The sequence below is a fragment of the Rodentibacter caecimuris genome, assembly GCF_010587025.1.
Lineage (GTDB): Bacteria > Pseudomonadota > Gammaproteobacteria > Enterobacterales > Pasteurellaceae > Rodentibacter > Rodentibacter caecimuris.
In genome coordinates this window covers 1,666,284-1,896,969 of sequence record NZ_CP040863.1, presented here as the reverse complement: position 1 = coordinate 1,896,969, position 230,686 = coordinate 1,666,284, and the positions used below count along the sequence as shown (strand labels likewise).

Below are 230,686 nucleotides of genomic sequence, written 5' to 3'. Positions count from 1 at the left end.
AGGTTTCCTGTGCTTTAGCCCGTGCTTTTAACGCACCTTGACGAAGTACATCATCAAGCAACGTTTCGTTATTACGATATTCTTGGAAACGCTTTTGTAAGCCGACAAGTAACCCGGACACTTCATCAGCCACCGCCGTTTTTAAATGACCGTACATTTTTCCTTCAAACTCCTGCTCTAATTCCGCAATAGATTTATCCGTTACGGCAGAAAGAATATCCAATAAATTCGATACGCCGGCTTTGTTTTTCACATCATAACGAACTACCGGCGGCTCATCAGAATCGGTCACTGCACGTTTAATTTTCTTCGCCACGGATTTTGGATCTTCTAAAAGTGTCACCACATTATTGCGGTTATCATCGGATTTTGACATTTTCTTTTCCGGATCCTGCAATGACATAATACGTGCGCCGGCTTTACCGATAAAAATTTCAGGAATAGTAAAAATATCCCCATAAAGGGCATTAAAGCGATTGGCAATATCGCGTGTGATTTCCAGATGTTGTTTTTGATCATCGCCAACCGGTACATTTTTTGCTTGATAAAGCAAAATATCCGCCGCCATCAATACCGGATAATCAAACAAACCCACATTAATATTTTCCGCATAACGTGCCGATTTATCTTTAAATTGGGTCATACGGCTCATTTCACCAAAATAAGTATAACAATTCAATACCCAGCCTAATTGGGTATGTTCCGGAACATGGGATTGAACAAAAATTGTCGCTTTGTTCGGATCAATACCGCAGGCTAAATATAGCGCCACAACATCAAGGGTTGCCTTACGAAGCGCGGCGGGATCTTGACGCACCGTGATCGCATGTAAATCAACCACACAGAAAATACATTCATAATCCTCTTGCATTTTTACCCAATTGCGCAACGCGCCTAAATAGTTCCCGATAGTCAACTCGCCGGAAGGCTGCACTCCGCTAAATACGATTGGTTTTGCCATAACTTATCCTTTTTCATCTTGAAAATAAATTGTCGGTATCATATCAAAAGATAGCTTCTTTTTTAATGAGATAGTTCAAAACAGACGGTAAAAATGCTATATTGCGCGCAATTTCAGCCTGTTTTATCACGCCTATTACATTTTTATATGACAAATTACCATGATATGGCGCTGGCTCTAGCCGGCATTTATCAATCCACAGCATTAGTCAATCAGCTTGCAATGAAAGGCACAGTAGAAAACCGGGATGCTTTTCACGCGACCATCAATTCCCTTTTTCAAACCCGACCGGAAAACACCCTGGCTGTTTTTGGCGGGCAAATTCAGCATTTGAAACTGGGTTTGGAAACCCTCATTGAACAGCTATCTACGCTTGATGATAGAAATATCGTGAATTATTGGAGCGGTTTACTTGGCTTAGAAAGTATCCTACATAAAAATCCCGAGGCAAAGGCCGAACTGGTAAAACGTATTCAACGCTTACAGGAACAACTGACGTACCATAAATTGCTTGACGAACAGATGCTGTCTATCATGGCTAATATTTATATTGACATCATCAGCCCTTTAGGACGAAAAATTCATATTGTTGGTGAGGAAAATTATCTACAACAACAATTTGTACAAGACAAAGTTCGAACCTGCTTGCTTGCCGGCATTCGCTCTACCGTACTATGGCGGCAAGTAGGCGGCAATAAATGGCGGTTATTATTCTTCCGCGGCAAAATAATTAATACCGCGAAGGAAATCTATTCAACAATTTATTAATTTATTCTTAATGATCAACATCCCTTAATACACCGGAGTATTTTATGCAACTTTCCGCACTGACTGCGATTTCCCCAATTGATGGGCGTTACCAAGACAAAGCAACCGCACTTCGCGACATTTTTAGTGAATTCGGTTTACTTAAATTCCGCGTGACCGTTGAAATTCGCTGGTTACAAAAATTAGCCGCGACCGCCGCAATTCCGGAAGTGTCTCATTTATCTAAAGAGGCAAACGATTACCTCAATAACATTGTCAGCGAATTTAGCCTAAAAGATGCAGAACGCATTAAAGAAATTGAGCGCACTACTAATCACGATGTAAAAGCGGTGGAATATTTCTTAAAAGAAAAAAGCGAAGCCTTACCGGAATTAGCAAACGTTTCAGAATTTATTCACTTTGCCTGCACTTCCGAAGACATCAACAATCTTTCTCATGCATTAATGCTAAAAACAGCACGTGATACTGTGATTTTACCGGAATGGCAAAAACTCATTGATGAAATCACCCGCCTTGCAAACGAATACAAAACTATTCCATTACTTTCACGCACACATGGTCAGCCGGCTTCCCCTACGACTGTCGGAAAAGAAATGGCAAATGTGGTCTATCGTTTACGCCGCCAATTCAAACAACTACAACAAAATGAGATTCTTGGCAAAATTAACGGTGCGGTGGGCAACTACAACGCCCACTTATCTGCTTATCCGGATCTTGATTGGCATAAATTTAGCGAAGAATTTGTTACCTCGCTCGGCTTGAATTGGAACCCCTACACGACACAAATTGAACCTCATGATTACATCGCCGAATATTTTGATACCATCGTGCGTTTCAACACCATCATCATTGATTTCGATCGAGATCTCTGGGGCTATATTGCATTAAATCATTTCAAACAACGCACTATTGCCGGTGAAATCGGTTCTTCCACGATGCCGCATAAAGTGAACCCGATTGACTTTGAGAACTCAGAAGGCAATCTTGGTCTTGCTAATGCCGTGATGACCCATCTGGGACAAAAACTACCAGTTTCCCGTTGGCAACGGGATTTAACGGACTCCACCGTCTTACGTAATCTTGGCGTGGGCGTGGGTTACTGTTTAATCGCCTATGCAGCGACCCGTAAAGGTATCAGCAAATTAGAAGTCAATGAGCAGCATTTGCGTGATGAACTCAACCAAAACTGGGAAGTGTTGGCAGAGCCAATCCAAACCGTAATGCGCCGTTATGGTATTGAAAAACCTTATGAAAAACTCAAAGAGCTCACACGCGGCAAACGCGTAGATGAACAAGCTATGCGGGAATTTGTGGAGAAACTTGAGATTCCGGCTGAAGAAAAAGCCCGTTTACAACAACTCACCCCTGCAAGCTATATCGGTGCGGCGGTTGAGCTTGTGGAAAAACTGTAATTTAGCATGATAAAGTGCGGTTAAAATTGAGTGAGAATTTTGACCGCACTTATGAATAACCATGTTTGATTCGATTACCAAATACTAAAGTATTAATGCATTAAAGAAGAAAAGTATTTAGGAGAATCAACCATCACACCATCAACCCCTAATTTACTGGCCAAATCCAGATCTTCTTTGGTTTTTATACCGAATAAAATAATATGTTGGGGTGTTTGTCTAAAACATTTTATATCTTCCGCTGACCAAGCCAGTAGCGCTTCACTTATCCCTTCTCCCAATGTAAAAGTTTCAACGACTTTAACTTTCCGATAAAGTTCAAAGCCGTGCCAGTATTCCGCTTTTAACGGTGTCGGGCAGTGATTACTATTTAATGCCGTTTCGACTAAATATTGTCGGGTAAGATCCCGTGAAGCAAAAACCGGTATTTCAGCTGATAACATCTCTGTAAATGCTTTGTTTGTAGAATACACTCTCACTCGGTTAAACGCCTTATGTTTAGTCAGCACTTGTAGCAGCGCATTTTTCATACTGATAGGATCAGCATCGGGCGATTTGAGATCCAAATAGAAAAAGGTTTCCGGATAAGACATTAAAATATCGTCTAAACTGGGAATACCAATATCTTTATTGCGATAAGGGTAACCGTCATTCGGTTTGAAATAATATGCCGCATCCAATTTTTTTAATTCAGCGGCAGAATATTCTGAGACAAAACCTTTAGCATTGGTATTTACCGATAAATATTTAGGACGATATAGAACGGGAATGTTATCTTTTGATAATTGAATAGTAATCCAAATTGCATCTGCTTTATTTTTCAGCGCTTCATTGATTGCAAATGAAGTATTTTCGGGAGCATCATCTTTTCCGGCGCGATGAGCAATCAATTGTAGCTGTTGAGCAGAACTTGAAAAGGATAATTCGGTTGCATGCAAGATTTTCGGCAGGAATATAATCATCAATGCGGAAAATAAAATTCGGTAAATAAACATAATAATCTCCTATATTAGGCGGTATATCACTGAATTTATTCTAAAATAGATTTATGACAATAAAATGATTCAAACTTGTATCGGGATTGTTTAGTTTTTGTTGTATTTATAATGTTTATTTATCAATATCATATTTTTTAAGAGACAAATTCTGAAATTCATTCTAATATATGCGCCAGTATCTTTTGTTAGTCTTAAATAGAGGAAAGCTAAAATGGCAAAAATCATTAAAGTGATTGGACGTGAAATCATTGACTCACGTGGTAACCCAACTGTTGAAGCCGAAGTTCATTTAGAAGGCGGTTTCGTTGGTTTAGCGGCAGCTCCATCAGGCGCATCAACCGGTTCACGTGAAGCATTGGAATTACGCGATGGCGATAAATCACGTTTCCTAGGTAAAGGTGTATTAAAAGCGGTTGCAGCAGTAAACGGCCCTATTGCCGAAGCATTAGTGGGTAAAAATGCCTCAAACCAAGCTGAAATCGACCAAATCATGATCGATTTAGACGGTACGGACAATAAATCCAACTTCGGCGCAAACGCAATCTTAGCGGTTTCTTTAGCAAATGCAAAAGCGGCAGCCGCAGCTAAAGGCTTACCGCTTTATGCTTACATTGCCGAACTCAACGGCACACCGGGCGTATATTCTATGCCATTACCGATGATGAACATCATCAATGGTGGTGAGCACGCGGATAACAATGTAGATATCCAAGAGTTTATGATCCAACCGGTTGGTGCGAAAACATTACGTGAAGCACTTCGTATCGGTGCGGAAGTATTCCACAATCTTGCTAAAGTATTAAAAGCAAAAGGTATGAGTACAGCGGTTGGTGATGAAGGCGGTTTTGCACCAAATCTTGCCTCGAACGCAGACGCTTTGGCTTGTATCAAAGAAGCGGTAGAAAAAGCCGGTTACGTATTAGGTAAAGATGTTACCTTAGCGATGGACTGCGCCTCTTCCGAGTTCTACAACAAAGAAACCGGCAAATATGAAATGAAAGGCGAAGGTCGTTCATTCACTTCTCAAGAATTCACACACTATCTTGAAGAACTTTGCAAAGAATACCCAATCGTGTCTATCGAAGACGGTCAAGACGAATCTGACTGGGATGGTTTTGCATACCAAACTAAAGTACTTGGCGACAAAGTACAATTAGTCGGTGATGACTTATTTGTAACCAATACCAAAATCTTAAAAGAAGGAATTGAGAAAGGTATTGCAAACTCTATCTTAATCAAATTCAACCAAATCGGTTCTTTAACTGAAACCTTAGCGGCAATTAAAATGGCAAAAGATGCAGGTTATACTGCGGTCATTTCTCACCGCTCAGGTGAAACCGAAGATGCCACTATCGCTGATTTAGCGGTAGGTACAGCAGCAGGTCAAATCAAAACCGGTTCGATGAGCCGTTCTGACCGTGTAGCGAAATATAACCAATTAATCCGTATTGAAGAAGCCTTAGAGCGTGCCGGCACACCGGCAACTTTCCCGGGTTTAAAAGCGGTGAAAGGTCAAGCCTAATCTTTGGTTGATTTAAACCGAAATCGCACCGCACTTTTAGGAAAAAGTGCGGTGTTTTTTTAAGGTGTTTTTATGACTATACCCACTCATTCACTGCTAACCGAGCCTTGGCTCACTTGGGCGATTGAAATCCAAAGCATTGCACAAAACGGTCTCACTTATTGTAAAAATATCTACGATATTGAACGTTATGAACGCTTACGTGATCTCTCTGCGGAAATGCTAAGCTATAAAACGGCACTCCCAACAGAAACCGTGAAAAATCTTTTTTGCAGTGAAGAAGGCTATCAAACGCCCAAAGTGGATACGCGTGCAGTAACTTTCCAAGATGATAAAATTTTGCTGGTGCAAGAAAATGATGGGCTTTGGTCATTACCCGGCGGTTGGTGTGATGTATTGGAAACTATTCATAGCAATACAATAAAAGAAGTAAAAGAAGAAGCGGGACTTGAGGTAGAGCCCACTTTCATTATTGCCATTCACGATCAACATAAACACAATTTTCCGCCTTTTGCCTATCGTGTATTAAAAACCTTTGTGATGTGTGAGCAATTAAGTGGTGAATTTCAATCAAACAGCGAAACCTTGCAATCCGATTATTTTGCGTTAGATGAACTGCCACCCTTAGACGAAGCCAAAAACACACCTGCACAGATTGCACTTTGTTTTCAAGCACGTCATAGTAAGTCGTGGACAACACTATTTGATTAGGAAAAATTATGTTACATCTCACCCTTGAGGATCAACTCTTCCTCGGACAACCCAAACAAGTCGGCACTCATTCAACCCAGTATGATCACCTTGCCGTGATGTTTGAAGATGACGGCGAAACCGGCTATTTTTATGCGTTGGATATGCGCCAAAATGCCCAACCGATCGTTGATGTCCTGCACGTTTATAATGTGGATTCCACCTCAAATCATCATGAAGCCCGCAAATTGGAAATTTGTTGGGATGAAAGCGGTTATTTAGCGTTACTTTTAATCAATGGTTATCCGCACGCAGTATTTGATTTTGCCCGTTTAGTCGGTTATAACAGTAGCAAACATCCACAACCGAATTTAATGAGTATGTGGACAAGGGAAGAAATCACCAATGAAAAAGCCGAGCAATGGCTTGGCGTGAAAACCATCAAATAAATGAAATTTTACCGCAATCCGCATCCTTTCAAAGTCATCAGCTTTGATTTGGACGACACCCTTTATGACAACCGTGATGTGATTCGCCGCGCGGTTTCACGGTTTGTACAATACACACAAACCCTAACCCAATGCCCTACCTTTGAAACGGAATGGTTGGCTTGGAAAGATCGTATCGCACAGGAAAATCCGCTATTAAGCGAAGATGTCACAGAGTGGCGAAAAGAAGCATTACGCCAATTTTTACATGCACAAAACAAAAGTGCGGTAGAAATTGACCGCACTTTATCCCTTGCGATGAATGAATTTCTGCATTGGCGTCATCAAATTGATTTACCGCAAGAGACATTTCGCATACTAAATGAATTAAAAAACCGCTATAAGCTCAGTGTTATTACAAATGGCAACGTTGATCCTTCACGCATCGGTTTATCACAATTTGATCTGATTCTGCGTGGCGGCGAGCATGGCAGAGCGAAACCCCATAAAGATTTATTCTTACAAACCGCCGATTATTTTAATGTTTCACCACAGGAAATTCTGCATGTGGGCGATCACCTAACCACGGATGTACAAGGAGCAATCCAAGCGGGTTGCCAAGCGGTGTGGATTAATTTATCTGATAATCAGATCGCTGACTTCACCACTGCTACCCTACTACCAACTTTAGAAATCAATCACTTAACTGAACTGTTATTATTATGAAAAAGAAAAATCAAATCCTCGTTACACTCTCTATTGTCGCCTTACTTGGCGGTTGTTCGGAGGAAGAAGTACAACGTGATGTGTATCATTCCCTTGACGACTGCCTTGCCGATTGGAAAAAAATTGAATTATGCGAAGCGGATAAAACAACCGAAAATACGCAAACGCAAAATGTAAACCAACAATCACAAAACGGTAATTCGCTTTCCGGTTTAGGATTGCGTAATAACGGTGAAAATACCAATAACAATGAGTGGCAAAGTGCCAATCAAACTCAAGCTGAGCAAAATAACGCGACCAGAGAAACCACCGCCAACGCAGAAAGCAACGATCCCTCTTTGGGTGCTGCTATTGCCGGCGGTGTGATGGGTTATGTGGCGGCTCGAGCCATTAGTAATTTCCTCGGGCCGAGCTATCATCCGGGCAATCGTGCGGTTTCAACCCCTAGCGGGCAAGTTATCCAACCTCAAACTAATCGTTCTGTGGGGAAACCTATGTTGGTAAAAGGCAAAGCGGGGAGTATGAACAGCAAACCAATTTCACGCGGCGGCTTTAGCAGCCCAAGCCATTCAAACCGTAGTAGCGGAGGGTAAGATGAAACGCATAAACGGTTTTCCTACCCGCCCTGATATGGTGCAACAACTGTTAGATGTGGGGTTTGATTATTACAATTTACCTTCCAGCGACGGTTCTCACTATTGGTCGGATAATGTCGCCTACGAATTTACCTTGGCTGAGATCGATCGTATTGAAGATACCACCAATGAACTTCACTCAATGTGTTTAAATTTTGTTGCCGATGAAATCAAGCAAGGCGATTATGCCTATTATCGTTTCACCGATTTACAAAAGCAGCTGATTGAAGACTCATGGCATAAACAAGCGCCCTATTTATACGGACGTTTTGATTTTGGTTATGACGGTGAAAATTTAAAAATGTTTGAATACAATGCCGATACGCCGACGTCTTTATTAGAGGCCGCTGTCGTGCAATGGCAATGGCTGGAGCAAATTGAAGGGTTACAACATCGTGACCAATTTAATTGGATCCACGAAGAATTACTCAAACATTTCAGCTTTCTCAAACAACAGAGCGGAAAAAGCGATTTCTATTTCAGTGCCATGCAAGAAGCCGGACGAGAAGACTGGGGCAATTTAGATTACCTTGCAGACGTTGCTTATAATGCCGGCTGGCATATCCACCAACTTGCAGTGGAAGACATTGGTTATAACAAAGACAGCAAAGAATTTGTTGATTTAAACGACACGCCGATTGAAATGCTTTTCAAACTCTATCCTTTGGAATGGTTAAGCGGGGCGGAGTTTGCTCAACATATCCCGACAGCCAATACGCATTTTATTGAGCCGGCTTGGAAAATGTTATTAAGTAACAAAGCATTACTCGCAAAATTATGGCAGCGTTATCCTAATCACCCGAATTTACTGCCTGCTTATTTCAACAAATTTGATATTACCGATCGCAATGCCATTTGGGTAAAAAAACCACTGCTTGGTCGGGAAGGGGCTAACCTATTCTATTATGAAAAAAATAATGGCGTAGAATTTGCCGCTAAAGGTAGCGAACACTCAGCGTTCTATGATACGTCCGGTTATATTTATCAACAGAAATTTGAGCTGCCAAATTTTGATGGTATGTATCCTGTTATCGGCTCTTGGGTCATTGGTGATGTGGCGTGCGGCATGGGATTACGTGAAGATTTCACCGCAGTGACGGGCAACGATAGTCATTTCGTCCCGCATTATTTTGTACCATAATTTAACCGAGAACAGACAAAATAAAGGAAAATTGAGAAACTAAAAACGGCAGAATAACCTGCCGCTTTTTTGTTTATCTAATATCGTCATCACTGATCAATGTACAACTCAATGAACAAATACAATTTAGCATTATTAAAAGTACATGGCACGGCAGTGCTTTTTGGTGCGTCCGGCATTTTTGGGGCATTAACCACAAGCGAGGCGGACACGCTCGTACTCGGACGGGTTTTAATTGCCTCCGCTATTTTAATTTTATATTTCCTTTACCAAAAACAACCGCTTGCCAAAATAACGAAAGGGCAATTTGGGCAACTAATGCTCTCCGGAGTGTTACTGGCTATCCACTGGGTTACGTTCTTTGTCGCCGTAAAAGTAGGCGGCGTAGCATTAGCCACGCTGGGTTTTGCCAGTTTTCCCGCTTTTGTCGCCCTATTTGAGTCTGTTTTTTTCAAAGAAAAATTATACGCCAAAGATATTATCTTACTGATAGCCATCACCATCGGTTTAATTTTGGTAACACCGGATTTCAATTTCAGCAGTGAAAATACCCAAGGGTTACTCTGGGGCATTTTATCTGCGGTTGCTTATGGCATACTTGCCGTGGTAAACCGTAAAAGCATGAGTAAACTTTCAGGTCTGCAAGCCAGTTTTTGGCAATATTTAGCGGCGGCAATTTTCTTACTGCCTTTCTCCGGCGACAAATTATTCGCTGTGTCGGCAATAGACTGGTTTTGGATCTTCTGTATCGGTTTTTTATGCACCAGTGTGGCTTATACTCTGTTTATTTCCAGCCTTGACACCATCAACGCCCGTACTGCCTCAATGATTATCTCGCTTGAACCTGTTTACAGCATTGCATTGGCATGGTGGTTGTTTGGCGAAACGCCTAGCGTAAAAATGCTGATCGGCGGTTCAATTATCCTGCTTGCGGTTGCGTGGTCAAATTTGAAAAAGTAAAAAAGAAACCACACGCGATACATAAACGAGAGATTTATCCCACATTATTTGCAATAACATAATACGATGGTTTCCACCCTACCCACTTAAATCGGAACAAGTATGAACGAACAACTTCTTCAAACGCTTTCAACCCTAATCACCGAACAACGTAATCCCCGTTCGATGAATATCGATCAGCTTTCTGCCCTAGAAATCGTCACCCTCATGAACCAAGAGGATCGTCAAATCCCCCTTGCTATTGAACGGGTATTACCCCAAATTGCCCAAGCGGTAGAAGTCATTGTAAAGGCATTTCAGCAAGGGGGGAGATTGATATATATAGGCGCCGGCACAAGCGGACGTTTAGGCGTTCTCGATGCCTCTGAATGTCCGCCTACTTTTGGTGTAAGCGGTGAAATGGTGAAAGGGATTATTGCAGGCGGAGAGCTTGCTATTCGCCATCCTGTAGAAGGCGCTGAAGATAGCCAAACTGCGGCAATCGACGATTTACGCACAATCAAATTTTCAGCTAACGATGTTTTGGTCGGCATTGCCGCCAGTGGGCGTACGCCTTATGTTTTAGGCGCATTACATTATGCCAAACAACAATGTGCCGTAACCATCTCTATCGCCAGCAACCCGCATTCGGCAATGGCTCAAATCGCCGATATTGCCATTGATACCGTTGTCGGTGCAGAAATCTTAACAGGCTCCAGCCGTTTAAAATCAGGTACGGCACAAAAATTAGTACTAAATATGCTGACGACGGCATCAATGATTTTGCTCGGTAAGTGCTATGAAAATTTAATGGTGGATGTACAAGTCAGCAATGAAAAACTTAAAGCACGCGCTATTCGCATTGTTATGCTGGCGACCGATTGTGATGAAACTACCGCAGAAAAAAATCTTATTCTTGCCGAACAAAACGCAAAATTGGCTATTATGATGATTTTAAGCGGCTTGGATAAAAATACTTCCCAAGCATTATTAGAGAAAGAAAAAGGGCATTTGCGGAAAGCATTGACAAAATAAAAGGAAAAGTGCGGTTAAATTTGACCGCATTTTTACTGATAGGATAAAATCTGTCCCGCTATTTATCATATTGATTTTTAAATAGCATAATCAATTCTATATAGGAACAAAATTGGAACATACTATGAAAAAACTTTTTACTTTTATTGCCGTTGCCATCACTGCCATTTCTACTTTTGCTTCATCAACAGACGCCATTAATCTTCGTGATGAAATGATTATTATGGCGCAACGTTTAAATTTTGCTAATCGTGCCGACTCCGTTGAAGAATTTCAAAACAGCATGACAAAATTTATTGATGCAGCAGAAAAATCCAAAGCGACCCTGCCGCCGAAATGGAACGGCGATACCTCACAATTTTCAGGCTACCAACAAGGTTTACAGAAAGTCATTGATATTGCCACGCAAGCATCGGAATTAGCGAAACAGAATAAATTAAATGAAGCGAAAGAAAAGCTCTACGAGCTACCGGAACTCAGAAAAATGTATCATAAATTATATAAATAGCTTTACGCTATTTTATGTGATTTTTTGTCTAAAAATCCCCGCTTATCTCTCTTGAAATCAACCCTATAATGGTGTTAAATCTACACCTCTTATAGGGTTATTCATTTAGTCATTTTTAGAAGGGTTTTATGTGTCAATTACTTGGCATGAACTGTAACACGCCAACAGATATCGTGTTTTCTTTTGAAGGTTTTCGTCGTCGTGCAGGCTTAACAGGATGTCATTCCGACGGTTTCGGTATCGCTTTTTTTGAAGGGCGAGGAGTACGGGTTTTTCGAGATAATCGTCCCGCCTCCCATTCCCCAATCGCCGATTGTGTAAAACAATATCAAATAAAATCACTCAATGTGATTGCACACATTCGTAAAGCCACACAGGGCGAGATAAATATTGAAAATACCCATCCTTTTATTCGCGAAATTTGGGGGGAAAATTGGGTGTTTGCCCATAATGGTAATTTAAAAGATCTACCGGATATGTCCGATAGTTTCTGCCAACCGATAGGTTCAACCGATTCTGAAGCCGCGTTTTGTTACATGGCTGAATATTTAAAAAATCGTTTTCGTAAAAAACCGACGGATATGCAAATTTTTGAGGCGATTCAAGATATTACCAAAAAACTGGCAACACACGGCACATTCAACTTTATCCTCTCTAACGGAGAATGGATGATCGCCCACTGCGCAACCAATTTACATTATCTCACGCGAAAAGCACCTTTCGGTAAAGCCTGCCGTATTGATGATGACGGTGTTATTGATTTTAACGACTATGCCAAAGCCGGCGATAAAGTTACCATTATTACAACCTTCCCACTCACAAAGGATGAATCTTGGACAAAAATGGAAAACGGCGGTTTCGTCTTGTTCAAAGAAGGGGATAAAGTGGCGGAAATTATCGGCGTAGCGAAAGAAGCAGTAGATGACGGCACACTATGATTCCGTTGGATTTACGTCAATCGGTTTCATTCATCAAAAAACAAAAGTGCGGTTAAAATTAACCGCACTTTTTTATTATTCTCGAAAAAATTAACGCATTGTAACAAATTCTTCCGAACCGGTCGGATGAATCGCCACCGTATTATCAAAATCTGCTTTTGTTGCACCCATTTTGATTGCGACTGCAAAACCTTGAATCATTTCATCCACACCATAGCCGATTCCGTGCAAGCCGACTATTTTTTCATCTTTGCCCACGCAGACTAATTTCATTCGACAAGGTTGGCGATGCTGAGTAACAGCGGTGTACATCGCCGTAAAGGAAGATTTATACACTTTTACATTTCCTTCGCCATATTGTTCAATGGCTTGCGGTTCGGTTAAGCCAATCGTGCCAATCGGCGGATGACTAAATACCACGGTCGGCACAAGATTATAATCTAAGTGCTCGTTAGGTTTGTTATTGAATAAACGCTCGGATAAACGGCGACCTGCCGCCACCGCCACCGGCGTTAATTCAATGCCGCCCTCAATGATATCGCCTACCGCATAAATGCCTTTCACATTGGTATTTTGATATTTATCGACTTTAACATAACCACGTTCGTTCGTTTCTACACCAGCATGCTCTAAACCGATTTTATCCGTTGCCGGTTCACGACCTGCCGCCCAAATAACACAATCTACCGTTAGGCTCCGTTCATGATCAAATTTTACCGTGAGAGAATCATCTGCATTTTTAATGATTTCCTGAACCGTTGTATGTTTATGCAACGCGATACCATCCTGTTCCAACACCTCAAGTAAGGTTTCTACAATTAACGGATCTTGATTACGCATTGGGGCATGACGACGTACCACCAAATGAGTTTCCGAGCCAAGACTATTCAATACTCCGGCAATCTCCACGGCAATATAGCCAGCCCCAATAATTGCCACGCGTTTCGGTAATGCCTTTAATGCAAAGAAACCGTCCGAATCAATACCATATTCTTGCCCTTTTACCGAATGAGGGCGGAACGGTCTGCCCCCTGTCGCAATTAAGATATGATCTGCCGTTACACGCTCGGTTGAACCATCTGCAAAAGTTATTTCAATGGTATGCGCATCAACAAACTTACCGAATCCGTTAATCACATCAACGTTATTTTTAGCTAACACGTTATTGTAAGAAGTGTGAATACGACTGATATAGGCTTGGCGGCTTTCAATAAGTTTCTCGAAATCAAATTTTTTCACATTCACATCAAAACCATAATCCGGTGCATAGTGGTTAATGGCTTCTGCGATCTGTGCGCCATAAAACATCACTTTCTTCGGCACGCAGCCTACATTTACACAGGTTCCGCCTAAATATTTTGCTTCAATAATCGCACATTTTTTACCATAGCTCGCCGCACGATTAATTGAAGCAATACCGCCACTGCCGCCACCAATAGCAATATAGTCATAATGTTTAGTCATCGTTTCATCCTTTTTCCGAATATAAAAATTTGCTACATTCTGCCGAAATTTCGTAAATAAAGCTATAAATTAGTATAATTGGGAATGTCTATATCAAAATAAGAGTGCGGTCATTTTTTATCGTATTTTGACACTTCCACGTTATTATGTAGTAGTTGCACAAAGGTCTAATAACTTGGAAACGCTACAATCTCCATTGAATTAACTATTTAGTAGAAAATTTTATTATGTATGTCGAAACCTACCTTATTTCGAAAATATTAGAGCTGTTTAAGGAAGTTCTATCGTTTTCGTAAACTATATAATCAAGGAATAATTGAATAAAAAGAAAAATCTGCATTACAAGATTAAGAAAAGGGGAATATCTGATACATCGAAGCGGCATTTAAAACGGTCCGAGTAGGAATGATAGGCAGAAGACAAACTAGAGATGACAAGTTATAACAACAGTGAGTGCTTTCCATTTAGAATATGAACATCAAATTCAATCTAAACAAAATAAAGAAAACACTCATATTTTATTCTAATAACACTCTTAAAGACTGTTTTAATCAATTTATCTGTAGAAGATCAAATTATGATTGTTTATCTTGTTTTAATAGAGAAACCATCTCTTTAAGAAGTTGGATCTCATTATCCTTCTGCTCTAATAGCTGTTGATTGTACGATAACGATAACTTTAGCCTCTCATTCTCAATCATTAAAGCTTCATTATCACCGTAATAATTCGTACTCAAATATGAATTTTCGTTTATCTGAAAACAAATATTTTTACCATCAGACTGCATCAGCTCTACTACATCAATATCAAACACATGGGCGATTTGTTCAAGCTTATACAAATAGATTTTACTCTCTCCACGCTCAATTTTCGCATAACCATTTAGCGACATATTCAGTTTTTCCGCCATTTGCTCTTGAGACCATCCCCTTGCTTCTCGGATTTTCCGAATCTTTTCGTTTACACTCATTTTCTTTATTTGCTGTTGAAGAAATACCCACTGACAGTGTAGGCAATAGCTATTGTAGTGGCTACATTATGTCAATCCTGTTTTGTATTATATTTGCTATTAGTGCCAAAATCAAAAGGAGTGCCTGATGAAAAACACATTTTATTGACACTTTTAGGAGTAATACCTTCAACGGGTGTATTTTCTTGCACCAATGATTTTTATTCTCACTGCATTTGTGAGTTTAGCTTAAGACTGACAAAGCAAGTAACGGCATGAAAAAATGTGTGGTAGCTTATCTAAGGAAGTCGTGAACAGATATGGTGTTCCCAAGTTTCTTGAGAGTCTTTAGTGAGAGCCTCTAAAAATCAACCGAATTACTATACAATGGAAAGTTGAGTGAAAAATATCATTAACTTTAAGTCAGTATCAGGTGCTACCTTTACGACAACACCCAAAGTCGGAATTCCTTACGATAATACGCCACAACGTGAGAAAGTCACATATAAATTACTTTCCAAAGTAAAGAAAAATTACAATATTAAATTAAAATAGGTGAACATTTATGAATAAAATTTTCCGAGTCATTTGGAATCACGCTACGCAATCTTGGGTAGCAGTGTCTGAATTAAGCAAGGCTAAGGGAAAATCAAAATCCTCTTCCGGAAAAAAAATTTCCCTTTTAGCTATTTCTTTGACAACAGCAGGTGCAACGTTATTAGGGAGTACGGCTCAGGCTGCAATATCTGGTGATGCTGTGATATGGGGGTCTAACTCAGCAGGCACAAAAGCACCGGAAATCGTGGTGCAAACCGATCCATTTGGTAACCCGATGGGGGAATATTCAATAGGGATTGCACCAGGGCAAGTAAAGTTCATTGGTGAGGGTAAGGATAAAGAGGTTAATGTAACTAATGCAACTAAGCCGCTCTATATTTACGATAGTAAAACCGGTGCATTATTAGACTATGTCCCTATAGGAGGATCGTTATCAAAAAGCTATAACACAGAGGTAACCAGACTTGAGTATAGTGGCGAGTGGGTTGCGAGACCAACTGGGCGTTATAGTATCTCGATAGGTCAAAGTTCAGAAGCTGGCTCAATGCAATCTGTTGCATTAGGGCGTTTCTCAAAAGTTGATAATGCAAGTTTAGAAGGTTATGTTATTGGTTCTCAATCTAATGTGACGAAATCAGAGCAAGGTGTTCAGGTCGGTTCGCGTAGTAATGTAAATGCGAGTGCTCGTGGTATTTTGGTGGGGAATCGCGGTAATGTAACTAACAGTGATTATGCAAGTGCCATTGGATCTTATGGTGTAAATGTAACAAATAGTGGTTATAGTTCAAGTGTTGGTACAAATACGATTACTAATCAGAGTTATGGTGCAATAAATATTGGTCCTCATGGGAAAGTTGATAATTCTCAACTTGCTACTAATGTAGGTCCTTGGTCTGAAATAAATCGCTCAGAACAGGCGATTGCAGTGGGACGTAATGCCAAAGCTTTAGATAGTGTTGCTTCTACGGTCGTTGGTACATATGCAAAAGCAAATGTTAGTAACAATTCTGTTGCAGTGGGACGTAATGCTAATGTAGATAATAGCGAATTCGGTGTCACAGTTGGTCCATATACGAATATTTTAGGTTCACAACAGGCAACAGCTTTAGGACGTAATGCTAAGGTAGATAGCAGTCGATCCGGTGTGGCTTTAGGTACATTTGCTGTAGTTAATGGCTCCGTTTCAGCGACAGCGGTTGGACCTGGTGCAAACGTTCTAAATAGTGAAGGTGGATTTTCTGGTGGTCGTAATTCGAAAGTAGAAAACAGTAAAGACGGAACCGCTCTTGGTGTGGGAGCTACTATATCAGGAGCAGCAAATGCTACAGCTCTAGGGGCTCGTGCAAATGCTACCTTGGCTGACTCTGTAGCACTTGGTGCTGATGCAATAACGTCCGCAGCGACACCAACAAATAGTGCCAGTGTAAATGGGATAAATTACAGTGGCTTTGCAGGTGTGAATAATGATACTAACTATGTCGTCTCTGTGGGTAAGAATGGGGGAGAACGACAAGTTCAAAATGTTGCTGCGGGTCGTATTACTGAAAATTCAACTGATGCTATTAACGGCAGCCAGTTATATCACGTTTTGGCAACAGGGAGCTGGACGATAGGTGATCAAACAGATCACTCGGGCAATGGTGTAAATAATGTTCGCTTTGGGGATCGTGTTGATTTTATAGGTAGTGGTGCAACCACAGTTAATGTGAGCAAGACAGCTGATAATAAAACGTTAGTAAATATTTCAAGCCCGGTTTATACAGCCGGTAATAATATTAACCTTACGACTAACAGCGATGGTTCAATTACAATTAGTTCATTGGATTCAAATACATTATCTAACTTAACCAGCCATTTACCGGATACAAGTAAAGTAGCTAACCCAAGTAGTGACAATAAAAATGAACAAACTGCACCAACTGATATTACTAACAAAGGTAACGAAGCAGCAACAGTAAAAGATGTTTTAAACGCAGGCTGGAACCTACAAGGTAATGGTGAAGCGAAAGACTTCGTTGCAGCGTATGATACAGTGAATTTTGCTAACGGTACGGCGACAGATGTTGTGATTGGTACAGATGGTAAAACGTCGAATATCACGTTTAACGTGAAATACGATAACGCAACCATCGTATTAGATGAGAACGGTAACTTAAAAGCGAATCTAAGCAATGTCATTAACGGCGATAACACAACGACAGAAGCCAACAACGGCACAGTAAGTGTGAAAACCGGTGATGTCACAGCAAACACCACCACAGGTAAAGCTGAGTCCAATACTGCTAACGGTACAATTGCGAAAGTAGAAGATGTTGCAGGCGCAATCAATGGCAGCGGTTGGAAAACTACCCCAACAAAAGTATTTGATAAAGACGGAAATGAAGTTAACAACCCTACAGACCAACTCATCAATCCGGGTGACCAAGTAAACTACGTAAACGGTAATGGTACGAAAGCGAATGTAACTGTGATGCAAGGTCAAGATGGCAAAGATACGGTAAACGTAAGCTACGACATCAAACCGGCGGATGAGACAATTGCGGTAACACCGGAAGGTGTGAAAGTGAACACCACAACTGGTTCGATAAATGACAATGGTACGGTGAAAGTTGAGAAACCTAACTTGTTATTAAACGCAAGTGAAGTAGCGAACTTGGTGAACAATGCGTCATTTAACGTGACAACAGTGAAAAATAATGATCAAGTCACAAGCGGCGGGCACAATACTAAACCAGTGAAAGCAGGTGATACAGTTACCTATAAAGCGGGTAAAAACCTAGAGATTAACCAAGATGGTCATAATATCACTTACGGTTTAAGTGAAAACATCACAGTGAACCAAGCAAATGCTACAACGTTGACGGTAGGTAATGTTTCTGACTCTAATGCACCGAAAGTAGATTTCAATTCGGAGAAAGCAACGCCGGCAAATGTGAATCCGAATGCGACTGCGCCTGAAAATGCGTTGAATATCACGACGGCGGGCAAACCGACTCAAATTACCGGTGTGGGGTCAGTATTGAATGTGGGTGATGTACCAACCAATACAGGTGATGAGAAAGATGTGTCAGGTAATGTTACGAAAGCTGGTACAACAGGTAACGACAAGTTAGTTAATCTTACTAACCTACCGGATAATACTCTCAATTCAGCGGCAACAGTACGTGACTTAGCTAATTTAGGTTGGGTGGTGAATGCGTCTGACAACAACTACACCAACACCGTGAAAAATGCGAACAAAGTTGACTTTGTGGGTGGCGATGCAATTACAGTAAGTGGCTCAAATGATGGAGATATTCGCAAAATTACCGTAACAGCGAAATACGATAACGCAACCATCGTGTTAGATGAGAAGGGTCGATTAAAAGCGAATGTAAGCAACATCATTAACGGCGATAACACAACAACAGAAGCTAACAACGGCACAGTAAGTGTGAAAACCGGTGATGTCACAGCAAACACCACCACAGGTAAAGCTGAGTCCAATACTGCTAACGGTACAATTGCGAAAGTAGAAGATGTTGCAGGCGCAATCAATGGCAGCGGTTGGAAAACTACCCCAACAAAAGTATTTGATAAAGACGGAAATGAAGTTAACAACCCTACAGACCAACTCATCAATCCGGGTGACCAAGTAAACTACGTAAACGGTAATGGTACGAAAGCGAATGTAACTGTGATGCAAGGTCAAGATGGCAAAGATACGGTAAACGTAAGCTACGACATCAAACCGGCGGATGAGACAATTGCGGTAACACCGGAAGGTGTGAAAGTGAACACCACAACTGGTTCGGTAAATGACAATGGTACGGTGAAAGTTGAGAAACCTAACTTGTTATTAAACGCAAGTGAAGTAGCGAACTTGGTGAACAATGCGTCATTTAACGTGACAACAGTGAAAAATAATGATCAAGTCACAAGCGGCGGGCACAATACTAAACCAGTGAAAGCAGGTGATACAGTTACCTATAAAGCGGGTAAAAACCTAGAGATTAACCAAGATGGTCATAATATCACTTACGGTTTAAGTGAAAACATCACAGTGAACCAAGCAAATGCTACAACGTTGACGGTAGGTAATGTTTCTGACTCTAATGCACCGAAAGTAGATTTCAATTCGGAGAAAGCAACGCCGGCAAATGTGAATCCGAATGCGACTGCGCCTGAAAATGCGTTGAATATCACGACGGCGGGCAAACCGACTCAAATTACCGGTGTGGGGTCAGTATTGAATGTGGGTGATGTACCAACCAATACAGGTGATAAGAAAGATGTAGTATTCAACATTACTCTAGCGGGAACGGAAGGTAACGACAAGTTAGTGGGTCTCACTAACTTACCGGATAATACTCTCAATTCAGCGGCAACAGTACGTGACTTAACCAATTTAGGTTGGGTGGTGAAAGCGTCTGACAACAACTACACCAACACCGTGAAAAATGCAAATGAAGTTGACTTTGTAGGTGGCGATGCGATTACTGTAATCGGTTGGAATGGCGGCGATGTTCGCAAGATTACCGTAACAGCAAAATACGATAACGCAACTATCGTATTAGATGAGAACGGTCGATTAAAAGCGAATGTAAGCAATATCATTAACGGCGATAACACAACTACAGAAGCTAACAACGGCACAGTGAGTGTGAAAACGGGTGATATCAGCGCAAACAGCATCACTGGTAAAGTTGCATCCAATACTACTAACGGTACTATTGCAAAAGTAGAAGATGTTGCAAGTGCAATCAACGATAGCGGTTGGAAAACAAACGCAAAAGATAAAGACGGTCAAGATGTCCCAGACGCATTAGTGAACCCGGGCGATACGCTTAACTATGTTGATGGTAATGGCACAAAAGCAAATGTCACAGTAACTAAAGGTGAAAGAGGTAATCCGGATGTCTTTAATGTGACTTACGATGTGAATACGACCAACGCAGTTGCAAATACCACAACAGGTAAAGCAGAATTACCGGATGCAACGAAAGGTGGTGATACGTTAAATGCAACCACAATCACTAACTTAGTGAATAACGTATTCTACACAGTGAATGCAACGAACAAAGATGAGCAAATTGAAGCGACTAACGGCACAACGACGGTAAAAGCGGGTGATACGCTTGATTTTGTTGCGGGTAAAAACTTAGTGGTTAACCAAACAGGCAAAACGATTGCGTTTGGCTTATCTAGAGATATTGACGTAGGTAATATCACTGTGGGTAACACTACTATTACTAACGGCACGATTAGTGGTTTAAACCCTAATTTACCGAACACGAATAACAATGATGAGTACAAAGTTGGTGATGAGATCACTAAATCACAAACGTTACCGTCAACCTTGAATATTACGAACGCCGCGACAGTAGGCGATATCCTGAATTCAGGTTGGAACTTACAAAATAATGGTCAAGCGCGTGATTTTGTGAAACCGTATGACTCAGTAAACTTTGTGAATGGTACAGCGACTACAGCGCTTGTTGAGACTAACGAAAACGGTACGGTAAGCAACGTGACGTACAATGTGAACGTAGACGACAACACCATTAAAGTGGTTGACGGTAAATTAGTTGCAAATGCCACTAACATTGTTAATCAAGTAACGGGTAACTCAACCGTAACTGACGGTAGAGCAAATGCAACCACTGTAGAAGCGGGTAACCCAGTTGATAACAGTAATAAAATTGCAACCGTAGGTGATATTGTTGATACTATCAATAACGTACACTGGAATGCGGCTGCAGGTAATATAACGGGTACAAATGGTGAGTTCAGCAGTACAGGTTCACAACCAATCAAAGCTGGCGATACAGTGACTTACAACGCAGGTAAAAATATTAAGATTGAACAAAATAACGCAACCTTTAATATTTCGACCACGGATAATGTAACGTTTACTCATACAAACACGACAACATTAACGGTAGGTAATGTCTCTGATTCAAATCACTCAACGAATATCACATCAGGTCCTGACGGCTTAGATGTGAATGGCGATAAGATTACAGGTGTCGCAAATGGTACTATTTCTAAAGATAGTTCTGATGCGGTAAATGGTAGCCAGTTGTATAGACTGGGTGATTCAATTACAAACATCTTCGGCGGTAATACAACATTTAATACAACAACAGGTAAAGTTGAAGGATTTGAGCGTACATTAAATACCACGGGTTTAGCACCTAGTGAGAACTATACAGTACCAGCAACACCGGCGACCAACATCACGGCAGCGTTTGAGCAATTAAACGATTATGTGAATGCGGGTTGGAAACTAGGTAATGCAAGTGGTGCTGTGGTTGAACGTATTTCACCTGATGAGCAAGTCAACTTTGTAGATTCTAATACGATCACATCAACGGTTGTTGCGAATGACAAAGGTGGCGCGAATATCTCATTTAATGTGAATGCGACCGCAGTAGCGAATAATGCGGCAGGTAATGTGTCTGCGAACAATACAACCGGTAAAGCGGAGTTTGATAACCATAACAATACTAAACCACTTGCAACAGTGGAAGATGTAGCCAATACGGTGAATAACACAGGTTGGTTCATGAATACGACTGCAGGTGAGAAAGCACTAGTAAATCCAGGTGATACGGTTAACTACGTTAATGGCAATGGTACGAAAGCTAATGTAACGGTTACAAAAGGTGAAAATGGTCAACCAGATACCTTCAATGTAACTTATGACATCAAATCGGCGGATAACACAATTGCGGTAACACCGGAAGGTGTGAAAGTGAACACCACAACTGGTTCGGTAAATGACAATGGTACGGTGAAAGTTGCACAACCTGACTTGTTATTAAACGCAAGTGAAGTGGCAAACTTAGTGAACAATGCGTCATTTAACGCAACGATTGGCAGAGATGATACAGACTTTGTCGATCAAGTCGGTAAAGATAACTATAAAGTGAAAGCTGGTGATACTATCACATTCAATGCGGGTAAAAACCTTCGTGTGAAACAAGAGAACGGCACATTCACTTATGCGTTAGATAACAACATTACGGTGAACCACGCAAATGCAACGACATTAACTGTAGGTAATGTATCGAACCCAACAGCACCGAAAGTAGATTTCAATGCAGATAAAGCGACACCTGCAACTAACAATGCAGAACAGCCTGAAAATGCGCTGAATATCACAACAGACGGTAAACCAACGCAAATCACAGGCGTAGGCTCTACACTGAATACGACAAATGTTGTAACTAACCCGGATGGTAATGCATCAACACCGGTTGAAAATAAAACATTAGTTGACTTAACTAATGCAACAACACCGGATTCAGCAGCAACAGTGCGTGACCTACAAAACATGGGGTGGGTTGTTGAAACAAGCGGTAACGGCTACATTGATACGGTGAAAAATGCAAATCATGTGAAATTCAGTGGTGATGGTGCTGTTACAGTAACGGGCTCAACAGATGCTAACGGTACACGCAATATCACGGTGAGAGTTGATGCAACTCAGATGGCAAATAACGCAGCCGGTAATGTGTACGCAAATACGACAACCGGTAAAGCTGAATTTAACAATGCAAACGGTTCGAAACCTCTTGCAACTGTTGAAGATGTTGCAAGTGCAATTAACGGTTCCGGTTGGGAGCTAAACTCCGCCAGTGTTGGTGGTGAAGTTATCGGTGATACAGCACCTACCCGTGTAAATCCTGGTAGCAAGGTAAATATCAATGCAGGTAAAAATGTTGTGATTACACGTTCCGGAAAAGATATTACTATTGCGACATCAGCAAAACCTGTATTTGAAAATGTTCAGGTTGGCGGGGACAAAGGTCCAATCATTGGTGGGGATGCAAACGGCGATGTGAAAGTGTCTAAAGCAGACGGTTCACCAACAAAAGTAACAAATGTTGCAGCCGGTACTGCAAGTACTGATGCAGTCAATGTCGGCCAGTTGAAAGGCACTGTAGGCAACATCAACAACCGTATGAATAAGATGAACAAAGATCTCCGTGGTGGTATCGCGGGAGCGAATGCAGCAGCAGGCTTACCACAAGTTTACATTCCGGGTAAATCAATGGTAGCGGCATCCGCAGGTACTTTCAAAGGTCAAAATGCAGTTGCAGTGGGCTACTCCCGTGCAAGTGATAATGGTAAACTTATCTTGAAATTACAAGGTAATGCCAATACCCGTGGCGATCTTGGCGGCTCTGTTGGCGTAGGTTATCAGTGGTAATCACTCCATAATTGACAATATGAAGGCTAACCCAAAAAGTTAGCCTTATTTTTTGAGGCTTTTACAAAGGGAGGAGAACAAGTTTCTTCACTTTTATGTAGCAAACGCACAAAAAACAATCAATTCGATTATTGCTATTACATTACCTCAACTATCAGCTAACACAGATCTATAAATTGAATACCCTCTTTTCCTATCTTTACTTGCAATTCCGGTAAATCTTAGTAAGATTCGAGTCCTTATTTTAACTCGGGTTCCCTCACCCCGATTTTCCATTAAATTAAAAAGGTATAACATGAAAATCCAACATTCTATTTTTAATGCGCAACAAAAGCGCACCGCTCTTATTTGGTTAAGTTTTTTCCATATTCTAATCATTGCGGCAAGCAATTATTTAGTACAAATTCCCTTTGAAATTACTCTAAAACTGACCGCACTTGGCGCCGCAGAAAACTTTTCTTTTCACAGCACTTGGGGAACGCTTACTTTTCCCTTTATTTTCCTCGCTACGGATTTAACCGTACGTGTATTCGGTGCAAAAGAAGCCCGTTGGATTATTTTTATCGTGATGATTCCGGCGCTAATCGTGAGTTATGTCATCTCCGTGCTGTTTTCCGATTCTCAATTTCAGGGCATTGAGGCGTTAGGCAACTTTGATCTGTTTGTCTTCCGCATCGCACTCGCCAGCTTTTTGGCTTATGTGGTGGGGCAATTATTGGATGTTTCGGTATTTAACCGATTACGACAACTTAAAACATGGTGGATCGCACCAAGCAGTTCGATGCTATTCGGCTCGCTTGCCGACACGTTCGTGTTTTTCGGCGTGGCATTTTATCAAAGCACGGACACTTTCATGGCGGAGCATTGGATACAGCTTGGGTTTGTGGATTACTTATTCAAACTATTTATTGGCATTTTGCTATTTGTGCCGGCTTATGGCGTAGTATTAAGCTTTATTTTACGTAAACTCCAAGCCCTAAGCGGTCAAAACAAGGCGTCTTATTCACATTAACATGCCCGTGTTGTACAACACGACATCATATCGAAAATCAATGGTATATGTCACAAATACACAATTTAAAGAAAATGTAGGGACGCCACGCTGGCGTCCGTAAAAATTAAATGATTTTAAAAGGTTGTATGGCGAACACCGGCATGGCATCACTACCAATGAGATAAAATTTAAGTTTGTGCAACTGCTAAATCATACCGAAAATCAAACAAAGTGCGGTCAAATTTAACCGCACTTTTCATTATAATCTGGCTTTCTCCCCGCCAAACTCGTCCAATAAATTTTCAGTTAATTTGGCGATAATCCCTGTCATTAACACAAAATCCGCATCAAATCGCTGGGCGAAATCTTCTTTTAAAATATCCTCATTTTTCTCGCGTACGTTGTCGGCAAATTTCAAGCGTTTGATCGTGCAATCTTCATTAAACACAAAAGTGAGGGTGTCTTCCCATTCCAAGGCTAATTTGCTGACCACTTTTTTCCCTTCTTGTAATAGCGCAAGGATTTCCTCGTTTTCAAGGGGTTGTTTTTTGCAACGAATCACGCTGTCCTCTTGGCTACCGCGCAGCTCGGCTTCTTCAAGGGCGATAAGCCAGTGCGGCAGGCTGTCTTGCGTGATCCAATGGGTCAGAATCGTACTGGGTTCCTGCGCAAACGCCAAGGGAACAACAGGCAAAGAACCAAGGGATTTTCGCAATAATGCCAATGCATCTTCCGCACGTTTGCTTGATGCGGCATCCACATGAATAAGTTGATTTTCCGTATCAATCCACAACGCCGTATGCTGATTTTTACTGAACGCCCGTGGCAACAGGTTCATCACCACATCATCTTTTAACGTTTGTTTTTCTACTTTTTTCAGTTTGCGGTTTTCTTTTTGTTCCACACTTTCAATACGCTCATCCAACTCACGTTTTACCACATTTGCCGGTAAGATTTTTTCTTCCTTTTTTGCCACCAATAAAATCTGTTTAGTAGAGAAAAAATATAATAAATCCGATCCGCGCAACGGCTGTCCCCAACCGAACTTACTTTGATCTTGTGCACCGCAAGGATGAAATCGGCAAGATTCAAGCTGTGTTTGTAATTGTTCGAGATCCCATTCTAAGGGCTTTGTGATTCTATATGTCATTAAATTTTTAAACCACATCGTACACTTCCTTCATAATCAGGTAAAATGGGCGTCATTGTAGCCCATAAACTGACAGGAAAAAATGATGCAGCAAAAATTAATCGCCTTTATCGGTGGTGGTAATATGGCACAGGCTATTGTGTTGGGGTTGTTAAAACAAGGGTATCCGGCAACACAAATTATTGTGAACGATCCTAATCGGGAAAAACGGGAAAGCTTTACCAAACTAGGCGTGCAAACGGCAGAAAATAATGAAGAAAGCGCCTCTCGCGCCGATATTGTCTTACTTGCCGTTAAACCGCAAATGATGGCGGAGGTTTGTCAGTCGCTAAGTGCGGTTGATTTTTCCGATAAATTATTCATTTCTATTGCCGCAGGTATTTCCACTGCCCGCTTGCAAGCCTTGATTCCTAGTGCAAAATCCATTGTGCGGGTAATGCCAAACACGCCGGCATTAGTGGGTGAGGGAATGGCAGGGCTGTTTGCCTCAAAAAATACCGCTGAAATCGACCGCACTTTGGCGGAACGATTATTGGCGGCAGTGGGAAAAACCGTTTGGATTGAAGACGAAAGCCAAATGCACGCCGTAACCGCCGCATCCGGCAGTAGCCCCGCCTATTTCTTTTTAATGTTAGAAGCAATGCAACAGGCTTTGATCGAAATGAATATAGATGCAAACACCGCCCGCCAACTGGTGCAGCAATCTATGCTTGGCGCGGCTAAAATGGTGATGGAAAACCCACAGATTACGCTTGCCACGTTAAGAGAAAATGTCACATCAAAAGGCGGCACTACTGCTGCTGCGTTGGAGGTGTTCAATACGCGGCAATTTAATCAAACCATAGCGGAAGCAATGCACGCCTGTGTTGCACGCTCACAAGAAATGGAAACCTTATTCTAATGCAAGTTCGTCCTTTTTACTGGCTCGCACTGAGCTTTCTCGGCTACTACTGTGCTTATGGCGTATTTTTGCCGTTCTTTCCTGCTTGGTTGAAATCACAACAATACGGCGAAGAAATGATCGGGCTTGTGATCGGTAGTGCCTATATTTTCCGTTTTATCGGCGGATTATTTTTCTCTTCGTTAATCAAAAAAGCCGATCACATTATCAATTCCCTGCGATTATTGGCTTTATGTTCCGCCCTGATTATGGCTACCATGAGTTTAGTTGCCGATAATTTTTGGTTACTGTTTTTTGCGATTGGACTTTTTGCTATGGTCAATTCCGCCGGTATGCCGATTGGCGATTCGTTAGCGTCCACTTGGCAACGCCAAATCGGTTTGGATTACGGCAAAGTACGCTTAATCGGCTCTGCCGCTTTCATTCTGGGCGTAGTTGTCTTTGGCGGCATGATAGACTGGGTCGGAGAACAAAATATCGTATGGATTTTGACCGCACTTTTGCTGTTTTATACCCTAATTCAGCTACTCAAACCAACCATTCCGCCAAAAGATGAAACGCTAATAGACAGTACGCCGACTCAAATCGGCTTTTTGACATTACTCAAAAATTCAACCACGTTACGGGTGATGATTGGAGTAGGGCTGATTCAAAGCTCCCACGCTGCCTATTATGTGTACAGTACCATTTATTGGACAAGCATCGGTATTTCCGTTTCTCAAACCAGTCTGCTTTGGGGGATAGGCGTATTAGCGGAAATTTTATTGTTCTTCTTTTCACGCCGGTTATTCCAAAATTGGGCGGTCAGTCTGATTTTCTTTCTTTCCGCAATCGTATCTATTTTACGTTGGGCAGGCTTGGCTTACGCCGATACTTTTTGGCAAATTTTACCGCTCCAACTGGCGCATAGCCTCACTTATGCCGCTTGCCATTATGCGATTGTGCGTTATATCACCACACAACCACAAAACCACATTGCAAAATTGCAAGGGCTGTATAACGGCTTATCAAATGGCGCACTTATTGCACTGTTTTCGGCTCTCTCCGGCTTAATCTATCCGATTTCGCCAACCATGACGTTCTTATTAATGAGCGTTATAGCGGCGCTCTCGCTCTTAGTGATACCACGAAAATTAGAGGCATTTTTGGTCAAACAAAATTAGGCGGCATTCCGTTCCAACAAAGGCGTGAAGATAAATACGAAGGAAATTATGAATAATTTGTCATTGGTGGAGCTCTTCCTCAACGAATACTGGATTGAAAAAGGGCTTTCTGAAAATACCCTGCAATCTTATCGGTTGGATCTGACCGCACTTTGTCATTGGTTGGATCAACATCATCTTTCCCTTGAAACCTTAGATGCAGTGGATTTACAGCATTTCCTCGGGGAACGGGTCGAGCAAGGCTATAAAGCGACCAGTACTGCACGGCTATTAAGTGCCATGCGAAAATTATTCCAGTATTTATACCGTGAAAAATATCGTGCGGATGATCCGAGCGCAATATTAAGCTCACCCAAATTACCAAGCCGTCTGCCAAAATATTTAAGCGAACAACAAGTTACCGACTTACTCAATACGCCGAATGTGGAAATCCCTTTAGAATTGCGCGATAAAGCGATGTTGGAATTGCTTTACGCCACAGGTTTGCGTGTAACGGAATTGGTGTCGCTCACCATTGAAAATATGAGCGTACAACAAGGGGTTGTGCGGGTCATCGGCAAAGGAAACAAAGAACGTATTGTCCCGATGGGGGAAGAAGCGGCATATTGGGTTCGCCAATTTGTTCTTTATGCCCGCCCCGTTTTATTAAACGGACAAAGTTCCGATATTGTGTTCCCTAGCCAACGGGCACAACAAATGACCCGCCAAACTTTCTGGCATCGTATTAAACATTATGCCGTGCTTGCCGAGATTGATGCGGACGCACTCTCACCCCACGTACTCCGCCACGCTTTCGCCACCCATTTAGTCAATCATGGTGCGGATTTACGCGTGGTGCAAATGCTACTGGGGCATAGCGATTTATCCACCACACAAATCTACACACATGTTGCAAAAGAGCGGTTAAAACGCTTGCATGAACGATTTCACCCAAGGGGATAAACGAAAAAGTGCGGTTAAAAATCACCGCACTTTTGTTTAACCGCTCTATTATGTAGCCGTTGCACAAACTTAAATTTTATCTCATAGGTAGGGACGCCACGCCGGCGTCCTCCATACAACCTTTTAAAATCATTTAATTTTTACGGACGCTAACGTGGCGTCCTTACATTTTTTTTAATTGTGCATTTGCTACATCATGTCGTTTAACCGCTTACTTCAACGCCAACAATCTCGCTACATTCTGCGCGGCAGAAATTAAGTTCTGTTCGCCTTGTTTGAGAACCTCGGACAACTCACCTAACTGGCGGATAATCGGGAAAACCGCGTCAATACCGTGGGCATAAACCACATCGTAGTCTTCACGCAAACAGCCGACAATGGCAATCACCGGTTTGTTGAATTGTTTCGCCGTCCGTGCCACGCCAATAGGGGTTTTGCCCATAATACTTTGCGCATCCATTCGCCCTTCGCCGGTAATAACATAATCGGCATCTTGCACGTAATCGGCAAGCCGTAAATTCTCTAATACAATTTGTACGCCGGCTTTAAGTTGCACATTTGGCAATAACAACAATCCGCCGCCCATGCCACCTGCCGCTCCTGCACCTGCCAGCTCTGCAATATCCTTACCACCATCCCGTTTGGCAATTTTCGCAAAATGGGCTAATGCGCAATCAAGTTGTTGTACCATCTCCGCTGTCGCCCCTTTTTGCGGACCGAAAATAGCAGAGGCGCCACGCTCGCCACAAAGAGGATTATTCACATCGCAAGCCACTTCAATCTGTATATTTTGTAAGCGTGCGTCCAATTTTTGAAAATCAATTTTTTCGATCTTCGCTAACTCTGCCCCACCAAAGCCAATTTGATTGCCTTGAATATCTAGAAATTGTATGCCTAGTGCCTGCAACATTCCCACGCCACCGTCATTAGTCGCACTACCGCCAATGCCAAGAATGAGTTTTTCCACACCAAGCTCAAGGGCTTGTTTGATTAATTCACCCGTGCCGTAACTGGTGGTAAGTAACGGATTACGTTTTTCCGCTGAAACCAAATGTAATCCCGAAGCCGCTGCCATTTCGATAATTGCGGTTTTACCATCACCGGATAACCCAAAGAAACTGTTGATTTTTTCCCCCAAGGGGGCGGTAACTTCACATTCCACGATGTTACCTTGGGTTGCATCCACTAAGGATTGCACTGTCCCTTCGCCGCCATCCGCCATAGGTAATTTCACATATTCCACAGCAGGAAAAACTCGTTTAAAGCCTGTTTCAATGGCGGTTGCCACTTCAAGTGCGGTTAAACTTTCTTTAAAAGAATCAGGGGCTATCACAATTTTCATTTTTGTACTCCTTGATTAGAATAGGTTAAAGACACCGAAAATTAAGGTAGAAATAAGGGTCATCACCAAACCGACCGCACTTTCGTAAGGAATCAATTTTAAACGTTCTTTTATCTCCATATTCACGCTACCACCGGTGGCGTGGAAGAAAGAACCATGAGGCATATGATCAAACACCGTCGCCCCTGCGTGAATCATCGCTGCACCGGCGAGGCTGCTCACACCAAGTTCCAATAAGGTGCTGCTGAATACATTAGAGGCAACTGCCGTACCCGCGGTAGTGGAAGCGGTAGCAAGAGACATTAACGCCCCTGAAATCGGTGCAAGAATATAGGACGGCAAACCGGAATGCTCCAAACCTTGAATTAATACATCTTTTAAACCGGAATTGGCGATAATGCCTGCTAATGCCCCAGTGCCAAGCAACATAATCGCCACCGGTGCCATTTTTCCCAAACCACTGATAGCATAGCAGTTTGCTTGGCGCAATTTGCCCATACAAAGCGCACCGATTAAGCCGCCTAGCGGTAAGGCGATAAGCGGATCTACTTTAATATCAAATAAGGGACGAAGGGCAAGTAATAAAATCGCTACTAACGGGGCAACAAGTGCGGTTAAAAATGAAGGTAAATTTTGACTTTCAACCATCACTACTTCTTTATCCGTCACTTTGGAGCCTTTATTGATTAGTCGTTTTGCCAAGAAATAAGTGAGCATTAAACCAAATATTGCCGGAATAACACCAGCCATCATCACGGAAGTCAGCGGCAAATGAAAAGTATCCGACGCCGCAATGGCATTCGGATTTGGCGACATAATATTGCCCGCTTTCCCTCCGCCAATCATCGCTAATAAAATTGCCGCCTTGGATAAATCGGTGCGACGCGCCAAAGCTAAGGCTATCGGCGAAACGGTAATTACTGCCACATCCACAAATACTCCTACTGCGGTTAAGATCATCGTGGCTAATGCCAACGCCAATAACGCACGGGTTTCACCAAGCTTATTCGTGATACTTTCCGCAATGGAATTTGCCGCACCGGATTCAATCAACACGCCGGCTAGCACACCGGCGGCTAAAATACGCATCACGGCAGTCGTAATCCCTTGTGCACCGCCGATCATTAAGCTCACGGTTTGTGATAAATCCACACCGCCAACCAAGCCCCCCACTAATGCCCCGACTAACATCCCATAAGCAGGCGATACTTTTTTCAAAATTAGGAAAATGGCAACGACCAACGCCACCAATGCCCCTAAAGCAGATACGGTTGTCATAATTTCTCTCCTCTCAAATAATCAGATATGAAAGATTATTTCCCGTTTAACAAAAAATTGCTTTATTCATATCAACAAAAAAGTGCGGTTAAACCTACCTCATTTTGTGATTTTGAACAAATCAATGTTCTACCAATGTACCTAAATAAAGTCCAATACATCATCTATCTTATTGAAAGATAAATCTATTATTTGTTCAATCTTAGCAAGTCGATAACATAGGGTATTGGGATGAATAAATAGTTTTTCAGTGATGTGAGAATGATCACAGTTTTAAAATAAAGTTTTTCCGCTCTTGAATGATTGTTTTTATTTTGTTGGTTTTTTGTAATTTTCTTAACTAGAATAAACTTTCTAATAAACTCTTCTATCATTCATCAAAATAAAGCTCAATCATATGAACTAGAATAATTGATAGTCAAAAATAAATTAGGGGTATATTTATGAAAAAATATATTACTTTAATAGCACTTTGTTTGGGTCAAGGTTTAAGCGGAACGGTAATTTCTTTACTGACATTAACCTCTGCTCTTGTGGGTAAATCTCTAGCGCCAACAGAAATACTGATAACCCTTCCTATGACAATGACGGTTCTAGGTTCATTTTGTATGATTTATTATGCAAGTTTATTAATGAAAAAATACGGTCGAAGAAGAGCATTTATCATAAGCGGTTTCATTGGTATTTTGGGTGCAATTTTGGCAATAGTTGCATTATATTATCAGCACTTTGTGCTTTTTCTATTTTCAACATTTATTCTTGGTAATGCGACGATATTTAACCAATTTTATAGATTTGCGGCAGCAGAGATTTTTAGTAATGAAATATGGAAGAAAAGATCAACCTCATTAGTTATTGGTTCCGGCATTCTTGGAGGAATATTAGGCCCTTTTCTGGCAGGGAAAGGCGTTAATTTCATTTCAAATCATGATCTAATGGGTAATTTTATTTTTATTATCATAATATTTTCCCTATTGATTGTTAGCCAATTTTTTGTTTTTATTGAAAAAGAGTCTTCACTACCTAAATCTATAAGTTTACTAAATAAAGAGCAGATATATCGTTCCAGAAATTTTATTATTGGAACACTAAGTTGTACTATTGGATTTTCATTAATGACTTTAATGATGAATTCTGCACCATTATCAATGCATAATAATCACTATCCTGTGTCACAAAATGTATTTGCATTACAATTACATTTTATTGGTATGTATGTACCTGCCCTATTCATTCCATTTTTAATTGAAAAAATTAAAACCGGTACCCTAATTTTATTTGGTAGTTTATGTTTTACTTTTGGTTCAATAAGTATTTTTCTATTATCCCCATATTATAGTTATGTTATTTCTCTATTTTTTTCCGGTATAGGTTGGGCATTAATGTTTAGTGACGGAACATTTTATCTTAATGAAATTAATCATGACATTAAGCATAAATTGCAAAGTATTAGTTCAATATTCACCTATTCCGGCAACTTAACATTTTCCTTTCTTGCGGGATTTACATTGGCTTTTCCAAATGGGTGGCAATGGGTGAATATTATTGTAATGAGTATTTCATCGCTCTTTTTTATTTATTATTTGACTAAAAGCTATCATCGCTTAGAAACTTAAAAAGTTTACGACTTTTAATCATTATTACCATTTATAACCAATATCGTACTCAAATAAAGACTCAACATATCATCTATCTTATTGAAAGATAAGCCAGTTAATTGTTCAATTTTAGCAAGCCGATAACGCAGGGTATTGGGGTGAATAAATAGTTTTTCGGCTGTGAGATGAAGATCGCAATTTGCCAAAAAATATTGTTGCAACGTTTTATAAAGCGTGGCGTTTTCCCCTGCAAATAAAGGGACAACCGGCTTTAACAATTCCTGACCTTGCCAAGAAGAGGATAAACTGGTCAACAATACCGGTAAACGATATTCCTCAAAGCGATAAATATTTTTTCTCGGATGATGTTTCATACCGTAAGCCAATGTACTTTGGGCGCTTTGAAAAGAAAGGGGAAGTTGTTCGGATAAGGGCACATTCAAACTTGCACCGACTGCAATTTTATAATTATGTTTTGTGTAATCTGTCGGAAGTAACGCTTTTATTTGCTGAGAAAGTGCGGTTGAAATCGACAGTGTTTTTAACACGACAATTTGATCGAGCGATAAAATCGCCACATCCTGCGTAAATTCAGGTTGATCTAAATAATTGATCAAATGCTGTAAGGAATCAGGATTCGGGGATAACAATTTAATCAAAATCACCACTCGAGATTTGGTTAAATCAAAAGCAAAAAATTCAGCTTGTTGTTCAATTTCTTGCCAATTCAAATTACCATGCAACAACTGCAAAATAAATTCTTCTTTATAGCGATGACGCCATCTTTCTTGCTCCAATAATGCGTGCTGTTCCACAATCAATTCCGCTGTCATTTTTACCAATTCCGCATATTGTTTCACCTGCGTAGGATCACCGGAAATCCCAACCACCCCTATCGCTTTTCCTAAATAATGAATGGGGAGATTAATCCCCGGCCGGGCTTCAAAATTCCATTTTTGGGCTAAGAGTTGATCCACTTCCACTACCCTATTTTCCCGTAACGCCAATACCGCTCCGGTATGTCGTTGCGATAAACGTTCAGGATTACCTGAAGCAATAATCACGCCATTATCATTCATTACATTCACGGAATAATGAATAATTTGCATCGCACGTTTCACAATTTTTTGGGCAATAGTCGTATCAAGTTGCATATTGGTTTTTTATAGAAAAAGATAAATATACGGTATAACCAACTAAGTTATTCGTCAATGAACTTTGGTGTTAATACTCATACAAACTAAATCAGGCAGAGGAAGTTATAATGTAACCCCGTCTCTTGATCAAGGTATTGGTTCTGTAAGCGGAACGGTTGGTGCCCTTGGTTTTCTTGTGCTAAGCGGCGGTCATAGTGTAAGCCGCCCCAAGCATCATAGCGTCCGCGCCAAATCAGTTTGCCTTGGCTGTCCGTCATCTCCCTTGGTATGCCGATTTGGTCGCAGTGGAAGTAGTTTATCTCGTGCTCAATTCGGTTGCCCTGTTCATCCCTGCGGTCAATACATTGCGCCAGCGGCTCGTAGCTGTTCGGATGACGATAGATATAGGTAAAAGTGCGGTCGGTTTCTTGCGAGTTTTTACCTTTTTGAATTTCCTGCACTAGGTGGCTACCGTCCCAGACGAATGTGGTGTGGATTTCAGGCTCGCCTTGTTTGTTTAATTTCGCTTTGGCTATCCGTCTGCCAACAGCGTCATAATAATAGACCCAACTTTCTTTTCGGTAGCGGGTGGTAATCTCCGCACCTATCAGACGGTCGTGTAAGTCGTAGCGGTAACTGACGCGATTATCCTTGTCGTAGGTGGTTGCTAGGGTGTTACCTAAGCTGTCGTAAGTAAAACCGACGCCGCCATAGTGGCTGAGGCGGTTGTTTTTTATCACTTGGTTGTCACGCTCAATCAGATTATGTGCCGGGTCAAAACGAAATCGTTCATGATATTGGGATTTGCCATTTCCTTGGCTGTGCGCATGTTCAATACGTCCTAACGGGTCATATTGATAGGTGGTTTGGCTGCGCTCAAATTGCCCGCCGGTAAACAAGCAGGTGTCGCTTTGTTGTAAGTTTCCGCTTGGGTCATAACTAAAGGTTCGCGCTAGGGTGCGAATGGCGGTACTCTCCGTTAGTCCGGCTTGTTGTTTGGTTAATTGTCCCAATGGATTATATTGATATTCGCCGGTTATTCTCCCTTGTGTGCGGGTGATTTCCCGGTGGCGCTTATCGCGGGTAATTTCGCTGATAAGTTGGTGATTGAGCTTAATGCCCGATAAGTGCCCTGTGCCGTAGTAAAAATAATGGATGTCATCCCCGCTCGGTAAGCCGGTTTTGATGCGGTTGCCGTTGGCGTCATATTGATAACTTACCTTGGTCGCGGCGTTATCAAGTATTTGGTGTGTGCCGGTTTCTTCCACTAAACGCCCTAGCGCATCATAACGATAAGTCAGCCGGCTTTCGCCGTTGTCTATGTCCGTCAAGCGACCGTTGGCATCATAGCGGTAGTGGGTGGTGTGCTGTTGCTGGCCCTGTTTGATTTGTTGTTTAGTGAGCCTTCCCTGACGGTCGTAATGAAAGGCGGTTTCACGGACAGCGGTCTGATTTGGCTTTTTCGGCATTGTCAGTATGCTGGTTTCGCTAGTACCGTACTCCCTTTGGGTGGTCAGTCGCCCTTGTTCGTCGTATTCATATTGCGTGAGCTTATCATCAAAGCCTTTTTCCCAAATCACCCTGTCCGATTCGTCATACACAAAACGGTAGGCGGCCTGGTTTTCGTTAGTCAGTCCCACTAATCTGCCTGCTAGGTCGTAATGATATTGGAAACGGTGACCTTGGGCATTGGTTTTTATACAGAGTAAGCCGTCTGCCCTGTATTGGTAGGCGGTTTTTTCATCTTGCATTGGTATTAGAGAGAGTATTCAATTTTATTTTCTCCATTGCTTCTTTATCACCTTGTTTAGCTGCTTCAGAATACCAATATTGACTTTTTTGTAAATCTTTAACTTGATTATTTGTTTCATAAATTTCTCCTAGTATAAATTGAGATTCAAGGAATCCTTTTTGAGCTGAGGATTCAAATAATTTAATTGCCTTATTGATACTCTTTATTTTATTATCATTTAAATATAACCAGCCTAAAGAATATTCTATTTCTTTTTTGTCTTTTAATGGTAATACATTGCTATTTTCTGATTTTAATAATAGCTCAATTACCTTATTAACATTTTCATTATCTATTTTATAGAGAATTAGCCCTAAATAATACATTCCACTGCCACTACCCAAATTAGCAGCGACTTCATACCATTTTCTTGCTTCCTCTAATTGTTCTTGTTTTTCATAAAGTAGTCCTAAATTTATTTGAGAATCAATGAAACCATTCTCTGCAGCCTTTTTATACCAAAAAATAGCAGAATTTATATCTCCTTTATCTTCATAGAGTACCGCTAATAAATTTTTTGATTGATGATTTACCAATAAATCTCCATCAGCTGATTTCTTGAGCCAATATTCGGCTTTCTCATAATTTACAGGAATATCTTTCCCCACATAATATATATAGCCTAATTCAGCTTGAGCGATAACATTACCTTGACTAGCCATATTTTCTAGACTATTGATGTGATCAGATAAACTAAAATATAATTTATCCTTATATGGGAGAGAGTTATTTTCTATTTTATAAATTAACTTATCTCCTTCAATTCTAACATTTTCGATTTTTGTTATCTTGGAGTCAGATAAAATTTTATTCTTTTTATCCATGGAATACATAAATAAAGAGAGCACAATAAAAGCTAAACCAATATAAAATAAAATCTTATACATTTATTTAAACTCCTTACATTCAACACTAGTTCCCATTGGTACAAAGTGATATTTACTTTCTGAATAAAAAGACTCTTCAGAATAGCATCCTTCCACCCCCAAGAATTCTTTCGCAGGACAATATCTATCGTCCATTCTCTTTTGTAATATACATTCATATTTTGCCTTTTCACATACTCCTATACCTTTATTCTGTGGAAATATAGCGACTCCTGTTGTTGGAGATAAATTTGCAAAATCAATAAGTTTATCCTTAATTTCTCCCCCAATATATTCGACTACCTCAATTTGAGGTGAATCCGTTCTCGTTAATGGCACAGTTCCTCCTTTTATTTGAGTTGGTATAGGAGGTAAACGTCCAATATTTTGGTGTTGTTTATATATAACTTTCGCTCTATTTACTGCTCCCCCTGAATATGTATTATTAATATTTCTATTGTGGTTAGTTCTAATAGAGTTTCCACGTAACCCCAACGGATCAACCCATGCCTGCACATTAGGCGCAAACCGATAAAAATTCTCTCCTCCCTGTAACCCAATCGGGTCTTGTGTCATAAACCGCCCCGTCATCGGTTCATAATAACGTAGGAAGTTATAATGTAACCCCGTTTCTTCATCAGAGTATTGGTTTTGTAAGCGGAACGGTTGGTGGCCTTGATTTTGTTGGGCTAAGTGGCGGTCATAGTGTAAGCCGCCCCACGCATCATATCTCCCACGCCAAATCAGTTTGCCTTGGCTGTCCGTCATTTCCCTTGGCATGCCGATTTGGTCGCAGTGGAAGTAGTTTATCTCGTGGTCAATCCGATTGTCGTTTTCGTCTTTCCGTCCGATACATTGCGCCAGCGGCTCGTAGCTGTCTGGCTCACAGCAAATGCAAGTGAACATGTGATTGGTTTCAGAATATTTTTATGAACTAACAAGCATGAACATTACCAAAATGTTAGCAGTACACATCGAGAAATATACTCCATTATGGAATACTTTTAACTGATGCAAGTTTATTTTTCATATATTCAAAAGTATTTTTATCCACATATACTTGCGTCGAATAAAATAGATCTCCTTCGTTATAATCAATAAGATTATTGTTTATTTCACACAACTGATCTGACTCATTTTTAGTTGAAATAAGCCCATACTCATTAACAGTAAGCTTTTCTCCATTGATAAAATGGTATTCAGCATTTTTATTTGATAACAAAATCGGATAATACCCATCTGTTATAGCAGAACCAATATAACATCTTGGATTCCAACCCAGAAAAATAAGATTATCTACTACTTCTTTATATATTTCATCTTGATAAAAGTCATTATATAAAGGTACCCTTGAGTTAGAAGGGATTCCTGAAAATATAGAGAAATAATTATATTTTTTTAATTCGTTAAATAAATCCATACTTGTAGGATATAAATATGAGGAATTGTAAGAATCAGTATGATAATTACTAGATACATACTTTCTAATATGATTTATAAATATTTCATCATCCCATTCTAGCCACTTACATAGCTCTGGGATAACAAAAAATCTATCCTTTATGAATAAAATATCACTAAAAATTTCAAAATAATCAATTTTATACATCTTTATACCCTTATTATATTATGGATAAGAAGGAGGTCTTTCTCGTCCATTTAAATTAACTGTTAAGAAAATATTAGGTTGATACATATAATGATGCCCTGCAATTTTTTTACTTTCTTGCCATCGACAAGTACAGTCCTTGTGAGGCGGGTTTTGCTGAACCTCAAATAAAATATAATGCATTTCCCCTGTTCCATTTCGAGTCCCATGCATTCCATGTACTGACTTCTTAGGTCCTTGATACCCGATCGTCCCAACAGGATAAGGTTTACAAGGCGGACACTGCTTCTTATCACATTTAGAGGTATTTTCCGATTTGGTTTGAGCAGAAGATTGAGCCTTATCATGCTCTTCCTTCGCATCCATGATACCTGCCGCAATAAGAATGCCCGCCACAGCAGTTCCTACATAGGCTAATCCTTCTAAAATCCAAGGGACTGCCGGTGTAAGTGCCGGCGCAAATAATCCCAACGGATCGATTTGATTCTGCACCGTCCCCTCAAATCGATACAGGTTATTCCCTCCCGCAAGCCCAATCGGGTCTTGGGTGATAAACCGCCCTGTCATCGGTTCATAGTAGCGTAGGAAGTTATAATGTAACCCCGTCTCTTGGTCAAGGTATTGGTTCTGTAAGCGGAACGGTTGGTGCCCTTGGTTTTCTTGTGCTAAGCGGCGGTCATAGTGTAAGCCGCCCCAAGCATCATAGCGTCCGCACCAAATCAGTTTGCCTTGGCTGTCCGTCATCTCCCTTGGTATACCGATTTGGTCGCAGTGGAAGTAGTTTATCTCGTGCTCAATTCGGTTGCCCTGTTCATCCCTGCGGTCAATACATTGCGCCAGCGGCTCGTAGCTGTTCGGGTGGCGGTAGATATAGGTAAAAGTGCGGTCGTTTTCTTGCGAGTTTTTACCTTTTTGAATTTCTTGCACTAAGTGGCTGCCGTCCCAGACGAATGTGATGTGGATTTCAGGCTCACTCTGTTTGTTTAATTTCGCTTTGGCTATCCGTCAGCCAAGTGCGTCATAATAATAAACCCAACGTTCTTTTCGAGTAGGATCGATCACTCCAAAATACTGATGCTCTCATATTTTTTGCTACCTATATTCCAAAAACACTGGCAATTATTAGTAAATTGAACGCCCCTAATACAAGACTGACGAAGTAAGCGATAGTGATTATTTTGACATCTTTTTGCATTGTTATTTAAACAGCTATTCAACGTCTTTAATATTTATCTAAATAATCAATAAAACTATTAATTTCATCTATATTTCCATATACAAATGGTTTTTCTTTTTCATATTTTAGTAAATAACAAAGCCAATCCAACAAAGATTTTTTATCTTCTTCATCAATCATAACAAGATACTTTTCAAAGGTATCTTGATACGCTAACTTCAAAAACAACTCATCAATTCTATCATCTATTAACTCACAATAAGAACTTTGCCATTTTCTTTGTAGTATTGGAAATAAATAAGAAACAAACCCCAAGCTAATATCACTTGATGTCAACCTAAAAGCAGAAAAATCAATAATATCATTCTTTTTTAAACCATTCAGGTAATCGTATTCAGAAATATCCTCTGGTCTAGTCATAAAGACATATTCTCTTGGATAAATAACTATTTCTTGTGGGAAATCTTTATACTTTAAAAATTTCATTATTTCATATACCCTCTACATCTTTTTATTCTATTTTGAATATCATTCATCTGTTCCTTATGCCCTGCATCACCACCATCCCAACACCTATTTTCTCTTTCCATTCTGGCATCAAGTTCCATATTTGCTGCATTAATTCTAAGTTGCAATTCATCGTTTGACATAGAATCTAAACATTTCTTTAAACTAGATGAGTAGACTTTTGCTTTTTCTACTTTTTCAGTTAATTGTTTATACACATCATCAGGGCATTTAGGCTTATTACATTTAGATGTATTTTCAGCCTTAGTTTCAGAGCTTGTCTGCTCTCTATTTTTCATTGCTTCCTCTGCTACAACTCCGACGCCAAAAATACCTAACGTCACAAGTGCCGCTTTTCCTAACGCTATAAGCTCTGGTGCAAAAACAATAGCTTGTACGAATAACCCCAACGGATCGATTTGATTCTGCACCGTCCCCTCAAATCGATACAGGTTATTCCCTCCCGCAAGCCCAATCGGGTCTTGTGTGATAAACCGTCCCATCATCGGTTCATAATAGCGTAGGAAGTTATAATGTAATCCCGTTTCTTGGTCAATGTATTGATTCTGTAAACGGAACTGTTGGTGGCCTTGGTTTTGTTGGGCGAGATGGCGGTCATAGTGTAAGCCGCCCCAAGCATCATAGCGTCCGCGCCAAATCAGTTTGCCTTGGCTGTCCGTCATCTCCCTTGGCATGCCGATTTGGTCGCAGTGGAAGTAGTTTATCTCGTGTTCAATCCGGTTGTCCTGTTCATCCCTGCGGTCAATACATTGCGCCAGCGGCTCGTAGCTGTCCGGGTGTGTGTAGATATAGGTAAAAGTGCGGTCGGTTTCTTGCGAGTTTTTACCTTTTTGAATTTCTTGCACTAAGTGGCTACCGTCCCAGACAAACATGGTTTGGATTTCAGGCTCGCCTTGTTTGTTTAGTCTCGCTTTGGCTAGCCGTCTGCCAAGAGCATCATAATAATAGACCCTGCGTTCTTTTCGGTAGCGAGTGGTAATCTCGGCCCCCACCAGACTCGTGTAAGTCGTTGCGGTAACTGATACGATTTTCCTCGTCGTCATGGGTTTCTATAGTGTTACCCAAGGTGTCGTAAGCAAAACCGCCCCGGCATAGTGGCTGAGGCGGTTATTTTTTATCATTTATTTTATTATTCAAGTTTTTAAATACTTTCAGACATTATCCTTATTTATATCTACAAAGTATCTCTGAGCATAAATAAATCTTTTTCATTAATTTTATTTTCTTTAGATATAAAGTGATCCAAATCATATATACCTTCTATGAAATCCTCTCCTAATATCTTTTTTCTTTGGTCTATTGTTAATGCATTCCAAACGGTCTCATAATAAAGATTATGTATTGTAGGGTAATAATTTTCCGCAAAACTAGAGATTATTTTGAGGTCTCTTGTTCTGCATTCATCGTGAAATATTTCATTTAATTTATCCAATAATAAATATATTTTCAAAATATCTTTTTCTGTTAATTTTTTCATTTTAATATCCTTAAAAATTTTTATAATACGCTGGATTACGCTCTTGAAGGCTGATTGGTCCATCATGGGTATATTCTATAACTTTACTATTTCTTGAGTTTTTTCTAGGAATGAATTCTCCTGGGCAAGTATCAAAATCTACATACCGGCTCGCCCGTCCAGGTTTTAGTCCAAAAGCCTCTTCAAAATCGACTGAGCTCATTGGTTTTCCTTTAGCTGGAACTGCAAAAACTTTATTCTGATCACTTGGAATAATCATATTAGTTTCTTGAATCCCCGCTATGCCTCTGGAATTCGTAAAATGCCTCATTCTGATTTCTTTCTGTCCATTGCATTTTTTCCGCTTTTCTTCCTCGCATTTGCTACAAGTATCCGAAGTTAAAAGTGAGCTGACTGCGCCTACGGCAAAAAAACTTAATAATACTGAAGCACCCGCCCCGCAGCACAACCCAAAGGTCCTCCCAATGCTCCGGCAGCACATCCTGCAGCTATTTGTGCAACTGCCCCTGAAACATCAATCCATGCCTGTACATTAGGCGCAAATTGATAAAGATTCATCCCACCCTGTAACCCTATCGGGTCTTGTGTGGTAAACCGCCCCATTATCGGGTCGTAGTAGCGCAGGAAGTTATAATGCAACCCCGTTTCTTCATCAGAGTATTGGTTTTGTAAGCGGAACGGTTGGTGGCCTTGATTTTGTTGGGCTAAGTGGCGGTCATAGTGTAAGCCGCCCCAAGCATCATAGCGTCCTCGCCAAATCAGTTTGCCTTGGCTGTCCGTCATCTCCCTTGGTATACCGATTTGGTCGCAATGGAAGTAGTTTATCTCGTGGTCAATCCGATTGTCGTTTTCGTCTTTCCGTCCGATACATTGCGCCAGCGGTTCGTAGCTGTCCGGGTGTGTGTAGATATAGGTAAAAGTGCGGTCGTTTTCTTGCGCGTTTTTACCTTTTTGAATTTCCTGCACTAAGTGGCTACCGTCCCAGACGAACACGGTATGGATTTCCGGTTCGCCCTGTTTGTTTAATTTCGCTTTGGCTATCCGTCTGCCAACGGCATCATAATAATAAACCCAACGTTCTTTTCGATAGCGGGTGCTAATCTCGGCACCTATCAAACGGTCGTGTAAGTCGTAGCGGTAACTGACCCGATTGTCTTTGTCATAGGTGGTTGCTAGGGTGTTGCCTAAGCTATCGTAAGTAAAACCCACGCCGGCATAGTGGCTAATTCGGTTGTTTTTGATTATTTGGTTGTCGTGCTCAATCAGATTATGTGCCGGGTCAAAACGAAACCGTTCATCATGGGGTACACTGCCGTTTCCTTCGGTGTGTGCGTGTTCAATACGTCCTAACGGGTCATATTGATAGGTGGTTTGGCTGTGCTCAAATTGCCCGCCGGTAAACAAGCGGGTGTCGCTTTGTTGTAAGTTTCCGCTTGGGTCATAAGTAAAGGTTCGCGCTAGGGTGCGAATGGCGGTACTCTCCGTTAGTCCGGCTTGTTGTTTGGTTAATTGCCCTAACGGGTTATATTGATATTCGCCGGTTATTCTCCCTTGTGTGCGGGTGATTTCCCGGTGGCGCTTATCGCGGGTAATTTCGCTGATAAGTTGGTGATTGAGCTTAATGCCCGATAAGTGCCCTGTGCCGTAGTAAAAATAATGGATGTCATCCCCGCTCGGTAAGCCGGTTTTGATGCGGTTGCCATTGGCGTCATAGTGATACCCTATCTTGCTCGGGCGGTTGTCGAGTATTGGGTGGGTGCCGGTTTCTTCCACTAAACGCCCTAGCGCATCATAACGATAAGTCAGCCGGCTTTCGCCGTTGTCTATGTCCGTCAAGCGACCGTTAGCATCATAGCGGTAGTGGGTGGTGTGCTGTTGCTGGCCCTGTTTGATTTGTTGTTTAGTGAGCCTTCCCTGACGGTCGTAATGAAAGGCGGTTTCACGGACAGCGGTCTGATTTGGCTTTTTCGGCATTGTCAGTATGCTGGTTTCGCTAGTACCGTACTCCCTTTGGGTGGTCAGTCGCCCTTGTTCGTCGTATTCATATTGCGTGAGCTTATCATCAAAGCCTTTTTCCCAAATCACCCTGTCCGATTCGTCATACACAAAACGGTAGGCGGCCTGGTTTTCGTTAGTCAGTCCCACTAATCTGCCTGCTAGGTCGTAATGATATTGGAAACGGTGACCTTGGGCATTGGTTTTTATACTGAGTAAGCCGTCTGCCCGGTATTGGTAGGCGGTTTTATTGCCTTGTGGGTCGATGACCGCAGCCATGCGCCCTGCATTATCGTAGCGATAGGTGGTGCGGCTTTGGTTCGGTAATATCATCGCAATCAGTTGTTGACGGTCGTTGTAATCATAGCTTGTGGTGTGACCGAGTGTATCGGCTTGTGCGCTGAGCTGCCCCCATTCGTTATAGCTAAATCGGGTTGGATTGCCCGAACAGTCGGTGAGCCGGGCTAATTGAGCGTTATCATCGTAGGTAAAGCACGTGTTGTTGCCCAGCGGGTCGGTTATTTGACTTAACTGTCCCTTGTCGGTGTAGACATAGGCGGTGGTCTGTTTTAACGCATCAAGGCGTTCAACCAGATTGCCGCGTTCGTCATAACGGTAACGCGTCATACTGCCAAGTGCGTCGGTTTGTCCGGTGAGCCGTCCGTTGTTGTCATACATAAAATACAACATCACATTATCCGGACGGGTAAGTTTGGTCATTTGTCCTTGCGGGTTGTATTCAAAATAGCGGGTTTGTCCGGAAGGGTCGGTTTGACTTAACACCCGGCCTAATTTGTCTCTCTCTTGCAGGGTTGCCTGTCCGTTTGCCGCGACGAATTTGATAAGTTCTCGATGTTCGTCAAAATGATATTCCTCCGTTCGCCCCAACACGTCGGTCACTTGCGTATAGCTTGGGAAATAGGCAAATTCCCAACGCTCGCCGAGGTTGGTGCTATTACGTATTACCTTACCGCTTGGGCGATAGTGGTCATATTCATAGGTGGAAACTAAGCCTGCGGCATCTTCATGGGCAATCATCAGGTGATTGCGATAGGCGAATTTGCGTACTGCATAGCCTAAGCCGTCTTTTACTTCAATTAAATCCCCTTCGGCGTTGTAGCGGTAAGCGACTAATTTTTTGCCAAGCTGGGTATCACTTGATACCTCTGATACCTCAGAAAGTGCGGTGTGTTTTTGTAAAGTTTCCTGTAATTGGGTGAGATTGACTGCTGAAAAGGGTTGGGGTAATAAGTAAATATCAGTCAGCCGCCACAGTGGTGAGCACTCGGCCGTTTCAGGGGTGATAGTCGCACTTGCCATTGCCGCTATCGGAGAGGCTGTCGCCGTTGTCGCGTCCATGTGCTTAAACTGTAACGCAAAGACCCGTCCGTTGCCGTCTGTTACCGCATAAGGCAGAGGCGGTTGTCCGTATAATCCTTGTCCGTACAAGAACTGCTGGCGGTTGCCGTGGTTGTCTTGAATTGTCTGTAAGGTGAAATAGCGGATGGACGTTTGTCCGTCTTGCCTCTGTCGGGCGGTTTGCGGGGGCGAGCAGCGAAATGTCATGCGCACCGATTTTGTCGTATTGGCAATTTCAATCGTCTCCGTCCCGATATAGTGCACCCAAATCTGTTCGGCTTGAATAAATATCGGTGTGCCGTCAATCTCGCGCGGTAACGGAATTTCCCGTCCCTGTTCGTCAAGGTAGTAAAAGGATTCAAGTGCGGTCGATTTCGGCGGCGTTTCTTGTCCGTCGTTCAATGGAGTGTCCAACGGGTTATCTAACGCGACCGACTGTAACCGCCCTTCTATCCATTGGCTGCCGTTCACCCGCCAACCTTGCCCTAACCAGTTACCCATCTCGCCTGCCGGAATATCCGAGTAATATGACCGACGCCATGTGAGCGGTAACAGCCCAGGTAAGGCAAAATCCACTTCATTGGTCAGCAGTTTAATCCCCAAAATCGGGTTGACCGGTCGCCCGACTGCCGCCGCTTGCTTACAGGCGATACATTCTCCCTCCACCGAGCGGCCGCCCGCCATCGCCTCGCCTTTCACCGTCAGCTGGCCTTCAATGGTGACAATGCCTTTTAAGGTAATGCCCTTTTCATTCAGATGAATCTGACCGCCTTTGCTGTCCAAGCGAATTTCATCTTTACCGGTGACGTGCATATTTTGGCTTATCATCGTTAGTAATTGGGCGGTGCTGAAATGGGTATTATTGCCCACATCAATGCGGTAATCCTTGCCCACCGTTAAATCGCAGTCCTGACCGACCATTTCTTTTTGGCTGAGCAACACATTCAGACTGCGCATCATCCCCACATTATGTAACTCGTTCATGGCGATGTTGGTCATTCGGTTAAAGCCTACCGTAAGCAGTTCATTTTGCTTGATGGTTTGCGAGCGGTTTTTTCCGACGGTGATTTTTTCATGGCGTCCGACTTTTTCGCTGCGATTGCGCCCGACTTTGGTGGTTTCGTCATGATTCACCACATTGTTTTGGTTTTTTTGCGCATGAATAAAGATTTCTTCTTGCTCTTTTTCATCATCGAAACGTAATTCGTTAAACCCCTCCCCTTTGTGGGTTTTGGATTTAATCGTCATGCGGGTTTTATGGGTCGGTAGCGGATAAGGCGGCTCGGTGGTGCCGTGATAGGTGCGCCCGGTAATAATCGGTTGGTCCGGGTCCCCTTCCAAGAAACCGACCAATACCTCATGCCCGATACGCGGAATCGCTATACTGCCAAACTGCGCCCCCGCCCAGCCTTGGCTCACCCGTATCCAACAAGAGCTGTGTTCGTCATTATTGCCCTGTCTGTCCCACGGGAACTGGACTTTCACCCGCCCCCATTCGTCACAGTAAATCTCTTCCTCTGCCGGCCCCACCACATGCGCCACCTGAAGTCCGTCCACGCGCGGTTTGGGTTGGGGAGTAGGACGCCATTGTCGTCCCTGCGGTATTAGTTTGATGTCGTTTTCATAACGATTACCTTGCTCGCCGCTCTCTTCTTCCAATACGCCACTCTGCCAACCGCGATGGGTGACTCCCACAACCAGCCAATCTCGATTGTAGTGGGCCCGACGATGGCCCGTCAAAGTGAAACAATAGCCCGGTATTACCCGTAAATCGTCACTTTTGGCGGTGGCAAGCTCAGCCTCACGTTGAAGGTATTCCAAGCGGTATCGGGTGAACGGCTTGCCCTGTGCATCCCGCTTATAACGCCCCGGATAATCGTAACTCTCATATTGTGCGTCACGGTGTTCGCCAAAAATGTTTGGGGTGTTGCGAACGGCTTGGTGCTCTTGGTGATAGCGCGGGTGGGTAAAGGTATAATCCCGTAGGGTTTGCTGTGTCCCCGCTAACTTTTCTTCATAAGCCCAATGCCACACTGCCGCCTCAGGCCGCTCGCCTGCCGGCATAGCGTTATACAATAGCTGCCCTTTGGATTCGGCAAGTCCGCTACTGTTGGAGAAATGTAAAATATGATGGTCGGCGGTATGTTCAAAATAATAGTACGTGCCTTCTTCTGCCGCTAAGCGTTCAATAAAGGCTAAATCGGTTTCCCGGTATTGCACACAATACTCCCGCGTCCAGTAGGCATCGGAAAAATGAAACTGATGTTGGGTTACCTGATTTTTACGCAACAGGGTTTCGATAATCTGTTGGCTGTCTTGCTGTTGGAAAATACGCAAATCCGCTTGTAGATTGGCACGGGATAAGGCGGGTTCAATCACCATCTGATAACGGGTGCGGGAAAAACCGCTTTCTTGTTGTTTGAAACCGGTGACGATACCGTTAAGATAACGAATCGGTGTGTCATCTTGCCAAAAGGTTAAGGTGGCGGGGTGGTTTAAAATCTCGGCGAAAGCAGGGGCGTTATCAAAACCAGCTAACGCCAGCTCGGCACGAAATAGTGAGGATAAATGTTCGGTCAGGACAAAACTGACTACATCAAATTGGCTGTTGCCGTTGACCGTAAGGCTATAACGATAATCGGATTGAACTGCCATAAGCATTCCTATCTGGATAGTGAGTTACAACATTGGGTGATACAAATATCTTTGATTTTTAACGACTTGCTAAAAATATAGCAATTTGGGGAAATTGACAACTGTTTTGAGGTTGAGGGGTGATAAATTTACATCATTCCCCTATTAATTTTCATTTTTGCCCATTACACGACGTTGTTGTAATAACCATCGCATTACTTCAGGGCTATTAAAAACAACCTCCCAAGTATTGTGCGGATTATGATTAATGATGCCATTATCACCTGCTTTTTCCGTGCTGAACTCGGTGTATCTCACATAGGGCGCATGAAGTTGATGATGTAAGATTTCATAATTAATACGAGATCCTTTGACCGGAGAGATTCGGTCTTCCTTACTGTGGAAAAACCACATAGGCACATTTTTAATTGAAGCTAAATTTTCTTTATTGGCATTTCCATCAATCCATTCCGTTGTATAGGCTTCTCTTCCACTTGCCAATAATGCGCCGGCAAAAAAGTGCGGTCGTTTTAGTAAAAGATTTAGCACGCCTTCCGCGCCACGCGATAATCCCACTAAATAAATCCGATCTTTATCAATCGCAGGATTGTGCTGTACCACATCATCGATCATCTTCAATACTAAATTTGCTCGATTCTGAGTTTGCCAGTGAATACCGCCTTGTTGCCCTTTAGCTTTATCGTCAAAAGGATCAAAAACCGTACTGTATTGAGGGGCGAGTACAAATCCTTCTTCATATTGTAGTGTCGAAATGGCGCCTTTATTTGAAACAAGATGAGCTAAATTATCCGTACCGACTTGACCGGAACCGTGTAAGAAAATGGTGAGAGGATATTTTTTATTTCCCCTTAAATCAGGACGATAAAAGCGATATTTCAAGGAATTATTTTCATTAAACATCACCACTTGTTCGGAAAAATCATCAATAAATAAAGTTTTAATATGATCTTTTTCAGTATTCAAAGAGACTGAATTTCGTTCAAGGGTTTTCCCATTGGAGAGTTTTATATAGCCGGTTTGGTCAATTTGATAAACTAACTTTTCGCCGTAATATTGGGGAACCTTTATTCCCTGCACTTTCTCAATTTCAACAATGTTGCCTGTCTGATCTTTTGCCTGAAATTTCATCGGTTGTTGATTATCCGGTTGCAACGAATATAAAGCCGCATTAGCCTCTCTATCATCTAATTCAAGAATCACAAATTTACCTGATTTGGCTTGCACCGTTTTTTTCGGCAAATCATTGACGTAGGCACGAATAATGGAACGAGGGTGCTTTTCTTTTTCTGCTAGTTGGGTAAAAACTTGGTACGAATATCTCAAATCACTACTTGCCAGAACATTATCTTCATATTCCAACACAATCCCCGTCACCCTTTGACCTAATGAGGTAATTTCAGCCTGTATCGGTTTTCCTGATTTGGGGCTATCTTCTTGAGCCCAAACAGGAGAGAGCATAAAAATAAAGCGATACCAATGCGTATTCTTTTGAACATATCAATCTCTCCTTCATACATAAAGCAAACTACTGTCCCCATCATAATGACGGCATAGTTTGTTTAGGCCAATTTTTACTTGTAACGATGAACTTTTTCATATTGAGTGAGAGGAACGACATCATCTCTCACTCAATACGTTATCCGTTATAGCTGCTTACTCTGAATCCGAACGTAGCCCATGATTAACGCTAAGATTCCTAATGGGAAAATTAAATCCGTTATCGAACCGTCATTCCCCCAAATCAAATTCGCAAGAATCACCAGGCTTCCCCCGATTGCCCACGCAATTGTAGTAGGGACAGACCAAACGATCATTTGTTTCTTCACATCGTTGATCCCCATCATTCGGTTAACCACCCAGAATAAACTATCGTTAAAGTAGCCGAAGAAAAGCGATCCCATGGTTGCAGCTTGAGCCGCAAGCAACATATTCACGCCCGGAATTTGCGCTAAAATCGGAGCGGAAATTGATGCTGCGGTGATCATCGCTACCGTACCCGACCCCTGAATAAAACGGACAAGCGTAGATACAATAAAAGGAATTAAAATAGGCGAGATTGGGAGACTCGCAATTTGTTCCGCTAATTGTTTGCCTGCGCCGCTATCGCGCAATACCGCACCTAATGCGCCACCGGCACCGGTCACCAATAAAATAATGCCAGCCGTTTTTACCCCTTCTTCAAGGTGAAGTGCGGTCGTATTTTTATCGACTTTAGGCAGTAAGGTGTAAACGGAAATTAAGACACTTAACGCTAAGGCAATCATCGGGTGTCCAATAAAAGCAAAGAAATGGTAGATTTGCAGCTCTGCAATTGCCGGACTACCCTTAATCACTAAATCAAGAATCGCTTTAATAAAAATGAGTAGAATGGGTAGCACGATTGGGAGTAACGATAGCCCTAAGCTTGGCAGATTTTTCTTCTCGTGTTTCTCAATATAATCATCATATTTTTGTTTTAATTCTTCCGTAGAAAAGGATTCTTGATTGAAAGTCGGATATTTTTTATCTAACCATTTCGCATATAAAACCATACCAATCACCGGCAATACGGCAAATGACATACCAACAAGCAACATTGCGCCGATATCCACCCCGAACAAACCTGCAACGCCTAACGGCCCCGGTGTTGGCGGCACAGTATGGTGAGTCACCACTAAACCACCGGCAAGGGCAACACCCAGTGTCAGTAACGAGCGTTTTCCGTTTTTCGCCAACGCTTTAGCAACGGGATATAAAATAACAAAAGCCGAATCCACAAAAATAGGAATACTCACAATATAACCGGTAATCGCCAGTGCCCATTCTTCTTTCTTTTTACCCAGAAATTTAATGAAGCTAAATGCCATTTTTTCAGCCGCACCCGACACTTCCAACACACTTCCCATCATGACACCGAGACCGATCACAATCCCAATTCCCCCTAACGTTCCGCCAAAACCTTTGGTGATCGCAGCGAGGGTATCATTAACGCTCATTCCACCGATTAAACCAGCAATAGACGAGGCAATCAACATCGCAATAAAAGCATGAACACGTGTTCTTAACACTAAAACAACAAGAACGAATACAGCAATAATTAAGCCAATAATTGGCGTAGGTAGTCCAAGCATAGCTACTCCTTATTATTAATAGGTCACATATCAAATCGGATAAATTGATGAATCACGTCTTTAAAATTCTGATCAACCGAAAATCCCAGTTCTAAAGCTTGTGAACAATTAATTTCAGCCGGCCAACTTGCCACGATATTGTTAATATTTTGATCAAACTCAAATTTGATATTTTCTAAAATCCCCTCGCCTTTTATGCCCGCTAAATCGGCAAGCATTTGTTTAACACTTACCGTGAAACCCGGAAGATTAATGACATGCCAACTACGTAATGGTAATGACGGTAACGTTAATGTATGAATCAAGTTCTCAACAATTGTATTCGGGCTGGATAACCAAAGTCGCAAATCTTCCGATACCGGACAAACCGCCTGCTCGCCGTGCAGTGGTTCTCGAATAATGCTACTCACAAAAGAAGACGCCGCTTTATTCGGTTTTCCCGGGCGAATACAAATGGTTGGTAAGCGAACACACAACCCATCAACAAAACCTTTTCTTGTATAGTCATTAATGAGTAATTCACTCATTGCTTTTTGTGTACCATAGGTAGATTGAGGGGTAACGGCAGTATGGTTTTCAATGACGGCGGGCAATTCACCGCCGAATACGGCAAGCGAACTGGAAAAAACAAAACGTACTTTAGGGTTATGTTGGCGACAAATTTCAAGCAAATTTTTGGTTGCCAAGAAATTAATTTCATAACCGAGATCAGGATCTTGTTCCGCATGACTACTTACAATCGCCGCAAGATGAAAAACGGCATCCGTTTCAGCCGTAATAATTTCCGCTAACCCGTTAGGACTGCGAAGATCCATTTCAACGCATTTTACGCGCGGATCATTATTCGGGGCGACAGGTTGCACCACATCGATTAGAGTAAGTTCATCAACATTAATCTTTGTTTGATTGAGTAATGTTTTTGCCAAGCGTTGCCCGAGGAATCCCTGTCCGCCGGTAATTACAATTTTCATAAAAATGCTCCTTGAACCTTTAAAAAGGTAAATTTAAGGTATAAAAAAGCGGCTATTTTCATATTGAAAAAACATGACAAAAAACAACCGCACTTTATGACTTATTTATACTTCTCAAACCATCCCAAACCGCTTGATGTTTCTCCCCGCGGTTTGTATTCGCAACCGACAAAACCTTGATAGCCGATTTCATCCAGTTTATTGAAAATATAGTCGTAGTTAATTTCACCTTCGTCCGGTTCATGACGATCCGGTACGGAAGCCATCTGCACATGGGCAAATTTGCCGTTTAATTTATCCGTTAAACGGGATAAGTTACCGTCCACATTTTGTGCGTGGTAATAATCCAATTGAACGAAAACATTGTCGCGTTCAACCCGTTCCACGATTGCCAAGGTATCGTATTGGCTTTTCAATAAATAATTGGGTTTAACTGCCGGACTTAGGGCTTCAAGCAAAATATTCACCCCATGCGGTTTAAATTTTTCCGACGCATAGCGAAGATTGCTAATAAAAGTTTGCTGATATTCCGCTTTATCCGCCCCTTCAGGCACCACTGCCGCCATAATATGCACGTTAGGGCAACCCAAACCGAGTGCATAATCAAGTGCCATATCAATATGGGCGTGGCTTTCCGCCTCACGCCCCGGAATTGCCGAAACACCCCACTCCCCTTTGGATACCTCACCGGCGGGCGTGTTAAATAGCACCACTTGTAAACCGTGTTTATCCAATTCTTGCTTAATGGTTTTAATCTCGTAATCATAAGGCCAGAGAAATTCAACATATTTGAAGCCGGCTTTGGCTGCGGCGGCAAAACGTTCCATAAAAGGAACTTCGTTGAACATCATGGTTAAATTCGCAGCAAATTTAGGCATCGCTATTTCCCCCTATTTTTTAATTCGTTCACTTCGTCATCTGTGAGATAACGAATCGGTTTTCCTTGTAAAAGGAAAAAGAGTTTTGCGGTTTCTTCCAGTTCTTCTGCGTTATCTGCGGCATCTAATAAATCGTTTCCCGTTACTACTACCCCATGATTCGCCAGTAAAAAGGCTTTGCCGGATAATGCCCGCGCCTCTAATTCTTCAGCAATACGAGGGGAGCCGGGACGATAATAAGGAACCACCTGTAAGCCGCCGACCCGCATGACGTAATAAGGCGTAAAGGCTTTCATTGCATTTTGCGGATCAAGATTTTCCAAACAGGAAAGGGCGGTCAAATAGGTAGAATGAAGATGCACAATTGCCCGACATTCAGGATTTTTACGATACATCGCTAAATGGAAGACGGATTCTTTTGAGGGTTTATCGCCTTCAAGCACATTGCCGTCCATATCCAACACGGAAAGTCGTTCCGCTTTCAAACGCCCTAAAGAAGAACCCGTTGGTGTCACTAAAATGCGATTTTCCGCTAGCCGCACGGAGAGATTTCCCGCCCCGCCAACGGTATACCCCCGCTCATAGAAAGAACGGCCAAGTTGCACCATGAGTGTTTTTAATTCCGAATCAGTCATAACATCATTTCCTGTGCATCAATAAAAAAAGTTTCTTTGCCGAAGTTGCCGGATTTCAAAGCAAGTGCGGTCGATTCTCCCAGTGCTTTTAACCAAGGCACGCCCGGTGCGATTTGTTTACCGATTTGAAACCCGCTAAATCCAAGTTTTTGTACCACAATGCTGGACGTTTCACCGCCTGCGGTAATAATGTTCTCTACATTGGCTTTTTCTTTTAATCGTTGCGCCAATTTCGCAAAAGTTTGTTCAATGGCTTGGCTTGCCTGCTCCGCACCAAATTGCGCCTGAATCTGTTTTAGTTCATCAGGCGGTACGGTGGCATAAACCATTGGCGCAAGCGGTTCATCAATATGCGGCAGAATTTGTTCAAATAAGCGGTCGGCATAATTGGCGTCCGCTATCGCTTTTTCCACATCTAAGTAAAGTGCGGTGGCTTTTTCCTTATAAAGCTTCACTTGCTTATTGCTCATTTCGGAACAAGAGCCGGAAAGAATCACGCTTCGTGCTTTTCTCGGTACAAATGCATCCTCTGCTTTTTTTCCGCCGCTTAATCTCGCCGCCATATAAGCCCCGAGTCCGGAACCGCCGGTCACTAATTTCAAATCACTCACGGCTTCCGCAAGAACAGCAAGCTGGCTATTATCTGCCGCATCCACCACGGCATAACGGAATCCCGCTTGTTTTAATTGGGTAAAACAAGATTTCACATGATCTGCGCCTTGAATCACCTCCGCATAGCTCACCAAGCCCGTTTTTCCTTTGGCTTGCGCATCCATTAAACGCATAAGATTGGCATCTTTCATCGGGGTAATCGGGTGATGACGCATTCCGGATTCATTCAGCAACAGGTTGCCGACAAATAAATAACCGTTAAAAATCGTTCTTCCATTAATCGGTAGAGCCGGCGTAATTACTGTAAAATCATCATTAAGCGCCTCTAATAGGGCATCCGTTACCGGCCCGATATTGCCTTTTTCGGTACTGTCAAAGGTCGAGCAATATTTAAAATAGAACTGAGAACAACCGCTCTTTTGTAACCAATCAAGCGCTTGTAAGGATTGTTCGATGGCTTCCTCCACCGGATTTGAACGAGACTTTAAGCTAATGACAATGGCATCCACTTTTTCCGTTAATGTCGTATTTGGCACACCATTCATTTGCACTGTATTCAAACCGTTTTCTACAAGAAAACTGGCAATATCGCTCGCACCGGTAAAATCATCCGCAATAACACCTAACATCGTTATGCTCCTTTTTTCGGCAACTCAATGCCGCTGAAAATTTTAATCACCGCACTGTCATCTTCTTTTCCATAGCCGGCGTTACTGGCTTCTGTGAACATTGAATAGGTGGTACTGGCAAGGTGAAGTGGGAAACGTAAAGATTTTGCCGTATCGTTTACTAACCCTAAATCTTTCACAAAAATATCCACCATAGAGAGCGGAGAATAATCCCCTTCTACGACGTGTTTCATTCGGTTTTCAAACATCCATGAATTACCTGCCGCATTGGTCACCACGTCATACATTAAATCAAGAGGAATGCCTGCCTTGGCGGCTAATGCCATCGCCTCTGCTCCTGCGGCAATGTGTACACCTGCGAGTAATTGATGAATAATTTTCACCGTGGCACCTAAGCCGATTTCTTCGCCAATGTTGTACACCTTACCTGCCACCGCATTGAGTACGGGCTGTAATTTATCAAACGCTTGTTTTGAACCGGATGCCATGACTGTCATTTCTCCTGCGGCAGCTTTTGCCGCCCCACCGGAAACTGGCGCATCTAACATGAGCAAGCCTAAACTTGTTAATTTTTGTGAAATTTCTTTCGCATCCTGTGCGGATATAGTTGAAGAAACCATCACCGCGCAACCTTTATTCAGTTTTTCCGCTAAACCATTTTCACCAAATAACACCGCCTTGACCTGTATGGCATTGACTACAAGCAATACAACGGCGTCTAATTTATCGGCAAAATCGACCGCACTTTGGCTGACCCCATAAGCACCGTCTTCCTTTAATTTTTCAAGTGCTGTTGTGTTAAGATCGACGCCATAGGTTGTCAATCCTGCTTTCATACAAGATTGTGCGGCGCCCATTCCCATTGCGCCTAGGCCAATTACGGCAACTGAATAAGGTTTGTTTGTCATTACGTTTCCTCCACGAATTATTCGTTGATTTAATGAAAGGCATTCTGACAGGTTTCAAAATAAAAAAACGTGAACAAGATCACAAATATTAACATTTGTGTTATTTTTTGTTAAAAAAAGAAAGAAAACAAATAAAGAGGAAAAAACGATATAATGAAGAAAATTTTGGAGAGGATGTTATGATTCCTGCAGAACGTCAAAAATTGTTGCTCAATTTAATCAATCAAAAAGATGTGGTCAGCATTACACAACTGGCTGAATCGCTGAATGTTTCTCATATGACTATTCGCCGCGATATTCAAAAATTAGAAGAAATGGGAAAAGTGGTATCCATATCGGGCGGTGTAAAAATGCAAGAGCATTTGTCTTTTGAACCGACTTACCAAGATAAATCACTTCTTTTTCATACTCAAAAAGAGCAAATCGGCAAATTTGCCGCACAACACATTCCAACGAATACCACGATCTATCTTGATGCCGGTACGACAACATTGGAAATCGCTTACCGCTTAATTGAACGTGATGATCTCTTAGTGGTTACAAATGATTTTTCCATTGCTCATTTTCTTATGACAAACGGGCAATGTGAGTTGATTCACATTGGCGGAACCGTGAATAAATTGAATCATTCTTCCGTTGGGGAACTCGCCGGTCAATTCCTTCGGCAACTTTCTATCGATATTGCATTTGTTTCCACTTCATCATGGACATTGAAAGGATTAACCACGCCCGATGAAAATAAATTGCCGGTAAAAAAAGCCTTGCTTGATGCTGCGAATCAAAGAATCTTAGTCTCGGACTCCTCAAAATATGGCAAAGTGGCAACATTCCATATTTGTCCTTTAACCCGCTTTGATCGCATTATTTGTGATAAAAATCTCGTTGAGCCCGTACAACATGCCATTAAAGAGCTCACTGTCGAATTAATCACCGTCTAGCACGAGCAACATAAAAACGGCTTATGCCAACACATAAGCCGAAAATCTTTCTTAAAACCGACCGCACTTTAGAAGAATAAAATACTCCCCCATATCACGCCAACAATGCAAAGGGCGATAAATACGGCGGCAGAGCCTTGATCTTTGGCTCGACCGGAAAGTTCGTGGCGTTCGCTGCCAATCCGATCGACGACCGCTTCCACCGCACTGTTTAACAATTCCACCGCCAGTACAAGTAAAACAGACGAAATCATTAAAGCGATTTCAATCTTGGTTTCTCCTAACAAAAAGGCAAGCGGAATTAAAATTACCGCAAGCACACATTCATGGCGGAATGCGGTTTCGTTCTTGAATGTGCTTTTTAAGCCTTGAAGGGAATATTTTGTCGAATTAATTAAATGGGTTACCCCTGTGGTTTTATGCATAACAATTCCTATTTTATAAACGCTTGGCTTCGATCACATCGTTTAGCTTTGAAACTCTAGCCAAGATTTTGCTTAAACTTTCTACATTGTGCAGTTCGATTTCCATATCAATGGTAGCTAATTGCTTTTTCGTATCGGCTCGACTGGATACGCCCAACACACTGATTTTTTCATTCGCCAACACTGTCGTAATATCACGCAACAAACCGTTACGATCGCTTGCCACAATACGGATATTAATATGGAAGCCGCTGGCATAATTTTCCCCCCAAATAGATTCCACCACACGTTCAGGATGTGCCGCTTGCAGGTCTAAAAACTGTTCGCAATCACTACGGTGAATCGAAATGCCGCGTCCCATTGTGATATAACCGACAATCGCATCCCCCGGAATCGGCTGACAACAACGGGCAATATGGTGCATTAAATTTCCTACCCCTTCTACTATGACGTAGTCATTCTTGCCATGATTTTTTTGTTGAGAATTGACCGCACTTTTATTTGCCACATGACGCAGAATTTCTTGATCAACTTGTTCTGCGCTCACTTTGATGAGCTTACTTTGTAAAAAATTCACCAAATGATTGAGACGAATATCACCGCTGCCGATCCCGGCATAAAGATCATCAATATTTTTCAAGTTATAGCGCGGTAAGGCATAAGGCTCGATCTGTTTGAGGCTGAGATTTAAACGGGCTAATTCATTATCCAGTAATTCTTTCCCTGCCGGCACATTTTTATCACGATCCTGTTTTTTGAACCATGCTTGAATTTTTGCCCGCGATTTTGCCGTATGGGTAAAACCTAAGTTCGGATTGAGCCAATCCCGACTCGGGTTCGGATTTTTTTGCGTGATAATTTCAATTTGATCACCCATTTGTAGTTGATAGGTGAACGGTACAATTCGCCCTGATACTTTCGCACCGATACAGCGATGACCGATTTCACTATGAATGGCATAAGCAAAATCAAGCGGAGTAGAACCGGTCGGTAAATCCACCACCTCCCCTTTGGGGGTAAACACATAGACACGATCATCAAATACTTGGCTTCGTAATTCCGCCATCACTTCGCCGGAATCGGTAATATCGTCCTGCCAGGCGAGTAATTTGCGTAACCAGGCGATTTTTTCTTCATACGCCGACATCGAACCCGTCGTGCCTTCTTTGTATTTCCAATGCGCGGCAACGCCTAATTCCGCATCATCGTGCATTTGTTGGGTGCGGATTTGCACCTCAATCGGCTTACCGCCTTTTCCCAACACAACGGTATGAATAGACTGATACCCGTTCGGTTTCGGGTTCGCAACGTAATCATCAAATTCTTTTGGTAAATGTTTGAAATGAGTATGAACAATGCCCAATGCGGTATAACAATCTTGTAATTTTGGGACGATAATCCTAACCGCTCTTACATCATATAACGCACCAAATTCTAAGTGCTTTTTCTGCATTTTACGCCAAATGCTATAAATATGTTTTGGGCGGCCATACACATCAACATGCTCGATGTTTTTACGCAAGCGGCGACTGAGTGATTCCACAAAATCAGCAATGTAATGTTCGCGATCCAAACGGCGTTCTTGTAATAATTTGGCAATAGCCCGATATTGTTCGGGGTGTAAATATCGGAAACAGTAATCTTCCAGCTCCCATTTAAGCTGTCCGATACCTAAACGGTTTGCCAGCGGTGCGTAAATATTGGAACATTCTTTAGCGGCAAGGACTTTTTCCTCTTCAGAACAGCGATTTTCCGCATCACGGAGGAAAGTAATGCGTTCCGCAAGCTTGATAATCACACAACGGAAATCATCAACCATGGCAAGCAGCATACGACGGACATTATCCACTTGTAAGACATTGGCGGAATGGCTGGCATTGAGTTGGCGGATATTATCCATTTCCTCAACCCCGCTCAGTAATTTGAGAATTTTCGTGCCGAATTTCTCTTCCAATGCTTCCCAATCCACCAAACGATTCGCCACAATCGGGAACAGCATAGCGGTAACAAGACTTTCCGCGTCCATATTAAGTTCGTGTAGAATTTCCACCATTTCTACACCGGATTGGAGTGTCAATGTCGCATTTTGCATTTCATCAGGATGGGCTGTTATTAGCTCACACGAATAATACCAAGCGTCAATCAACGTTTTTTCCGTTTGCTCCGTCAGTTTTAACGATGTACACCATTGTTCAATCACAAAATCTTGCGGATTTAACAAATGAGAACCGCGAACAGCAACCATTAATACCCCCTTGTTGATGAGAAGCGTAGCTCCCTGCCACTCCATTTTAGTCTGTCATTGTAACAGAATAACCTACTTATTTTGTAGAAAATAACGTAATGGATTCCAAATGCCCCGTATGAGGAAACATATCAATCACGGCGCTCTTTTCTATTTTATAACCCAGCCCGAGCAAAATCTCCGCATCACGTACCAAGGTGGCAGGATTACAAGAAACATAAAGCATTTTCTCCGCCTTTAATTGACAAAGTGCCTTTAATGCAAACGCTGCACCGCTACGAGGCGGATCGAGCAACACTTTGTTGAAAGGCTGATTTGCCCAAGGTTGATTGACAAAAGGTTGGTCAAGATTTGCCTGAAAAAATTCAATATTATTGATCTGGTTGTGTTCGGCATTGAGTGTCGCCTTTTGTACCATCTCAAAAACCCCTTCAATTCCTACCGCGCTTTTAACCCGTTTCGCCATAGGAAGCGTGAAATTACCCATACCGCAAAATAAATCCAGCACATGATCCCTCGAGTTAAGGGAGAGCCAATCCAGTGCGGTTTGTACCATTTTCTCGTTTAACCGACGGTTGATTTGAATAAAATCACGAATATCAAAATTCAATTTAATGCCGTTAGCAAATTGATAATAGGGTAAACCACCACAAATTTGTTCAATGCCGTCATCATTTTGTAAAAAAAGCATAAGATTTTCTTGTTCGGCAAAATTCAACAACAAACTGCGATCAGTATCGGCAAGATTTCCGGTGTAACGCAATAGCATTGCCACTCCATTATCCGCTGCGACTAACTCAATATGCCCAAGTTGTTTTTGTCTGGAATAACTGGCTAAAAGTGCGGTCAATTTTGGCAGTAAATTATTGATGACAGGTTCAAGCACTTCGCAATGTTCCACCGCGATCAAATCGTGGCTATTTTTCTGACGAAAACCCAGCTCAATTTGCTTGGTTTTCGGGTTGAAGCATAAGCTTAAACGAACTCGGCGGCGATACACCCAAGCCTCATCACAAATCATCGGTTGAAAAGCAATGGGTTGCTGTTGGAGTCTTGATAAACGTTTAAATAATGCTGCCTGTTTGGCTTCACGCTGCATTTCAATAGGAATATGTTGGGCTTGGCAGCCACCGCAACGCTCATAATAGGTGCATTGCGGCAGTACACGAAGCGGACTTTTTTCAAGCCATTTTTTCGCTACCGCCCGCCCATATTGGCGTTTTTCCTCAACCACAAGACAGTCCACTTTTTCCGGTGGCAGTGCATTTTCTATAAACCACGTTTTTCCATTCACTTTTGCCACACCTAATCCTTGATAATCCAGTTCAAGAATATCAGCCGTGATCGTTTGCCGCTGTTTTGTTTTTTTCGGTTTGGTATAAAGGAGCATTATTTTAAATAAAGAATGTTTTGAGTAAATAATTCTCGGCTTTTCAACGGTCTATCGCCGAGGTAAGGTTTTAAAGCTATGCGTGTAAAACGTTTCGCCGCTTGGCGTACTGCTTCATCGGAAAAATCAAGCGCATCAAAAGCGATGAGATCCCGCCCATAAAAAGTCAAATTATCTTTCACCAGTGAAGCAATAAAGCCTTTTTCTTCTCGATAACGGTAAGTCATTGTGGGTTCTACCACCAGACCTGAGCCGGCACAATGCAGAAAATCTACGCCATAGCCGAGAATTTGCAGTAAATTAAATTCAAATAAACGTAAGCAAGGTTCGACATTGGTTTCTGCCGCCAAACCCGTTAAGCATTTTAGATAATGTTGGAATAATTGGGGATTAGCCGTTTCAGGTTCGATAACACGGGTAAGCAGTTCATTAACATAGAAACCGCTATAAAGTGCGGTTTGTTGTAAAGGTAAAGTCATCGCAGCAGGTTCTGCCTTTGTGAGCGTTTTTAAGCCGCTTTTCCCCGTCCAACGTAATAACAAGGGAGTGAAAGGTTGTAGCACCGATTTCCATGCGGAACGTTTTGCCCGCGCCCCCTTTGCTATCACCGTCAGCCGACCGCTTTCTTCAGTGAATAAATCAACCAATAAACTGGTTTCACTGTAAGGGCGGCGATGTAGCACAAAACCACGTTGAAGATCGCTTTGCACGGTTTATTCACTCGGTAATAATTCGGAAGATCGCAATCGACACTGTTCCGCTAAAATCTTGCCGACGCTGGTTTTTAACAAACTCAAATCATCACGCTCTTGCCAAGTCCAGCGAATATTGCCGTAATCCTTTCCACGCTCCGAGATCACCAACATTAATTTTTCCGTCATATTATTAAAGGTGATAGTAACCCGTTTTAACGTCTTCTTATTTTTCTTTTCCGTGCTATGTGTTACCCGCACTACCTTGTTATCTTTACAAAGATATAATTTCGCCGAACCTATCTGTGAGGTTTTATCCACCTTTTGTACTTTCATTTTTTGTGGTAGCGGCTCACTTAATAGCGTATTTTCAGCACAACCGTTCAGCAAAAGTGCGGTCAAAATAAACGATATTTTTTTCAACATAGGTATCCACCGAAATTGAACAAAAAAAGGGCGGATTTCCGCCCTTCACATTATTTTATTTTTTAAATTGATAAGAACCGTCCGATTGACGCACAAACTTCGCTCCGTTGGATAAACGTAGCTCACTTACACGCCCTTGCCCATTCAAGGAAATCTGAACTTTATCACCCGGTTTAAAGCTACTCAACGCATTACCCGCACCGTTTGCTTTGGTCATGGCATTCACATCGGAAATATTCAAATTGTTATCACGGAAGACTTGCATAAGGGATACCCCTTTCGGTACCGTTAAGGTTTTACTTGCTCCGCTTGAGGCGACTTTTGCGGTATTAGTCGCAGGTTTTGATTCTACAATTTGAACTTTACGTTCATTTTTTGCGGTTGCTTTTGTTTCTTGGGTCGTAACTTTTCGTGTCGGTTCGGTTTTCGTTTGAACCGGTTTCACGGTTGTTTTTTCTACAGTTTTACGTTCTTGGATAACGGGTTTAACCGCTTCATGGCGGCTTTCAACCGCACTGGTCGGTTCAGAACGAACAGGGACGCTAGAAACCGGTTGGGAAATTGTTTCATTGCCGGATGAGGCGGACTCCGTTGTTTTTTGTAAATCGGTTGCCGATTTTTGATCGCCGATATATTCCATTTTGCCCGGTTGCGCAGTAGCAACGGATTCTGTCTGAGGTTGTGTTTCTGCTGATGGAGCGCTTTCCTGTGCTGTAGAAACATGATCCAACACGGTTGTTTCAACCGGTTGGGATTGATCTAATGATTGAAATTGCACCGGAATTTCATTGCTATTTTGTAGCTCAAAAGACTCCACCGTATCAGAATTCGGCTTTAACGCAAAAAATACTATCAAAAGTAACACTAACGCTAAAATCGTAATAAAGAGACGGCGATGTTTTTCCGGTAAAATTTGAAGAATCTTCCATTTTTCAGGACGTTTCAAGGCGGCAGCTGCCGCTGTTGCACCGGTAGCTAAGGTTTCTTTAGCCTGCTCTGCGACAGAAATTGAGCTTTCAACCACATTTTCAGCTTTCGTTTCAACCTGTTCAACCACAGATTCAGCCGTAGCTTCTACTTTTTGCTCAACGCTTTCAACCGTCATTTTAGCGGTTTCGGTGAAATTGGATTGCGGATTTGGCTGCGCCGCTTGCTGTGTACTATCTTCACCAAAGGTCGGCTCTTTACGCACATGAAATTGCGTCCCGACTTGTTCCTTACGACCAAATAAATCTTTCAAACCTTTCGCCTTACCCAATAAAGATTCATTCGATTGAACCGGTTTTCTTGGTGTCACGGTATCCGCTTGGTTTAAACCAAGATCAAGTTCGTTTTGAGATTTATTTTCGTTTGATTGATTGTTATTCATAGAATCCACAGAATTACCTCAGTTAATTATTATTGCCCGTTGTCGTCTTAGCGATAAGCACAAAAGTGCGGTAAAAATTTCGAGCATTTTATCGGATCTTATTCAGTGTATAAAGTCTTATTTGGCTCACCCGCAATTTCACGGGCAAGTTTAGGCACAAGATAGCCGGATGTGAGCGATTGCAAAGTTTTATAAATTGCCATGGCTTGTTTATCGCCGACTAAAAAATGGCTCGCTCCCTGTACCTTATCCAGTAAATGCAGATAATAAGGTAAAATACCGATTTGAAATAACTTATCACTCAGATTTTTTAAAACTTGTGCATCATCATTAATGCCTTTCAACAAAACCGATTGGTTAAGGAGCGTTATCCCTACATTGCGGAGTTTTTTCATCGCATAGGCTAAAAGCTCATCAATTTCGTTAGGATGATTAATATGTGTCACCATCACGGTTTGCAAGCGGCTTTTCTCCAAAATCGCACAAAATTCATCTGTAATCCGCTGTGGAATAACCACCGGCAAACGGGTATGAATGCGTAAGCGTTGTAAGTGCGGTAGATTTTCGAGACGTTTTATCAACCATGTCAATTCATGATCTTTCGCCATCAGCGGATCGCCTCCGGAAAATATCACCTCTTCAATTTCCTGATGTTCGGCGATGTAATCCAATGCCTGCTGCCAACTTTTTTTATTACCCGGGTTTGCATCGTAAGGAAAATGACGACGAAAGCAATAACGGCAATTCACCGCACAGCCACCTTTTACCATAAATAGAAGACGGTTTTGATATTTATGTAGAACGTTTGGTACGGCATTGGCATTTTGTTCCTCAAGGGGATCTGTTGAAAATCCTTCAGACTGCACAAATTCTAAATCGGAACACATCACTTGCAAAAAGAGCGGATCATTCGGATTACCTTTTTCCATTTTTGAGACAAAAGGTTGAGGGACACGAAGGGCAAAAAGTTTTCGGGCATTTAATGCATATTCAAAATCCTTTTTCGGTAAATCAAGTATTTTTAGTAATACTTGAGGATCAGAAATCGCATTTTTTAAAATAGCGAGCCAATTTTGTTCTTCTCTAATCACCGGATCTTGAGTTAAAATACACACTTTTTAAACCATCTTTCTTTTTAGGATATTTAATATGGCTACATATACTACCAGTGATTTCAAACCGGGTCTAAAATTTATGCAAGACGGCGAGCCTTGCGTAATCATTGAAAACGAATTCGTAAAACCGGGTAAAGGTCAAGCATTTACCCGCACCCGCATTCGTAAGTTAATTTCAGGCAAAGTGTTGGATGTGAACTTCAAATCCGGTACTTCCGTTGAAGCCGCTGATGTTATGGATCTAAACTTAACCTATTCATACAAAGACGAGGCATTTTGGTATTTCATGCACCCTGAAACCTTTGAGCAATATTCTGCCGATGCAAAAGCAGTAGGTGATGCAGAAAAATGGTTATTAGACCAAGCAGATTGTATCGTTACCCTATGGAATGGTTCGCCGATCACCGTTACTCCACCAAACTTTGTCGAATTAGAAATCGTGGATACCGACCCGGGCTTAAAAGGTGACACTGCAGGCACCGGCGGCAAACCGGCAACCCTCAGCACCGGAGCAGTAGTGAAAGTGCCTCTGTTCGTGCAAATCGGTGAAGTCATTAAGGTTGATACCCGTTCAGGCGAATATGTCTCTCGAGTGAAATAATTTCATCTATGAAAGAAAGTGCGGTCAAAAAATCTTATACATTTTTGACCGCACTTTTGTTTTTTTAAGTTATTAAAAATTCATCTTTTATTCACTTAACAAGCTACACGAGTTTTGATAGACTTTCCAGCGTTTTAACTCTGGCTCATCTTAATTTTATTTATTAATTGTACGAGATCTCTTATGGAACTAACAAAAATTTCATTGACAAGATTTGGTTTAACTGCCCTGGCTGCGTTAATTGTTTCAGCTTGTGGAAGTAGTGGCGGTGGCAGCGGTAGTGATAATCAGCCGCAGCAAAATAATGCGTCAAACAATACTCAAATAAGTCAACAAACAAACAAAACGTCTGATAACAAAACATCTGATAATAAAACATCTGATAACAAAGCATCTGATAACAAAACATCTGATAATAAAACATCTGATAATAAAACATCTGATAACAAAACATCTGATAATAAAACATCTGATAACAAAGCATCTGATAACAAAACATCTGATAATAAAACATCTGATAATAAAACATCTGATAATAAAACATCTGATAACAAAACATCTGATAACAAAACATCTGATAACAAAACATCTGATAATAAAACATCTGATAACAAAACATCTGATAATAAAACATCTGATAACAAAGCATCTGACAATCAACCCCAACTGGAGAGAAACGAAACCGGTGCAGCAATTGTAACATCAGAAAGTTATGATAATGTTAATGCACAAGCGACAACATTAAATCATTACGACACAACCTCTATAAATGTAGATGGAGTCGATATTATCATTGGATTATCAAACATTGATATTAAAGATTGGACAGCTACGATCGTAGAGGGAAGAAAACTTGAAGTATGCTGTGGCCGTTATTCTGATACTCGTTTTGGAGTGAGTGACTCTTTAAATGAAAATAGCAATGGCTATATGTTCTACAACGGAAATCCAACTCAAAATATGCCTACATCAGGGGGAGCGACTTATTCCGGAGATACCATCATTTCTGTAAGAAACGTGTATGGGTTAGAACCAAAAGAGTACCACCGTGGTTCATCTGAATTTAATGTCGATTTTGGAAATAAAACCTTAGAAGGTTCACTCAACATCCCAAATAGGAATCTCCAGCCAGTAAAAGTAGAAATTAATGCTCAAATTTCAGGTAATTCATTTACAGGGACAACCGATTCAACTACGCTATCAAATGGTCAAGTAGAAGGTAAATTCTACGGCAATAATGCGAAAGAGATGGCAGGTCTTGCACAGGGCAATGATCAATCTTGGAATGCCGCTTTTGGTGCTGCAAAACAATAAAATGAACATCTAGAATTATAAAGTAAGCCACAGTGCTTGCTTTATTCATAATTCATATCTAAGAGAATTAAAATTAATGAAATCCGGTAAGATTTTTCTTTCTACCCTCTATATATTGTTTGCTATCAATGCTTCGGCAGAAATGGCTCAATCTAAAAGCGATGGGCTGGACGATCGCATTAATATGGCAAAACCAAAACTTCCACAAGCAGAGGCACAAATTTCTACACCAAAGATAGAAAATATTTCAATGAGCAGTGCCGAACTACAGCAGCATCCCGATTTAATCATTCGTGGATTAGTTCCAGCCGTCTTACAAAATAATGCGAAAGCCGTAGAAATTTTACTCCCGTTTTATAAAAACTTACCTAATCAGGATCCTACTTTATTAGCTTGGTCTGAATCGATTCTAGCACGTCATCAAGGAAATTTTTCTCTGGCAGCCGAGCGTTATCGAACTTTATTTAGCCAGCATTCGCATATCATCGCCCTACGTTATCAGTTGGCACAAGCCTTATTTTTAAACAATGATAATGAAGCAGCAAAAGATCAATTTCAAAAATTACGTGCGGAAGATATCTCTCCGGAAAGCATTCAAATTATTGATCAATATTTATCAGCCTTAAACAAACGCAATCAATGGAAAGTGAATGGCGGGATCAGTTATTTAAATGAATCAAACATCAATAACGCCCCTAAATCCGGCACAAAAATTGGTAATTGGAATGCTTGGGAAAAAGAAAGTGCACAAGGTTTTTCCTACTATTTGAATGGCGAGAAAAAATGGTCTTGGGCGAATAATGTATTCACAAAATTGCAACTTGAAGGACAAGGTCGATATTTTTGGAATAACAGAAAATACAATGAATTAAATCTTCGTGTAGGAGCAGGTTTAGGCTATCAAACTGCACGTTTTGAAAACTTACTCACCCCCTTTACAGAAAAACGTTGGTATGGCGGTGGCTCATCGGGTGGTGATGCATTAAAACAATATGCTAAAAATTCCGGTATACGATTAGAAACAAACTATTGGTTAAATGAAAAATGGCAAATTTCGACCGCACTTGAGTATGGTGAACAACGTTATAACTGGCGGAAACATTTAAATGGCAATAATTACCTTTGGTCAAACACTCTACTTTTTGTTCCCAAAAGCGGGCAATATTGGCTTGCCGGTATTGATTATAATCGTGAAAATACCCGTGATCGCGATAATGCTTACCAACGCAAAAATATCCGTTTAGGTTGGGGACAAGAATGGCCACTCGGTATTTCCACCCGATTAAACCTTGCTTATGCAAGACGAATCTATAAAGATATTGACTTTTTTAATATTCGTCAAAAGAATAGTGAATATTTTGCTGTACTCACGCTGTGGCATCGAAATATTTATTTTTGGGGTATTACACCAAAACTAACCTGGACGTATCAAAAAATAAAAAGTAACCATCCTTTTTATAGTTATGATAAAAACCGTATTTATTTAGAAATGAGTAAAACATTTTAACTAAGGATACACAATGACACTCACACAGCGATACAAACAAGCCGCCAAGGAAGCACGATGGGCATTAGGACTAACGTTCTTCTATGTGATTGGTTGGTGTTTATGTGCTTACTTACCGAAAAACACCCTTGGCCCAATCGGTTTTCCCCTTTGGTTTGAACTTGCTTGCATTTATTTGCCGATTTTATTTATTGTGGTCGGTTATTGGCTGATTAGAATTATCTATCAAGATATTTCGCTCGAAATAAAACAAGATGACAAAGGAGACAAGCAATGAATTTAGGCATTATTTTCCCCTTAGTTATCTATCTTGCCTTTGTATTTGGCGCAGCTATTTACGCTTATGTAAAACGCACGAAAGGCGATTTTTTAACGGAATATTATGTGGGTAACCGCTCGATGACCGGTTTTGTGCTTGCCATGACTACCGCCTCCACCTATGCCAGTGCCAGTTCTTTTGTCGGCGGCCCGGGCGCAGCGTATAAATATGGGCTGGGCTGGGTACTATTAGCGATGATTCAGGTGCCGGCAGTCTGGCTTGCTTTAGGTGCGTTGGGCAAAAAATTCGCCCTTCTTTCCCGTGAAACCAACGCTCTCACTATCAACGATCTTTTTCTGTATCGATATAAAAACAAATATCTTGTTTGGATTTCAAGCCTCGCTTTATTACTCGCTTTTTTTGCCGCGATGACCGTGCAATTTATCGGCGGTGCACGATTGCTTGAAACAACCATTGGAATTTCTTACACGCAGGCTCTTTTACTTTTTGCTTTCACCGTGGGAATCTATACCTTTATCGGCGGTTTTCGTGCGGTCGTGCTGACCGATACTATCCAAGGTACGGTGATGATTATTGGTACCATCATTTTACTTGGCGGCACAATTTATGCCCTTGGCGGAGTAGAAAGTGCGGTCAATAAATTAACCGAAATTGATCCTGCGTTAGTTACCCCCTACGGCCCAAATGAGATGCTTGATTTTCAATTTATGGCGTCATTTTGGATTTTAGTTTGTTTCGGAGTGGTAGGGCTACCACACACGGCGGTTCGTTGTATGGCATTTAAAGACAGTAAAGCGTTACATCAAGGTATGTTGATCGGTACCATTGTGCTTTCTTTAATTATGTTCGGTATGCACTTAGCCGGCGCACTGGGGCGTGCGGTTATTCCTGAGCTCACCATTGCCGATCAGGTTATTCCAACATTAATGTTACAAGTGCTACCGCCAATTGTAGCGGGGATTTTTTTAGCTGCGCCAATGTCCGCCATTATGTCAACAATTGATGCGCAACTTATTCAATCCTCCTCAATTTTTGTCAAAGATTTATACCTTTCCGCTAAACCGGAAGAGGCAAAGAACGAAAAAAAAATCAGCTATTTTTCTTCCATTATTACGCTGATTTTAACCGCACTTTTAATTCTCGCCGCCCTTAATCCGCCGGATATGATCATTTGGCTGAACTTGTTCGCTTTTGGTGGGTTGGAAGCCGCATTTTTATGGATTATTGTGTTGGGGATTTATTGGGATAAAGCCAATGCGTACGGCGCATTAAGCTCAATGATTGTCGGCTTGGGCAGCTATATTTTGCTCACACAACTCAGTGTGAAACTACTTGGATTCCATCAAATCGTTCCTGCATTAATCTTTGGTTTAATCGCATTCTTAGTAGGGAATAAATGGGGAGAAAGTCGCCTTGTGAAAACAAGTGAAAAATTATCCATCAATCACTAAAGTGATTGATTCACTCCTTTGGAGCCATTGGTAAAGTCAACGTTCAAAAAACTTGTTTTTTGTGACCGCACTTGAAAAATAACGGAATATCTATGATCTACCAAATTATAGCTCTGCTCCTTTGGAGCAGTTCATTAATCGCCGCAAAATTCACCTATTCGATGATGGATCCTGTGCTTATTGTCCAAGTGCGGTTAATTATTGCGATGATTTTCGTGTTCCCCCTCTTTTTACGCCGTTGGAAAAAAATAGACAAGTCCATGCGCAAGCAGCTTTGGTGGCTTGCCTTTCTTAACTATACTGCCGTTTTCTTACTGCAATTTATCGGTTTAAAATATACCTCTGCCACCAGTGCCGTCACGATGATTGGGCTTGAACCGCTACTGGTGGTGTTTGTCGGTCATTTCTTTTTTAAAGACCAAGCCAAATGGTTCCATTGGTTATTCGGTGCCATCGCATTTTTAGGGGTTGCCGTGATGATCAATGGCGGGCAACACAATGAAGGGATCAATGAAATTAGCTTATTCGGTTGCTTATTGGTGCTCAGTGCCGGAGTCATTTTTGCGAGTGTATTACGTTGGACACGCACCGTCGTAGCAAAAGTCTCAACACAAGCCTACACGGCGGTCAGTATTGTATTAGGGACGCTCACCACAATCCCTTTCACCCTGATTCTAACAGAAAATTGGGACATTAATTTAAGCGGTTACGGTATCGCCGGCTTATTTTATCTTGCCATCGGTTGCAGCTGGCTTGCCTTTTGGCTGTGGAATAAAGGGTTAAACAGTGTCGATGCCAATCTTTCCGGTATTTTAGTTTCCCTTGAACCCTTATTCGGCATTTTATTTGCGGTTCTGTTACTTGGGGAAACGCTCTCATTTTCGACCGCACTTGGCATCACACTCATTATGTTTGCCACCCTTGGTTCAACGTTACTGCCGAAATTTTTGAAAAAATCGGTATAATGTCCCCTATTTTTATAGCATTAAGGAAAACACATGGCTTGGATTCAAATTCGTCTGAATAGTACAAATGAAAAAGCAGAAAAAATGAGCGATTTTCTAGAAGAAATCGGTGCCGTTTCCGTGACTTTTATGGATAGCCAAGATACGCCGATTTTTGAACCGCTACCCGGTGAAACCCGACTTTGGGGTAATACGGATGTCATGGCATTATTTGATGCGGAAACCGACATGACAAAAATTGTCGATTTACTGCATCAAGCGAGACATTTAGACGAAAATACCGCTTATAAAATTGAACAAATTGAAGACAAAGATTGGGAACGGGAATGGATGGATAATTTTCACCCAATGCAATTTGGCAAACGTTTATGGATTTGCCCAAGTTGGCGTGAAATTCCCAATGAAAATGCCGTCAATGTCATGCTTGATCCCGGATTAGCTTTCGGCACCGGTACGCACCCGACAACAGCACTCTGTTTAGAATGGCTGGACGGTCTGGATTTGAAAGGCAAAACCGTTATTGATTTCGGTTGCGGCTCCGGCATTTTAGCTATTGCGGCGCTAAAACTTGGTGCAAAAAGTGCGGTCGGAATTGACATCGATCCGCAAGCTATTCTTGCCAGCCGTAATAATGCGGAACAAAACGGTGTGGCGGATCGCTTGCAATTATTTTTATCCGATGAAAAACCAACGGCTCTCAAAGCCGATGTGGTTGTCGCCAATATTCTCGCTGGTCCGTTAAAAGAGCTTTATCCGGCGATTAGTCGGCTCGTAAAAGAAAATGGTGAGCTCGGTTTATCCGGTATTTTGGAAACTCAAGCTCAATCTGTATGCGAAACCTATGCACAAACCTTTACTTTAGATCCCGTAGAAGTGCGTGAGGAATGGAGTCGAATTACAGGCAAGTTAAAAATCCATTAATTTCCTTTTGTCAATCAAAAAAAGTGTATTTTTTGAACAAATTTCACTTTGCAAACTAGGACAAAATGCGTATCATAGCACGCCTTGTCGGTTGTTGCCCTAATTCGACAATAATAGGATTTAGGCTTGCTTGAAGGTGGTAAAGGTAAAATGCAAATCGGTTCATACCAATTAAAAAACCGTGTTTTACTCGCACCGATGGCAGGTATTACCGATAAACCTTTTCGTCGTCTTTGTGCGCATTATGGTGCGGGGCTCACATTCTCAGAAATGATGTCAACCAATCCACAAGTTTGGCATACAGAGAAATCCAAACTTCGTTTAGCACATAGTGACGACTTAGGCATGAATGCCGTGCAAATTGCAGGTTCCGATCCGCTAGAAATGGCACAAACCGCAGCCATTAATGTGGAATACGGTGCAGAAATTATTGATATCAATATGGGATGTCCCGCCAAAAAAGTCAATCGTAAACTGGCTGGATCTGCCCTATTACAATTTCCCGACTTAGTAGAAAAAATTCTACGGGAAGTCGTCAATGCTGTTGATGTGCCGGTCACCTTAAAAATTCGCACAGGCTGGGATAAATCCAATCGAAATTGCGTACAAATCGGCAAAATTGCTGAACAATCCGGAGTTCAGGCTTTAACTATTCATGGTCGAACGCGAGAATGCTTCTTTGAAGGGAAAGCAGAATACGACAATATTCGCTCGGTTAAACAAGCTATCTCCATTCCTGTAATTGCAAATGGTGATATTGATTCCGCAGCAAAAGCAAAAGCAGTACTTGATTACACAGGTGCTGATGCAATTATGATCGGTCGTGCAGCATTAGGTAATCCATGGCTATTCCAAGCTGTAGAGAGCCTAATTGAGTATGATTCGATAACACAAACGCCAAGTTTAAGTGAAAAGTGCGGTCAAATTTTGCGTCATATTCAAGAATTACACCAATTCTATGGTGAACAAAAAGGTTACCGCATTGCACGAAAACACGTGGCGTGGTATTTACAGGGAATTCAACCCGATTCCGTTTTTAGACAGGCTTTTAACACAATTAGTGATGCCAAAGAGCAACTTATTGTGTTAGAGGATTTTTTAAATTCAATTTTGGATAAAGAAAAATGTTAGAACAACAACGTAATCCATCTGAAGCATTAACCGTTTCAGTTTTAAACTCTCAGTCACAAGTAACCAATAAACCATTACGTGATTCTGTCAAACAAGCATTGCGCAATTATTTATCGCAGTTAGATGGTCAAGATGTGAATGATCTTTACGAATTAGTATTAGCGGAAGTTGAACACCCAATGTTAGATATGGTTATGCAATATACTCGCGGCAACCAAACCCGTGCGGCCAATATGCTTGGTATCAACCGTGGTACTTTACGTAAAAAATTGAAAAAATACGGTATGGGTTAATCTTTAATATTTTAGGTTAAACAAAAAAGACGAACATCTGTTCGTCTTTTTTATTATATTCGATTTATATATGCCCAAGTTTCTTTCATTAAATCCAGTTTAGAAGTGTAACCGACACCGATATTGTAATGAATTAACACTTTATCTAAATTTTTAAATGAATCATAATTCGAAAGAGAGAATCCTAAATGACCTATATGATTCAAGGTATTAATATCAAGATCCGAGTTATATAAAGCAACATTAAAAAACGGTTGATCGCCATGCCTGTCTTCCATAAATCTGTATTGTATAACTTTATCCATAATCAATTTTACTTTAGATAAGTCATTGATAATGAATAAACCTGAATTTAATACATGAAACTCTTTTAATCAATAGGATACAGTAATTAAAAAAGCCAATGGTATTATATACCATTGGCTTTTATTCTTTACGATTGTGAATTAAGCAATAACCGCTTTTTCAACAACACGAACTAATGTCCAAGACTTGGTTTTTGATAGAGGGCGGCACTCGCGAATCTCTACGGTATCACCAACTTTGGCTTCATTGTTTTCATCGTGTACGTGTAATTTTGTTGTACGACGGATAAATTTACCGTATAATGGATGTTTTACCTTACGTTCAATTGCAACAACGAAAGATTTTTCCATTTTGTCGCTAACAACTTTACCTTGTACGCTACGAATTTTATCAGTCATTACTCACCCGCCTTTTCGGTTAATACAGTTTTTACACGTGCAATATCACGACGCACTTGTTTAGCCTGATGGGTTTGTTGAAGCTGACCGGTGGCTGTTTGCATACGCAATTTGAATTGTTCACCTAGAAGGTTTAATAATTCAGCATTCAGCTCTTCAACACTTTTTGTACGTAAATCTTGAGCTTTCATTACATCACCGTCTTAGTTACGAAGGTAGTCTTAACCGGCAATTTTGCTGCTGCTAATGCAAAAGCATTTCTTGCCACTTCTTCAGACACACCATCCATTTCATAAAGCACTTTACCCGGTTGGATTAAGGCTACCCAGTATTCAACGTTACCTTTACCTTTACCCATACGGACTTCTAATGGTTTTTCAGTAATTGGTTTATCTGGGAATACACGAATCCAGATTTTACCTTGACGTTTTACCGCACGAGACATCGCACGACGTGCCGCTTCAATTTGACGAGCGGTTAAACGGCAACGACCAACTGCTTTTAAACCGTAAGTACCAAAGCTCACTTCAGTACCATTTGCGATACCACGGTTGCGGCCTTTGTGAACTTTACGGAATTTTGTACGTTTTGGTTGCAACATTTAGCGTTTCTCCTTACTTACGACCTTTACCGCGCGGAGCCTTTCTCGGCTTGTCGGCAGGTTGTTGTTCTGATTGCGCAACGGCAGCCATTCCACCAAGAATCTCACCTTTGAAGATCCACACTTTTACGCCGATTACGCCGTAAGTTGTGTGTGCTTCTGCAGTGTTATAATCGATGTCTGCACGAAGAGTATGGAGAGGTACACGGCCTTCACGATACCATTCTGAACGTGCAATTTCTGCACCACCTAAACGACCGCTAACCTCAACTTTGATACCTTTCGCACCTAAACGCATTGCGCTTTGTACCGCACGTTTCATCGCGCGACGGAACATAACACGACGTTCTAATTGAGAAGCGATGCTTTCTGCAACTAATTTCGCATCTAATTCAGGTTTTTTCACTTCAGCAATGTTAATTTGAGCCGGAACGCCAGCAATTTTAGATACTGCGTTACGTAATTTTTCAACATCTTCACCTTTTTTACCGATTACGATACCAGGACGAGCTGTGTGAATAGTTACACGAATACTTTTAGCCGGACGCTCAATCGTAATACGTGAAACTGAAGCATTTGCTAATTCTTTATTTAAGAATTTGCGTACTTTGAAATCGCCTTCAAGATTGTTAGCGAAGTCTTGTGTATTCGCGAACCAAGTAGAGCTCCAAGGTTTAACAATACCTAGGCGAATACCATGTGGATGTACTTTTTGACCCATTGCTATTCTCCTACTGATTAACGATCCGACACAACCACAGTGATGTGGCTAGTACGTTTTAAAATACGATCTGCACGACCTTTAGCACGTGGCATAACACGTTTCATGCTAGGACCTTCATCTACGAAGATTTTAGCAACTTTAAGATCATCAATATCTGCACCATCATTGTGCTCTGCGTTTGCAATAGCAGATTCCAAAACTTTCTTCACTAAAGACGCTGCTTTTTTGTTAGTGAAAGTTAAGATTTCTAATGCTTGCGCAACTTTTTTACCACGAATTAAATCGGCAACTAAGCGAGCTTTTTGGGCAGAAGTGCGAGCGTAACGATGTTTTGCAATAGTTTCCATCTATTTACCTCTTATTTCTTAGCTTTCTTATCTGCCGCGTGACCGCGGTATGTACGAGTCGGTGCAAATTCACCTAATTTATGACCGATCATTTCATCAGATACATAAACTGGAACATGCTGACGACCATTATGGACTGCGATGGTCAATCCGATCATTGATGGAATGATCATTGAACGACGGGACCAAGTTTTGATTGGTTTTTTATCCCCGCTTTCCACCGCCTTCTCTACCTTCTTCAACAAGTGTAGGTCAAGGAAAGGACCTTTCTTGAGAGAACGTGGCATGGCTAATCCTCTTTAATTTAATCTATTATTTGCCACGACGACGTACGATATATTTATCGGTACGTTTGTTGTGACGAGTTTTCTTACCTTTGGTTTGAACGCCCCAAGGTGTGACTGGATGTTTACCAAAGTTACGACCTTCACCACCACCGTGTGGATGGTCAACCGGGTTCATTGCAGTACCACGAACTGTTGGGCGAATACCTCTCCAGCGACTAGCACCGGCTTTACCCAATACGCGAAGCATATGCTCTGAGTTACCAACTTCACCAATTGTCGCAACACATTCCGCTAATACTTTACGCATTTCACCTGAACGTAAACGTAAGGTCACATAGTTTCCTTCACGTGCAATGATCTGTACATATGCGCCGGCAGAACGGGCAATTTGACCACCTTTACCTGGTTTTAATTCAACGTTATGTACTGTTGAACCAACCGGAATATTACGCATTGGTAACGCATTACCCACTTTGATTGGTGAGTTTACACCAGCTTGAATTTGATCGCCTACTGACAATCCTTTAGGTGCTAAGATATAACGACGTTCACCGTCTTTATAAAGCACTAAAGCGATGTTAGCAGAGCGGTTTGGATCATATTCTAAACGCTCAACAACCGCTGGGATATCTAACTTGTTACGTTTGAAATCGATTAAACGGTAGTGTTGCTTATGACCGCCACCAATGTGACGAGTTGTAATACGACCATAGTTGTTACGACCACCGGTTTTAGATTTAGCATCTAGTAATGGTGCGTAAGGTTTCCCCTTGTGTAATTCAGGGTTCACGATTTTAACAACGTGACGACGACCAGCGGAGGTCGGCTTACATTTAACGATAGCCATTCTTTATTCTCCTCCGATTACTCTGCACTGTCCACGAAGTCCAAATTTTGGCCTTCGGCTAAAGTTACATAAGCTTTTTTCCAGTCGCTGCGACGACCCATTTTAGTACCACGGCGTTTGGTTTTACCTTTAACAACCACAGTACGAACTGAATCTACTTTTACTTCAAATAATTGAGCAACAGCTGCAGCAATTTCAGCTTTGTTTGCATCCAAAGCAACTTTAAGTACAACAGTGTTAGATTTTTCAGCATTGTTAGTTGCTTTTTCAGAGATGTGCGGTGCACGAAGCACGCTCAGCAAACGTTCTTGACTCATGCTAAGATCTCCTCAATTTGTTTCACAGCATCAACAGTAACAATCACTTTATCAAAAGCGATTAAGCTTACCGGATCGATACCTTGCACATCACGTACGTCAACTTTATATAAGTTACGCGCTGCTAAGAACAGATTTTCATCTAAACTTGCTGTGATAATTAACGCATCTTCAACTGCTAAATCTTTTAATTTTTGTACTAAAACTTTAGTTTTTGGTGCATCAATCTCAAATTTCTCAACAACCATTAAGCGGTCTTGACGAACTAATTCAGAGAGAATGCTTTTAATTGCACCACGGTACATTTTTTTGTTCACTTTTTGGCTGTGATCTTGTGGTTTTGCCGCAAAGGTTGTACCACCAGAACGCCAGATTGGTGATTTGATATCACCTGAACGGGCACGACCAGTACCTTTTTGACGCCAAGGTTTTTTACCTGAACCAGACACTTCAGCACGAGTTTTTTGTGCACGAGTACCTTGACGCGCACCTGCTGCATAAGCAACAACAACTTGGTGGATCAATGCTTCGTTAAACTCACGTCCGAAGGTAGTTTCAGAAACAGTGAGTGCATTTGCACCTACAACTTGTAATTCCATCTCTATCTCCTAGACTTATGCTTTAACTGCCGGCTTAACGATAACATTACTATTGATTGCACCAGGTACAGAACCTTTTACTAATAGTAATTTACGCTCAGCATCTACACGAACAACTTCAAGTGATTGAACGGTTACACGCTCAGCACCCAAATGCCCTGCCATTTTTTTACCTTTAAACACACGACCCGGAGTTTGGTTTTGACCAATAGAACCAAGTACACGATGTGATAAAGAGTTACCGTGGGTAGCATCTTGAGTACGGAAATTCCAACGTTTAACACCACCTTGGAAACCTTTACCTTTAGAAGTACCGGTAACATCAACTTTTTTAACATCTACGAAGATGTCAACATTGATTTCTTGACCTAAAGTGAATTCTTCACCTTCAGTACGAAATTCCCATAAACCGCGACCAGCTTCAACACCTGCTTTCACGAAATGACCTGCTTCAGGCTTAGTTATACGATTCGCTTTTTTAGAACCTGTAGTAACTTGAATTGCAGTATAGCCATCGTTTTCAAGAGTTTTAACTTGAGTTACGCGGTTGGCTTCGATTTCGATAACGGTAACTGGTACTGACACACCGTCTTCATTGAAGATACGGGTCATACCAACTTTACGACCGACTAAACCAATCATTGTAATAACCTCTTAATTAACCTAGGCTGATCTGCACGTCAACGCCGGCAGCCAAATCTAAACGCATTAATGCATCAACAGTTTTTTCTGTTGGCTCTACGATATCTACTAAACGTTTGTGAGTACGAATTTCATATTGGTCACGCGCATCTTTATTTACGTGTGGAGAAATCAACACGGTGAAACGCTCTTTACGGGTTGGTAAAGGGATCGGACCACGAACTTGTGCACCGGTACGTTTAGCTGTTTCTACGATCTCCGCAGTAGATTGATCGATCAAACGATGATCGAATGCTTTTAAGCGGATACGGATTCTTTGGTTCTGCATTAGACCAGAGCTCCAATAAAATTTAGCTAATAAAAAAACTAACACCAACCACAATTCTAACTTCAAAATAGAAAAGGAGGTGCAAGTTACCTGTTATATAGTCTCCAAATCGGAAACATTGTTTGGCGTAACATATCGCTACGCACGTTTAATAAATGATTACATTAAACGGCTTTCACACTGAAAGCCTGCAAATACTACATAAAACCAAAACGGATTGCAAGGTATTTATTTAAAAATATACAAAAAGTGCGGTTGTTTTCCGCATTGTTTCAAAATCAAAACACGATGGAAAACAGCCGCACTTGAGAGACTGCATTTATATACGGCATTAAATAAATATAATAACGTATAAAAAACTATGCTTTATTCATTACCATTCAAAATTTATGCCGGCATTATAGCTAACACTGCTACTACTCGGTGCCATTGCAATCCCTGCTTTAGCTGCAACATTCTGGTTAAAGCGATAACCACTACCAATAGCAAAAGCCGTTTCTGAATTATAACCACCAACAGCAGCGCTCAAGTTAAATTTGCCCACATTATACGGTTGGAATAAACCGATTAATGCCGACTGTGCAGCAAAAGAACGTTTTACATTTTTTTCAAGTCGATCAACACGCCCTTCCAAATTACTGATACGAGCAATATTTTTAGTAATACTAGATCTATATTGTGCCATACCTGCTTTGTTTGTCGCTATGTAAGATTTATTCTGTGCAATACCCGCTTTATTTGTGGCTATGTCAGACTTATTCTGTGCAACACCCGCTTTATTTGTCGCTATGTCAGATTTATTCTGTGTAATACCCTCTTTATTTGTGGCTATGTCAGACTTATTCTGTGCAATACCCGCTTTATTTGTCGCTATGTCAGATTTATTCTGTGCAATATCTGCTTTATTTGTTTTAATATCAAACTCATTCCCACTAACTCTTAATTCATGACCTTGAGTTATTTTATTTAACGCCTCAAACTGCACTTCATGAGAGTTGACTGTAGATTGAACTGAGGCTAATGTATCATCAATATCATTTGTTCTAGTAAACAATCTACTGATCGCATCAGAGTGATCTCTAATATTGCCATTGATTTGGTCCAATGTGTTATCGATATCCTCCGTTTTAGCACTCAATCGATCGACCTTACCAACGTTTCGTCCAACATCGTAATTGACTAGGTCCAATGTTTTATTGATATTCTCCATTTTAGCACTCAAAACACTGATATCCTTAGTATTTTTCTCAACTTTATTGTTAATCTCTTGTACTCGTTGATCTGTGACTTGTGCAACCGAATAACTTGCAGTAAGACCTGCAAGTAAGGCTAATGCCAATGTTTTATTTGTAGTTAAATTTTTCATAATTTTTCTTCCAAAAATAAGTTTTTCAATTTTTATTTATTCACATATCTATGCATGTGAGGTGCATACTTATAATAAAAAAGGAAATAATTCTCAACAAAGACAAATATAAAAATTATATGACAGAGAGAAAAACAAATAAAATCAATTAGTTAACACTGATCGGAGGAGTTTAAAGAACAGTGAAAAATATCTTAACTATCTACCCTGCCCAACATTTATCTTAAAAACCAATGAAAAATTAGTTGTTTCAACTAATTTTTACACATTATACAGCTACATCCTGCTATTAGTGGGTTTTGATTATTTTAACAATAGTTATTATTGCTCTTTTTTTAAAGAAGAATGGATTTAAATGGTATTGCAGGAGAGGAAAATCGTCATATTAGGATAAATAATATTCATCAAAAAAGTGCAGCTTGCTTATGAACTAAAACATAACTAAGAGATGATAATGTATATTGTCCACTAGAGCTCTCTGTCGAAAAAATCGCATCTCATTAGCAACTGTATTTTTTACTTTCTAATGGAAAGACTGTTACTAATATAAAAAGTGCAGTTGTTTTCCATATTGTTTCAAAATCAAAACACGATGGAAAACAACTGCACTTTTCAATATCAACAATTAAACTCGATTATCAATCAAGGCAATATGTCTTTTGGCAGCGATCCAAGCACCAACATAGCCCATAGTTAAACAGCTGACTAAGAGAAAAATCAATTCTCCGACGGCTAAGCCGTTTAGGGCAAATTGTACGGCGAAAATATCGGTGACATACTTCATGGCAGAGGTGAAATAGCCAATGACAAAACTACTAAAGATGGCGGCAACAAAACCACCCAGCAGAGCATAAATCATACCGGTGTAAAGATAAGGACGGAGGATAAAGTGATCCGTTGCACCGAGTAATTTCATCACATCAATGTTTGCCCGGCTACTATACACATCGGAACGAATACTATTGCCAATCACCAAAAATACAGCGATTACCATTAATACGGTGCAAAAAATCGCTACGTGTGCCACCAGCCATGAAAGTGCGGTCAATTTTTCCATCCAATCATTATCTAACCGGACTTCTTGTACACCTTTAATTTTATCGAGATTGGTTCGCAATATTTCACGTTTTTCAGAAGCGTTAAACTCTTTGGTTGGTTTCACCATAACCACTGCCGGTAGTGGGTTATCGTCAAGAATATCCAATTCTTCGCCGAACCCCGACCAGCTTTTAAATTCCTTTAAGCTTTCTTGCCGGGAAACATAATTGAGAGAATCAACGCCTTCTTGTTGGCGAATTTTTTCTACCACTAAATTCGCATCTTCTTCAGTTAAATTTTTGTGTAAATAAATCGTGAGTTCGCTTTCCGGATAAAATTGTGTGGTGGCTAAATGTAAATTTTTCCACATTAAATAACTGATCGTCGGAATAGTGAGCGAAACGGCAATCACCAAAATCGTAAGCAACGTACCGAATTTGCGTTGCCACAAATCCGCCCACACCGCACGTAAGGTGTAAGCCGTTTGCACAAAAAAAGAAGCATCAGTTGATCGGCTCATGGTTTGTCCTTAATAACGTAAATAGCCTTGTTCAAGCACCAAGCAAGGTTTTGGTTTTTGTTGGATTAAATTAATATCGTGAGTAGCGATTAACACGGTCATTCCTAAACGATTAAATTCCTCAAAAAGATTAAAAATGCCTAACGATAGCTCATCATCGAGATTTCCCGTTGGTTCATCCGCCAATAAAAGTTGCGGTTTATGCACAATAGCACGGGCAATATCAACCCGTTGTTGTTCCCCACCGGAAATTTGTGTCGGCAAATAATGCGCCTTATTACGCAGCCCTACGCGATCAAGAGACGCCATAGCACGTGAATGCGCATCTTTCGGGTGCATTCCGGCAATAATAAGCGGGAATGCCACATTTTCTACCACACTGCGATCCGTCAATAAACGATAATCTTGGTGAACCATGCCGATTTGGCGACGCAAAAACGGAATTTCATATTTTGACAGACGGGTGATATCGTGACCGTTAAACCAAATTTGTCCCGCATTAGCTTTTTCCATGCCCATAACCAGCTTAAGCAAGGTACTTTTCCCTGCGCCTGAATGCCCCACCAGATAGGTCATGCTACCGACCGGTAAATGAAAATTTAGTCCTTGCAATGCCGGTTGGGTTGCGCCGTGGTAGGCTTTTGAAACATTCGAGAACTTAATCACAGTTTTTCCTTATTCTTCATTTTCATGTACGAATAACGCATCGATGAATTCTGTTGCGTTAAACTCACGTAAATCTTCAATTTTCTCACCCACACCAATATAACGAATCGGTAAATTAAACTGATCCGCAATAGCAAAAATCACCCCACCTTTTGCCGTACCATCCAGTTTTGTGAGAGAAATACCGGTTAAACCAACGGCTTCATTAAACAATTTCGCTTGGCTAATCGCATTTTGACCGGTTCCGGCATCCAACGTGAGCATAATTTCATGCGGTGCGCTTTCATCATATTTTTTCATTACCCGAACGATTTTTTTCAGCTCGTCCATCAAATTATTTTTATTTTGTAAGCGTCCTGCCGTATCGGCAATTAAGATATCAATGTTGCGTGCCGCAGCAGATTGCATCGCATCAAAAATAACAGAGGCGGAATCCGATCCCGTACTTTGTGCGACAACCGGAATATTATTTCGCTCGCCCCACACTTGTAGCTGCTCCACGGCCGCTGCACGGAAAGTATCGCCGGCGGCTAACATCACGGATTTACCTTCCGCTTGGAATTTCCGCGCAAGTTTGCCAATCGTGGTGGTTTTACCCACACCATTCACGCCTACCATTAAAATGACATAAGGTTTTTTCGAAGTATCGATTTTCAATGGTTGTGCGACCGGCTCAAGAATATTCGCCATTTCGACTTTGAGTTGTTGATAGAGCAACTCCGCATCTTGTAATTGTTTGCGACTTGCGTGTTCAGTGAGGTTTTTAATGATTTTAGAGGTTGTCGGCACACCAATATCCGCAATTAACAATTGTTCTTCCAATTCCTCAAACAATTCATCATCAATTTTTTTGCCTAAGAAAAAACTGCGAAAACCGGCACCGATATTTTGCTTGGTTTTGAGTAAGCCTTTCACTAAACGACTGAAAAAACCGCCTTCGCTTGGTTTTTCACGGGTTTCGGTTTCCTCCGTCGGTTGAAGTTCTTCTTTGATATCTTCAATAATTTCGGGTTCAATTTCGACTTCTTCAATAGGAAGATTTTTTTCCGCATTTTCAGGCACAATAATTGGATCGGATGATTCAAGTGCGGTCGAAATTTCCGCTGTTTTTTCTTCTATTTCCGTTTGTATGCCATCATCTTTTTGTGTATCTTCGCTGAAAACCGACTCGGAATTGACCGCACTTTCAGTATCTTCCTGCTGTTCCGCAATGTTTTCGGATTCAATCTGTTGCTCGACAGTTGTTTCTTCAACTGTCGGTTGTTCAATTTTTTCTTCTTCAATAATGACGGGCTCAATTTGGTGGGCCTCTTGTTGCTTATTACGCCCGAATAAGGATGCCCAAAAACCGCCTTTTTTCTTTTCTTCTGTCATAAATTGTTCTCTTAACTGCCGTCCGATAAAAATGTGGTTCATTCTAGCAAAAAATCGTCTAAACTAAGCACAATTTTCACTAAAAATCCGATGCTTTATGAAAAAATCGCAAGTTTCCTCTCCCAAAGCCCTAAAAGGTGAAGTTCGCATTATCGCCGGGCTTTGGCGTGGTCGGAAATTACCCGTGTTAAACGCAGAGGGATTACGCCCCACCGGCGACCGAGTAAAAGAAACTTTATTCAATTGGTTAATGCCTTACATTCATCAAGCAAAATGCTTAGACGGTTTTGCCGGCAGCGGCTCGCTCGGGATTGAAGCCCTTTCCCGCCAAGCCGAAAAAGTAACATTTTTGGAAAAAGACAAAACCGTTGCCAATCAACTGAAAAAAAACCTGCATACCTTAAAATGCACGGAGGAACAGGCGCAGGTGCTCAATCAAAGTTGTTTGGATTTTTTAAAACTACCGCAAAATCAACCGCACTTTAATGTAGTTTTTCTTGATCCGCCTTTCCATTTTGGCTTGGCTGAACAGGCGATCCGTCTGCTTGTTGAAAATAACTGGCTGTATCCGAATGCCCTCATTTACGTGGAAACGGAAAAGCAAAATCACCTCAACACTCCTGAAAATTGGACATTATTAAAAGAGAAAACCACCGGCATGGTGAGTTATCGTTTATATCAAAACTGAGAAAAATTATGTTAGACATTGTTTTATACGAGCCGGAAATTCCCCAAAACACCGGCAATATTATTCGCCTTTGTGCCAATACCGGTTTTCGTTTGCACTTAATCGAGCCCCTCGGTTTCACTTGGGATGATAAACGTCTGCGTCGTTCGGGCTTGGATTATCACGAATTCGCCGAGATCAAACGCCACAAAACCTTTGAAGCGTTTTTAGAAAACGAAAAACCGAAACGCTTATTTGCCCTCACCACCAAAGGTTCGCCGGCTCACAGCCAAGTAAAATTTGAATTAGGCGATTATTTAATGTTCGGCCCTGAAACCCGCGGTATCCCGATGTCGATTTTAGACCGTCTGCCGATGGAACAGAAAATCCGAATTCCGATGACCGCCAACAGCCGCAGTATGAATTTATCCAATTCCGTGGCGGTTGCCGTGTATGAAGCTTGGCGACAGTTAGGCTATGAAAGTGCGGTCAATTTTTCTAATAAATAAAAACGAAAGGTGGGGTAGCCCACCTTTTTTAATGAAGAGAATGAAGATAAGCAAGATAACGTTGATAAATCACTTCATAGGATTCAACATTTTTTTGATGAGGAGAACATATTGAGTGGGGATCTAAATGCACAAATTCTTCACACAACGTCCCCAATTCCCCCTCACCATTTGCCCACATTGCTTGAATCGCCCCGCCAAGTGCCGCTGCTTCCTCCTCCAACAAACAAACCACTTCCGTATTCATTACATCCGCTATCATTTGCCGCCAAAGCAGGCTTTTTGCCCCCCCGCCAATCAAACGAATTTGTGAGGTTGCCAAGCCTGCTTGGCGGAAAAGATCCAAACCGTAGCGCAAGGTAAAGGTTGCCCCTTCCATCATGGCACGGCAAAGATTGGCTTGAGTGAAATTATTTGAATCCAAACCTAAAATACGAGCCTTTTCATTCGGTAAAGGTGGAATCCGCTCGCCATTAAAAAATGGCAAAATCGTCATTCCTTCCGCTCCAATCGGCGCCTGTTGCGCGAGATGATTAAATTCAGCCACATCAATATTGAGTAAATTCATCACTTGTTTATTTGATGAAGTCATATTCATCACACAAATGAGCGGCAACCAACCATTATTGCTTGAACAAAAATTAGCAATCATCGGGGGTAAATCTTGCAACGGTTTATGTGTGTAAGCATATAGAGTGCCGGATGTACCGAGACTCATAGTAACAATGCCTTCACGAATATTCCCTGTGCCTATTGCGCCCATCATATTATCGCCACCACCAGTGGAAACTATAACATCTTCGTTAAAACCGAATTGGGCCGCAATGTCAGGTTTTATCACACCCAATTTTGTTTCCGCAGAAAGCAAGGTTGGCAATACCTCCTCCATACTTAATTCCGGTGCAATTTGCGCAAATACTGTTAGATTCCATTGTCGTTTCACAATATCAAAATAGCCAGTACCGGAAGCATCACCAAACTCCGTACAAAAATTGCCGGTAAGCCAATAATTAAGGTAATCGTGCGGTAACATAATTTTTCGGATTCGTTCAAAAACGGTTGGATAATGTTTGCGGAACCAACACAATTTAGAGGCGGTGTAACCCGTTTGACAGAGAATACCAAGCTGATGAAATACCTCCTCCTCACCACCAAGGCTTTCAATCAATGCCGCATTTTCATTTGCCGTTTCCGTATCACACCAAAGTTTTGCGTTGTATAAAGGTTGATCGTTTTCATCCAACAAAACTAAACCGTGTTGCTGACCGGAAATTCCAATAGCTTTCACTAAGCGTGGAGAAAAGTGCGGTGATATTTGCGCTTGTTTTAACGCACTATTTAATGCCTGTTTGAACGCCGCGATCCACCAACTCGGATGCTGCTCACGCCGTCCGTTTGATTGCTCAATCAAATCATGCGCGGCATAGCCCACGCCGATCACTTTTTTCTGCACAGAATCTACAACAATCGCTTTTGTACCCTGCGTACCACAATCAATGCCGATATACATACTGCCTCCCAAACCCAAAAGTGCGGTGAAAAATGACCGCACTTTTGAACTAAACCTTAACGATAAATGACTTGATTCACGATATTTTCTAAATACTCTTGCTGACCGGACATCGGTTTTGGATCAAATCCTTTTTCCTGAACAAGTCGGGCAAGTTGTTCCAAAGCGAGCTGACCTTGCAAAATTTGTTGACCGAGTTCACCGTTCCAACCGGCATAGCGCGCTTCAACGATTTTGTGTAAAGTTTCTTGTTGGAGCATTGTTGCCGCCCGTTTTAAAGATAATGCTAACACATCAATCGCCCCAATATGACCATGGAATAAATCATAAGGATCGGTACTTTGGCGACGAATTTTTGCATCAAAATTAAAACCACCCGTGGCAAATCCGCCATGTTTCAAAATTTCATACATTACTAAGGAGTTTTCCTCTACGCTGTTCGGGAATTGATCCGTATCCCAACCAAGTTGCGGATCACCACGATTAGCATCAATAGAACCGAAAATATCCAATGCACAAGCGGTTGCCACTTCATGTTGGAAACTATGTCCGGCAAGTGTCGCATGATTTGCCTCAATATTCACCTTAATTTCTTTTTCCAATCCAAATTGTTTTAGGAAACCATAAACGGTTGCCACATCATAATCATATTGATGTTTTGTCGGTTCTTGCGGTTTCGGCTCAATTAATAACGTGCCGTTGAAACCAATTTTATACTTATGTTCCACCACCATTTGCATAAAACGGCCAAGTTGTTCACGCTCACGTTTCAGATCCGTGTTAAGCAAGGTTTCATAGCCTTCACGCCCGCCCCACAATACATAGTTTTCCCCTCCTAAGCGTTTTGTGGCATTCATTGCATTGAATACCTGCATTGCCGCCCATGCAAACACTTCAGGATTTGGATTGGTCGATGCACCGGACATATAACGCGGATTAGTGAAACAATTTGCCGTTCCCCATAGCAGTTTTACTCCGGTTTCTGCTTGTTTGCATTCTAAAATATCCACAATATGATGGAAATTTTGTAAATATTCCTTTGCAGAATTGCCTTCCGGTGCGACATCCACATCATGAAAACAATAATAAGGTACGCCCAATTTACTGAAAAACTCAAAGGCAATCTCTGCTTTTTGTTCCGCCCCAGCAAGTGCATCAGCATTTTTTTGCCAACTTCGGTCAAAAGAACCCAGTCCAAACATATCATTCCCATTCCAGCAAAAAGTATGCCAATAACATACGGCTAAACGCAAATGTTCCGCCATAGTTTTGCCTAAAATGACCTGATTCGCATCATAGTGTTTAAAAGCAAAAGGGTTGGTTGATTGTACGCCTTCAAAGGTGATTTTTTCAATTTTATCGAAGTAGTTTGCCATAGGATTTTCCTCTTTGAATGATGAAATTTCCTGTATTTTTATGAAAAACACCTTATTCATCAATTACGTTATTTTGTTTTCCAATAGCGATAATTTGCAATTGTGGCATAGATCACAATTGTGAAAAAACGTAATGATAGTGAAAGATTTTATAATTGAAAGAGAGGGTTAAAATAAGAAAACTAACCATCGGAGCAACCGCTCTACCTTCTATTCAATTAACTATTGAGGTATCAGTATGAAAATTAAATCAGTTTTACTCACTCTTGCAGCGGCATTAACGGTATTGAGTAGTTCTGCCTATTCCAAAGATCTTAAAATCGGTTTATCTATTGATGATTTACGCTTAGAAAGATGGCAAAAAGACCGCGATATTTTCGTCAAAAAAGCAGAGTCCATGGGCGCAAAAGTTTTCGTACAATCGGCAAACGGTGATGATTCGGCACAAATCTCTCAAATTGAAAATATGATCAATAAGGATATTGATGTTTTAGTGATTATTCCGCACAACGGTGAAGTCTTGAGCAACGTTATCTCCGAAGCAAAAAAAGAAGGAATTAAAGTATTGGCTTATGACCGCTTAATTAATAATGCCGACTTGGATTTCTATATTTCTTTTGATAATGAAAAAGTCGGAGAATTACAAGCCAAAAGCGTTGTTGCGGTAAAACCGGAAGGTAATTATTTCCTAATGGGCGGTTCACCGGTTGATAACAACGCCAAATTGTTTAGAAAAGGGCAAATGAAAGTCTTAGAGCCTTTAATTAAAACGGGGAAAATTAAAGTGGTTGGCGATCAATGGGTAGATTCTTGGCTCGCTGAAAAAGCATTACAAATTATGGAGAACGCACTCACTGCCAATAAAAATAATATTGATGCGGTGGTCGCTTCAAATGATGCGACTGCCGGCGGGGCAATTCAAGCATTAAGTGCACAAGGATTATCGGGTAAAGTGGCTATTTCAGGTCAGGATGCGGATTTAGCTGCGATTAAACGCATTGTAAGCGGCTCACAAACCATGACGGTTTATAAGCCTATTACAAAACTTGCTGATACCGCCGCTCAAATCGCCGTGAAATTAGGTAAAAACGAAAACGTAGAATCAAACGCCGCGCTTAACAACGGACTTAAAAACGTACCTGCCTATTTACTTGACCCGATTGCCGTTGATAAAACCAATATTGATGAAACGGTCATTAAAGATGGTTTCCACACAAAAGAAAGCATTTATCAATAGGCTTAAAGGGGATGTCACTTCCCCTCTATTTTAGGGAGTATAGCTATGGCATTGTTAGAAATGAGAAATATCACAAAAACATTCGGTGATGTGACCGCACTTTGCGATATTTCCATTGAGCTTGAAGCCGGTGAGATCTTATCCTTGTGCGGTGAAAACGGCTCAGGAAAATCAACACTCATGAAAGTGCTTTGCGGCATTTATCCCTATGGGGATTACAGCGGCAAGATTTATTTTTCAGAAAGTGAACTCAAAGCAAAAAATATCAAAGACACGGAAGAAAAAGGCATTTCGATTATTCATCAGGAACTCACGCTCGTGAAAAATATGTCAGTGTTGGAAAATATTTTTTTGGGTAACGAAATCACTCATAAATGTATCACTGCCGATAGTGAAATGTATCTCCGTTGTAAAACATTACTGCAACAAGTCCAATTAGATATTGATCCTAATACCCGCGTGGGGGAATTAGGGCTTGGTCAGCAACAATTAGTGGAAATTGCAAAGGCGTTAAACAAGCAAGTGAGATTATTGATTCTTGATGAGCCTACTGCCTCATTAACCGAAAAAGAAACGGCGATTCTATTAACTCTCGTTAAAGATTTAAAAGCTCATAACATTGCCTGCATCTATATTTCCCATAAATTAAATGAAGTGAAAGAGATTTCCGACAAAATTTGTGTCATTCGGGACGGTGAACATATTGGAACAAAAAATGCCGACACAATGAGTGAAGATGACATTATCACCATGATGGTTGGAAGAGAAATCACCTCCCTTTACCCTCATGAACCTCACGAAATTAAAGCTGAAATTTTACGAGTTGAAAATCTTTCTGCTTGGCATCCGATCAATACACACATCAAACGCGTGGACGATGTAAGTTTTAGCCTTCACGCCGGCGAAATTCTCGGTGTTGCCGGACTGGTCGGTTCCGGTCGAACCGAAATGGTGCAATGCCTGTTTGGTTCTTATCAAGGTAAATATGAAGGAAATATTTTCATCAATCAAAAACAAGTGCATATCAAAAATTGCGCACAGGCTATTAAACATAAAATAATGATGGTACCGGAGGATCGTAAAAAACACGGCATTGTTTCTATTATGGGAGTAGGCAAAAATATTACGCTTTCTTCATTAAAACAATATTGCTTTGGAAGAACAGTCATCAATGAAGCAAAAGAACAACAAGTGATTGATTCTGCAATTAAACAATTAAAAGTAAAAACCGCGTCTCCGGAACTTCCCATTGGGCGGTTAAGTGGTGGCAACCAACAAAAAGCCATTCTAGCAAAATGCTTATTGTTAACCCCTAGAATCCTTATTTTAGATGAACCGACAAGGGGCATTGATGTTGGTGCAAAATACGAGATCTACAAGTTAATCAACCAATTAGCCAAAGAGGGAATGGCCATTATCGTGATTTCCTCAGAATTACCGGAAGTGCTGGGGATTAGTGACCGAATCCTAGTAATGCACCAAGGTAAACTCAAAGCCAGCCTGATTAATAACGGCCTTACCCAAGAACAAGTTATGGAAACCGCACTTAAGGAGTGATTTATGTTTAAGTTAAAACCCGCAAATTTACAGGTTTATATTATGCTCATTGCCATTGCGGTCATTATGGTATTTTTCACCTTTGCGACGGATGGCGCTTATTTAAGCGCACGCAACATTTCTAACCTATTACGTCAAACTTCTATAACGGGTATTCTTGCCATTGGCATGGTATTTGTCATTATTTCTGCCGAAATTGATTTGTCCGTCGGTTCTTTAATGGGGTTATTAGGCGGGTTTGCGGCTATTGCGGATGTATGGTGGGGATTGCCACTCCCTATCACAATCATCGCAACACTCGCTTTAGGTTTAGTGTTCGGTATTTGGAACGGCTGGTGGGTTGCCTATCGTAAAGTTCCCTCATTTATTGTTACGCTGGCGGGTTATCTTGCTTTCCGAGGTATTTTAATCGGGCTAACCAATGGCACAACCGTATCACCGATTAGCGGTGCGATGACAATCATCGGGCAGGGATACCTTTCCGATATTAGCGGATTTATCCTTGGCGGAATAGCGGTTATCGGTTTTATTCTTTGGGGGCATTACCAACGCAGAAGCCGCCAACAACTTCAACTTCACGTACCACCATTATCAAAAGATTTTTCCAAATACGCCTTATTTGCCATTATCCTATTAGCTGCTATTTATCTGTTAAATGATTATCGCGGTATTCCGTTTCCTGTATTAGTCCTTTCAATTCTTGCCATATTCGGCTTGTTTCTTTCGCGTAAAACTGCTTTCGGTCGCCATGTTTATGCGATTGGCGGCAATATTGAGGCGGCGAAACTATCCGGCATTAACGTAGAAAAAACCAAACTTATCATCTTTGCCATGAACGGGGTATTGGTCGCTATCGCAGGGTTAATTTTAAGTGCACGTTTAGGGGCTGGTTCACCTTCTGCCGGACAAAATGCCGAACTCGATGCCATTGCCGCCTGTGTTATTGGCGGTGCCAGTTTAGCAGGAGGTATCGGTAGCGTATTTGGCGTTGTCATCGGTGCGTTAATTATTGCGTCTTTGGATAACGGTATGAGTATGCTTGATGTTCCAACCTTCTGGCAATATATCGTTAAAGGCGCAATTTTATTACTTGCCGTATGGATTGATACCGGTAGCAAGAAAAAAATGTGATTTTCTTATCCGCACTTTTATAAAAATTTATTTTTCGCTATATTTCTCATAATCAAGTTATCAGGATGGGGTAATGGCGGAACCATACTATAAAATCGCACTCTTCTTTAATGCCAATAAAGTGTACGATCGGCAGGTAGTAGAAGGTATCGGGCAATATATTCAAGCTTCACAATGTATGTGGGATATTTTTGTAGAAGATGAATTTATTTACCATGCCGATAGCATAAATCATTTGTCTATCGACGGCATTATTGCTGATTTTGATGATCCTCAAACCGCAAAACTGCTCAAGCATACCCAAATTCCCACGATTGCAGTTGGAGGATCTTATAAACGCCTTGATTTTTACCCGCACTTTCCTTATGTCGCCACAAATAACGAGGCACTTGTTGAGCTTGCCTTTTTCCATCTTCAACAAAAAGGACTGTCTCACTTTGCGTTTTATGGATTACAAATAGACGGTGAAAAACATTGGTCAAAAGAGCGAAAAAATGCCTTTGTTGCATTAATGGAAAAAAATCACTATCCGCTCCACCTCTATGAAGGCGGGCAAATTAACGGACAAAATTGGCTGACCGAGCAAGCAAAACTCATCGACTGGTTAAAAACGTTACCGCTTCATACCGGCATTATTGCCGTCACCGATGCTCGGGCGCGACATTTATTACAAGCCTGCGAATATAGCAAAATAGCGGTGCCGGAAGAACTGTGTATCGTGGGCATTGATAATGAAGAATTGATCCAATATTTGTCTCGCGTATCACTCTCTTCGGTGGAACAGGGTACAAGGGAAATCGGCTATCAAGCAGCAAAATTATTACACCGATTGTTGAACGGACAAACTGTATCCCATCATCCGATTTTAATTCCTCCCATCACCGTACACGCCCGTAATTCAACCGATTACCGCTCATTAAGCGATCCACTCGTGATGCAAGCCATGCATTATATCCGTCACCGGGCATGCCAAGGCATTAAAGTAGAACAAGTGTTGGATCATCTTGCCACTTCACGCTCAAACCTCGAGCAACGTTTCAAAAATGAAATGAATAAAACCATTCATCAGGTTATTCACGAAGAAAAAATCTCGCGTGCAAAAAATTTATTACAACAAACGGATATTTCCATTCAAGAAATCGCCGAGATTTGCGGCTATCCTTCTATTCAATACTTTTATTCCGTATTTAAGAAAGAATTTGGCATGACGCCAAAAGAATTTAGAAAGAATAATTAAATAAAAGTGCGGTTAAAAATCCGAGAGAATTTCCACTGCGCTTTTCTAACTCTTTAAAACTTGATCTATCTCTATTTTTTATTCCTCTATTTGCACTACACTAGCGCTCTTTAGTCATAAAAATAATATAAAAGGAGCTCATTATGAGTATTTTTAGTGTCCCACCAGATTTACCTATCACAAAATCGAAAGAAGAAATAGATAAAACCTACCGTTATTGGCGATTGCATTTGATGATCACGAGCTATATAGGCTATGCCATCTTCTATTTCACACGAAAAAGCTTTAATTTTGTTATGCCGGCAATGTTGACAGATTTAGGTTTGCAAAAGTCCGATATTGGCATTATGGGAACAGCGTTTTATCTCACCTACGGAATATCCAAATTCTTATCCGGTGTGCTTAGTGACCGTTCTAATCCCCGCTACTTTATGGGTATTGGACTAATGATGACCGGTGTAGTAAATATCCTGTTTGGTATGAGTTCATCCGTCTTTATGTTCATCACCCTTTGGATGATCAATGCATTCTTTCAAGGCTGGGGGTGGCCGCCTTGCTCTAAAATCTTAAACACGTGGTACTCACGTAACGAACGTGGCTTATGGTGGGCAATTTGGAATACATCGCATAATCTTGGCGGCGCACTAATTCCTATTTTGGCTGGTGCGGTCACTCTTTATTGGGGATGGCGTTATGGCATGATCGTCCCCGGAATTATTGCCTGTGTTGTCGGCTTTGCAATGTGTTTCTTATTACGTGATCGCCCTTCCTCAATGGGCTTACCGACCGTTGGTGAGTGGCGCAATGACATAGCCGAAAAAGAGCATGAAAATGAAGGATTAGGTTTGTCTAACTGGGAAATTCTCAAAACCTACGTATTCAAAAATAGCATTATTTGGGCATTAGCATTTTCTTGGTGTTTTATCTATATCATCCGTACCGGCATTAATGACTGGGGAAATCTCTATTTAACAGAAACTCACGGTTATGACTTATTAAAAGCCAATGCTGCCGTTTCATTCTTTGAAGTAGGCGGTTTTTTAGGCGCATTGTTTGCAGGATGGGGCTCTGATAAATTCTTCAATGGCAATCGTACTCAAATGAACATTATTTATGTGCTTGGTATTATTTCTGTCTCTCTGGCACTTTGGTTCATTCCGAGTGATAACTATATCATTATGAGCGGATTATTCTTCTTAATGGGATTCTTTATTTTCGGGCCGCAATTCTTAATCGCCATGGCAGCCGCTGAAAACTCCCATAAATATGCTTCAGGTTCCTCTACCGGCTTTGTCAGCTTGTTCGCCTACATTGGTGCTGCACTTGCTGGGGCGCCACTCGCATGGATTATCCAATCCTTACACTGGAACGGCTTCTTTGGTAGCCTATTTATCGTATCGCTAGGCTGTGCATTATTGCTCGTGCTTGTGTATTTCTTACAACGCAAGAAAAATAAGCTTTCAGCATAAAGAGACAAAAATAAAGAGCGGTTAAAAATCTCTGTGAATTTTAACCGCTCTTTTCTCTTGATTATTTCAAGTAATACTAACTTGTCATAGTAAACCCTGCTGGTAGAGGTACATTACAAATAATTTGATCAAATTGATTCAACTCACCAACATACGACTGCCGTACTTTTCCAATTTTGCTATCATCAAAAACTAAAATACTACATTGTGTTTTCGCTATTGCTTTTAGTTTGATCTGTGTTTCGTTTAATCTGAAACAGGTTACACCTTGTTTAATATCAACACCAGCAGCAGAAATAAATGCTTTTGTGGTGCAAATCCTATCAATTTCAGTGTTATTTTGAACAGGTGTGAGGAAAGAATTTTCTCTTGAATAATCCCCACCACACAAGATTAAACGACAATTCGGTTTATCTTGCAAAACCATAAAAGTGTTAATCGAACAACAAAGTGCGGTGAATTTTATAGAATTTGGAATTTGTGAAGCAACAAAAGGAATAGTTGAACCACAATCAAAGAAAATTACATCATTATCTTCTACAAATGCGGCAGCGATTTTCCCCACCTGCATTTTTTCTGTGATGTTCTTATTTTGTTGCTCTGTAATTAAATATTGATTTGATGATTGCAACTGAGGAGCTCGTACAATGTATCCACCTAGTAAAACGATAGAAGATGCTGTGGCGTTTAAATCTCTCCTAATCGTCATTTCAGAAACATTCAAAATTTCCGCCGCATCTCGCAAATGCAACTTATCCATTTGTTTTAATAAAAATTCTAACTTTTGAATGCGAGTATTGGTTTTACTATCCACAACGCTATCTCCAAACTCAATATTGGCTATTACTATCTGCTAATCCTTTAATAATTGCAATTCCTGCACTGGCCCCGATACGTGTTGCACCAGCTTCAATCATAGCAATGGCGGTTTGTGTATCTCGTACGCCACCCGAAGCTTTAACCCCAATCTTATCTCCTACAGTTTGACGCATCAACTTCACATCTTCTACCGTTGCGCCACCTTTACTAAAGCCGGTAGAGGTTTTCACAAATGCGACATTTAAATCTCGACAAATTTCACAAGCTTTGACTATTTCTTCTTTTGTTAGAAGACAATTTTCTAAAATCACTTTCAACGGTGTCCCATTACAAACATTGAGAATTTGTTTGATTTCATCCTGCACCAAATTCCATTTTCCTGACTTAATCCACCCTACATTAAGAACCATATCCACTTCTGTCGCACCATTAGCAATGGCATCTTCCGTTTCAAACACTTTAACTGCTGTAGTATTAGCCCCTAACGGGAAACCAATCACTGTGCAAATATTAACATTTGAGTTTTGTAATACTTTTTTGGCAAAGGGAATATAACAGGGATTTATACATACTGAATAAAAGTGATTTTCCATGGCTTCATTACATAGAGTGAGAATATCCTTTTCAGTTCTTTCCGGTATTAATACGGTATGATCGATATATTGAGCGATTTCATTTGGTTTCATTTATGTTTTCTCCTGTTTGGTTTTTTATCTTTTTGTATTATACACAAAGAAAGGTTGAGATTTGTGATAGAAGTCACTTTTTTAACATTTTATTTGTATTAATATAAAAATAATTAAATTTGTTAAAATATTAACACCAAAACTAAGGAGACATTATGGAAATTGCAGTTATTGGATCAAATATGGTGGATTTGATCACTTATATTGATGATATGCCTAAAATGGGCGAAACACTCGAAGCACCTAACTTTAGGATGGGATGCGGCGGTAAAGGCGCGAATCAAGCTATTGCCGCAGCAAAATTAGGTGCTAATGTAATGATGATGAGCAAAGTAGGTGATGATGCTTTTGCAGAGAATACCATCCGTAATTTTCAGCAATATGGTGTTAATACGGATTATGTGGAAAAAGTTTCGGGTGTATCAAGTGGTGTTGCACCTATCTTTGTAGATAAATCATCACAAAATCGCATTTTAATTATTAAGGGAGCAAACGCTCACCTGAAGCCAAGTGATATTGATAATGCAAAAGAGCGGTTAAAAAATTGCAAGTTATTTATCCTACAATTAGAGATACCGTTAGAAACAGTCTATTACGCAATTGATTTTGCCAATGAAAATAATATTCCCGTCATTCTCAATCCGGCTCCTGCTACCAAAGAACTTGATATTAATTATGCATGCAAATGCGATTTCTTTATGCCAAACGAAACGGAGTTAGAAATTTTAACCGGTTTACCTGTTGAAAATATGGAACAAATCCGTACAGCCGCAAACACTTTGCTTTCTAAAGGACTAAAAAACCTTATTGTTACTTTAGGTGAAAAAGGTTCTGTCTGGCTACACGGTTCGGAAGTCACCTATATCGATCCTTATAAAGTAAATGCTGTTGATACCAGTGGAGCTGGTGATGCCTTTATTGGTTGTTTTGCTTATTACTATGCTAAATCGCAAGATATTGTTGAATCCATGAAAATGGCCTCACTGTTTTCTGCTTATAGCGTTACAGGTCACGGCACTCAATCGTCCTACCCGACCAAAACACAGTTTGACACCTTCAAAAAACACTATATTTAAGGAAAAATTATATGAAAAACATTCAACAAATGCCTGACGGCTACTTAAATAAAACACCGATATTTCAATTTATTCTATTATCTTGCCTATTCCCTTTATGGGGAGCCGCAGCAAGCTTAAACGATATTTTGATTACACAGTTCAAAAGCGTATTTACACTTAGCGATTTTGCTAGTGCATTAGTACAAAGTGCATTCTATGGTGGGTATTTCCTTATCGCAATTCCAGCTTCATTAGTCATTAAAAAAACCAGTTATAAAATTGCGATTTTGATTGGTTTAACTTTATATATTGTCGGTTGTTCAATGTTTTATCCGGCCTCACATATGGCAACTTATACCATGTTCCTCGCGGCTATTTTCTCTATTGCAATAGGGTTAAGTTTTCTTGAAACCTCTGCAAATACCTATAGTTCAATGATTGGTCATAAAGATTACGCGACATTACGCTTAAATATCAGCCAAACATTCTATCCGGTAGGCGCGATTGCAGGTATCTTACTTGGTAAATATTTAATTTTCCAAGAAGGCGCGAGTTTACATGAACAGATTGCTACAATGACACCCGATCAATTACACGCGTTTAAATTAGCAACCTTAGAACATACATTGCAACCGTATAAATACCTTATCTTTGTGTTAATTGCAGTAACAATCTTGTTCTTAATCACGCCGTTTCCAAAATGTAAATCGCTTAATGATCCGGTAAAGCATAAGGAAACACATTTTATTGATACATTGAAATATCTTGCTCAAAACAGTGCGTTCAAAAAAGGGATTGTAGCCCAATTCTTATATGTAGGTATGCAGGTTGCTGTATGGTCGTTTACTATCCGTTTGGCATTAAACTTAAGTGAAATGAATGAGCGTGATGCCTCTAACTTTATGGTATATAGCTTTATCGGTTTCTTTGTCGGGAAATTTGTTGCAAATTTTTTAATGACAAAATTTAAATCTGATCTCGTATTATTTGTTTACTCTATATTAGGTGTATTTACTCTAGCTTATACTGCATTTGTGCATGATTTTTCCGCTGTTTACGCCGCCATTTTCGCTAGTGTTTTATTTGGTCCTTGTTGGGCAACAATCTATGCTTCAGTGTTAGATACCGTTGAACAAGAACATCGCGAAGTAGCCGGTGCGGTTGTCGTTATGTCTATTATTGGTGCCGCAGTTGTACCAGCAATTCACGGCTATGTGTCAGACACGATTGGTTCATTACAAACCGCATTCATCGTACCACTATTTTGCTTTGCTTATGTAGGATATTACTTCTTTGATAAATACAAAGCGCATAAATAAGGAGCTAAAATGAAAAGCTACATTTATTTAACAAAAGCATTATTCACAGAAAAAAAACATACTCTATTTGAAAATCCAGAATTCAAAGCAATAACTTTTAGATACTCATCAGGTATTGAAGCTATCAGATTAGAAAACAGCAAAGGCTTTGTTACTATACTTCCGTTTTATGGACAAATTATTTGGGATGCCGAATTCTGCGGTAAAAATCTAAAAATGAAAAATATGTTTAACGAGCCTAAATGGGGAACAACTATTATCGATACCTATGGTTGCTTTGCATTCCATTCAGGGCTAATCCGCAATGGTTGTCCAAGTCCCGAAGATGATCATCCATTACATGGTGAAATGCCTTGCGCCATCATAGATAAGGCTTGGTTAAGCATCAGTGAAAATTCATTATCAATAGGGGGCTCAGTTGAATATGTCAAAGGATTTGGTGATCATTATCTTGCCGAACCGGAATTAACCCTGAATGCTCAAAGTTCATTGTTTGAAATTCAAATGAAAGTGACTAATTTAGCCAGTGTAGAAATGCCGTTACAGTATATGTGCCATATGAATTACTGCTATGAACATGGTGCAAATTTTGCTCAAAATATTCCTACAGAAGCTATTCATTTGCGAGAAACGATTCCAGCACATGTTAAACCGACACCTGAATGGCTCGCTTTTAATGAACAAATCAAACAAGGTAAGCACACATTAAATTCATTGATTAATGATCAAATGTATAATCCTGAAATTGTGTTCTTTATGGATAATTTACAGCAATATCAGGAAAATTTAGAATACAGAATGATCTCACCCGATGGAAATGTTTATCTCACGAAATTCTCATCAAAAGATTTTAATTATGCAACACGTTGGATTTTATACAATGACGATCAGCAAGTCGGTGCCTTTGTGCTTCCCGCCACTTGTCGTCCGGAAGGCTATCTTGCCGCTAAAAATACAGGCAGTTTAATTATGATGAAACCGAAAGAGGTGAGAACCTTTAAAGTAATTACCGGTGTTGAATCATAATTTCCACAACGAAAAGTGCGGTCAAATTAACCGCACTTTTTATCAACTACACATTATGCGCCAAGCGATATTCGACTAAATCCTCTATCGTCAGCACGACGTAACCAAATTTTTGTGCAAATTCAACAATTTCAGGTGCGCGAGCCATGGTGCCGTCATCGTTGGTAATTTCGCAAATGACACCGGCTGGTTTAAAACCGGCAAGACGGGCTAAATCCACGGAGGCTTCCGTATGTCCGCGGCGGGCAAGCACACCGCCATTTACCGCACGAAGCGGGAAAATATGACCGGGTCGATGTAAATCGGTCGGCACAGCGTTATCCGCAATAGCCGCTTGGATAGTGGTAACCCGATCAGCGGCAGATACCCCTGTGGATACGCCTTTCGCGGCTTCAATAGTCACAGTAAAAGCGGTTTTGTTCACGCTATTGTTGTTTTCCACCATCGGAGGTAAATCAAGTTGTTGGCAAAGTTCTTCCGTAATGCATAAACACACGATACCGCTACCGTAACGGATTAATTTTGCCATTTGCTCGGTCATGATGGTTTCTGCCGGAAAGATTAAATCACCTTCGTTTTCGCGATTTTCATCATCTAATACCAATACACCATTACCATTTTTGAATGCCTGAATAGCGTTAAGTACACGTTCCTCGGCGGTTATACCGAATGGGGATAAAATAGACTGATTCATCGTAATTTCCTTTATTTCTTAGATTAAAATTAACCAGAATCAGGGCTGAGAAATGCAAATAAAAAGAACGGGTTGGAAGCCCAATCCGCCTTATTCTCTTTCATCCAGACTTTACTGTCGGCCTTGGAATTACACCAAATCTGCTAACCTTAAAAAGCGTTCAATGTCGTCGAAAAATACTCACTAAAAATTGACCGCACTTTTTAAGTGCTCGCGGGCTTTACCGCCGGTAGGGAATTTCACCCTGCCCTGAGAATGCGCGCTAAGTATAGCGTAAAATCGGCGGGTGCAAAATCAGAACGTGAAAAATATTTTCATTTAACCTACAATACGCCTACTTAATCCTGATGTGATGAGAAAATAAACTATGCCAGCAATCCAAGAGAAAAAAATCGGTGTCATTTTTGGGAAATTTTATCCCGTTCATACCGGTCATATTAATATGATTTATGAGGCATTTAGTAAAGTCGATGAATTGCACGTGATTGTGTGTAGTGATGCCGAACGTGATCTGAAGCTATTTTATGATAGTAAAATGAAACGTATGCCAACCGTACAGGATCGCTTACGTTGGATGCAGCAAATCTTTAAATATCAAAAAAATCAGATTCTTATCCACCATTTGGTTGAAGATGGTATCCCGAGTTATCCTAACGGCTGGCAGGCTTGGAGCGACGCAGTAAAAAATCTGTTCAAAGAAAAAGAATTTACCCCCTCCGTGGTTTTCAGTAGTGAGCCGCAGGATAAAACCCCTTACGAAAAATATTTGGGTTTGGAGGTTTCTTTAGTGGATCCTGATCGCACTTTCTTTAATGTGTCGGCAACCAAAATTCGTACGACACCTTTTCAATATTGGAAATTTATTCCGAAAGAAGTCCGTCCGTTTTTTGCCAAAACCGTTGCCATTTTAGGCGGTGAAAGTAGCGGTAAAAGTGTACTGGTGAATAAACTTGCTGCGGTATTTAATACCACATCCGCCTGGGAATACGGGCGTGAATTTGTGTTTGAAAAACTAGGCGGTAATGAGCAGGCTATGCAGTATTCGGACTATCCCCAAATGGCATTGGGACACCAGCGTTACATTGATTACGCCGTTCGCCACGCCCATAAAATCGCCTTTATTGATACGGATTTTATTACTACACAGGCATTTTGTATTCAATATGAAGGTAAAGCCCACCCGTTCCTTGATTCAATGATTAAAGAATACCCTTTTGATGTCACGATTTTGCTAAAAAATAATACCAAATGGGTGGATGACGGCTTGCGTAGTTTGGGTTCTCAAAAGCAACGCCAACAATTCCAACAACTTTTAAAAAAATTGTTAGATAAATACAAGGTTCCTTATATTGAAATTGAATCACCAAGCTATTTAGAGCGTTACAATCAAGTAAAATCGGTGATTGAAAAAATATTAAATGAAGAAGAACTGGATAATTTACAGAACGGCCCAAGAACAGTAAAGAGTAAATAAAATGATTCTATTTGCAGGTGATCCGCACGGAAGTTATGAACATCTCTATCCTTTCGTACAAGAAAACGACAATGTTGCACTGATTATTTTAGGCGACTTGCAACTTTCTTCGCCTAATGAATTAGAAAAATTGGCACAGCACTGTGATATTTGGTTTATTCATGGCAATCACGACAGTAAAACAGTAGTGGCTTTTGATGCACTTTGGGGATCGGAATGGAAAACACGGAATCTACACAATCGAGTGATGGATATTCAAGGTTGCCGCATTGCAGGATTAGGCGGCATATTTCGCGGGCAAATTTGGATGCCGCCGAATCGTCCGATGTATTTTGATCCTATTCATTATTGCCAATATAGCTCACAAGAAAAAATCTGGCGTGGCGGTTTGCCGTTGCATCATCGTTCTTCTATTTTTCCTTCCGATATAGAGGTCTTGGAAAATGAGCAAGCGGATATTTTGATCTGTCATGAAGCCCCAAAACCACATCCAATGGGTTTTCAAGTGATTAACACACTTGCAGAAAAAATGGGCGTGAAACATATCTTTCACGGTCATCATCATGATAATTTTATTTATAAAACACAATATTCTTACAAAATTACGAATGTCGGATTCCGTAGTCTTGCTGATGAAAATGGAAATTACCTATTGAAAAATATTGATGATCGCAAAGGACGCTAGGCTAGGCTAACCTGAACTGCTATTCGTAGAAACTGAGCTAAGAGATATAAGGAAATGGCGCACCCGAAAGGATTCGAACCTTTGACCACTCGGTTCGTAGCCGAGTACTCTATCCAGCTGAGCTACGGGTGCGTAGTGACGTTTTAACTATTCTTGACCATTTTAGAAGATAGAGTCGCTTTAAAATGGCGCACCCGAGAGGATTCGAACCTCTGACCGCTCGGTTCGTAGCCGAGTACTCTATCCAGCTGAGCTACGGGTGCAGAATGAATAAAACCACAAATGGCGGTGAGAGAGGGATTCGAACCCTCGATGGAGTTTTTGACCCCATACTCCCTTAGCAGGGGAGCGCCTTCAGCCTCTCGGCCATCTCACCACAATCGGTGTGTGGGCGGTATGATACGTTTTTTTGAAAATATGTCAAACCCTTTTTTGAAAAAGGTAATGCGTTTGAATATTTTATCTTCAGATTGTGTAAATAAAGTGCGCTTAGTAAAACTTTCGTTTTTCCGACCACACTTTTAACCATTCAAAATAGAACGTAAACGATCCAACTGACTTTGTGTCTGCTGCTGTTTTTGTTCCGCCGTCAGTTTAGGTTTATCCCGTTCCCAAAGTACATCATCGTGAGGTAATTCTGCTAAGAATCGGCTAGGTTCCGGACGAATAAGCTCACCATATTGACGGCGTTCACGACATAAAGAAAAGGTTAATGCTTTCTGTGCCCGCGTGATCCCCACATAAGCCAAACGGCGCTCTTCCTCCACATTATCTTCATCAATATTGGTTTGGTGCGGCAAAATCCCTTCTTCCATCCCAATCAAATACACATAGGGAAATTCCAAGCCTTTCGAAGCGTGCAAGGTCATTAATTGAACTTGGTCGCTGTCTTCGTCATCTTCTCCCCGCTCTAACATATCTCTTAAAATTAAACGGGTAACGACTTGATTAAGGTTCATCGGTTCGTTTGTTTCATCGCCTTTCAGCATATCCGCAACCCAGTCAAACAGCGTGGCAACATTTTTACTTTGCATTTCTGCGGCTTTTGGCGTTGTGGCATATTCATACAAATATTCTTCATAATGAATAGCAGACAGCATTGCACGCACTGCGCTCTCCGGTTCCGAACGTTGCACTTCATCGTTTAATTCCACCACCCAACGCCCAAATTTTTGTAGTGCGTCATAGGCTTTCGGTGTCACCTGTTGAACAAGTTCAAACTCAAAAATCGCATCAAACAAGCTAATGTGTTTTTCCTGTGCAAGCTCCCCTAGTTTTTGCAGCGTTACCGTACCAATTTCACGTTTGGGCGTATTTACGATACGTAAAAATGCCGCATCGTCATCTTGATTCACCACTAAACGCAAGTATGCCATCATATCCTTAATTTCCGTTCGGGAGAAAAAAGAAGTGCCACCGGAAATTCTATAAGGAATGCGATTTTGCATTAACACTTTTTCCAACAAACGGGATTGATGATTGCCTCGATACAAAATGGCGTAATCCTTATATTTAGTCTTGCGACTAAAACGATGGGCAATCAATTCGGCAACAATACGCTCTGCCTCATGTTCTTCATTTTTTGCTTCAATCACCAGTAATTTTTCACCTTCACCGATATTTGAGAACAATTTTTTGTCGAATACATGTTCATTGTTATCAATCAAAATATTGGCGCAATGTAAAATACGTTGGGTGGAACGGTAGTTTTGTTCTAATTTAATCACTTGTAAATGCGGAAAATCATCACGCAAACGCACCATATTCTCCGGTCTCGCGCCACGCCATGAATAAATAGATTGGTCGTCATCCCCCACCACAGTAAAACAGGCACGATCCCCGACCAAGAGTTTAATCAACTCATATTGACTGGTGTTGGTGTCTTGATATTCGTCCACCAACAAATAGCGAATTTTTTCCTGCCATTTTGACCGCACTTCTCCATTTTGTTTGAATAACAAAGTGGGAAGCATGATCAAATCGTCAAAATCCAACGCATTGTAGGCTCGAAGTTGCTCGGTATAACGTTCATAACATTTGGCAAAGGTTTGATATTTCGCCTCCCGAGCTAAGGAAAAAGCTTGCTGAGGTGAAACTAAATCGTTTTTCCAGTTGGAAATCACAGAAATTAATTCACGCAGCAGATCTTTGTCTTCTTTCAACACATCTGCTGTGAGTTCTTTTAACAAGGCAAATTGATCATGTTCATCAAACAATGTCATATTAGCTTTGAAACCTAACGCCTTGTATTCCCGTTTGATAATGTCAAAACCGAGAGTATGAAAGGTAGAAACCGTCAAACCTTTGGCTCGTTCTTTTCCAATGGAATGCGCCACCCGCTCTTTCATTTCTCGGGCTGCTTTATTGGTGAAGGTCACGGCTGCAATATGTTTCGGCAAATAACCGCACTTTTCAATTAAGTGGGCAATTTTATTAATAATGACACGGGTTTTGCCGGAACCTGCACCGGCAAGCACCAAGCAAGGGCCGGTAACATATTCCACCGCCTGTTGTTGTTGGGGATTAAGTTTCATCATTAGTCATTGCGCCCATACAGAGGGCAGTAAAACGGTATCTAATAAAAAGGACAGGGGCAAATCCAAAATCGGTAAGCCCCATTTTTTCGCCATTTCCAGATCATAGGCGACACCGGCATAGGCAGTATAGTCTTCCGAAGGATCAACCAATTTCACCACTGTACCACAGCCGGATAAGACAAAAAGTGCGGTTAAAATAAAAGCTATTTTTCGCATCGCGCTTGTAAGGCATTTAACACTGTCGTTGGGACGAGCTCGGTCACATCACCACCGTGCAAATAAATTTCACGCACGATAGTGGATGAGACAAACGCCCATTTTTCATCAGGCGGGAAAAACATCGTTTCCACCCCTTTGGTCAGTAATCGGTTTAACGCCGCCAGTTGAAGTTCGTATTCAAAATCGGTTGTCGTTCGCACACCACGGATAATCGCAGCAACATTACGGGATTTAATGACATTCGCCAATAAATCGGAAAAGCCGAATACATTAACATTAGGTAGATGTGCGACAGATTGACGGACCAGCTCAACACGTTCGTCTAAAGAAAACAATGGCTTTTTACTTGGGCTATTTGCCACTGCCACCAAAACTTTGGGAAAAATGACCGCACTTCTTTCAATAATATTCAGATGCCCATTGGTAATAGGATCAAAAGTGCCCGGGTAAATCACCGTTGTCATACTTTACGCTCCAAATAAGGCTTTAATAAATCAAATAAACGTGATAATGCGCCGCGATTTTCCATTAATACTTCATAACCGGCATGGCCTAAACGCCAACGGGCTTCTTTTGAGCTAAGCAATGCTTCTACCGCTCGCTCTAATGCCTTAACAGTTGAATTAACCTCTAATACCCCTTGCATTTCAACAAGTGTTCTAAAAACCTCCGGAAAATTGAAGGTGTGCTTTCCGCTAATCACAGGTATTTTAAATGCCAACGGTTCAAGCGGGTTATGCCCGCCGTGTTTGACCAGACTTCCCCCCACAAAAGCAATGTCAGAAATACCATACATCAACATCATTTCTCCCATCGTATCGCCTAAAATCAGCTGAGTATTTGCATTCGGCAATTCACCGGTCGAACGACGAATAAATTGAAATTTTTCTTTTTGGATCAACGCAGCTACCGAGTTAAATCGCTCAGGATGACGCGGTACGAGCAATAAAAGTAAATCAGGATACTTGTCTAGCAGCTGACGATGTGCCTGTAAAATAATCTCTTCTTCCCCCTCATGCGTACTCGCAGCTATCCAAATTTGACGTTTTTTTGCCCATTGATCACGCAATATTTGAATTTGTTCAAGTAGCGCTTGGTTAACTGTTAGATCATATTTAATATTGCCCGTCAATTTAAGTTTATCTTGAGGATAACCCAATTCAAGAAAACGTTTCTCGCTAATTTGATCTTGCGGAGCAATCAAACTAATTTGAGACCACGTATTTTGTAAACGAGCTCTCACTTTGCCGTAACGTCTGGCAGAGCGGGAAGATAAACGGGCATTTGCCACAACAAAGGGAATATCACGGCAGTGCAGTTGTCGGATTAAATTCGGCCACAGCTCGGTTTCAATAACAATACAAAGTTTTGGTTGAATAAAATCAATGAAACGATTAATTGAGTAGGGTAAATCATAGGGTAAATAACAGTGCGTTACGCTCTCACCAAAAGCCGCTTTAACCCGTTCGGAGCCGGTTGGCGTGACAGTAGTAAAGGTAATCGATAAATCAGGGTAATTCTGTTGAATCCGACGCACTAAAGGTGTTGCCGCAATCACTTCACCGACAGAGGCGGCATGGATCACAATGCCATGAGGTACCGGTGCGACTAAATGATGATAAAAACCGTAACGCTCTCCCCATCTTTTCCGATAATCCGGCGCTTTAAAGCCACGCCCCCACATAAAAAGCAGAACTAACGGCTGAATCAAATACATTAGACAGGTATAAAAAAAACGCCACATAAATTAAATTCGGTTATACTTGAAAAAATTTTCAGTAGTATAGCAAAAAAGGAATCAAAATATGCCAACAATTAGCATCGCAATGATTGTAAAAAACGAGGCACAGGATCTTGCACTATGCTTAGACACAGTGAAAGATTGGGTAGATGAAATCGTCATTTTAGATTCAGGTAGTACCGATAATACAAAAGAAATTGCGCTAAGCTATGAGGCAAAATTCTACGAAAATACCGACTGGCCCGGTTTTGGCAAACAACGCCAAATCGCACAACAGTATGTCACTTCCGACTATGTACTTTGGTTGGATGCCGATGAACGCGTAACACCGGAACTACGCCAATCGATCCAACGTGCCGTACAACAAAATCCAGAAAATACGGTGTTTGAAATCCCACGCATAAGCGAAGTATTCGGGCGTAAAATTCGCCATTCCGGCTGGTATCCGGATTATGTCGTTCGTCTATATCGCACTCATTATGCCGGCTACAACGATTCTTTAGTTCATGAGAAAGTCTGCTATCCGAACAATACCCGTGTTGAGCGATTAACGGGAGATTTAGAACATTTCACTTATAAAAATCTTCATCACTACTTAGTAAAATCTGCCGGTTACGCCAAAGCTTGGGCGGATCAACGTCAAGCAAATGGTAAAAAAGCCACACTTTGGCAAGGGGTCGCGCATGGGCTCAGCTGTTTTATAAAAATGTATATTTTAAAAGCCGGCTTTTTAGACGGGAAACAAGGCTTTTTGCTTGCAGCACTTTCTGCGCATTCTACCTTTGTAAAATATGCCGATTTGTGGGAAAGAGAACAACACTAAAAAAAGTGCGGTTAAAATCAACCGCACTTTTCATTTCTAATGATAAAAACTAATTTTTTGCAGCCTCTGCCGCTTTCACGATCACGGCAAATGCCGGCGCTTTAAGTGACGCCCCACCCACTAACGCACCATCAATATCCGGTTGAGTAAACAATTCCGCTGCGTTCGCATCATTTACAGAGCCACCATATTGAATGATCACTTGATCTGCTACCGCTTGAGATTTGGCAGCAATATGACCGCGAATAAAGGCATGAATGGCTTGTGCCTGCGCCGGAGTAGCAGACTTACCGGTACCGATTGCCCAAATTGGCTCATAGGCAATCACTGCGCCATTAAACGCTTCCACGCCTAACGCATTAATGACGGCATCAATTTGACTCGCGCACACTTCTTCGGTTTTACCTGCTTCATTTTCTGCCTCAGATTCACCGATACACAACACCGGGACTAAACCTGCTTTTTTTAATGCATCGAATTTTTTCGCGATAAATTCATCGCTTTCTTTGTGATAAGTACGACGCTCGGAGTGACCGATAATAATATATTTCGCACCAAAATCTTTTAACATTTCCGTTGAAATATCCCCGGTAAATGCACCTTGCACATTTACATCGACATTTTGTGCACCAAGCGCGATTTTACTGCCGGTTAGTGCGCTTTCCGCTTCCGCTAAATACATCACCGGAGGAGCGATTGCTACATCACAACCGTTCACATCAGCGAGTTCTACTTTTAAATTTTCGATTAATTCTTTGGTAAACGCTTTGCTACCATTTAACTTCCAGTTACCCATTACTAAAGGACGACGTGCCATTTTTATTTCTCCATATTAATTAAATAAATGCGGTTACTATATCAAATTTTCGCCTTGATTCTTTGTTCAAAATCATAAATTTGAAAATTTTTTTGCTGAGCGCGTGATTCTTCAGCGTGAAAAAGCTACAATCTACGACATAGAATCAATAAAAATTAACCGATTTTATTAAAATGAAGATTTTTAAAGCAGAGCAATGGAATATTGAGGTACTTTTACCCCTTTTTGAACATTATCGTCTCGCGCATGGAATGACGGAAAATCCTGACCGCACTTTAACGTTCTTAACCAACCGTATCCGCTTTAATGAAAGCCTCTTCTTTATTGCTGTCAATTCACAAGATGAAGCCGTAGGGTTTATCCAGCTTTATCCACGCCTATCATCACTACAATTACAACGTTATTGGCAGCTAACTGATATTTACGTTGTTAATTGCCCTCAACACACCGATATTTATGCGGCTCTGATTTCCAAAGCAAAGGATTTTGTGCTTTATACCCAATCAAATCGTTTAGTGGCTGAATTGGGACAGGAGCAACATGAACTATTGGAACAAGAAGGTTTTAAATTAAATCCTAAAAAAAGCCTATTTGAATTGACTTTGTAATGTTTACAGATCTGCAATCTTATTGGGATTATTTGCGTATTGAACGCCAAGTCAGCCCTCACACTCTCAGCAATTACCAACGTCAGCTTGAGGCAGTGGTAGCACTGCTTGTAGAACAAGGTATTCGAGATTGGCAACAAATTACACCAAGTGTAGTGCGTTTTATCTTAGCACAAAGCAAAAAAGCGGGACTTAAAGAAAAAAGTCTGGCTTTGCGTCTATCCGCCATACGCCAATTTTTTAACTATTTAATTCAACAGGGAAAATTAAAGGTAAACCCTACTATCGGCATTTCAGCACCAAAACAAAGTAAGCATTTACCCAAAAATATCGATGGTGATCAGGTTCAACAATTACTTGCCAATGATAGTAAAGAGCCCATTGATATTCGTGATCGTGCCATTTTGGAATTAATGTATAGTTCAGGCTTACGTTTATCGGAATTACAAGGGTTAAACTTAAATAGTATTAATACTCGCACTCGTGAAGTACGGGTTTTGGGAAAAGGAAATAAAGAACGTATCGTGCCTTTCGGACGTTATGCCTCCCATGCGATACAGCAATGGTTAAAAGTGCGATTATTATTTAATCCAAAAGATGAGGCCTTATTTGTGAGCCAGTTAGGGAATCGTATTTCTCATCGTTCTATCCAAAAACGCTTGGAAACCTGGGGTATTCGCCAAGGGTTAAATAGCCATCTCAATCCACATAAACTTCGCCATTCCTTTGCAACCCATATGTTGGAAGCCAGCTCCGATCTCCGTGCAGTGCAAGAGTTGCTCGGCCATAGCAATCTTTCAACAACTCAAATTTATACCCATCTCAATTTTAAACACCTTGCCGATGTTTACGATCAAGCACATCCTCGTGCGAAACGCAAAAAGTAAAGTGCGGTTGATTTTAACGTTATTTGTGAAAATGAAAATTTGATATCTTTCAAAACTGTATTTTGGCTAACTAAAAATGTATAAAGAACATTTTCTACATATAACAAAAACCCCTGAACCTCTCGATTCAGGGGATGATATAATTAAAATCCGGCAGTGCCCTACTCTCACATGGGGATACCCCACACTACCATCGGCATTACAGCATTTCACTTCTGAGTTCGGGATGGATTCAGGTGGAACCACTGCACTCTCGCCGCCGGGATAATTCTTCGATAACTTCTTCTCTTCAAGTTTTATCTTGTTCTATCTTTTTATCTCGTTCTATCTTTTTATCTCGTTCTATCTTTTTATCTCGTTTTATCTCTTTTATCTTTTTCATCTGTTCTATCGGATACAAGCTGATGACTGATGACTGTATACTTTAATTCGTTGTATTTCACATTAACCGCCCAAAAACACTTGAGCGTTGTATAGTTAAGCCCCTCGGGCAATTAGTATGGGTTAGCTCAATGTATCACTACACTTACACACCCCACCTATCTACGTCGTCGTCTCCAACAACCCTTACAGACTCTAAGTCTGGGAGAACTCATCTTGAGGCAAGTTTCGTGCTTAGATGCTTTCAGCACTTATCTCTTCCGCACTTAGCTACTCGGCAATGCGTCTGGCGACACAACCGAAACACCAGTGGTGCGTCCACTCCGGTCCTCTCGTACTAGGAGCAGCCCCCCTCAATTCTCCTACGCCCACGGCAGATAGGGACCGAACTGTCTCACGACGTTCTAAACCCAGCTCGCGTACCACTTTAAATGGCGAACAGCCATACCCTTGGGACCTACTTCAGCCCCAGGATGTGATGAGCCGACATCGAGGTGCCAAACACCGCCGTCGATATGAACTCTTGGGCGGTATCAGCCTGTTATCCCCGGAGTACCTTTTATCCGTTGAGCGATGGCCCTTCCATTCAGAACCACCGGATCACTATGACCTACTTTCGTACCTGCTCGACTTGTCCGTCTCGCAGTTAAGCTTGCTTATACCATTGCACTAACCTGACGATGTCCGACCGTCATTAGCAAACCTTCGTGCTCCTCCGTTACTCTTTGGGAGGAGACCGCCCCAGTCAAACTACCCACCAGACACTGTCCGAGACCGCGTTCCGCAATCTTCGTTAGAACACCAAACGTTAAAGGGTGGTATTTCAAGGACGCCTCCACAATCACTGGCGTGACCGCTTCAAAGGCTCCCACCTATCCTACACATCAAAATTCAATGTTCAGTGTCAAGCTATAGTAAAGGTTCACGGGGTCTTTCCGTCTAGCCGCGGGTACACCGCATCTTCACGGCGATTTCAATTTCACTGAGTCTCGGGTGGAGACAGCCTGGCCATCATTATGCCATTCGTGCAGGTCGGAACTTACCCGACAAGGAATTTCGCTACCTTAGGACCGTTATAGTTACGGCCGCCGTTTACTGGGGCTTCGATCAGGAGCTTCTCTTTCGATTACACCATCAATTAACCTTCCAGCACCGGGCAGGCATCACACCCTATACGTCCACTTTCGTGTTTGCAGAGTGCTGTGTTTTTAATAAACAGTTGCAGCCAGCTGGTATCTTCGACCGGTTCACCCTTCACCCGCTAGGGGCTACAAGCTACGCCGGCGCACCTTCTCCCGAAGTTACGGTGCTATTTTGCCTAGTTCCTTCACCCGAGTTCTCTCAAGCGCCTGAGTATTCTCTACCTGACCACCTGTGTCGGTTTTCAGTACGGTTTAATAAAGCCTGAAGCTTAGTGGCTTTTCCTGGAAGTGTGGTATCAGTTACTTCAGCCCCTTGAGGCCTCGTCATCATTTCTCGGTGTTAATAAGCGCCCGGATTTGCCTAAGCACCCCACCTACCAACTTAAACGTGCATATCCAACAGCACGCTAACCTAACCTGCTCCGTCCCCACATCGCAGCTTTACCAAGTACGGGAATATTAACCCGTTTCCCATCGACTACGCTTTTCAGCCTCGCCTTAGGGGCCGACTCACCCTGCCCCGATTAACGTTGGACAGGAAACCTTGGTCTTCCGGCGAACGGGTTTTTCACCCGTTTTATCGTTACTTATGTCAGCATTCGCACTTGTGATACGTCCAGCATACCTCCCGATACACCTTCATCCGCTTACACAACGCTCCCCTACCCAACAGGATTAATCCTGATGCCGCAGCTTCGGTGCTATGTTTGAGCCCCGTTACATCTTCCGCGCAGGCCGACTCGACTAGTGAGCTATTACGCTTTCTTTAAATGGTGGCTGCTTCTAAGCCAACATCCTAGCTGTCTAAGCCTTCCCACTTCGTTTCCCACTTAACATACACTTTGGGACCTTAGCTGGCGGTCTGGGTTGTTTCCCTCTCCACGACGGACGTTAGCACCCGCCGTGTGTCTCCTGAGTATCACTCTTCGGTATTCGCAGTTTGCATCGGGTTGGTAAGCCGGGATGGCCCCCTAGCCGAAACAGTGCTCTACCCCCGAAGGTGTCCGCTCAAGGCTCTACCTAAATAGATTTCGGGGAGAACCAGCTATCTCCCGGTTTGATTGGCCTTTCACCCCCAGCCACAAGTCATCCGCTAATTTTTCAACATTAGTCGGTTCGGTCCTCCAGTTAGTGTTACCCAACCTTCAACCTGCCCATGGCTAGATCACCGGGTTTCGGGTCTATACCTTGCAACTAATCGCCCAGTTAAGACTCGGTTTCCCTTCGGCTTCCCTATTCGGTTAACCTTGCTACAAAATATAAGTCGCTGACCCATTATACAAAAGGTACGCAGTCACCCTTTCAGGCTCCCACTGCTTGTACGTACAAGGTTTCAGGTTCTATTTCACTCCCCTCGCCGGGGTTCTTTTCGCCTTTCCTTCACAGTACTGGTTCACTATCGGTCAATCAGGAGTATTTAGCCTTGGAGGATGGTCCCCCCCTCTTCAGACAGGATATCACGTGTCCCGCCCTACTTATCGTAAGCTTAGTACCATCAACGTGTTTTAAGATACGGGACTATCACCCCCTACGGTTGAGCTTCCCAACTCATTCTCCTAACACGCTCACTATCACTTACCGGCTCTTCCGCCTTCGCTCGCCGCTACTCACGGAATCTCGGTTGATTTCTTTTCCTCGGGGTACTTAGATGTTTCAGTTCTCCCGGTTTGCTTTTCATTACTATGAATTCATAATGAAATGATGGATTCTTCATCCATCGGGTTTCCCCATTCGGATATCTTGGATTAAACGCTTCTTATCAACTCATCCAAGCTTTTCGCAGATTAGCACGTCCTTCATCGCCTCTGATTGCCAAGGCATCCACCTTGTACGCTTAGTCACTTAACTATACAACCTCAAATGTTTTCAGCCTGCCTACTCAGTCAGGCCTACATCTTGAAGCGAATCTTTAATTCAACTAAACACTTGACTGCCTTTCTCCAGTCAAGATTTTTCTACTCAGACTTCCTCTATTCCTTTCGGAACTTAAAAGTCTCTTCAGTTTTCAGCTTGTTTCCAATTTTTTAAAGAACAGAAGATAATTCGTTAAAGTTATCTTTCATTGGCGTCCCCACGGGGATTCGAACCCCGGTTACCGCCGTGAAAGGGCGATGTCCTAGGCCTCTAGACGATGGGGACAACAATAAAAGATACCCTTTTACTTATCTTTACGCAGACTATTTGAGTCAATTAGATGTTGCTCTTAAGTCACGGACTCTTCACTACGTTGTTTACAACATATCAGCCAATCTGTGTGGACACTTACTATAGCTCGTTCGGTAAGGAGGTGATCCAACCGCAGGTTCCCCTACGGTTACCTTGTTACGACTTCACCCCAGTCATGAATCATACCGTGGTAAACGCCCCCCTTACGGTTAAGCTATCTACTTCTGGTACAACCCACTCCCATGGTGTGACGGGCGGTGTGTACAAGGCCCGGGAACGTATTCACCGCGACATTCTGATTCGCGATTACTAGCGATTCCGACTTCATGGAGTCGAGTTGCAGACTCCAATCCGGACTTAGACGTACTTTGTGAGATTCGCTCCACATCGCTGCTTCGCCTCCCTCTGTATACGCCATTGTAGCACGTGTGTAGCCCTACTCGTAAGGGCCATGATGACTTGACGTCATCCCCACCTTCCTCCGGTTTATCACCGGCAGTCTCCTTTGAGTTCCCGACCGTATCGCTGGCAACAAAGGATAAGGGTTGCGCTCGTTGCGGGACTTAACCCAACATTTCACAACACGAGCTGACGACAGCCATGCAGCACCTGTCTCAAAGCTCCCTAAGGCACTCCCGTATCTCTACAGGATTCTCTGGATGTCAAGAGTAGGTAAGGTTCTTCGCGTTGCATCGAATTAAACCACATGCTCCACCGCTTGTGCGGGCCCCCGTCAATTCATTTGAGTTTTAACCTTGCGGCCGTACTCCCCAGACGGTCGATTTATCACGTTAGCTACGGGCGCCAGAGTTAAACCCCAACCCCCAAATCGACAGCGTTTACAGCGTGGACTACCAGGGTATCTAATCCTGTTTGCTCCCCACGCTTTCGCACATGAGCGTCAGTACATTCCCAAGGGGCTGCCTTCGCCTTCGGTATTCCTCCACATCTCTACGCATTTCACCGCTACACGTGGAATTCTACCCCTCCCTAAAGTACTCTAGATTCCCAGTCTGAAATGCAATTCCCAGGTTAAGCCCGGGGCTTTCACACCTCACTTAAAAATCCGCCTGCGTGCCCTTTACGCCCAGTTATTCCGATTAACGCTCGCACCCTCCGTATTACCGCGGCTGCTGGCACGGAGTTAGCCGGTGCTTCTTCTGTGACTAACGTCAATCAGCTTGGCTATTAACCAAACTGCCTTCCTCATCACCGAAAGAACTTTACAACCCGAAGGCCTTCTTCATTCACGCGGCATGGCTGCGTCAGGGTTCCCCCCATTGCGCAATATTCCCCACTGCTGCCTCCCGTAGGAGTCCGGGCCGTGTCTCAGTCCCGGTGTGGCTGGTCATCCTCTCAGACCAGCTAGAGATCGACGGCTTGGTGAGCCATTACCCCACCAACTACCTAATCCCACTTGGGCTCATCTTATGGCAAGAGCAAACGCCCCCTTTAGTCCAAAGACTTTACGCGGTATTAGCTGCAGTTTCCCGCAGTTATCCCCCTCCATAAGCCAGATTCCCAAGCATTACTCACCCGTCCGCCACTCGTCAGCAAAGAAAGCAAGCTTCCTTCCTGCTACCGTTCGACTTGCATGTGTTAAGCCTGCCGCCAGCGTTCAATCTGAGCCATGATCAAACTCTTCAATTCAAAGTTCAATCGCTCAATAAACTGCTTAGCTATTAATAAACACTACTATAAAAGTAATAATGAATTTCTAGTTTAAGCACCTATTAAGACTTCAAAATTAAAATTTTTTTAACAAGTCTATTAACAAGTGCCCACACAGATTGTCTGATTCGTTGTTAAAGAGCAAAAAATAACGACGCACCGGCAAATTCTCAAACTTCACAACAGCGCGTCGTTGTGTAGTGCGCATTATAGAGAAATCCAAAATCAATGCAAGCACTTTTTTGCAAAAAATTTGAAAAAATGATCCTTTGATTAAATCTCCTCCAAATCGGATAATTTTCGGCTTAATCTTGGTTATTTCTCCAACCGATTAATCCGTTGAGCAAATTCCTTTACTTTCTCCCAATCCGTATATTCGATCTCTTTTGTTGTATCCGTCTCACCACCGGTGATTTTCATAATGAATCGGATCATCACACGATCAAACCATTTATAGCGTGGATATAATAATGCTCCCGCAAATACAGCTGCCAATTTAGGTTGCCATTTTGTGCGTTGTAAAAATTTACGCATATATACATTAGTTTCGGGGTTATCCTTACCTTCCTTGCGAGCAGTTAAATTAACGCTAAAAAATACCGCTCTTTTTTGCTCCAAATGCTCACGGTTACGCACAACAAAACGATCGAGGGTTTTACTAAAATGACCATAACGTATGGAAGCGCCAATAATAACCCGATCAAAGGTTTCAATATCATAATCCTCTCGTAAAGCATCGACCAGCACCTCACCATTTAAAAGTGCGGTTAAAAATTCCGAGATTTTTTTTGTTTGCCCATCATGGCTTGAATAAAGAATTAATGTTTTCATTACGCTTTCCAAAATGCAGGGGTAAATAAAGCTAACAGGGTAAAAATTTCCAAACGTCCGCACACCATTGCAACGGTTAAAATCCATTTTGCACTGTCGGGAATCGCCATCATATTGCTACTAACCGAACCCAACGCAGATCCAAGGTTGTTCAAACAGGCTAAGACGGCATTAAATGCATCGAAAGGTTCTACACCACAAGCAATGACCCCCAGTAAACAAACGACAAAGACTAAAAGGTATGCCGAAAAAAATGCCCAGATACTACCAATAACCCGTTCATCCAATACTGTTTTTCCCCATTTAATGGGATAGACTAAATTCGGATGCACAACACGTTTAAGTTCCCGTTTACCTTGTAAATAAAGTACTAATACCCTCGCTACTCGTAAACCGCCCCCGACAGAGCCGGCACAGCCTCCCATGAAAGATGCGAGAATTAATAACACAGGTACAAAAGACGGCCAAACAGTAAAATCTGACGTTGTATAGCCCGTTGTAGTAGAAATTGATACGGCTTGAAACAGTATTTGTTCAAAATCTTGCCAAGAGAATGAGAAATAACGGTGATTCCACATCACTAACATACATAGTGTAACCAATATTATTTGGGTACTGATAAAAAAGCGAAATTCAGGATCCCGTAAATAAATTTTGACAAAATTTTCATGTCCGGTCGTTGAAAACGCCCGAAAATGCAAGCCAAAATTACAGGCGGAAATCAGTAAAAATAAGATGGTTATGCCATTAATCAACGGACTATTGAAATGGCCCATACTGGCATCATGTGTCGAAAAACCACCAATAGATACCGTAGAAAAACTATGTGTTAATGCATCAAAGGGATCCATTCCTGCCAACCAATAAGTTAACGCACAAGAAATCGTCAGTGAAAGATAAATCACCCACAACATTTTGGCGGTTTCGGTGATCCTTGGACGAATTTTTTGCTCTTTCATCGGACCGGACATTTCCGCGCGATAAAGTTGCATACCGCCAATACCTAATAGCGGGATAATTGCAATCGCCAATACAATAATCCCCATTCCACCAAGCCACTGTAATAGTTGGCGATAGAATAACAAAGCTTTAGGCAGATTATCCAGCCCTGTCATTACTGTCGCGCCTGTTGTCGTTAAGCCTGAAAACGCTTCAAATACGGCAGATGCGACGGTTAAATGGAGTGTATCAAGCAGCAACAGTGGTAAGGTGGCTAAACCACCAAGTACAAACCAAAATGCCACCACAATCAGAAATCCGTCTCGTGAACGCAGTTCTTGTTTGTGATGGTGGCAAGGCCACCATAAAAGCGTACCAACCGTTAAGCTCAAGGCAAAGGCTTGCATAAAGGCTTTTCCACCACCGTCACCGTAGATTAATGCGACAAAAGCAGGAATCAACATGGCACAGGAAAAGCACATCACGAGAATACCAATGATTCGAATAATGGATAAAATATGCACGATTATTTACCTGCTTTCAACGGTTGAACGGTCAATTTACCTGCAGATTTTTCGGCCAGTTCTATTGAAAAAGGCTCAACCGTTTTTTCACTAATACCTAAAGTTAAATGAACTTGCACTTGAAAATCCTGCGATAAAATCTCAATTTGATATTTGTCACAAAGTAGCTGTACCAACCCCATTTGCCCATAATCACAATCTAATTGAAAAGGAATACGCTCAACTTTAATTTCCGTTTTCAGCTGTTTTAGTGCCTGTTGAACACCATTGCCATAAGCGCGAACCAAACCACCCGTTCCCAATAGAATTCCCCCGTAGTAACGAACCACTACGGCACTAATTTCTCCTATATGACTTCCTAATAAGGCACTTAACATTGGCTTTCCTGCCGTACCGGCCGGTTCGCCATCATCTGAAAAGCCCAATTGTTGTGAATCCGTCGGTTTACCTGCCACTGCCGCCCAACAATGATGTCTTGCATGAGGGTGAGCATGCCTGATCTTTGTCCAGAATGCTTTAGCTTCGCCTAAACCATTCGTATGTTGTAAGTAAGTGATAAAGCGGCTTTTTTTAATTTCTTCTTCAAAAACGACCGCACTTTGAGGCACAAAATATTCCGCCATTATATTTCTTCAGATAATTTGAATGGCGCTAGTCTATCACTGATGATAGGGATTTGTCGAAATTTCCCAATAAGTGGTATCATGCACCTTATTTTTTGGAAAGAGAAATCAATGCCTGAAATTACGATCTCCCAAACGCTTGATACTTTGGGTTTGCGTTGCCCTGAACCCGTTATGCTAGTGCGTAAAACAATTCGCCATTTAAACGAAGGCGATGTGCTATTGATCCTTGCTGATGATCCTGCCACCACGCGTGATATTCCCAGTTTTTGTCAATTTATGGATCACCGCTTGCTGAGAAGTGAAGTGGAAACAACTCCGTTTAAATATTGGATAAAGAAAGGGAAATAACAATAGGTGTAGATTCTCCGAATGTCCAACAATGATAAAAGCTCAGGAGAAATAGAATTTCCCCGTGCTAATTTAAAATATCCACTCAAAATTCAGCTGTATTTCACTTTGTTTGTAGCTATAAACATAATCGGCATTACTGTGATTACGCGTATGTTTTAGCACAAAATTCGGAGTGATACCTTTAAAACTCCAACTCGGTACTTTTAAGACGGTTAAATAGATTTGCTGTTTGTCTTTGCGGGTTAATTCGAGTGCAGCATGGTAGTCTTGATACTTATATTGTCGCAATAATGCTAAAAAAGTGGTATTTAATCCAAAATCAAATTGATGATTAAAACCTAAGCGAATGCCTTGCATACGATAAGATTGGGTATCGTCTGTTGTGCGGCGAGATGACCAATCAATGCCGCCGAAGAAGGTAGTTTGTGGTGTAAATAAATAATACCAAGTGCCGAATAAGGAGCTGATATCAGCTTTATTAAATGTGCTGTAATGTTGGCTATATTGAAGTTTTTTATGCTCGAATTGGAGATTCCAACTATGGCGCGGTGAAATAGTTTGCGTCCACTCAAAGTGCCCGCCCCAGCCGTGATAATAACGGTGATTTCCGAAAGTGTTGTATTCTAAGAGAGGAGCGACGGTAATATCTGTTTTAGCATGACGAAAACTGTATCCGCCATAGGTTTTAACGGTGTTTTCATTGTAGTCTCCCTGTTTCGGGTAAAATTGTCCGTAGCTGTTTAGGTAAAACATGAATCCGTGATTGCCGGTTAAAGACAGGCGACGTTGCGTATTAAAATCATAGCGCCAACCGTGGGCATTGAGCGCTTGTGGCGAGCGGCGATTAATCAGGCATTGATCTTCCTTATAAAGCAGGCAAACTTCCTTTTGTGAGGATTGATTAATATTTTGATGATATTGATAACCTATGGTAAGTGAATGTTGCCAGCTTTCCCGTTCTTGGAGCGCTTGTTGATAATCGTGAATAGTTAATTGTACGCCGTCCGGTAAGGGCTGGGCAGCGAGTTGCTGAAAAAGTGCGGTCGATTCTGTGTTCTTTTTATTTTCAAACAGAATTCGGGCAAGATCCAATTGACCGCGTAAAAAATCCGGTTCACTTTGTAGTAATGCACGGTAATATTGTTCTGCCTCAACTAAATCGCCACGTTCTCTGGCTAATGCACCTTTAGCAAACCAAACCAGCTGATCTTGATGATCAGGAAAATTTTCATATTGAGCGAGGAATTTTTCGGCATATTGCCATAGTTGGCGGTTTAATGCGATATATAAGGCTTGTCCGACGGCTTCAACATTGTTCTCCACATTAAAAGACTCGCCTTCTAAAGTGATTTCATTTTCCGATTGTTCGCTATTAATACGTTGTTCCTGCTGCTGTTGTGCTGATTGCTGAGAATGTTGTCGCCATAGTCTGAGCGCCTCTTGTTCTTGCACATTGGCTTGGGCGCTTGAACTGGTTAGCCAATAAAGCATTCCGATAGAAATAAAATGACGTTTTTTCATAAAAATCCATATTCGGGTAGAGAAAAAAGGGGAGAAGCCTCCCCCTAAATATAAAAGCGATAAAAGGCTATTTTTTCGTGCCACCGAAGGCCGTATCAAATTGGTTATTGCCGTTAAATTTGGCATAACCAGCTAAAGCCGCCGCATCTTTGCCGAAGAAATGCCCTTCAGTGAGACCTCGAACCTTACCATTAGCCGTTGCTACACCTTTAAAGCTAGCCTTTCCACTATCAATTTTGGCGTCATTCACCTTAACGGTTAATCCCGTTTTACTGATTGAACCGTTTAACGTATTTTTACTGAAATCAGCCGTGAATTGACCTTTTAACAGTTCTTTATCCAGCTCGGTATTTTTATTGATACCGGTTACGTCATAAATCGCGGTGCCGCCCGTCGGCATTTTTTCGGTTTTATTGTTTCCGGCATAATAAACTACGCGATCTTTATCAATATTTCCGTCTCTAGCTAACCATTCCCCATAATATAGTTCTTCCGCCCCCACTTTTTTAAAGGCGAAATTCCCTAGTTGATTATGGAAACCCGGCACCCATTTCGGCATATTATTCATTTTTAATACCACAACGCCGTTTTTATCGACGCCGCCAAAGGCTTTTAACCATTGGGTATTTTTAGTAATTTTGGTAAGAGATTGGAAGCTAGTAACTTTTTTGCTTACACCATCAACTATTACACCCGGTAATCCGGCTTGATCGGAGTGGAACCAACCGTTATGTGCAGCCGAACCTTTTTCAGGTAATTGTAATGCTGTTTTTTGACTAACACCGGAGGTTACAACTGCATTGGCAGAGGTGGTAGCAATAGCTAATGTGGCAAAAAGTGCGGTGGATAAAATTGATTTTTTCATGTTAGAATCTCCATGTTTTTTGTGGGAGTATCCCCACGATTAACAGCCATAGGTTTTTTATACGCAGAATGCCTATGACTTCCTATCAAGCGGTAAAACGGTTGTTTGGTTGCAAAGTTTTACCGCTTTTCTCTTTAGAAGAAAAACGCTCTTCTAAAATTTTGCCGTTACCCCTAATTTAAAGGTTCTGCCCGGTGCCGGGATCATAGAACGGGTCATCGGATCTAAATAGTAACGATCAGTTAAATTGGTTCCGGTCAGCTCCATAGTAAAGTTCGGTGAAAATTGGTATTTAATATAGGCATCTACAGTTAATACCGGTTGCCATGACATCGGACGGTTCCAAATACCACCATCTAGAACTTTTAATTCCCATAGACGGTCTTCGTCTTTATTTTTCGCTTTGCTGTGATATAACCATCGGCTACCGATCTCTAATTTTCGATCTAAGAAGCGAGCGCCTAAATTTGAACTAATAGAGTATTTGGGTTGTAATTGGGTACGCAAATAGCCCCAAGCAAAACCACCGGTCATACAGGTTGGAACACGGAGTTGCACGGGATCCATTTCTACAGCGGTATTGGCATCACAAACTTTATTTTTTAGATGATATTCAATGCCTAGATCACCAAAATAATCGCCGTTATCATAACGGGCTTGCAATTCGACTCCCTCCAATATCCGTTTATCCAGTTGGACAAAACGAAAGTCAGTATTACGGTCAATAACGTCTTTAGTAACATTATGATAATAGTTCAATTTAATATCTGCTTTAGTCGGTGAATCGAAATAGCTGCTGAAATCATAAACATAGCCTAGCTCAATATTTCGTGCTTTCTCCGGTTTTAGTTTGGCGTTTTTAAAACGGGCGGAGGTATCCGCGCTGGCGGAAAAACCGACGGTGGTTTCAAAGATGCTCGGCATACGGGCATATTGGGTGTAACGCACATACACACGGGAATTATCAGTTAAAAATGCGGTGGCGGAAAATGCCGGTGAAAACGCATGACCCCGTTTTTTTTCTACTTTTTTGAGTTTATCTTCGTCTTTTAGTTTTTTGGCAAATGTGCCGGAATAGTATCGTTGATATTTATCCACTGTTTCGCCGGTAACAGGATGTTTGACTTTTTCATTTTTTAATGTGCCATTATAAAAAGGATTATCTTCCCGATGTAACCGCCCATCGGAGTGATAATATTGATCTATTCCCTTTCTATGGTAACGATAGCCGTCTTGAATATCATCTTCACCTGTTATTTTCCAAAACTCTTTACTCAATTTTTCTTCTTCTCTTTCACATGCTTCCGTTTTACACACTTCTGAATCAGGTCCAAATAGTTTTTTATTAATTTCATCATAGCGCTCCCATTCCTTTTGTGTCATCACTTCTTTATAGGAAATAGATTGGGCAACGTTTACTGTTGCCGGATAGTCAACTCCATCATAATGATAGGGTTTATAAAGCTCTCCGCTTGTGAGCAAATAATTTAAATAATCATCAAAAGACCAATATTCGTTATAACGTGCGCCGGCGGTCAGCATTAGCCAGTTGGTCGGACGGTAATTAAAGTTAAATGCGATGTCCCATTCCTGACGGCGACCGGCACGAGGCGGGCTTTCATAGGTACTGCTTGGGTTTGGTGTTGCGTTAAAGTGGCTACTGGTTAAACGTTCTTTTTGAAGCGCGGCAGAAATAGTAAGATCTAACTGATCGGTTAGGTTCATCGTATTGCTTAAATGAATACCACGTCGGGTATTGTAAGCATTGACCTGAGCCGCATTAACATAATTGTACTTTCCGTCAGTGTTTGGATTTTGTTTAACCAGCGGATCGCCGATTCTGGCCAAGCAATCACGATCAAGCACTAAAAACTCATGAGGATTGACCGCATCAGGGTTTACCGTTACACATTGAGTGGTCGCCAACGTCCAATCGACATCCTTAGATTTTGCTTCACGGGGATTACCGCCTGAAGTATTGGTATCGCTTATGGTGCGGGTGTACCAGATTCCTGCATTAAAATTAATCCAAGGATTATCGGGGTTATAGGCATAATCTAGATTAAATGCCTGTTGTTTGACTGTTGCCAGTGGCCATTGCGGGATATAACCGTGAAACTCGCTGAAATCAAGGCGGGAAGGCATAATTTCACCGTAGGTCATTTTGGTATGGCGATAGCCCATTTTGACGGTTTGTTTATCTGTCGGGCGGAGAGAACCTTTTAATAGGTAAGATTCCATGGCACTTGAGGTATTCGGAATTTCCGTATGCGGACGATAAATGGAAGCGGCGAAAGGTAGATTTGGTTCTATTTGTTTTAAATCCCGCCCAGATTTTTCATCTATGACGCCTTCATATTTACTTGCACCGCCTTTACCGGCTAAATAGTTTCCTTTAGAGCGATAACCATAGGCGGCAAGTAAATCAAATTTTTCTTCTTTTACGCCGACAGCCAATCGCATTGCGTTATCTTTAAAATATTTGCCTTTCGTTTTTGGTTTTACCAGCGTAACGGAAGAAAAATCACCGGGTGTGCCGTCGCCGACGACACGATAATCCTGCCCCCATTTAAAGTCAGGAATCCGTTCTTTTACCGAATTATTGCTGGTTTCCAGTTTTAGTTCTACACCGACTTTCTGTCCTGGCTTAAGGATATCATCGACATCAATCGTACGCATTTTTACTGCGCCGCCAATCCCCGATTGATTGCCTGATGCCAAATCGGGGCCTTTTTCTACCGTAATACCACCGATTAAATTCGGATCAATATAGTTACGGTTATTCGCGCCGTTATAGCCCCGCCAAGTAGTCAATGCTTGTTCCGTGCCGTCAATCGTAACCGGAATCCGCCCTTGTCCTTGTACGCCGCGAATGTTGGGATCGACTGCGCCGCTATTACGTGCGTCACCACTATACACTCCGTTGAACTCTTGGAATAAATCGGCCGGAGAAGCGCCTTTGTAGCGTTCGATCGTTTCTTTTCCCGCATAGAGATTGGTAATATTGCGTTGATATACATCATCTTTACCTTGTTCGTCTTTCTGATCGGCAGTAGCTCTTACATCTATAACATCCAACTGCTCGGTAGCTGAGGCTTGAATAACGGAAACAGAGGCCAATCCGTATGCACTCATCAGTAGCTTTCTATAAATATCTTTGTTTTTCACTTAAGGCTCCTATAGATAGTAAATTTGCAATTTTCATTAATGATAACAATTATCATTAATGAAAATTAAATATTACTGAATTACATTGGTAACTTCAATAAGCCATAACGAAAAATTTCAAATCGAATGTATCTATTTGATTAGTTTTTTCATAATTGTTGAAAAAGTGAATAGTTACTTGAAATGATATGAAATGAAGAATGAATGATAGAAAATGATGAACAATTACAAAAATGGACAAGGTATTTTTGAAACGAGCATAGTATTAACAAACGAAAACCTTGTTGAGTTTTCGTTTTAGATAATGAGCATCAGCCTAGTAGTTTCATCTAAGTCCACCTATGGCAAATCAAATAAGTAATGAAACTTACACACCACCAGAAATCGACAATGTTACAATCTGAACCAAATATTTAGTATCTGCATAAATCCTACGATTCTAACCAAACTGTTTACCTAAACTAGGCAAAGCCTCCGTTTGATTTATTGTGAAGACAATGTAAAAACCAACCGGCTAGGTATTGAAGAGGCGATACTGCTGTACTTTTCCATTTCTGTTAATCTAGAGAGCTACTTTAGCTTCAAACCTTCAATTGCTTGAACAACTCCGCCTTCTTTATAAATAAAATCATATATTGAGGAAGCTCTTCCTTTACTAATTGCAGAGTGATTATTAATTATTTCAAAAAAATCATCAGAGTTATACTTATCTTTCTTGAGTAGTTCTTTCCATATATCTAAAACTATTTCTCTACTTTCGAGTTTTTCTAATAAAATATGTAAACTAGCACCACACATATAAACTGAGTTCTCAGAATTATTGTTATTCATTATGGTATTATTTTTCTTATAATAATCTAAGCAAGTATCCAAATAGATTTTCTTCAAAGATTCTACCTTATTTTTTTCGATATAATTCAAGTCCAACAAACTCATCATAGAAAAATATTCTGCACTTCCTTCATGTAACCAAGCCTTTCCCCTATGATTATGTTCATAAGAATTCCATATGTGAAATATTTCGTGTGAAATAAACATGTACATATTGTAATATTTTTTCTTATCTAGTTTTGATAAGTTTGATATGTTACATGATAAAAAATTATCTAAGGCATCCCCTTTATAATCAAATTCCCCTCCATCCTCAGTAAAATCAATAATTACTATGGGTTTTCTCTTAAAAAGGGCTCCAAAGTTATCACTGTAGTAATTGAAAATTCTCTTATATACTTGAAGAATATTATCTTTCAAGGCTTGATTTTTTTCCAGACCAAGTATTTTTATAGGCTCTTTATCTCCCCAAAAAACAAACCTATCTCCTATAATATAATTTTTTCTTTCCTCTATAGAGAATTTAGGAAAGTCATCTTTCTTCTTATCTATAAAAACGGATTTATCATATCTAATCCGCTCAGGAAATAAAAAATCTTTATATAATAAAAAATCACCATTACTATAAACCCTAATAGGATCGTAAAAATCCTTAGATACTTCAGGCTTTATATTAAGTGTAACCTTGAACTTTCCTTCTTCTGATTTTGTAAATGTTTTATCTTTTACTAATAAATTTTTATAGTGTTCATCCTCCCTAATTTCTTTGGCTTTAGATATAGTGTAATGGATAATGAGTTCATTTCCTTCTCTTTCTAAAATAATACTATTATCCTTTGCTGACAAAGGAATACTAAAAAATATCAAAAGCAGAAAAAAATTAGATGTTCTAAACATTAACGATAAACTCCACAAAGAAGAGTACTATTTTCAGTATAATCTAAGTTATTAAATTAATAATTCTATCCTGTTCAAAACCACTTAATAAAATTTATCTACCCCGACACAAAAAATAATGATAAAAAAATGCGGTGAAAAATCACCGCACTTCGAATCGTTATTCATTTCTATCTTCATCAAATTTCACATAGTTTTGTTGTTTAAAATCCGATTTTAATAAATCCTTTAATTGCCACCAATTCAGTGTGAGATCCGGTTCACCTGCCGCATAAGGCGCGATTTCATAGGCACTATAAATAAAATGCACCCCTTCCGAATCTAAATAAATATTATCTGATACATTAAAATCGGCTTTTTTCGTAAAAGTTTCGTCATCTTTTACCGCACCATCTTGTGTATAATTCTCCCACAGTAATTCCTTCACCTTCGGCAACACTTTCTCATCAAATAAATCATTGAGCTTCAAGATTTTATGAGAGGTGAGATCAATGGTCAAATAAAGATTACCTCCCATACCATGTGCACCGCCCTCATATTCATAAGTTCCGACCGAAAATGTCGCTAATTTTTCTTTTTGCCCAATAAAATCTACCCAAAGACGGCGTTCTACGCCCATTGTTTTTTCTTCTTTCATTCCCTCATAGGTTTCATTAAAATTTTCTTGTAACTCCGCCACAAGCTGTTCACGTGTGAGTACCTTGCCTTTATTATCTTCATCACGAGTTAATTCTTCCCATAATAGGGTATTTAACCAATCAATATTAGTTTTCAACATCGAAATGGAATACTTAATTTTTCCTTCTTCCGGCGAATAATCTTCTTCCGACTTAGGTTTCGGGTATTGAATGGTTTCCGACTTTTTAAACACAACATCTTCTTCAGCAAAAATCGCCGGGATCACGTTCTCCGCCAGCGATTTTTCCGCTTTTAATTGCGTATTTTCTGCAGTGAGTTGTGCCACCGTTTGATTAAGCTGCTCAATTTTGGTTTGAGCGTCTTTATCTTGACAACCGGTGGTTAAAAGTGCGGTAAAAATTACGGCTGAAATTAATGTTCTTTTCATATTTTCTCCTTATAAATCAAAGATATTCTTATCACGCAAAATGTGATCATTGCCTTTACGACGTAAAAAACCGATACGAGCAAAATATTCCATAAGTTGTACGGTGAGCTTGCGACCAAAATTCAAGCGGTCACGCACCTCATTAACGGAAACCTTCCCTTTTTCCTCAGCGATTTGCTTAATAAGACGCGCATAAGCATAAATCGTTTCAGTTAAAAAGAAACGATCTTTTACAATCGGCGTAAGATAACCTAGTTTCCCTGCTTTATACATAAAATTACGCATTGTGTTTTCATCCATGGCTAAGGCATTTGCTATATCACGCACCCAAATCGCTTGCCCATTAGCCTTTTCAAATTCCTTTAATACCCATTGCCAACGATGCTGTTCTTCCTCATCGAAACGGATTTTATGTTCGGGTAAATGCAACCAACCTCGGGTTTGTTGAAGTTTACCATTATCCAACATATCATCGATCAAGTGATAAATCAAATGTTCCGGCTGATTAAGCAGCGCTATACGATACAAACGGGCTTTGCTCACCCCTAACTGATCATTATGTTGTTCATGATAGGTAGCAAGTGCGGTCAAAATTTGCTGTGTTTTTTCAGCTTGATAATCCGCATTAAAGCACCAATCCTGATAGCGCAACGCACCACATTGTGCCAGTGCCTCGTCTAGCGATATAACACTGAGCTGTTCTCCCCACATGACTTGGTTAGCTTCAATTGCATTATGTTGAAGAGCTAATCCAATACGTTGTGGAGCATTTTTCGCTAAAGCTAAATTTGCCAAGAAACTCAACCGTTCCGCTGTCCGCTTATGGCGTTTTGGCGAGTTAATTTCCAACACCCTAGCGCCTGCCACAAGTGTTTTCGCATCACCACTGCGCAAAATAAGCTTATCGCCAAAGGCTAAAAACAAGGGGGAATCCAAAATAATCTCTGCCAAAGTGCGGTCATTTTGGGCGACATTTTTACTTTGTAACAAAACAAGCTTACCTGTCGTACGACTGGCAGCATGATAAATATGCACCGACTGACTTTCATTTAACAGGGTTTCAGCCTGAATTTGTACACTAATACGATCTGTTGGTTGCGGCGGTATATCCTGCAATAGCCAATCCCCCCGTTTTGTCGGTATGCGATCAAGATCAACATTAAGATTCAGCGCCAAACGTTGTCCTGCAAAACCTTGTTCACTCGGCATATTTTGTGCATGAATGGCTTTCACCCGTACTTTTTGACCGGTGGAAAGATAGAGTTCATCATTAATTTTCACCGCCCCCGTAAATGCCGTTCCAGTAACTACCGTACCGGCACCCTTCACACTAAAGACACGATCAATCGCATAACGAAACGGTTTTTGTGAGTCGTCTAATTCCGGCAAGCATTGCAAATAGTGACGCAGCTCAGCAATACCTTGTCCGGTTTCGGCGGAGGTAACAAAATAGTTCGCCCCACGTAAAAATGCATAATTTTGTTTGATTTGTTGTATTAATGTATCGATTTGTGTCGAACTTGCTCGATCTGATTTTGTTAGCACAACAATAATTTCATTAAATTGTAACCGATGCAAAATCGCCAAATGTTCTTTAGTTTGTGCGGCAATGCCTTCATCTGCCGCCACAATTAGCATGGCGTAATGAATACCGCCTAACCCTGCCAGCATATTAGAAAGAAATTTTTCGTGCCCCGGCACATCAATAAAACCCAATGTTTTTGAGCCGTCTTGGGAAGAAAAAGGCAAATAGGCATAACCAAGATCAATTGTCATACCACGCTTTTTTTCTTCCGGTAAATGGGCGGTATGAGTACCGGTTAACGCCTTTAGTAACGCCGTTTTGCCGTGATCAACGTGCCCTGAGGTGACAATAATCATAGTTTATCCACCGTCTGTAATAAGGTTTCCATCTCTGCCACACTGCGAACATCCAACCATAATTTGCCGCTTTCCATTCGCCCAATAATTGGCTGAGGGAGTTTTTTGAAACGTTCGGAAAGTGCGGTTAATTTTCCATTTGTTTTTTCAGAAACCGTGACAGCAACAGAAGGAATACGAGCCATTGGCTGCGAACCACTGCCAATCTGTGCATAACTTTCCTCAATTTGAATGTCAAACTGTGAATTTAATCGCATTGCTAACCGCACTTTAAAACTCTCTGCCTTGATCCGTAATTGTTCAATAGATTGTGTCAGTAAGTGTAATGTTGGCAAGTTTTCCGTCAATTTTTCAGGATTTAAATACAAGCGCAATGTCGCTTCTAAACCGGCTAGGGTCACTTTATCACAACGCAACACCCGTTTTAGTGGGTGAGCTTGCAGTTGTGCAATCCATTCTTTTTTTCCCACAATAATCCCTGCTTGCACGCCGCCTAACAGTTTATCACCGGAAAAGGAAATCAAATCCACCCCTTGAGCGACCTTCTCTTGTACGGTAGGTTCCTTTGGTAAGCCGTATTGGCTTAAATCAATTAATGCCCCACTGCCAAGATCTGTTACCACCGGTACATTCATTTCTCGTCCAAGTTCAACTAACTCTTGTTCCGAAACCGATGAAGTAAAGCCAAAAATTTGATAATTACTGCTGTGCACTTTCATTAATAAGGCGGTATTTTCACCGATCGCAGCGCGATAATCCTTTAAATGCGTACGATTGGTCGTGCCCACTTCAACCAAATGGCTACCTGCCTGTGTCATAATATCGGGAATACGGAACGCCCCACCGATTTCAATGAGTTCACCGCGAGAAATAACCACCTCTTTTCCCTGAGCAAAAGTTGCCAGCATTAAAAACACCGCCGCCGCATTGTTATTCACGACACAAGCCGCCTCTGCACCGGTTAATGAACATAAAAGTTCGCTGATATAATTATCACGGTGACTCCGTTTGCCTTCTTCTAAATCATACTCCAGTGCAACATTGCCTTGCATCGCAGACAATGCCGCTTGTTGAGCGGCTTTCGCCCATATTGCCCGCCCTAAGTTAGTATGCAATATCGTACCGGTAAGATTATGCACCGCCTTTATTTGTACTTGATTTTGTTGTTGCAGAAGATACTCAAGTTCCGCAAACGTGCGGTCAAAATGGATAAAATATTCAGGAAGTTGATGATTTTTTTGAATAAATTGACGTGCCTGTGTTAATAATTCCCGACACATTGCCACCACGGCAGAATGCCCAAATTCAGCAATAAGACGTTCACCTTGTGAGGTTTTGAGAAGTTTATCAACCGCCGGCAACTGTTGAAAAAGTGCGGTCATCTTTGAATCCGTTTAAAATAACGTTGAAGTGGCAGATAATTTACGCTAAAGTAGCAGCGATTTCAACCTTGGAAGGTCGTCATCTCCGGTGAGGTGGCAGGACTTCAAATCCTGTTGAGAATGCCAGCATTCTCGGGTGGGTTCGACTCCCATGACTTTCCGCCAAATACTCTCAAAAATCCTCCAATTTCAACCGCACTTTTCCTCATTTCTGTGAACTATATCAAAGTTTTTTTTATCGAAAAAAACTAATATATTCATTGTATTTTCAATTTCTGGGGAGTAATTATGACAAGTTCAGAACTCATGCTTGAAGGGTTTAATTTAATGTTTGCGGGAATGGGGTTTGTTATCTTTTTTCTATTCCTGCTTATCTATGCTATTGAGTTTGCCTCAAAAATCATCAATCGATTCTTTCCCGAAAACGAGTCTCCAACATCATCACAACTCAACCAAACACCATCGACCGCCGTGTCGAATGTCGATGATGATATGTCTCGGTTGCGTCCGGTTATTGTTGCGGCGATTGCCCATCACCGCCGCCAACAAGGTTTAAAATAATATTTTTCATTTAATAGGCTAAGGAAGAGGTATTTTATGACAGCCCAACATAAAAAAATTGCTATCACCGATGTGGTATTGCGAGATGCACATCAATCACTTTTTGCCACCCGTATGCGCCTTGACGATATGCTTCCCATTGCGTCTGCATTGGATGATATCGGTTATTGGTCATTAGAAGCATGGGGCGGTGCAACCTTTGACAGTTGTATCCGTTTTTTAGGCGAAGATCCGTGGGTGCGTTTGCGTGAGTTGAAAAAAGCCTTGCCAAAAACCCCGTTGCAAATGCTTTTACGCGGACAAAATTTGTTAGGTTATCGCCATTATGCCGATGATGTTGTGGATCGTTTTGTAGAACGTGCCGTTATCAATGGAATGAGCGTCTTCCGTGTGTTTGATGCAATGAATGACCCCCGCAATATGCAACAGGCATTAAAAGCCGTTCGTAAACAAGGCGGGCATGCACAAGGAACGTTAAGTTATACCACCAGTCCGGTGCATACTTTACAAACTTGGCTGGATACCACAGAACAATTATTAGAAATCGGTATTGATTCTCTTGTGATTAAAGATATGTCAGGCATTTTAGCGCCAATGTCCGCCTATGAATTAGTCAGTGAAATCAAAAAACGCTACGATATTCGCCTCCATTTACACTGCCACTCCACCACCGGTATGGCTGAAATGGCATTATTAAAAGGTGTTGAAGCGGGTGCCGACGGCATTGATACCTCAATTTCCTCCATGAGCGGGACTTATGGGCACCCTGCCACCGAAGCATTGGTCGCCACCTTACAAGGCACGGGGTATGACACGGGTTTAGATATTCTTAAACTGGAAAAAATAGCGGATTATTTCCGGACCGTGCGTAAAAAATATGCGAAATTCGAAGGGCAATTAAAAGGCGTTGATAGCCGCATTTTAGTGGCACAAGTACCGGGAGGAATGCTCACCAACCTTGAAAGTCAGCTTAAACAGCAAAACGCCTCGGATAAACTTGACCAAGTGTTACAAGAAATTCCACGTGTTCGTGAAGATCTCGGCTTTATTCCGCTTGTTACACCAACTTCACAAATTGTCGGCACACAGGCTGTGATTAACGTCTTAATGGGCGAACGTTACAAAACGATCGCAAAGGAAACGGTCGGAATTTTAAAAGGCGAATATGGTCGTACACCGGCAGCGGTAAATACCGACTTGCAAGCACGCGTATTAGAAGGTGCGCAACCTATCACTGACAGACCGGCGGATCATCTTGCTCCGGAAATGGATAAACTCACCGATGAAGTAAAACAACTGGCGAAGGAAAAAGGCATCAAACTTGCAGAAAATGAAATTGATGACGTACTGATTGTGGCGTTATTCCCGCAAGTCGGCTTGAAATTCTTGGAAAACCGCAATAATCCTGCCGCCTTTGAGCCTGCACCGACTGCCGACCAAGCAACAGAAAAAACGGCGGAAAAACCAACCGCACTTTCAACTGCAAGATCAAATGAACCGGCAGTTTATACGGTGGAATTAGAAGGCAAAGCCTTTGTCGTAAAAGTCAGTGAGGGCGGTGATGTAACCAATATCACTCCAACAACACCTACGGCTCAAACCGCCTCGCCACAGCCTGCTCCAACGCCATCAAGTGCAAGCACACCGGTTACCGCACCAATGTCCGGTAATATTTGGAAAGTGGTTGCAACCGAAGGGCAAACTGTCGCAGAAGGGGATGTATTACTTATTCTTGAAGCCATGAAAATGGAAACCGAAATTCGCGCATCTAAAGGCGGCGTCATCCAAAATATCGCCATTAAAGTCGGCGATGTTGTTACCATAGGCGATACTTTAATGACTATCGCATAAATGATAGGTGGTAAATATGGATAGTATTATTGCATTGTTTAAGGGAATGGGAATTATGCACCTAGAATGGGGGCAAGCCGTTATGATCGGTGTGAGTTTGCTCCTGCTCTGGTTGGCAATTTCTCGGAAATTTGAACCCTTGTTATTACTGCCTATCGGATTTGGCGGGTTATTATCCAATATCCCTGAAGCCGGCATTGCCATGACGGCATTGGATAATTTGCTCCACTTAGGCACGATACAGCAACTTGCGATTATTGCTGCAAAACTTAACACGGTGGCCGATCCGGCTGCTATTAAAGAGGTCTTGAATAGTGCCTCTCCTTCACAAATTGCCGAGCTGGAAAGCCTAGCCGGTGATATGGGCTATACCGCCGGTATTCTCGCCTTATTCTATAAAGTGGCTATCGGCTACGGGGTTGCGCCGTTAATCATTTTTATGGGCGTAGGCGCAATGACAGATTTCGGCCCTCTTCTTGCCAATCCAAGAACGTTGCTGTTAGGCGCGGCGGCTCAATTCGGTATTTTCACCACCGTATTAGGGGCATTGGCATTAAACTGGCTTGGTATCATTTCCTTTACCTTGCCACAAGCGGCGGCGATTGGAATTATTGGTGGCGCAGACGGCCCAACAGCAATTTACCTCACCAGTAAACTCGCTCCGGAACTACTGGGGCAATCGCTGTGGCGGCTTATTCTTATATGGCGCTCGTGCCTTTAATCCAACCACCGATAATGAAAGCCTTAACGAGCGAAGAAGAGCGGAAAATCCGTATGGTGCAGCTCCGTCCTGTCAGTCAACGTGAGAAAGTGTTGTTTCCAATCATACTATTGTTATTGGTTGCCTTGATCTTACCTGATGCCGCGCCCTTATTGGGTATGTTCTGTTTTGGTAACTTAATGCGTGTCAGCGGTGTTGTAGAACGGTTAAGCGATACCACCCAAAACGCCTTAATCAACATTACCACGATTGTGTTGGGATTATCGGTCGGGGCAAAATTGGTAGCGGATAAATTTTTACAACCGCAAACCCTCGGGATTTTATTACTCGGCGTAATTGCCTTTAGTGTCGGCACGGCAAGCGGCGTATTAATGGCGAAATTGATGAATAAGTTTAGCAAAAACAAAATCAATCCGCTTATTGGCTCTGCCGGGGTTTCAGCTGTTCCTATGGCGGCGAGGGTATCCAATAAAATAGGGTTAGAAGCGGATCATCAGAACTTCTTACTTATGCACGCCATGGGGCCAAATGTGGCAGGTGTGATTGGCTCGGCTATCGCAGCCGGTGTGATGTTGAAATATATTGCCGGAATGTGATGTTCTAACCTAAAAAAAGTGCGGTCATTAATTCTCTCGAAAATATGACCGCACTTTTATTCAAACCAACCGTTAAAAATTATTTTTTCTCACCAATTGGCAATACCGTTCTGCCGTAGGATTCATTTAACACTTCAGCCGCAGCCAAATAGAATGCGCAAAGTGCTGTGATTAAACCTAAGTATCCCCCTACGTTCACAATGGCATGGTTGCCGGTCGCATCACCGACTGCTAAAGCATAAAACGTGAGTGTGAGAAAAAAGAAAATCGCTTGTAATGCACGCGGTTTCGGGAAAGTGGCTAAGAACATCATTAACGTGAATGTTCCCCAACATCCTAAATACCACCCCACAAATTGTGCGGAAGTTTCACCTTTAAAGAAAGCGACAAATAACGCCCAAGACCACCAGAACGCACCATAGCTGATAAATGCGGTAAAGCCGAAAGTATTTCCTTTTTTAAATTCGAACATTCCGGCGATCATTTGTGCCGTTCCGCCAAAAGCAAACGCCATGCCGAATACTAAACCCAAATTCGTGCTATCAAATACGCCTGCGTTAATTAAACAAAGTAACCAAGTGGTTAATGCAAAACCACATAATCCTAACGGACCCGGATTTGCTAAACCGTCTTTTGTTGCCGACATAAAAATTTCCTCAAAATAATAGACTAGTAAGGCGCGCGATTATGGCTGAAATTGATGAATAAATAAATAGTGCAATGAAGAAATTTTTAATAATGAAGAAAAGATTAAGTTCGGGGGAAGATGAATGACAACGAGTGAATAGCAAACAAACCAGGTGATATTGCAGAAAAGCACGAGGTAAAATGAAAAGTGCGGTCGATTTTAAAAACAGGTTACAAATCGACCGCACTTTTTATGCCTTCTGCCCCACAAATTTTAATCTTATATGGTCGTAAATCCAGTTGAAAATCAACGCATAAACCATAATCAGAATTGTCAACCCGATATCCGCTATCAGCGCTTGCCATAAAGTCAGTTGCAAAAAGTAGGCGATCATCGGTATAGTTGCCACCAAAAGCCCCCCTTCAAACATAACGGTGTGGAAAATTCGTGTGCCAAGACCGCGAGTTTCACGGGGAGCAGTAAAGATCTTGTCAAAAATACTGTTAAAAATAAGATTCCAAACCATCGCAACCAATGATATTAATATACCGACACCCAGTGCCGTACTCCCTTTTTCCGGACTTACCAAAAGCATGGCGATAGTGGAAACAGCCACAGCGCCGATTTCAAATAATGCTGAATGCAAAAAGCGTTCTTTTAATGTCATCATAATAAATTCCTTATAAATAAAACCGGTTTATTCATCAAGATAAGTACATTAATGGAGAATTATTTATGATGGATAAAGTTAATATCCATCACTTTCCCAGATAGATAAATCATAGATGCTAAATGTAGATTTAGCCTGTGAACCCTATGGTAATGCCATCAATATGATCCGTTCGTTCATCGGCACATTTACACGGAACACTCAGAAATTGCCGATGATGTTGAACAAACTTGTCGAAATAAAATAAACAAAAACCGACCGCACTTTTACCTATTTATAGGTCTTTTTGTCGGTGAGGTAAAAATAACGCAAGTCCTAATCCGATTAATGCCGGCACTAACCAAGGTAAAGAAACGGTAGCAAACGGAAGATAATTCACCCATTCCGTAAGTGTTGAAATTTGAAATTGCTCTCCCAATACACCGGCTACGGAAACTAAGGTAACCAATGCAATAGTCAATTGCATACCAAGTTTTGATAGGGCAAACCATTTATTAACAATCACCAACATCACGATGGCAATAGTAATCGGGTAAAGAATCAATAACACCGGCAATGAGAAACGGATAATAGCATTCAATCCTAAATTCGCGACAGCCAATCCGAGTAGAGTAAAGATTGTGGCATATACCCGATAGGAAAAACGAGGAAAACGGTCGGCAAAAAACTCAGCAGTAGAGACAATTAATCCAGCAGTGGTGGTAAAACAAGTCATTGTCACCATCACAGCTAAAAACCATTGAGCAGACTCACCAAAAATCGCCTGTGTGGCTTGAGATAAAATATACACGCCTTTATTGACATTGCTATTCATCACTTCCAGCGGGACAGGGAAATGATTGCCGAAATACGCCAATCCGACATAAAGCACACTAAACCCTAACGCTACCACAATACCTACTAACCAGATGGTCGCCACATATTCTTTTCGAGAACTAAAACCAAGCTGTTTTAGGGTTTGCACCGCGACAACACTAAATGCAACAGAAGCAAGCGCATCTAACGTGTTATAACCTTCAATAAATCCCGTACCAAATGCGCTTTTGGCATAATCCCCAATTGCAGACTGAGGGGGATTCGCACCATATTTTGTAATCCCAAGTACAACCAGAATAACTATTAATAAGGCAAAAATAGGGGTGAGAATGCGCCCAATACTATCTAAAATTTTAGAGGGATTAAGGGATATAAAATAAGCCGCTGCAAAATACAATAGCGTGAAAACCACTAACCCGATTTCGCTCATTCCTTTGGAGAGCATTGGAGAAATGCCCACTTCATAGGCAACCGTGGCGGTTCGAGGAATTGCGAAAAAAGGCCCGATTGAGAGATATAAAATCACTAAGTAAAGGGTCGCAAACCAAGGGGAAATTTTCTGAGAAATTTCCTCTACATAGCCTTTCGGATTTAACATTCCAATAACCAAGGCAAGAATGGCAATACCGACACCGGATAGGACAAAACCTAAAACCGCCGCCCAAAACCACTCTCCCGATAGAGCACCTAAACTTGGTGGAAAAATTAAATTGCCGGCACCAAAAAACATACCGAATAACAAAAGCCCTGTTAAACCTGCTTTTTTAATCATAATTATCATTTTGTCTATACATAATGGGGGGCGAGTATAGCACGATAACAAGAGGCTGTAATTAGAGGTTATAGCAATTTGAGCTATAAAGCAAAACCAGCCTAAAAGAAATAAAGTGCGGTTAATTTTATGAGACTTTTCCAATTTGACGATTACACCAAAACTTCTATAATTTTCTTTATCTGGAGGAGCTATGTTTTTTATTTATATTTTAATTGCATTCATTGCGGGAATGGCACTGGCATCCCAATCCGCGATTAATACCCAACTTGCCAAAGCGGTGGGAAACGAACCCGTTATCGCTACATTAATTTCCTTTGCGGTCGGGACAATTCTGCTCTTTTTCATTGCCTTATTCAAAACAGATTTGTGGCTAGGTTTGAGCGCTCTTCCCCATCAACCTTGGTGGAAATTCTTGGGTGGCGCACTAGGTGCATTAGCGGTGTTTACCACGATATTGCTAGCTCCTAAACTCGGTATTACCGCAATGTTATTTTTTATCATTATTGGACAATTACTTTCAGCCACCATTATTGATAATTTTGGTTTAATCGGTATGCCGGTACGGGAAATTAATATCACGAAATTAATTGGCTTGCTGATCGTTGGGTTCGGACTGATTTTTTACTTTTTTGGCGATAAGTTGCTTGCCTTAATAAAAGGCTAAGTACGGTCAAATTTAAATAGTATTTAAATCATTAAACACTCACAAAGATAATTATTTTTGCCCTTTGCTATCGTTTTAATAAATATTGAAAAAACCGATTGCATTCATTAATATCAAAGTCTTCTTTAGTCTCATCATCTATAAGGGGAAAAATATGACAAAGAAACTCTTACCGATTCTCTTCGCGTTAGCTTGTTCAAAAATGGCTTTTGCCGACAATGCGCTCGTTTTACAAACGGATTTCAGTTTGAAAGACGGTGCAGTCTCAGCAATGAAAGGTGTCGCCTTTTCAGTGGATGAAAAGCTAAAAATGTTTGATTTAACCCACGAAATTCCACCTTATAATATTTGGGAGGCGGCTTATCGTTTATATCAAACCGCCCCTTATTGGAAAGCGGGAACGGTTTTTGTGAATGTCGTTGATCCCGGTGTCGGTACGGATCGTAAATCAGTTGTCCTGAAAACCAAGACAGGGCATTATTTCGTGACACCCGATAACGGCTCGTTAACCTTAGTTGCGGAGCATTTAGGCATTGAATCCGTAAGAGAAATTGACGAAAAGAAAAATCGTCTTGCCGGCTCAGAAAAATCTTATACTTTCCACGGACGTGATGTCTATGCTTATACGGGGGCAAGATTGGCTTCCGGTACAATTTCATTTGAAGACGTAGGGGATGAGTTAGAGAAAAAAGTGTTGGATATTCCCTATCAAAAAGCAGTATTAGAGCAGGGGCATTTAAAGGGCAATATTCCTATTTTAGATATTCAGTACGGCAACATTTGGACAAATATTAGTGATGCACTATTAGAGCAATCCGGTATTAATAAAGGCGATCTGGCTTGCGTTGAAATAAAAGAAGGTAATCAGGTTAAATATACGGGAAAAATGCCTTATGTCAGTAGCTTTGGGGATGTGGACGAGGGAAAACCGTTGCTTTATTTAAACAGTTTACTGAATGTGTCATTTGCCTTGAATATGGATAGTTTTTCTAAAACCCATGGTGTTTATTCCGGCGCAGACTGGAATATCGATTTACACAAATGCCAATAATGATTCGATAATTTGTAAGTCGTCTTGACGCTTTTCAGTATATTGTTAAAAAAGATAGAAAAGCCAAACTCCGCAAAGAGTTTGGCTTTTTAGTTAACGTTCCAAATTAAAATAATCAGCTAAATTTACATTCCTACCTTAGGCAAAGTATTTTTCTAAATCTTCGCTACCACCAATGTAGTTACCACCGATAAATACTTGTGGAACACTGGTTTTACCGGTGATTGCACGAACAGAAATTGTGCTTGCATCACGGCCTAATACGATTTCTTCAAAAGTATAATCTTTTGCTTTTAATAACGTTTTTGCTTTCGCACAGAACGGACAGCCCGGTTTGGTGATAACAGAAACCGATGGTTTGGCTGTCCACCCCGGTACTAAATATTTCATCATCGTATCCGCATCAGATACTTTGAACGGATCACCCGGCTCTTCCGGCTCAATAAACATCTTTTCTACAACGCCGTTTCTCACTAGCATAGAATAACGCCAAGAACGTTTACCAAAGCCCAAATTTTCTTTATTCACCAGCATACCCATGCCTTCGGTAAACTCACCGTTACCATCCGGAATTACGGTAATATTTTCAGATTCTTGATCGGCTTTCCAAGCATTCATTACAAAAGTATCATTAACCGAGATACAGATAATCTTATCTACACCGACAGCCTTAAATTCACAGGCTAATTCATTATAGCGTGGTAAATGTGTTGATGAGCAGGTTGGAGTAAATGCACCCGGGAGTGAAAATACGACGACAGTTTTATTGTCGAATAATTCGCTTGTTGTGACATCAACCCAAGCATCGCCTTGGCGGGTATGAAATGTAACACTCGGTACTTTTTTACCTGTCATATCAATTAAAGCCATATTTTTCTCCTTATTTTTGACACGAATCTTATTTGAGCATGGATTATAGTCAAAGTTGTGATATAGTTACAATCAATTGATTCTATTCTTTTGATTGACTTTTTCTATAAGGAAATTCCCAATGAATATTCGTGATTTAGAATACTTAGTCGCATTATCCGAACACAAACATTTTCGTCGTGCGGCAGATTCTTGTAATGTGAGCCAGCCGACATTAAGCGGACAAATCCGCAAACTTGAAGATGAACTCGGCATTGTCTTATTAGAACGTACCAGCCGTAAAGTTCTTTTTACCCAATCGGGTATGCTTCTTGTCGAGCAAGCCCGCACCGTTTTACGTGAAGTCAAACTACTACAAGAAATGGCAAGCAACCAAGGAAAAGAAATGACAGGGCCGTTGCATATCGGATTAATCCCGACCGTCGGTCCTTATCTGCTTCCTTATATTGTACCGACCTTAAAAGAATCCTTCCCTGATTTAGAAATATTTCTGTATGAAGCACAAACGCACCAATTATTGGAACAACTTGAAACCGGACGGTTGGATTGCGCAATTTTAGCGCGCGTCCAAAAAACCGAGGCATTTATTGAAGTTCCTATTTTTGAAGAGAAAATGTTACTTGCCGTTTCAGAAGATCACCCTTTGGCGAAAGAAGAAAAACTTTCAATGAAGCAGCTTACCGGCCAAGAAATGCTTATGTTGGATGACGGCCATTGTTTGCGTCACCAAACATTAGATTATTGCTTCACCGCAGGAGCAAAAGAAGATTCACATTTTAAAGCAACAAGTCTCGAAACGCTACGCAATATGGTTGCGGCTAACGCAGGCATTACATTTATGCCTGAACTTGCCGTACGAAATGAAGGTTCGCGTAAAGGCGTGAAATATATTCCATGTCATTCTCCCGAACCAATGCGCAGTATCGCATTAGTCTATCGACCGGGTTCACCATTGCGCAATCGTTATGAGCGTGTCGCAAGTGCGATCAGTTCTAAGGTTAAATCTATTCTTGCCGGAGCAAAATAATGGCGGGCATTCGCGCAATTCAAAAAGAAAAAACGCGCCGCGCATTGGTAGATGCCGCATTTAACCAGCTTAGCGCGGAAAAAAGTTTTTCTAATTTGAGTTTGAGGGAAGTGGCACGTGAAGCTGGTATTGCGCCGACATCCTTTTACCGTCATTTTAGCGATATGGATGAGCTCGGTTTAGAAATGGTCGATGAGGCAGGCTTGATTTTACGTCAGCTAATGCGTCAAGCCCGCAAACGTATTGATGCAGGAGGTAGCGTAATTTCCGTTTCTGTTGATACTTTTTTTGAATTTATCACCAACAGCCCAAACGTATTTCGCTTATTACTACGGGAAAGCTCAGGCACTTCCCAAGCATTCCGTACTGCAGCCGCCCGTGAAATTAAACATTTTGTGGACGAACTTACGGAATATATTGCTCATCGGAATCAATATCCTCAATATATCGCTTACGTTCAGGCGGAAGGTATCGTAACGATTGTATTCACTGCCGGAGCAAATGCCTTAGATATGAGTAAACAAGAACGCGAACAGCTAAAACAACGTGTTATTCTACAATTACGCATGATGGCAAAAGGTGCTGATTTCGCCGCTCAAAAAGAGAAATATGCACACAACAAAGAGAAAAAGTGACAAAAAACCGACCGCACTTTTTCCCCTATTGAAGGAATAAACTTTACAAAAAAAGCGTTGCGAGTATCGCCAACGCTTTTTTTGTACAGATTAGACTATTTGCCGTCCCATGCCTGAATCGCATCTAAACGGGCTTTAATTTTACTTTGGGTATCCCCTTTGAAGTAGTCTTTTTTCAGACCACCTTCCCAGCCACCATAGTTTGCATTCGGCAACACAATATAGTTTTTACCAAATTTTGCTTTATTTTTTGCCACAAAATCTCGACGTTCGGCATTGAGTTTACCGTGCACCGAGTTACCAAAGTCATCCAAATTATCGCCTACATAAAGCACGATTTCATAACCTTGTTTTTCAATTTCGGCAAAACGTTCTGCTTTGGATGATTTATCTTTTCTTAAATAAAATGCGGATTCCTCTACGCCAGTAAAGCCCAAACGTTTCATATCATCAATAGTGCCGGCTTTTTCCGTACTGTCTTTACGGTTTGTGACATAGAATACTTTACCTTTATGGGAGTTTACGTAGTTATTAAATTCTACCGCTCCCGGTACTGCACGGGACTGACGAGCTTCAACCCAACGAGTCCAATCTTTGCCATCGAAAGACTTATTATTTTGCACTTGCCAACCGGCATAAGGGCTGTTGTCTAACATCGTTTCATCTAAATCAACGACAACCGCTTTTTTCTTACCTTTTGTCACTTTTGCCTGATCAAATGCCACTTTCGCCGCATTATAGGCTTGGTAGGCTAACGCCTGATACTCACCGGAATCTTGCATCCAGTTCAATCCCAACACAGCTTGTTGCTGTAATTGAGCACGTACGTGTTCTTGTGAATCCATTTTGTGTGCACAACCGGCCAATACAAAAGCGGAAATCGTAGCAAATGCAGTTAGTTTCAATGTTTTTTTCATCTTATTCTCCTCAAAAAGACAAAATAAAGTGAAAAAAAGTATAGCAAGTTTTATGCAAAATTTGCCGAAATTTCACTTCATAGACAATGAATTATCATAAATTTGTGATTAAGATCACATACAAGATGAAAATAATCCAAAAACGCAGGAAAAATAGACCGCACTTTCCCATCGCCTTTATTGTCGTTTCAGGATAAACTATGGGCATTTTTCACCATCTTTCAGACAACGTTTATGCGGATATTTATTGCGATTCTTATAGGCATTCTTGCCATCTTTCAATACAACTTATGGTTTGGCAAAAATGGCTACTTTGATTACAAAAAAGTGTCAACACAGATTACTGAAAACAAAGCTGAAAATGAAAAGTTAGTGCAGCGAAATCAAATGATCTCGGCAGAAATTCAGGGGCTGACAAAAGGGTTTGAATCCATAGAAGAGCGCGCCAGAATGCAGCACGATATGGTGAAAGAAAACGAAACTTTCTATCACATTGTGAAAGAGCATAAATAATGTCACGAAAAATTATTGCTATTATCCCGGCTGCCGGTATCGGTTCTCGTATGAAAGCGGGAATACCTAAACAATATTTAACCATTTTAGGGAAAACGATTTTAGAGCACACACTGAGTATTATGCTCAATCATCACGCAATTTCTCGAATTATTGTCGCTCTCGGCAAAGATGACCCCTACTCCCCCACGCTCTCTATTCTTTCCCATGAAAAAATCCAACTTGTGGAAGGCGGAAATTCCCGAGCGGAATCGGTTTTAAACGCACTGAATGCTATTTTTGAAGAAAATGCCTGGGCGTTGGTACACGATGCAGCGAGACCCTGTTTAACGGAAACAGACCTAAATAAACTGTTAGAAATTAATGACGATCACGGCGCACTTCTTGCCACTCCCGTAACCGATACGATCAAGAGAAGCGATGCAAGCGGCACTATAATGACAACAGAAGATCGTTCACAGCTTTGGCAAGCTCAAACACCACAATTCTTCCGTGCAGATTTACTGAAAAAGGCAATCTATAACGGATTGGTACAACAACAGGTTATTACGGATGAATCCTCTGCGATGGAACTTGCCGGATTTCGACCGCACTTGGTGGCAGGAAGACGCGATAATATTAAAGTAACAAGACCTGAAGATTTGGCTCTTGCGGAATTTTATCTAACAAGGAAAACACGATGATAAGAATTGGACACGGCTTTGATGTACACGCCTTTGGCGAAAATAGACCACTCATTATCGGTGGTGTTAGCATTCCCTACCATACCGGTTTTATCGCCCATTCCGACGGCGATGTCGCCTTGCACGCATTGACCGACGCGCTGTTAGGTGCAGCGACATTGGGGGATATCGGCAAACTGTTCCCCGATACCTATATGCAATATAAAAATGCTGACAGCCGCGAGCTACTTCGAGAAGCCTTTCGCCAAGTGAAAGAAAAAGGTTATAAAGTGGCTAATGTAGATATTACTATCATTGCTCAAGCACCGAAAATGCGTCCTCACATTGATGATATGCGAGCGGTGATTGCCGATGACTTGAGCTGCGATATTGAGCAAGTCAATGTGAAAGCGACAACGACAGAAAAGCTCGGTTTCACAGGAAGAAACGAAGGTATCGCCTGTGAAGCTGTCGTGTTACTTCTGAAATCAATCTAACTGGATAAAGTTAAGGCGCAATTGATAAATATTGCGCCTTTTTACTGGGTTAATTTTTAAAACTTGTATTTTGAAAGGATAACCATTCGCCGATTGTAGTTTATCAGTTCGAATAGAGCTCTGAAATTTAATTAGACATTGTCTTATTGCATTAGTAATTTTTTGATATTTCTTTATCAACAACCACAGGATCAACATAATAGACTTCGGGAATATCTTGCTTATTAAGTTGCTTTAATGCACTTTCAATCGCTACAGCAACTTGTTTTTTCGGTAGCTGATCAATGGTATTTTGCATTTTCCCTTGTTTGACATATTCAATAGCAAGGGGGATGCCATCGTATCCGGTTACTAATACTTTTCCCACTAGACCGGCATTTTCCACGGCGGTAACTGCACCGATCGCCATATTATCATTTGCGGCAAAAATACCATTAATATCTGGACGAGCAGTTAAAATATTACTTGTTACATTTAGCGCTTGCTCAGTCTCCCAATTCGCTGATTGGGACGCCACAATTTCAATTTCGGGGGATTCCTTAAATGCTTTCAATGCTCCTGCTTTACGTTGCTCTCCGTTATCCACACCTGGGATTCCTTCCAACATTGCTATTTTACCTTTACCGCCAATTGCCTGTACTAAATTTTTAGCCGCTAAATATCCTCCTAAAAAATTATCCACACCAACGTAATTAAATTTTAGATTTGCTTTTTTGGCAGCTTCTGCGTCTAGGCGAACATCTAAATCAATGATAGGAATGCCCGCTTTTTCCGCTTTTTGGAAAGCGGGAATAAATGCTATAGAGTCATTAGGCGTGACAATAATTGCATCTACTTTTTTTGCAATCATATTTTCAACAAGACCAACTAGCTGCTCTGTTGAATCTTCTTTCTCTGCTACTTGAATGGTTAAGTCAACATTCATTTTCTTTGCTGTTTCTTCAGCGCCTTGTTGCATTGAAATAAAGTATTCATTACTTAGTGTTTTCATTAATAATGCAATTTGTGGTTTATCTGCTGAATAGCTGTTATTAGATAAAGCAAAGATCAGCAAACTGGCAGAAATTATATTGCGTAAGAACATTTTTTTCATAATTTATTCCCCCTATGTGTGGTTAAAATAGTTCTACTTACTAGAATAACATCTTTACTAGTGTGATTAGTCTAACATTTTTTATAATAAAAACTGTGACATATATCTCATTTATATTAAATAAGTTGATAAAATATATTTATGTTTCTATATTTTTTCCCTTTTGAGAGAAAGATCACATTTTTAATCTACAAAATCTTTTAAGCTATATTTAGTTTTTAGAGAGGATGGTAGGGGGATAGTAATGACGATAAATTCAAAAGTAATTTTAGAACTCCATAATGTAAGAAAAAGTTTTTTTGGTGTTGATATTTTAAAAAATATTAATCTTACAATTAATGAAGGTGAAGTTCATTGCTTAGTTGGTGAAAATGGTGCAGGTAAATCTACGTTATGTAAAATAATTGCTGGTATCTATTCCAGAGATAGTGGTGAGATCACTTATAAAAATACTTATTATCTTCCTAAGACAGTTAAGGAAGCACAAACACTAGGAATTGGATTTATTCACCAAGAGTTGATGTTAGTTCCTCAATTGAGTGTGTTGGAAAATATTTTCTTAGGTTCTGAAAAAAAGCGTGCCGGTGTACTGATGGACTGGCATAAGATGCGAGAAAAAACACAAAAAATTATTAATGAGTTAGAACTAGATATTCACCCTGATGATTTAATTTCAAATCTATCCGTTGCACAACAGCAAATGGTTGAGATTGCCAAAGCAATTTTTGGTCAATATAAAGTGATCATTTTTGATGAGCCGACCGCTTCAATATCAAGAAAAAATACCCAAACACTGTTTAAAATCATTCGGCAATTAAAAGAGAAGAATGTTGCGATGATTTATATTTCTCATAGATTAGAAGAATTTGAATATATTGCAGATAAAGTTACCGTGCTTAGAGATGGAGAAATTACCGGCACAATTCCGTATAAAGAAACATCTCCTGAAGAAATCGTTAAATTAATGGTTGGAAGAGATATTGATTTTAGCAAATATCAAATAGAAAGCTTTTTTAATGAAGAAAAGTTGAGAGTTGAAAAAATTAGTAACAAAAAACTTAAACAGGTCTCATTTCACCTTTATAAAGGTGAAATTCTTGGTTTTGCCGGCTTGGTTGGTGCAGGAAGAACTGAATTACTACGAGCAATCTATGGAGCGGATGAATCAATAGGTAATATTTTTATTGATAATAAGAAAGTGAATATTTTATCTCCAGAAGATGCTGTTAAAAATAAAATTGGATTTATTACAGAAGATCGTAAATCACAAGGATTAATTTTAGGATTAAGCATTCGAGAAAATATTACATTGCCTATTTTAAAACGTTTTTGGAAAAACTTTTATTTAGATAAAAAAAGTGAAAAACAACTTGTTGAAAAAAATAGAGAACAATTAAAGATTGTATCAAGAGATCAAGAGCAAGAGACAAAAACTCTATCTGGAGGAAATCAGCAGAAAGTCATTATCGCAAGATGGTTAGAAAGTGGTGTAAATATTCTATTTTTTGATGAACCTACAAGGGGGATTGATATTGGTGCGAAATCTGAAATTTATGATCTTATGCGAGAGTTTGTTGAACAAGGCGGCAGCATTATTATGGTGTCATCAGACTTACCTGAATTAATTACAATGTCAGATCGAGTCATCGTTATGCGTAATGGTAAAAAAATAGAGGAAATTACTAAACAAGATGAGATTAATGAAGAAAACCTTATGCGTTTAATGATTGGTGTTTAATAAAATTTGGAGGAATTATGAATAAATTTAAAAAAATATTTTCTAAATTAGGTATTGGAATTATTTTATTTATTATGATTATTGGGATGTCCTTAGCTCATGAGGTATTTTTATCATCTAATAATATACTAAATATACTATTACAGGTTTCTGTAATTTGTATTATTTCAGTTGGCATGACTTATGTCATATTAACAGGCGGAATTGACTTATCTGTCGGATCGATTGTTGCGTTAAGTGCGGTCTGTTTAGGATTGTTTATTCACACTGGATTAAGGTACTTGGGAGATAATCCCTCTGATTTTTCTGTCACAATACTGGTGTTATGTTCCATTATAGGAGCAATCCTTGTTGGGGCAATTTGTGGTTATATTAATGGCTTTCTCATCGTTTATTGCAAAGTTACTCCCTTTATCACAACGCTAGGCATGATGGGGATTGCACGAGGGTTGGCATTAACACTATCTGACGGTAAAACTATCTATAATTTTCCAGATGCGTTACGGTTTTTTGGCAATGGTAAACTAGAGCTCACAGAACAAATCCATATTCCCATTCCTGTTATTATCGCCATTATTGTTGTATTGGTGAGCTATTATGTATTAAGCCAAACTATTTTCGGTCGCCAGATTTATGCATTAGGGGGAAACCGTGAGGCGGTTCGCTTATCCGGTATCAACGTAAACCGATTAGAAATAAAGGCTTATGTGATCAATGGTGCATTTGCTGCAATCGGTGCAGTTATTTTAGTGGGACGATTAAATGCAGCACAACCTATTGCTGGTACTGGCTATGAATTAGATGCGATTGCCGCGACAGTCATCGGTGGAACAAGTCTTATTGGTGGAATTGGTTCTGTTATCAGTACATCTATAGGTGCACTAATTATGGGTGTATTGCAAAATGGATTAACGTTACTAAATGTTACCTCTTATTTACAGCGGTTGATCATTGGGTTGGTTATTGTCCTCGCAGTGTTTTTAGATCAAGTACGCCGAGGAGAAGTCTCAATGAGCAACTTTAAAGCTATTTTCTTTAGAAGAGATTAATCAATTAGGGGAACATAATGGATTATTATTTAGGTATTGATTGTGGTGGAACCTTTATTAAAGCCATATTAGTGGATAGTGCTGGAAATATTCTTTCGTCATCAAGACAAAACTCTCCAATCTTAAGTGAAAAGGAGGGGTATGCTGAAAGGGATATGACTAAATTATGGCTAGATTGTGTCAAAGTCATAAAGACGGTTATAGCCAAAGCTAATATCAGCCCAAAACAAGTTAAATCTATTGGAATATCTGCTCAGGGTAAAGGTGTATTTCTACTAGATAAGGAAAAGAAGCCTTTAGGAAACGCAATTATTTCCTCGGATCAAAGAGCTCGTGATATTGTCAAAAATTGGGAAAAACAGCATATTCATCATTGGCTCTATCAGAAGACTTACCAGCCACTCTGGGCAGGCCATCCGGTCTCAATTCTACGTTGGTTGAAAGAAAATAATCCCGATCTTTATAAAAATATTGGTACAGTCTTGATGTCCCATGACTATCTTCGATTTTGTTTAACTGGCAAATTACATTGTGAAGAAACTAATATTTCAGAATCTAATTTATATAATATGACAGCAAAAGCCTATGATACTGAAATCATGGAAAAATTAGATATTGCTGAAATATATGACAAACTTCCCCCTATAGCAAAATCAAATCAAGTGGTGGGTTATGTCACACCAGAATCTGCCGAATTATCAGGTTTGGAAATAGGTACTCCTGTAGTTGGTGGTTTATTTGATGTAGTCGCGGCCACATTATGTGCTAACCTCACCAATGAGAACGAACTTTGTGCTATTTTGGGTACTTGGCATATTGTGAGTGGAATAACACAGAATTTTGCCAATGAACAACAAAGATTAGTTCATGGTTGCTATCCTGAAACAGGTAAATTGATTATTCATGATGATAGTCCTACTTCTATTGCGAATTTAGAATGGTTCATTGAACAGTGTGCACCCTTAACTTATGAAGAAATCAATATTCTTGTAGATAGTATAAAACCTCAGTTAAATTCAGTTCTATTTATTCCATTTTTATATGGAACGAATACAGAAAATGTGAAATCTGGGTTCTATGGAATCCAGTCCTACCATACAAAATCTCATTTATTACGCGCAATTTATGAAGGCGTTATTTTTAGCTTAATGACTCATATAGAAAATATGAAGAAAAAATTTCCTAATACAGAAAAATTACATGTCATGGGAGGGATAACAAAATCACAAGTATGGCTACAAATGCTAGCTGATATAACAGGTATAACATTGGAAATTTCCGAAGTAGACGAGCCAGGTTGTTTAGGAGCAGCATTAGTGGCTATGCAAGGCGTTGGTTTAGAAACTAAAGATATTATAAATAAATTAACGAATGTTAAATTAATAGAATCAAATATAGAAAACTATTTTATATACCAGCAAAAATATAAAAGTTATATTAATTTAATCAATGTACTTAAAACTTTATAAATAATAACATGACAATAGATAATACTAAGATTAATTCCAGAATAAAAAAATTAGAATTACTGTTAAAGCAAGTAGATAAAATCCATCTACGTGAAGCATCTGCTATCCTTAATGTTTCAGAAATGACTATTCGTCGAGACTTAGTTTCCACAAAATCAATGAGCTTGCTGGGCGGATATATTGTTAATGAAACAAAAAATAATTATTTTCTCTTAGAACAACAAGATAAAAATATAGTAGAAAAAATGGATGTAGGGAAACTGGCCTCTAGTTTAATTGAAGATGGGGATGTCATATTTTTTGATTGTGGAACCACGATTGCGTCTTTAGCTTCACAGATCTCTGATAAAGTTAAATTTACAGCGATATGTTGTTCTATTAATACATTTATGATTTTACAAGAGAAAATAAATTGCAATATTATTCTATGTGGTGGTCATTATTCGAGAGATAATTCACTGGTCACATCAACTCAAAGTCATTCCATACTAGACTCTGTATGTACAACGAAAGCATTTATTGCAACTTCCGGTGTTGATAGACAACAGGGGCTAACCTGTTTTAGATTCAGTGAAGCCCAAGTAAAGCAAAAAGCCATGGCAAAAACACAAAAGAAAATTCTTATTTTTGATCATACTAAGTTTCAACAAGTTCATTCTGCCTACATTGGTCAACTTGATGACTTTGATCTGATAGTCTGTAATAGACCTATTCCAGAAGAATTTGGAATACCAAGTGAAAGAATTTGGGGAGGTAAATAAGTTTAGTCGTGATCTCTTGAATTTAATATAAGATAAGATAATTAAATAGAAATTTAGAGAGGTGAATGCTTTATTTTGGCTGATAAAATGCATAAACAAAAAACATTCACCCTTGATGAACATATGCTAAATGAGAACCTCTCACTTATTAAATTAAGTTTTACACTTTTTCTTCTAAAAGTGCGGTAGGATTTTCTTCAGTTTTATCTACCTCGCTAGTTTGGAGCGACATTGCATGGTGTAGGCTTTCTTGACGGATTTTTTCTGCCATCGCTTTATCGCCGGCTTGCTCAAATACGTAAGCCGCCATCATAGCATCATTAGATTCGAGCTGTTTCGGGCAAGCAATGACTTTCTTAAAAGCCTCTACCGCTTTAGTAAATTCGTTATTACGCACATACAAATAACCAAGAGCACGATTAATACCACAGCATTGATTTTCATCAGCATATTTGGCACGTTTTTCCATCATCTTGATTAATTTTGTATTATCAGTCGGCTGTAAACGGGTCATTTGTGTACAAAGTGCCGGACTTAACGGTGTATTATCGCCCCATTTCTTTAATGTTTCTAGGGTGAATTCATAAGCAGATTCATGGTCATTGCAATCAATTAAGCGTTGAATTAATGCAACTTTTAAACCTAAATCGTTGCGACGACGGCGAGGCTGAGCTTCCCACCAAGCGAGTAAACCATCTACGCCTTCTTCATTCATTTTTTCATCAAGTAAACCATTCTCTGTATTCACCTGCACCGTTTTAAACTCATCGGGTGAATATAAACCTGAGCGCTGAATTAAATCCAAAATATTATCAAGCGCCTGATAAGCTTTAGATTGCGTATAAATCTCAACCGCTAATTTTAAGACTTCTTTATTTCGATCCGTCATCTCCAACAAACTATCTACCGAGCTACGGGCTGCCGGTAATTTATTTTGTTGTAACAGGATTCGGGTACGGGCAATTTCAACAAGTAAGTTATCCGAACCAGCAAGTTCGGTTGCTTCAATTAAATAACGGTTTGCGCTAAATTCATCACCACGTTGTTGTGCAGCTTCAGCCGCTTTAATGAGATTTAAAATAGGTTCGTCAGAATGTTTCGCATTCTTACCGATAAGTTTCTCAGCCTTGCTATAATCCCCTTCGTCCATTTTCATTAAACCTTCAAGAGTTTGTTTTTGTGCTTTAACACGTTTACGACGAGAAAACCAGCTGTAAGTATTATTACTTAAACGCAAGAAACGGCTAACAATCCACTCTATGGCATAAACTACTGCAAGGGCTGCAACAAATAAAATCACCAGTGTCGTGATAGACATTTCATAAATATTACCTGCCGTTTCAATACGAACATAACCTTGCTGACCTGAAAGATACGGGCCTGCAATCAACCCTGCAAGTAAAGCCAGCATTAAAAATAGTGTTCTAAACATAGTCTATCCTTATTGTTGAGGCTCAGTGGTTGGTTTCTCATCCGTAGAAGACACATCCTGATTGGCTTGCCCCTCTTTCACATCACTTAATTTTGTCGGTTCGTCAAAAGATTTTTCAGCTTCAATCTCAATTTTTTTCACATCCATAGGCGTACGATTGAGATATTTATCAAGTAAGTTCAAACTTTGTAATTGATTCGGCACATCGACATAAACCGATAATTCCATTAATTCATCAGTAGATTTTAAGAAACTCTGTGTGACTTCCGTGTTTGTATCAAAATAGCTGCGTACCCAAGTTGCGACCGCATCCAAGGATTGTTTATATAAATCATTTTGCTGACGCGATACCGCCATAATCGCTAACTGTAAACGTAAGCGAATGTTTTCACGTAAATAAATGTCTTGATTGGGGGCAAGCAATTCTTTTTTATCCGTACCTTGTTTCGGTGTAATTCGAATAAAATGATTCAAAAAAGAAACCGCACTTTTTTCTGCATTAGCTTGCCAATCGTCCAAAGAATCAGACAATTTGGTCGAATCGGAAACATCGCCAAAATTAACGTTCAACAAAGGCAATTCATCCACAGAATTGGCTAACTGGGAAAGCTGTTGCATTACCGAATTTTGATCAACATTATCGACTGAAAGTAGTTGTTTGAGATCTTGGTTAATTGCCGCACGAATCGCTATTGATTCAGAACTATTTACCTTCATTAACGTTTCATTAGCCAATTTCAATAGAGAAATTCCGGTCTCTATATCACTGTCCAACACTAACTTACGTAATGCATTGTTAAGTAAAAAATCGGCTTCTGAAAATAACCAATCGTTAGGCTGTTGAGCCACCGCTTGTTTACTCACTACTTCAAGTTGGTGACGTAATGCACCTAACTCCTGATCTTTTGCTAAAACCAATTGCTCAACTTGATTCAATTTATTTTGTGTTGCGGAAATATTTTTTTCAAGAGTTTCAATCTGTTCAGGTTGAACACTGTCCAAAGGAGTTGACGAAACGTTAGTGATTTTTCCTTCAAGTGCGGTCAATTTTTGCTGAATTTCTCCCACTTGCTGCTGCCCTAAATAATAGCCGGCTCCGCCCACGCCTAACGCAATTAAAATAGCCAACAGACTTAACCCTGTTCCGCTTTTCTTCACAATGGTTTGAGCTGGTTGGGAATTGGTTTCAGTTGGAGTTTCAGCTGTGGTTTCAATGGTACTTTCTACAGTATCATCAAGGTTTTCTGCTACTTCATTTGATTTATTTTTCGCCATATTCATTCCTTATTAGGTCATTTAGCTAAGTAATGTCTTCAACAAACTTTGGTTATCCGCTTTTGGAGAGAGGATGACGGTTTGCCAGCCTTGAGATTTTGCTACATCGGCAATACGGGCACTCACCGTGACTAACTTACAACTTTTCAGCCAGCTTTGTTCAGTTTCAGGGACAAATTTAATTAATGCATGTAAAATTTCTAAACTGGTGACGACTAATGTATCCACACCGGAACGTTTATAAATACTGCTTTGTTCATCATTATTATAGATTATAGGCTCTCGACGGTAGCATTCCACCGTTTCTACCATTGCTCCTCGTTTTTTCGCTTGTTCAGTAAAATATTCACGCCCGCCATTACCGCGTAAAATTAAAATTTGTTTTCCATTAAGTTGTTGCATTTGTGGAAGAGCAAGCAAGCCCTCACTATTTTCTTGTTCAATGGGGTAGCGTATAAATTGTTCGCTTTGACAGGCAAAATGCTGTGCGGTTCTTTGCCCAACAGTAAAGTATTGTAAATCTTCACGCCAATGGAAGCCGACTTCTTTTAGCGTTTTAGCAGAAAAATCAACCGCACTTTTAGACACAAGAAAGACATAATCACCGGATTTTAATCGATCAAGTTTCCCCGGTAGGCTTTCCAACTCTTTACCACTTGCAAAAGTAAATAAGGGTAAATACAGCGCTACCCAACCGGCTTGATTGAGTAAATCAGCCAGCTGTTTTCCACGTTCATCAGGGCGGGTGACAAGAATCGCCATTACTGTTCTCCTAATGAATAAACTTTCGCAAGGATACGATCGGCACCTTGTGTGAGCAATTTTTCTGCGAGTTGAACGCCTAATTCTTCCGCTTTCTCAACTGTACTTTTACTTTCTACCCGAATAATTGATGAGCCGTCAAGTTCACCAACCAGTGCGCGTAAATAAATTTGATTATTTTCGAGAACAGCATATCCCCCAATAGGCACTTGGCAACCACCCTGCAAACGTGCGTTCATGGCTCTCTCCGCCTTGACACAAACTGTCGTCTCTTCATCAGCAAGCGGTGCGAGTAATGCCTGAACAAGATGATCATCCGTTCGACATTCAATCCCAACAGCACCTTGTCCAACCGCCGGCAAAGAAGTTGTCACCTCAATAAAAGAGGCAATACGCTCTTTCATCCCCAGACGAATTAACCCGGCTGCAGCCAAAATGATTGCATCGTATTCGCCATTATCCAATTTGCTTAACCGAGTCCCCACATTACCACGTAAAGAACGAATATCTAAATCCGGTCGTAACTCTTTTAATTGGCATTGACGGCGTAAACTTGATGTACCGACAATCGCGCCTTTCGGTAAATCATCAAATGACGCATAGTGATTGGAGACAAAGGCATCACGTGGGTCTTCACGCTTACAAATAACACTTAGTCCAAGCCCTTCTGGAAATTGCATTGGAACATCTTTCATGGAGTGTACAGCAATATCGGCGCGTTTTTCTAATAATGCATTTTCTAATTCTTTGACAAATAAGCCCTTCCCGCCAATTTTGGCCAAAGGAGTATCAAGAATAACATCTCCTTTTGTCACCATTGGAACAAGCTCCACGGTTAAGTCTGGGTGGATTTTTTCTAAACATTCTTTTACAAAATTAGCTTGCCATAATGCAAGCGGACTTTGTCGTGTTGCTATTTTTAGAATGGTTGATGTTGTCATAACTGTATTAATATGTCAGCAATTTGTCCTTTATCCTATCACTCTTAGGGAAAAAAGTCAGTTTTCATTTAGCTTTTCTATGGAAGATTCCGGTGATCTTGCTTCTGGTTAAATCCTATCTATAGGATATAAAAAAGTGATATGAAAAAGGCAGATCTTTCGATCTGCCTCCATATTCAATTCATCAGATGAATTATTTAATAATTTTCGCAACAACGCCCGCACCTACAGTACGACCACCTTCACGGATTGCGAAACGTAAACCTTGGTCCATCGCAATCGGGTGGATTAAGGATACAGTCATTTTGATGTTATCGCCAGGCATTACCATTTCCACACCTTCCGGTAACTCAATAGTACCGGTTACGTCTGTTGTACGGAAATAGAATTGTGGACGGTAACCTTTGAAGAATGGGGTGTGACGACCACCTTCATCTTTAGATAATACGTACACTTCTGATTCGAAGTCAGTGTGTGGCGTGATTGAACCCGGTTTCGCCAATACTTGACCACGTTCGATTTCTTCACGTTTGGTACCACGTAATAACGCACCGATGTTTTCACCTGCACGACCTTCGTCAAGTAATTTACGGAACATTTCAACACCGGTTACGGTTGTTTTTGCCGTATCTTTGATACCCACGATTTCAACTTCATCACCTGTACGGATGATACCACGCTCTACACGACCGGTTACTACCGTACCACGACCGGAGATTGAGAACACATCTTCAATTGGAAGAAGGAACGGTTGGTCAATTGCACGTTCAGGTTCCGGGATATAAGTATCTAAGTGGTTTGCTAATTCAAGGATTTTTTCTTCCCATGCCGCATCGCCTTCTAACGCTTTTAATGCTGAACCACGTACGATTGGGGTGTCATCACCCGGGAAGTCATATTGAGAAAGAAGTTCACGAACTTCCATTTCAACTAATTCTAACAACTCTTCGTCATCAACCATATCGCATTTGTTTAAGAATACGATGATGTAAGGTACACCTACTTGGCGACCTAATAAGATGTGTTCACGAGTTTGTGGCATAGGACCGTCAGTCGCCGCAACCACTAAGATTGCACCGTCCATTTGTGCCGCACCGGTAATCATGTTTTTAACGTAGTCGGCGTGTCCCGGACAGTCAACGTGTGCGTAGTGACGGGTTGGTGTATCGTATTCAACGTGTGAAGTATTGATGGTAATACCACGCGCTTTTTCTTCCGGCGCGTTATCGATTTGGTCAAATGCACGAGCCGCACCACCGTAGTGTTTTGCCAATACTGTCGTGATTGCTGCTGTTAAAGTTGTTTTACCGTGGTCAACGTGGCCGATTGTACCCACGTTTACGTGCGGTTTTGTACGTTCAAATTTTTCTTTAGACATTTAAAGAGTCCCTCTAAATAGACACGGTTATCGATGGGTAAATTAAACCACATTAACCAATAAAATTCATTACTATTTAACAAGGAAAGTGAATTGAAGGCTGGTGCTGATAGGCGGATTTGAACCGCCGACCTCACCCTTACCAAGGGTGCGCTCTACCAACTGAGCTATATCAGCGTTTGGAGCGGGCAGCGGGAATCGAACCCGCATCATTAGCTTGGAAGGCTAAGGTAATAGCCATTATACGATGCCCGCAAGTCCTAAATTCATCTGTCCCATCAGAATTCATCTAAAAGATGGTGGAGGGAGAAGGATTCGAACCTTCGAAGGCTGAGCCAACAGATTTACAGTCTGCCCCCTTTGGCCGCTCGGGAACCCCTCCACGCTAAATGAATGCTTGTCTACGAAAGAATGGTGCCGACTATCGGAATCGAACTGATGACCTACTGATTACAAGTCAGTTGCTCTACCTACTGAGCTAAGTCGGCGTGTCGTAAGCAAGTGAGGCGTATTATATGGAAAAAAGTTTGCCTGACAAGTCTTTTTTCTAAAAAAATTTATTTTTTTACTTGTTCGTCTAATTTGCAAGCAAAACCGCCCGTTTTTTGACGTCATTTTCATCAAGTTAGAAAAAAACAATGCATAACAAGGCGTTATAAGGTATATTTTTCAATAATATTTCAACAACATTACCGTTATATAGTGGAAATTTCAAACCAACTCACACCATTTTTAAGTTTTAGTCGAGAACAATGGGCTAACTTGCGAAAATCGGTACCACTAAAACTCACTGAACAGGATCTTAAACCGCTACTTGGCTTCAATGAAGAACTTTCTCTTGATGAAGTAAGAACCATTTATTTACCACTCGCCCGCTTAATTAACTATTATATTGACGAAAACCTTCGCCGCCAAACCGTACTCAATCGTTTTTTAGGCGGACAAAGTCCTAAAGTCCCTTACATTATCAGCATTGCAGGGAGTGTTGCTGTCGGCAAAAGTACCTCTGCACGTATTCTGCAATCTCTCCTCTCCCATTGGCCGGGCGAAAGAACAGTTGATCTTATTACAACCGACGGATTCCTCTATCCGCTCGAAAAACTGAAGCAGGATAATCTACTACAAAAAAAAGGCTTTCCCGTCTCTTATGACACGGCGAAGCTCATTCACTTTTTAGCCGACATTAAATCTGGCAATAAACATGTTAAAGCACCTATTTACTCGCATTTGACATACGATATTATTCCTGATGAATTTCACGAAGTTAATCAACCGGATATTTTAATTTTAGAAGGATTGAACGTACTACAAACGGGCGGAAACAAAAGTAATCAAATTTTCGTTTCTGATTTTGTAGATTTTTCAATTTATGTGGATGCAGAAGAAAATTTGCTAAAAGAATGGTATATCAAGCGTTTCTTAAAATTCCGCCAAAGTGCCTTTAGTAACCCTGATTCCTACTTTAAACACTACGCCACGCTGTCAGAAGAAGAGGCAATTACCATCGCCTCCCAAATTTGGGAAAGTATCAACGGTTTAAATCTACGAGAAAATATTTTGCCAACCCGTGAACGGGCAAACCTCATTTTGACAAAAGGTGCGGCTCACGCAGTGGAGTTAGTCAAACTTAGAAAATAAAAAGAGCGGTTAAAAATCGCGTTGTTTTTTAACCGCCTTATATCAATAATGTTTTACATCTTCCGTTTGTTGAATTTTCTCTACTATCGGCACGGCTTCATCACTCAGCAAAAAATCAAAGGTGCTTTGAGGTACCAGTTTTTTGACTGCCAACCAATTTTTATCCTTAATAGCCTGCCTAACAGCCGATGCACTAATAACTCTTTCAGCCGTTTCTTTCCGTTCCACCACCACGCACGCCACACCATATTCCGGTAATTTTTGTAGCATAGTTTGATTGTAAAGGTTTGTCACATGGCTAAACGGCTCATCACCCACATAACGGCGTTGAATCCCCAATGCTTGTGCAATGCGTACAAAAATCTGTAAATCAATCTCTACATTGCTTTTAATAACAGCATCATCGCTTTTTTGGAAATAGCTCGGGAAAGTGGCTTGGCTTATGATATAAGAACCGCTATCGTGCAATATGACATTAGGCAAATGCGCGATACCGGCTTGAATCAATTTTTTACGCACAGAGTAAGGGAATAAACTACTGCCTTCACTCAAAATAAACAGATGAACAATGTCATTTTCACTCGCTGCTTTTTCTACCAAATATTGATGTCCAAGAGTGAAAGGGTTGGCATTCATCACAATAGCCGCCGTTCTTTTCTCGTTAAAAACGCCCTGATTTTTCACCGCACTTTTTGCTGTCTCGTTTTGCAGCCGAGTTAAATAATCCCCGAATCCATTGCGTTTGTTTTCCATAAAGACGATCTGATCCGGAATTCGCACGATCTCCCGAAAGCCGAGATCATAGAAAAATTTTGCTGACTCACATTTCGTATAGAGAAACAGATGTGCATTGCCTCGTTCCATTTGAACATTGATCAAATGTGTGACGACTTGATTCATCAAGCCTTCCCCTTGATGAAATTGAGATACCGCTAAGCAACGCAAGGTATTACCAAAACAAGCCCCTGTTGCAATGATATTAAACTCCTCATCAAACATTGCACAAAGATAGTCCAAATTTGGATCACGCTGAATCCCTTCTTGCTCAAGCAGCGCATCAATTTGAGCAAGGCTATTTCGGTCGGAAAAAGCAACTTGACCAATAGAATAATGATTCATAGCGTTATACGTTTAACCAAAATGTAACGGGACCGTCATTAGTGAGGCTGACCTGCATATCTGCGGCGAAACGCCCGTTTTCAACCTGAATCTTCTCGGCACATTTTTGTGAAAAATAGTCATAAAGCTCATTTGCCAGTGCCGGTTCAGCCCCCTTAGAAAAACTCGGGCGCAAGCCTTTTTGGGTATCGGCGGCAAGGGTGAATTGCGACACCACCAACAATGCGCCGCCAGCTTGCTGAACATTTAAATTCATTTTGCCGTTTTCATCGTTAAAAATGCGGTAATGTAAAACTTTTTCTGCCAATTTATCGGCTTTTGTGCGGTCATCATTTTTCTCCACACCCAGTAATACTAATAACCCTTTGCCAATTTTTCCGACTTTTTCACCATTCACATCCACTTGAGCCCGTGTAACACGCTGTATTAATGCAATCATTATATCTCCTTCATTTCTTCATTTTCTAACCGCACTTTTTCTCGTTTCATCTCGGCTAAAACGGCGGCGAGTTGCGCACCAAGTAAAACAACCGTCCAACTTAATTGAACCCATAACAACATTATCGGCAGAGTTGCCATCGCGCCATAAATTAATTGATAAGAGGGGAAAGTGGCAATATACCAAGCAAAAGCCTGTTTACCCAATGTGAAGAATACGGCTGCGATTAATGCCCCGGCAGCGGAATGTTTGACGCTGACTTTTTTATTCGGCACTACCGTATAAAGCACGGTAAAAATAAACCAAGTGGAAAGAAAAGGAACAAAACCGAGTAATGTTAAACCGAAGGAAAGATGTTCCGAACTCTCAAACATCGCTTTCACATAAGCGCTTGCGGCAATACTTGTACCAATAAGCAAAGGCCCAAGGGTTAAAATCAGCCAATAAATCGCAAAAGAAGTAAAAATCGGGCGCGTACCGCTCTCTTGCCAAATGCCGTTTAAGGTGCGATCAATGGAATTAATCAGCATTAACGCCACGGCAATTAAACTGACAATCCCCACCGCGCTCATCTGCTTAGAATTATTCACAAATTCATCAATATATTGCCCCACAACATCGCCTGCAGAGGGGGCAAAGTTTGTAAAAATAAACGCTTTCAGCGCACCGGTTACCTCATTGAACACCGGAAACGCCGAAAAAATTGAAAAAATCACCATCACTAACGGCACAATCGCCAACATAGTGCTATAAGTGAGCGAGCCCGCAGCCTGCGTCAATTTATTTTCATTAAAACGTAGCCAAAATCGTTTAAAGAAAGTGAAATCTGTCATAGTCATAGCCATGCCCCGCAACAATGTTTAAATTTTTTCCCCGAACCGCAAACACAAGGTTGCTTCATGGTTGGCAATACCACTGTCGGATCAACAAAATACCAACGCCCCTCAATCTTGACAAAAATTGACCGCTCTTGATGAGACTGCTCCCCTTCCTCACTCTGAAAAATCGCACGAAATTCTACCGCACTTTGCTGTTTGGTTAAGGTTTCCGTTTTCAGAATTTGTAAACCAAGCCATTGGGTACTATCCGCCCAATCTTGTAAGACTTGCGTTGCTAAGAGCCTTTGTTGGCTGGGGACGGTTGTTTCTACGATATAAGCAATATCTTTCAGTACATACGCCGTATAGCGTGAACGCATAAGCTGTTCCGCCGTTTCCGGCAAAGCCTTATGCTGATGGAATAGCCCGCAACAATCTCCATAATTTTTTGTTGATTGGCAAGGGCAAAGTACGGTTGTTTTATTTGTCATTTTTGCATGCCCGAACTTTACTTAATTGAGAACTTAATGAACGTTTAAATGCTGCTGCTAATTCTTCAACGGCAAGTGCCTGCTCTAATTCTTCCGCCGTTGGTTTACCCGACAATAAGCGATTTAAATGACGAATAGTAAGTTGAGGATAAGGTCGGCTTTTTAGGATTAATTCATCCCCTTGCGAAATTTCCCCCTCTTCAATAACACGCACATACCAACCGCTCCAACCTGAAAGATAAACGGTTTTTTGGGTTTCGGGATTATTGGTATTTTTAGATAAACGTTCGCAAGGTTTGCGGGGTTGCGACACTTCCAAAAGGGTTGTACCGATTTTAAAGCGATCGCCCACACAAACGGAATCCTCGTCAAAGCCTGAGACGACAAAATTTTCGCCATAAACCGCCGTACCAATGTAAGAAAAATCTTCGTCTAATAAGGTATTTAATGCAGGAAAAGACACATCCGACATAAAAAATAATGCTTTATCCACACCGCCATGGTGTTTTTTAAGCCCGACATCATTACCATACGCACCCAATGAATGGATTTTTACAGAGGATACCGGGCGTTTTCGAATAGCACTTTCATAACAGGTACCGTCAGCAAAAGTCAGTTGTTCGACTTCACCGATTTTAATCACCAAAATTTCTGACTTTGACATTTCATTTCCCTTATCAACAAAAACGCGTAAAATTATATCGCAAAATGACTTAAATTTTGACCGCACTTTGTTTTTTCCCTATCATTTCCCCATAAATAGCATTAAAGAAAGGAACACTTATGCAATATGATCTCGCACGAAGCACACAAGGACAAACACTCGGTATTACCGCAAAAATGGCAAATCGCCACGGCTTAATCGCCGGGGCGACCGGTACGGGGAAAACCGTCACCTTACGTAAAATGGCAGAAACGTTCAGTGATGACGGTGTGCCGGTGTTTTTGGTCGATGTCAAAGGCGATCTGTCAGGCCTGGTGAAAGCAGGTCAATTTCAAGGCAAAATTGCCGAGCGCATCGAACAATTTGAACTAGGCGGCGAGGCTTATTTAAAGGGCTACCCCGTCTCTTTTTGGGATGTTTTCGGTAAAACCGGTATTCCGCTTCGTACCACCATTTCTGAAATGGGCCCTTTATTACTTTCCCGCCTGTTAAATCTTAATGCCACACAAGAAGGTTTGTTGAATCTCGTTTTCCGTGTTGCCGACGACAAAGGTTTATTGCTTATTGATTTAAAAGATCTTCGTGCAATGCTAAAATATGTAGCGGAAAATGCCAAAACTTTCCAAGTGGAATACGGCAATGTCTCTGCGGCGAGTGTAGGAGCGATTCAACGTGCATTGCTTACCCTTGAAAATGAAGGCGCTGCAAATTTATTCGGCGAACCCGCCCTTAATCTTGACGACTGGTTACAAACTCGTGATGGGCGTGGCGTGATCAATGTTTTAAATTCGGAACAACTGATTAACTCTCCAAGAATGTATAGTGCGTTCTTGTTATGGTTAATGTCTGAATTATTTGAGCAATTACCGGAAGTAGGTGATCCGGATAAACCTAAATTCGTCATGTTTTTTGATGAGGCGCATTTATTATTTGACGATGCCCCGGCAGTATTGGTGGAAAAAGTCGAAAAAGTGGTGCGTTTAATTCGTTCTAAGGGGGTCGGCATCTATTTTGTCACACAAAATCCGTTAGATTTACCGGATACGGTTTTAGGTCAATTGGGTAACCGAGTACAACATGCATTACGTGCTTTCACACCACGTGATCAAAAAGCCGTAAAATCCGCTGCCGAAACCTTCCGTGCCAACCCGGCGGTCAATGTAGTAGAAAGTATTTCGACACTTGGCGTAGGGCAAGCGTTAGTCTCTTTCTTAGACGAAAAAGGTATGCCAACCCCAGTTGAAATTGCCTATATTTACCCGCCGAAAAGCCAACTTTCCCCTCTTTCAGGCGAAGAACGAACCACATGGGTAAAAGATGATGAGCTTTATCCGTCCTATAAAGATTATGTGGATAACGAATCTGCCTTTGAAGTCTTAAATGCGCAAGCCGATCTTGCCGCCGTGCAAAAAAAACAAGCGGAGCAAGCTCAAGAGGAAGAAGAAAACGGCATTTTAGGCAGCCTCAGCCGTATGATTTTCGGCACCAAAAAACGGGGTGATAAATTAAGCCCGACAGAACAAATGGTGAATAGCGTTGCAAAATCCGTGGGGAGAAATATTCGCAATGAAGTCACCAAACAAATTATGCGTGGTATTTTAGGCGCATTAAAAAAATAACAAACCAAAGTGCGGTCATTTTTACCGCTAAATTTAAATTAAGGAGACAACTATGTCAGAGGTATTTCATTTAAACTTAACCAAAGCACAATTAAAAGGGGCAACCATTGCCATCGTTCCGGGCGATCCGGCTCGCAGCGAACGTATAGCCAAACATCTTGATAATCCTGAGTTCCTCACCAGTACCCGAGAATTTACCTCGTGGTTAGGTTATTTAAACGGCCAACCCGTTGTGGTGTGCTCTACCGGTATCGGCGGCCCGTCCGTCTCTATTTGTGTGGAAGAATTAGCCCAACTCGGTGTTCGTACTTTTTTACGAATCGGTACCACCGGCGCTATTCAACCGCATATTAATGTCGGTGATATTCTCGTCACTACCGGTGCAGTACGTTTAGACGGTGCAAGCAAACATTTTGCCCCATTGGAATATCCGGCGGTAGCTAATTTTGAGTGTACTACCGCCCTTTACGATGCGGCAAAAGAAAAAGGTATTGAGCCTTTTGTCGGCATTACCGCCTCATCAGATACCTTCTATCCGGGTCAAGAACGTTATGACACTTACAGTGGAAAGATTTATCGTGATTACCAAGGCTTGCTCAAACAATGGCAGGATCTTAATGTGATGAATTTTGAGATGGAATCCGCTACCTTATTTACCATGTGTAATGCGTTAGGTTTACGCGCCGGTATGGTTTCAGGCGTGATCGTCAATCGTACGCAACAAGAAATCCCAAATGAAGCCACAATAAAAGCCAGCGAAGAAAAAGCGATTTCCGTAGTGGTAGAAGCAGTAAGGAAATTAGTTTCTTAAAAAGATGAAAAAGGCGTTTTGATATTGTAAAACGCCTTTATTTTTAACCGCACTTTTAATTATTCGCCCTTGCAAAAGCGGCGGCCTCAGCGACTAATTCGTCATTTGGACGTTGATGGGTATAAAGTTCGAATTGCTCCACTGCCTGTAAAACAATCACTTCCGCACCTGAAATAATTTGTTTGCCTAGGCTTTCGGCAAATTGAATAAACGGCGTTTCCGCAGGGATTGCCACCACATCAAAAGCGGTTTTTGCTTGTGTAATCATTGTGTTAGGAAAGGCTAAATCTTTTTCTTCTTTGCCACCTTGCATACCGATTGGCGTGACATTGATTAAAATATCTGCCTGCTGATTTTCCAAACTATTGACGTACTCGTAGCCGTAAAGTGCGGCTAAATACTGCCCTGTTTTTTCATTTCGGGCATAAACTTTTAAATTGTCAAAACCACTATTTTTAAATGCGGCAACCACCGCTTTTGCCATTCCTCCGCTGCCGTGCACCATCACCGTGCTGTTTTTATCTAACCGATATTTTTCAATCAGTTTCACGATCGCAATGTAATCGGTGTTATAGGCACGTAGAACACCGTTGTCATTCACAATAGTATTCACCGACTCAATGGCCTGTGCGGAAGGGTGAATTTCATCGACAAACGGCATACAACTTTCTTTAAACGGCATAGACACGGCACAGCCCCGAATCCCTAAGGCTCGCACACCTTTCACCGCATGTTCAATATCTTGTGTGGTAAAGGCTTTATAAATAAAGTTTAATCCCAATTTTTCGTACAGATAATTGTGAAACCTTGTGCCAAAATTTCCCGGTCTGCCGGAAAGAGACATACAGAGTTGGGTATCTTTGTTGATCATTTTATGATTCTCTTAAATATTCAAATTCATTCCATCATCAATAAAATATTGATTCATTTCAAATGCCGGTTTGGCGGCTTTATCCTTACCGATAATGCGTGCCGGTACGCCTGCGGCGGTGGCATATTCCGGAACAGGTTGAAGCACGACGGAATTTGCCCCAATTTTGGCATATTTGCCTACCTCGATATTCCCAAGAATTTTTGCACCGGCGCCAATCATCACTCCTTCTCGCACTTTAGGATGACGATCACCGGATTCTTTGCCTGTCCCACCTAAGGTGACACCTTGTAGAATGGAAACATCATTTTCAATAACAGAGGTTTCCCCTACTACAATGCCTGTAGCATGGTCAAACATAATACCGTGACCGATTTTTGCCGCCGGATGAATATCCACATCAAAGGCAACCGAAATTTGATTTTGTAAATAAAGCGCCAATGCCTTACGATTTTGTTTCCACAAATAATGCGTAATTCGATAGCTTTGAATGGCGTGAAATCCTTTTAAATAAAGTAATGGCGTAGAGCATAATTCCACTGCCGGATCCCGTTGGCGGACGGCTTTAATATCACAAGCGGCGTAATCAATAATGGCTGGATCCGCCAAATAGGCTTCCTCAATAATTTCTCGTAAGGAAATTGCTGGCATAATGGGATTCGCCAATTTATTAGCCAGTAAATAACTTAATGCACTGCCGAGATTTTGGTGTTTTAAAATTGTAGAATGAAAAAAACTGGCGAGCATTGGCTCGTTTTCAGCCAATTCTTTAGCTTCTTGGCGAATATGTTGCCACACATCTAATATCATTATTTCTCCTTTTATTCGCCTTTCCGTTCGCGCCCCAGTAAGCTATGAACCACATCTTGTGCCTTTTTACCACAAAAGAGCATCTGATAAATTTGTTCTGTGATCGGCATTTCAATACCTTGGCGTTGTGCCAGCAAATAGGCTTCTTTTGTATTATAAAAACCTTCTACTACTTGCCCGATATTTTCCATTGCCGCTTGAGCATCCAATCCTTCCCCTAACATCAGCCCAAAACGGCGGTTGCGGGATTGGTTATCGGTACAGGTTAAAACAAGATCGCCCAAACCTGACATACCGATAAAAGTATTCGGATTTGCACCAAGAGAAACCCCTAAACGGCTGATTTCGGCAATACCCCGTGTAATCAATGCCGTACGTGCGTTTGCTCCAAATCCCATTCCATCCGAAATACCGGCACCGATCGCGATCACATTCTTAATTGCACCGCCAAGCTGCACGCCGATCATATCGGAGTTCACATAAACACGAAAGTGTTTACTACAATGAATGCGAGCCTGAAATTCAAGGGCAAATTGTTCGTTATTCGCTGCTAACGTAATGGCGGTGGGTAAACCTTGTGCGAGCTCTTTGGCAAAAGTCGGGCCGGAGAGGATGGCAAGAGGATAATTTGTCCCCAGTTGTTCCTCTACGACTGTTTGCAGCAGTCGTCCGGTTCCGTGTTCTAAGCCTTTTGTCGCCCATATCAAGCGATGATGAGGCTGTAAGTGCGGTCGAATTTTGCTGAGAATTTCGTTAAAAGCATGGCTGGGTACAACGATTAAAATATCTTGCGATTGGTGAAGTGCCTGTGCCAAATCCTGTTCCACATAGAGCTCTTGCGGAAAGGGAATGTTGGGTAAAAAACGTTGGTTTTGGCGTTCTCTCCGCATCTGCTCAATATGTGTAGGATTGTGCCCCCATAAATAAGTCGGCGAGCCGTTACGCGAAAAAGAAATCGCTAATGCAGTACCGTAAGAACCTGCGCCAAGCACTGTAATCGGTGTTCGGGATGGAATCATCATTTTCTCCTCAAAAACAAAGGGCAAGCCCACAGCCTGCCCTTTTTAAATTAAGAATTAATGTTGCGTTTCTTTCTCTTCAGCCGGGGGATTTTCCACCGTTCCTTGCTGACGATTCATATATTCAATAAACAAGGCATCAAAATTCACCGGGGAAAGGTTTAACGCCGGGAATGTACCACGGTTCACTAAACTTGCGACTAATTCACGTGCATAGGGGAATAACATATTCGGACATTGTGAAGTTAAGCAATGTGCCATTTGCACCTCTTCCAAACCGCTAATCGTAAATACGCCCGCCTGTTTCACTTCACAGAGGAAAGCAAGATCACCGGAATCTTCCAATGTGGTTTCCACCGTAATGTTGAGTGTTACTTCATATAAATCATCGCCTAATTGCACGGTCTCTGTACTTAGGTCAAAACCTAGTTTAGGTTTCCATTCTTGATGAAAAATATGCGGAAGATTCGGCGCTTCAAAAGAAACATCTTTAACGTAAATACGCTGAATTTGTAAGACGGCTTGTGATTCCTCTGCAGCCACTTCAGGTTGTTGATTTTGTTCTGACATAATTTTAGTTCCTTATTTGTGTTTTTTAACGATAGGTAAATTCGCACCCAACCAAGCAGAAATACCGTCTTTTAAGATATAAACGCGGGCAAAGCCTTGTTTGGTCAGTAGTGCTGCCGATGCCGGTGCCGATACGCCGTTAACATCCACTAAAACCAATGGTTTTTCCTTGTGCTGTTCAATTTTGCCAAGATTAGCATTTTTAATATCGCTTGGAAGTAAATTGATACTATTAATAATATGACCACGTTGAAATTCATCTAAGGTACGAAGATCGATAACAACCGCATCTTCATTATTGATTAAACGAATCACTTCGGGATGTTGAACCGTTTTAAATTTCTCGGTAGCCGATTTGAAAAAACTGTAAATCACTAGGGCGAAAATCGCAAACCAAGAAACAGTTAGTAAAGTATGTTTTTGTGCAAACTGAATTGCATCAGGCAAAAATTCTTGCATTGTTATCTCAATATTATGTTGATTAAAATCTGACTGAATAAAATAGGGCTTAAGTATAACCATACTTGCATTATCTTTCAAAAAAATTCTCTTTAGAAAACCAATCAGGTTAATTTTTACACAAGCACGAAAAGGAAATGTGATCCCGATCATAAATATTGTATATATCTATTTCTTCTACTCCTAATTAAGTAGAAGATAGTTACATTATTACTCTTATTAAGGAAATATTCGATGAAGTTAAAAAAATTAGCGGTATTAACCATGCTAGGGTTCAGTATTTCTACGGTTCAAGCAGCAGAATTACCGAACATTACGATCTTAGCCACGGGCGGTACTATTGCCGGTAGCGGTGCAACGGCCGTCTCTTCCGCCTATAAAGCTGGTCAATTAAATATCGAAGCGTTAATTGATGCAGTCCCGGAAATAAAACAACTTGCTCATGTTAAAGGTGAACAGATAGTGAAAATCGGTTCGCAAAACATGAACGACGATGTATGGTTAAAACTCGCTAAAGCCATTAACGCTCAATGTAACAATACCGATGGTTTTGTGATTACACATGGTACCGATACGATGGAAGAAACCGCATATTTCTTGGATCTCACCGTCAAATGCGAAAAACCAGTTGTTCTTGTCGGCGCGATGCGACCTGCAACCGAAAAAAGTGCCGATGGCCCATTAAATTTATATAACGCAGTTGTTGTTGCGACCGATAAAAAATCGGTCGGTCGCGGTGTGCTTGTTGCAATGAATAATGAAGTACTTGGTGCGCGTGATGTTACAAAAACCAGCACAACCGCCGTGCAAACATTCCATTCACCGAATTTTGGCGCATTAGGTTATATTCATAACAGTAAAGTTGATTATGAACGTTCACCGGAAAGCAAACATACGGTAAACACACCATTTGATGTGGAAAAATTAGACAGTTTACCAAAAGTGGGGATTGTTTATGCCTATTCTAATGCGCCAATTGAGCCACTAAATGCATTGTTGGACGCGGGTTACCAAGGTATTGTTACGGCAGGGGTCGGGAATGGTAATCTGAATACCGCCCATTTGGAACGCTTAGAAAAAGCAGCAAAAGATGGAGTGTCTGTCGTGCGTTCTTCTCGAGTGCCGACGGGCTATACGACACGTGATGCAGAAGTGGATGATTCTCAATATGGTTTTGTGGCTTCAGGTACCTTAAATCCACAAAAAGCACGCGTATTATTACAACTCGCTTTAACACAAACCAAAGATCCAAAAGTTATTCAGCAATACTTTGAAGATTTCTAACTTGACAAGTGAAAAGTGCGGTGGAAAATAACCGCACTTTTCGTATAAGAGACAGCGTTTCTTGATCTAAATTATAGAATCCGTACCTATTTGTTGCTATATTGGCGGCGGTTTCTATAGCAATATAACAGTTTATTCTTTAACTTAGGGGGCAATATGTCTGCAATGTTCTTATTACAATTTGCCATCGTGCTATTGTGTATCCTGGTGGGTGCACGTGTAGGTGGTATCGGTCTTGGTGTATTCGGTGGTTTAGGTCTTGCTATCCTTTCCTTTGGCTTTGGATTGAAACCGGCAGGTTTACCCATTGATGTGATGTTTATGATCATGGCGGTAGTGGCTGCCGCAGCGGCAATGCAAGCGGCTGGTGGCTTAGATTATATGATCAAAATCGCAACGAAAATTTTACGTCGTAACCCAAAACACATTACTTTCATCGCACCGGCTGTGACCTGGTTATTCACGTTTTTAGCAGGTACCGGTCATGTGGCTTATTCAGTATTGCCGGTTATCGCAGAAGTGAGTCGCCAAAATGGCATCCGCCCTGAACGTCCGCTTTCAATGGCCGTCATCGCTTCACAATTTGCTATTGTTGCAAGTCCGATTGCAGCGGCAGTTGTTGCAGTGGTTGCTTATCTTGAACCACAAGGAATTCATCTTGGTGATGTGTTAATGGTAACAATTCCAGCAACCCTTTTAGGTATCTTCCTTGCTTGCATTTTTGTGAACAAAATGGGTAAAGAACTTAAAGATGATCCGGAATACCAACGTCGTTTAAAAGATCCAAAATATGCCGATGCCTTTAACTCTACGACAGACATAAAAGAACTAGAAGTGAGCAAAACGGCAAAAATTTCTGTTTCTCTCTTCTTATTCGGTGCATTACTCGTGGTGTTAATGGGGGCTATGCCTTCCTTACGTCCAATGTTTGACGGAAAACCAATGGGAATGGCGCATACCATTGAAATTATTATGTTATCAATTGGTGCCTTAATCGTCTTAACCTGTAAACCGGATAGCACGGAAATCACTAAAGGTTCGGTTTTCCACGCCGGTATGCGGGCGGTTATTGCAATTCTTGGGATTGCGTGGTTGGGTGATACCTTAATGCAGGCGCATATGACGGAAGTAAAAGATATGGTGAAAGGTTTAGTCGAAACCGCCCCATGGACATTTGCATTGGCACTATTTGTGCTTTCCGTACTGGTCAATAGCCAAGGTGCCACCGTAGCGACTTTATTCCCACTTGGTATTGCACTTGGCATTCCTGCGCCGATATTAATTGGGGTATTTGTGGCAGTAAACGGCTATTTCTTTGTACCAAACTACGGCCCGATTATTGCCTCTATCGACTTTGATACCACCGGTACAACCAAAATCGGTAAATATATTTTTAACCATAGCTTTATGCTACCGGGCTTATTAAGTATGGTATTTAGCGTAGTGATTGGTTTATTACTCGCCAATGTCCTTCTATAAATTCAGTTAGCGAATAAAAACGGTGCATATTGCGCCGTTTTTTATCTTTACGAACTTATCTATAAAATCCCGCTCTAACAAACATATTTATTTTTTATAAGGAACATTAATGAAACTTGTTAAAATCTTTTTGATTACTCTTGCAGCGTATATTCCCAATGCGTGGTCTGCCGTTGCTTACAATATCAAATACAGTTCTAACTATTTAATGCCGGCTTATGTACATTTTAAAGCGGATGGCACGCAATACTCAGTGAACGCAAAAATTAATATCCCGCTTTATAACATCATCTTTAATTCACGAGGCGCACAAACCGCTACTCAATTTAATATGGTGAATTATCAAGACAGCCGTAACGGAAAAGTTTACTCGGTTTCTAAAATTTCCCCGACAACTATCGAATACGGCAAAATGAAAGACGGCTTAAAAACAGAGCCGTTAACATTACCGACTTTCGATTTATTCACCATGGCATTTCAGCTAAGTTATTACGATAAATTACCGGACAGTTTCCAAATTACTAACGGTAAAAAACTTTACCCGATGGAAAATGTGAAAGTGAAGAAAAGCGAAAAACAAATTGAATATAATAAACAGAAAGTGACTGAAATCTCTTACACCTTTAAAACCGGCAATAAAGATATTATGGTGAAAAAATTCGTGGGCGAACAATTCCCCCGTTACATCAAATACTCACGGGACGGCGATGATTATGAATTGGAATTTAGTGAGTTTGTGAAATAAAAAACGCACCAAAAAATAACCGCACTTTGGGATAAAGTGCGGTATTTTTTTATCTTGTTTCTAACGCAAGAAATAACGATAAGATTTACTTTCGGTTACATCTTCATAAACATAATTCAGTTGCGCAAGGGTTTGTTCAAATTCACGTTGTGTTGTTTCTCCCAATTGAAAGCCGGCGAGAATATTGCCGTAGTCCGCACCGTGCGCACGATAATGAAACAGGGAAATATTCCAACGGTTTTGCAAGGTTTCTAAGAATTTTAACAACGCCCCTTTTTGTTCCGGAAATTCAAAGGTATATAAACGTTCGCTCGGATTAGCGGCACGTCCACCCATTAAATAGCGCACGTGGGTTTTCGCAATATCGTCATCAGACATATCTTCCACATCAAAACCGTTTTGTATGAGATCGGTGATGATGTCCGATTTTTCCGCTTCATCTAAAGTACGTACCCCGACAAAAATACAAGCACGTTTGTCATCGGCATAGCGATAACTAAATTCCGTCACCGCGCGATTCCCCAATACCTGCACGAATTTTAAGAAACTTCCCGGTTGCTCCGGCATAGTGACGGCAAGTAAGGCTTCACGATTTTCACCAATTTCGCAACGTTCGGATACATAACGTAGCGTGTGAAAATTCAGGTTTGCACCGGATAAAATTACCGCCATATTTTTATTTTCAATATGATGTTTTTTCACATATTTTTTCAAGCCGGCTAAACCCAATGCCCCGGAGGGTTCGGAGACGGCACGCACATTTTCAAATAAATCTTTCATCGCTGCGCACACTTCGTCACTATCGACAAGCACCATATCGTCAAGATATTGACGACATAATCGGAAAGTTTCATCACCAATACGTTTCACTGCTACGCCGTCTGCAAATAATCCGACATGGGCGAGATCGGTGGGTTCGCCTTTTTCGAGGGCTGCATTCAAGCAAGCAGAATCCTTGGATTCCACACCGATCACTTTGATATCAGGCATAAATTGCTTTAACAAGATTGCGACACCGGCAGCTAAACCGCCGCCACCCACTTGTACGAATACATAATCCAAATCCGCCACTTGCTGTAACATTTCCATCGCCAATGTGCCTTGTCCGGCAATCACAAGCGGATGATCAAAAGGCGGAATAAAGGTCATATTTTTTTCTTTGGAAAGGGCAATTGCCTTGGCTTTCGCCTCATCAAAATTCGCACCATGCAATAACACTTCGCCACCGAAACCACGTACCGCATCTACTTTAATGCTTGGCGTATTTTGTGGCATCACGATCAATGCTTTTAAGCCAAGTTCTTTGGCGGATAAGGCGACACCTTGTGCGTGGTTACCTGCTGAAGCAGCGATCACACCTGCGGCTTTTTGTTCTGGTGAAAGACTTGAGATCATCGCATAAGCACCACGCAATTTAAAGCTGTTTACCGGTTGGCGATCTTCTCGTTTAATCCAAATATTATTGTGAAGACGTTCGGACAATTTGCCCATTTTTTGTAACGGTGTGACCGTTGCCGCTTCATAGACTCGAGAGCCAAGTTTGACGATCGCATTGATATAATCGCTTTGGCTGGGTTGTGGGTTAGTAAGTAGGTTTTTCATAATACTGTTTGTTGGATAGATTTTTGCCTATCATTAATATAAATGTCAGATGATTATTGATGGGTTAATCCCCATCTAACGAAAGTGCGGTCAATATTGCTAATGTTTTTAAAAGTCATGGGAAAATAACCGCACTTTGTAGGGTGTGTGAACCTAAGTTCACGCATAAAGGAGGGAGGTGGATGTCATCAATCCACCCACCCTACGATTTTATTTTAACAGGGTTTTATCCCGCACTGCGCCTTTATCCGCAGAGGTAGCGAAATGCCCGAATACTTTTAAGGCGAAAGAGACTTCACGTTGGCGGTTTGCCGGAACCCAACCTTTTTCGTCTTGTTCCGCACGGCGGGCAGCAAGTTCTTCATCACTAATTTGAAGATTAATGGCACGATTTGGAATATCAATATTGATAATATCACCATCACGCACCAAACCAATTGCACCGCCTGATGCGGCTTCCGGTGAGGCATGCCCGATCGAAAGTCCTGATGTACCGCCGGAAAAACGCCCGTCAGTTAATAAGGCACATTTTTTACCCAAGCCCATAGATTTTAAATAGCTGGTCGGATACAACATTTCTTGCATACCCGGCCCGCCTTTTGGCCCCTCATAGCGAATCACCACCACGTTGCCTTCTTTCACTTTTCCACCCAAAATCCCTGCAACGGCATCTTCTTGGCTTTCAAATACAATGGCTGAACCACTAAATGTCCAAATGGATTCATCCACCCCTGCGGTTTTCACAATACAACCGTCTTCGGCAAGGTTCCCGAATAACACAGCTAATCCCCCTTCTTGAGAAATCGCATTTTCTTTATTGCGGATACAGCCGTTTACACGATCATTATCTACGCTATCCCAGCGGCAATCTTGCGAAAAAGCCTCTGTTGTACGAATACCGGCAGGCCCGGCACGGAAGAATTTGTGCAATGTTTCATCTTGGTTACGAATAATATCGTATTGATCAAGCTGTTCGCTCATGCTCATTCCCAAGACAGTCTGAGTATTTTTATGGATTAATCCCGCCCGATCGAGTTCGCCCAATAAGCCCATAATACCCCCTGCACGGTGTACATCTTCCATATGGTATTTATTGGTATTCGGTGCAATTTTACTTAAGCAAGGCACCACACGGGATAAGCGATCAATATCCGCCATTTTAAAATCCACACCGGCTTCTTGTGCAGCGGCTAATAAGTGTAAAACCGTATTGCTTGATCCGCCCATGGCGATATCTAAACTCATAGCATTCTCAAAGGCCTCAAACGTACCGATTGAACGTGGCAATACATTTTCATCATCTTGTTCGTAGTAGCGTTTGCACAATTCCACAATCTGACGACCGGCTTGTAAAAATAATTCCTTACGATCGGCATGGGTAGCCAGCATTGAACCGTTACCCGGCAAACTTAAGCCAAGGGCTTCCGTTAAGCAATTCATCGAATTGGCGGTAAACATTCCGGAGCAAGAACCGCAAGTCGGACAGGCACTACGCTCGATAGCATCAATGCGGTCGTCAGACACTTTTGGATCCGCCGCCTCAATCATCGCATCCACTAAATCTAACCGAATAAGTTGGTCAGAAAGTTTGGTTTTACCCGCTTCCATTGGGCCGCCGGAAACAAAAATAGTCGGAATGTTTAAACGCATTGCCGCCATTAACATTCCCGGTGTAATTTTGTCACAGTTGGAAATACACACCATCGCATCAGCACAATGGGCATTGACCATATACTCCACAGAATCCGCAATCAGATCACGGGAAGGCAAAGAATACAACATTCCACCATGCCCCATGGCGATTCCATCGTCCACCGCGATCGTATTAAATTCTTTCGCGACACCGCCCGCTTTTTCAATTTCTTTTGCAACAAGCTGACCTAAATCTTTTAAATGTACATGCCCCGGCACAAACTGGGTAAAAGAATTCACCACAGCAATAATAGGTTTTCCGAAATCATTTTCTTTCATTCCCGTTGCACGCCATAAGGCACGTGCGCCTGCCATATTACGACCTTGTGTACTGGTCGCCGAACGTAGTTTTGGCATAAATAATCTCTCCAAGTAAATTTTTATATAATTTTATCTTTCATATTGTTGCAGTTTTTCTAAAATATTATTTGGTAAAATACTAGTTAGTTTTTCAGAGAAAACTAGTTTATAACCAACTAAGTTTTGATCTGCAATATCTCTTTTACTAACCTCTCCAATATAGGAAAACAAACTATCTAATGGCTTATCTAGAGTAATAAATTTAATGTGTGTTGAACTATGAAAAGCAGCTAAGTAAGCCTTTATTTTAATAAAGTTAATAAAGTGAAAAATATCACTTAATGCATTATAAAGATTCATCTTTTTAGCTTTTTTGAATTTTATGATTTTCAATGCATTATTGTCTCTATATAAACAAAGAAACCCTAACAATAACGCAAATTTTCCTCCTTCATGGGAAGATATCTTGCATTCTCTTGCTAATACAATAAGATCGTTTGCTATTTTTTCTCTATTCGTTTCACTTACAGGAGCTCTTAGCAAATTACTCGCTCTTTTCAAGAATTTTCCTATTGCTATCTTTGTATCAAGATAAGAACGATCAACATCTAAACTTGCATACAAAGAACCGATATTATCCATCGGATATTTATCCACAGTCGCATTTTTAAAGAATACTTCTAGTTCAGTAGTTTCAATTTTAGCGGTATCCCTTTTTTCTTGGAAATTTTCTATTCTACCTTTTTGCCCTTCTATTATTGAAAATATAGGTGATATTCTATTTTGAGGTAAATCCAAGTTTTGAAGCTGCTGGAGCATATCTAATTTATTACTATCAGTTATGATCTTTCCTGAATTGACCTCTTTAATAAGGTTAATAACATTTCGATCTAGAATGATAACTGACATATAATTTACCTCATATTATTGTTACCACATCCGGCAACTTCACCAACTGATTCACCAGCAAATTCAAAGTGCGGTCAGATTTTACGGTGATTTTTAACCGCACTTTATCCTCTATTAATTCCATTTGCATTGTGGTAACGGTAAAACCACGGTGGCGTATCACGCGCAAAATGCGTTCCAATACCTCAGGGCGATGGCGAGCGTTCAATTCAATTTGATAGTTGTTCATATTACATTTCCTCCACCATATCCGCATTACAGGCGCCCGGCGGCACTAAAGGCCACACACAATCATCGGGCGGAATACACACTTGCAATAAATAAGCAGTGTCGCTTTCAAGCAATCTTGTGAGCGCGGCATCCACTTCCTCGGCGCGCTCAATGCGCTCGGCCGGAATGCCAAAGGCATTGGCAAGCATCACAAAATCAGGGTTGTCTTCCAAAATCGTTTCGCTACGGCGTCTTTTCCAAAATAAATCTTGCCATTGGCGCACCATACCTAAGCGTTGGTTATCCAACAGTAAAATTTTCACCGCTAAATTGCCACGTTTAATGCTGCCTAACTCTTGAATATTCATCATTAAGGAACCGTCACCGGTGACTAAAATCACCTCGTCTTGCGGACGGGCTTTTTTTGCTCCCACCGCTGCCGGTAAACCAAATCCCATCGTGCCGAAACCGGCGGAAGTGAGGTAATTTTCCGGTGCAAAATGTTGCATATGTTGCGCCGACCACATTTGGTGCTGGCCGACATCGGTACAAACAACAGCATTTTGCGGTTTACGCTTGGATAGGGTGTTAAGTAACGCCCAAGGATCAATCGAGCGATCACCCGCATTATCCACATAAGTAAAATCCAATTTTGCTTTGAGTTCACGAACCTGTGCCCGCCAAGTCTCGATATCAAGAGGCTGTTTTAACGCATTCAAAGCTTGAATTAAATCCCCTTGTAACGCCACATCCGCATGGCGCAGTTTATGAATTTCAGCCCCATCAATATCGCAATGAATCACTTTGGCATGAGGAGCGAAAGTATCGAGTTTTCCCGTCACACGATCATCAAAACGGGCACCGCAAACGAGCAATAAATCGCAATCTTGCACCGCAAAATTGGCTGCCTTTGTACCGTGCATACCGATCATTCCCATATAAACATCATTTTCAGGATGAATCGTGCCCAATCCTTTCAAGGTAGAAACTGACGGCATATTGGTTTGTGCTAAAAAATCACGCAATGCCGGTACGGCTTTTGCCATACCTACGCCGCCCCCCACATAAAGTACCGGTTTTTTGGCGGCGGCTAAGAGTGCTTTCGCCTGCGCAAGATTTTCATTGGAAAGTGCGGTCGGTTTTGCGGGAGTTTTGACATAAGCCTTGATATGCTCGGGCACTTCGCCGACTTGAATATCGCGTGGCACATCAATTAATACCGGGCCGGGACGACCACTCTGTGCAATTTCAAAGGCTTGTGCGAAAACATCCGCTAATTCATCCGCACTTTGCACAATAAAACTGTGTTTCGTACAAGCAAGAGAAAGCCCAAGAACATCTGCCTCTTGGAAAGCGTCAGTACCGATTAAGGGCGAAGCCACTTGACCGGTGATAGCCACCACGGGAACGGAATCCATCATGGCATCGCCAAGTCCGGTTACTAAGTTCGTTGCGCCGGGGCCGGAAGTGGCAATACATACGCCCACTTTCCCCGTAGAACGTGCATAACCAATGGCAGCCATTGCTGCACCTTGTTCATTACGACAAAGAAGATGATCGAGTCCGGCATCATAAAGAGCATCATAAGTGGGCATGATTGCGCCACCGGGATAACCGAAAAGAGTAGTAACATGGTGCGCCTTCAAGCACGCCATGATGAGTTGTGCGCCTGTCATCGTGTTTGCATCCTATGTTTATTGTTGTTTTTTTGATAAGGTTTTCATTGTAGCGAAATTTTGTCGCATTGGTAGAGCCGAAAAGAGAAAAAAATAAAAAAGCACGACAAATTTTTCTTGTCGTGCTTTTTAAAAAGATAAAAAGTGCGGTTAAAAACCGGCTTGTTTTTCTAATTGCTCAACCAATGCCTCATCTAAACCTAATGCTTCGGCAAGATTCGCAAGAAAAATAATTTCTTTACGGGATAAATCTTTGCTCACCAAACGTGCCGCAAGATACACATTTGCCGCCAATGCGGTGTCATTCCCCACTTGACGGGCGATTTCATTCACACTAATCGGATTTTGCATTTCTTGCTCAAGCCATTGCGCTAATTCTGCATTATCGCCAATTTCATTCGCAATGGTTTGTTTTTCTTCTTCCGTAATTTCACCGTCTGCCGCCGCCGCCGCAATCATTGTGCGTAAAATTAACGCGCTCGCCTCTTGTTGAGAAGTCGAATTTAATACGTCAAATTCATTGGCAGACATCACAGGTTGCACTTGTTGAGATTTTTGGTAGTTTTGATATGCCTGATAAGCCAGGTTCCCCAATACTGCTAAAGAGCCCAACTTGGCTAAACTCGCTCCGCCGGAGCGCCCTAAAATCATTGATAAAATCCCTGTAATTGCAGCACCGCCGCCTACTTTGGTGATGTTATCCAATGTCGGATTACCGGTTTGTAAATTACTCGCTGAGTTTTTAGCGATATTGACGACTTGATTTAAAATTTGATTAAAATCCATAAATTGTTCCTTTAGTTTGTGAGAAAAACCGTTTCATAGACCTATTTTTTAACGAAAAATTCCGTAAAAATGACCGCTCTTTTTGAAAGCGCGATGATCAGTTAGCCTGAACATTGTGCTGATGCCCTAACTTATAAGGAAGATAATCCTATCATTATTAATCGTTTTTTATTACCGCTTTTGTAGGATCGTTATCAAACACATTCCGTTTTGGGATTTTTGTGCGGGTATCTCTATTTATCGGCGATTTAGCAATATCTTCGACGGTCTTGTTATACAAACGATGCTTAAAACCTAAAGGTGCAGGGAGATAAACCTCATCTTTAAAAATACCGGCGGAATGATGGGCATATTTTGCCATAATCTTTAAATGCGGCATATTTCGATCCGCACGGAATGCGCCTTGCCCGCCATTTGTTTTCTTTTCGCCTTCATTCAAGAAATCATGTAATTCTGTCAGGTTTCGTGTTGCGGTCATACAATAATCTTGCAATTCTTGCGACCATCCCAAAGATTGCATATTTTGTATAAGCATAGCTTCCGAATCCACAAAATCATCTGTACTATCCGGAATATTCGGCTCGGGAATATCCGGATATTCATCATGTATGTTTTTCTTAAAGGGGACACCTGCTTTTATGGCTAAGTGATATAAATTTGGTCAATTGGTTCTTTGCCCATTCACTTTGGTATCCCCATTAAGCCCATCTCAATTCTTCCTTGGCCTTGATGTCTATCAGATTAATCCGGCTTAACCTCAATATTGGTTTTAAAAGAACAAAAAACAACCGCACTTTATAAAAAGTGCGGTTAATTATTAAGAATAATATTATTGTGGTCTCATACAATTTAACTTTGCAACTTTATCATCATAGTTAAATCTGTATTTCTCTTTAAATTCTCCATCCTTATTCGATAGAGCAACTACAAATTGATCTCCATCATTATACCATACCCATTTTTCTTTTGAGGTACCAATAATAGCATCACAAGAATTTCCCAAATAAATAACACTAGTTGCACCAAAAGAATCAATTACAATACCATTTCTATTTTCCTTACTTTCAAGTGATTCATAAATATTAGGTTGAAAATCAAAATCACCACCAAACTCATCTGAAAGCTTTTGCTTTACTATATAACATAGCTTTCTTATTGCAACATCTCTATTTTTTTCTTTATCTATAATACAATTCAATCTTTTTTTTAAATCATCATTAAATTTAATACGCTCTCCAACTTCTGAATGTGTAGCATTTTCATAAGCATATACTCTTCCTTTAGACATCAACAATATTCCATTTTTAAGATCCTCGCTATCGCATACAAATTTATTTATTGATGATGAATCTTTACAATCAACAATCGAATGGACATCTCCATAAAACTCATTAATAAATTTTATTTTTTCTAAATTCCTATTATTCTCCTCATTAGTAAAACAAGGTGCGGAATAAGCGTTGGAAATAAAAGCAAAAAATATAATAAATAACAATTTTTTCATACTATCCTCTTATTTTTGAAAGTGAAATTTCTCTAACTACATCATATCCACCCGCCTCATCAATCATTTTTTTAGTGTCATGCAATGCTTTGATTGTCACATCGGATGAATAATGAGCTTTATTACCTGGTTTAGCATCATAGTAAGTAATTAATCCACCATCAGATATATCTCCACGTTCTGTAGGCTCTCCTTTCGGTACTCCAGCTGAAGCCCATTCTCTAGATATCGCATAGGCGGCTTTATCCACACCTATTTTCCCTCGAAAAAATGATGAAACCTTACTTACTTTCTCCTCCCAAAAGAACATGGGCATTAATCTTTGAAATTCTTCATCAAATAACTGGGCTTCCCTATTAATTGATTTATATTTCTTAAGCCAAGACAAAAATTGTTCTAAAGTTGTAGGAATAATTTGAACAATTCCCACAGCAAATAAATGCAGCCCTTCTGGACCAATTCTATTTTTTTGAGCAGCTCTTATATCTGCAATTGTCATTTTTACAATATGATATTGTGCCGTTGGAGTAAAATGACTTTCACGAGGCTTACCATTCTTATTGGTAATAATATAAGCATTAAAAGAGCCTTTAGATTCTTTAGATAAAATCAACTTCACCAACGGTGTTTCAAACCAATCAAAATCACCTACTGAAGCTGCAAGCCACCCAATCACCCCCAACGGATGCAAATAATACGCCTTCCGCTCACTATCAAATCCCGCTGCCTTCAAATCAATCACCAAATCATTTACCCGTTTTTGAATTCTATCCGCTGCGTCGTTATCATTCAATTTTCGTGCCAACGCAATAAGCTCATTAAATTTGCTTGATTGGCTCCTTGCCCACTCGCTTTTATGCCGAACGATAATTCCCGTTAAACGTCGTTGTTCCACAGGATTGAGCAGCAAACCTTTTAGTTTTCCCGCCTCAAACCGACTGCCTTGCTCCTCTTTAGCCAAATCAAGCTCTTTCAATATATCTTTAAACACGGGTGCTAATGTCTCTTTTTCTTCCATTGAATGCGGGCTTTTCGGGTCAAGGTAATCCGCTATCTTATATTTAAAAAGACTGATTTCATCCGTTTGGTCTTGATAACTATTCACCCCCGGAAAAAGCAAACCGTGGCTCAGGTGACTATCATCCACATAAATCCCCGAATCCTTATCTTTGCCGTGCTCCACTTGCTGAGAGAGGTAAGGCTGCACATTGTAATAGGTTTTTGTTTGCTTTGGATTTTGTTTGTCTTTTATGCTTTGCTTTTCCACATCGGCAAGGGGAACCATAATTTCAACTTGAGTTTGTTCCAGTTCAAACGCCTCATCGTTCATTATGCTGTAAAGCCGGCTGCCACGAGGAACATACAGGAAGTTTTAATGCCTTTCTTTTCTTTCTCTTGTTTATAAGCCACTTCCGCTTTAGCTTTAGCTTTAAATTGGTCAATGTCATCATAGGTAAACACTTCAAGATGTAACAACTTTTCGCCGCTTTCGCCCATCTGATTATATTCACCCGTCAAGCCAAGTATTTCACCGGCTTTGATGTCTATCGGATTATCCGGTTTAGTCTCAATATTGGTTTTTAAAGAACAAAAAATAACCGCACTTTATAAAGAAGTGCGGTCGATATAGTCATTAATTTAGATCAACCGAATCGGCTTTGATCCACATATTTATTTCTTTTTTTCCTTTGTAGTTGATGAAGAACCATCGAATATCATTATTAATAGATTCATTTATAATTTTTATTCGATCTCTCTTTACTAAGTACATTTTAGTTTTATTTTTTTCATCAGGGCTTGAATATAAATATGATTTTGATTTTATATAAAAATCAGGAACTAAGTAGCTATTATTAACCTCAAAAAAAACACCATCTTTTTTCACAATACTTTTTTCACCTAAATTGTATTTATATTTAACTAAATCTCCTTTTTTAAGGAGTAGTTTACTCCTATTGTCTTTTTTTAATAGTTTATTCGATAATTCATTAATCCCAAATTGATTAAGAGAAGTATTAACAGGAACAACCTCTATCTGAGTAAAACTACCAGACATGCCAATCATATAATAAATTGAGTGATTAAAGTTTTCAAAATTGTCTAAAGAATACTCTTTTATTTCAAAGCAGGAACTATTTCCATCAGGTACTTTAACTACAAAAATCAAACTGTTTTTATATGATTTTTTATACCTTTCCCATTTACATAAATTTTTATCATTTTTAATTTCATCAAATTTAATTTTAGAAATACCATTAAAAGAGATTAGGCGAGATGCTTCAATAGATTCTTCGGAATTAATATAGAACCGATTCTCTTCATTTGTGCAATTACAATCACACTTCAAAATAAATTTATCATGTTCAGAAATAAAACTAATACTATCATTTAAATCACATAATTCATTTGCCTTAGATATTAATGATAAACTTAGAAGAAATATAGAAATTATAAATCGCATATAAACTTATCCTCTATTAAATTAAAATTAATATTAGCCCTACTAGATGTTTTCCCACTATGAGTAACTGTTGTTCGCTTTTTATTTAATATTTCTAATCTACGACTAACTGAAGCAGCTCGCTAGTCAGTAATAGAACCATAGGCTGTAATAATAATCAGAACAAATTTATCTTGTGTTTTTTTGATAACCATATGAACAAAAGTATAGTAATAGTAGGATTAAATTAATTATGCCTAGTTGTAAAAATAAAAACTAGTAGTGCTTTATAATATAAACTACGGCTAGTTAGTATAAGCATTAATTTTTTAATTCATTAAACACTCTAGAGGGAATCTTAGCTACTTTACCTTTTTCTTTCATTTTTGAAACGTAAATAGAATACATTTCCAATGCCTTATCTCTTTTATTCATTGATAAATAAGCATCTCCTAAATTTATATATGCAACTTCTCTATCTTTAAACTTCCCAATGATCTCTTTTAATAAATATATAGCAGGCTTTGGAAAGCCTCCCTCAATCAAATAGTAGGCTATATTATTATACGAATTAACAGTATTACGATCTATAGGATATCTATTTATATAGGAATTGATTCTATCCTGATCTATGCTACTCAAATAAATTTTATCTTTATAGATTGATGAAACATATTTTTCTAATGATGAGAGATCATTTTCTAATGGATAGCTAGTCCTACATATCTCAGAGACTCCAGTTTTCATTTCATGCTTAAACTTTTCTATCGGTATATTTACATTAGATATGCAGGTTATAGTTTTTGAATCAAAATCTGACTTATCTACACTTGTAGTAGTTATTTTATTAATTATAAAATTATTTTTTCCATTTTCTGATATATAAAAATCTTCATAGTATCTAGATGAAAAAAGATCTGTGCTAAGAATATAGGTATCGTTATTTTTATTTATTGATATATAAATAGATTTTTCACTTATATTACCATTTTTCAAATCAGATTTAATATCATCAAAAATATTATATCTCTTAACTATAACATCATCTTTTTTAAGGATAATATCATAATTATGATCTATATACAGACTTGAATAAGACGAAAAAGAAAATAAAATAAAAAAGTAAAAATATTTTTTCATACATCCTCTAATGTTATCTATTTTTTAAAGATATATACTTATTATAAGCATTTCTCATTTTTATATCATAATTACCACTTCGGTATTGAGGTCCATTATATATTTCAGCAATCAAAGCCCAGTTTTTCTCTCTCATTGGTTTTATTATTTTAGGTGAAACTTTTGAAAGAAAATTCTTAAAATAAACAAACTGTTGTAATTCACACAAATGCATAGCTTCCTCGAATTCGCTTGGAGTTGCAAATCCTCCATAGAAATAATAATTTCCCATAACTTGAAATTTTCCCCATGAACAACTTTGAATTGCTGAATCACTATCAATTCTTTTAGCTAAATTTAGTTTCTCATACTGATATTCTTCAGAACCATAAGTGCCTCTTGGTTGCACTGATTTATTAACTATGTTTGGATTATCAATGGTCAATTTATTTAAATCGTACTTTACCGACTGCTTTTTAGCTAGGTTTCTGTACATATAATGTCTCTCATATAAGATCTTAGCTCGTTTTTTACCATTTAAGCTAATAAATCCCTTACCTTTAGATTCAACTTCTGCAACAGCTTTTAGTACCTCTTTTTCAACACCTAACTCTTTAGCTAATGCTTCATAGTGTTGCTCTAGCACAGAAGTTCCTTCTGTACATGATCGTGACATTAACCCTTGTTCATAACAAAAGCACCTTATTTTGCTTTGAAAATTGCTCAACCACCCAATCACCCCCAACGGATGCAAATAATACGCCTTCCGCTCACTATCAAATCCCGCCGCCTTCAAATCAATCCCCAAATCATTTACCCGTTTTTGAATTCTATCCGCTGCGTCGTTGTCATTCAATTTTCGTGCCAACGCAATAAGCTCATTAAATTTGGTTGATTGGCTCCTTGCCCATTCACTTTTATGCTGAACAATAATTCCCGTTAAACGTCGTTGTTCCGCAGGATTGAGTAGCAAACCTTTTAGTTTTCCCGCCTCAAACCGACTGCCTTGCTCCTCTTTAGCCAAATCAAGCTCTTTCAATATATCTTTAAACACGGGTGCCAATGTCTCTTTTTCTTCCATTGAATGCGGGCTTTCCGGGTCAAGGTAATCCGCTATCTTATATTTAAAAAGACTGATTTCATCCGTTTGGTCTTGATAACTATTCACCCCCGGAAAAAGCAAACCATGGGTCAGGTAACTATCATCCACATAAATCCCCGAATCCTTATCTTTGCTGTGCTCCACTTGCTGAGAAAGGTAAGGCTGCACATTGTAATAGGTTTTTGTTTGCTTTGGATTTTGTTTGTCTTTTATGCTTTGCTTTTCCACATCGGCAAGGGGAACCATAATTTCAACTTGAGTTTGTTCCAGTTCAAACGCCTCATCGTTCATTATGCTGTAAAGCCGGCTGCCGCGAGGAACATACAGGAAGTTGTCTTTAATGCCTTTCTTTTCTTTCTCTTGTTTATACGCCACTTCCGCTTTAGCTTTAAATTGGTCAATGTCATCATAGGTAAACACTTCAAGATGCAACAGCTTTTCGCCGCTTTCGCCCATCTGATTATATTCACCCGTCAAGCCAAGTATTTCACCGGCTTTGATGTCTATTGGTCTATCTAACTTAACTTCAATATCGGTTTTCGTCTCAATATGCCAACGAGTAAGAAGAGGAATGCCTTTTAACGGGCGGTCTATCAAGGTTTCATAAGAACGATGAAAAATTCCCCACTGTTTGCCTTTAGGCGGTTTATGCTCAGCACCGTTACTATCTTGGTACCAAACCACTTCATCAAACTTGCTTTTATTATCCCGATATTTTTGTATTAGCAAGGTTAATCCGTCTGCCAAGCGGGCGATCACCCGACTCCCCTCCCTTATCAACACAGGATGCTTATCTGCCGATTTCGTTTGTGCAAGGATTTCTTCTCCCAATACGTCATAATCACTCATTTTTGCCGTATGGCGGTAAAGCGAATAAAACGTCAGGATATTATCCTGAGGGTAAGCTACCTCGTGTTTTAGCAGAAAAAATCCCGTCGAATAGACCGCACTTTGCGAACCAGATTCGGTATCTCTTTTATATTCGCTATCCACCTTATACGCAATTAATTTACCATCGGCAATGGCACAAATTTTATCGTTTTCAAATTCACTACTCGGAAATTTGGAGGCGCGTAAATGAATCCCTTGATGCCATAACCCGCTATTGTTAAATAAAAAACGGGCGCTTTCGTCACCGGCAAGTTGATTAAAATATTGTTGTGAAACGTTTGTGTTATTCTTCGCTTTCAGCGGATAAGCGACATTCGGTAACATCGGGCTTTCCGCTTTAGCTGCCGATTTCTCCGTTTCCTGTACCTGCGATGTATTTTTATATTCTCTTTGATTTGACATCATTGACTCTCCGTCTCCTATGAAATACGTAATCCGGTAAAAGTGAAAGGTTTTCCTTCATTGATAGTAGTTTCAAACGGGCTCACCGCGTCGGCTTCGCCATTCTCCTCAATCAACTCCCCCTCAATATACACATTCCCTATCAACTCAATTCCCTCGCGGTTGATAACTATCGAGCCGCCCGGGCCGCTGATTTCTACGGTTTCGTAACCTTCCAAGTCAAATTGGTCGCAGATTTGTTCAAACAGTTCGCCCGCCTGCCAACTGCCGTGTTGGGCGATGTCGATGTTGAGTTCATTGCCAACGTGGATAATGGTGTCGCCGTGCACATTGACATAACGGTTGTTATTGATGTTGAGGATGTCGTCTTGTTCCACTTTGGTGAGGCGGTTGCGTCCGATGTGGTTGGTTTGGTCTCGGTTAATTGTGAGGGTTTCGTCTTGATTGACGGTTTCCGTGCGGTTATTGCCGATGTGGACAGTTTCATTTCGGTTTACTTGTTCGGTGCGGTTATGCCCCACTTGGGTGGTTTCGTCGTGTTTGACAAGGTGGTTGAGGTCTTTTTCGGCGTGGAGAAAAATCTCTTCTTGTCCGTTTTCGTCTTCAAAACGCAGTTCGTTAAAGCCGTTACCTTTGTGGCTTTTGGATTTTATTGTGGTACGGGTTTTATGTTCCGGTAGTTTATAGGGCGGTTCGGTGGTACTGTGATAGGTGCGTCCCACCACTATCGGTTGGTCCGGGTCGCCGTTGAGGTATTTGACCAGCACTTCATCGCCGATTCGCGGTATCATCATATTACCGTATTGCGCACCCGCCCAGCCTTGAATCACCCGTATCCAGCAAGAGCTGTGTTCGTCTCCGTTGCTCCGTCTGTCCCACGGGAAGTGTAGTTTAACCCGTCCCCATTCGTCACAGTAGATTTCTTCGCCTTCTGGACCGACGACGTGCGCCACTTGGGTGCCGCGAATAATCTGGCGGGGCTTTGGCGGGCTGCGCCAAGCTTTGTGGTGGGGGATGAGAAATAGGGTGTTTTCGTAATGGTTGCCACTTTTTGAGGGTTCGTCTTCAACCGTTGCCCGTTCTATCGCTTCTTCCTCTAACACACCGATTTGGCTTCCCCTATGTTCGACACGTACTACTAACCATTCTTGGTTGAATGCCGCTGAGTGGTGTCCTTCAAGGCGAAAACCATAACCGGGGATGACGCGCATATCATCACCCATAGCCTGTGCCGTTTCTGACTGTGCCAGTTCAGCCTCTAGCCGATAACGGCTAAAGGGGTTGCCTTGTTCGTCCCGTTTGTATCGGCCGGGGTAATCGTAGTGTTCATAAACACTCGGCGAATTGACCGCACTTTTAGGCGATTGAGGTGAGGAAGAATCCCTTGAGGCAGCAGGTTGGGCGGTATGTTGATGTTCTAGGTTGTAGTTAGGATTTAAGAAGGTGTAATCACGTAAAGTTTGCCGGTTTGTGGTCAGTCTGTGGCGGTATTCAAACTGCCAAAGACTGGCAAAAGGGCGCTCGCCTGCCGGGTTGGCGTTATAGGTCAAGGTGCCTAAAATGGGCGAAGACCGACTTTGATGGGCAAAACATAATTCGTGGCTGTCGGCATCATGTTTGAAATAATAATACCAACCTTCTTCCGCCGCCAAGCGTTCAATAAAGGCGACATCCGTTTCCCGATATTGTACGCAATATTCCCGTTCCCAATCCGACTGTAACGGTTCAACGGTGACTTTTTCCACCCGATTTTTTTGCAACAACGTGCGGATGATTTTTTCGCTGTTTTGATGTTGGAAAATACGGCTGTCCGATTGCAACCCCGCCCGCACTAATGCCGGCTCTACCACCATATTATAATGTGTGCGCACAAAGCCCGTTTTACCCAATCCGAAACCTGTGACAATTCCATTGATATAGCGTACTGCTTTATCCCCCTGCCAGAACGTAAACGTAACCGGTTTATCCATCAGTGCCGAAAAAGGAATATTCGGGTCAAAACTGGATAACCTCATCTCTAAACGAAAGGGCTCGGAAAGCCCTTCGGTTAACTGAAAACTCACTACATCAAAAGGGTATTTATCGCCGGAATCAAGGGTGTAGCGGTAGTTGGATTGGGTTGCCATAGGTATCCTTTTACTTAACTTGTAATGTGTTATTAGTATAGTGCAAACACCAAATCTCATACAATGATTAATAAATTCCTATTTGATACCTCATATTTACTTTAGTAATCAGACAACAAAGTGTCGTTAGAAATAAGAAAATAGCGTTTTTCTGACTGATCTTTCATCAATTTTATTGACTAGGTTAAAGATTTCATTATAGTTAAACTCTTTCACTATTTTTTTCAATAGGAACTATTTATTCATGGCGCAATCCACTCCAAAGCGAGAGACCTTCTCTGGCCGTAAAGCATTCATTCTTGCCGCAATTGGCTCAGCCGTTGGTTTAGGCAATATTTGGCGTTTTCCTTATACCACCTATGAAAATGGCGGTGGTGCATTTATTATTCCTTATCTTATTGCCTTATTAACGGCAGGAATTCCACTTTTATTCTTAGATTATGCTATCGGACATCGCCATCGCGGCGGTGCCCCTTTATCTTATCGCCGTTTCAGCCCGCACTTTGAAGTATTCGGTTGGTGGCAAGTGATGGTGAACGTTATTATCGGCTTATATTACGCCGTGGTATTAGGTTGGGCGGCAAGCTATACCTATTTTTCCTTCAACGGCGCATGGGGTGATAAACCTATCGATTTCTTCATCGGTGAATTTTTAAAGATGGGCGATATTACTAACGGAGTCAGTTTTGAATTTGTTGGTATGGTAACCGGCCCGTTAATTGCCGTCTGGGTGATTGCATTGGCTGTACTTTCCATGGGAATTCAAAAAGGAATTGCAAAATCTTCATCGATCTTAATGCCCGTTCTCGTGGTGATGTTTGTCGCCTTAGTGGTCTATTCCCTCTTTTTACCGGGTGCGGAAAAAGGGTTGAATGCACTTTTCACACCGGATTGGTCAAAACTCTCCAACCCAAGTGTGTGGATTGCGGCTTATGGTCAAATTTTCTTCTCCCTTTCCATCTGTTTCGGGATTATGGTAACTTACGCCTCCTACCTGAAAAAAGAATCGGATCTCACAGGCAGCGGTTTAGTTGTTGGTTTTGCCAATAGTAGCTTTGAAGTGTTAGCCGGTATCGGCGTTTTTGCTGCATTAGGGTTTATCGCTACCGCACAAGGTCAAGAAGTCAGTGAAGTCGCAAAAGGCGGTATTGGTTTAGCATTCTTTGCGTTCCCAACCATTATCAACAAAGCCCCTTTTGGTGAAGTGCTAGGCGTATTATTCTTCGGTTCACTGACTTTTGCGGCATTAACTTCCTTTATTTCGGTGATTGAGGTCATCATCTCAGCCATTCAAGACAAGCTGCGCATTCGTCGTGCCAAAGTGACCTTTATTGTCGGTATTCCGATGATGTTCGTTTCCGTGATTTTATTCGGCACCACAACCGGCTTACCAATGCTTGACGTATTTGATAAATTCGTCAACTATTTCGGTATCGTTGCCGTGGCATTTGTTTCTCTGGTTGCTATTGTAGCAAACGAAAAACTCGGCTTACTGGGCGATCACCTAAACGAAACCTCCTCTTTTAAAGTCGGTTTCTTCTGGCGCTTATGTATCGTACTTACCACCGGTATTCTTGCCTTTATGTTATTCAGTGAAGGTGCAAAAGTATTCTCCGAAGGTTATGAAGGCTACCCAACTTGGTTTGTTAATATTTTTGGTTGGGGCATGGCAATTAGCTTGCTCTTAGTCGCATTTATCCTTTCTCGCTTGAAATGGAAAAATGAAACCCAATTAACGATGGAACCAAAAGGAGAATAAAATGAGTTCTAGCGCAATTATTATGATGATCATTGCCCTTGGCGTGATTTGGGGCGGATTCTTTTTTGCCCTGATTAGATTACCAAAAGAAAAATAATGAAATTATTGACCGCACTTTGTCAAAGTGCGGTTGTTTTTTATCTCCTTTTTAAGTCTATTATTAAACAAATTTTTCTGACACTTGAAAATTTTTCAGAATTTAGTAAAAATCGGCTTCAGCCCTTTGGATCTTTATCATTCAACGATTAACTTACAACAAATTCAGTTATACTAACCAGGTTTGAAACCTCAAATTAAGAAATAACTATGGTCCCCCCAATCCGACTATCGTTCCCCCCTGAAGGTGATAAATACCCTTTTGATGTGGTGAGTTTTCAGTTAACTGAAGGGCTTTCCGAGCCCTTTCGTTTAGAGCTGATGTTATCTGGTTTTGCCCCCATATTCCGTTTTCGGTATTGATGGATAAAGCGGCCACGTTTACGTTCTGGAAGGGGGATAAAACAGTTCGCTATGTCAATGGAATTGTCACAGGCTTCGGTTTGGGGAAAAGCGGTTTTGTGCGCACCTATTATCAGATGGTGGTCGAGCCGGCGTTGGTGAGTGCGGCATTGCAATCGGACAGCCGTATTTTCCAACATCAAAACAGTGAAAAAATCATCCGCACGTTGCTGCAAAAAAATCGGGTGGATAATATGGCCTTTGAGCCTTTGCCGTCAGATTGGGAGCAGGAATATTGCGTACAATATCGCAAAACGGATTTGGCCTTTATTGAATGCTTGGCGACAGATGAACAAGGCCGTCCTTTCAGTCGTTATCGTTTAGAGTCAGCCCTTGCCTTATCTGAAACCGCTCAAGCCACAGGGGATGATATGCGGGTGATACCGGGTTATGGTTTTAATTTGGAAGGCCATATTAATCCTGCCTTTAACCAAGATTGGTTCATCGTGCGGGTGGAACATCAAGGCTATCAAACCGGTGTCATGGAGGAGGAAGCCGGTGAAGAAGGCAACCGTTATGAAAACAAGCTGTTTCTGATTCCCCATCACACCCCTTGGCGTAGTCCTCAAAAGCCCCGCCCGATTATTCGGGGCACACAGGTCGCCCATGTGGTCGGTCCGGAAGGGGAAGAGATTTACTGTGATGAATGGGGACGGGTGAAATTGCAGTTTCCTTGGGACAGACTGGGTAACTTTGATGAACACAGTTCTTGTAGGGTAATTATCTTGTGATAACAGGGGATAGTTAGGAGAAACTTGAGACCGAACTAGGTGCGAATACTGTAGAAGCTTTAATGTTTCATAATCAAATAAACTATTCCTATTATTTAACTGAAGGAATGAAACTTTATTATCCTCAGGGTTTTAGGACGAGAAATATGCCGGATTCAGATGCATCGGATAAAAAATAGGGCAAAAGCAATCTAAAAAGCCAGAAAAAATAGATAAAAAAGAACAACAAAAACAAGATGGTGAGAAAAAAGGAAATACGATAGAACAGCGAAGTCAGGCTAATGGTAAGCCGGTTGATGTTGCCAAGCCTAAAAAAGACGGGTGTTTTTGTTATAGGGATTTTACTGTTGAAGAATTTAAAAATATAGTAGAAAAACTTATAAAAGGTGTTCTTAACCGACTAAGCTCTGGATTCCTGCATTTTCTTGCTCAAGCGTACCATGAAACCCATTTTTTCCAATCAATGCTAGAGTGTACTAGCTCTTATACTGTCAAGTACGATCCTTATAGAAGAAGAGGATTTATACATTTAACACATAAAAAAGTTATAAAAATTTTGGTGATGATATTGGAGATTCTTGTATTGTTAAAAATCCTATTATTGTTGCAACAAATATAGCTTATTCCTTTGAATCAGGAGGATGGTTTTGGAAGAAAGGAGTGATTCTTTCTAGTAATAAACCGGGATTGTGGAAATACCCTAATAGTGCTCCTAAAAGTATTAACGAGCGTATTAAAACAGAAAAAACTAATTGTGCTAAATCATAGTGTCTTATGGCAATTCAAAAGAGACATTCGGTGTTTTGAATCTAAATATCTTGGCTGACAATGATTGGGGAAATACTATTAGTTGGCTTGTTAATGGTGTTGCAAATGGATTTGATGAAAGAATTAAATATAGAAGATTATTAAAGTAGATTATGAAATATGAATTATATAAAAATAAAAAATAGTTTTGTTTTAGCCTAGCTTCTTTAGCTTTTTCGGATGTTAAAGTTAAATATCAGATAAAAAATGAAAATATTGAATTACTGGTTAATTCTGAAAACGATTTTTAGTGACTCATAAAACAAGAAATAAAGTATTGTTTAGAGAGAAAATATACTATCTGATAGGATTTATTCATTAGATAAAATTTCTAGAGAAGGAGCGTTTTTTGTTTTAAAGCTAATTTTAATGGTTAAGGAGAACAAGAGCAAAATTATTATCATACAGACGAAAGAACAGTACATCCTGTGAAAGAAAGTATAAGATATGTAGAAACAAAAGAGAAGATTAGAGATAAATCATGTGATTATTTTTATTTAAGTAAAAAAATGAATGTTTTTATATGCTTATTAAGAAAAGCTATCTGTATGATGAAAATGGAAAAAAACGAACATGTATTTAGTTAAAGGAGATAGAGTGAAGATTATCAAAGATGATTCTGTTGATCTAAATTAATCAATTTATCAACCGCACTTTATAAGTGTGGTTGATTTTTTGTTCTTTTAAAATTAACAACCAGAATTTAGCCCAGAGCAGCCTATAGTTACAGGCAGAAACTACACAGTACAACCGAATCAGCCTATCTTCTCCCCAAATATAAAACCCATATCAGGTAAGTGAATTACCATTACAAGCAGATGAACAAGGAAGATTCGTCTTTCCTCCAAGTTTAGTAGAGCAAAACGGAAAAAGTTTGCCTATAAAAATTGTTTTTTGGCATGAACAATATCCGAAAACTGTGCATTCGGAAGTGCCTGAATTTAGTTGGATAAAAGAAAAAGCGTGGTGAGATTAAGGGCCTATAATGTCTATGAAATCACACCACTGGCTATTCCCAATGAGAATAATGAGCCTGCCGCCTACATTATCTTGTAAAGCACCGAGTTCAGAATCATCCAATATTTACTACATAATGCCGTAAAATTTAGTTATTTTAAATTCATTAAAAAACCGTATATTTTAAATGCGTTTTTTCATTTAAATAAAGGGAAATTCAAATTACCACTGATACATATAGCCTGCACCAACCATATTATATCCTCGGGTATCTAACCCGACACTGGTTTTGATAATATGTTTACCGTTATCAGACATAAGGGAATAACCAACAGAAATTGCATTCTCATCACGATAACTTGCTACACCAACCCCAACACCACTTGCACCATTTCGCGTTACCTGTGGAATATTAGCCATTGCCCCCGCTTGAGCAATACCACCACGCAATTTACGATCTACCCGATTCAATTTATTTTCCAATTGACGAACTTGGTTATTGGTTTTTCTAAGTTGAGCATAGTTAACCGCATCACTATCCCTTGTCCCTTCTGCAACATTAGTGATTTTTTTATTACCGGCATTGATACCTTGATTATTCACCACGACATCACCAGCCTTAAATTCATTGGCATTGACCACATCAAAAATTGGTTTATCCGTGGTTGAATAGGTAATATTTTGACCGTCTTGTTTTACTACCATATTTTTACCGGCTTTATAGGCAACAGTATTGCCCGCTTTCACTTTTTCAATCGTCACATTAATAGCTTTTCCACCATCCTCACTTCCTGTTGTGATGTTAAAACTGCTGTTGTTAATTGCATTTGCCACATCAGTGACGCTAGCTAAGTTACCCTTCGTCGAATCAGCCACTACAATCCCATTATCATTAACCGAGATATCTCCTGTATCAACATTCACTGTTGGAGGAACCGGTATCGGCTTAGGTTGACTATTTTTCATTTCTTCCGTTAGCTTGTTGGCAATAAAATAAAGTTGTGAACCATTAATTGCATCCGTTGAGGTTGGGGAAATATCACCGGCAGAAACATTTTTAATTTGGCGTGTTTCGCCGAGTTTTGAATTCCCCACCGATACTGTACCGACTGATGTGGAGCCTGCGAAATTACCATAAGTAATACCGTTCACCGTGCCTTGTGAGGTATCTTTTGCATTCTCTGTGGCGGATTGATCACCTAATGCCACTGAACGATCATGATCGGCAAAGGCTTCTTTACCCATCGCAATGGCGTTGTCTTTTGTCGCTTGGGAGTCCGTTCCTAGGGCAATAGAGTGATCGCCTACCGCATTCCATACTTCATGTTCGGAACGATGAACTTGTTTACCCCCACCAGTGGTATACCAAGCCTTCGTATCGGTCGTCATACTTCCAATCGCAATCGCATTTAAACCGCTTGCAGCCGCACCATTACCCATTGCAATAGAGTTATCTCCTGCCGCAGAGGATGAAGGACCTGCAGAAGTAGAATAATCCCCTAACGCTTCCGCCCAAGTCCCTAATGCGGAGGCTCCTTTTCCAAAAGAATAAGCATGCGTACCAACACTTGTCCCCGCATAACCTAACGTTTTAGAATCATCACCCAATGTCGTTGCACGGTCATTTAAGGCATAAGCTTTGGTTCCTAACGCCGTTGATCCCCAACCAATAGCTCGAGATTCATCACCAATGGCTATCGTTGAAGTCGCTTCATCCGATAACCCTACAAGTTCAGCCTCCATACCAACCGGAGAATTTTGTTTCCGTAAAGTGTCTACGGTATTTTTAATATTATTTTTTAAATTTTGATCAATATTTGCCGCACCATCAGTATTCGTAATATCCAACGTTCTCGCATCGTTACCTATCGCAATGGATTTCACACCGCTTGCTTGCGCTTTATTCCCCATAGCGATAGCACCATTGCCGATAGTATGGCTTTCTAAACCAACCGCAATGGCACCACCACTACTCGGATATCCATAATAAGAACCCGCTAAAGATTTCGCACTGCCTCCCAAGGCGATATTCCCATCCCCCTCGGCATTGGCACGACTACCTATCGCATAACTTAACCAACCATTCGCAATGGCTTCATGACCATAAGCAATACTTTGCGAACCATATACCGTTGCCTTATATCCTTCAGCGATACTATATACGCCACTATATCTTCCTTTTTTACTTCTAGACGCTGAGTCATAAGCATTATTTTTGTCAATGGAGGATTGAGGGCCTAATGCAATAGAATGGTTTGCCGTAGCCCCAATTGTTGGAAATGTTGCATCCGTTGTATTAACGTTTAAATAATCGGTAGAAGCAGAAAATACATTCGTACTTACAAGAAACACTATTGGTGAGAAATAAAATACCCTTTTCATAATTAACCCCTTATACATAAAGAAAAATTTACTACTGATAACGACATCTTATTACTATAAATATTTCATCGTCAACTTTCTTTGGAAAAACTTACCGTTATTTTCCTTTTTGTCACAACGTATTCTCGGTCTTTATTTTGTACCCAACTATAAAATGCAAACTCCGCATACAAGAATTCAAAAAATAAACAACTCAAATTTGCTATAATTCTCGCATTTCAATTATTTTCCCAAAACTCATGGATATTCTCATTATTATCATCGTATTAGGTATTTTTTCAATCTTCACGATTATCCCTGCTATTCGGTTTATACAAACCCGAAATAACAAAGAATTTGAAGGCGAAAAACTCATTCCTTTTAGCTGTGGGAAAGTGTTTAGTGCGGAGCGTTATTATTTTAATTCCAAAGGCATTTTTATTTTCCGCGCCAGCCAACTAATTCATCATTATCAATTTGATGATTTAATTGCATTAGAAAAAATGAGTGTGACAGTAAATAACCGAAAATATTGGTATATGCGTATTCACACACCAAACGGGCAACGCCATTATCAATTTATCCCAAAAGACATGATTTTTAATGACAATTTCACCCAATTTTATCACTTCTTAAAAACAAACTATCCAAACAAAGTGAAAGAAAAATGGTATAGATGGTTTGCGGGAATTTGAAAATTCAAAAAAAATTGACTGCTCTTATAGTCATTACATAAAAAGGTGGGTTACCCACCCACCTTATTTCCATCACTTCGACAAATCAATCTGATACACCGCAAAACCAACTTCATCAATGCCAATCCGCTTTATCGCATACTGTGCTTTTTCTTGGATAAATTGTGCCGCTTGTTCTGTCGGTGAAGTTTCAAAACGAACGTCTAATTTATCATTGCCCGAGATAGGAACAAAACGCCAGTTTTTATCCGCACTTGGATTGACCGCGCCGTCTTTCTCACTGGTTGCCTTAATATAATCCACAAGAATTTGACGGTTTTCATCCGGTGAGGCATACACAATATGCTGATCGCCTGTGCCGGGGAATTTATTACTGTAAGCCCGATAATTGTTGGTAGCGATTAAAAACTCCGCTTTCGGATCAACCGGTTTACCTTGATAAGTCAGGTTTACCACACGGTGTGAGTCCGGATTAATGAGCTTACATTCGCCATCATAACGAGCAGGTTTGGTGATATCGAATTCATAATTCACGCCATCAATCACATCAAAATTATAGGTACGGAAACCTTCCCAGTTAATCAATGATTGCGGTTTATCCGTGGCTGGATCGATTTGATTAAACATTCCTGCGCTACATTCAAGCCATTCTTTGAGCTGTTCACCCATTACTTTCACTACCACAAGGGTGTTTGGATAAAGATAGAGATCCGCGGCATTGCGGAATGTCAATTCACCTTTGTTCACTTCCGTGTAGCCGGTCGGATCGTTTTTACGTCCACCTGCTTTAAATGGCGCTCCCGCACTTAAAATCGGCAAGCCAGCCATTGCCGCCACACTTGGTGCGACTTTTTCTACATAGGCTTGTTGGGCTTGGTTCACAATTTGAATAGTCGGATCATCTTGCACCAAGGCTAAGTAGCTGTACATATTGTCGGTCGCTTTACCAATCGGTTGCGACACAAATTTGCGGGTCGCTTCGTGAACCGGCTGTAAAAGTGCGGTCAATTCCGGATCATTTTCTGTGAGGGCTTTTTTGTTTTCCGCATCAAAAATAGGGCGAAGGGCTGCCTGTCCTTCCGTAACAATCCATTTCCCTTGATGTTCGGTTAAACCTAAATCTACTACGCTGATATTATTCGCCCAATAACCTGCCATACTTTCCGGCACGCCTTTTACCGTACCTTTTACAATGTCGGCGTGAGGTGATTTGGCAAACTCTTTATTCGGGAATAAACGGTGTGAATGACCAAAAATCACCGCATCAATGTGCGGCACATCCGCTAAGTAGAATGCAGAATTTTCCGCCCCTTCTTTATAGGGTCCGTCCGATGGGCCTGTGTGCGCCAACGCAATCACAATATCTGCCCCTTTTTTCTTCATTTCAGGCACATATTTTTGTGCGGTTTTGACAATGTCGCGTGCCTCCACCTTGCCCTGCAAATTTGCCTTATCCCATACCATAATTTGTGGCGGTACAAAGCCGATATAACCGATTTTCAATTTATGGGTTTTACCTTGGTTATCCTGAACGGATTTTTCTTGAATCACGTAAGGAGTAAAATACGGCTCATCGCTCCCTGCTTTTACGACGTTTGCATTGATAATCGGGAATTTTGCCTGTTTCATCGCATCCGCCAAATAATCCAAACCATAGTTAAACTCGTGATTGCCAAGTGTACCTACATCATAATTCATGGCATTTAAACATTCTATTGCCGGATTTGCTTTGCCTTCTTTATAACCCTGCGCCGCTTGATAATCGGCAATAGGATTGCCTTGAATTAAGTCCCCGTTATCCACTAATACCGCATTTTTTACTTCAGCTTTAGCCTGACGAATTAAACTCGCCGCACGGGTAAAGCCGAATTTATCCGTTGAGGCATCCTTGTAGTAGTCAAAATCCGTTAAAAAACTGTGAATATCTGTGGTTGCCACAATACGTAAATCGATATCAGGCTTGCCTTTTGCCATCGTAAAGCGGCTTGCACTTAATGCAAGGATACTGGTTGCACCGATTTGAATAAAATGACGTCTGTTTATCATACGAAAATCCTTATTATAGGAGTGAAAAATAACAACATTCTAAGAAAAATAACCCGGTTTTGAAAGAAAGTGCGGTCAATTTTGAGAATATTTTTGCAAAGCAAGGCGGTATAGACCGCCCTAGAAAACAGGCTATTACCCTAATAACCGCTGTAATAATCCGCTATAAATATTCACGCCTGTAATCAATTGATTTTCATCGAAATCAAATTCGGCTTCGTGATGACCGGCGGTACGATCGGCACCAAGGATAAAATAAATGGATTTTCCACCGTGATCCTGCACGCGTCTGCCTAACACCGTGGCATCTTCACTGGCATTGAAGGCATAATCATCAATACTATGAATTTGAGGTTGCTGCAAGGCAATCTCTTCTACTAACCGTACCAACTCCGTATCATTATTCATATCGACAGCTTCACCCACAATTTCCGTTTCGTAAGCCACAGCAAAGCCGATAGAAATCCCCTTGGCAATTTGCATCACTTGCTCGGTCATATGGTCATTGATTTTTTTATTTTCACCACGGACTTCAAGTTGTAATTCGGCTTTTGTTGAAATCACATTACGACCTTCTCCCGCTTTTAATACGCCCACATTAATACGGCTCATTCCTTCACCGTGACGAGCGATCCCATGTAGTTGGGTAACGGCATGTGCCGCAGCAAGTAGTGCGTTACACCCTAAATGAGGCGCGGCGCCGGCGTGTGCCGGTTTTCCATGATAGCGAATATCGATTTTTGTGGTAGAAAGAAAATTTCTAGGGTTAGCAATAACCGTGCCGGAATTTGCACAAAAACTGATGTGGGAACTCGCAAAATAATCCGCATCATCAATCACTCCACTGGCTGCAATCGCAGCGGCACCACGCGTTCCTTCTTCTGCCGGTTGGAAAACAATTTTTACTTTACCGGTCAGTTTATCGCGGTTTTGTGCAATCCATAATGCCGTTCCCAAACCAATAGTAATATGTCCGTCATGCCCGCAAGAATGCATAAAGCCCTCATTGACCGAAGCAAACCCTTCTTTATTCGGGATATGGTTCGGATCGCCCGTTTCTGTGACATTCACACAATCAATATCAAAACGTAAAGCAACGGTTTTACCCGGTTTACCGGAATCAAATACTGCGACACAGCCGGTATATCCCTGCATTTTATCGAGCCATTTTTCATTCATACCATAGGCTTTTGCTTTCACTAATCCATTATCCACCACGGCTTGTTTCCGTCCACGAACAAAATCAGGGTTAATAATTTGTTTACCCATTAAAATATCAAAACAGCCAAGGCTTTCTAAATAATCGGCAATACGTGCCGTTGTCCAAAATTCGCTCCAGCCGGTTTCAGGAAAGCGGTGAAATTCACGACGCCAATGAGTGAGTTGGGATAAATCTAAGTTCATTTTTTTCTCCTTAAAAACTTAATGAAAAAACACCGCACTTTGTGTGTCGTGCGGTGAAATTTGAGAGGTTATAACATAAATAATGCCAAGAATAAGACGGCAAGCACCATCCCGGGGGCAGTACGCTTCACCATTTCAACCGGACTTACCATAGCAAGACCTGCACAAACAATGGTAACGCCTGCAATCGGTGAGGCGGTACGACCTAATGCACCGGCAATCGCAGCAGCCATACCAAGATTCACATGGGTATAGCCCAGATCCACCGCATGTGGTGTGACCGCACTATTAAAGGCAATGGCAGCGGCATCGCCGGAACCGGTGATTAATCCCATTAAAAACGGCCCGATAGTCGCTCCCCAACGGACAAATTCATTGGATTCTTTTAAGAAAGCGATAGCCGCATCGACTGCACCGGTTGATTTTAATCCCGCGACAAATACGCTTGCGGCAATAATAATGCCGAGTACATTGGCGTAAGAATTGCCCATTCCGTTAAAAAACTCTTCCGTGATTTTAACTGGTGAAATACGGGTAACGATAATGCCGTAAATAGCACCGATCAGCATGGCTTGCGGTACACCCATTTTTGTCCATTCAAGACCTGGAATTTGTTGTAAAGAGGTTCCGCCAACAACCAAAATAATTAATGGTAATAACGGCGCAATCGCATATAGCACATTTACGCCTTGTACCTTATTGGTTTCACTTTCTTTTTGTTCGGCAAGATAGGCTTGGCGATGTTCTTCGCCATAATCTTTGAAAACAAGGGCCAAAATCGTCAATACAATCGCACCAATCGCTCCTGCAATCATATTGTAAGGCGCATGGGAAAGATTCACTTGGGTAATAGTTAAACCGGACATTTCGCTAATCATAGCAGAGTGGGAAGAACCTGGACTCATCATCGAACCAAAGGTTCCGGCTAAAATAGCAGCACCCGCAGTGGCAGGGCGAACTCCGGCACTTTTTAATACAGGGATTAATGTCGCGCCCACCGCCGCCGCGCAACCGGCAGCAGAAGGGATCGCAATATTAATAAAGAAAGTAATAATAGTGGCGATAGGAATTAAGAAAAATTTTAAGCCGCTTAACGGTTTCGTCAGTAAATGTACTAAATGCGTATCGCACTGGGTATATTTCATTACATAGGCAAAGCCCATACTGGAACAGATCGCCATAATCAACCCGCCGGATGTCATACTCTTTGCAAAGGCATCAAGTGCGCCCATTGGGTTTAGCGTAACAACCGACATCAATAAGCCAATACCGATTAATACGGTTCTTGTTTCCGCTTTTTTAATCAAAAAATAAATGGTGGCAAAAATACCCACAATTGCCACCAAAGATTTAAACATTTCCATAATAGTGTTCCTTTTAGGTTAATAAGAAAAAGTGTGATTCACAGCAAAGGCTTCACATTGCATACCTTCACTGAAACGTAAAATAGGGTTTTCACCCAGCACTGTCGCCTGTTCTCCTTGAATATGCAATGCCGATCCTTCTGGTAAAGCATAAACGAGTGCGGTCGGATTGACGAGTAAAAATTCAGCCAAACGCTCTTCGCGACTTTCACCGTTGTGACCTTGTATTTTGCCGGAAATAAAGTGAGGATTAATTTGATGAGGAAATAATTGCAATGCAGAAAAAGAAGGAGGATAAGTGATGGGCATATCGTTGGTCGTCATAATCGAACGTCCTGCTACATTCGTCCCTGCGCTCCACCCAAAATACGGCGTCCCGCTATTTACTTTTTCCCGAATGGCTTCAATTAAATGATGTTCGTACAACTGTCTTAATAAACAAAACGTGTTACCGCCACCAATGGCTATCACATCAGCCCGTTCAATAATATCCCGATGTTGTTTACCGTGATGGACGGAAATAATTTCCATCTCTATATCTGATAATGCCTCCTGCACAGTTTTCTCATATTCATCGAAAGTACGGCGCACTCCCGCATAAGGAACAAACGCGATTTTTTTCCCACGATAATCATTTAAAAAAGATTGTAACCAAGGTACAGCATGCTCTAAATATCCGGTTTCCTTGTATTTTGAACTACTGAGCAGTAACATTGTTTTCATTTTCTACCCTTTTTAAGTAAATATTTAATAACGCTATCATTATGCATAGAAAATATAGGATAGAAATGATCTTCTAAATAAAAAATAATTATTACATGATAAAAGTCAAAAAATAACAGGAGAATACTATGTTAGTGAATCTTCAGCGTGTACAACATTTAATAGAAAAATTAGCATCAATCTCGTCTTCTTCTGATGAGCTGACACGTTTGGCATTTACCACCGAAGATGAAAAAGCACACAATGTGATCATTGAATTATGCCGCCAATACAATTTATCAGTCAAACGAGACGCCATTGGCAATCTTTTCATTCGTAAAGCAGGGAAAGAAGATCATTTACCCGCTGTTGCATTTGGATCCCACATTGATACGGTAGTCAATGCAGGAAAATTTGACGGTCCTTTAGGTGTGATTGGCGGATTAGAGATACTCCTACAGTTGTGCGAGCAAAATATTCAAACCCGTTATCCACTGGAATTAATCGTTTTCACCTGTGAAGAATCCAGCCGTTTTAACTTTGCCACATTGGGAAGTAAAGTGATGTGTGGGGTGATAAATCAAGAAAAATTAAGCCGACTACGTGATAAACAAGGCAATACCTTAGCTGAAGCAATGGCTAAAATAGGGATGGATTTTAATTTAATTAATCAGGCTAAACGTGATGGGAAAGAGTTCAAATGTTTCTTTGAACTTCATATTGAACAAGGTCCCCGTTTAGCAAATGAAAATAAAACAATTGGCGTCGTGACAGGAATTGCTGCGCCAATTCGAGGAATTGTGAGAATTAACGGACAAGCCGATCATTCCGGTGCAACAGCCATGCACTATCGTCACGATGCATTATTGGGCGGTGCGGAACTTTCTCTTGCCATTGAACAGGCTGCAATTAATGCTAAGCATTCAACCGTGGCGACGGTCGGAAATCTGACAGCGAAACCGGGTGTGATGAATGTTGTTCCCGGCTACTGTGAATTACTTGTTGATATCCGAGGCACCCATACCGAAGCCCGTGATTCGGTTTTAGCGGTATTACAAAGAGAAATCGAAAATGTAGCTGAAAAGCGCAGATTATCTATTGAATTCCAACTGATCTCAAAAGATAACCCTGTCGTCCTCCCACAAGCAATGATTGAACAGATTGAAAATGCGGCTAAATCCCTTGGTTATTCGTATGAAATTATGCCTAGCGGAGCAGGACATGATGCAATGCATATGGCAACCCTGTGTCCGACAGGTATGATTTTTGTACCATCACATTTAGGTATTAGTCACAACCCACTGGAGTTTACGAAATGGAAAGATATTGAAGCCGGGATTAAAGTTCTACAAAAAGTGGTATTAGAGCAGGCTGAAATTTGCTAAAAATAAGATTTCAGCCTGTCATAATAAGATTTTAATTTTATTAAAGATATTTTCTCTTACTAAACCCAATCTTTTTATTTTTTAAATAATTAAAAAAGGAATATCTAACCATGACAAATTTAAATTAATTTTGAATATAACTTTGATAAAAATATAAAAATAAACACAACTAATGTTAAATAAATGTTATAAAAAATAAAAAAGTAAAATTTATTTTGACAAGGATCACATTTTTAAATATTAATTATTGCTTACACTTTTATGAAGGAGCAGAATGACAACCAAGGTAGATATGTTGAATTGTGTAGATATTAAGGGGGACTCTATGCAAGTATATACAAAAGCTTCACGCCTTTTAAGCCTCAATCCAATAAAAGGACGATCTTTAATGGCTCATATTCGTAGAACGAGACATATTATGATGCCATCGCATCGTTCTTGTTTTTCTTATTCCGTTTTTGCCTCTCAAAATAAACCATCCCATTTAGCTCTCTAATAGTGTGCTAACTATTCAGAGAGACTTTACTTTAAAAAAACAAACATGACTAAATAAAGTCACTATCTCTTGTTTAAAGTTAATATTCCAAATTTTAAATAAATAAGGATCAATCACTAATGTTTATTAATTAGTGAAAGTGTTCTTATTGTTTAAAAAAATAAAGAGTGAATTTGCATTATTTTTATAATGCAGGCGTTCTTTTTATCTCAAAATATACATAAGGAGTTAATTATGCCTAAATTAAAAATTGCATATAGCCCGGCAGTTACCCAATATTTCTTAACGAAAAGAGATATGGTAGAAATTAAACAAACTGATTTTACTGATGTTGCGGCTATTGTATTAAGTTCTTCCGACATAGATCAATTTATTGATTCCATTAAAGAAACTGAATTTAATATTCCTGTTTTTGTTGTACAAACCGCCGAACAACCGCTTTCACCTGAATTTTACGATTCCGTTTACCATATCCAAGATTTCAACGGTTATGATATCCAACTTTACAGTCGTCAAATTGAAACGGCCGCTAAACTTTATGAAGAAAAAATGCTTCCGCCATTTTTCAAAATGCTCAGCGAATATGTAGAAATGGGGAATATTGCCTTTGATTGTCCGGGACACCAAGGCGGTCAATATTATCGCAAACATCCCGCTGGGCGTTTCCTTTATGATTTCTACGGAGAAAACATTTTCCGTTCGGACATTTGTAATGCCGATGTCAAACTAGGCGATTTGCTTATTCATGAAGGCGCTGCCTGTGATGCACAAAAACATGCCGCACAAGTATTTAATGCCGATAAAACCTATTTCGTATTAAACGGTACGTCCTCTGCGAATAAAGTTGCATTAAACGCCATTCTAGCACCGGGCGATCTTGTTTTATTTGATCGAAACAACCATAAATCCAACCATCACGGCGCATTGGTTCAAGCGGGAGCAACCCCGATTTATCTTGAAACTGCCCGTAATCCGTTCGGGTTTATCGGTGGTATTGACAGCCACTGCTTTGAAGAAAGTTATTTAAGAGATTTAATCAAAGAAGTCGCACCTGAAAGTGCAGAGAAAAAACGTCCGTTCCGTTTAGCCGTGATTCAATTAGGTACTTACGATGGGACTATCTATAACGCACGTCAAGTCGTAGATAAAATTGGCCATCTTTGTGACTATATTTTATTTGATTCCGCTTGGGTCGGTTACGAACAATTCATTCCAATGATGAAAGATTGCTCTCCTCTCTTGTTAGAACTTAATGAAAACGATCCCGGCATTATCGTGACGCAATCCGTTCATAAACAACAAGCAGGTTTCTCACAAGCCTCCCAAATTCACAAAAAAGACAAACATATTAAAGGTCAAAGTCGTTATGTTAATCACAAACGTTTTAATAATGCCTTTATGTTGCACGCTTCCACCAGCCCGTTCTACCCATTATTCGCAACATTGGATGTGAATGCCAAAATTCAAGGTAGCGCAGCCGGTCGCCGTTTATGGCATGATTGTGTAAAAGTAGGGATTGAGGCACGTAAATTAGTCTTAAATAATTGCGAACTGATTCGTCCATTTATTCCTACGACAATAAAAGGCAAAAAATGGCAGGACTACGATACTGAAGAAATCGCGACAAACCTTGAATTCTTCAAATTCCATCCAACCGACACATGGCATAAATTTGAAGGTTATGAAGATGAACAATACTTCGTTGATCCTTGCAAATTCTTGCTCACCACACCGGGTATTAGCTTAGAAAGCGGTGAATACGAATCTTTCGGTATTCCGGCTACCATCTTAGCAAACTACTTACGTGAAAATGGTATTATCCCGGAAAAATGCGATTTGAACTCCATCTTATTTTTGTTAACGCCTGCTGAAACCTTAACAAAAATGCAAACCTTAGTCGCCCAAATCGCATTGTTTGAAAAACATATCAAACAAAATTCATCATTACAAGATGTATTACCTACCGTTTACAAAAATAACGAGGAACGTTACAGAGGTTATACCATTCGTCAATTATGCCAAGAGATGCATGATCTCTACGTCAGTCGCAATGTAAAACAATTACAGAAAGACTTATTCCGTAAAGCGACCTTACCTGAATATGCGATGAATCCTCACGATGCCAACATTGAATTAATCCGCAACAATGTGGAATTAGTTTCACTCACCGACATTGTAGGCAAAATTGCGGCGGAAGGTGCGCTTCCTTACCCTCCGGGCGTGCTTTGTGTGGTACCAGGAGAAAGATGGAGTACAACTGCTCAACAATATTTCTTAGCGCTAGAAGAAGGCATTAATACCTTACCCGGCTTTGCACCGGAAATCCAAGGAGTCTATCTACAAAAAGATCCTGACGGACCGACTCGTGCCTATGGTTACGTATTAAATGAACATTAATCGCTAAAAAAGTGCGGTCATTTTTTAATGAGAATATGACCGCACTTGAGGAATAAATTATGAGTACAAAAAGTAATAAAATCGGTGTGGTACAACTTACCATACTCACGATGGTAAATATGATGGGTTCCGGCGTTATCATGCTACCGACCAAATTAGCAGAAATCGGAACTATTTCTATCGTCTCTTGGTTAGTGACCGCAGTAGGTTCCACCGCTCTCGCTTACGCATTCGCACAATGCGGTATGTTCAGTAAAAAATCCGGTGGTATGGGCGGCTATGCCGAATATTCTTTCGGTAAAGCGGGTAACTTTATGGCAAATTACACCTACGGCGTCTCATTGGTTATTGCCAACACGGCAATTGCAATTTCTGCCGTAGGTTACGGCTCCGAACTGTTAGGCACAGCCCTTTCACCGCTCTCCATTGCACTGTGGACAATTTTTACATTATGGCTTGCTACCGTGCTTAACTTCGGCGGTGCAAGAATTACAGGAAATATTAGTTCGTTCACCATTTGGGGGGTCATCATTCCTGTTGTTGGTATTAGTATCGTCGGTTGGTATTGGTTTGACGGTTCACAATACATTAGCGCTTGGAATCCTCATAATGTCCCAACCTTTGAAGCGATTGGAGTCTCTATCTCTATGACCTTATGGGCGTTCTTAGGATTAGAATCGGCTTGCGCCAATTCCGATGCGGTTGAAAATCCAGAGAAAAACGTACCTATTGCCGTATTGGGAGGAACACTTGGAGCGGCGGTAATTTATATTGTTTCAACCAATGTGATTGCCGGTATCGTACCAAATATGGATTTAGCACAATCTACCGCCCCATTCGGGTTGGCTTTTGCCCACATGTTTAATGAAACTGTCGGTAAAGTTATTATGGGATTAATGGTTATGTCTTGTTTTGGTTCTTTACTAGGCTGGCAGTTTACCATTGCACAAGTATTCAAATCTTCTGCAGAAGAAGGCTATTTCCCTGCATTTTTCAAAAAAGTTACCAGCAAAGACGCACCGATTATCGGTATGGTAACCATTACAGCGATTCAAACATTATTATCTTTATTGACAATCAGCCCATCATTAAATAAACAATTTAATGTATTAGTTGATTTAGCTGTGGTCACCAATGTCATTCCGTATTTACTTTCTATGGCGGCATTAGCCGTGCTGTTAAAAACGGAAAATGTACCAACGCGCAAATATAAAACAACCGTGCTCGTTGCATTTATCGGTTCGGTGTATAGCATATATGCCCTTTATGCAGCCGGTGAACAAGCGATGTTATACGGTTCAATCGCCACTTTCATCGGTTGGACATTATATGGTTTCGTGTCTTATAAATTTGATCTGCATAAATCAATTAAACAATAAATTTCTGTAACCCCATTTGCCCACCTTAGCGTGGGCTTTTTTATTGCTTCGGTTAATCAACACAACGTTGATTTGATGAGATAAAAAAACCACACTTTGTCTAGCAAAAGTGCGGTCTGTTTTTTTACCGTTTTTTTAAATTACTTTTTCATCCATTTATCATAGATTTTTTGATATTCACCCTTTTCTTTAATCGCTTTCAAACCTTGATTTAAACGTTCTTGCAAGGCTTGATTGGATTTGTGTAATGCGATCCCTACACCGCGACCAAAATATTTCTCATTGGTGATTTTCTCACCGACAAATTCAATATTTGGCTCTTTCACCATAATATCCGCCAACAATGCCGTATCACTCAACACAATATCAATCCGCCCATTTTGCAAATCCAAAATCGCATCTTGTAAATTAACGTAAGATTTCGGTGAATATTGAGGAGTTTCGGCAACGGTATATTGCTGGAAAGTCGAGCCGTTTTGTACCCCGATATTTTTCGCTGTCGCTAAATTTCCTTTTCCCTTTAATGCAACGTAGCTTGCCGAGCTATCATAATAAGGATCACTGAATAAAACCTGTTTTTCTCGGGATGGCGTAATATCAATTGCCGACATTACCGCATCAAAGCGCTTTGCTTTCAAACTAGGAATTAAAGCGTCAAACGGTTGGGTTTTAAAATGGCAGGTTGCTTGAATTTCTTTACAAATGGCTTGCGCAATATCGATATCAAACCCCTCCAACTCACCTTTCTCCGTTGTCATTTCAAAAGGCGGGTAACTCGGTTCCGTACCAAAGGTCAATTCCTGCGCATTTGAAAATGTCGCTGCCCCTGCCAAAATACTGAGTAAAAGCTGCTTTTTCATTGTGTCCCCCTGTGTTTGCATTGTTATTTATCTGAATGCATAGTAAATAATCTTAACGCTATACACAATCATTATTCACGACTTTCTGACTGCGTTAGGTTCATCCCTTAGAAATGATCTTATTAAAATTCTGTGATCATTCTCACAAATTTAACATTTACTCATTGTATTTCTATTTTTTCTCTCTAGTATTTCCCCACGCCATCGAAACGTTTCGATAAACCTAAAAGGATTTTTTGATGAAAAAAACAATGTTATTAAATGCACAACTTTCTCATTGCATTGCGACTTTAGGTCATACCGACAGCATTACCATTTGTGATGCCGGACTACCGATTCCATTAAATGTGGAACGTATAGATTTAGCGCTTACCGCCGGTGTGCCACGTTTTTTACAAACCTTCGATGTTGTTATAAATGAAATGTTTGTGGAGCGTGCCTTGATCGCCGAGGAAATCAAACAAAAAAATCCTGAAATATTGACCGCACTTTTAGCGAAACTCCAACAACTTGAAACTGCTCAAGGCAATCAAATTCAGCTGGAATTTGTGCCGCACGAAATCTTCAAAAAACATACCCAGCAAAGCAAAGCGATTGTACGCAGTGGCGAATGTTCGCCTTATGCCAATGTGATTTTATATTCCGGCGTGCCGTTTTAACGAAGGTAAAATGATGGAAACCCTACTCAAAATCAGCGGTGTAAATAAATCCTTTCCCGGTGTGAAAGCCTTGAATAAGGCTTGTCTGTCAGTGTATGCCGGCCGTGTAATGGCATTGATGGGCGAAAACGGTGCGGGCAAATCAACCTTGATGAAAGTGCTGACCGGTATTTATTCCAAAGATACCGGGACGATTGAATATCTTGGCAACGAAGTATCGTTCAACGGGCCAAAAGCGTCTCAAGAGGCCGGTATTAGCATTATTCATCAAGAGCTTAATTTAGTGGGCAATCTCAGCATTGCAGAAAATATTTTCCTTGGGCGTGAATTTAAAACACGCTGGGGGGCGATTAATTGGCAAAAAATGCACGCCGAAGCAGACAAACTGTTAGCACGTTTAGGCGTAACCCATAGTAGCAAAAAATTATGTTCCGAACTTTCCATCGGCGAACAGCAAATGGTGGAAATCGCCAAAGCGTTAAGTTTTGAATCTAAGGTTATCATTATGGATGAACCGACGGACGCATTAACCGATACGGAAACGGAGGCTTTATTCAACGTTATTACTGAGCTTAAAGCGGAAAAACACGGCATTGTTTATATTTCCCACCGTTTAAAAGAAATTTTCCAAATTTGCGACGACGTTACCGTTTTACGTGACGGACAATTTATCGGCGAACGGGCAGTGGCGGATCTGACCGAAGATGAGTTGATTGAAATGATGGTGGGTCGCCGCCTCGACGAACAGTATCCGCACCTGCCACAAGAAAAAGGCGACTGCGTATTGAATGTCGAACATATCAGTGGCAGTGGTATTAATGATGTTTCTTTTAAACTTTATGCCGGCGAAATTGTGGGCGTATCCGGCTTAATGGGGGCTGGCAGAACAGAGCTTGGCAAATTACTTTACGGTGCTTTACCGAAAACCGCCGGCAAAGTGCGGTTAAAAAATCAAGAGATTGAAAATCGCACGCCACAAGACGGCTTGAACAACGGCATTGTCTATATTTCTGAAGATCGCAAAGGCGACGGTCTTATTTTAGGGATGTCCGTAAAAGAAAATATGTCGCTTACCGCACTTGAACATTTTTCTCAAAAAGGTTCAATTCACCACCAAGCGGAAAGCATGGCGGTGGATGATTTTATTGCGATGTTTAACATTAAAACCCCAAGCCGTGAACAAAAAGTGGGCTTGCTTTCCGGCGGCAATCAGCAAAAAGTGGCGATTGCACGCGGTTTGATGACCCGCCCAAACGTGTTGATTTTAGACGAACCGACACGCGGTGTGGATGTGGGCGCACGAAAAGAAATTTATCAGCTAATCAACGAATTTAAAAAAGACGGCTTGAGTATTTTGATGATTTCATCCGATATGCCGGAAATGCTTGGTATGAGCGACCGCATTTTGGTTATGCACGAAGGCAAAATCAGTGCAGAATTTTCTCGTGAAGCAGCAACACAAGAAAAATTACTCGCCGCCGCCATTGGCAAATAGACTTAAAGTCGGTTTCAAAAGTGCGGTCGATTTTACGGATAAATTTTTAAGGTAAAAATGATGACAACCCAAACTTCTCGTTTCCAATTTGGAAAATTTTTGATTGAACAACGTTCTTTTATTGCACTGATTATTCTCATTGCCATTGTGTCGATGATTAATCCGAATTTTTTCAGTGTGGATAATATTCTGAATATTTTGCGTCAAACCTCCGTGAATGCCATCATCGCCGTGGGGATGACGTTCGTGATTTTAATTGCAGGGATTGATCTTTCTGTGGGATCGGTTTTAGCACTCACCGGTGCCATTGCCGCTTCAATGGTCAGCCTTGAACTACCGATTTTACTTGTCATTCCGGCAACCTTGTTACTCGGCACAATGCTTGGCGGCATCAGTGGAATGATCGTCGCCAAAGGAAAAGTGCAAGCCTTTATTGCCACCCTTGTTACCATGACGTTATTACGCGGCGTAACCATGGTTTATACGGAGGGTCGCCCGATCACAACGGGATTCTCTGACAGCGCAGATGTGTTTGCCACCCTTGGTACGGGTTATCTGTTGGGAATTCCGGTGCCGATTTGGATGATGGCGGTGGTGTTCGCAGTGGCTTGGTATATATTGAAACACACCCCGATTGGACGCTATATTTATGCCCTTGGCGGTAACGAATCCGCCACCCAACTTTCCGGTATTAATGTTAATAAAATCAAAGTGTTTGTTTTCGCTGTGAGCGGTTTTTTATCCGCCCTCGCCGGTTTAATCGTCACTTCCCGTTTATCTTCCGCACAACCCACCGCCGGCGTATCCTATGAACTTGATGCGATTGCGGCGGTCGTTGTAGGCGGAACCAGCTTAATGGGCGGCAAAGGGCGTGTAATGGGAACACTCATTGGAGCATTGATTATCGGATTTTTAAATAATGCCCTGAATTTATTAGATATTTCATCTTACTATCAAATGATAGCAAAAGCGTTGGTTATTCTGGTTGCCGTTTTAGCCGATAACTATCTTGGTACAAAAAAACTGTAACTTACTTTAAGGAGAAATTATGAAAAAATTAGCTACACAATTGACCGCACTTAGTTCCACCGTATTATTAGGTTTAGCCGTTTCCGGCACGGCTTACGCACAGGATACCATCGCCTTAGCGGTATCTACCTTGGATAATCCGTTTTTTGTAACCTTAAAAGACAGCGCACAGAAAAAAGCGGATGAATTAGGTTACAAACTGGTGGTGCTTGATTCACAAAATGACCCGGCAAAAGAATTAGCCAACGTAGAAGACTTAACCGTTCGCGGTGCAAAAGTGCTTTTGATTAATCCGACCGATTCCGAAGCGGTAAGCAATGCCGTTGCCATTGCCAACCGCAATAATATTCCGGTCATTACGTTAGACCGTGGCTCGGCAAAAGGTAAAGTCGTCAGTCATATTGCCTCCGATAATGTCGCCGGTGGTAAAACGGCAGGTGATTTTATCGCACAAAAATTAGGTGACGGTGCAAAAGTGATTCAACTTGAAGGGATTGCCGGCACATCTGCTGCACGCGAACGCGGCGAAGGCTTTAAACAGGCGGTTCAATTACATAAATTTGATGTACTTGCCAGCCAACCGGCGGACTTCGATCGCACAAAAGGTTTAAACGTAACTGAAAACTTACTTGCCAGCAAAGCGGAGGTGCAAGCGATTTTTGCACAAAACGATGAAATGGCATTGGGTGCGTTGCGAGCCATTAAAGCGGCCAATAAAAACGTACTGGTTGTAGGCTTTGACGGCACTGATGATGCGATAAAAGCCGTGAAAAGCGGGAAATTGGCGGCAACCGTGGCGCAACAGCCTGATTTAATCGGTTCGCTCGGTGTGGTAACAGCAGACAAAGTGTTAAAAGGCGAGAAAGTAGAAGCACAAATTCCGGTTGATTTGAAAGTCATTACCGAATAATCATTTGTAGGCGGACACTTATCCGCCTACAATCAAATCAATATGTTACAGCTGACGGGTAAAAATGCCCCAACGGATTAGAGATCAACAATGAAAAAACTGACTGTTCTCGGCAGCATCAACGCCGATCATGTTATTGCCGTCCCTTATTTTGCCAAACCCGGTGAAACCTTGACGGGTAAGAATTATCACATCGCCTACGGTGGTAAAGGGGCAAACCAAGCCGTTGCGGCAGCACGTTTGGGGGCTAAGGTCGCGTTTATTGGTTGCATTGGGGATGATGGTATAGGTGCATCGATGAAAAATGCTTTTACGCAGGACGGCATTGATACCGCCCATATCAACACGGTTTCGCAAGAAATGACCGGAATGGCGTTTATTCAAGTAGCTCAAACCGGTGAAAACAGCATTGTGCTAGCCCGTGGTGCAAATTCGTTTTTAGACGAACAAATCGTATGTAACGCAGAGGAACAGATTGCCCAATCAGATTGCTTACTGGTGCAATTGGAAACCCCGATTTCCGGTGTGGAACTTGCCGCACAAATCGCGAAAAAACATAACATACAAGTGGTGTTAAACCCTGCACCTGCCCAACCGTTATCCGATCACTTATTGGGCTTAATCGACATTATCACACCAAATGAAACTGAAGCAGAAATTCTTACCGGCGTACGCGTAACGGATGAACAAAGTGCGGTCAATGCCGCGCGTGTTTTTCACGAAAAGGGTATCGGCTGCGTGATCATTACGCTCGGAGCAAAAGGCGTGTTTGTCAGCCAATACGGCAAAAGCCAAATGATGAAAGGATTCCGCGTACAAGCGGTAGATACCACAGCTGCGGGCGATACCTTCAACGGTGGTTTCATTACCGCTTTATTGTCTGGGCAATCCCTTAATGAAGCGATTCGTTTCGGACAAGCAGCTGCAGCGATTAGCGTAACACGCAAAGGCGCACAACCGTCTATTCCAAGTCGTCAAGAAACCTTAGAATTTCTCACAAACAACTAAAAGTGCGGTTAAAAATAGCGGTGTTTCTATGGCAACGATGAAAGATATTGCCCGATTGGCAAAGGTTTCGACTTCGACGGTTTCTCACGTCATTAACGGTTCACGCTTTGTCAGCGATGAAATTCGAGAAAAAGTAATGAGCGTGGTAGCAGAACTGAATTACACGCCATCCGCTGTGGCGCGTAGTCTGAAAGTACGCGAAACAAAAACCATCGGGTTGCTTGTTACCGCAACCAATAATCCTTTCTTTGCCGAAGTCATGGCAGGCGTAGAGCAATATTGCCAGCAGCATCAGTATAATCTCATTATTGCCACCACCGGAGGTGATGCCGGACGATTACAACAAAATTTACGGACACTACTTCATAAACAGGTGGACGGCTTATTATTTATGTGTGGCGACAGCCGTTTTAATGCGGATACGGAACTGACCGTTTCAGTGCCATTGGTGGTAATGGATTGGTGGTTTACCGAATTAAACGCCGACAAAATTCTCGAAAACTCGGAACTTGGCGGATATTTAGCAACTAAGACGTTGATTGATGCCGGTCATCAACAAATTGCCATTATCACCGGCAATCTAAAAAAGTCTGTTGCACAAAATCGCTTAAAAGGTTACAAAAAAGCCTTAATGGAGTCGAAAATCCCACTCAATCCCCATTGGATTGTGGAAAGCCATTTCGATTTTGCAGGCGGTGCCGCCGGTATGCAAAAATTGCTTACAACACCACATCGCCCAACCGCCGTATTTTGTTGCAGCGATGCCATTGCGGTTGGTGCTTATCAAGTGCTTCAACAACAGGGGTTACGTATTCCGGATGATATTTCCGTCATTGGCTACGATGACATCGAACTTTCCCGTTATCTTTCTCCCCCTCTTTCTACCATCAGTCAGCCTAAAGCCGAATTAGGCAAACTCGCCGTAGAATTATTACTGCAACGGATAAAAAACCCGAATGAGCCTTATCAAACACTCACCCTCAGCCCTACCCTACAATTACGAAAATCGATTAAAAATATAAGTGATAAAGCTCAATTTATTTAAACTTCTTTGTTAAACAGAACAGAAAAATATTGTGTGACAGGCTTCACAAATTAAAAAAATAACAGATGACAGATTTTATTTTTGTATTATTCTGACCTCACTTTGTAGTTAGAAGTAAGCCGTTAGTAGTATTAAGTTTCTATTTTCTTACAAAGGATTTTAATATGCTTAACTTGCTTTCACCGAACCAAACTTGGGTGCTTATCGATCCAAGATTATCCTTCTATTTTCCATAGTTCACCCTCCTTTCTTTTTCTATTTACTACCGTTCTATTTTCATTTTAGAAAATAATTTTTACTTAACTTAATCAAATTAATTTTTGAGGATTTTGCTATGGAAAATTTTAAACATTTACCCGAACCTTTCCGCATTCGTGTTATTGAACCGGTGAAAAGAACCACCCGAGAATACCGTGAAGAGGCAATATTAAAATCCGGAATGAACCCGTTTTTATTAGATAGCAAAGATGTTTTCATTGATCTTTTAACCGATAGCGGTACCGGTGCGGTGACACAGGATATGCAGGCGGCCATGTTGCGCGGTGATGAGGCTTACAGCGGCAGCCGTAGTTATTATGCATTGGCAAATGCCGTGAAAGAAATTTTTGGCTATGAATACACCATTCCGACCCACCAAGGTCGTGGGGCGGAACAAATTTATATTCCCGTATTAATTGCCAAACGTGAGCGTGAAAAAGGCTTAGATCGCCGCAAAATGGTGGTGTTTTCCAATTATTTCTTTGATACCACACAAGGTCATAGCCAAATTAACGGCGCAACGGTGCGTAATGTGTATATCAAAGAAGCCTTTGATACTTCAGTAAAATATCCGTTCAAAGGTAATTTTGATTTAGAAAAATTGGAACAAGGTATTCAAGAAGTCGGTGCGAATAATGTGCCTTATATTGTCTGTACTATTACTTGTAACTCCGCAGGAGGGCAACCGGTTTCTATCGCCAACTTAAAAGCGATGTATGAGATTGCACGGAAATACGATATTCCGGTGATTATGGACTCTGCCCGTTTCGCCGAAAACGCTTATTTTATTCAACAGCGTGAAGCCGCTTATCAAGATTGGACTATCGAACAAATCACTTACGAAAGTTATCGCTATGCCGATTGTTTGGCAATGTCTGCCAAAAAAGACGCAATGGTGCCAATGGGGGGGATTTTAGCCTTCAAAGATCAATCCATGGAAGAGGTTTATCATGAATGTCGCACCCTTTGCGTTGCACAAGAAGGCTTCCCGACTTATGGCGGTTTAGAAGGCGGAGCCATGGAACGTTTAGCAATCGGTTTACGTGACGGAATGCGGCAAGAATGGTTAGCTTATCGTATCGCACAAATTGAATATTTGGTTGCAGGACTTAAACGCATTGGGGTAGCCTGCCAACAACCCGGCGGGCACGCCGCTTTCGTTGATGCCGGTAAATTATTACCGCATATTCCGCCGGAGCAATTCCCTGCCCAAGCCCTTTCTTGTGAACTTTATAAAGTTGCCGGCATAAGAGCGGTCGAAATTGGTTCGTTTTTATTAGGAAGAGATCCAAAAACAGGACAACAGTTGCCTTGTCCTGCCGAGTTATTACGCCTTACGATTCCACGTGCGACCTACACCCAAACCCACATGGATTTCATTATTGAAGCCTTCCAAAAGGTGAAAGAAAACGCAGCAAATATTAAGGGATTAACCTTTACTTATGAGCCGAAAGTTTTACGTCATTTCACCGCACGATTGAAAGAAGTGGAATCATAAAAAAATTATCCTAGAAAATGCAGTTCATTTTGAGCTGCATTTTTTATCAAAAACTTATTTCAATACATTGTTATTAACAAGGATGTAATATGAAAAAACAACCTTCCATTTTCAGTGGTGCCTGTATTATTGCCAGTGTTTGCGTAGGGGCAGGAATGCTTGGATTACCCACCTCAGGTGCAGGCGCATGGACAATATGGTCTGCTATCGCAATTTGTTTAACGATGATAGTTATGACATTATCAGGTTGGTTATTACTTGAAGCGTACTCTACTTATGATTTAAGAGCTTCATTTAGTACCGTCACAAAAGATATGTTGGGTTCCACCATTAATGCTATTAATAATCTTGCCGTCTATTTCGTCGGGGGAATTTTACTTTATGCTTACACAACCGCATCCGGCGGTATTATAGAGAACTTGATTAAACCGTGGATTAACTTTGGTTCTTCCGGATTAGCCATTTGTTCGACTATATTTGTATTAATCTTTTCGTATTTTGTTTGGCACTCCACCCGTATTGTGGATCGTATTTCTGTATTACTTATTGTATTTATGGGAATCACATTTGCTATCAGTATCTATGGTTTAGCCGTCAATATTTCTTTAGATACTCTTTTTGATATTAACGGAAAAGAGGGCGATTATGCCAAATATGCTATCGGTATGTTTCCGGTTGCCTTAACCTCCTTTGGTTATCATCATTCCGTTTGTAGTATGCGGGCGTATTACGGCGAAGAACGGAAAGCAAAATATGCCATTTTAGGAGGAACAGGAATTGCCCTAACACTTTACCTCATTTGGATTTTTGTTATTTTTGGCAATCTTCCGCGTGATCAATTTGCGCCTATTCTGGAGAGTGGCGGAAATTTAGATGTATTACTGAATACTCTCGGTAATGTTATTGAATCAAATACGGTTAAACAAATGATCAATGCGTTTTCCATCGCCGCCATTTTATCTTCCTTTATTGGCGTAGGGTTAGGCGTATTTGATTATCTTGCCGATTTCTTCAAATTTGACGATAGCAAAAGTGGACGCTCAAAATCTTGGATAGTTACCTTCTTGCCACCTCTCATTATGTCGATCCTATTTCCATTGGGTTTCTTGAAAGCTATTGGTTATGCCGGTGCGGTAGCAACGATTTGGACTTGCATGATTCCGGCACTTTTGGTTTATAAATCAAGAAAACGCCACCACTCGACAAGATTTCACGTCGGTGGAGGATACGGATTAATTATTTTCACGGCTTTATTCGGTGTATTTGTTGCCATCGCCCATTTTTTAATGATGTTTAATTATCTGCCTCACTTTCAAGGTTAATGTTACAACAAAAAAGTGCGGTCATTTTCAACCGCACTTTTTTACGACATCCGCCCGCTTTCTATTCTAATGACCTGATCGCAAATTGCCATTGTGGATTGGCGATGGCTGACAAGAATAATCAGTTTATCCGCCTTAACGTTGCGCAATGATTGTAAAATAATCGCCTCGTTTAAACTATCCAGATTACTCGTCGGCTCGTCCAGCAAAATGATTGGGGCATTGTGTAAGAAAGCACGGGCAATACCAATGCGTTGTTTTTCCCCATCGGAAAGATTGCCGCCCAATTCCGTCATTTTAGTTTGATAACCTGCCGGTAAACTCATAATGAAATCGTGGATTGATGCCTGTTTAGCGGCTTCAATGATTTGATCTTGCGTCGCAGAACGGTGCGCAAGACGAATATTTTCTTCAATCGTGTCATTAAAAATATAGGTTTGTTGGGTTATATACGCCATATTGTCACGCAGGCTCGCCGTATTAATATCGCCAAGCGGTGTACCGTTAATGCAAATTTTTCCTTGTTGCGGATCGTAAAAACGCATTAAAAGCTTTAATAACGTGCTTTTTCCGCTACCGCTTCTGCCATGAATACCTAAAATGTGTCCTTTCTGTAACTGCAAATTAATATCCGTGAGAATTAGTTCGTCACCATAAGTAAAACTCAGGTTTTCTACGCGAATTTCAGAAACATTGTCTAAATTGACCGCACTTTCTACCTCTTTTAATACGGGCTGTTCCGCCAACAAACTCAATACCCGCTCACCGGATGCCAAAGTTTGCAATAAATTACTGGAAAGATTACTCAAGGCAATAACCGGGCCGTAACTCGACATCAATAAAATTACTCCGATTAAAAAACCGGCAAAATCCAGTTTATTCAAGCTGAATAAAATCAAACCAATAAATAAAATAATGATATTGAACACGGAAACCGCAATTTCCGTATAAACCCGCACTTTACCTTCTTGATCTTTGATTTTACGAAATGCCTGATCGATGGATTGACTGCGTTGTCGGATTTCATCTAAACGTTTTTTTGCATAACCAAAAAGCTGAATTTCTTTCATACCACGGATGCTATCGAGGAAAAAATCATTCATTTCCCCCACAAGTTCGCGATATTGTCTGCCGTCTTCACGGGCTAATTTAGTCGTGATGATCGGTAAAACCACGCCAATACAAAGATATGCAGCAAGCGCTATTAAGGCAAACCATAGGGAAAAATGAGCAAATACCGACACTAAAATGGCAGAAGTAAAGAATGCAATCATAATCGGTGCAATGGTGTGAGCGTAGAATACTTCAAGCAGCTCAATATCATTTGTGACTAAAGATACAAGCTGACCGGCTTGTTTATCCTGCAATTTAACAAATGCCAGACGACGTAAAGCGGAAAAGACTTTATCACGCAATAATGCCAGCAATTTGAACGCAATATAATGACCGGACATTTGCTCTAAATAACGTAATATGCCACGGGCAACGGCAAGGACAATAAGTGCGGTCAAAATTTGGGTTAAATTTAAATGCCCGTCAAAACCAAGCAGATGAGCCAACCCCATTGCCCCCAACACCATAATAAAAATCGCACTTAGAAAGCCGAGCGTTCCCATTGTGATGGTAAACAGCATAATATGTGCAAGTGGTTTGACCAGCTGTAGTAACTGCCACATCACTAAAAATCCGTTTTTACGCATTTACCACCTCTCTAATTTGCTCTAAAGATTTTTGTTGTCGGAACATTTCCGCATAAGCGCCATTTTCTGTTATTAAGGTAGTATGCGTGCCTTGCTCAATCAATTTACCTTTTTCCAACACATAAATATTATCTGCATTCACTGCGTTAGCAAGGCGATGGGAAATCATCACAATCGTTTTGTGTTGTTTAAATTGTCGGATAAATTTCAAGATCACCTCTTCGCTTTCTACATCAATATTACTGGTGGCTTCGTCAAAAATATAAAACCTCGCATTATGCAACAACGCTCTAGCCAAGGCTAAACGCTGAATTTGACCGCCGGATAAATTTGTGCCACGGCTTAATAAAGGCATATCCAAACCGCCATTTTCACGCACAAAGTCGGCTAAATTGACTTGTTCCAAACATTGGTAAATTTGTTCATCGGAGGCATCGGTTTTTGCCATTTGCATATTTTCACGCAAAGAACCTTTAAACACATAGCTGCTATGGCTAACCAATGAAACATTTTCGTAAAAGGAAGTTCGGTTAATTTCAACGACATTTTGCCCATTAAATAAAATCTCACCTTTCTGCGGTTTGTAAAATCCCATTAATAACGATACCAGTGTGGATTTTCCGCAACCGCTTTTACCGACAAAAACCGTGAGTTGATTTGACGGAATCGTTAAATTCAAACCTTGAATCGCTGGTTTTTCCTCGGAGTAGGCAAAATGTAAATCCTGTATTTCTACTTGCACATTATTTTTTGCAGCAAAACCGACCGCACTTTGTTGTGTTTCCACAGGCGTATCAAGCAAAGTAAAAATCTTATCGGAGGCGGCTTTACCGTTCATTGCCACATGGAAAAAAGAACCTAATAAACGCAAGGGAATAAAAAATTCCGAGGCAAGCAAGATAAACAATATCACACCTAAAATACTGATTTGATTCTCTTGATATTGCAAAAGTGCGGTTAATATCCCGATAGCTGTGCCACCATAGGCGAGTAAATCCATTAATGAAACGGAATTAAGCTGCATTGTCAGCACTTTCATTGTAATGGTGCGAAATTGTTCCGCTTCCGCATCCATTTGTTTAGCTTTATAGCCGTCATCTTGATAGATTTTTAGTGTAATCAAACCCTGTAAATTATCTAAAAAACTACTTCCCAGCCCGACATAGATCGCCCAATATTTTGCCAAGAGTTTTTTGGCAATTTTATTCACGGCAATAATAGACATTGGGATAAGCGGTACGCACACCAACAAAATGAATGCGGTCGGTACATTAAAAAAGACTAAGAAAAAGAATAAGGTGAGAGGGGCAAGCAAGCTATAAAATAACTGGGGTAAGTAACGCCCAAAATAGATTTCTAATTGCTCCACGCCTTCTGAGGCAACCTGAATAATACTTGAGGTAGATTGTTGATTAACTTGATTAAGCGGCATTCCCGCCAATTTACGATAAATCAAACTGCGTAATTCATGCTTCACCCTTGTGCTGGCAAAATAAGATGCCTGTACGGATTTTTTACCGGCAAATACCCGCAGAGCCAGTGCAGCCAGCAAAATTGCGCCCAAACCAACCGCACTTGGTATGCGAAGATCGCCTAACAATGAGGCTTGTAAGATATATGAAAATACGACTGCCGTGACAATACCGACGACTAAAGCAAACCAGTTCCAAAGTACGGTAACTGCAATCCATTTTTTACTCTCCGCCACAGTATTAATCAGACGCTTATCTATCATCATAACGATTACTCCTAAAACGAAAATAAGTACGCCTAACAAAATGCGTACTCTCTGTATAACAGCTTAAAAAATGCTAGAAACGAATCTCAACGGAAGCGGCAACGTTTCTGCCCGGTGCGTAGAAACGTTGAAGCCCGTGACCGTTACGGTCAACGGCATTTGTTGTGCTATGCGCATTAATTCCCCGTAACGCATCCCAGGTGTGATATTTTTTATCAAACAGATTATAAACACCCGCACGTAACGTAATGTTATCCGTTGGGTTGTAATAACCGAATAAATCGGTAATAAAAGCGGATTTATTGAGATATTTGTAAGTCACAATTTCTTGTTTGTATTCATGTTCGACACATTGAAGCATGCCATACCAATAATCAAATTCTTCTCGAATACAATATCGATTATTTTCAATCGTTTTTGCCTCTTTTGCTTTTTTACCGCCTAAATAAGTGAAACGGCTAAAAATACCCCATTTCCCGTTCGGATCTTCATAATCCAATCCAAATACGGTTTTTATTGGTTGGATAGAGAGTAAATCGGTTCCGTTTGAAAGTTTACCTTTGCTATAACCTAACGAACCATAAAATTTAAACCCTTTTGGAATAAATGAAGCCATTTGATCTAAATTTAAGTGGGTTTTTATTTCAATGCCGCTCACTCTCGCACGATCAATATTGACCATTTGTTGTTCTAAACTCTGAAATTTTTTCCCATAAGAATAAGAGGTGATAACACTTTCTTGTTCAAATAAGAAATTGTGATAGCGGGACTGATAAACACTGACATCAAATAATCCTACATCACTACGGGATTGCGCGAAAATGGTATGGCTAACACTACGTTCTGATTTTAAATCCGGATTTGCCCGCCAAGAACCATAAGCATTTTGAAAGGTGAAATACATTTCCGATGCCGTTGGAATACGATAGCCGGTGGAAAGCTGATAACCTAGTTTCCATGTTTCCGTAACCTGAGCATTTAATCCAATAAAACCGCTCCAATTCGCAAAGCTACTTGGGTTTAGTTCTCCGCCTTCCAAACAAGCTTTAGAACATTGTGCATTAAGGGCTTTAGGTTTTAATTTGGCATAGTCATAACGAATGCCTAAATCAGAAGAAAAAATAGGATTCCATACAATGTGATCTTTTAAAGAAATGCCATACATTTTTGTTTTAACCGGACGTTGAATCGTGTACCAATCATCGCTTTCATAACTTTTCCCAATACCGATTCTATCGTGGTTAATATTTTTAAATTCACGTTCACTCATATAGCTTTTTAACGTGAGTGTATGCTCTCCCAATAAATTAAACGGCATACTTTCAAATTCTAGATTTGCACGTTTAAACTCAGTTTTCATTCTTCTGTCAAAAATTTCATCAAGTTCTTTCTCTTGCGTCAATCTGTTAGTGCCGCCTTTGTAATTAACCGCCGCAAGATTCGTTTTTTGATAATCCAAATCCAGTTTCGCAAAAGATAACCAACTTGATTCGGATACATAGGTATAATTTAGGTTAATATTGTAGCGTTTATTTTGGTCATCGGCTTCGCGCCAAGCTCCGCCGTAAAGCGTGTAACTACGTTCATCCGTATAACGATTGCCCTTTTGACCGTTTATAGCAAAGGCAATCCGATGATGATCATTAATTTGATAGCCTAATTTAGCTAAATAGCTATGAAAACGATGTGTTGACGGATCGGGATGCTGGCTTTCACTGTGGTAATATAAATCCCCATCACCATTACTTTTCATTTCATGGCCGGTACGTTGGGAATACATAAGTAATGCATCAAACTTATCACCAACATAACCTATGCCAAAGGTACGAACCCATTCACTATTTTTTCCGGCATAGCCGCCACGTAATAGCGCACCAAATTTTTTGCCGGGCTTAACTATATCAATTGCTTCAAGTGTACGATAAGCCACAACGCCACCCAACGCACCGCTTCCTGAGTTAAATGCATCTGCGCCTCTCACAATATCGATCTCACGAACTAATTCGGAATCAATAGATAAACGTGAACTATTAAAGTTGCCATAACGGGCATATAAAGAATTTTCTTCACTATCCGGTAAATTAATACCATCAACACTTATGCCAACTCGGTTACCCTCAACACCTCGAATAGAAAAACCTTTCAAAAAACGACCGTTATCACTGATACCAACATCGGAGGTATAACGAACTAAATCTCGAGTATCGCGAATCAACTCTTTTTGAATGGTTTCTGCATTTTTGTGAATTACTGAGGATTGGGTTTGGCGGGTTGAAACCAGTTCATCTTGAACGTTAATTTCATCTAATTTTTCTTCTGCATTTGCGACATTAATATTTGATAAAACAATGCCCATAGGTAACAGGCTGTAAGCCGTTATTCGTAGTTTATTCTTTTTCATAATGATTTCCTTAGATAAAACTTACGGCGAATTATAAAAAAGAAAACCAAAGAAAAAAATAATGATATTGAGAATAATTTTTATTTTGTGATCTTTATCAAAAAAACCGCACTTTATAAAAGTAAAAGTGCGGTCATTTTTTTCTGCTTTTTGATTAAATATCGAGATTTGCTCTTAATGCATTCAATTCGATAAACTCTCGACGCGGTTCTACCTCATCGCCCATTAGGGTTGTAAAGAGTTGATCAGCCGCTACGGCATCTTTAATAGACACTTTCAACATACGGCGTGCATTTGGATCCATCGTCGTTTCCCAAAGCTGATCAGCATTCATTTCACCTAATCCTTTGTAGCGTTGAACTTCCAAACCTTTGCGAGATTCTTTCACTAACCATTCTACGGCTTGTTCAAAGGTGCGTACCGGCTGTACTTTTTCACCACGAGCAACATAGGCTCCGTCCTCTAACAAGCCATTTAATTGATTATTGAGTGAAACAATTTTCGCATATTCATTACCGCTTACGAAATCAAAGTTAATAAAGTAATCGTTATCTATGCCGTGTTTACGAACGGTAATGACCGCTTCATAGACTTGACGTTCGGCATTGAATTGAGTACGCATCGCATATTGATGTGCTTCGATTTCTTTTTCTTCTAGTTGTTGAATGAAAGATTTACCCCAATTTTCAACCGCACTTTCGTCACGCATCATCTCAATAGTAAGCGGAGCTTGATAGATTAAGCCTTGCAATAATGGCGTTGGATAATGACGACTTAAACGCACAATTAATTTTTGTACGCTGTTATATTCTGCGACCAATTTTTCAAAAACAAGGCTATTCATTGCTGGCGCGTTTTCACTGATATGTAACGTAGCACCATCAAGCGCAAGCGTTAGTTCATATTGTTCCATCTCGTCCGCATCTTTGATGTAACGTTCTTGTTTGCCTTTTTTCACTTTATAAAGCGGTGGTTGGGCGATATACACATAACCGCGCTCAATAAGCTCCGGCATTTGACGATAGAAAAATGTAAGTAAAAGCGTACGAATATGTGAGCCATCCACATCCGCATCAGTCATAATAATGATATGGTGGTAACGCAATTTATCCGGATTATATTCATCGCGTCCGATACCACAACCCAATGCAGTAATTAATGTACCCACTTCTTGGGAAGAAAGCATTTTGTCAAAACGCGCTTTCTCAACATTCAGAATCTTTCCCTTTAACGGCAAAATAGCTTGGGTTTTACGATCTCGTCCCACTTTTGCCGAACCACCCGCAGAATCCCCCTCCACTAAATAAAGTTCTGAAAGTGCAGGGTCTTTTTCTTGGCAATCTGCCAGTTTGCCCGGAAGCCCGGCAATATCTAATGCTCCTTTACGGCGTGTCATCTCACGGGCTTTACGCGCGGCTTCACGAGCCCGTGCCGCCATAATAATTTGATTAACAATAATTTTCGCATCCGCAGGGTTTTCCAATAAGTATTCCTGCATTTTCTCATTCATCGCTGACTCCACCGCACTTTTCACTTCGGAAGACACTAATTTATCTTTCGTTTGAGAAGAAAACTTCGGATCAGGCACTTTCACAGAAATAATCGCCACTAAACCTTCACGAGCATCATCGCCTGAAGTTGCGACTTTTTCTTTTTTCAATAGACCTTCACTTTCCATATAGTTGTTTAAACTACGGGTCAGCGCACCACGAAAACCGGCTAAGTGTGTGCCACCATCACGTTGCGGAATATTATTGGTGAAGCAATAAACGTTTTCATTCACACCATCATTCCATTGCAATGCCACTTCCACACCTATACCGTCTTTTTCTGCCGTAAAGTAGAAAGGTTTCGGGTGAATTGGATTTTTATTTTTGTTTAAGTACTCAACAAAGGCTTGAATCCCACCTTCATAGTGGAAATGATCTTCTGCGCCATCACGTTTATCAATCAAGCGAATAGATACACCGGAATTCAAAAACGAAAGTTCACGTAAGCGTTTTGCAAGAATTTTGTAATCAAACGTTGTGATGGCAAAAATATCCGGACTTGGCCAGAAACGCACGGTCGTACCGCTGACATCAGTATCACCAATCACGGTTAATGGCGCTTGCGGTTCACCTAAATGATAAAATTGCTCATGCACATGACCTTGACGACGAATAGTGAGCTGTAATTTGTCAGAAAGCGCATTGACTACCGATACCCCCACGCCGTGCAAACCACCTGATACTTTATAAGAGTTATCGTCGAATTTACCGCCTGCGTGAAGCACTGTCATAATCACCTCCGCTGCTGAAACACCTTCTTCCGGATGAATATCCACTGGAATTCCACGACCATCATCTTGCACAGATACCGAATTATCATCATGAATTGTCACGATAATATCGGAACAATGACCTGCCAATGCCTCATCAATCGCGTTATCCACCACCTCAAACACCATGTGGTGCAAGCCGGTGCCATCATCGGTATCACCAATATACATACCCGGGCGTTTGCGTACTGCATCTAGCCCTTTTAATACTTTGATACTGGATGCACCGTAGTTATCGGTCATGGTAGTTTCTGACATAATTAATCTCTATTTTGTAAATGAAAATTGGGCGAGATTATAGCAAAAAATGCGCTAATTAGCGAATAATTACCAAAAAGCACCCATTCTTAAAAGCTAGCCTTACAATGCGAAAATTATCCGGTATGACGCTGTTTTAATTTACTAATCACATCTTCCCAAGCTAAATCGGCATCTTGCAATAACACCGTAAGATGATAAACCAGATCCGCAGCCTCGCAAATTGTCTCCTCACGATCTTTCACCGTTGCCGCTAGAGCGGTTTCCACCCCTTCTTCACCCACTTTTTGGGCGATCCGTTTTGTGCCTTTCGCATAAAGCTCGGCGGTGTAGGATGTTTGTGGATCGCTCCCTTTACGACTGGCGATCAAACTCTCCAATTTACTGAAAAAAATCCAAGCGGGTTCGCTAGATGAGCTAAATTGGTGAAAACAGCTTTCTTTCCCTGTATGGCAGGTTTCCCCTATCGGATCGACAAGGATTAACAGGCTGTCATTATCACAATCAAGGCTCATATCCACTACGTTAAGAAAATTGCCTGAAGTTTCGCCCTTTGTCCATAGCCGCTGTTTTGTACGGGAATAGAAAGTGACTCTTTTTTCGGCGAGTGTTTTTTCTAAGGCTTCAGGGTTCATATAACCGAGCATTAGCACTTCACAGGTTTTTGCATGTTGAACGATAACGGGGAGTAAATTATTGACTTTTTGCCAGTTGATATTTTTCATGTTTAACATAGTATTCCTTAATCCCATCACACTTCTTCATAAATAGCATATTTTTCATCGTTGAAAATTATAGCTTGATGATTATTAATAGGAAGTAGATTTAACTGTTCAGCATAGCTCTGCATCGTATTCCTCGTACTCTCGACAAATGGAAACTCTTCGTAATGTGGCAATATATAAAAATTTACTAAATTTAATCCTGAATATTCTTCTAATGCTGATGCTTTATTTTTATCGTCTAAAAGTTGAATATAATCTATGTTTTCTGATGCAATAATTGCACCTGCTGACTCTCCAATATAGATCAAATTCTCCAAAATTCTCTTTTTAATAACGGCAATGAGATCTTTTTTCTTTAATTCCTGTAATAAGTAAAATGTATTTCCTCCAGACACATATAAACAAGGGAAATTTTCAAGTGCTGAAATAACGTATTCCCTTTCAGCTTGACTGATATCTAAAACATGAACATCAATGCCTAAATGTTTAAAAACAGATAATGCTTCATCTACATATGCTGTATATTCTTCAACATTGGCAGCAGTCGGTATAAATAAAACACGTTTATCTTTTAATGGAGAAAGAAACATACTAAGTAAATTTTTTGTCCCTGCTAAATATGATGTTAAAAATAATTTCTTACTCATTTTCTTACCTCTACACCTTGTGTAGTTAAATAGGCTTTCAATTCGCCAATCTGAATAATCTGTTTATGAAACACACTCGCCGCCAATGCACCGTCCACGTTCGCTTCAATAAACACATCGCGGAAATGCACCATTTCTCCTGCTCCGCCTGAAGCAATCAAAGGAATATTGCAAACCGACCGCACTTTTTTAAGCTGCTCCAGATCGTAGCCCTTTCGCACACCGTCTTGATTCATCATATTTAGCACGATTTCCCCCGTTCCCCGTTGCTGCACTTCCTTCACCCAATCTAATAACTGCCATTGGGTTTGGCGAGTACGTTTTTCATCACCGGTGTATTGATTGACCCAATATCTACCGCTTTCCGCTTCAAACCAGCTGTCGATCCCCACCACGATCGCCTGCACGCCAAAGCGATCCGCCAATCTGGAAATCAGAGCGGGATCGGCTAACGCCGGTGAGTTGATCGAAATTTTATCCGCTCCAAAGGCAAACAGTTTTTCAGCATCTGCTACCGTCTTGATACCGCCTGCCACGCAAAACGGAATATCAATCACCTTAGCCACTCGCTCCACCCAGCTTTTATCCACGGTTCGACCGTCCGATGAGGCGGTGATGTCATAAAACACCAGCTCATCTGCGCCCTCTTGGGCATAGCGTTGTGCAAGCGGTACGATGTCGCCGATAATCTCGTGGTTGCGGAATTGCACCCCTTTAACCACTTGCCCGTCTTTCACATCTAAGCAAGGAATTATCCGTTTTGCCAACATTTAATTGCCTCCTCGACATTAAATTTGCCTTCCAATAAGGCGCGTCCGACAATCACACCTGCAACGCCCGTGCCTTTGAGTGCAACAATATCGGCAAGTGAACCGATACCGCCTGAAGATTGAAATTGAACTTCAGGGAAAGCCGCACAAATTTTACGGTAAAGGGAAACATTTGAACCGGCAAGCGTGCCGTCTCTTGAAATATCGGTACATAACACGTGTTGTAAACCGACCGCTTGGTATTCTTCGATCAATTCTTCAAGGGATACCCCGCTTGCCTCTTGCCAACCGCTAATCGCAATGATTTTCTGACCGCTTGAATCAATATTGACATCTAAGGCAAGGACGAATTTGTCCGCCCCATATTGCTCAAACCAGCCTTTTACCATTGCACAATCTTTCACTGCCGTTGAGCCAATCACGACACGATTTGCACCGACTGCCAGTAAATCCGTCACATCTCGCTCGGTACGGATACCACCGCCTACCTGAATTTTACAATTTGTCGCTTCAATAATCTTGCCGATAAGCGCAGTCTGTCTTTTAGCAGGATCTTTCGCCCCAGTTAGATCAACCAAATGCAGTTGCTTCGCCCCTTGGCTGATATATTCGGCAAATTGAGCGATAGGGTCATCGCTATAAGTCGTTTGTTTGGCATAATCCCCTTGATGTAACCGCACGACTTTGCCGTCAATCAAATCAAGGGCGGGGATAATTTGTGTTTTTTTCATCATTCTTCCTATTATTTAATTTTTAAAATATCTAAATGAGGTAAAACGCCCGTATCTAAAATATGCTTTTCTAACTCAATTAAATAAGTCTCTAATTTTTGCTGATATTTTTGGCATTTATCTTGATGTTTTAGTACCCTACATATTTCTAACTGGCTATAAATATCTAACAGCGAATCTTTTAAATGATAAATATAGTTATCCGGCAAATTTAAACTATTTAAGTAACTAAAATCCGTACTAAATATTTCCTTTTCTCTAAAAAGTTTGACGATTAATTTTAACTTTTGTCGTTCTTCAAAAGAAATAAATTCATTTAGAACATCAAATATTTTTAAAGGATTATCCCGAAAATTAAAAGAGATTAATTCAAGATATACCTTTTGTGGAAATAGCGTTTCTGCCAGTTTAGAATAAAGCCAAATTTCAAAACATTGACTATCTTGATAGCCAGTTAAAACAGGCAGAACTTTCCATATCCAATTGGGGATTTTATCATCAACGATACCCATAATTAGCAATCATAGATTTTCTACAAAGTTTCTCAATAGCATAGCCCCATTTTTCCCCGAACGCTCCGGGTGGAATTGTACTCCATAGAAATTATCCCGTTGAATCACAGCGGAAAACGGTACGCCATAATTAGCCGTTGCTATCGTATGTTGATTTGGCAATACCGCATAACTATGCACAAAGTAAAAATGGCTATCTTGCTCAATCCCGGCAAAAAGCGGGTGATCTGGCTCATAACCGACCTTATTCCAACCAATATGCGGCAAGGGTAAATCGCAATTTGGTAACAGGCTCGTTTTACCTTGCATTACGTTTAATGTTGCGACATTGCCTTCGGCAGAAAATTCGGTCATTAACTGCATTCCCAAGCAAATGCCAAGCATTGGCTGGGCCGCATTTCGGATTGCATCAATCAAATTGCGATCTTGCAAAATCTGCATCGCAGCCTGTGCTGTTCCCACGCCGGGGAGCAACAATTTGTCTGCGGATTTGATTTTAGCTAAATCACGGCTAATTTCCGCCTGAATATTCAGGCGATCAAAGGCAAATTTGACAGATGACAGGTTTGCACAGCCTGTGTCGATGATGGTGATGTTCACATAATGTCCTTAATTATTATTTTTAAATCTTAGAAAGAGATAATATTTGCTTGCCGTTTTCATCAAAATTGTCATTCGCCAGCCAACGTTGAAAACGGGCTTTATTTTTCTCCCATTCACTATCTAGCATAGAAAACCAAGCCGTATCTCTATTTCTTCCCTTATAAACTTGTGCTTGTCTAAAAGTACCTTCATAAATAAAGCCTAGACGTAACGCAGCTTTGCGAGAAGGCTCGTTTAAACTATCACATTTCCATTCATAACGGCGATATTTCAATGTTTCAAACACATATTCAGCAAGTAAAAATTGGGCTTCTGTCGCTATTCTGGTTTGCTGTAATTTGGGAGAATAGATCACCCAGCCCACTTCAATCACTCGATTACGCTGATCAATCCGCATTAACGCAAATGTCCCGATAGCCTGTTGAGTCGATTCATCAATAATCACAAAATAATAAGGATCTTGTGAGGTTTCAATCTGGCTTAAATAAGCCATTAACGCCTCTTTTTGCTGAAAAAGCTCTAAAGGCAAATAAGTCCAATAATGCTGTGGTGCAGAATAGACTTCAAATAAATCATCAATATGTTTAGTAGCGGATAATTTCTCCAAACGGCAATATTGCCCCTGTAATAACGCAATATTCGGTAACTCGCCGTTAGAAAAATCGGGCAGAGCTTTACCTATCGGTTGATTAAATTGATTGTATCTCACTGATTTTCTCCTTATACAAGCGGTCAAATATCCCAAAAACTTTGCAAAATTCCACCGCACTTTCAAGCTAATCATTTTAGGGACGCCACGCTGGCTTCCGTTTTAAATCACGCTCCGTTTTCATAATAGACGCCAGCGTGGCGTCCCTACTGATCACAGTATTTCCGTTTTGTGGAAAATTACAATACTCCCTTCGAACTCGGCAACTCACTCCCCTCCACCTTAATTGCCTGTCTTAACGTTCTGCCGAACACTTTAAACAGGCTTTCGATTTTGTGGTGGTCGTTGTCGCCTTTGGTTTTCAGATGCAGGGTCGCCATTAGGGTATAGGCGAGGGATTGGAAAAAATGCTCGGTCATTTCGGTGCTGAAATCACCGACTTTATCCCGTTTGAACTTCGCTTTGAATTTGAAATAGGGGCGACCCGATAAGTCGAGAGTACATTCTGCTTTACATTCGTCCATTGGTAGCACAAAGCCGAAACGGGCAATGCCTCGTTTATCGCCCAAGGCTTGTTTAATTGCCGTCCCAAGGGCAAGGGCGGTATCTTCGACAGTGTGATGTTCATCAATCCATAAATCCCCTTTGCAAGACACGTTCATTCTGAACCCGCCGTGTGTCGCAATTTGATCGAGCATATGGTCGAAAAAGCCCACGCCGGTACTGATATCATTCATTCCCGTTTTGTCCAACCAAACTTGCACCTTAATGTCGGTTTCTTTGGTTTTACGCACCACTTCGGCGTAGCGTGGGGGACACTCAGTGCAAGCGGTCGGTTGCATTGATAATTTTTCAACAATCAGATCCCAACTCAACTTTTCAGGGTGATATTGTAAGGCTCGAACTCCCAGATTTTCAGCAAGTTGCACATCTGTTTCCCGATCGCCGATCACAAAACTTTGGCTGGGATCAAAGCGTTTCTCATCAAGATATTTTTGTAATAATTTCGTTTTCGGCTTGCGGCAATCGCAGTGATCTTCAGGCTTATGCGGGCAGATCAACACCTCGTCAAAATAAATGCCTTGTGATGAAAAGAGTTGCATCATCGCATTATGCGGTTTGTCAAAATCCGCTTGCGGAAAGGATTTTGTGCCTAAGCCGTCTTGGTTGCTCACCATTACCAAGCGGTAACGTTTTTGCAATGTCAGCAAAGCAGGAATAACGTTCGGCTCAAATTTCAGTTTTTCCAAACTGTCGATTTGGAAATCGGTTTTCGGTTCGTCAATCAGTGTGCCGTCTCGGTCGATAAATAGAGTGGGTTGCATCTTGTTGTCCTCTTTGTTTATCCTGTTCAATAGGGGTTAATACAATATCAATGCAGAGTGTAAAATAGTGCCTTTAATCAATTTAGGCAAACAGAGTCATTAAATATTTAAAATAGCTTGAATGACTTTCGCATTTTCCGCTGCTGTGCCAATCGTAATCCGAATGCAATTTTGCAAGCCGAGGGCGTTATGTTGATTGCGTAGAATAATACCTTGATCCCACAGGGCGTTAAATAACTGTTGCCCCTCTTTAAATTTCACTAAAATATAATTGGCTTCGCTTGGGAAAATATATTCAACAAGCGGTGAGTTAGCCAGATTTTTTTGCAAATCGGTACGATTTGCCAGCGTCTCTGCTACTTGGCGTTGCATTTGGGCAATCCCGTTCGGCTGTAAGGCTTGGGCGGCAATATCCGCAACGGGAATCGGCAAAGGATAAGGGGCGATCACCTTTTGTAAAATTTGGATCAGCTCGGCATTCGCCAAGGTAAAACCGCAACGTAACCCGGCTAAACCAAAGGCTTTGGAGAGCGTGCGGATAATGGCTAAATGCGGATAGTCTGCTAACGCGGTTGCCATTGTCGCTTCGGGGCAAAATTCAATATAGGCTTCGTCCACTACCACAATCGCACGTCCTGCGGTCATTTGCAAAAGTTCGAGCAAATCCGACCGCTTGAGCAGGTTGCCGGTCGGGTTATTCGGGCTACAAACAAACACTACTTTCACGCCGTCTAATTGCCGTTCAATTTCCGTCAAATTAAGCTGGAAATCAGCGGTCAGCGGCACAGTTTTACAGGCAATGCCACAGGTTTCCGCACTGACGGCATACATTCCGTAGGTCGGCGGGCAGTATAAAACAGCGTCGTCCGCTTCACAGAATGCACGGATAATCAGCTCAATGCTTTCATCACCGCCACGGCTGACTAATACATTTTCCGGCTGAACACCGGCATAGCGTGCATAGCCCTC

Annotated in this window: 202 protein-coding genes, 9 tRNA genes, 3 rRNA genes, 4 pseudogenes and 1 riboswitch (2 of these 219 only partly in view); of the genes and pseudogenes, 83 read left to right on the top strand and 135 right to left on the bottom strand. The window is 40.9% G+C overall.

What is annotated here, in order from left to right; translation table 11 throughout:
* A protein-coding gene (trpS, locus tag FEE42_RS09295) for a tryptophan--tRNA ligase (RefSeq protein WP_164028321.1) crosses the window boundary here: on the bottom strand, positions 1-961 show its 5' portion. The gene continues 44 nt to the left of window position 1, outside the view; 961 of the gene's 1,005 nt are visible here — the first part of the coding sequence; the start codon lies at positions 959-961; its stop codon lies off the left edge, out of view.
* Between the two features lie 147 nt (positions 962-1,108).
* On the opposite strand from trpS, the gene hflD reads away from it, so the two are divergent.
* Together hflD and purB are read left to right on the top strand one after the other, a co-directional pair.
* Positions 1,109-1,729 carry a high frequency lysogenization protein HflD gene (gene hflD, locus FEE42_RS09290; protein WP_164028320.1) on the top strand — a complete coding sequence of 207 codons (621 nt, stop codon included), beginning with the start codon at positions 1,109-1,111 and terminating at the stop codon, positions 1,727-1,729.
* Between the two features lie 44 nt (positions 1,730-1,773).
* Positions 1,774-3,141: an adenylosuccinate lyase gene (purB, locus tag FEE42_RS09285; protein ID WP_059368377.1), complete on the top strand. Its 1,368-nt coding sequence runs from the start codon at positions 1,774-1,776 to the stop codon at positions 3,139-3,141.
* Between the two features lie 92 nt (positions 3,142-3,233).
* On the opposite strand, the gene FEE42_RS09280 is transcribed toward purB, so the two are convergent.
* Positions 3,234-4,136, bottom strand: a complete 903-nt coding sequence (locus tag FEE42_RS09280; protein ID WP_164028318.1) for a glycerophosphodiester phosphodiesterase family protein — start codon at positions 4,134-4,136, stop codon at positions 3,234-3,236.
* Positions 4,137-4,350: 214 nt separating this feature from the next.
* Between FEE42_RS09280 and eno the strand changes: the two genes are divergently transcribed.
* The 10 genes from eno (at position 4,351) to FEE42_RS09230 (ending at position 12,701) form a co-directional block, all read left to right on the top strand.
* Positions 4,351-5,661, top strand: a complete 1,311-nt coding sequence (eno, locus tag FEE42_RS09275) for a phosphopyruvate hydratase (RefSeq protein WP_164028317.1) — start codon at positions 4,351-4,353, stop codon at positions 5,659-5,661.
* 72 nt (positions 5,662-5,733) lie between these two features.
* On the top strand, positions 5,734-6,372 hold the full coding sequence (locus FEE42_RS09270; protein WP_059368384.1) for an NUDIX hydrolase N-terminal domain-containing protein: 639 nt from the start codon (positions 5,734-5,736) through the stop codon (positions 6,370-6,372).
* An 8-nt stretch (positions 6,373-6,380) separates the two neighbouring features.
* Entirely contained in the window at positions 6,381-6,800 is a 420-nt protein-coding gene (locus tag FEE42_RS09265; RefSeq protein ID WP_059368386.1) for a DUF2251 domain-containing protein, read from the top strand.
* Positions 6,801-7,505, top strand: a complete 705-nt coding sequence (locus FEE42_RS09260) for an HAD-IA family hydrolase (RefSeq protein WP_164028315.1) — start codon at positions 6,801-6,803, stop codon at positions 7,503-7,505.
* Positions 7,502-8,098: a hypothetical protein gene (locus tag FEE42_RS09255; RefSeq protein ID WP_164028313.1), complete on the top strand. Its 597-nt coding sequence runs from the start codon at positions 7,502-7,504 to the stop codon at positions 8,096-8,098. Before FEE42_RS09260 ends, FEE42_RS09255 begins: the two co-directional genes overlap by 4 nt.
* Position 8,099: 1 nt before the next feature.
* Positions 8,100-9,281 (top strand): glutathionylspermidine synthase family protein, encoded by a 1,182-nt coding sequence (locus FEE42_RS09250; RefSeq protein WP_164028311.1) that lies wholly within the window; start codon positions 8,100-8,102, stop codon positions 9,279-9,281.
* Between the two features lie 111 nt (positions 9,282-9,392).
* A complete protein-coding gene (locus FEE42_RS09245; RefSeq protein ID WP_059368395.1) occupies positions 9,393-10,241 on the top strand; it encodes a DMT family transporter in 849 nt (282 codons plus the stop codon).
* A 102-nt stretch (positions 10,242-10,343) separates the two neighbouring features.
* Positions 10,344-11,255 carry an N-acetylmuramic acid 6-phosphate etherase gene (murQ, locus tag FEE42_RS09240; RefSeq protein WP_059368396.1) on the top strand — a complete coding sequence of 304 codons (912 nt, stop codon included), beginning with the start codon at positions 10,344-10,346 and terminating at the stop codon, positions 11,253-11,255.
* A 124-nt stretch (positions 11,256-11,379) separates the two neighbouring features.
* On the top strand, positions 11,380-11,763 hold the full coding sequence (locus FEE42_RS09235) for a cytochrome b562 (RefSeq protein ID WP_164028309.1): 384 nt from the start codon (positions 11,380-11,382) through the stop codon (positions 11,761-11,763).
* 128 nt (positions 11,764-11,891) lie between these two features.
* Positions 11,892-12,701 carry a class II glutamine amidotransferase gene (locus FEE42_RS09230; protein WP_164028308.1) on the top strand — a complete coding sequence of 270 codons (810 nt, stop codon included), beginning with the start codon at positions 11,892-11,894 and terminating at the stop codon, positions 12,699-12,701.
* Positions 12,702-12,791: 90 nt separating this feature from the next.
* On the opposite strand, the gene gorA is transcribed toward FEE42_RS09230, so the two are convergent.
* Together gorA and FEE42_RS09220 are read right to left on the bottom strand one after the other, a co-directional pair.
* Positions 12,792-14,165, bottom strand: coding sequence for a glutathione-disulfide reductase (gene gorA, locus FEE42_RS09225; protein WP_059368402.1), 1,374 nt, complete (start codon positions 14,163-14,165; stop codon positions 12,792-12,794).
* 575 nt (positions 14,166-14,740) lie between these two features.
* Entirely contained in the window at positions 14,741-15,136 is a 396-nt protein-coding gene (locus tag FEE42_RS09220) for a helix-turn-helix domain-containing protein (RefSeq protein ID WP_059368407.1), read from the bottom strand.
* Between the two features lie 378 nt (positions 15,137-15,514).
* Between FEE42_RS09220 and FEE42_RS09215 the strand changes: the two genes are divergently transcribed.
* From FEE42_RS09215 to FEE42_RS09205, 3 genes are all read left to right on the top strand, one after another.
* Positions 15,515-15,670 (top strand): hypothetical protein, encoded by a 156-nt coding sequence (locus tag FEE42_RS09215; RefSeq protein ID WP_164028306.1) that lies wholly within the window; start codon positions 15,515-15,517, stop codon positions 15,668-15,670.
* A gap of 10 nt (positions 15,671-15,680) precedes the next feature.
* Positions 15,681-23,870 (top strand): YadA-like family protein, encoded by an 8,190-nt coding sequence (locus FEE42_RS09210; RefSeq protein WP_164028304.1) that lies wholly within the window; start codon positions 15,681-15,683, stop codon positions 23,868-23,870.
* A gap of 295 nt (positions 23,871-24,165) precedes the next feature.
* Positions 24,166-24,882 carry a 7-cyano-7-deazaguanine/7-aminomethyl-7-deazaguanine transporter gene (locus FEE42_RS09205; protein ID WP_135969427.1) on the top strand — a complete coding sequence of 239 codons (717 nt, stop codon included), beginning with the start codon at positions 24,166-24,168 and terminating at the stop codon, positions 24,880-24,882.
* 241 nt (positions 24,883-25,123) lie between these two features.
* Here the strand turns inward: FEE42_RS09205 and rdgC are convergent, their stop codons facing one another.
* Positions 25,124-26,032, bottom strand: a complete 909-nt coding sequence (rdgC, locus tag FEE42_RS09200) for a recombination-associated protein RdgC (RefSeq protein WP_164028302.1) — start codon at positions 26,030-26,032, stop codon at positions 25,124-25,126.
* A 67-nt stretch (positions 26,033-26,099) separates the two neighbouring features.
* Here rdgC and proC point away from each other — a divergent pair, with 67 nt between their 5' ends.
* The 3 genes from proC to xerD are packed head-to-tail and all read left to right on the top strand — an operon-like array spanning position 26,100 to position 29,020.
* Complete coding sequence (gene proC / locus FEE42_RS09195) at positions 26,100-26,915, top strand: pyrroline-5-carboxylate reductase (protein ID WP_059368425.1); 816 nt, start codon at positions 26,100-26,102, stop codon at positions 26,913-26,915.
* A complete protein-coding gene (locus FEE42_RS09190; protein ID WP_059368430.1) occupies positions 26,915-28,078 on the top strand; it encodes a 3-phenylpropionate MFS transporter in 1,164 nt (387 codons plus the stop codon). Before proC ends, FEE42_RS09190 begins: the two co-directional genes overlap by 1 nt.
* 48 nt (positions 28,079-28,126) lie before the next feature.
* Positions 28,127-29,020, top strand: coding sequence for a site-specific tyrosine recombinase XerD (gene xerD, locus FEE42_RS09185; protein ID WP_164028300.1), 894 nt, complete (start codon positions 28,127-28,129; stop codon positions 29,018-29,020).
* A 211-nt stretch (positions 29,021-29,231) separates the two neighbouring features.
* On the opposite strand, the gene FEE42_RS09180 is transcribed toward xerD, so the two are convergent.
* The 3 genes and pseudogenes from FEE42_RS09180 to FEE42_RS09170 all read right to left on the bottom strand — a co-directional run.
* On the bottom strand, positions 29,232-30,362 hold the full coding sequence (locus tag FEE42_RS09180) for a glycerate kinase (protein WP_164028298.1): 1,131 nt from the start codon (positions 30,360-30,362) through the stop codon (positions 29,232-29,234).
* 15 nt (positions 30,363-30,377) lie between these two features.
* Positions 30,378-31,640, bottom strand: coding sequence for a GntP family permease (locus FEE42_RS09175; protein WP_164028296.1), 1,263 nt, complete (start codon positions 31,638-31,640; stop codon positions 30,378-30,380).
* Between the two features lie 141 nt (positions 31,641-31,781).
* Positions 31,782-31,913 (bottom strand): annotated as a pseudogene (locus FEE42_RS09170) (helix-turn-helix domain-containing protein); the annotation flags it as partial.
* Between the two features lie 170 nt (positions 31,914-32,083).
* Here FEE42_RS09170 and FEE42_RS09165 point away from each other — a divergent pair.
* The gene (locus FEE42_RS09165; protein WP_164028294.1) at positions 32,084-33,256 is read left to right on the top strand and encodes an MFS transporter; all 1,173 of its coding nucleotides are present in this window, start codon (positions 32,084-32,086) and stop codon (positions 33,254-33,256) included.
* A 14-nt stretch (positions 33,257-33,270) separates the two neighbouring features.
* On the opposite strand, the gene FEE42_RS09160 is transcribed toward FEE42_RS09165, so the two are convergent.
* The 19 genes and pseudogenes from FEE42_RS09160 to ltnD form a co-directional block, all read right to left on the bottom strand.
* Entirely contained in the window at positions 33,271-34,392 is a 1,122-nt protein-coding gene (locus FEE42_RS09160) for a CdaR family transcriptional regulator (RefSeq protein WP_164028292.1), read from the bottom strand.
* Positions 34,393-34,478: 86 nt separating this feature from the next.
* The gene (locus tag FEE42_RS09155) at positions 34,479-36,125 is read right to left on the bottom strand and encodes an RHS domain-containing protein (RefSeq protein WP_164028290.1); all 1,647 of its coding nucleotides are present in this window, start codon (positions 36,123-36,125) and stop codon (positions 34,479-34,481) included.
* Positions 36,115-37,053 carry a tetratricopeptide repeat protein gene (locus tag FEE42_RS09150; protein WP_135969667.1) on the bottom strand — a complete coding sequence of 313 codons (939 nt, stop codon included), beginning with the start codon at positions 37,051-37,053 and terminating at the stop codon, positions 36,115-36,117. Before FEE42_RS09150 ends, FEE42_RS09155 begins: the two co-directional genes overlap by 11 nt.
* The gene (locus FEE42_RS09145; RefSeq protein WP_135969666.1) at positions 37,054-37,938 is read right to left on the bottom strand and encodes an RHS repeat domain-containing protein; all 885 of its coding nucleotides are present in this window, start codon (positions 37,936-37,938) and stop codon (positions 37,054-37,056) included.
* Between the two features lie 85 nt (positions 37,939-38,023).
* Entirely contained in the window at positions 38,024-38,641 is a 618-nt protein-coding gene (locus tag FEE42_RS09140; RefSeq protein ID WP_059365319.1) for a hypothetical protein, read from the bottom strand.
* A gap of 18 nt (positions 38,642-38,659) precedes the next feature.
* Entirely contained in the window at positions 38,660-39,568 is a 909-nt protein-coding gene (locus tag FEE42_RS09135; RefSeq protein WP_237184416.1) for an RHS repeat domain-containing protein, read from the bottom strand.
* A 295-nt stretch (positions 39,569-39,863) separates the two neighbouring features.
* Complete coding sequence (locus FEE42_RS09130; protein WP_164028288.1) at positions 39,864-40,304, bottom strand: hypothetical protein; 441 nt, start codon at positions 40,302-40,304, stop codon at positions 39,864-39,866.
* Positions 40,304-41,389 carry an RHS repeat-associated core domain-containing protein gene (locus tag FEE42_RS09125; RefSeq protein WP_164028286.1) on the bottom strand — a complete coding sequence of 362 codons (1,086 nt, stop codon included), beginning with the start codon at positions 41,387-41,389 and terminating at the stop codon, positions 40,304-40,306. The genes FEE42_RS09130 and FEE42_RS09125 overlap by 1 nt, the downstream gene beginning before the upstream one ends.
* A gap of 131 nt (positions 41,390-41,520) precedes the next feature.
* A complete protein-coding gene (locus tag FEE42_RS09120) occupies positions 41,521-41,823 on the bottom strand; it encodes a hypothetical protein (protein WP_206023149.1) in 303 nt (100 codons plus the stop codon).
* Positions 41,824-41,833: 10 nt separating this feature from the next.
* Positions 41,834-42,133 (bottom strand): HYD1 signature containing ADP-ribosyltransferase family protein, encoded by a 300-nt coding sequence (locus FEE42_RS09115; protein ID WP_164028284.1) that lies wholly within the window; start codon positions 42,131-42,133, stop codon positions 41,834-41,836.
* Between the two features lie 104 nt (positions 42,134-42,237).
* Positions 42,238-45,861 (bottom strand): RHS repeat-associated core domain-containing protein, encoded by a 3,624-nt coding sequence (locus FEE42_RS13045; RefSeq protein ID WP_418067224.1) that lies wholly within the window; start codon positions 45,859-45,861, stop codon positions 42,238-42,240.
* A pseudogene (locus FEE42_RS13040) lies at positions 45,862-47,832 on the bottom strand (type VI secretion system Vgr family protein); the annotation flags it as partial.
* A gap of 144 nt (positions 47,833-47,976) precedes the next feature.
* Positions 47,977-49,290 carry an alpha/beta hydrolase-fold protein gene (locus tag FEE42_RS09105; RefSeq protein ID WP_164028281.1) on the bottom strand — a complete coding sequence of 438 codons (1,314 nt, stop codon included), beginning with the start codon at positions 49,288-49,290 and terminating at the stop codon, positions 47,977-47,979.
* A gap of 185 nt (positions 49,291-49,475) precedes the next feature.
* Positions 49,476-50,942 carry a GntT/GntP/DsdX family permease gene (locus tag FEE42_RS09100; protein ID WP_135969461.1) on the bottom strand — a complete coding sequence of 489 codons (1,467 nt, stop codon included), beginning with the start codon at positions 50,940-50,942 and terminating at the stop codon, positions 49,476-49,478.
* A 23-nt stretch (positions 50,943-50,965) separates the two neighbouring features.
* On the bottom strand, positions 50,966-51,913 hold the full coding sequence (gene denD / locus FEE42_RS09095; RefSeq protein ID WP_164028279.1) for a D-erythronate dehydrogenase: 948 nt from the start codon (positions 51,911-51,913) through the stop codon (positions 50,966-50,968).
* Positions 51,914-52,014: 101 nt separating this feature from the next.
* Positions 52,015-52,791, bottom strand: coding sequence for a 2-oxo-tetronate isomerase (gene otnI, locus FEE42_RS09090; RefSeq protein WP_059368480.1), 777 nt, complete (start codon positions 52,789-52,791; stop codon positions 52,015-52,017).
* A 2-nt stretch (positions 52,792-52,793) separates the two neighbouring features.
* Positions 52,794-53,426 carry a 3-oxo-tetronate 4-phosphate decarboxylase gene (gene otnC, locus FEE42_RS09085; protein ID WP_164028277.1) on the bottom strand — a complete coding sequence of 211 codons (633 nt, stop codon included), beginning with the start codon at positions 53,424-53,426 and terminating at the stop codon, positions 52,794-52,796.
* On the bottom strand, positions 53,423-54,667 hold the full coding sequence (otnK, locus tag FEE42_RS09080; RefSeq protein WP_164028276.1) for a 3-oxo-tetronate kinase: 1,245 nt from the start codon (positions 54,665-54,667) through the stop codon (positions 53,423-53,425). Before otnK ends, otnC begins: the two co-directional genes overlap by 4 nt.
* Positions 54,668-54,669: 2 nt before the next feature.
* A complete protein-coding gene (ltnD, locus tag FEE42_RS09075; RefSeq protein ID WP_164028274.1) occupies positions 54,670-55,575 on the bottom strand; it encodes an L-threonate dehydrogenase in 906 nt (301 codons plus the stop codon).
* Positions 55,576-55,754: 179 nt separating this feature from the next.
* Here ltnD and FEE42_RS09070 point away from each other — a divergent pair, with 179 nt between their 5' ends.
* Positions 55,755-56,513: a DeoR/GlpR family DNA-binding transcription regulator gene (locus FEE42_RS09070; protein WP_059368488.1), complete on the top strand. Its 759-nt coding sequence runs from the start codon at positions 55,755-55,757 to the stop codon at positions 56,511-56,513.
* 68 nt (positions 56,514-56,581) lie between these two features.
* On the opposite strand, the gene FEE42_RS09065 is transcribed toward FEE42_RS09070, so the two are convergent.
* The 7 genes from FEE42_RS09065 to epmB form a co-directional block, all read right to left on the bottom strand.
* Entirely contained in the window at positions 56,582-56,938 is a 357-nt protein-coding gene (locus FEE42_RS09065; RefSeq protein ID WP_059368492.1) for a diacylglycerol kinase, read from the bottom strand.
* 13 nt (positions 56,939-56,951) lie between these two features.
* Positions 56,952-59,183, bottom strand: coding sequence for a GTP diphosphokinase (relA, locus tag FEE42_RS09060; protein ID WP_164028273.1), 2,232 nt, complete (start codon positions 59,181-59,183; stop codon positions 56,952-56,954).
* 76 nt (positions 59,184-59,259) lie between these two features.
* A complete protein-coding gene (rlmD, locus tag FEE42_RS09055) occupies positions 59,260-60,576 on the bottom strand; it encodes a 23S rRNA (uracil(1939)-C(5))-methyltransferase RlmD (protein ID WP_164028831.1) in 1,317 nt (438 codons plus the stop codon).
* The gene (gene recO / locus FEE42_RS09050; RefSeq protein WP_059368498.1) at positions 60,573-61,283 is read right to left on the bottom strand and encodes a DNA repair protein RecO; all 711 of its coding nucleotides are present in this window, start codon (positions 61,281-61,283) and stop codon (positions 60,573-60,575) included. The genes rlmD and recO overlap by 4 nt, the downstream gene beginning before the upstream one ends.
* 3 nt (positions 61,284-61,286) lie before the next feature.
* Positions 61,287-61,691, bottom strand: a complete 405-nt coding sequence (locus FEE42_RS09045; protein ID WP_077581702.1) for an MliC family protein — start codon at positions 61,689-61,691, stop codon at positions 61,287-61,289.
* 55 nt (positions 61,692-61,746) lie between these two features.
* Positions 61,747-63,060 carry an opacity-associated protein OapA gene (gene oapA / locus FEE42_RS09040; RefSeq protein WP_164028271.1) on the bottom strand — a complete coding sequence of 438 codons (1,314 nt, stop codon included), beginning with the start codon at positions 63,058-63,060 and terminating at the stop codon, positions 61,747-61,749.
* Positions 63,061-63,158: 98 nt separating this feature from the next.
* Positions 63,159-64,175: an EF-P beta-lysylation protein EpmB gene (epmB, locus tag FEE42_RS09035; RefSeq protein WP_164028269.1), complete on the bottom strand. Its 1,017-nt coding sequence runs from the start codon at positions 64,173-64,175 to the stop codon at positions 63,159-63,161.
* Between the two features lie 34 nt (positions 64,176-64,209).
* Between epmB and efp the strand changes: the two genes are divergently transcribed.
* From efp to fis, 9 genes are all read left to right on the top strand, one after another.
* Positions 64,210-64,776 carry an elongation factor P gene (gene efp, locus FEE42_RS09030; RefSeq protein WP_059368513.1) on the top strand — a complete coding sequence of 189 codons (567 nt, stop codon included), beginning with the start codon at positions 64,210-64,212 and terminating at the stop codon, positions 64,774-64,776.
* A 183-nt stretch (positions 64,777-64,959) separates the two neighbouring features.
* Positions 64,960-66,090, top strand: coding sequence for a Slam-dependent surface lipoprotein (locus tag FEE42_RS09025; RefSeq protein ID WP_164028267.1), 1,131 nt, complete (start codon positions 64,960-64,962; stop codon positions 66,088-66,090).
* Between the two features lie 76 nt (positions 66,091-66,166).
* Positions 66,167-67,597 carry a surface lipoprotein assembly modifier gene (locus FEE42_RS09020; protein ID WP_377092414.1) on the top strand — a complete coding sequence of 477 codons (1,431 nt, stop codon included), beginning with the start codon at positions 66,167-66,169 and terminating at the stop codon, positions 67,595-67,597.
* A 13-nt stretch (positions 67,598-67,610) separates the two neighbouring features.
* Positions 67,611-67,874 carry a YhdT family protein gene (locus FEE42_RS09015; RefSeq protein ID WP_077581706.1) on the top strand — a complete coding sequence of 88 codons (264 nt, stop codon included), beginning with the start codon at positions 67,611-67,613 and terminating at the stop codon, positions 67,872-67,874.
* Positions 67,871-69,328 (top strand): sodium/pantothenate symporter, encoded by a 1,458-nt coding sequence (gene panF / locus FEE42_RS09010; protein ID WP_164028265.1) that lies wholly within the window; start codon positions 67,871-67,873, stop codon positions 69,326-69,328. Before FEE42_RS09015 ends, panF begins: the two co-directional genes overlap by 4 nt.
* A gap of 92 nt (positions 69,329-69,420) precedes the next feature.
* The gene (locus tag FEE42_RS09005) at positions 69,421-70,293 is read left to right on the top strand and encodes a DMT family transporter (RefSeq protein WP_164028263.1); all 873 of its coding nucleotides are present in this window, start codon (positions 69,421-69,423) and stop codon (positions 70,291-70,293) included.
* 33 nt (positions 70,294-70,326) lie between these two features.
* Positions 70,327-71,214 (top strand): 50S ribosomal protein L11 methyltransferase, encoded by an 888-nt coding sequence (gene prmA, locus FEE42_RS09000; protein WP_164028261.1) that lies wholly within the window; start codon positions 70,327-70,329, stop codon positions 71,212-71,214.
* Between the two features lie 150 nt (positions 71,215-71,364).
* Positions 71,365-72,345: a tRNA dihydrouridine synthase DusB gene (gene dusB / locus FEE42_RS08995; protein WP_164028829.1), complete on the top strand. Its 981-nt coding sequence runs from the start codon at positions 71,365-71,367 to the stop codon at positions 72,343-72,345.
* Positions 72,339-72,638: a DNA-binding transcriptional regulator Fis gene (gene fis, locus FEE42_RS08990; protein WP_018356238.1), complete on the top strand. Its 300-nt coding sequence runs from the start codon at positions 72,339-72,341 to the stop codon at positions 72,636-72,638. The genes dusB and fis overlap by 7 nt, the downstream gene beginning before the upstream one ends.
* 53 nt (positions 72,639-72,691) lie before the next feature.
* Here fis and FEE42_RS08985 read toward each other — a convergent pair whose 3' ends face one another.
* The 16 genes from FEE42_RS08985 to ftsY form a co-directional block, all read right to left on the bottom strand.
* Entirely contained in the window at positions 72,692-72,916 is a 225-nt protein-coding gene (locus FEE42_RS08985) for a hypothetical protein (RefSeq protein ID WP_158513613.1), read from the bottom strand.
* Between the two features lie 168 nt (positions 72,917-73,084).
* Positions 73,085-73,342: a 30S ribosomal protein S17 gene (rpsQ, locus tag FEE42_RS08980; RefSeq protein WP_005625886.1), complete on the bottom strand. Its 258-nt coding sequence runs from the start codon at positions 73,340-73,342 to the stop codon at positions 73,085-73,087.
* Positions 73,342-73,533 (bottom strand): 50S ribosomal protein L29, encoded by a 192-nt coding sequence (gene rpmC / locus FEE42_RS08975; RefSeq protein ID WP_018356233.1) that lies wholly within the window; start codon positions 73,531-73,533, stop codon positions 73,342-73,344. Before rpmC ends, rpsQ begins: the two co-directional genes overlap by 1 nt.
* A complete protein-coding gene (gene rplP, locus FEE42_RS08970) occupies positions 73,533-73,943 on the bottom strand; it encodes a 50S ribosomal protein L16 (protein WP_018356232.1) in 411 nt (136 codons plus the stop codon). The genes rpmC and rplP overlap by 1 nt, the downstream gene beginning before the upstream one ends.
* Positions 73,944-73,956: 13 nt before the next feature.
* Positions 73,957-74,664: a 30S ribosomal protein S3 gene (rpsC, locus tag FEE42_RS08965; protein WP_077545059.1), complete on the bottom strand. Its 708-nt coding sequence runs from the start codon at positions 74,662-74,664 to the stop codon at positions 73,957-73,959.
* Between the two features lie 17 nt (positions 74,665-74,681).
* Positions 74,682-75,014, bottom strand: a complete 333-nt coding sequence (rplV, locus tag FEE42_RS08960; protein ID WP_018356230.1) for a 50S ribosomal protein L22 — start codon at positions 75,012-75,014, stop codon at positions 74,682-74,684.
* A gap of 11 nt (positions 75,015-75,025) precedes the next feature.
* Positions 75,026-75,301 carry a 30S ribosomal protein S19 gene (gene rpsS / locus FEE42_RS08955; RefSeq protein WP_005539416.1) on the bottom strand — a complete coding sequence of 92 codons (276 nt, stop codon included), beginning with the start codon at positions 75,299-75,301 and terminating at the stop codon, positions 75,026-75,028.
* A 25-nt stretch (positions 75,302-75,326) separates the two neighbouring features.
* A complete protein-coding gene (gene rplB, locus FEE42_RS08950) occupies positions 75,327-76,148 on the bottom strand; it encodes a 50S ribosomal protein L2 (protein ID WP_059368526.1) in 822 nt (273 codons plus the stop codon).
* Between the two features lie 17 nt (positions 76,149-76,165).
* Positions 76,166-76,465 carry a 50S ribosomal protein L23 gene (rplW, locus tag FEE42_RS08945; protein ID WP_018356228.1) on the bottom strand — a complete coding sequence of 100 codons (300 nt, stop codon included), beginning with the start codon at positions 76,463-76,465 and terminating at the stop codon, positions 76,166-76,168.
* The gene (gene rplD, locus FEE42_RS08940) at positions 76,462-77,064 is read right to left on the bottom strand and encodes a 50S ribosomal protein L4 (RefSeq protein WP_059368527.1); all 603 of its coding nucleotides are present in this window, start codon (positions 77,062-77,064) and stop codon (positions 76,462-76,464) included. The genes rplW and rplD overlap by 4 nt, the downstream gene beginning before the upstream one ends.
* Before the next feature lie 15 nt (positions 77,065-77,079).
* Positions 77,080-77,706, bottom strand: coding sequence for a 50S ribosomal protein L3 (gene rplC, locus FEE42_RS08935; protein WP_059368528.1), 627 nt, complete (start codon positions 77,704-77,706; stop codon positions 77,080-77,082).
* Between the two features lie 16 nt (positions 77,707-77,722).
* Positions 77,723-78,034 carry a 30S ribosomal protein S10 gene (gene rpsJ / locus FEE42_RS08930; RefSeq protein ID WP_001181005.1) on the bottom strand — a complete coding sequence of 104 codons (312 nt, stop codon included), beginning with the start codon at positions 78,032-78,034 and terminating at the stop codon, positions 77,723-77,725.
* 373 nt (positions 78,035-78,407) lie between these two features.
* On the bottom strand, positions 78,408-79,400 hold the full coding sequence (locus tag FEE42_RS12885) for a YadA C-terminal domain-containing protein (RefSeq protein ID WP_164028259.1): 993 nt from the start codon (positions 79,398-79,400) through the stop codon (positions 78,408-78,410).
* Between the two features lie 625 nt (positions 79,401-80,025).
* Positions 80,026-80,958, bottom strand: coding sequence for a permease-like cell division protein FtsX (gene ftsX / locus FEE42_RS08920; RefSeq protein WP_077658257.1), 933 nt, complete (start codon positions 80,956-80,958; stop codon positions 80,026-80,028).
* A 9-nt stretch (positions 80,959-80,967) separates the two neighbouring features.
* Positions 80,968-81,624 carry a cell division ATP-binding protein FtsE gene (gene ftsE / locus FEE42_RS08915; RefSeq protein ID WP_059368531.1) on the bottom strand — a complete coding sequence of 219 codons (657 nt, stop codon included), beginning with the start codon at positions 81,622-81,624 and terminating at the stop codon, positions 80,968-80,970.
* 9 nt (positions 81,625-81,633) lie between these two features.
* Entirely contained in the window at positions 81,634-82,998 is a 1,365-nt protein-coding gene (gene ftsY, locus FEE42_RS08910) for a signal recognition particle-docking protein FtsY (protein WP_164028828.1), read from the bottom strand.
* Positions 82,999-83,095: 97 nt separating this feature from the next.
* Between ftsY and rsmD the strand changes: the two genes are divergently transcribed.
* Both rsmD and trmL read left to right on the top strand, forming a co-directional pair.
* The gene (gene rsmD / locus FEE42_RS08905; RefSeq protein ID WP_077658260.1) at positions 83,096-83,686 is read left to right on the top strand and encodes a 16S rRNA (guanine(966)-N(2))-methyltransferase RsmD; all 591 of its coding nucleotides are present in this window, start codon (positions 83,096-83,098) and stop codon (positions 83,684-83,686) included.
* A gap of 8 nt (positions 83,687-83,694) precedes the next feature.
* Positions 83,695-84,174, top strand: coding sequence for a tRNA (uridine(34)/cytosine(34)/5-carboxymethylaminomethyluridine(34)-2'-O)-methyltransferase TrmL (gene trmL, locus FEE42_RS08900; RefSeq protein WP_059368534.1), 480 nt, complete (start codon positions 83,695-83,697; stop codon positions 84,172-84,174).
* A gap of 28 nt (positions 84,175-84,202) precedes the next feature.
* Here trmL and xylB read toward each other — a convergent pair whose 3' ends face one another.
* Positions 84,203-85,684: a xylulokinase gene (gene xylB / locus FEE42_RS08895; protein ID WP_164028257.1), complete on the bottom strand. Its 1,482-nt coding sequence runs from the start codon at positions 85,682-85,684 to the stop codon at positions 84,203-84,205.
* A gap of 56 nt (positions 85,685-85,740) precedes the next feature.
* A complete protein-coding gene (gene xylA / locus FEE42_RS08890) occupies positions 85,741-87,060 on the bottom strand; it encodes a xylose isomerase (protein WP_059368536.1) in 1,320 nt (439 codons plus the stop codon).
* 238 nt (positions 87,061-87,298) lie between these two features.
* Between xylA and xylF the strand changes: the two genes are divergently transcribed.
* The 5 genes from xylF (at position 87,299) to uhpC (ending at position 93,691) form a co-directional block, all read left to right on the top strand.
* Entirely contained in the window at positions 87,299-88,297 is a 999-nt protein-coding gene (gene xylF / locus FEE42_RS08885; protein ID WP_059368537.1) for a D-xylose ABC transporter substrate-binding protein, read from the top strand.
* Between the two features lie 45 nt (positions 88,298-88,342).
* Positions 88,343-89,854: a D-xylose ABC transporter ATP-binding protein gene (gene xylG / locus FEE42_RS08880; RefSeq protein ID WP_059368538.1), complete on the top strand. Its 1,512-nt coding sequence runs from the start codon at positions 88,343-88,345 to the stop codon at positions 89,852-89,854.
* A 3-nt stretch (positions 89,855-89,857) separates the two neighbouring features.
* Positions 89,858-90,985: a sugar ABC transporter permease gene (locus tag FEE42_RS08875; protein WP_059368539.1), complete on the top strand. Its 1,128-nt coding sequence runs from the start codon at positions 89,858-89,860 to the stop codon at positions 90,983-90,985.
* Positions 90,986-91,058: 73 nt separating this feature from the next.
* The gene (locus FEE42_RS08870) at positions 91,059-92,222 is read left to right on the top strand and encodes a XylR family transcriptional regulator (protein ID WP_135969477.1); all 1,164 of its coding nucleotides are present in this window, start codon (positions 91,059-91,061) and stop codon (positions 92,220-92,222) included.
* A 143-nt stretch (positions 92,223-92,365) separates the two neighbouring features.
* Positions 92,366-93,691, top strand: coding sequence for an MFS transporter family glucose-6-phosphate receptor UhpC (uhpC, locus tag FEE42_RS08865; RefSeq protein ID WP_135969478.1), 1,326 nt, complete (start codon positions 92,366-92,368; stop codon positions 93,689-93,691).
* Positions 93,692-93,767: 76 nt separating this feature from the next.
* Here uhpC and deoR (FEE42_RS08860) read toward each other — a convergent pair whose 3' ends face one another.
* Both deoR (FEE42_RS08860) and deoC read right to left on the bottom strand, forming a co-directional pair.
* Positions 93,768-94,505, bottom strand: coding sequence for a DNA-binding transcriptional repressor DeoR (gene deoR / locus FEE42_RS08860; protein WP_059368542.1), 738 nt, complete (start codon positions 94,503-94,505; stop codon positions 93,768-93,770).
* Between the two features lie 16 nt (positions 94,506-94,521).
* A complete protein-coding gene (gene deoC / locus FEE42_RS08855) occupies positions 94,522-95,196 on the bottom strand; it encodes a deoxyribose-phosphate aldolase (protein WP_135969479.1) in 675 nt (224 codons plus the stop codon).
* A 155-nt stretch (positions 95,197-95,351) separates the two neighbouring features.
* Here deoC and rbsK (FEE42_RS08850) point away from each other — a divergent pair, with 155 nt between their 5' ends.
* Genes rbsK (FEE42_RS08850) through FEE42_RS08840 form a run of 3 tightly spaced genes read left to right on the top strand, consistent with a single transcriptional unit; the run spans position 95,352 to position 98,599 of the window.
* The gene (gene rbsK, locus FEE42_RS08850) at positions 95,352-96,272 is read left to right on the top strand and encodes a ribokinase (protein ID WP_059368544.1); all 921 of its coding nucleotides are present in this window, start codon (positions 95,352-95,354) and stop codon (positions 96,270-96,272) included.
* Positions 96,273-96,283: 11 nt separating this feature from the next.
* Positions 96,284-97,573: an L-fucose:H+ symporter permease gene (fucP, locus tag FEE42_RS08845; protein WP_059368545.1), complete on the top strand. Its 1,290-nt coding sequence runs from the start codon at positions 96,284-96,286 to the stop codon at positions 97,571-97,573.
* Between the two features lie 9 nt (positions 97,574-97,582).
* Positions 97,583-98,599: an aldose 1-epimerase family protein gene (locus FEE42_RS08840; RefSeq protein ID WP_135969480.1), complete on the top strand. Its 1,017-nt coding sequence runs from the start codon at positions 97,583-97,585 to the stop codon at positions 98,597-98,599.
* 46 nt (positions 98,600-98,645) lie between these two features.
* Here FEE42_RS08840 and ribB read toward each other — a convergent pair whose 3' ends face one another.
* Entirely contained in the window at positions 98,646-99,293 is a 648-nt protein-coding gene (gene ribB / locus FEE42_RS08835; RefSeq protein ID WP_164028255.1) for a 3,4-dihydroxy-2-butanone-4-phosphate synthase, read from the bottom strand.
* Between the two features lie 88 nt (positions 99,294-99,381).
* Positions 99,382-99,554, bottom strand: a riboswitch (FMN riboswitch).
* On the opposite strand from ribB, the pseudogene nadR reads away from it, so the two are divergent.
* Positions 99,549-100,767: pseudogene (nadR, locus tag FEE42_RS08830) on the top strand (multifunctional transcriptional regulator/nicotinamide-nucleotide adenylyltransferase/ribosylnicotinamide kinase NadR). (Overlaps the previous riboswitch by 6 nt.)
* Position 100,768: 1 nt before the next feature.
* Complete coding sequence (locus FEE42_RS08825) at positions 100,769-101,452, top strand: metallophosphoesterase family protein (RefSeq protein ID WP_164028250.1); 684 nt, start codon at positions 100,769-100,771, stop codon at positions 101,450-101,452.
* A gap of 55 nt (positions 101,453-101,507) precedes the next feature.
* On the opposite strand, the gene FEE42_RS08820 is transcribed toward FEE42_RS08825, so the two are convergent.
* From FEE42_RS08820 to waaA, 7 genes are all read right to left on the bottom strand, one after another.
* Positions 101,508-101,584, bottom strand: a tRNA-Arg gene (locus FEE42_RS08820).
* Between the two features lie 54 nt (positions 101,585-101,638).
* Positions 101,639-101,715: transfer RNA gene (locus tag FEE42_RS08815), tRNA-Arg, on the bottom strand.
* A 20-nt stretch (positions 101,716-101,735) separates the two neighbouring features.
* Positions 101,736-101,828 (bottom strand) — tRNA-Ser (locus tag FEE42_RS08810).
* 145 nt (positions 101,829-101,973) lie between these two features.
* Positions 101,974-103,986 (bottom strand): DNA helicase Rep, encoded by a 2,013-nt coding sequence (rep, locus tag FEE42_RS08805; RefSeq protein WP_164028827.1) that lies wholly within the window; start codon positions 103,984-103,986, stop codon positions 101,974-101,976.
* A gap of 6 nt (positions 103,987-103,992) precedes the next feature.
* Positions 103,993-104,205, bottom strand: a complete 213-nt coding sequence (locus FEE42_RS08800; RefSeq protein ID WP_059368550.1) for a YceK/YidQ family lipoprotein — start codon at positions 104,203-104,205, stop codon at positions 103,993-103,995.
* Positions 104,193-104,672, bottom strand: a complete 480-nt coding sequence (gene coaD, locus FEE42_RS08795; protein WP_135969482.1) for a pantetheine-phosphate adenylyltransferase — start codon at positions 104,670-104,672, stop codon at positions 104,193-104,195. The genes FEE42_RS08800 and coaD overlap by 13 nt, the downstream gene beginning before the upstream one ends.
* Positions 104,669-105,952, bottom strand: coding sequence for a lipid IV(A) 3-deoxy-D-manno-octulosonic acid transferase (waaA, locus tag FEE42_RS08790; RefSeq protein WP_164028249.1), 1,284 nt, complete (start codon positions 105,950-105,952; stop codon positions 104,669-104,671). The genes coaD and waaA overlap by 4 nt, the downstream gene beginning before the upstream one ends.
* Before the next feature lie 61 nt (positions 105,953-106,013).
* Between waaA and FEE42_RS08785 the strand changes: the two genes are divergently transcribed.
* On the top strand, positions 106,014-106,772 hold the full coding sequence (locus tag FEE42_RS08785; protein ID WP_164028247.1) for a glycosyltransferase family 2 protein: 759 nt from the start codon (positions 106,014-106,016) through the stop codon (positions 106,770-106,772).
* Positions 106,773-106,821: 49 nt separating this feature from the next.
* Here the strand turns inward: FEE42_RS08785 and tpiA are convergent, their stop codons facing one another.
* Positions 106,822-107,589 carry a triose-phosphate isomerase gene (tpiA, locus tag FEE42_RS08780; RefSeq protein WP_059368554.1) on the bottom strand — a complete coding sequence of 256 codons (768 nt, stop codon included), beginning with the start codon at positions 107,587-107,589 and terminating at the stop codon, positions 106,822-106,824.
* Between the two features lie 173 nt (positions 107,590-107,762).
* Between tpiA and FEE42_RS08775 the strand changes: the two genes are divergently transcribed.
* Together FEE42_RS08775 and xerC are read left to right on the top strand one after the other, a co-directional pair.
* Positions 107,763-108,197, top strand: a complete 435-nt coding sequence (locus FEE42_RS08775) for a GNAT family N-acetyltransferase (protein ID WP_077587267.1) — start codon at positions 107,763-107,765, stop codon at positions 108,195-108,197.
* Entirely contained in the window at positions 108,197-109,084 is an 888-nt protein-coding gene (xerC, locus tag FEE42_RS08770) for a tyrosine recombinase XerC (RefSeq protein WP_164028245.1), read from the top strand. The genes FEE42_RS08775 and xerC overlap by 1 nt, the downstream gene beginning before the upstream one ends.
* A gap of 148 nt (positions 109,085-109,232) precedes the next feature.
* On the opposite strand, the gene rrf is transcribed toward xerC, so the two are convergent.
* The 7 genes from rrf to FEE42_RS08735 all read right to left on the bottom strand — a co-directional run bounded on the left by rrf (position 109,233) and on the right by FEE42_RS08735 (position 117,361).
* A 5S ribosomal RNA gene (gene rrf / locus FEE42_RS08765) occupies positions 109,233-109,348 on the bottom strand.
* A gap of 209 nt (positions 109,349-109,557) precedes the next feature.
* A 23S ribosomal RNA gene (locus tag FEE42_RS08760) occupies positions 109,558-112,455 on the bottom strand.
* Positions 112,456-112,670: 215 nt separating this feature from the next.
* Positions 112,671-112,746 (bottom strand) — tRNA-Glu (locus tag FEE42_RS08755).
* Positions 112,747-112,887: 141 nt separating this feature from the next.
* Positions 112,888-114,423 (bottom strand): 16S ribosomal RNA (locus FEE42_RS08750).
* Together the 16S, 23S and 5S rRNA genes with 1 tRNA gene alongside form the textbook arrangement of a ribosomal RNA operon.
* A 336-nt stretch (positions 114,424-114,759) precedes the next feature.
* Positions 114,760-115,275, bottom strand: coding sequence for a menaquinone-dependent protoporphyrinogen IX dehydrogenase (hemG, locus tag FEE42_RS08745; RefSeq protein ID WP_164028243.1), 516 nt, complete (start codon positions 115,273-115,275; stop codon positions 114,760-114,762).
* Positions 115,275-116,738 carry a TrkH family potassium uptake protein gene (locus FEE42_RS08740; protein WP_059368558.1) on the bottom strand — a complete coding sequence of 488 codons (1,464 nt, stop codon included), beginning with the start codon at positions 116,736-116,738 and terminating at the stop codon, positions 115,275-115,277. Before FEE42_RS08740 ends, hemG begins: the two co-directional genes overlap by 1 nt.
* A 2-nt stretch (positions 116,739-116,740) precedes the next feature.
* Entirely contained in the window at positions 116,741-117,361 is a 621-nt protein-coding gene (locus FEE42_RS08735) for a YigZ family protein (protein WP_059368559.1), read from the bottom strand.
* Positions 117,362-117,472: 111 nt separating this feature from the next.
* Between FEE42_RS08735 and tusA the strand changes: the two genes are divergently transcribed.
* Positions 117,473-117,712: a sulfurtransferase TusA gene (tusA, locus tag FEE42_RS08730; RefSeq protein WP_059368560.1), complete on the top strand. Its 240-nt coding sequence runs from the start codon at positions 117,473-117,475 to the stop codon at positions 117,710-117,712.
* Between the two features lie 72 nt (positions 117,713-117,784).
* Here tusA and FEE42_RS08725 read toward each other — a convergent pair whose 3' ends face one another.
* The 7 genes from FEE42_RS08725 to selA form a co-directional block, all read right to left on the bottom strand.
* Positions 117,785-119,236, bottom strand: a complete 1,452-nt coding sequence (locus tag FEE42_RS08725) for a surface lipoprotein assembly modifier (RefSeq protein WP_059368561.1) — start codon at positions 119,234-119,236, stop codon at positions 117,785-117,787.
* Positions 119,237-119,303: 67 nt separating this feature from the next.
* Complete coding sequence (locus FEE42_RS08720; RefSeq protein ID WP_059368562.1) at positions 119,304-120,101, bottom strand: Slam-dependent surface lipoprotein; 798 nt, start codon at positions 120,099-120,101, stop codon at positions 119,304-119,306.
* 153 nt (positions 120,102-120,254) lie between these two features.
* Complete coding sequence (locus tag FEE42_RS08715) at positions 120,255-123,269, bottom strand: TonB-dependent receptor domain-containing protein (RefSeq protein ID WP_135969579.1); 3,015 nt, start codon at positions 123,267-123,269, stop codon at positions 120,255-120,257.
* A 570-nt stretch (positions 123,270-123,839) separates the two neighbouring features.
* Positions 123,840-124,997 carry a M1 family metallopeptidase gene (locus FEE42_RS08710; RefSeq protein WP_164028241.1) on the bottom strand — a complete coding sequence of 386 codons (1,158 nt, stop codon included), beginning with the start codon at positions 124,995-124,997 and terminating at the stop codon, positions 123,840-123,842.
* Positions 124,998-125,157: 160 nt separating this feature from the next.
* Positions 125,158-126,063: an RsiV family protein gene (locus FEE42_RS08705; RefSeq protein ID WP_164028239.1), complete on the bottom strand. Its 906-nt coding sequence runs from the start codon at positions 126,061-126,063 to the stop codon at positions 125,158-125,160.
* Between the two features lie 9 nt (positions 126,064-126,072).
* Positions 126,073-127,944 carry a selenocysteine-specific translation elongation factor gene (selB, locus tag FEE42_RS08700; RefSeq protein ID WP_164028238.1) on the bottom strand — a complete coding sequence of 624 codons (1,872 nt, stop codon included), beginning with the start codon at positions 127,942-127,944 and terminating at the stop codon, positions 126,073-126,075.
* Positions 127,941-129,326 (bottom strand): L-seryl-tRNA(Sec) selenium transferase, encoded by a 1,386-nt coding sequence (gene selA, locus FEE42_RS08695; RefSeq protein ID WP_059368567.1) that lies wholly within the window; start codon positions 129,324-129,326, stop codon positions 127,941-127,943. Before selA ends, selB begins: the two co-directional genes overlap by 4 nt.
* A 70-nt stretch (positions 129,327-129,396) precedes the next feature.
* Here selA and FEE42_RS08690 point away from each other — a divergent pair.
* The 4 genes and pseudogenes from FEE42_RS08690 (at position 129,397) to FEE42_RS08675 (ending at position 133,055) form a co-directional block, all read left to right on the top strand.
* Positions 129,397-129,491 (top strand) — tRNA-Sec (locus FEE42_RS08690).
* 123 nt (positions 129,492-129,614) lie between these two features.
* Positions 129,615-129,887, top strand: a complete 273-nt coding sequence (locus tag FEE42_RS08685) for an oxaloacetate decarboxylase subunit gamma (protein ID WP_164028236.1) — start codon at positions 129,615-129,617, stop codon at positions 129,885-129,887.
* Between the two features lie 36 nt (positions 129,888-129,923).
* Positions 129,924-131,738, top strand: coding sequence for a sodium-extruding oxaloacetate decarboxylase subunit alpha (gene oadA / locus FEE42_RS08680; RefSeq protein ID WP_164028234.1), 1,815 nt, complete (start codon positions 129,924-129,926; stop codon positions 131,736-131,738).
* A gap of 16 nt (positions 131,739-131,754) precedes the next feature.
* A pseudogene (locus FEE42_RS08675) lies at positions 131,755-133,055 on the top strand (sodium ion-translocating decarboxylase subunit beta).
* Between the two features lie 79 nt (positions 133,056-133,134).
* Here FEE42_RS08675 and FEE42_RS08670 read toward each other — a convergent pair.
* The 3 genes from FEE42_RS08670 to brnQ form a co-directional block, all read right to left on the bottom strand.
* Entirely contained in the window at positions 133,135-133,701 is a 567-nt protein-coding gene (locus tag FEE42_RS08670) for an acetate uptake transporter (protein ID WP_059368571.1), read from the bottom strand.
* A gap of 232 nt (positions 133,702-133,933) precedes the next feature.
* Positions 133,934-134,353, bottom strand: a complete 420-nt coding sequence (locus tag FEE42_RS08665) for a PACE efflux transporter (RefSeq protein WP_077663976.1) — start codon at positions 134,351-134,353, stop codon at positions 133,934-133,936.
* Between the two features lie 274 nt (positions 134,354-134,627).
* Positions 134,628-135,941, bottom strand: coding sequence for a branched-chain amino acid transport system II carrier protein (gene brnQ, locus FEE42_RS08660; protein WP_135969570.1), 1,314 nt, complete (start codon positions 135,939-135,941; stop codon positions 134,628-134,630).
* 193 nt (positions 135,942-136,134) lie between these two features.
* Here brnQ and FEE42_RS08655 point away from each other — a divergent pair, with 193 nt between their 5' ends.
* Positions 136,135-136,608: a DMT family transporter gene (locus FEE42_RS08655; protein ID WP_059368573.1), complete on the top strand. Its 474-nt coding sequence runs from the start codon at positions 136,135-136,137 to the stop codon at positions 136,606-136,608.
* A gap of 154 nt (positions 136,609-136,762) precedes the next feature.
* Positions 136,763-137,659 carry an SAM hydrolase/SAM-dependent halogenase family protein gene (locus FEE42_RS08650; RefSeq protein ID WP_059368574.1) on the top strand — a complete coding sequence of 299 codons (897 nt, stop codon included), beginning with the start codon at positions 136,763-136,765 and terminating at the stop codon, positions 137,657-137,659.
* 138 nt (positions 137,660-137,797) lie between these two features.
* Here the strand turns inward: FEE42_RS08650 and FEE42_RS08645 are convergent, their stop codons facing one another.
* Complete coding sequence (locus FEE42_RS08645; protein WP_164028232.1) at positions 137,798-138,529, bottom strand: glutathione peroxidase; 732 nt, start codon at positions 138,527-138,529, stop codon at positions 137,798-137,800.
* Positions 138,530-138,650: 121 nt separating this feature from the next.
* Here FEE42_RS08645 and oxyR point away from each other — a divergent pair, with 121 nt between their 5' ends.
* The gene (gene oxyR, locus FEE42_RS08640; protein WP_059368576.1) at positions 138,651-139,556 is read left to right on the top strand and encodes a DNA-binding transcriptional regulator OxyR; all 906 of its coding nucleotides are present in this window, start codon (positions 138,651-138,653) and stop codon (positions 139,554-139,556) included.
* Complete coding sequence (fabR, locus tag FEE42_RS08635) at positions 139,556-140,191, top strand: HTH-type transcriptional repressor FabR (protein WP_059368577.1); 636 nt, start codon at positions 139,556-139,558, stop codon at positions 140,189-140,191. The genes oxyR and fabR overlap by 1 nt, the downstream gene beginning before the upstream one ends.
* 95 nt (positions 140,192-140,286) lie before the next feature.
* On the opposite strand, the gene FEE42_RS08630 is transcribed toward fabR, so the two are convergent.
* Positions 140,287-141,108 (bottom strand): 5'-nucleotidase, lipoprotein e(P4) family, encoded by an 822-nt coding sequence (locus tag FEE42_RS08630; RefSeq protein WP_059368578.1) that lies wholly within the window; start codon positions 141,106-141,108, stop codon positions 140,287-140,289.
* 234 nt (positions 141,109-141,342) lie between these two features.
* Here FEE42_RS08630 and ftsB point away from each other — a divergent pair, with 234 nt between their 5' ends.
* Genes ftsB through ispF form a run of 3 tightly spaced genes read left to right on the top strand, consistent with a single transcriptional unit; the run spans position 141,343 to position 142,780 of the window.
* On the top strand, positions 141,343-141,621 hold the full coding sequence (gene ftsB, locus FEE42_RS08625) for a cell division protein FtsB (RefSeq protein ID WP_059368884.1): 279 nt from the start codon (positions 141,343-141,345) through the stop codon (positions 141,619-141,621).
* Positions 141,621-142,304 carry a 2-C-methyl-D-erythritol 4-phosphate cytidylyltransferase gene (gene ispD, locus FEE42_RS08620; protein WP_059368579.1) on the top strand — a complete coding sequence of 228 codons (684 nt, stop codon included), beginning with the start codon at positions 141,621-141,623 and terminating at the stop codon, positions 142,302-142,304. Before ftsB ends, ispD begins: the two co-directional genes overlap by 1 nt.
* Complete coding sequence (ispF, locus tag FEE42_RS08615; RefSeq protein WP_164028231.1) at positions 142,301-142,780, top strand: 2-C-methyl-D-erythritol 2,4-cyclodiphosphate synthase; 480 nt, start codon at positions 142,301-142,303, stop codon at positions 142,778-142,780. The genes ispD and ispF overlap by 4 nt, the downstream gene beginning before the upstream one ends.
* A gap of 151 nt (positions 142,781-142,931) precedes the next feature.
* Here the strand turns inward: ispF and FEE42_RS08610 are convergent, their stop codons facing one another.
* On the bottom strand, positions 142,932-143,873 hold the full coding sequence (locus FEE42_RS08610; RefSeq protein ID WP_059368581.1) for a substrate-binding domain-containing protein: 942 nt from the start codon (positions 143,871-143,873) through the stop codon (positions 142,932-142,934).
* Positions 143,874-144,117: 244 nt separating this feature from the next.
* Here FEE42_RS08610 and FEE42_RS08605 point away from each other — a divergent pair, with 244 nt between their 5' ends.
* Genes FEE42_RS08605 through deoR (FEE42_RS08590) form a run of 4 tightly spaced genes read left to right on the top strand, consistent with a single transcriptional unit; the run spans position 144,118 to position 148,890 of the window.
* Complete coding sequence (locus tag FEE42_RS08605; protein WP_164028230.1) at positions 144,118-145,611, top strand: sugar ABC transporter ATP-binding protein; 1,494 nt, start codon at positions 144,118-144,120, stop codon at positions 145,609-145,611.
* 17 nt (positions 145,612-145,628) lie between these two features.
* Entirely contained in the window at positions 145,629-146,660 is a 1,032-nt protein-coding gene (locus tag FEE42_RS08600) for an ABC transporter permease (RefSeq protein ID WP_164028229.1), read from the top strand.
* A gap of 17 nt (positions 146,661-146,677) precedes the next feature.
* The gene (locus tag FEE42_RS08595) at positions 146,678-148,129 is read left to right on the top strand and encodes an FGGY-family carbohydrate kinase (protein WP_059368584.1); all 1,452 of its coding nucleotides are present in this window, start codon (positions 146,678-146,680) and stop codon (positions 148,127-148,129) included.
* Between the two features lie 8 nt (positions 148,130-148,137).
* Positions 148,138-148,890 carry a DNA-binding transcriptional repressor DeoR gene (gene deoR / locus FEE42_RS08590; protein WP_135969567.1) on the top strand — a complete coding sequence of 251 codons (753 nt, stop codon included), beginning with the start codon at positions 148,138-148,140 and terminating at the stop codon, positions 148,888-148,890.
* Positions 148,891-149,050: 160 nt separating this feature from the next.
* Here the strand turns inward: deoR (FEE42_RS08590) and FEE42_RS08585 are convergent, their stop codons facing one another.
* The 9 genes from FEE42_RS08585 to FEE42_RS08545 all read right to left on the bottom strand — a co-directional run bounded on the left by FEE42_RS08585 (position 149,051) and on the right by FEE42_RS08545 (position 155,166).
* The gene (locus tag FEE42_RS08585; RefSeq protein WP_059368586.1) at positions 149,051-150,322 is read right to left on the bottom strand and encodes a heme biosynthesis protein HemY; all 1,272 of its coding nucleotides are present in this window, start codon (positions 150,320-150,322) and stop codon (positions 149,051-149,053) included.
* Between the two features lie 9 nt (positions 150,323-150,331).
* Positions 150,332-151,597, bottom strand: a complete 1,266-nt coding sequence (locus tag FEE42_RS08580) for a uroporphyrinogen-III C-methyltransferase (RefSeq protein WP_164028227.1) — start codon at positions 151,595-151,597, stop codon at positions 150,332-150,334.
* A 21-nt stretch (positions 151,598-151,618) separates the two neighbouring features.
* Positions 151,619-152,359, bottom strand: coding sequence for a uroporphyrinogen-III synthase (locus FEE42_RS08575; RefSeq protein ID WP_164028225.1), 741 nt, complete (start codon positions 152,357-152,359; stop codon positions 151,619-151,621).
* Positions 152,359-153,300, bottom strand: coding sequence for a hydroxymethylbilane synthase (gene hemC / locus FEE42_RS08570; protein WP_164028224.1), 942 nt, complete (start codon positions 153,298-153,300; stop codon positions 152,359-152,361). The genes FEE42_RS08575 and hemC overlap by 1 nt, the downstream gene beginning before the upstream one ends.
* A 193-nt stretch (positions 153,301-153,493) precedes the next feature.
* Positions 153,494-154,678 carry an elongation factor Tu gene (tuf, locus tag FEE42_RS08565; protein ID WP_018356115.1) on the bottom strand — a complete coding sequence of 395 codons (1,185 nt, stop codon included), beginning with the start codon at positions 154,676-154,678 and terminating at the stop codon, positions 153,494-153,496.
* 101 nt (positions 154,679-154,779) lie between these two features.
* Positions 154,780-154,855: transfer RNA gene (locus tag FEE42_RS08560), tRNA-Thr, on the bottom strand.
* A gap of 3 nt (positions 154,856-154,858) precedes the next feature.
* Positions 154,859-154,933, bottom strand: a tRNA-Gly gene (locus tag FEE42_RS08555).
* Positions 154,934-154,975: 42 nt separating this feature from the next.
* Positions 154,976-155,060: transfer RNA gene (locus tag FEE42_RS08550), tRNA-Tyr, on the bottom strand.
* 30 nt (positions 155,061-155,090) lie between these two features.
* Positions 155,091-155,166: transfer RNA gene (locus FEE42_RS08545), tRNA-Thr, on the bottom strand.
* Positions 155,167-155,380: 214 nt separating this feature from the next.
* Between FEE42_RS08545 and coaA the strand changes: the two genes are divergently transcribed.
* A complete protein-coding gene (gene coaA, locus FEE42_RS08540; protein WP_059368763.1) occupies positions 155,381-156,316 on the top strand; it encodes a type I pantothenate kinase in 936 nt (311 codons plus the stop codon).
* 42 nt (positions 156,317-156,358) lie between these two features.
* Here coaA and citC read toward each other — a convergent pair whose 3' ends face one another.
* The 5 genes from citC to FEE42_RS08515 are packed head-to-tail and all read right to left on the bottom strand — an operon-like array spanning position 156,359 to position 159,847.
* On the bottom strand, positions 156,359-157,435 hold the full coding sequence (citC, locus tag FEE42_RS08535; protein ID WP_164028222.1) for a [citrate (pro-3S)-lyase] ligase: 1,077 nt from the start codon (positions 157,433-157,435) through the stop codon (positions 156,359-156,361).
* A gap of 4 nt (positions 157,436-157,439) precedes the next feature.
* Entirely contained in the window at positions 157,440-157,874 is a 435-nt protein-coding gene (gene dtd, locus FEE42_RS08530) for a D-aminoacyl-tRNA deacylase (protein ID WP_059368761.1), read from the bottom strand.
* A complete protein-coding gene (locus FEE42_RS08525; protein ID WP_206023166.1) occupies positions 157,874-158,707 on the bottom strand; it encodes a virulence factor BrkB family protein in 834 nt (277 codons plus the stop codon). Before FEE42_RS08525 ends, dtd begins: the two co-directional genes overlap by 1 nt.
* A gap of 2 nt (positions 158,708-158,709) precedes the next feature.
* Positions 158,710-159,183: a YchJ family protein gene (locus FEE42_RS08520; protein ID WP_164028220.1), complete on the bottom strand. Its 474-nt coding sequence runs from the start codon at positions 159,181-159,183 to the stop codon at positions 158,710-158,712.
* Entirely contained in the window at positions 159,173-159,847 is a 675-nt protein-coding gene (locus FEE42_RS08515; RefSeq protein ID WP_164028219.1) for an MOSC domain-containing protein, read from the bottom strand. Before FEE42_RS08515 ends, FEE42_RS08520 begins: the two co-directional genes overlap by 11 nt.
* A 119-nt stretch (positions 159,848-159,966) precedes the next feature.
* Between FEE42_RS08515 and FEE42_RS08510 the strand changes: the two genes are divergently transcribed.
* Positions 159,967-161,466, top strand: coding sequence for a helicase HerA-like domain-containing protein (locus tag FEE42_RS08510; protein ID WP_164028217.1), 1,500 nt, complete (start codon positions 159,967-159,969; stop codon positions 161,464-161,466).
* Between the two features lie 52 nt (positions 161,467-161,518).
* Complete coding sequence (udp, locus tag FEE42_RS08505; protein ID WP_059368757.1) at positions 161,519-162,277, top strand: uridine phosphorylase; 759 nt, start codon at positions 161,519-161,521, stop codon at positions 162,275-162,277.
* A 55-nt stretch (positions 162,278-162,332) separates the two neighbouring features.
* On the opposite strand, the gene FEE42_RS08500 is transcribed toward udp, so the two are convergent.
* From FEE42_RS08500 to FEE42_RS08480, 5 genes are read right to left on the bottom strand one after another with little or no spacing between them, the layout of a single operon-like run.
* Entirely contained in the window at positions 162,333-163,148 is an 816-nt protein-coding gene (locus tag FEE42_RS08500; protein ID WP_164028215.1) for a shikimate 5-dehydrogenase, read from the bottom strand.
* A gap of 12 nt (positions 163,149-163,160) precedes the next feature.
* The gene (gene cysE / locus FEE42_RS08495) at positions 163,161-163,958 is read right to left on the bottom strand and encodes a serine O-acetyltransferase (protein ID WP_059368755.1); all 798 of its coding nucleotides are present in this window, start codon (positions 163,956-163,958) and stop codon (positions 163,161-163,163) included.
* Positions 163,959-163,969: 11 nt separating this feature from the next.
* Positions 163,970-164,977, bottom strand: a complete 1,008-nt coding sequence (gpsA, locus tag FEE42_RS08490; RefSeq protein WP_164028826.1) for an NAD(P)H-dependent glycerol-3-phosphate dehydrogenase — start codon at positions 164,975-164,977, stop codon at positions 163,970-163,972.
* Positions 164,978-165,034: 57 nt separating this feature from the next.
* Positions 165,035-165,547 carry a protein-export chaperone SecB gene (gene secB / locus FEE42_RS08485; protein WP_059368753.1) on the bottom strand — a complete coding sequence of 171 codons (513 nt, stop codon included), beginning with the start codon at positions 165,545-165,547 and terminating at the stop codon, positions 165,035-165,037.
* Between the two features lie 12 nt (positions 165,548-165,559).
* The gene (locus tag FEE42_RS08480) at positions 165,560-166,006 is read right to left on the bottom strand and encodes a rhodanese-like domain-containing protein (protein ID WP_059368894.1); all 447 of its coding nucleotides are present in this window, start codon (positions 166,004-166,006) and stop codon (positions 165,560-165,562) included.
* 234 nt (positions 166,007-166,240) lie between these two features.
* Here FEE42_RS08480 and ansB point away from each other — a divergent pair, with 234 nt between their 5' ends.
* The 3 genes from ansB (at position 166,241) to FEE42_RS08465 (ending at position 169,514) form a co-directional block, all read left to right on the top strand.
* Positions 166,241-167,290 carry an L-asparaginase 2 gene (ansB, locus tag FEE42_RS08475; protein WP_164028213.1) on the top strand — a complete coding sequence of 350 codons (1,050 nt, stop codon included), beginning with the start codon at positions 166,241-166,243 and terminating at the stop codon, positions 167,288-167,290.
* Positions 167,291-167,446: 156 nt separating this feature from the next.
* Entirely contained in the window at positions 167,447-168,769 is a 1,323-nt protein-coding gene (locus tag FEE42_RS08470) for an anaerobic C4-dicarboxylate transporter (RefSeq protein ID WP_059368751.1), read from the top strand.
* A 109-nt stretch (positions 168,770-168,878) separates the two neighbouring features.
* The gene (locus FEE42_RS08465) at positions 168,879-169,514 is read left to right on the top strand and encodes a hypothetical protein (RefSeq protein WP_164028211.1); all 636 of its coding nucleotides are present in this window, start codon (positions 168,879-168,881) and stop codon (positions 169,512-169,514) included.
* A gap of 60 nt (positions 169,515-169,574) precedes the next feature.
* On the opposite strand, the gene ilvA is transcribed toward FEE42_RS08465, so the two are convergent.
* The 14 genes from ilvA to FEE42_RS08395 all read right to left on the bottom strand — a co-directional run bounded on the left by ilvA (position 169,575) and on the right by FEE42_RS08395 (position 186,273).
* Complete coding sequence (gene ilvA, locus FEE42_RS08460; protein WP_164028209.1) at positions 169,575-171,116, bottom strand: threonine ammonia-lyase, biosynthetic; 1,542 nt, start codon at positions 171,114-171,116, stop codon at positions 169,575-169,577.
* Positions 171,117-171,326: 210 nt separating this feature from the next.
* A complete protein-coding gene (ilvD, locus tag FEE42_RS08455; RefSeq protein WP_164028207.1) occupies positions 171,327-173,165 on the bottom strand; it encodes a dihydroxy-acid dehydratase in 1,839 nt (612 codons plus the stop codon).
* A gap of 33 nt (positions 173,166-173,198) precedes the next feature.
* Positions 173,199-174,017, bottom strand: coding sequence for a hypothetical protein (locus tag FEE42_RS08450; protein ID WP_164028200.1), 819 nt, complete (start codon positions 174,015-174,017; stop codon positions 173,199-173,201).
* Positions 174,018-174,027: 10 nt separating this feature from the next.
* The gene (ilvM, locus tag FEE42_RS08445; protein WP_164028199.1) at positions 174,028-174,246 is read right to left on the bottom strand and encodes an acetolactate synthase 2 small subunit; all 219 of its coding nucleotides are present in this window, start codon (positions 174,244-174,246) and stop codon (positions 174,028-174,030) included.
* 1 nt (position 174,247) lies between these two features.
* Positions 174,248-175,903: an acetolactate synthase 2 catalytic subunit gene (gene ilvG / locus FEE42_RS08440; protein WP_059368746.1), complete on the bottom strand. Its 1,656-nt coding sequence runs from the start codon at positions 175,901-175,903 to the stop codon at positions 174,248-174,250.
* A 150-nt stretch (positions 175,904-176,053) separates the two neighbouring features.
* Positions 176,054-176,689, bottom strand: coding sequence for a tellurite resistance TerB family protein (locus FEE42_RS08435; RefSeq protein ID WP_059368745.1), 636 nt, complete (start codon positions 176,687-176,689; stop codon positions 176,054-176,056).
* A gap of 157 nt (positions 176,690-176,846) precedes the next feature.
* Positions 176,847-177,224 (bottom strand): hypothetical protein, encoded by a 378-nt coding sequence (locus FEE42_RS08430; RefSeq protein WP_135969634.1) that lies wholly within the window; start codon positions 177,222-177,224, stop codon positions 176,847-176,849.
* A gap of 294 nt (positions 177,225-177,518) precedes the next feature.
* Complete coding sequence (locus FEE42_RS08425; protein WP_164028197.1) at positions 177,519-178,193, bottom strand: hypothetical protein; 675 nt, start codon at positions 178,191-178,193, stop codon at positions 177,519-177,521.
* A 1-nt stretch (position 178,194) separates the two neighbouring features.
* A complete protein-coding gene (locus FEE42_RS12880; RefSeq protein ID WP_237184414.1) occupies positions 178,195-179,478 on the bottom strand; it encodes a hypothetical protein in 1,284 nt (427 codons plus the stop codon).
* 44 nt (positions 179,479-179,522) lie between these two features.
* A complete protein-coding gene (locus tag FEE42_RS12680; RefSeq protein ID WP_206023148.1) occupies positions 179,523-179,711 on the bottom strand; it encodes a hypothetical protein in 189 nt (62 codons plus the stop codon).
* A 115-nt stretch (positions 179,712-179,826) separates the two neighbouring features.
* Positions 179,827-180,654, bottom strand: a complete 828-nt coding sequence (locus FEE42_RS12675; RefSeq protein WP_206023147.1) for a hypothetical protein — start codon at positions 180,652-180,654, stop codon at positions 179,827-179,829.
* Between the two features lie 300 nt (positions 180,655-180,954).
* The gene (locus FEE42_RS08405; RefSeq protein WP_237184413.1) at positions 180,955-181,773 is read right to left on the bottom strand and encodes a tetratricopeptide repeat protein; all 819 of its coding nucleotides are present in this window, start codon (positions 181,771-181,773) and stop codon (positions 180,955-180,957) included.
* A gap of 13 nt (positions 181,774-181,786) precedes the next feature.
* Positions 181,787-184,150, bottom strand: a complete 2,364-nt coding sequence (locus FEE42_RS08400) for an N-acetylmuramidase family protein (RefSeq protein WP_164028195.1) — start codon at positions 184,148-184,150, stop codon at positions 181,787-181,789.
* Positions 184,151-184,164: 14 nt separating this feature from the next.
* Positions 184,165-186,273 carry a type VI secretion system Vgr family protein gene (locus FEE42_RS08395; protein ID WP_164028194.1) on the bottom strand — a complete coding sequence of 703 codons (2,109 nt, stop codon included), beginning with the start codon at positions 186,271-186,273 and terminating at the stop codon, positions 184,165-184,167.
* A gap of 244 nt (positions 186,274-186,517) precedes the next feature.
* Here FEE42_RS08395 and FEE42_RS08390 point away from each other — a divergent pair, with 244 nt between their 5' ends.
* From FEE42_RS08390 to FEE42_RS08380, 3 genes are all read left to right on the top strand, one after another.
* Positions 186,518-188,032 (top strand): sodium-dependent transporter, encoded by a 1,515-nt coding sequence (locus FEE42_RS08390; RefSeq protein ID WP_164028192.1) that lies wholly within the window; start codon positions 186,518-186,520, stop codon positions 188,030-188,032.
* A gap of 1 nt (position 188,033) precedes the next feature.
* Positions 188,034-188,129, top strand: coding sequence for a methionine/alanine import family NSS transporter small subunit (locus tag FEE42_RS08385; protein ID WP_018356165.1), 96 nt, complete (start codon positions 188,034-188,036; stop codon positions 188,127-188,129).
* Between the two features lie 361 nt (positions 188,130-188,490).
* A complete protein-coding gene (locus FEE42_RS08380) occupies positions 188,491-189,261 on the top strand; it encodes a contractile injection system protein, VgrG/Pvc8 family (protein WP_164028190.1) in 771 nt (256 codons plus the stop codon).
* 1,986 nt (positions 189,262-191,247) lie between these two features.
* Here the strand turns inward: FEE42_RS08380 and FEE42_RS08375 are convergent.
* The gene (locus FEE42_RS08375) at positions 191,248-193,407 is read right to left on the bottom strand and encodes a YadA family autotransporter adhesin (RefSeq protein ID WP_164028189.1); all 2,160 of its coding nucleotides are present in this window, start codon (positions 193,405-193,407) and stop codon (positions 191,248-191,250) included.
* Positions 193,408-193,646: 239 nt separating this feature from the next.
* Between FEE42_RS08375 and FEE42_RS08370 the strand changes: the two genes are divergently transcribed.
* Complete coding sequence (locus tag FEE42_RS08370; RefSeq protein ID WP_059368738.1) at positions 193,647-194,081, top strand: hypothetical protein; 435 nt, start codon at positions 193,647-193,649, stop codon at positions 194,079-194,081.
* 72 nt (positions 194,082-194,153) lie between these two features.
* On the opposite strand, the gene cpdB is transcribed toward FEE42_RS08370, so the two are convergent.
* The 4 genes from cpdB to pepE all read right to left on the bottom strand — a co-directional run bounded on the left by cpdB (position 194,154) and on the right by pepE (position 199,618).
* Complete coding sequence (gene cpdB / locus FEE42_RS08365) at positions 194,154-196,127, bottom strand: 2',3'-cyclic-nucleotide 2'-phosphodiesterase (protein WP_164028187.1); 1,974 nt, start codon at positions 196,125-196,127, stop codon at positions 194,154-194,156.
* A 135-nt stretch (positions 196,128-196,262) separates the two neighbouring features.
* Positions 196,263-197,531: a M20 family metallo-hydrolase gene (locus FEE42_RS08360; protein WP_164028185.1), complete on the bottom strand. Its 1,269-nt coding sequence runs from the start codon at positions 197,529-197,531 to the stop codon at positions 196,263-196,265.
* Between the two features lie 68 nt (positions 197,532-197,599).
* Entirely contained in the window at positions 197,600-198,895 is a 1,296-nt protein-coding gene (gene dcuC, locus FEE42_RS08355) for a C4-dicarboxylate transporter DcuC (RefSeq protein WP_059368735.1), read from the bottom strand.
* An 18-nt stretch (positions 198,896-198,913) separates the two neighbouring features.
* Positions 198,914-199,618: a dipeptidase PepE gene (gene pepE / locus FEE42_RS08350; protein ID WP_135969297.1), complete on the bottom strand. Its 705-nt coding sequence runs from the start codon at positions 199,616-199,618 to the stop codon at positions 198,914-198,916.
* 128 nt (positions 199,619-199,746) lie between these two features.
* Between pepE and FEE42_RS08345 the strand changes: the two genes are divergently transcribed.
* The 4 genes from FEE42_RS08345 (at position 199,747) to potE (ending at position 205,254) form a co-directional block, all read left to right on the top strand.
* The gene (locus tag FEE42_RS08345) at positions 199,747-200,982 is read left to right on the top strand and encodes a Zn-dependent hydrolase (RefSeq protein ID WP_164028183.1); all 1,236 of its coding nucleotides are present in this window, start codon (positions 199,747-199,749) and stop codon (positions 200,980-200,982) included.
* Between the two features lie 325 nt (positions 200,983-201,307).
* Positions 201,308-201,478, top strand: a complete 171-nt coding sequence (gene speFL / locus FEE42_RS12950; RefSeq protein WP_110890523.1) for a leader peptide SpeFL — start codon at positions 201,308-201,310, stop codon at positions 201,476-201,478.
* 234 nt (positions 201,479-201,712) lie between these two features.
* Entirely contained in the window at positions 201,713-203,875 is a 2,163-nt protein-coding gene (gene speF / locus FEE42_RS08335; RefSeq protein ID WP_164028181.1) for an ornithine decarboxylase SpeF, read from the top strand.
* A gap of 59 nt (positions 203,876-203,934) precedes the next feature.
* Entirely contained in the window at positions 203,935-205,254 is a 1,320-nt protein-coding gene (gene potE, locus FEE42_RS08330; RefSeq protein WP_059368731.1) for a putrescine-ornithine antiporter, read from the top strand.
* A 140-nt stretch (positions 205,255-205,394) separates the two neighbouring features.
* On the opposite strand, the gene FEE42_RS08325 is transcribed toward potE, so the two are convergent.
* A complete protein-coding gene (locus FEE42_RS08325; protein WP_059368730.1) occupies positions 205,395-206,114 on the bottom strand; it encodes a lysine/arginine/ornithine ABC transporter substrate-binding protein in 720 nt (239 codons plus the stop codon).
* A gap of 239 nt (positions 206,115-206,353) precedes the next feature.
* Here FEE42_RS08325 and rbsD point away from each other — a divergent pair, with 239 nt between their 5' ends.
* From rbsD to FEE42_RS08280, 9 genes are all read left to right on the top strand, one after another.
* Positions 206,354-206,773, top strand: coding sequence for a D-ribose pyranase (rbsD, locus tag FEE42_RS08320; RefSeq protein WP_059368729.1), 420 nt, complete (start codon positions 206,354-206,356; stop codon positions 206,771-206,773).
* Positions 206,774-206,786: 13 nt separating this feature from the next.
* Complete coding sequence (gene rbsA, locus FEE42_RS08315) at positions 206,787-208,268, top strand: ribose ABC transporter ATP-binding protein RbsA (RefSeq protein ID WP_164028824.1); 1,482 nt, start codon at positions 206,787-206,789, stop codon at positions 208,266-208,268.
* Positions 208,269-208,328: 60 nt separating this feature from the next.
* The gene (gene rbsC, locus FEE42_RS08310; protein WP_164028178.1) at positions 208,329-209,297 is read left to right on the top strand and encodes a ribose ABC transporter permease; all 969 of its coding nucleotides are present in this window, start codon (positions 208,329-208,331) and stop codon (positions 209,295-209,297) included.
* A gap of 19 nt (positions 209,298-209,316) precedes the next feature.
* Complete coding sequence (rbsB, locus tag FEE42_RS08305; RefSeq protein ID WP_059368726.1) at positions 209,317-210,207, top strand: ribose ABC transporter substrate-binding protein RbsB; 891 nt, start codon at positions 209,317-209,319, stop codon at positions 210,205-210,207.
* A 90-nt stretch (positions 210,208-210,297) separates the two neighbouring features.
* Positions 210,298-211,215 (top strand): ribokinase, encoded by a 918-nt coding sequence (gene rbsK, locus FEE42_RS08300; RefSeq protein ID WP_164028176.1) that lies wholly within the window; start codon positions 210,298-210,300, stop codon positions 211,213-211,215.
* Between the two features lie 28 nt (positions 211,216-211,243).
* Positions 211,244-212,260 (top strand): substrate-binding domain-containing protein, encoded by a 1,017-nt coding sequence (locus tag FEE42_RS08295; RefSeq protein WP_164028174.1) that lies wholly within the window; start codon positions 211,244-211,246, stop codon positions 212,258-212,260.
* A 164-nt stretch (positions 212,261-212,424) separates the two neighbouring features.
* A complete protein-coding gene (tnaC, locus tag FEE42_RS13035; RefSeq protein WP_077434851.1) occupies positions 212,425-212,496 on the top strand; it encodes a tryptophanase leader peptide in 72 nt (23 codons plus the stop codon).
* A 98-nt stretch (positions 212,497-212,594) separates the two neighbouring features.
* Positions 212,595-214,016 (top strand): tryptophanase, encoded by a 1,422-nt coding sequence (tnaA, locus tag FEE42_RS08285; RefSeq protein WP_164028172.1) that lies wholly within the window; start codon positions 212,595-212,597, stop codon positions 214,014-214,016.
* Between the two features lie 89 nt (positions 214,017-214,105).
* A complete protein-coding gene (locus FEE42_RS08280) occupies positions 214,106-215,338 on the top strand; it encodes an aromatic amino acid transporter (protein WP_164028170.1) in 1,233 nt (410 codons plus the stop codon).
* A gap of 41 nt (positions 215,339-215,379) precedes the next feature.
* Here FEE42_RS08280 and cydC read toward each other — a convergent pair whose 3' ends face one another.
* From cydC to hisC, 13 genes are all read right to left on the bottom strand, one after another.
* Positions 215,380-217,038, bottom strand: a complete 1,659-nt coding sequence (gene cydC, locus FEE42_RS08275) for a thiol reductant ABC exporter subunit CydC (protein WP_164028168.1) — start codon at positions 217,036-217,038, stop codon at positions 215,380-215,382.
* Entirely contained in the window at positions 217,031-218,776 is a 1,746-nt protein-coding gene (locus FEE42_RS08270; protein WP_164028166.1) for an ABC transporter ATP-binding protein/permease, read from the bottom strand. The genes cydC and FEE42_RS08270 overlap by 8 nt, the downstream gene beginning before the upstream one ends.
* Positions 218,777-218,849: 73 nt before the next feature.
* Positions 218,850-221,132, bottom strand: coding sequence for a TonB-dependent hemoglobin/transferrin/lactoferrin family receptor (locus FEE42_RS08265; protein ID WP_237184498.1), 2,283 nt, complete (start codon positions 221,130-221,132; stop codon positions 218,850-218,852).
* A 199-nt stretch (positions 221,133-221,331) separates the two neighbouring features.
* Positions 221,332-223,755, bottom strand: a complete 2,424-nt coding sequence (gene gyrB / locus FEE42_RS08260) for a DNA topoisomerase (ATP-hydrolyzing) subunit B (RefSeq protein WP_164028162.1) — start codon at positions 223,753-223,755, stop codon at positions 221,332-221,334.
* Between the two features lie 116 nt (positions 223,756-223,871).
* Positions 223,872-224,489 carry a bifunctional phosphoribosyl-AMP cyclohydrolase/phosphoribosyl-ATP diphosphatase HisIE gene (hisIE, locus tag FEE42_RS08255; protein ID WP_164028160.1) on the bottom strand — a complete coding sequence of 206 codons (618 nt, stop codon included), beginning with the start codon at positions 224,487-224,489 and terminating at the stop codon, positions 223,872-223,874.
* Positions 224,490-224,506: 17 nt separating this feature from the next.
* Positions 224,507-225,127, bottom strand: a complete 621-nt coding sequence (locus FEE42_RS08250) for a Type 1 glutamine amidotransferase-like domain-containing protein (RefSeq protein ID WP_164028158.1) — start codon at positions 225,125-225,127, stop codon at positions 224,507-224,509.
* Entirely contained in the window at positions 225,124-225,897 is a 774-nt protein-coding gene (gene hisF, locus FEE42_RS08245; RefSeq protein ID WP_164028156.1) for an imidazole glycerol phosphate synthase subunit HisF, read from the bottom strand. Before hisF ends, FEE42_RS08250 begins: the two co-directional genes overlap by 4 nt.
* Complete coding sequence (gene hisA, locus FEE42_RS08240; RefSeq protein ID WP_164028155.1) at positions 225,879-226,628, bottom strand: 1-(5-phosphoribosyl)-5-[(5-phosphoribosylamino)methylideneamino]imidazole-4-carboxamide isomerase; 750 nt, start codon at positions 226,626-226,628, stop codon at positions 225,879-225,881. The genes hisF and hisA overlap by 19 nt, the downstream gene beginning before the upstream one ends.
* 11 nt (positions 226,629-226,639) lie before the next feature.
* On the bottom strand, positions 226,640-227,140 hold the full coding sequence (locus FEE42_RS08235; protein ID WP_164028153.1) for a hypothetical protein: 501 nt from the start codon (positions 227,138-227,140) through the stop codon (positions 226,640-226,642).
* Between the two features lie 9 nt (positions 227,141-227,149).
* Positions 227,150-227,740, bottom strand: coding sequence for an imidazole glycerol phosphate synthase subunit HisH (gene hisH / locus FEE42_RS08230; RefSeq protein WP_164028151.1), 591 nt, complete (start codon positions 227,738-227,740; stop codon positions 227,150-227,152).
* Positions 227,741-227,762: 22 nt separating this feature from the next.
* Positions 227,763-228,452 (bottom strand): GNAT family N-acetyltransferase, encoded by a 690-nt coding sequence (locus FEE42_RS08225; protein WP_164028149.1) that lies wholly within the window; start codon positions 228,450-228,452, stop codon positions 227,763-227,765.
* A 179-nt stretch (positions 228,453-228,631) separates the two neighbouring features.
* Positions 228,632-229,717 carry a bifunctional histidinol-phosphatase/imidazoleglycerol-phosphate dehydratase HisB gene (gene hisB / locus FEE42_RS08220; RefSeq protein ID WP_164028147.1) on the bottom strand — a complete coding sequence of 362 codons (1,086 nt, stop codon included), beginning with the start codon at positions 229,715-229,717 and terminating at the stop codon, positions 228,632-228,634.
* A gap of 99 nt (positions 229,718-229,816) precedes the next feature.
* Positions 229,817-230,686 carry the 3' portion of a histidinol-phosphate transaminase gene (hisC, locus tag FEE42_RS08215; RefSeq protein WP_164028145.1) on the bottom strand. It continues 183 nt past the right edge of the window, so 870 of the gene's 1,053 nt are visible here — the last part of the coding sequence; its start codon lies beyond the right edge, outside the window; it ends in the stop codon at positions 229,817-229,819.

Excerpts from the sequence above, each read along its gene's own strand:
- hflD (WP_164028320.1), top strand. The coding sequence starts at position 1,109 with ATGACAAATTACCATGATATGGCGCTGGCTCTAGCCGGCATTTATCAA.
- purB (WP_059368377.1), top strand. The coding sequence starts at position 1,774 with ATGCAACTTTCCGCACTGACTGCGATTTCCCCAATTGATGGGCGTTAC.
- FEE42_RS09280 (WP_164028318.1), bottom strand. The coding sequence starts at position 4,136 with ATGTTTATTTACCGAATTTTATTTTCCGCATTGATGATTATATTCCTG.
- eno (WP_164028317.1), top strand. The coding sequence starts at position 4,351 with ATGGCAAAAATCATTAAAGTGATTGGACGTGAAATCATTGACTCACGT.
- FEE42_RS09270 (WP_059368384.1), top strand. The coding sequence starts at position 5,734 with ATGACTATACCCACTCATTCACTGCTAACCGAGCCTTGGCTCACTTGG.
- FEE42_RS09265 (WP_059368386.1), top strand. The coding sequence starts at position 6,381 with ATGTTACATCTCACCCTTGAGGATCAACTCTTCCTCGGACAACCCAAA.
- FEE42_RS09260 (WP_164028315.1), top strand. The coding sequence starts at position 6,801 with ATGAAATTTTACCGCAATCCGCATCCTTTCAAAGTCATCAGCTTTGAT.
- FEE42_RS09255 (WP_164028313.1), top strand. The coding sequence starts at position 7,502 with ATGAAAAAGAAAAATCAAATCCTCGTTACACTCTCTATTGTCGCCTTA.
- FEE42_RS09250 (WP_164028311.1), top strand. The coding sequence starts at position 8,100 with ATGAAACGCATAAACGGTTTTCCTACCCGCCCTGATATGGTGCAACAA.
- FEE42_RS09245 (WP_059368395.1), top strand. The coding sequence starts at position 9,393 with ATGAACAAATACAATTTAGCATTATTAAAAGTACATGGCACGGCAGTG.
- murQ (WP_059368396.1), top strand. The coding sequence starts at position 10,344 with ATGAACGAACAACTTCTTCAAACGCTTTCAACCCTAATCACCGAACAA.
- FEE42_RS09235 (WP_164028309.1), top strand. The coding sequence starts at position 11,380 with ATGAAAAAACTTTTTACTTTTATTGCCGTTGCCATCACTGCCATTTCT.
- FEE42_RS09230 (WP_164028308.1), top strand. The coding sequence starts at position 11,892 with ATGTGTCAATTACTTGGCATGAACTGTAACACGCCAACAGATATCGTG.
- gorA (WP_059368402.1), bottom strand. The coding sequence starts at position 14,165 with ATGACTAAACATTATGACTATATTGCTATTGGTGGCGGCAGTGGCGGT.
- FEE42_RS09220 (WP_059368407.1), bottom strand. The coding sequence starts at position 15,136 with ATGAGTGTAAACGAAAAGATTCGGAAAATCCGAGAAGCAAGGGGATGG.
- FEE42_RS09210 (WP_164028304.1), top strand. The coding sequence starts at position 15,681 with ATGAATAAAATTTTCCGAGTCATTTGGAATCACGCTACGCAATCTTGG.
- FEE42_RS09205 (WP_135969427.1), top strand. The coding sequence starts at position 24,166 with ATGAAAATCCAACATTCTATTTTTAATGCGCAACAAAAGCGCACCGCT.
- rdgC (WP_164028302.1), bottom strand. The coding sequence starts at position 26,032 with ATGTGGTTTAAAAATTTAATGACATATAGAATCACAAAGCCCTTAGAA.
- proC (WP_059368425.1), top strand. The coding sequence starts at position 26,100 with ATGCAGCAAAAATTAATCGCCTTTATCGGTGGTGGTAATATGGCACAG.
- FEE42_RS09190 (WP_059368430.1), top strand. The coding sequence starts at position 26,915 with ATGCAAGTTCGTCCTTTTTACTGGCTCGCACTGAGCTTTCTCGGCTAC.
- xerD (WP_164028300.1), top strand. The coding sequence starts at position 28,127 with ATGAATAATTTGTCATTGGTGGAGCTCTTCCTCAACGAATACTGGATT.
- FEE42_RS09180 (WP_164028298.1), bottom strand. The coding sequence starts at position 30,362 with ATGAAAATTGTGATAGCCCCTGATTCTTTTAAAGAAAGTTTAACCGCA.
- FEE42_RS09175 (WP_164028296.1), bottom strand. The coding sequence starts at position 31,640 with ATGACAACCGTATCTGCTTTAGGGGCATTGGTGGCGTTGGTCGTTGCC.
- FEE42_RS09165 (WP_164028294.1), top strand. The coding sequence starts at position 32,084 with ATGAAAAAATATATTACTTTAATAGCACTTTGTTTGGGTCAAGGTTTA.
- FEE42_RS09160 (WP_164028292.1), bottom strand. The coding sequence starts at position 34,392 with ATGCAACTTGATACGACTATTGCCCAAAAAATTGTGAAACGTGCGATG.
- FEE42_RS09155 (WP_164028290.1), bottom strand. The coding sequence starts at position 36,125 with ATGCAAGATGAAAAAACCGCCTACCAATACAGGGCAGACGGCTTACTC.
- FEE42_RS09150 (WP_135969667.1), bottom strand. The coding sequence starts at position 37,053 with ATGTATAAGATTTTATTTTATATTGGTTTAGCTTTTATTGTGCTCTCT.
- FEE42_RS09145 (WP_135969666.1), bottom strand. The coding sequence starts at position 37,938 with ATGTTCACTTGCATTTGCTGTGAGCCAGACAGCTACGAGCCGCTGGCG.
- FEE42_RS09140 (WP_059365319.1), bottom strand. The coding sequence starts at position 38,641 with ATGTATAAAATTGATTATTTTGAAATTTTTAGTGATATTTTATTCATA.
- FEE42_RS09130 (WP_164028288.1), bottom strand. The coding sequence starts at position 40,304 with ATGAAATTTTTAAAGTATAAAGATTTCCCACAAGAAATAGTTATTTAT.
- FEE42_RS09125 (WP_164028286.1), bottom strand. The coding sequence starts at position 41,389 with ATGACGACGAGGAAAATCGTATCAGTTACCGCAACGACTTACACGAGT.
- FEE42_RS09120 (WP_206023149.1), bottom strand. The coding sequence starts at position 41,823 with ATGAAAAAATTAACAGAAAAAGATATTTTGAAAATATATTTATTATTG.
- FEE42_RS09115 (WP_164028284.1), bottom strand. The coding sequence starts at position 42,133 with ATGAGGCATTTTACGAATTCCAGAGGCATAGCGGGGATTCAAGAAACT.
- FEE42_RS13045 (WP_418067224.1), bottom strand. The coding sequence starts at position 45,861 with ATGGCGGGCGGCCGCTCGGTGGAGGGAGAATGTATCGCCTGTAAGCAA.
- FEE42_RS09105 (WP_164028281.1), bottom strand. The coding sequence starts at position 49,290 with ATGCTCTCTCCTGTTTGGGCTCAAGAAGATAGCCCCAAATCAGGAAAA.
- FEE42_RS09100 (WP_135969461.1), bottom strand. The coding sequence starts at position 50,942 with ATGCTTGGACTACCTACGCCAATTATTGGCTTAATTATTGCTGTATTC.
- denD (WP_164028279.1), bottom strand. The coding sequence starts at position 51,913 with ATGAAAATTGTAATTACCGGCGGACAGGGATTCCTCGGGCAACGCTTG.
- otnI (WP_059368480.1), bottom strand. The coding sequence starts at position 52,791 with ATGCCTAAATTTGCTGCGAATTTAACCATGATGTTCAACGAAGTTCCT.
- otnC (WP_164028277.1), bottom strand. The coding sequence starts at position 53,426 with ATGACTGATTCGGAATTAAAAACACTCATGGTGCAACTTGGCCGTTCT.
- otnK (WP_164028276.1), bottom strand. The coding sequence starts at position 54,667 with ATGTTAGGTGTTATTGCGGATGATTTTACCGGTGCGAGCGATATTGCC.
- ltnD (WP_164028274.1), bottom strand. The coding sequence starts at position 55,575 with ATGACAAACAAACCTTATTCAGTTGCCGTAATTGGCCTAGGCGCAATG.
- FEE42_RS09070 (WP_059368488.1), top strand. The coding sequence starts at position 55,755 with ATGATTCCTGCAGAACGTCAAAAATTGTTGCTCAATTTAATCAATCAA.
- FEE42_RS09065 (WP_059368492.1), bottom strand. The coding sequence starts at position 56,938 with ATGCATAAAACCACAGGGGTAACCCATTTAATTAATTCGACAAAATAT.
- relA (WP_164028273.1), bottom strand. The coding sequence starts at position 59,183 with ATGGTTGCTGTTCGCGGTTCTCATTTGTTAAATCCGCAAGATTTTGTG.
- FEE42_RS09045 (WP_077581702.1), bottom strand. The coding sequence starts at position 61,691 with ATGTTGAAAAAAATATCGTTTATTTTGACCGCACTTTTGCTGAACGGT.
- oapA (WP_164028271.1), bottom strand. The coding sequence starts at position 63,060 with ATGAATAACAATCAATCAAACGAAAATAAATCTCAAAACGAACTTGAT.
- efp (WP_059368513.1), top strand. The coding sequence starts at position 64,210 with ATGGCTACATATACTACCAGTGATTTCAAACCGGGTCTAAAATTTATG.
- FEE42_RS09025 (WP_164028267.1), top strand. The coding sequence starts at position 64,960 with ATGGAACTAACAAAAATTTCATTGACAAGATTTGGTTTAACTGCCCTG.
- FEE42_RS09020 (WP_377092414.1), top strand. The coding sequence starts at position 66,167 with ATGAAATCCGGTAAGATTTTTCTTTCTACCCTCTATATATTGTTTGCT.
- FEE42_RS09015 (WP_077581706.1), top strand. The coding sequence starts at position 67,611 with ATGACACTCACACAGCGATACAAACAAGCCGCCAAGGAAGCACGATGG.
- panF (WP_164028265.1), top strand. The coding sequence starts at position 67,871 with ATGAATTTAGGCATTATTTTCCCCTTAGTTATCTATCTTGCCTTTGTA.
- FEE42_RS09005 (WP_164028263.1), top strand. The coding sequence starts at position 69,421 with ATGATCTACCAAATTATAGCTCTGCTCCTTTGGAGCAGTTCATTAATC.
- prmA (WP_164028261.1), top strand. The coding sequence starts at position 70,327 with ATGGCTTGGATTCAAATTCGTCTGAATAGTACAAATGAAAAAGCAGAA.
- dusB (WP_164028829.1), top strand. The coding sequence starts at position 71,365 with ATGCAAATCGGTTCATACCAATTAAAAAACCGTGTTTTACTCGCACCG.
- fis (WP_018356238.1), top strand. The coding sequence starts at position 72,339 with ATGTTAGAACAACAACGTAATCCATCTGAAGCATTAACCGTTTCAGTT.
- FEE42_RS08985 (WP_158513613.1), bottom strand. The coding sequence starts at position 72,916 with ATGGAAGACAGGCATGGCGATCAACCGTTTTTTAATGTTGCTTTATAT.
- rpsQ (WP_005625886.1), bottom strand. The coding sequence starts at position 73,342 with ATGACTGATAAAATTCGTAGCGTACAAGGTAAAGTTGTTAGCGACAAA.
- rpmC (WP_018356233.1), bottom strand. The coding sequence starts at position 73,533 with ATGAAAGCTCAAGATTTACGTACAAAAAGTGTTGAAGAGCTGAATGCT.
- rplP (WP_018356232.1), bottom strand. The coding sequence starts at position 73,943 with ATGTTGCAACCAAAACGTACAAAATTCCGTAAAGTTCACAAAGGCCGC.
- rpsC (WP_077545059.1), bottom strand. The coding sequence starts at position 74,664 with ATGGGTCAAAAAGTACATCCACATGGTATTCGCCTAGGTATTGTTAAA.
- rplV (WP_018356230.1), bottom strand. The coding sequence starts at position 75,014 with ATGGAAACTATTGCAAAACATCGTTACGCTCGCACTTCTGCCCAAAAA.
- rpsS (WP_005539416.1), bottom strand. The coding sequence starts at position 75,301 with ATGCCACGTTCTCTCAAGAAAGGTCCTTTCCTTGACCTACACTTGTTG.
- rplB (WP_059368526.1), bottom strand. The coding sequence starts at position 76,148 with ATGGCTATCGTTAAATGTAAGCCGACCTCCGCTGGTCGTCGTCACGTT.
- rplW (WP_018356228.1), bottom strand. The coding sequence starts at position 76,465 with ATGAGTCAAGAACGTTTGCTGAGCGTGCTTCGTGCACCGCACATCTCT.
- rplD (WP_059368527.1), bottom strand. The coding sequence starts at position 77,064 with ATGGAATTACAAGTTGTAGGTGCAAATGCACTCACTGTTTCTGAAACT.
- rplC (WP_059368528.1), bottom strand. The coding sequence starts at position 77,706 with ATGATTGGTTTAGTCGGTCGTAAAGTTGGTATGACCCGTATCTTCAAT.
- rpsJ (WP_001181005.1), bottom strand. The coding sequence starts at position 78,034 with ATGCAGAACCAAAGAATCCGTATCCGCTTAAAAGCATTCGATCATCGT.
- FEE42_RS12885 (WP_164028259.1), bottom strand. The coding sequence starts at position 79,400 with ATGAAAAATTTAACTACAAATAAAACATTGGCATTAGCCTTACTTGCA.
- ftsX (WP_077658257.1), bottom strand. The coding sequence starts at position 80,958 with ATGAGCCGATCAACTGATGCTTCTTTTTTTGTGCAAACGGCTTACACC.
- ftsY (WP_164028828.1), bottom strand. The coding sequence starts at position 82,998 with ATGACAGAAGAAAAGAAAAAAGGCGGTTTTTGGGCATCCTTATTCGGG.
- rsmD (WP_077658260.1), top strand. The coding sequence starts at position 83,096 with ATGAAAAAATCGCAAGTTTCCTCTCCCAAAGCCCTAAAAGGTGAAGTT.
- trmL (WP_059368534.1), top strand. The coding sequence starts at position 83,695 with ATGTTAGACATTGTTTTATACGAGCCGGAAATTCCCCAAAACACCGGC.
- xylB (WP_164028257.1), bottom strand. The coding sequence starts at position 85,684 with ATGTATATCGGCATTGATTGTGGTACGCAGGGTACAAAAGCGATTGTT.
- xylA (WP_059368536.1), bottom strand. The coding sequence starts at position 87,060 with ATGGCAAACTACTTCGATAAAATTGAAAAAATCACCTTTGAAGGCGTA.
- xylF (WP_059368537.1), top strand. The coding sequence starts at position 87,299 with ATGAAAATTAAATCAGTTTTACTCACTCTTGCAGCGGCATTAACGGTA.
- xylG (WP_059368538.1), top strand. The coding sequence starts at position 88,343 with ATGGCATTGTTAGAAATGAGAAATATCACAAAAACATTCGGTGATGTG.
- FEE42_RS08875 (WP_059368539.1), top strand. The coding sequence starts at position 89,858 with ATGTTTAAGTTAAAACCCGCAAATTTACAGGTTTATATTATGCTCATT.
- FEE42_RS08870 (WP_135969477.1), top strand. The coding sequence starts at position 91,059 with ATGGCGGAACCATACTATAAAATCGCACTCTTCTTTAATGCCAATAAA.
- uhpC (WP_135969478.1), top strand. The coding sequence starts at position 92,366 with ATGAGTATTTTTAGTGTCCCACCAGATTTACCTATCACAAAATCGAAA.
- deoC (WP_135969479.1), bottom strand. The coding sequence starts at position 95,196 with ATGAAACCAAATGAAATCGCTCAATATATCGATCATACCGTATTAATA.
- rbsK (WP_059368544.1), top strand. The coding sequence starts at position 95,352 with ATGGAAATTGCAGTTATTGGATCAAATATGGTGGATTTGATCACTTAT.
- fucP (WP_059368545.1), top strand. The coding sequence starts at position 96,284 with ATGAAAAACATTCAACAAATGCCTGACGGCTACTTAAATAAAACACCG.
- FEE42_RS08840 (WP_135969480.1), top strand. The coding sequence starts at position 97,583 with ATGAAAAGCTACATTTATTTAACAAAAGCATTATTCACAGAAAAAAAA.
- ribB (WP_164028255.1), bottom strand. The coding sequence starts at position 99,293 with ATGAATCAGTCTATTTTATCCCCATTCGGTATAACCGCCGAGGAACGT.
- FEE42_RS08825 (WP_164028250.1), top strand. The coding sequence starts at position 100,769 with ATGATTCTATTTGCAGGTGATCCGCACGGAAGTTATGAACATCTCTAT.
- rep (WP_164028827.1), bottom strand. The coding sequence starts at position 103,986 with ATGAAACTTAATCCCCAACAACAACAGGCGGTGGAATATGTTACCGGC.
- FEE42_RS08800 (WP_059368550.1), bottom strand. The coding sequence starts at position 104,205 with ATGCGAAAAATAGCTTTTATTTTAACCGCACTTTTTGTCTTATCCGGC.
- coaD (WP_135969482.1), bottom strand. The coding sequence starts at position 104,672 with ATGACAACGGTGATTTACCCGGGCACTTTTGATCCTATTACCAATGGG.
- waaA (WP_164028249.1), bottom strand. The coding sequence starts at position 105,952 with ATGTGGCGTTTTTTTTATACCTGTCTAATGTATTTGATTCAGCCGTTA.
- FEE42_RS08785 (WP_164028247.1), top strand. The coding sequence starts at position 106,014 with ATGCCAACAATTAGCATCGCAATGATTGTAAAAAACGAGGCACAGGAT.
- tpiA (WP_059368554.1), bottom strand. The coding sequence starts at position 107,589 with ATGGCACGTCGTCCTTTAGTAATGGGTAACTGGAAGTTAAATGGTAGC.
- FEE42_RS08775 (WP_077587267.1), top strand. The coding sequence starts at position 107,763 with ATGAAGATTTTTAAAGCAGAGCAATGGAATATTGAGGTACTTTTACCC.
- xerC (WP_164028245.1), top strand. The coding sequence starts at position 108,197 with ATGTTTACAGATCTGCAATCTTATTGGGATTATTTGCGTATTGAACGC.
- hemG (WP_164028243.1), bottom strand. The coding sequence starts at position 115,275 with ATGAAAACATTAATTCTTTATTCAAGCCATGATGGGCAAACAAAAAAA.
- FEE42_RS08735 (WP_059368559.1), bottom strand. The coding sequence starts at position 117,361 with ATGGCGGAATATTTTGTGCCTCAAAGTGCGGTCGTTTTTGAAGAAGAA.
- tusA (WP_059368560.1), top strand. The coding sequence starts at position 117,473 with ATGCCTGAAATTACGATCTCCCAAACGCTTGATACTTTGGGTTTGCGT.
- FEE42_RS08725 (WP_059368561.1), bottom strand. The coding sequence starts at position 119,236 with ATGAAAAAACGTCATTTTATTTCTATCGGAATGCTTTATTGGCTAACC.
- FEE42_RS08720 (WP_059368562.1), bottom strand. The coding sequence starts at position 120,101 with ATGAAAAAATCAATTTTATCCACCGCACTTTTTGCCACATTAGCTATT.
- FEE42_RS08710 (WP_164028241.1), bottom strand. The coding sequence starts at position 124,997 with ATGTTTAGAACATCTAATTTTTTTCTGCTTTTGATATTTTTTAGTATT.
- FEE42_RS08705 (WP_164028239.1), bottom strand. The coding sequence starts at position 126,063 with ATGAAAAGAACATTAATTTCAGCCGTAATTTTTACCGCACTTTTAACC.
- selB (WP_164028238.1), bottom strand. The coding sequence starts at position 127,944 with ATGATTATTGTCACCTCAGGGCACGTTGATCACGGCAAAACGGCGTTA.
- selA (WP_059368567.1), bottom strand. The coding sequence starts at position 129,326 with ATGACCGCACTTTTTCAACAGTTGCCGGCGGTTGATAAACTTCTCAAA.
- FEE42_RS08685 (WP_164028236.1), top strand. The coding sequence starts at position 129,615 with ATGACAAGTTCAGAACTCATGCTTGAAGGGTTTAATTTAATGTTTGCG.
- oadA (WP_164028234.1), top strand. The coding sequence starts at position 129,924 with ATGACAGCCCAACATAAAAAAATTGCTATCACCGATGTGGTATTGCGA.
- FEE42_RS08670 (WP_059368571.1), bottom strand. The coding sequence starts at position 133,701 with ATGTCGGCAACAAAAGACGGTTTAGCAAATCCGGGTCCGTTAGGATTA.
- FEE42_RS08665 (WP_077663976.1), bottom strand. The coding sequence starts at position 134,353 with ATGATGACATTAAAAGAACGCTTTTTGCATTCAGCATTATTTGAAATC.
- brnQ (WP_135969570.1), bottom strand. The coding sequence starts at position 135,941 with ATGATTAAAAAAGCAGGTTTAACAGGGCTTTTGTTATTCGGTATGTTT.
- FEE42_RS08655 (WP_059368573.1), top strand. The coding sequence starts at position 136,135 with ATGTTTTTTATTTATATTTTAATTGCATTCATTGCGGGAATGGCACTG.
- FEE42_RS08650 (WP_059368574.1), top strand. The coding sequence starts at position 136,763 with ATGACAAAGAAACTCTTACCGATTCTCTTCGCGTTAGCTTGTTCAAAA.
- FEE42_RS08645 (WP_164028232.1), bottom strand. The coding sequence starts at position 138,529 with ATGGCTTTAATTGATATGACAGGTAAAAAAGTACCGAGTGTTACATTT.
- oxyR (WP_059368576.1), top strand. The coding sequence starts at position 138,651 with ATGAATATTCGTGATTTAGAATACTTAGTCGCATTATCCGAACACAAA.
- fabR (WP_059368577.1), top strand. The coding sequence starts at position 139,556 with ATGGCGGGCATTCGCGCAATTCAAAAAGAAAAAACGCGCCGCGCATTG.
- FEE42_RS08630 (WP_059368578.1), bottom strand. The coding sequence starts at position 141,108 with ATGAAAAAAACATTGAAACTAACTGCATTTGCTACGATTTCCGCTTTT.
- ftsB (WP_059368884.1), top strand. The coding sequence starts at position 141,343 with ATGCGGATATTTATTGCGATTCTTATAGGCATTCTTGCCATCTTTCAA.
- ispD (WP_059368579.1), top strand. The coding sequence starts at position 141,621 with ATGTCACGAAAAATTATTGCTATTATCCCGGCTGCCGGTATCGGTTCT.
- ispF (WP_164028231.1), top strand. The coding sequence starts at position 142,301 with ATGATAAGAATTGGACACGGCTTTGATGTACACGCCTTTGGCGAAAAT.
- FEE42_RS08610 (WP_059368581.1), bottom strand. The coding sequence starts at position 143,873 with ATGAAAAAAATGTTCTTACGCAATATAATTTCTGCCAGTTTGCTGATC.
- FEE42_RS08605 (WP_164028230.1), top strand. The coding sequence starts at position 144,118 with ATGACGATAAATTCAAAAGTAATTTTAGAACTCCATAATGTAAGAAAA.
- FEE42_RS08600 (WP_164028229.1), top strand. The coding sequence starts at position 145,629 with ATGAATAAATTTAAAAAAATATTTTCTAAATTAGGTATTGGAATTATT.
- FEE42_RS08595 (WP_059368584.1), top strand. The coding sequence starts at position 146,678 with ATGGATTATTATTTAGGTATTGATTGTGGTGGAACCTTTATTAAAGCC.
- deoR (WP_135969567.1), top strand. The coding sequence starts at position 148,138 with ATGACAATAGATAATACTAAGATTAATTCCAGAATAAAAAAATTAGAA.
- FEE42_RS08585 (WP_059368586.1), bottom strand. The coding sequence starts at position 150,322 with ATGTTTAGAACACTATTTTTAATGCTGGCTTTACTTGCAGGGTTGATT.
- FEE42_RS08580 (WP_164028227.1), bottom strand. The coding sequence starts at position 151,597 with ATGGCGAAAAATAAATCAAATGAAGTAGCAGAAAACCTTGATGATACT.
- FEE42_RS08575 (WP_164028225.1), bottom strand. The coding sequence starts at position 152,359 with ATGGCGATTCTTGTCACCCGCCCTGATGAACGTGGAAAACAGCTGGCT.
- hemC (WP_164028224.1), bottom strand. The coding sequence starts at position 153,300 with ATGACAACATCAACCATTCTAAAAATAGCAACACGACAAAGTCCGCTT.
- tuf (WP_018356115.1), bottom strand. The coding sequence starts at position 154,678 with ATGTCTAAAGAAAAATTTGAACGTACAAAACCGCACGTAAACGTGGGT.
- citC (WP_164028222.1), bottom strand. The coding sequence starts at position 157,435 with ATGAATCATTATTCTATTGGTCAAGTTGCTTTTTCCGACCGAAATAGC.
- dtd (WP_059368761.1), bottom strand. The coding sequence starts at position 157,874 with ATGATTGCATTAATACAGCGTGTTACACGGGCTCAAGTGGATGTGAAT.
- FEE42_RS08525 (WP_206023166.1), bottom strand. The coding sequence starts at position 158,707 with ATGACAGATTTCACTTTCTTTAAACGATTTTGGCTACGTTTTAATGAA.
- FEE42_RS08520 (WP_164028220.1), bottom strand. The coding sequence starts at position 159,183 with ATGACAAATAAAACAACCGTACTTTGCCCTTGCCAATCAACAAAAAAT.
- FEE42_RS08515 (WP_164028219.1), bottom strand. The coding sequence starts at position 159,847 with ATGTCAAAGTCAGAAATTTTGGTGATTAAAATCGGTGAAGTCGAACAA.
- FEE42_RS08510 (WP_164028217.1), top strand. The coding sequence starts at position 159,967 with ATGCAATATGATCTCGCACGAAGCACACAAGGACAAACACTCGGTATT.
- udp (WP_059368757.1), top strand. The coding sequence starts at position 161,519 with ATGTCAGAGGTATTTCATTTAAACTTAACCAAAGCACAATTAAAAGGG.
- FEE42_RS08500 (WP_164028215.1), bottom strand. The coding sequence starts at position 163,148 with ATGATCAACAAAGATACCCAACTCTGTATGTCTCTTTCCGGCAGACCG.
- cysE (WP_059368755.1), bottom strand. The coding sequence starts at position 163,958 with ATGATATTAGATGTGTGGCAACATATTCGCCAAGAAGCTAAAGAATTG.
- gpsA (WP_164028826.1), bottom strand. The coding sequence starts at position 164,977 with ATGATTCCATCCCGAACACCGATTACAGTGCTTGGCGCAGGTTCTTAC.
- secB (WP_059368753.1), bottom strand. The coding sequence starts at position 165,547 with ATGTCAGAACAAAATCAACAACCTGAAGTGGCTGCAGAGGAATCACAA.
- FEE42_RS08480 (WP_059368894.1), bottom strand. The coding sequence starts at position 166,006 with ATGCAAGAATTTTTGCCTGATGCAATTCAGTTTGCACAAAAACATACT.
- ansB (WP_164028213.1), top strand. The coding sequence starts at position 166,241 with ATGAAGTTAAAAAAATTAGCGGTATTAACCATGCTAGGGTTCAGTATT.
- FEE42_RS08470 (WP_059368751.1), top strand. The coding sequence starts at position 167,447 with ATGTCTGCAATGTTCTTATTACAATTTGCCATCGTGCTATTGTGTATC.
- FEE42_RS08465 (WP_164028211.1), top strand. The coding sequence starts at position 168,879 with ATGAAACTTGTTAAAATCTTTTTGATTACTCTTGCAGCGTATATTCCC.
- ilvA (WP_164028209.1), bottom strand. The coding sequence starts at position 171,116 with ATGAAAAACCTACTTACTAACCCACAACCCAGCCAAAGCGATTATATC.
- ilvD (WP_164028207.1), bottom strand. The coding sequence starts at position 173,165 with ATGCCAAAACTACGTTCGGCGACCAGTACACAAGGTCGTAATATGGCA.
- FEE42_RS08450 (WP_164028200.1), bottom strand. The coding sequence starts at position 174,017 with ATGTCAGTTATCATTCTAGATCGAAATGTTATTAACCTTATTAAAGAG.
- ilvM (WP_164028199.1), bottom strand. The coding sequence starts at position 174,246 with ATGAACAACTATCAAATTGAATTGAACGCTCGCCATCGCCCTGAGGTA.
- ilvG (WP_059368746.1), bottom strand. The coding sequence starts at position 175,903 with ATGACAGGCGCACAACTCATCATGGCGTGCTTGAAGGCGCACCATGTT.
- FEE42_RS08435 (WP_059368745.1), bottom strand. The coding sequence starts at position 176,689 with ATGGATTTTAATCAAATTTTAAATCAAGTCGTCAATATCGCTAAAAAC.
- FEE42_RS08430 (WP_135969634.1), bottom strand. The coding sequence starts at position 177,224 with ATGCTTATACAAAATATGCAATCTTTGGGATGGTCGCAAGAATTGCAA.
- FEE42_RS08425 (WP_164028197.1), bottom strand. The coding sequence starts at position 178,193 with ATGAAAAAATTGTTATTTATTATATTTTTTGCTTTTATTTCCAACGCT.
- FEE42_RS12880 (WP_237184414.1), bottom strand. The coding sequence starts at position 179,478 with ATGGTTCCCCTTGCCGATGTGGAAAAGCAAAGCATAAAAGACAAACAA.
- FEE42_RS12675 (WP_206023147.1), bottom strand. The coding sequence starts at position 180,654 with ATGCGATTTATAATTTCTATATTTCTTCTAAGTTTATCATTAATATCT.
- FEE42_RS08405 (WP_237184413.1), bottom strand. The coding sequence starts at position 181,773 with ATGAAAAAATATTTTTACTTTTTTATTTTATTTTCTTTTTCGTCTTAT.
- FEE42_RS08400 (WP_164028195.1), bottom strand. The coding sequence starts at position 184,150 with ATGATGTCAAATCAAAGAGAATATAAAAATACATCGCAGGTACAGGAA.
- FEE42_RS08395 (WP_164028194.1), bottom strand. The coding sequence starts at position 186,273 with ATGGCAACCCAATCCAACTACCGCTACACCCTTGATTCCGGCGATAAA.
- FEE42_RS08390 (WP_164028192.1), top strand. The coding sequence starts at position 186,518 with ATGGCGCAATCCACTCCAAAGCGAGAGACCTTCTCTGGCCGTAAAGCA.
- FEE42_RS08385 (WP_018356165.1), top strand. The coding sequence starts at position 188,034 with ATGAGTTCTAGCGCAATTATTATGATGATCATTGCCCTTGGCGTGATT.
- FEE42_RS08380 (WP_164028190.1), top strand. The coding sequence starts at position 188,491 with ATGGATAAAGCGGCCACGTTTACGTTCTGGAAGGGGGATAAAACAGTT.
- FEE42_RS08375 (WP_164028189.1), bottom strand. The coding sequence starts at position 193,407 with ATGAAAAGGGTATTTTATTTCTCACCAATAGTGTTTCTTGTAAGTACG.
- FEE42_RS08370 (WP_059368738.1), top strand. The coding sequence starts at position 193,647 with ATGGATATTCTCATTATTATCATCGTATTAGGTATTTTTTCAATCTTC.
- cpdB (WP_164028187.1), bottom strand. The coding sequence starts at position 196,127 with ATGATAAACAGACGTCATTTTATTCAAATCGGTGCAACCAGTATCCTT.
- FEE42_RS08360 (WP_164028185.1), bottom strand. The coding sequence starts at position 197,531 with ATGAACTTAGATTTATCCCAACTCACTCATTGGCGTCGTGAATTTCAC.
- dcuC (WP_059368735.1), bottom strand. The coding sequence starts at position 198,895 with ATGGAAATGTTTAAATCTTTGGTGGCAATTGTGGGTATTTTTGCCACC.
- pepE (WP_135969297.1), bottom strand. The coding sequence starts at position 199,618 with ATGAAAACAATGTTACTGCTCAGTAGTTCAAAATACAAGGAAACCGGA.
- FEE42_RS08345 (WP_164028183.1), top strand. The coding sequence starts at position 199,747 with ATGTTAGTGAATCTTCAGCGTGTACAACATTTAATAGAAAAATTAGCA.
- speFL (WP_110890523.1), top strand. The coding sequence starts at position 201,308 with ATGCAAGTATATACAAAAGCTTCACGCCTTTTAAGCCTCAATCCAATA.
- speF (WP_164028181.1), top strand. The coding sequence starts at position 201,713 with ATGCCTAAATTAAAAATTGCATATAGCCCGGCAGTTACCCAATATTTC.
- potE (WP_059368731.1), top strand. The coding sequence starts at position 203,935 with ATGAGTACAAAAAGTAATAAAATCGGTGTGGTACAACTTACCATACTC.
- FEE42_RS08325 (WP_059368730.1), bottom strand. The coding sequence starts at position 206,114 with ATGAAAAAGCAGCTTTTACTCAGTATTTTGGCAGGGGCAGCGACATTT.
- rbsD (WP_059368729.1), top strand. The coding sequence starts at position 206,354 with ATGAAAAAAACAATGTTATTAAATGCACAACTTTCTCATTGCATTGCG.
- rbsA (WP_164028824.1), top strand. The coding sequence starts at position 206,787 with ATGGAAACCCTACTCAAAATCAGCGGTGTAAATAAATCCTTTCCCGGT.
- rbsC (WP_164028178.1), top strand. The coding sequence starts at position 208,329 with ATGACAACCCAAACTTCTCGTTTCCAATTTGGAAAATTTTTGATTGAA.
- rbsB (WP_059368726.1), top strand. The coding sequence starts at position 209,317 with ATGAAAAAATTAGCTACACAATTGACCGCACTTAGTTCCACCGTATTA.
- rbsK (WP_164028176.1), top strand. The coding sequence starts at position 210,298 with ATGAAAAAACTGACTGTTCTCGGCAGCATCAACGCCGATCATGTTATT.
- FEE42_RS08295 (WP_164028174.1), top strand. The coding sequence starts at position 211,244 with ATGGCAACGATGAAAGATATTGCCCGATTGGCAAAGGTTTCGACTTCG.
- tnaA (WP_164028172.1), top strand. The coding sequence starts at position 212,595 with ATGGAAAATTTTAAACATTTACCCGAACCTTTCCGCATTCGTGTTATT.
- FEE42_RS08280 (WP_164028170.1), top strand. The coding sequence starts at position 214,106 with ATGAAAAAACAACCTTCCATTTTCAGTGGTGCCTGTATTATTGCCAGT.
- cydC (WP_164028168.1), bottom strand. The coding sequence starts at position 217,038 with ATGCGTAAAAACGGATTTTTAGTGATGTGGCAGTTACTACAGCTGGTC.
- FEE42_RS08270 (WP_164028166.1), bottom strand. The coding sequence starts at position 218,776 with ATGATGATAGATAAGCGTCTGATTAATACTGTGGCGGAGAGTAAAAAA.
- FEE42_RS08265 (WP_237184498.1), bottom strand. The coding sequence starts at position 221,132 with ATGGGCATTGTTTTATCAAATATTAATGTCGCAAATGCAGAAGAAAAA.
- gyrB (WP_164028162.1), bottom strand. The coding sequence starts at position 223,755 with ATGTCAGAAACTACCATGACCGATAACTACGGTGCATCCAGTATCAAA.
- hisIE (WP_164028160.1), bottom strand. The coding sequence starts at position 224,489 with ATGTTAAACATGAAAAATATCAACTGGCAAAAAGTCAATAATTTACTC.
- FEE42_RS08250 (WP_164028158.1), bottom strand. The coding sequence starts at position 225,127 with ATGAGTAAGAAATTATTTTTAACATCATATTTAGCAGGGACAAAAAAT.
- hisF (WP_164028156.1), bottom strand. The coding sequence starts at position 225,897 with ATGTTGGCAAAACGGATAATTCCTTGCTTAGATGTGAAAGACGGGCAA.
- hisA (WP_164028155.1), bottom strand. The coding sequence starts at position 226,628 with ATGAAAAAAACACAAATTATCCCCGCCCTTGATTTGATTGACGGCAAA.
- FEE42_RS08235 (WP_164028153.1), bottom strand. The coding sequence starts at position 227,140 with ATGGGTATCGTTGATGATAAAATCCCCAATTGGATATGGAAAGTTCTG.
- hisB (WP_164028147.1), bottom strand. The coding sequence starts at position 229,717 with ATGCAACCCACTCTATTTATCGACCGAGACGGCACACTGATTGACGAA.